General features: G+C 50.1%; 161 protein-coding genes, 12 tRNA genes, 1 rRNA gene, 7 pseudogenes and 1 other annotated feature (2 of these 182 cut by a window edge). Of the genes and pseudogenes, 128 read left to right on the top strand and 53 right to left on the bottom strand.

Annotated elements, in window-relative coordinates; genetic code table 11:
* The 8 genes from L1F29_RS31120 to L1F29_RS31085 form a co-directional block, all read left to right on the top strand.
* Positions 1 to 1,515, top strand: a 23S ribosomal RNA gene (locus L1F29_RS31120); it begins 1,416 nt to the left of the window's first position.
* Between the two features lie 106 nt (positions 1,516 to 1,621).
* Positions 1,622 to 1,697 (top strand) — tRNA-Asn (locus L1F29_RS31115).
* Between the two features lie 5 nt (positions 1,698 to 1,702).
* Positions 1,703 to 1,778: transfer RNA gene (locus tag L1F29_RS31110), tRNA-Thr, on the top strand.
* A 36-nt stretch (positions 1,779 to 1,814) separates the two neighbouring features.
* Positions 1,815 to 1,889: transfer RNA gene (locus L1F29_RS31105), tRNA-Glu, on the top strand.
* A 54-nt stretch (positions 1,890 to 1,943) separates the two neighbouring features.
* Positions 1,944 to 2,019: transfer RNA gene (locus tag L1F29_RS31100), tRNA-Val, on the top strand.
* A gap of 7 nt (positions 2,020 to 2,026) precedes the next feature.
* Positions 2,027 to 2,101: transfer RNA gene (locus L1F29_RS31095), tRNA-Gln, on the top strand.
* Between the two features lies 1 nt (position 2,102).
* Positions 2,103 to 2,178, top strand: a tRNA-Lys gene (locus tag L1F29_RS31090).
* Positions 2,179 to 2,214: 36 nt separating this feature from the next.
* Positions 2,215 to 2,297: transfer RNA gene (locus L1F29_RS31085), tRNA-Leu, on the top strand.
* A 186-nt stretch (positions 2,298 to 2,483) separates the two neighbouring features.
* On the opposite strand, the gene L1F29_RS31080 is transcribed toward L1F29_RS31085, so the two are convergent.
* Entirely contained in the window at positions 2,484 to 3,635 is a 1,152-nt protein-coding gene (locus tag L1F29_RS31080; protein ID WP_258385864.1) for a Gfo/Idh/MocA family protein, read from the bottom strand.
* Positions 3,636 to 3,881: 246 nt separating this feature from the next.
* Between L1F29_RS31080 and L1F29_RS31075 the strand changes: the two genes are divergently transcribed.
* Positions 3,882 to 3,964 (top strand) — tRNA-Leu (locus L1F29_RS31075).
* Positions 3,965 to 4,190: 226 nt separating this feature from the next.
* Here L1F29_RS31075 and L1F29_RS31070 read toward each other — a convergent pair.
* A complete protein-coding gene (locus tag L1F29_RS31070; RefSeq protein WP_373876455.1) occupies positions 4,191 to 4,862 on the bottom strand; it encodes a DJ-1/PfpI family protein in 672 nt (223 codons plus the stop codon).
* Between the two features lie 127 nt (positions 4,863 to 4,989).
* Here L1F29_RS31070 and L1F29_RS31065 point away from each other — a divergent pair, with 127 nt between their 5' ends.
* The 13 genes from L1F29_RS31065 to glmS all read left to right on the top strand — a co-directional run bounded on the left by L1F29_RS31065 (position 4,990) and on the right by glmS (position 19,152).
* Positions 4,990 to 5,886 (top strand): LysR family transcriptional regulator, encoded by an 897-nt coding sequence (locus L1F29_RS31065; RefSeq protein ID WP_258385863.1) that lies wholly within the window; start codon positions 4,990 to 4,992, stop codon positions 5,884 to 5,886.
* Positions 5,887 to 6,050: 164 nt separating this feature from the next.
* A tRNA-Gly gene (locus L1F29_RS31060) sits at positions 6,051 to 6,125 on the top strand.
* A gap of 5 nt (positions 6,126 to 6,130) precedes the next feature.
* Positions 6,131 to 6,207 (top strand) — tRNA-Arg (locus L1F29_RS31055).
* A 9-nt stretch (positions 6,208 to 6,216) separates the two neighbouring features.
* Positions 6,217 to 6,293, top strand: a tRNA-Pro gene (locus tag L1F29_RS31050).
* A gap of 8 nt (positions 6,294 to 6,301) precedes the next feature.
* A tRNA-Gly gene (locus tag L1F29_RS31045) sits at positions 6,302 to 6,375 on the top strand.
* A gap of 178 nt (positions 6,376 to 6,553) precedes the next feature.
* The gene (locus L1F29_RS31040; RefSeq protein WP_258385862.1) at positions 6,554 to 7,687 is read left to right on the top strand and encodes an N-acetylmuramoyl-L-alanine amidase family protein; all 1,134 of its coding nucleotides are present in this window, start codon (positions 6,554 to 6,556) and stop codon (positions 7,685 to 7,687) included.
* Between the two features lie 310 nt (positions 7,688 to 7,997).
* Positions 7,998 to 10,805, top strand: a complete 2,808-nt coding sequence (ppc, locus tag L1F29_RS31035) for a phosphoenolpyruvate carboxylase (RefSeq protein WP_258385861.1) — start codon at positions 7,998 to 8,000, stop codon at positions 10,803 to 10,805.
* A 366-nt stretch (positions 10,806 to 11,171) separates the two neighbouring features.
* Entirely contained in the window at positions 11,172 to 11,738 is a 567-nt protein-coding gene (gene sigW, locus L1F29_RS31030; RefSeq protein WP_258385860.1) for an RNA polymerase sigma factor SigW, read from the top strand.
* A gap of 149 nt (positions 11,739 to 11,887) precedes the next feature.
* Complete coding sequence (locus L1F29_RS31025) at positions 11,888 to 12,517, top strand: zf-HC2 domain-containing protein (RefSeq protein ID WP_258385859.1); 630 nt, start codon at positions 11,888 to 11,890, stop codon at positions 12,515 to 12,517.
* A 140-nt stretch (positions 12,518 to 12,657) separates the two neighbouring features.
* The gene (gene cdaA, locus L1F29_RS31020; protein ID WP_258385858.1) at positions 12,658 to 13,503 is read left to right on the top strand and encodes a diadenylate cyclase CdaA; all 846 of its coding nucleotides are present in this window, start codon (positions 12,658 to 12,660) and stop codon (positions 13,501 to 13,503) included.
* Entirely contained in the window at positions 13,496 to 15,019 is a 1,524-nt protein-coding gene (locus L1F29_RS31015) for a CdaR family protein (RefSeq protein ID WP_258385857.1), read from the top strand. Before cdaA ends, L1F29_RS31015 begins: the two co-directional genes overlap by 8 nt.
* Positions 15,020 to 15,137: 118 nt before the next feature.
* Positions 15,138 to 16,484: a phosphoglucosamine mutase gene (gene glmM / locus L1F29_RS31010; RefSeq protein ID WP_258385856.1), complete on the top strand. Its 1,347-nt coding sequence runs from the start codon at positions 15,138 to 15,140 to the stop codon at positions 16,482 to 16,484.
* 835 nt (positions 16,485 to 17,319) lie between these two features.
* Positions 17,320 to 19,152 carry a glutamine--fructose-6-phosphate transaminase (isomerizing) gene (gene glmS, locus L1F29_RS31005; RefSeq protein WP_258385855.1) on the top strand — a complete coding sequence of 611 codons (1,833 nt, stop codon included), beginning with the start codon at positions 17,320 to 17,322 and terminating at the stop codon, positions 19,150 to 19,152.
* Between the two features lie 457 nt (positions 19,153 to 19,609).
* Here glmS and L1F29_RS31000 read toward each other — a convergent pair whose 3' ends face one another.
* Complete coding sequence (locus tag L1F29_RS31000; RefSeq protein WP_258385854.1) at positions 19,610 to 21,808, bottom strand: galactose-binding domain-containing protein; 2,199 nt, start codon at positions 21,806 to 21,808, stop codon at positions 19,610 to 19,612.
* An 863-nt stretch (positions 21,809 to 22,671) separates the two neighbouring features.
* Between L1F29_RS31000 and L1F29_RS30995 the strand changes: the two genes are divergently transcribed.
* The 3 genes from L1F29_RS30995 to L1F29_RS30985 all read left to right on the top strand — a co-directional run bounded on the left by L1F29_RS30995 (position 22,672) and on the right by L1F29_RS30985 (position 27,914).
* Entirely contained in the window at positions 22,672 to 22,881 is a 210-nt protein-coding gene (locus L1F29_RS30995; protein WP_309252353.1) for a hypothetical protein, read from the top strand.
* Positions 22,882 to 23,127: 246 nt separating this feature from the next.
* A complete protein-coding gene (locus L1F29_RS30990) occupies positions 23,128 to 26,376 on the top strand; it encodes a GxGYxYP domain-containing protein (protein WP_258385852.1) in 3,249 nt (1,082 codons plus the stop codon).
* Positions 26,377 to 26,483: 107 nt separating this feature from the next.
* Positions 26,484 to 27,914, top strand: coding sequence for a glycosyl hydrolase (locus L1F29_RS30985; RefSeq protein WP_258385851.1), 1,431 nt, complete (start codon positions 26,484 to 26,486; stop codon positions 27,912 to 27,914).
* 173 nt (positions 27,915 to 28,087) lie between these two features.
* Here the strand turns inward: L1F29_RS30985 and L1F29_RS30980 are convergent, their stop codons facing one another.
* The 5 genes from L1F29_RS30980 to L1F29_RS30960 all read right to left on the bottom strand — a co-directional run bounded on the left by L1F29_RS30980 (position 28,088) and on the right by L1F29_RS30960 (position 32,980).
* Positions 28,088 to 29,113: an NAD(P)H-dependent amine dehydrogenase family protein gene (locus tag L1F29_RS30980; protein WP_258385850.1), complete on the bottom strand. Its 1,026-nt coding sequence runs from the start codon at positions 29,111 to 29,113 to the stop codon at positions 28,088 to 28,090.
* Positions 29,114 to 29,210: 97 nt separating this feature from the next.
* Positions 29,211 to 30,044: a MerR family transcriptional regulator gene (locus L1F29_RS30975; protein ID WP_258385849.1), complete on the bottom strand. Its 834-nt coding sequence runs from the start codon at positions 30,042 to 30,044 to the stop codon at positions 29,211 to 29,213.
* 351 nt (positions 30,045 to 30,395) lie between these two features.
* Positions 30,396 to 31,436, bottom strand: a complete 1,041-nt coding sequence (locus L1F29_RS30970) for a phosphotransferase (protein WP_258385848.1) — start codon at positions 31,434 to 31,436, stop codon at positions 30,396 to 30,398.
* A gap of 124 nt (positions 31,437 to 31,560) precedes the next feature.
* Entirely contained in the window at positions 31,561 to 32,205 is a 645-nt protein-coding gene (locus L1F29_RS30965) for a hypothetical protein (protein ID WP_258385847.1), read from the bottom strand.
* A gap of 58 nt (positions 32,206 to 32,263) precedes the next feature.
* Positions 32,264 to 32,980 (bottom strand): NAD-dependent deacylase, encoded by a 717-nt coding sequence (locus L1F29_RS30960; RefSeq protein WP_258385846.1) that lies wholly within the window; start codon positions 32,978 to 32,980, stop codon positions 32,264 to 32,266.
* Positions 32,981 to 33,207: 227 nt separating this feature from the next.
* On the opposite strand from L1F29_RS30960, the gene L1F29_RS30955 reads away from it, so the two are divergent.
* Both L1F29_RS30955 and L1F29_RS30950 read left to right on the top strand, forming a co-directional pair.
* Positions 33,208 to 33,747, top strand: coding sequence for a sigma-70 family RNA polymerase sigma factor (locus L1F29_RS30955; protein ID WP_258385845.1), 540 nt, complete (start codon positions 33,208 to 33,210; stop codon positions 33,745 to 33,747).
* A gap of 12 nt (positions 33,748 to 33,759) precedes the next feature.
* A complete protein-coding gene (locus L1F29_RS30950; protein WP_258385844.1) occupies positions 33,760 to 34,782 on the top strand; it encodes a DUF4179 domain-containing protein in 1,023 nt (340 codons plus the stop codon).
* A gap of 676 nt (positions 34,783 to 35,458) precedes the next feature.
* On the opposite strand, the gene L1F29_RS30945 is transcribed toward L1F29_RS30950, so the two are convergent.
* Positions 35,459 to 36,304, bottom strand: a complete 846-nt coding sequence (locus L1F29_RS30945; RefSeq protein ID WP_258385843.1) for a helix-turn-helix domain-containing protein — start codon at positions 36,302 to 36,304, stop codon at positions 35,459 to 35,461.
* Positions 36,305 to 36,440: 136 nt separating this feature from the next.
* On the opposite strand from L1F29_RS30945, the gene L1F29_RS30940 reads away from it, so the two are divergent.
* Positions 36,441 to 38,990: a beta-mannosidase gene (locus L1F29_RS30940; protein WP_258385842.1), complete on the top strand. Its 2,550-nt coding sequence runs from the start codon at positions 36,441 to 36,443 to the stop codon at positions 38,988 to 38,990.
* Between the two features lie 193 nt (positions 38,991 to 39,183).
* Here L1F29_RS30940 and L1F29_RS30935 read toward each other — a convergent pair whose 3' ends face one another.
* Positions 39,184 to 39,405 (bottom strand): DUF2905 domain-containing protein, encoded by a 222-nt coding sequence (locus L1F29_RS30935; protein WP_258385841.1) that lies wholly within the window; start codon positions 39,403 to 39,405, stop codon positions 39,184 to 39,186.
* 178 nt (positions 39,406 to 39,583) lie between these two features.
* Positions 39,584 to 40,519 (bottom strand): helix-turn-helix domain-containing protein, encoded by a 936-nt coding sequence (locus L1F29_RS30930; protein ID WP_258385840.1) that lies wholly within the window; start codon positions 40,517 to 40,519, stop codon positions 39,584 to 39,586.
* A gap of 147 nt (positions 40,520 to 40,666) precedes the next feature.
* Here L1F29_RS30930 and L1F29_RS30925 point away from each other — a divergent pair, with 147 nt between their 5' ends.
* Positions 40,667 to 41,779, top strand: a complete 1,113-nt coding sequence (locus tag L1F29_RS30925; RefSeq protein WP_258385839.1) for a glycosyltransferase WbsX family protein — start codon at positions 40,667 to 40,669, stop codon at positions 41,777 to 41,779.
* 428 nt (positions 41,780 to 42,207) lie between these two features.
* On the opposite strand, the gene L1F29_RS30920 is transcribed toward L1F29_RS30925, so the two are convergent.
* Together L1F29_RS30920 and L1F29_RS30915 are read right to left on the bottom strand one after the other, a co-directional pair.
* A complete protein-coding gene (locus L1F29_RS30920; protein ID WP_258385838.1) occupies positions 42,208 to 42,534 on the bottom strand; it encodes a hypothetical protein in 327 nt (108 codons plus the stop codon).
* Positions 42,535 to 44,802: a PrsW family glutamic-type intramembrane protease gene (locus L1F29_RS30915; protein WP_258385837.1), complete on the bottom strand. Its 2,268-nt coding sequence runs from the start codon at positions 44,800 to 44,802 to the stop codon at positions 42,535 to 42,537.
* 675 nt (positions 44,803 to 45,477) lie between these two features.
* Between L1F29_RS30915 and L1F29_RS30910 the strand changes: the two genes are divergently transcribed.
* The gene (locus tag L1F29_RS30910; protein WP_258385836.1) at positions 45,478 to 46,269 is read left to right on the top strand and encodes a response regulator transcription factor; all 792 of its coding nucleotides are present in this window, start codon (positions 45,478 to 45,480) and stop codon (positions 46,267 to 46,269) included.
* Between the two features lie 14 nt (positions 46,270 to 46,283).
* Positions 46,284 to 48,047 carry a sensor histidine kinase gene (locus L1F29_RS30905; protein ID WP_258385835.1) on the top strand — a complete coding sequence of 588 codons (1,764 nt, stop codon included), beginning with the start codon at positions 46,284 to 46,286 and terminating at the stop codon, positions 48,045 to 48,047.
* Here L1F29_RS30905 and L1F29_RS30900 read toward each other — a convergent pair.
* Positions 48,031 to 48,957: a cache domain-containing protein gene (locus L1F29_RS30900; protein WP_258385834.1), complete on the bottom strand. Its 927-nt coding sequence runs from the start codon at positions 48,955 to 48,957 to the stop codon at positions 48,031 to 48,033. The two genes, L1F29_RS30905 and L1F29_RS30900, sit on opposite strands and share 17 nt — an antisense overlap.
* 174 nt (positions 48,958 to 49,131) lie before the next feature.
* On the opposite strand from L1F29_RS30900, the gene L1F29_RS30895 reads away from it, so the two are divergent.
* The 7 genes from L1F29_RS30895 to L1F29_RS30865 all read left to right on the top strand — a co-directional run bounded on the left by L1F29_RS30895 (position 49,132) and on the right by L1F29_RS30865 (position 58,278).
* Positions 49,132 to 50,607 (top strand): ABC transporter substrate-binding protein, encoded by a 1,476-nt coding sequence (locus L1F29_RS30895; RefSeq protein ID WP_258385833.1) that lies wholly within the window; start codon positions 49,132 to 49,134, stop codon positions 50,605 to 50,607.
* Positions 50,608 to 50,749: 142 nt separating this feature from the next.
* On the top strand, positions 50,750 to 51,691 hold the full coding sequence (locus L1F29_RS30890; RefSeq protein ID WP_258385832.1) for a carbohydrate ABC transporter permease: 942 nt from the start codon (positions 50,750 to 50,752) through the stop codon (positions 51,689 to 51,691).
* A 10-nt stretch (positions 51,692 to 51,701) separates the two neighbouring features.
* The gene (locus L1F29_RS30885; protein ID WP_258385831.1) at positions 51,702 to 52,580 is read left to right on the top strand and encodes a carbohydrate ABC transporter permease; all 879 of its coding nucleotides are present in this window, start codon (positions 51,702 to 51,704) and stop codon (positions 52,578 to 52,580) included.
* Between the two features lie 30 nt (positions 52,581 to 52,610).
* The gene (locus tag L1F29_RS30880; protein WP_258385830.1) at positions 52,611 to 53,495 is read left to right on the top strand and encodes an SDR family NAD(P)-dependent oxidoreductase; all 885 of its coding nucleotides are present in this window, start codon (positions 52,611 to 52,613) and stop codon (positions 53,493 to 53,495) included.
* On the top strand, positions 53,492 to 54,691 hold the full coding sequence (locus L1F29_RS30875) for an enolase C-terminal domain-like protein (RefSeq protein ID WP_258385829.1): 1,200 nt from the start codon (positions 53,492 to 53,494) through the stop codon (positions 54,689 to 54,691). Before L1F29_RS30880 ends, L1F29_RS30875 begins: the two co-directional genes overlap by 4 nt.
* Positions 54,669 to 54,890: a hypothetical protein gene (locus L1F29_RS30870; protein ID WP_258385828.1), complete on the top strand. Its 222-nt coding sequence runs from the start codon at positions 54,669 to 54,671 to the stop codon at positions 54,888 to 54,890. Before L1F29_RS30875 ends, L1F29_RS30870 begins: the two co-directional genes overlap by 23 nt.
* Positions 54,891 to 54,987: 97 nt before the next feature.
* Complete coding sequence (locus L1F29_RS30865; RefSeq protein WP_258385827.1) at positions 54,988 to 58,278, top strand: sugar-binding protein; 3,291 nt, start codon at positions 54,988 to 54,990, stop codon at positions 58,276 to 58,278.
* A 930-nt stretch (positions 58,279 to 59,208) separates the two neighbouring features.
* Here the strand turns inward: L1F29_RS30865 and L1F29_RS30860 are convergent.
* Positions 59,209 to 59,403 carry a YxzE family protein gene (locus L1F29_RS30860; RefSeq protein ID WP_258385826.1) on the bottom strand — a complete coding sequence of 65 codons (195 nt, stop codon included), beginning with the start codon at positions 59,401 to 59,403 and terminating at the stop codon, positions 59,209 to 59,211.
* Positions 59,404 to 59,720: 317 nt separating this feature from the next.
* On the opposite strand from L1F29_RS30860, the gene L1F29_RS30855 reads away from it, so the two are divergent.
* The 19 genes from L1F29_RS30855 (at position 59,721) to L1F29_RS30765 (ending at position 84,235) form a co-directional block, all read left to right on the top strand.
* Positions 59,721 to 59,987, top strand: coding sequence for a pentapeptide repeat-containing protein (locus tag L1F29_RS30855; protein WP_258385825.1), 267 nt, complete (start codon positions 59,721 to 59,723; stop codon positions 59,985 to 59,987).
* Positions 59,988 to 60,131: 144 nt separating this feature from the next.
* Positions 60,132 to 60,812 (top strand): GntR family transcriptional regulator, encoded by a 681-nt coding sequence (locus L1F29_RS30850; RefSeq protein WP_258385824.1) that lies wholly within the window; start codon positions 60,132 to 60,134, stop codon positions 60,810 to 60,812.
* A gap of 346 nt (positions 60,813 to 61,158) precedes the next feature.
* The gene (locus L1F29_RS30845) at positions 61,159 to 62,829 is read left to right on the top strand and encodes an ABC transporter substrate-binding protein (protein ID WP_258385823.1); all 1,671 of its coding nucleotides are present in this window, start codon (positions 61,159 to 61,161) and stop codon (positions 62,827 to 62,829) included.
* Positions 62,830 to 62,850: 21 nt separating this feature from the next.
* A complete protein-coding gene (locus tag L1F29_RS30840) occupies positions 62,851 to 64,830 on the top strand; it encodes an ABC transporter permease subunit (RefSeq protein WP_258385822.1) in 1,980 nt (659 codons plus the stop codon).
* Positions 64,831 to 64,835: 5 nt separating this feature from the next.
* On the top strand, positions 64,836 to 65,684 hold the full coding sequence (locus tag L1F29_RS30835) for a carbohydrate ABC transporter permease (RefSeq protein ID WP_258385821.1): 849 nt from the start codon (positions 64,836 to 64,838) through the stop codon (positions 65,682 to 65,684).
* 59 nt (positions 65,685 to 65,743) lie between these two features.
* On the top strand, positions 65,744 to 67,831 hold the full coding sequence (locus L1F29_RS30830; RefSeq protein WP_258385820.1) for a right-handed parallel beta-helix repeat-containing protein: 2,088 nt from the start codon (positions 65,744 to 65,746) through the stop codon (positions 67,829 to 67,831).
* Between the two features lie 37 nt (positions 67,832 to 67,868).
* Positions 67,869 to 68,627, top strand: a complete 759-nt coding sequence (locus L1F29_RS30825) for an SDR family NAD(P)-dependent oxidoreductase (protein WP_258385819.1) — start codon at positions 67,869 to 67,871, stop codon at positions 68,625 to 68,627.
* Between the two features lie 36 nt (positions 68,628 to 68,663).
* Entirely contained in the window at positions 68,664 to 68,951 is a 288-nt protein-coding gene (locus L1F29_RS30820; RefSeq protein WP_258385818.1) for a hypothetical protein, read from the top strand.
* Positions 68,944 to 69,705 (top strand): phytanoyl-CoA dioxygenase family protein, encoded by a 762-nt coding sequence (locus L1F29_RS30815; RefSeq protein ID WP_258385817.1) that lies wholly within the window; start codon positions 68,944 to 68,946, stop codon positions 69,703 to 69,705. Before L1F29_RS30820 ends, L1F29_RS30815 begins: the two co-directional genes overlap by 8 nt.
* Before the next feature lie 43 nt (positions 69,706 to 69,748).
* Entirely contained in the window at positions 69,749 to 71,656 is a 1,908-nt protein-coding gene (locus L1F29_RS30810) for a DUF8034 domain-containing protein (RefSeq protein ID WP_258385816.1), read from the top strand.
* A gap of 154 nt (positions 71,657 to 71,810) precedes the next feature.
* Positions 71,811 to 73,571, top strand: coding sequence for a cache domain-containing sensor histidine kinase (locus tag L1F29_RS30805; RefSeq protein WP_258385815.1), 1,761 nt, complete (start codon positions 71,811 to 71,813; stop codon positions 73,569 to 73,571).
* A gap of 4 nt (positions 73,572 to 73,575) precedes the next feature.
* The gene (locus L1F29_RS30800; protein WP_258385814.1) at positions 73,576 to 74,637 is read left to right on the top strand and encodes a response regulator transcription factor; all 1,062 of its coding nucleotides are present in this window, start codon (positions 73,576 to 73,578) and stop codon (positions 74,635 to 74,637) included.
* Positions 74,638 to 74,971: 334 nt separating this feature from the next.
* Complete coding sequence (locus tag L1F29_RS30795) at positions 74,972 to 76,657, top strand: type 2 periplasmic-binding domain-containing protein (protein ID WP_258385813.1); 1,686 nt, start codon at positions 74,972 to 74,974, stop codon at positions 76,655 to 76,657.
* A gap of 163 nt (positions 76,658 to 76,820) precedes the next feature.
* The gene (locus tag L1F29_RS30790; protein ID WP_258385812.1) at positions 76,821 to 77,783 is read left to right on the top strand and encodes an ABC transporter permease; all 963 of its coding nucleotides are present in this window, start codon (positions 76,821 to 76,823) and stop codon (positions 77,781 to 77,783) included.
* 11 nt (positions 77,784 to 77,794) lie between these two features.
* On the top strand, positions 77,795 to 78,691 hold the full coding sequence (locus L1F29_RS30785; RefSeq protein ID WP_258385811.1) for a carbohydrate ABC transporter permease: 897 nt from the start codon (positions 77,795 to 77,797) through the stop codon (positions 78,689 to 78,691).
* 219 nt (positions 78,692 to 78,910) lie between these two features.
* A complete protein-coding gene (locus tag L1F29_RS30780; protein WP_258385810.1) occupies positions 78,911 to 81,055 on the top strand; it encodes an alpha-amylase family protein in 2,145 nt (714 codons plus the stop codon).
* 554 nt (positions 81,056 to 81,609) lie between these two features.
* Complete coding sequence (locus L1F29_RS30775) at positions 81,610 to 82,617, top strand: YeiH family protein (RefSeq protein ID WP_258385809.1); 1,008 nt, start codon at positions 81,610 to 81,612, stop codon at positions 82,615 to 82,617.
* A gap of 38 nt (positions 82,618 to 82,655) precedes the next feature.
* The gene (locus tag L1F29_RS30770; RefSeq protein ID WP_258385808.1) at positions 82,656 to 83,543 is read left to right on the top strand and encodes a LysR family transcriptional regulator; all 888 of its coding nucleotides are present in this window, start codon (positions 82,656 to 82,658) and stop codon (positions 83,541 to 83,543) included.
* A gap of 329 nt (positions 83,544 to 83,872) precedes the next feature.
* Positions 83,873 to 84,235: a response regulator gene (locus L1F29_RS30765; RefSeq protein WP_309252428.1), complete on the top strand. Its 363-nt coding sequence runs from the start codon at positions 83,873 to 83,875 to the stop codon at positions 84,233 to 84,235.
* 287 nt (positions 84,236 to 84,522) lie between these two features.
* Here the strand turns inward: L1F29_RS30765 and L1F29_RS30760 are convergent, their stop codons facing one another.
* Complete coding sequence (locus tag L1F29_RS30760) at positions 84,523 to 85,194, bottom strand: helix-turn-helix transcriptional regulator (protein ID WP_258385806.1); 672 nt, start codon at positions 85,192 to 85,194, stop codon at positions 84,523 to 84,525.
* Positions 85,195 to 85,523: 329 nt separating this feature from the next.
* Here L1F29_RS30760 and L1F29_RS30755 point away from each other — a divergent pair, with 329 nt between their 5' ends.
* Positions 85,524 to 86,363: a phytanoyl-CoA dioxygenase family protein gene (locus L1F29_RS30755; RefSeq protein ID WP_258385805.1), complete on the top strand. Its 840-nt coding sequence runs from the start codon at positions 85,524 to 85,526 to the stop codon at positions 86,361 to 86,363.
* A 219-nt stretch (positions 86,364 to 86,582) separates the two neighbouring features.
* Here L1F29_RS30755 and L1F29_RS30750 read toward each other — a convergent pair whose 3' ends face one another.
* Positions 86,583 to 87,071 (bottom strand): GNAT family N-acetyltransferase, encoded by a 489-nt coding sequence (locus tag L1F29_RS30750; RefSeq protein ID WP_258385804.1) that lies wholly within the window; start codon positions 87,069 to 87,071, stop codon positions 86,583 to 86,585.
* A gap of 113 nt (positions 87,072 to 87,184) precedes the next feature.
* On the opposite strand from L1F29_RS30750, the gene L1F29_RS30745 reads away from it, so the two are divergent.
* The 11 genes from L1F29_RS30745 to L1F29_RS30700 all read left to right on the top strand — a co-directional run bounded on the left by L1F29_RS30745 (position 87,185) and on the right by L1F29_RS30700 (position 96,812).
* Positions 87,185 to 88,294 carry a kanamycin nucleotidyltransferase C-terminal domain-containing protein gene (locus tag L1F29_RS30745; protein ID WP_258385803.1) on the top strand — a complete coding sequence of 370 codons (1,110 nt, stop codon included), beginning with the start codon at positions 87,185 to 87,187 and terminating at the stop codon, positions 88,292 to 88,294.
* 65 nt (positions 88,295 to 88,359) lie between these two features.
* Positions 88,360 to 88,845, top strand: coding sequence for a YhfM domain-containing protein (locus L1F29_RS30740; protein ID WP_258385802.1), 486 nt, complete (start codon positions 88,360 to 88,362; stop codon positions 88,843 to 88,845).
* An 88-nt stretch (positions 88,846 to 88,933) separates the two neighbouring features.
* Complete coding sequence (locus L1F29_RS30735) at positions 88,934 to 89,650, top strand: sulfite exporter TauE/SafE family protein (protein WP_258385801.1); 717 nt, start codon at positions 88,934 to 88,936, stop codon at positions 89,648 to 89,650.
* Positions 89,651 to 89,688: 38 nt separating this feature from the next.
* On the top strand, positions 89,689 to 90,624 hold the full coding sequence (locus L1F29_RS30730) for a GNAT family N-acetyltransferase (protein WP_258385800.1): 936 nt from the start codon (positions 89,689 to 89,691) through the stop codon (positions 90,622 to 90,624).
* 193 nt (positions 90,625 to 90,817) lie between these two features.
* Positions 90,818 to 91,762, top strand: a complete 945-nt coding sequence (argC, locus tag L1F29_RS30725) for an N-acetyl-gamma-glutamyl-phosphate reductase (protein ID WP_258385799.1) — start codon at positions 90,818 to 90,820, stop codon at positions 91,760 to 91,762.
* A 203-nt stretch (positions 91,763 to 91,965) separates the two neighbouring features.
* Positions 91,966 to 92,475, top strand: coding sequence for an NUDIX hydrolase (locus tag L1F29_RS30720; RefSeq protein ID WP_258385798.1), 510 nt, complete (start codon positions 91,966 to 91,968; stop codon positions 92,473 to 92,475).
* Between the two features lie 205 nt (positions 92,476 to 92,680).
* Positions 92,681 to 93,028, top strand: a complete 348-nt coding sequence (locus L1F29_RS34620) for a YfjL-like protein (protein WP_444980954.1) — start codon at positions 92,681 to 92,683, stop codon at positions 93,026 to 93,028.
* A gap of 180 nt (positions 93,029 to 93,208) precedes the next feature.
* The gene (locus tag L1F29_RS30715) at positions 93,209 to 93,676 is read left to right on the top strand and encodes a GNAT family N-acetyltransferase (RefSeq protein WP_258385797.1); all 468 of its coding nucleotides are present in this window, start codon (positions 93,209 to 93,211) and stop codon (positions 93,674 to 93,676) included.
* 97 nt (positions 93,677 to 93,773) lie between these two features.
* Positions 93,774 to 94,805 carry a DUF1835 domain-containing protein gene (locus L1F29_RS30710; RefSeq protein WP_258385796.1) on the top strand — a complete coding sequence of 344 codons (1,032 nt, stop codon included), beginning with the start codon at positions 93,774 to 93,776 and terminating at the stop codon, positions 94,803 to 94,805.
* 130 nt (positions 94,806 to 94,935) lie between these two features.
* Positions 94,936 to 95,217 (top strand): hypothetical protein, encoded by a 282-nt coding sequence (locus tag L1F29_RS30705; protein WP_258385795.1) that lies wholly within the window; start codon positions 94,936 to 94,938, stop codon positions 95,215 to 95,217.
* Positions 95,218 to 95,933: 716 nt separating this feature from the next.
* Positions 95,934 to 96,812 (top strand): alpha/beta fold hydrolase, encoded by an 879-nt coding sequence (locus tag L1F29_RS30700; protein ID WP_258385794.1) that lies wholly within the window; start codon positions 95,934 to 95,936, stop codon positions 96,810 to 96,812.
* A gap of 745 nt (positions 96,813 to 97,557) precedes the next feature.
* Here the strand turns inward: L1F29_RS30700 and L1F29_RS30695 are convergent.
* Positions 97,558 to 98,400 (bottom strand): NAD-dependent epimerase/dehydratase family protein, encoded by an 843-nt coding sequence (locus L1F29_RS30695; RefSeq protein ID WP_258385793.1) that lies wholly within the window; start codon positions 98,398 to 98,400, stop codon positions 97,558 to 97,560.
* 119 nt (positions 98,401 to 98,519) lie between these two features.
* Between L1F29_RS30695 and L1F29_RS30690 the strand changes: the two genes are divergently transcribed.
* The 4 genes from L1F29_RS30690 (at position 98,520) to L1F29_RS30675 (ending at position 101,450) form a co-directional block, all read left to right on the top strand.
* Positions 98,520 to 99,380, top strand: coding sequence for a helix-turn-helix transcriptional regulator (locus tag L1F29_RS30690; RefSeq protein ID WP_258385792.1), 861 nt, complete (start codon positions 98,520 to 98,522; stop codon positions 99,378 to 99,380).
* Between the two features lie 35 nt (positions 99,381 to 99,415).
* Positions 99,416 to 99,796, top strand: coding sequence for a tyrosine-type recombinase/integrase (locus L1F29_RS30685; protein WP_258385791.1), 381 nt, complete (start codon positions 99,416 to 99,418; stop codon positions 99,794 to 99,796).
* Between the two features lie 87 nt (positions 99,797 to 99,883).
* Positions 99,884 to 100,195, top strand: a complete 312-nt coding sequence (locus tag L1F29_RS30680) for an ArsR/SmtB family transcription factor (RefSeq protein WP_258385790.1) — start codon at positions 99,884 to 99,886, stop codon at positions 100,193 to 100,195.
* Between the two features lie 79 nt (positions 100,196 to 100,274).
* Positions 100,275 to 101,450 (top strand): MFS transporter, encoded by a 1,176-nt coding sequence (locus L1F29_RS30675; RefSeq protein WP_258385789.1) that lies wholly within the window; start codon positions 100,275 to 100,277, stop codon positions 101,448 to 101,450.
* Positions 101,451 to 101,567: 117 nt separating this feature from the next.
* On the opposite strand, the gene L1F29_RS30670 is transcribed toward L1F29_RS30675, so the two are convergent.
* Positions 101,568 to 102,182, bottom strand: coding sequence for a helicase-related protein (locus tag L1F29_RS30670; protein WP_258385788.1), 615 nt, complete (start codon positions 102,180 to 102,182; stop codon positions 101,568 to 101,570).
* A gap of 415 nt (positions 102,183 to 102,597) precedes the next feature.
* Positions 102,598 to 103,548: a phospho-N-acetylmuramoyl-pentapeptide-transferase gene (mraY, locus tag L1F29_RS30665; RefSeq protein WP_258385787.1), complete on the bottom strand. Its 951-nt coding sequence runs from the start codon at positions 103,546 to 103,548 to the stop codon at positions 102,598 to 102,600.
* Positions 103,549 to 103,946: 398 nt separating this feature from the next.
* On the opposite strand from mraY, the gene hisB reads away from it, so the two are divergent.
* Complete coding sequence (gene hisB / locus L1F29_RS30660) at positions 103,947 to 104,531, top strand: imidazoleglycerol-phosphate dehydratase HisB (protein ID WP_258389863.1); 585 nt, start codon at positions 103,947 to 103,949, stop codon at positions 104,529 to 104,531.
* Positions 104,532 to 104,718: 187 nt separating this feature from the next.
* On the top strand, positions 104,719 to 105,294 hold the full coding sequence (locus tag L1F29_RS30655) for a dihydrofolate reductase family protein (RefSeq protein WP_258385786.1): 576 nt from the start codon (positions 104,719 to 104,721) through the stop codon (positions 105,292 to 105,294).
* Between the two features lie 94 nt (positions 105,295 to 105,388).
* Here L1F29_RS30655 and L1F29_RS30650 read toward each other — a convergent pair whose 3' ends face one another.
* Complete coding sequence (locus tag L1F29_RS30650) at positions 105,389 to 105,679, bottom strand: hypothetical protein (protein ID WP_258385785.1); 291 nt, start codon at positions 105,677 to 105,679, stop codon at positions 105,389 to 105,391.
* Positions 105,680 to 106,021: 342 nt separating this feature from the next.
* Positions 106,022 to 106,780 carry an SDR family NAD(P)-dependent oxidoreductase gene (locus L1F29_RS30645; RefSeq protein WP_258385784.1) on the bottom strand — a complete coding sequence of 253 codons (759 nt, stop codon included), beginning with the start codon at positions 106,778 to 106,780 and terminating at the stop codon, positions 106,022 to 106,024.
* Positions 106,781 to 106,928: 148 nt separating this feature from the next.
* On the opposite strand from L1F29_RS30645, the gene L1F29_RS30640 reads away from it, so the two are divergent.
* The gene (locus L1F29_RS30640; RefSeq protein ID WP_258385783.1) at positions 106,929 to 107,618 is read left to right on the top strand and encodes a TetR/AcrR family transcriptional regulator; all 690 of its coding nucleotides are present in this window, start codon (positions 106,929 to 106,931) and stop codon (positions 107,616 to 107,618) included.
* A 74-nt stretch (positions 107,619 to 107,692) separates the two neighbouring features.
* Here L1F29_RS30640 and L1F29_RS30635 read toward each other — a convergent pair.
* Positions 107,693 to 107,791: pseudogene (locus L1F29_RS30635) on the bottom strand (YitT family protein); the annotation flags it as partial.
* 199 nt (positions 107,792 to 107,990) lie between these two features.
* On the opposite strand from L1F29_RS30635, the gene L1F29_RS30630 reads away from it, so the two are divergent.
* From L1F29_RS30630 to L1F29_RS30620, 3 genes and pseudogenes are all read left to right on the top strand, one after another.
* A complete protein-coding gene (locus tag L1F29_RS30630) occupies positions 107,991 to 108,638 on the top strand; it encodes a P-loop nucleotide/nucleoside kinase family protein (RefSeq protein ID WP_258385782.1) in 648 nt (215 codons plus the stop codon).
* Between the two features lie 481 nt (positions 108,639 to 109,119).
* The gene (locus tag L1F29_RS30625) at positions 109,120 to 109,602 is read left to right on the top strand and encodes a cysteine hydrolase family protein (protein ID WP_258385781.1); all 483 of its coding nucleotides are present in this window, start codon (positions 109,120 to 109,122) and stop codon (positions 109,600 to 109,602) included.
* 294 nt (positions 109,603 to 109,896) lie between these two features.
* A pseudogene (locus tag L1F29_RS30620) lies at positions 109,897 to 110,106 on the top strand (IS110 family transposase); the annotation flags it as partial.
* Between the two features lie 1,303 nt (positions 110,107 to 111,409).
* Here the strand turns inward: L1F29_RS30620 and L1F29_RS30615 are convergent.
* Positions 111,410 to 112,429 (bottom strand): LacI family DNA-binding transcriptional regulator, encoded by a 1,020-nt coding sequence (locus L1F29_RS30615; RefSeq protein ID WP_258385780.1) that lies wholly within the window; start codon positions 112,427 to 112,429, stop codon positions 111,410 to 111,412.
* 791 nt (positions 112,430 to 113,220) lie between these two features.
* Here L1F29_RS30615 and L1F29_RS30610 point away from each other — a divergent pair.
* Both L1F29_RS30610 and L1F29_RS30605 read left to right on the top strand, forming a co-directional pair.
* On the top strand, positions 113,221 to 114,816 hold the full coding sequence (locus L1F29_RS30610; RefSeq protein WP_258385779.1) for a glycoside hydrolase family protein: 1,596 nt from the start codon (positions 113,221 to 113,223) through the stop codon (positions 114,814 to 114,816).
* A gap of 379 nt (positions 114,817 to 115,195) precedes the next feature.
* A complete protein-coding gene (locus tag L1F29_RS30605) occupies positions 115,196 to 116,581 on the top strand; it encodes an extracellular solute-binding protein (protein WP_258385778.1) in 1,386 nt (461 codons plus the stop codon).
* A gap of 311 nt (positions 116,582 to 116,892) precedes the next feature.
* Here the strand turns inward: L1F29_RS30605 and L1F29_RS30600 are convergent, their stop codons facing one another.
* Positions 116,893 to 116,946 (bottom strand): hypothetical protein, encoded by a 54-nt coding sequence (locus L1F29_RS30600; protein WP_258389862.1) that lies wholly within the window; start codon positions 116,944 to 116,946, stop codon positions 116,893 to 116,895.
* Between the two features lie 1,740 nt (positions 116,947 to 118,686).
* On the opposite strand from L1F29_RS30600, the gene L1F29_RS30595 reads away from it, so the two are divergent.
* The 3 genes and pseudogenes from L1F29_RS30595 (at position 118,687) to L1F29_RS30585 (ending at position 122,321) form a co-directional block, all read left to right on the top strand.
* Positions 118,687 to 121,071, top strand: coding sequence for a polyprenyl synthetase family protein (locus tag L1F29_RS30595; protein WP_258385777.1), 2,385 nt, complete (start codon positions 118,687 to 118,689; stop codon positions 121,069 to 121,071).
* A gap of 350 nt (positions 121,072 to 121,421) precedes the next feature.
* Positions 121,422 to 121,632, top strand: a pseudogene (locus L1F29_RS30590) (DapH/DapD/GlmU-related protein); the annotation flags it as partial.
* Positions 121,633 to 121,709: 77 nt separating this feature from the next.
* On the top strand, positions 121,710 to 122,321 hold the full coding sequence (locus tag L1F29_RS30585) for an FMN-binding negative transcriptional regulator (RefSeq protein WP_258385776.1): 612 nt from the start codon (positions 121,710 to 121,712) through the stop codon (positions 122,319 to 122,321).
* A 601-nt stretch (positions 122,322 to 122,922) separates the two neighbouring features.
* Here L1F29_RS30585 and L1F29_RS30580 read toward each other — a convergent pair.
* The 3 genes and pseudogenes from L1F29_RS30580 to L1F29_RS30570 form a co-directional block, all read right to left on the bottom strand.
* Positions 122,923 to 123,428 (bottom strand): annotated as a pseudogene (locus L1F29_RS30580) (IS110 family RNA-guided transposase); the annotation flags it as partial.
* 321 nt (positions 123,429 to 123,749) lie between these two features.
* Positions 123,750 to 124,367, bottom strand: a complete 618-nt coding sequence (locus tag L1F29_RS30575) for a hypothetical protein (RefSeq protein ID WP_258385775.1) — start codon at positions 124,365 to 124,367, stop codon at positions 123,750 to 123,752.
* Positions 124,368 to 124,661: 294 nt separating this feature from the next.
* Positions 124,662 to 125,513, bottom strand: a complete 852-nt coding sequence (locus tag L1F29_RS30570) for an aldo/keto reductase (RefSeq protein WP_258385774.1) — start codon at positions 125,511 to 125,513, stop codon at positions 124,662 to 124,664.
* Between the two features lie 183 nt (positions 125,514 to 125,696).
* Between L1F29_RS30570 and L1F29_RS30565 the strand changes: the two genes are divergently transcribed.
* The 8 genes and pseudogenes from L1F29_RS30565 (at position 125,697) to L1F29_RS30530 (ending at position 133,903) form a co-directional block, all read left to right on the top strand.
* Positions 125,697 to 126,587: an AraC family transcriptional regulator gene (locus tag L1F29_RS30565; RefSeq protein ID WP_258385773.1), complete on the top strand. Its 891-nt coding sequence runs from the start codon at positions 125,697 to 125,699 to the stop codon at positions 126,585 to 126,587.
* 272 nt (positions 126,588 to 126,859) lie between these two features.
* Positions 126,860 to 127,516, top strand: coding sequence for a PIG-L deacetylase family protein (locus tag L1F29_RS30560; protein WP_258385772.1), 657 nt, complete (start codon positions 126,860 to 126,862; stop codon positions 127,514 to 127,516).
* A gap of 6 nt (positions 127,517 to 127,522) precedes the next feature.
* Positions 127,523 to 128,743: a glycosyltransferase family 2 protein gene (locus L1F29_RS30555; protein WP_258385771.1), complete on the top strand. Its 1,221-nt coding sequence runs from the start codon at positions 127,523 to 127,525 to the stop codon at positions 128,741 to 128,743.
* Positions 128,744 to 128,979: 236 nt separating this feature from the next.
* Complete coding sequence (locus L1F29_RS30550) at positions 128,980 to 130,176, top strand: carboxylate--amine ligase (RefSeq protein WP_258385770.1); 1,197 nt, start codon at positions 128,980 to 128,982, stop codon at positions 130,174 to 130,176.
* Positions 130,177 to 130,194: 18 nt separating this feature from the next.
* A complete protein-coding gene (gene tcuA, locus L1F29_RS30545; protein ID WP_258385769.1) occupies positions 130,195 to 131,709 on the top strand; it encodes an FAD-dependent tricarballylate dehydrogenase TcuA in 1,515 nt (504 codons plus the stop codon).
* 292 nt (positions 131,710 to 132,001) lie between these two features.
* Positions 132,002 to 133,078: pseudogene (locus tag L1F29_RS30540) on the top strand (RNA-guided endonuclease TnpB family protein).
* A 100-nt stretch (positions 133,079 to 133,178) separates the two neighbouring features.
* Positions 133,179 to 133,469, top strand: coding sequence for an SRPBCC domain-containing protein (locus L1F29_RS30535; protein ID WP_258385768.1), 291 nt, complete (start codon positions 133,179 to 133,181; stop codon positions 133,467 to 133,469).
* 197 nt (positions 133,470 to 133,666) lie between these two features.
* Complete coding sequence (locus L1F29_RS30530) at positions 133,667 to 133,903, top strand: hypothetical protein (RefSeq protein WP_258385767.1); 237 nt, start codon at positions 133,667 to 133,669, stop codon at positions 133,901 to 133,903.
* 64 nt (positions 133,904 to 133,967) lie between these two features.
* On the opposite strand, the gene L1F29_RS30525 is transcribed toward L1F29_RS30530, so the two are convergent.
* Positions 133,968 to 134,597 carry a cysteine hydrolase family protein gene (locus tag L1F29_RS30525; RefSeq protein ID WP_256762080.1) on the bottom strand — a complete coding sequence of 210 codons (630 nt, stop codon included), beginning with the start codon at positions 134,595 to 134,597 and terminating at the stop codon, positions 133,968 to 133,970.
* 352 nt (positions 134,598 to 134,949) lie between these two features.
* Here L1F29_RS30525 and L1F29_RS30520 point away from each other — a divergent pair, with 352 nt between their 5' ends.
* A complete protein-coding gene (locus L1F29_RS30520; RefSeq protein WP_258385766.1) occupies positions 134,950 to 135,510 on the top strand; it encodes a DUF4367 domain-containing protein in 561 nt (186 codons plus the stop codon).
* A gap of 373 nt (positions 135,511 to 135,883) precedes the next feature.
* Here the strand turns inward: L1F29_RS30520 and L1F29_RS30515 are convergent, their stop codons facing one another.
* Entirely contained in the window at positions 135,884 to 137,530 is a 1,647-nt protein-coding gene (locus L1F29_RS30515; RefSeq protein ID WP_204822888.1) for an RNA polymerase sigma factor, read from the bottom strand.
* Between the two features lie 786 nt (positions 137,531 to 138,316).
* On the bottom strand, positions 138,317 to 139,588 hold the full coding sequence (locus L1F29_RS30510; protein ID WP_258385765.1) for an IS110 family RNA-guided transposase: 1,272 nt from the start codon (positions 139,586 to 139,588) through the stop codon (positions 138,317 to 138,319).
* Between the two features lie 591 nt (positions 139,589 to 140,179).
* Here L1F29_RS30510 and L1F29_RS30505 point away from each other — a divergent pair.
* Positions 140,180 to 140,965 carry a class I SAM-dependent methyltransferase gene (locus L1F29_RS30505; protein ID WP_258385764.1) on the top strand — a complete coding sequence of 262 codons (786 nt, stop codon included), beginning with the start codon at positions 140,180 to 140,182 and terminating at the stop codon, positions 140,963 to 140,965.
* Positions 140,966 to 141,109: 144 nt separating this feature from the next.
* Positions 141,110 to 141,589 carry a DinB family protein gene (locus L1F29_RS30500; RefSeq protein WP_258385763.1) on the top strand — a complete coding sequence of 160 codons (480 nt, stop codon included), beginning with the start codon at positions 141,110 to 141,112 and terminating at the stop codon, positions 141,587 to 141,589.
* A 112-nt stretch (positions 141,590 to 141,701) separates the two neighbouring features.
* On the opposite strand, the gene L1F29_RS30495 is transcribed toward L1F29_RS30500, so the two are convergent.
* Together L1F29_RS30495 and L1F29_RS30490 are read right to left on the bottom strand one after the other, a co-directional pair.
* Positions 141,702 to 142,982 carry a DUF455 family protein gene (locus L1F29_RS30495; protein ID WP_258385762.1) on the bottom strand — a complete coding sequence of 427 codons (1,281 nt, stop codon included), beginning with the start codon at positions 142,980 to 142,982 and terminating at the stop codon, positions 141,702 to 141,704.
* 87 nt (positions 142,983 to 143,069) lie between these two features.
* Positions 143,070 to 143,984, bottom strand: a complete 915-nt coding sequence (locus L1F29_RS30490; protein ID WP_258385761.1) for an AraC family transcriptional regulator — start codon at positions 143,982 to 143,984, stop codon at positions 143,070 to 143,072.
* A 393-nt stretch (positions 143,985 to 144,377) separates the two neighbouring features.
* Between L1F29_RS30490 and L1F29_RS34275 the strand changes: the two genes are divergently transcribed.
* On the top strand, positions 144,378 to 144,701 hold the full coding sequence (locus tag L1F29_RS34275) for an IclR family transcriptional regulator domain-containing protein (protein ID WP_309252427.1): 324 nt from the start codon (positions 144,378 to 144,380) through the stop codon (positions 144,699 to 144,701).
* Between the two features lie 100 nt (positions 144,702 to 144,801).
* Here the strand turns inward: L1F29_RS34275 and L1F29_RS30480 are convergent, their stop codons facing one another.
* The gene (locus L1F29_RS30480; protein WP_258385760.1) at positions 144,802 to 146,430 is read right to left on the bottom strand and encodes a P-loop domain-containing protein; all 1,629 of its coding nucleotides are present in this window, start codon (positions 146,428 to 146,430) and stop codon (positions 144,802 to 144,804) included.
* Between the two features lie 756 nt (positions 146,431 to 147,186).
* Here L1F29_RS30480 and L1F29_RS30475 point away from each other — a divergent pair.
* From L1F29_RS30475 to L1F29_RS30465, 3 genes are all read left to right on the top strand, one after another.
* Positions 147,187 to 147,351, top strand: a complete 165-nt coding sequence (locus tag L1F29_RS30475) for a hypothetical protein (RefSeq protein WP_258385759.1) — start codon at positions 147,187 to 147,189, stop codon at positions 147,349 to 147,351.
* Positions 147,352 to 148,548: 1,197 nt separating this feature from the next.
* Entirely contained in the window at positions 148,549 to 149,025 is a 477-nt protein-coding gene (locus L1F29_RS30470; RefSeq protein ID WP_258385758.1) for a GNAT family N-acetyltransferase, read from the top strand.
* A gap of 385 nt (positions 149,026 to 149,410) precedes the next feature.
* On the top strand, positions 149,411 to 150,856 hold the full coding sequence (locus L1F29_RS30465; protein WP_258385757.1) for an amidase: 1,446 nt from the start codon (positions 149,411 to 149,413) through the stop codon (positions 150,854 to 150,856).
* 117 nt (positions 150,857 to 150,973) lie between these two features.
* Here L1F29_RS30465 and L1F29_RS30460 read toward each other — a convergent pair whose 3' ends face one another.
* The 3 genes from L1F29_RS30460 to L1F29_RS30450 form a co-directional block, all read right to left on the bottom strand.
* Positions 150,974 to 151,774: a sugar phosphate isomerase/epimerase family protein gene (locus L1F29_RS30460; RefSeq protein WP_258385756.1), complete on the bottom strand. Its 801-nt coding sequence runs from the start codon at positions 151,772 to 151,774 to the stop codon at positions 150,974 to 150,976.
* Positions 151,775 to 151,801: 27 nt separating this feature from the next.
* Positions 151,802 to 152,698 (bottom strand): phytanoyl-CoA dioxygenase family protein, encoded by an 897-nt coding sequence (locus L1F29_RS30455; protein WP_258385755.1) that lies wholly within the window; start codon positions 152,696 to 152,698, stop codon positions 151,802 to 151,804.
* A 150-nt stretch (positions 152,699 to 152,848) separates the two neighbouring features.
* The gene (locus tag L1F29_RS30450; RefSeq protein WP_258385754.1) at positions 152,849 to 153,631 is read right to left on the bottom strand and encodes a helix-turn-helix domain-containing protein; all 783 of its coding nucleotides are present in this window, start codon (positions 153,629 to 153,631) and stop codon (positions 152,849 to 152,851) included.
* Positions 153,632 to 153,960: 329 nt separating this feature from the next.
* On the opposite strand from L1F29_RS30450, the gene L1F29_RS30445 reads away from it, so the two are divergent.
* The 10 genes from L1F29_RS30445 (at position 153,961) to L1F29_RS30400 (ending at position 164,562) form a co-directional block, all read left to right on the top strand.
* The gene (locus L1F29_RS30445) at positions 153,961 to 154,602 is read left to right on the top strand and encodes an NAD(P)-dependent oxidoreductase (RefSeq protein ID WP_258385753.1); all 642 of its coding nucleotides are present in this window, start codon (positions 153,961 to 153,963) and stop codon (positions 154,600 to 154,602) included.
* A 287-nt stretch (positions 154,603 to 154,889) separates the two neighbouring features.
* Positions 154,890 to 155,759 carry a DMT family transporter gene (locus L1F29_RS30440; protein WP_258385752.1) on the top strand — a complete coding sequence of 290 codons (870 nt, stop codon included), beginning with the start codon at positions 154,890 to 154,892 and terminating at the stop codon, positions 155,757 to 155,759.
* A 545-nt stretch (positions 155,760 to 156,304) separates the two neighbouring features.
* Positions 156,305 to 156,578 (top strand) — a binding site (T-box leader).
* A 122-nt stretch (positions 156,579 to 156,700) separates the two neighbouring features.
* Positions 156,701 to 158,395 (top strand): biosynthetic-type acetolactate synthase large subunit, encoded by a 1,695-nt coding sequence (gene ilvB / locus L1F29_RS30435; RefSeq protein WP_258385751.1) that lies wholly within the window; start codon positions 156,701 to 156,703, stop codon positions 158,393 to 158,395.
* Positions 158,392 to 158,877, top strand: coding sequence for an acetolactate synthase small subunit (gene ilvN / locus L1F29_RS30430; RefSeq protein WP_258385750.1), 486 nt, complete (start codon positions 158,392 to 158,394; stop codon positions 158,875 to 158,877). The genes ilvB and ilvN overlap by 4 nt, the downstream gene beginning before the upstream one ends.
* Before the next feature lie 17 nt (positions 158,878 to 158,894).
* Positions 158,895 to 159,272, top strand: coding sequence for a hypothetical protein (locus tag L1F29_RS30425; RefSeq protein ID WP_258385749.1), 378 nt, complete (start codon positions 158,895 to 158,897; stop codon positions 159,270 to 159,272).
* A gap of 377 nt (positions 159,273 to 159,649) precedes the next feature.
* The gene (locus L1F29_RS30420) at positions 159,650 to 160,414 is read left to right on the top strand and encodes an AraC family transcriptional regulator (protein WP_258389860.1); all 765 of its coding nucleotides are present in this window, start codon (positions 159,650 to 159,652) and stop codon (positions 160,412 to 160,414) included.
* Positions 160,415 to 160,550: 136 nt separating this feature from the next.
* Entirely contained in the window at positions 160,551 to 161,387 is an 837-nt protein-coding gene (locus L1F29_RS30415) for a phytanoyl-CoA dioxygenase family protein (RefSeq protein WP_258385748.1), read from the top strand.
* An 18-nt stretch (positions 161,388 to 161,405) separates the two neighbouring features.
* A complete protein-coding gene (locus L1F29_RS30410) occupies positions 161,406 to 162,293 on the top strand; it encodes an NAD(P)-dependent oxidoreductase (protein WP_258385747.1) in 888 nt (295 codons plus the stop codon).
* 311 nt (positions 162,294 to 162,604) lie between these two features.
* On the top strand, positions 162,605 to 163,948 hold the full coding sequence (locus tag L1F29_RS30405; protein WP_258385746.1) for an MATE family efflux transporter: 1,344 nt from the start codon (positions 162,605 to 162,607) through the stop codon (positions 163,946 to 163,948).
* Positions 163,949 to 164,079: 131 nt separating this feature from the next.
* Positions 164,080 to 164,562 (top strand): hypothetical protein, encoded by a 483-nt coding sequence (locus tag L1F29_RS30400; RefSeq protein ID WP_258385745.1) that lies wholly within the window; start codon positions 164,080 to 164,082, stop codon positions 164,560 to 164,562.
* A 118-nt stretch (positions 164,563 to 164,680) separates the two neighbouring features.
* On the opposite strand, the gene L1F29_RS30395 is transcribed toward L1F29_RS30400, so the two are convergent.
* Both L1F29_RS30395 and L1F29_RS30390 read right to left on the bottom strand, forming a co-directional pair.
* The gene (locus L1F29_RS30395) at positions 164,681 to 165,427 is read right to left on the bottom strand and encodes a PEP-utilizing enzyme (protein WP_258385744.1); all 747 of its coding nucleotides are present in this window, start codon (positions 165,425 to 165,427) and stop codon (positions 164,681 to 164,683) included.
* Between the two features lie 423 nt (positions 165,428 to 165,850).
* Positions 165,851 to 167,014 (bottom strand): MFS transporter, encoded by a 1,164-nt coding sequence (locus tag L1F29_RS30390; RefSeq protein WP_258389859.1) that lies wholly within the window; start codon positions 167,012 to 167,014, stop codon positions 165,851 to 165,853.
* Positions 167,015 to 167,385: 371 nt separating this feature from the next.
* Here L1F29_RS30390 and L1F29_RS30385 point away from each other — a divergent pair, with 371 nt between their 5' ends.
* The 3 genes from L1F29_RS30385 to L1F29_RS30375 all read left to right on the top strand — a co-directional run bounded on the left by L1F29_RS30385 (position 167,386) and on the right by L1F29_RS30375 (position 170,235).
* Positions 167,386 to 167,964 carry a TetR/AcrR family transcriptional regulator gene (locus L1F29_RS30385; RefSeq protein ID WP_258385743.1) on the top strand — a complete coding sequence of 193 codons (579 nt, stop codon included), beginning with the start codon at positions 167,386 to 167,388 and terminating at the stop codon, positions 167,962 to 167,964.
* A 228-nt stretch (positions 167,965 to 168,192) separates the two neighbouring features.
* Positions 168,193 to 169,008, top strand: coding sequence for a MerR family transcriptional regulator (locus L1F29_RS30380; protein WP_258385742.1), 816 nt, complete (start codon positions 168,193 to 168,195; stop codon positions 169,006 to 169,008).
* Between the two features lie 30 nt (positions 169,009 to 169,038).
* Positions 169,039 to 170,235, top strand: a complete 1,197-nt coding sequence (locus tag L1F29_RS30375) for an MFS transporter (protein WP_258385741.1) — start codon at positions 169,039 to 169,041, stop codon at positions 170,233 to 170,235.
* A gap of 931 nt (positions 170,236 to 171,166) precedes the next feature.
* Here the strand turns inward: L1F29_RS30375 and L1F29_RS30370 are convergent.
* Complete coding sequence (locus L1F29_RS30370; RefSeq protein ID WP_258385740.1) at positions 171,167 to 171,334, bottom strand: hypothetical protein; 168 nt, start codon at positions 171,332 to 171,334, stop codon at positions 171,167 to 171,169.
* A gap of 174 nt (positions 171,335 to 171,508) precedes the next feature.
* On the opposite strand from L1F29_RS30370, the pseudogene fecE reads away from it, so the two are divergent.
* Positions 171,509 to 171,625 (top strand): annotated as a pseudogene (fecE, locus tag L1F29_RS30365) (Fe(3+) dicitrate ABC transporter ATP-binding protein FecE); the annotation flags it as partial.
* Positions 171,626 to 171,875: 250 nt separating this feature from the next.
* On the opposite strand, the gene L1F29_RS30360 reads toward fecE, so the two are convergent.
* From L1F29_RS30360 to L1F29_RS30325, 8 genes are all read right to left on the bottom strand, one after another.
* The gene (locus tag L1F29_RS30360; RefSeq protein WP_258385739.1) at positions 171,876 to 172,253 is read right to left on the bottom strand and encodes a RidA family protein; all 378 of its coding nucleotides are present in this window, start codon (positions 172,251 to 172,253) and stop codon (positions 171,876 to 171,878) included.
* Positions 172,254 to 172,289: 36 nt separating this feature from the next.
* Positions 172,290 to 173,411, bottom strand: a complete 1,122-nt coding sequence (locus L1F29_RS30355) for a hypothetical protein (protein ID WP_258385738.1) — start codon at positions 173,409 to 173,411, stop codon at positions 172,290 to 172,292.
* 2 nt (positions 173,412 to 173,413) lie between these two features.
* Entirely contained in the window at positions 173,414 to 174,190 is a 777-nt protein-coding gene (locus tag L1F29_RS30350; RefSeq protein ID WP_258385737.1) for a creatininase family protein, read from the bottom strand.
* The gene (locus tag L1F29_RS30345; RefSeq protein ID WP_258385736.1) at positions 174,187 to 174,948 is read right to left on the bottom strand and encodes an SDR family NAD(P)-dependent oxidoreductase; all 762 of its coding nucleotides are present in this window, start codon (positions 174,946 to 174,948) and stop codon (positions 174,187 to 174,189) included. The genes L1F29_RS30350 and L1F29_RS30345 overlap by 4 nt, the downstream gene beginning before the upstream one ends.
* 104 nt (positions 174,949 to 175,052) lie before the next feature.
* Positions 175,053 to 175,892: a carbohydrate ABC transporter permease gene (locus L1F29_RS30340; RefSeq protein WP_258385735.1), complete on the bottom strand. Its 840-nt coding sequence runs from the start codon at positions 175,890 to 175,892 to the stop codon at positions 175,053 to 175,055.
* A 27-nt stretch (positions 175,893 to 175,919) separates the two neighbouring features.
* Complete coding sequence (locus L1F29_RS30335; RefSeq protein ID WP_258385734.1) at positions 175,920 to 176,864, bottom strand: carbohydrate ABC transporter permease; 945 nt, start codon at positions 176,862 to 176,864, stop codon at positions 175,920 to 175,922.
* 101 nt (positions 176,865 to 176,965) lie between these two features.
* On the bottom strand, positions 176,966 to 178,441 hold the full coding sequence (locus L1F29_RS30330; protein WP_258385733.1) for an ABC transporter substrate-binding protein: 1,476 nt from the start codon (positions 178,439 to 178,441) through the stop codon (positions 176,966 to 176,968).
* Positions 178,442 to 179,051: 610 nt separating this feature from the next.
* Entirely contained in the window at positions 179,052 to 179,804 is a 753-nt protein-coding gene (locus tag L1F29_RS30325; protein WP_258385732.1) for an IclR family transcriptional regulator, read from the bottom strand.
* 432 nt (positions 179,805 to 180,236) lie between these two features.
* Between L1F29_RS30325 and L1F29_RS30320 the strand changes: the two genes are divergently transcribed.
* From L1F29_RS30320 to L1F29_RS30295, 6 genes are all read left to right on the top strand, one after another.
* The gene (locus L1F29_RS30320) at positions 180,237 to 180,503 is read left to right on the top strand and encodes a hypothetical protein (protein WP_258385731.1); all 267 of its coding nucleotides are present in this window, start codon (positions 180,237 to 180,239) and stop codon (positions 180,501 to 180,503) included.
* Positions 180,504 to 180,519: 16 nt separating this feature from the next.
* On the top strand, positions 180,520 to 181,692 hold the full coding sequence (locus L1F29_RS30315; RefSeq protein ID WP_258385730.1) for an iron-containing alcohol dehydrogenase: 1,173 nt from the start codon (positions 180,520 to 180,522) through the stop codon (positions 181,690 to 181,692).
* Positions 181,693 to 181,713: 21 nt separating this feature from the next.
* Complete coding sequence (locus L1F29_RS30310; protein WP_258385729.1) at positions 181,714 to 183,135, top strand: aldehyde dehydrogenase family protein; 1,422 nt, start codon at positions 181,714 to 181,716, stop codon at positions 183,133 to 183,135.
* Between the two features lie 267 nt (positions 183,136 to 183,402).
* Positions 183,403 to 184,185, top strand: a complete 783-nt coding sequence (locus L1F29_RS30305; protein WP_258385728.1) for a sugar phosphate isomerase/epimerase family protein — start codon at positions 183,403 to 183,405, stop codon at positions 184,183 to 184,185.
* Between the two features lie 239 nt (positions 184,186 to 184,424).
* Positions 184,425 to 184,997 carry a TetR/AcrR family transcriptional regulator gene (locus L1F29_RS30300; protein ID WP_258385727.1) on the top strand — a complete coding sequence of 191 codons (573 nt, stop codon included), beginning with the start codon at positions 184,425 to 184,427 and terminating at the stop codon, positions 184,995 to 184,997.
* 82 nt (positions 184,998 to 185,079) lie between these two features.
* Positions 185,080 to 187,305, top strand: a complete 2,226-nt coding sequence (locus L1F29_RS30295; protein ID WP_258385726.1) for a YhgE/Pip domain-containing protein — start codon at positions 185,080 to 185,082, stop codon at positions 187,303 to 187,305.
* A gap of 104 nt (positions 187,306 to 187,409) precedes the next feature.
* Here L1F29_RS30295 and L1F29_RS30290 read toward each other — a convergent pair whose 3' ends face one another.
* Positions 187,410 to 187,832: an HIT family protein gene (locus L1F29_RS30290; RefSeq protein WP_258385725.1), complete on the bottom strand. Its 423-nt coding sequence runs from the start codon at positions 187,830 to 187,832 to the stop codon at positions 187,410 to 187,412.
* 464 nt (positions 187,833 to 188,296) lie between these two features.
* On the opposite strand from L1F29_RS30290, the gene L1F29_RS30285 reads away from it, so the two are divergent.
* On the top strand, positions 188,297 to 189,112 hold the full coding sequence (locus L1F29_RS30285; protein ID WP_258385724.1) for a protein phosphatase 2C domain-containing protein: 816 nt from the start codon (positions 188,297 to 188,299) through the stop codon (positions 189,110 to 189,112).
* 1,183 nt (positions 189,113 to 190,295) lie between these two features.
* Here L1F29_RS30285 and L1F29_RS30280 read toward each other — a convergent pair.
* Complete coding sequence (locus L1F29_RS30280) at positions 190,296 to 191,828, bottom strand: MDR family MFS transporter (RefSeq protein WP_258385723.1); 1,533 nt, start codon at positions 191,826 to 191,828, stop codon at positions 190,296 to 190,298.
* 403 nt (positions 191,829 to 192,231) lie between these two features.
* On the opposite strand from L1F29_RS30280, the gene L1F29_RS30275 reads away from it, so the two are divergent.
* Positions 192,232 to 192,996 (top strand): glycerophosphodiester phosphodiesterase family protein, encoded by a 765-nt coding sequence (locus L1F29_RS30275; protein ID WP_258385722.1) that lies wholly within the window; start codon positions 192,232 to 192,234, stop codon positions 192,994 to 192,996.
* A gap of 525 nt (positions 192,997 to 193,521) precedes the next feature.
* On the opposite strand, the pseudogene L1F29_RS30270 reads toward L1F29_RS30275, so the two are convergent.
* Positions 193,522 to 193,608: pseudogene (locus tag L1F29_RS30270) on the bottom strand (hypothetical protein); the annotation flags it as partial.
* Between the two features lie 353 nt (positions 193,609 to 193,961).
* On the opposite strand from L1F29_RS30270, the gene L1F29_RS30265 reads away from it, so the two are divergent.
* The 3 genes from L1F29_RS30265 to L1F29_RS30255 all read left to right on the top strand — a co-directional run bounded on the left by L1F29_RS30265 (position 193,962) and on the right by L1F29_RS30255 (position 197,035).
* Positions 193,962 to 194,603, top strand: coding sequence for a DsbA family oxidoreductase (locus tag L1F29_RS30265; RefSeq protein WP_258385721.1), 642 nt, complete (start codon positions 193,962 to 193,964; stop codon positions 194,601 to 194,603).
* Between the two features lie 44 nt (positions 194,604 to 194,647).
* On the top strand, positions 194,648 to 195,202 hold the full coding sequence (locus L1F29_RS30260) for an NADPH-dependent FMN reductase (RefSeq protein ID WP_258385720.1): 555 nt from the start codon (positions 194,648 to 194,650) through the stop codon (positions 195,200 to 195,202).
* 504 nt (positions 195,203 to 195,706) lie between these two features.
* Complete coding sequence (locus L1F29_RS30255) at positions 195,707 to 197,035, top strand: ankyrin repeat domain-containing protein (protein ID WP_258385719.1); 1,329 nt, start codon at positions 195,707 to 195,709, stop codon at positions 197,033 to 197,035.
* Positions 197,036 to 197,278: 243 nt separating this feature from the next.
* Here L1F29_RS30255 and L1F29_RS30250 read toward each other — a convergent pair whose 3' ends face one another.
* Positions 197,279 to 198,163 (bottom strand): helix-turn-helix transcriptional regulator, encoded by an 885-nt coding sequence (locus L1F29_RS30250; RefSeq protein WP_258385718.1) that lies wholly within the window; start codon positions 198,161 to 198,163, stop codon positions 197,279 to 197,281.
* Positions 198,164 to 198,326: 163 nt separating this feature from the next.
* Between L1F29_RS30250 and L1F29_RS30245 the strand changes: the two genes are divergently transcribed.
* Complete coding sequence (locus tag L1F29_RS30245) at positions 198,327 to 199,892, top strand: ThuA domain-containing protein (protein ID WP_258385717.1); 1,566 nt, start codon at positions 198,327 to 198,329, stop codon at positions 199,890 to 199,892.
* A gap of 22 nt (positions 199,893 to 199,914) precedes the next feature.
* Positions 199,915 to 200,901, top strand: a complete 987-nt coding sequence (locus L1F29_RS30240; RefSeq protein ID WP_258389858.1) for a zinc-binding dehydrogenase — start codon at positions 199,915 to 199,917, stop codon at positions 200,899 to 200,901.
* A gap of 89 nt (positions 200,902 to 200,990) precedes the next feature.
* Here L1F29_RS30240 and L1F29_RS30235 read toward each other — a convergent pair whose 3' ends face one another.
* Positions 200,991 to 201,830, bottom strand: a complete 840-nt coding sequence (locus L1F29_RS30235) for a helix-turn-helix domain-containing protein (RefSeq protein WP_258385716.1) — start codon at positions 201,828 to 201,830, stop codon at positions 200,991 to 200,993.
* Positions 201,831 to 202,024: 194 nt separating this feature from the next.
* Between L1F29_RS30235 and L1F29_RS30230 the strand changes: the two genes are divergently transcribed.
* Positions 202,025 to 202,969 carry a zinc-dependent alcohol dehydrogenase gene (locus L1F29_RS30230; protein WP_258385715.1) on the top strand — a complete coding sequence of 315 codons (945 nt, stop codon included), beginning with the start codon at positions 202,025 to 202,027 and terminating at the stop codon, positions 202,967 to 202,969.
* A gap of 30 nt (positions 202,970 to 202,999) precedes the next feature.
* On the top strand, positions 203,000 to 203,930 hold the 5' portion of the coding sequence (locus L1F29_RS30225; RefSeq protein WP_258385714.1) for an alcohol dehydrogenase catalytic domain-containing protein. The gene runs 65 nt beyond the window's last position; 931 of the gene's 996 nt are visible here — the first part of the coding sequence; it begins with the start codon at positions 203,000 to 203,002; its stop codon lies off the right edge, out of view.

Genomic DNA, 203,930 nt, shown 5'->3' with positions numbered 1-203,930 from the left:
TAGTCGAAGGACAACAGGTTGAAATTCCTGTACCACCGTAAACCGTTATGAGCAATGGGGTGACGCAGAAGGATAGTGACGCGGACTGATGGAATAGTCCGTCCAAGCAGCAAGGCTGATGGGTTGGCAAATCCGCCCATCGATAAGGCTGAGCTGTGACGGGGAGGGAAAATTATAGTACCGAAGGTCATGAGTTCCCGCTGCCAAGAAAAGCCTCTAGCCAGGTGAAGGTGCCCGTACCGCAAACCGACACAGGTAGGCGAGCAGAGCATGCTAAGGCGCGCGGAAGAACTCTCGTTAAGGAACTCGGCAAAATGACCCCGTAACTTCGGGAGAAGGGGTGCCTCGGTAGGGTGAATAGCCCGAGGGGGCCGCAGTGAAAAGGCCCAAGCGACTGTTTAGCAAAAACACAGGTCTGTGCGAAGCCGTAAGGCGAAGTATACGGGCTGACGCCTGCCCGGTGCTGGAAGGTTAAGGGGAGCGGTTAGGGGCAACCCGAAGCTGTGAACCGAAGCCCCAGTAAACGGCGGCCGTAACTATAACGGTCCTAAGGTAGCGAAATTCCTTGTCAGGTAAATTCTGACCCGCACGAATGGCGTAACGACTTGGGCGCTGTCTCAACGAGAGATCCGGTGAAATTTTAATACCTGTGAAGATGCAGGTTACCCGCGACAAGACGGAAAGACCCCATGGAGCTTTACTGCAGCTTGATATTGGACTTTGGTACGATCTGTACAGGATAGGTGGGAGCCTGGGAAGCCGGAGCGCCAGCTTCGGTGGAGGCACCGTTGGGATACCACCCTGATCGTATCGGAGTTCTAACCTGCCACCCTGAATCGGGTGGAGGGACCGTGTCAGGCGGGCAGTTTGACTGGGGCGGTCGCCTCCTAAAAAGTAACGGAGGCGCCCAAAGGTTCCCTCAGAATGGTTGGAAATCATTCGTAGCGTGCAAAGGCATAAGGGAGCTTGACTGCGAGACCTACAAGTCGAGCAGGGACGAAAGTCGGGCTTAGTGATCCGGTGGTACCGCATGGAAGGGCCATCGCTCAACGGATAAAAGCTACCCTGGGGATAACAGGCTTATCTCCCCCAAGAGTCCACATCGACGGGGAGGTTTGGCACCTCGATGTCGGCTCATCGCATCCTGGGGCTGAAGTAGGTCCCAAGGGTTGGGCTGTTCGCCCATTAAAGCGGTACGCGAGCTGGGTTCAGAACGTCGTGAGACAGTTCGGTCCCTATCTGTCGTGGGCGTAGGAAATTTGAGAGGAGCTGTCCTTAGTACGAGAGGACCGGGATGGACGTACCGCTGGTGTACCAGTTGTTCCGCCAGGAGCACCGCTGGGTAGCTATGTACGGACGGGATAAGCGCTGAAAGCATCTAAGCGCGAAGCCCCCCTCAAGATGAGATTTCCCAATTCGTAAGACCCCTGGAAGACGACCAGGTTGATAGGTTCGGGGTGGAAGTGCAGTAATGCATGCAGCTGACGAATACTAATCGGTCGAGGGCTTATCCTACAAGCTTTCACGGAGTGAAAGTCTGCTTCGGAAGCATATGCTTTAGATGTAAGAGTTACGCAAACTCGTATCCAGTTTTCAGGGTGTAAAACATCCTTTATATTGTTCCCTGATAGCTCAGTTGGTAGAGCACTCGACTGTTAATCGAGTTGTCACAGGTTCGAGTCCTGTTCGGGGAGCCATTTCTGCTCTCATAGCTCAGTAGGTAGAGTGCATCCATGGTAAGGATGAGGTCACCGGTTCGATCCCGGTTGAGAGCTCCACTTTTTTACTGCAAGCATGCAGCGGAGAATGACTGCGGCCCGTTGGTCAAGGGGTTAAGACACCTCCCTTTCACGGAGGTAACAGGGGTTCGAATCCCCTACGGGTCACCATATTTACTTAACCGATAGACGATGGGTAAATGGCGTACATATCGGACATACTATGGAGGCTTAGCTCAGCTGGGAGAGCATCTGCCTTACAAGCAGAGGGTCGGCGGTTCGATCCCGTCAGCCTCCACCATTGATGTTGGGGATTAGCCAAGCGGTAAGGCAACGGACTTTGACTCCGTCATTCCCAGGTTCGATCCCTGGATCCCCAGCCATGAGCCATTAGCTCAGTTGGTAGAGCACCTGACTTTTAATCAGGGTGTCGTAGGTTCGAGTCCTACATGGCTCACCATTTTTCCTTAGAGAAGAATGGCTATGAAATATTTGTGCGCGTATGGCGGAATTGGCAGACGCACCAGACTTAGGATCTGGCGGGCGACCGTGGGGGTTCAAGTCCCTCTACGCGCACCAACATCAAAAACCAATCTCAAGATCATTTGATCTTGAGATTTTTTTATGTTTAAATCTGAAGGGCATTAAACATATCGTGGGAATTTTGACATAGAGTGAATCTAATAGAGAAGGGGTAAAAATAGATTCGTTCCTTCTCCACCACCTGATTATATGCCCCGGTCATCTGTTGCCATCCGTGCCTTCTTATAACTTGATAATTTGATCCCGGTAAGAAGAGCTGTTACGAAAATCAGGCATATCCATCGACTTCCCGCCGTTCATGACCGAAAGCTCGGAGAGCAGGCCGACCGCTGTCCACTCACAGGCTTCATAGACGTCGATGGCAGGCTTGGCGTTCTTCGCAATCGCATCGACGAAGTCTTGCACGATAAAATAATCGCCACCCCAGTGGCCGGCAGCTTTTTGCTCAGCGGTTACATTCTTGTACCGGTCTGGCAAATAGGTGTAGTAATCCTTCAACGGCCGCCATTCCGGATGCTCGCCAGCTTGATCGGAGGCAAGCCATATTTTGTGCTGGTCTCCTAATCCCCGTGGCGCCTCGTAGCAGCCTTTAGTGCCTTGAAGGGTGTAGTAGGACATATTGTGCGGACGTTCGGAAATGCAGTCGATACGGAGCTTGATCAGCTTGCCGCTTTCGAGCTGGCATAAGGTGATGGTCGTGTCTTCCTGACGGAGCTCAGGCGCGGTATGCCATCCCGTTCCCAGACAGGTAACGGATTTGATACGGTCGTGCTTGAACCATTTCATGACCGGACCCAGACTGTGAGTAGGGTAGAAGGCGCCGCGCTTTCCAAGCTGCCAATATTTCCTCCAGGAGGTTCTGCTGCCGGCCGATCCGCTGGTTGGACGGTTATAGCCGACCGCCAAGCTTTTAATGTCATGAAGGTATTCCCCTTCGCCAAAGTATACGTCACCGAATAATCCTTGCTCGACCATGTTGCTAATAAGCTGGTTCTCCGGGATGTAGCAGTAATTCTCGGCCATCATGTACACCTTGCCGTACTTCTCGACAGCATCCTTCAGCCACCACAATTCGTCCATGGTAACACCAGCGGTCACTTCACTCAGCACATGCTTGCCGGCATCGAGCGCGGCAAGCGTCTGAGGGACATGCAGCTGCATCGGTGAGGATACGACGACGGCATCAATATCCGATTCTAGCATATCCTCGTAGATGCGGTAGGTGTTCGGAATATGATGTCTCAGCGCTGCTTCTTTCAATAACGCCTCGTCCAAATCGCATAGCGCGACGACTTCTGCTTCAGGACAGGACTGAAATCCCAATAAGGTGCTTAAACCTCTCGCTCCGACAATACCGACCTTAATCTTCGTCATGCGTGCCCCTCCTAGAAAAAATTTACTATAGTTAAATCTATCATAGTTGTGGCATCCGAAACAGAACCTTTATAACAAAGCAGCCTGCCGAGGCTAGAAAGGCGTGTAAGTAAAGGGATGAGATTGCAGCTGTGCTCCTGTTCAAGAAATATAATAATTAACAGTTGCATTTCGTTAAGATAACTTGTATTATAGTTAGGTAGCACAATTTTAAGACCTCTTATAAATGTGCTGCAGTACGAATAAGCGCGTATGGCGGAATTGGCAGACGCACCAGACTTAGGATCTGGCGGGCGACCGTGGGGGTTCAAGTCCCTCTACGCGCACCAACCTTAACTAACGGACTCCTGAATCCTACAGATTCGGGAGTTTTTTGTTGTCCACATCAATGAGCAAACCAACAGTCTGGTTAGGGGACTTATACCCAAACTGTACATGCATTGTTGATAATGACGTGAATAGATGAACGCGAAATTCGTCTATCCACATGTGGATAAGCCATCGGCAGATTCAATCTGCCGATGGCTTATCTGTTTTCCACATCCCGTTAACCATTCAGGGGATAAATGCTTCATGTACCGAATCATACTCCACATCATCTTTGTACATTTGATAAGCGGAACCGTATTCCATCGTACGAGCAACATCAGCGATGAATGCTTCGTCATACCCGGCTCTTCGAAGCAGATGGAATCCCATCTCCATACCGGAAGCAATCCCGCCTGCGGTGACGATCCGCCCGGCATCGACAAGTCGCGCCCGAGAGATCCGGCAAGCCGGTGCAATTTCCGCCAATCGGTCAATCGGAACCTTGCCCATATTCGATGATTCCAGCCGGTCAGGCTCTTTCCGGTTGGTAGCCGCAATACCGTCCAGTAACCCCATATGACCGTAGATCCATGAACCGGTGCATACGCTAGTAAGAAGGCAGTGATGAGGGAGCTGGTGAATGTAGCTGTGAAGCCGCCTGTTATACATTTCTTGTCGAGTCCCGAATCCTCCGGGAATGAGGAACGCATCCATGTGAGGCTTATCCTGGAAGGCGTAGTTAGGCAGAACCGTAAGACCGGCTTGAGTTTGGACGGGACGCATTGCATCGCTGATCAGGAATGCCTCCAATGCGGGATCGAACCGCCTGGCCACGGAGAAGACGCCATATGGTGCCGCATAGTCGATGACCTCCGCATCCTTGAATACATAAATCCCTAATCGAAAACCTTTGATCATACCGATTCATTCCTTTCTAAATGTTATTGCTTGCAGCGTGAATCAAACGTACCATAACATTATCCATGTGAATAACGAATATATACGATATAATGTATTGAAGAATGAAATACCTGGGGGTTATAGGATGCTGGAGAAGCTCGATGGACGCATTGTACAGACATTTATCGCGGTATACGAAGAAAGGAGCATAAGTCGAGCGGCGGAAAGGCTTGGTTACGTCCAATCGACGGTTACGATCCAGCTTCGGACATTAGAAGAAGCATTCGGTGAAAAGCTGTTCGAGCGTCTGCCCAGAGGCGTCGAACCGACGGAAGCCGGAATGAAAGCCGCTCCATTCTTCTACCGGTTTATTCAGCTGGGCGAAGTGATGCAGGAAGCAATGCTGACCCGGGATGAGCCGTCAGGCGAAGTGCGGATTCGCGTGCTGGAATCGTTCTGTGTCACGCAGATGCCCATGTTCTTCCGCCACTTCCTGGAGCAGCATCCACAGATCAGGATCCGCACCGAGACGGGGTTTCAAAAAGATATTACAGAGGAACTGTTGAAGCATCGGATCGATTACGGCATCGTGCCGATCGATCCTCAGATCGAGCAGATCGTCTTCTATCCGCTTGTTCAAGATGAGCTGGTATGCGTCATTCCGGACAGCTTGGCTTCCAGAGAGCTTGCGCGCGACAGAGCCAGCCTGGAACGGGAACCTGTCATATCGTTTGGCAGCCGCTGCATCTATCACACCTTCGCCGCTCAAGCGCTGGCAGGCGCTGGGATCGGGCTTCAAGAGCAGCTGGAATTCGGCAGTTTGCAGATGGTCAAACAAATGGTGAAAGAAGGTATGGGGCTCGCGATGCTGCCGCTATCGTCGGTTCGAAGCGAGGTTGAGCGTGGGGAGCTGCACATCCTTGTGTTGGAGAAGACGATTCCGCTGCAGCATGGCCTGATTGTGCATAAAGAGCGCTTGCTTGGAACGGCGGCTAACTTGTTCCGGGATGCCGTTCTTGAGTGGTTTCAAGTGAAGGGATAAGCATCCCGATGCCCTTCTTAAACATTTTTAGGGGTAGCTTTTCTCCAGGTGTGTATGGGGATTCAAATTTTTTTTAATTTTCTCGAAAAAACATTTGCATTTGGAGAGCTAAGGTGTTATATTATTACTTGTCGCTGCGATTTGCAGAGATTTTGTAAAGTGATGCGGAAGTGGCTCAGCGGTAGAGCATCGCCTTGCCAAGGCGAGGGTCGCGGGTTCGATTCCCGTCTTCCGCTCCATATATGTGCCCTTAGCTCAGCTGGATAGAGCATTTGACTACGAATCAAAAGGTCGGGAGTTCGAATCTCTCAGGGCACGCCATTTTCATAACGGGATGTAGCTCAGCTTGGTAGAGCACCTGGTTTGGGACCAGGGGGTCGCATGTTCGAATCGTGTCATCCCGACCATCATATACGCGGGTGTAGTTCAATGGTAGAACTTTAGCCTTCCAAGCTAATAGCGTGGGTTCGATTCCCATCACCCGCTCCATATTCAGACATCACAGCTCCTTGCCTTGTGCAGGGAGCTTTTTTGATGTTAAGAACCGATTTCGACACTTTGGAAAAAAAATCAGCCGAAAATCAATTATAATCTGCCAGATTCCCGCAAATTTTGGTATAATGATAGCCTGATCGACCAAATCCAATAAACGATAGCGGGGTAGATTATGAACAGATCCGGTTGGCTGGCGCTCATTATCTGCATCATGCTGGTCTTATCCTCAACGACGGCAGTAGTTGCACGAAGCGGCGACACCTACACGGCAAAAGTGATTGCCGATTCGCTGAATGTCCGAAGCGAGCCGAACCTGAACGCTTCCATCGTAGGGAAAATGGATTCGGGGGAGCTTGTTTCCGTTTCGAAAGAAGAGCATGGATGGCTGAAAATTAATTCCAATGGCATCTCGGGCTGGGTTGCCGGCTATTATTTGAAGCAGGTTGCAAGTGGTGCTATCGTGAAGACTTCGAGCGCGTCCGAGGGCAAGGCGTCATCGTTATCATCGGCTGGCTCATCCTCACAAGTAACCGTGAACGTGGATTCACTCCGGCTTCGAGAAGGGCCAGGAACTACATATAGTGTCGTGACCGGAGCGGTACGGGGTGATGTGCTGTCCGTTAGCGAGTCGCGTTCCGGCTGGCTTCGGGTAAAGACTGCGGCGGGTGAGACCGGCTGGGTATCGGGACAATTCGTCAAGGAGACTGCCGGATTATCGATAGCATCTTCAGGCAATTCCAGCAGTAAGAAGTCGTCGGGCGGACTAAAAGGCAAGGTCATTACCGTCGATCCTGGTCACGGCGGAAGCGACGTAGGCATGATCGGCACGACACACCAGACGAAGGAGAAAGACATCAACCTCCAAACCTCCTTCTATCTGGCCGATGAGCTAAGAAGCCGCGGTGCCAAAGTAATTATGACCCGGACGAAGGACAGCGAGAAGCCGTCATTGGCAGGCCGGGTGAGTACCAGCAAGTCGGCAGGCTCGGATGTTTTTGTCAGCATTCATTATAATTCATCACCGAAGAGTACATCCGGCACGCTATCCTTCTATTACTCGGAGTCAAGAGACGTCCCGCTTGCCCGGGCGATAGAGGACAAGCTGTCCTCGCAAGGAATCGGTCTGAAGAGCAACGGTATTTCATTCGGCGATTATCATGTCTTACGCGAGAATAATGTCCCTTCCGCTTTAATCGAACTAGGGTTCTTATCCAACGCCAAGGATGAAGGGGTCGTTCGCACGAAGTCGTACCAGAAGAAAGCTGCCAAAGCGATTGCCGAAGGCCTTGAAGATTACTTTCAATGATGATCGAACCGGAATGGACGAGCTTGCTTCAAGCAGGCTCCAGCTTATCCAGATCAACACAAGCCGCGGTCATCAAGGCTTGTGTTGATTTTTAATTAGCAGGGCAATTGAGGGGAGAAAGGTAAACATATCCGGTCTCCTTATCCCGAAAAAGCTTCAACCATGCAACCATTTGTAGTATGATGGAGAAAGTGAAAAAACGTCTATTGAGACAACGTTGTTATCGCATACGAAGTGGTTTGTGAATGCAAAGACCATGGTTCACGCCATGATATGGCTTTGCTGGAGCAAGACTTGAGGAGGATTCATGATGTCGGAACAAGCCGAATCGGTATTGACGGCAAACCGGCCGCAATTAAACAACCATATGTTGCGCCGTGATGTACGTTTTTTGGGGAATATATTGGGCGACGTGCTCGTGCACCAAGGTGGACGGGAATTGCTCGATATTGTCGAGAAGATTCGCGAAATGAGCAAAGCGCTGCGCGCAGAATTCATTCCGGAACTGTATGAGGAGTTCAAACAGGTAATTAACGGGTTAAACCCGGAAATTCGCCATCAGGTAATCCGTGCGTTCGCTATTTATTTTCAACTCGTTAATATTGCCGAACAGAACCACCGGATTCGCCGTATACGCGATTACGAGCGGTCCGCCGGAGAGACGGTACAACGCGGCTCGATCGAAAGCGCCATTCAAGTGCTGAAGGAGCAAGGAATCGCGGTTGACGATGTGAAGTCCATGCTGGAAGGCATCTCCCTCGAGCTGGTGATGACTGCGCATCCGACCGAAGCTACGCGTCGCGCCATTCTCGACATTCATCAGCGGATTGCTAATGATGTTATGGAGCTTGAGAACCCTACGTTGACCTACCGGGAGCGTGAGAAGCTGCGCGATAAGCTGCTCAATGAAGTACTGACGCTCTGGCAGACCGACGAGCTTCGCGACCGCAAGCCAACCGTTATCGACGAAGTGCGCAACGGTCTCTATTTCTTTGACGAGACGCTGTTCGAGGTACTTCCGAATGTATATGAGGAGCTTGAGCGCTGCTTGGGCAAATATTATCCCGAAGAGCGTTGGCATGTTCCGACTTACTTGCGTTTCGGCTCGTGGATCGGCGGCGACCGCGACGGCAATCCGTCCGTCAAATCGAACATTACTTGGGAGACGCTGACGCTGCACCGTGCTCTTGCGCTACAGAAGTACGAAGAGCAGCTGAATAATTTGATGGACCTGCTGAGCTTCAGCACGAATATCGTCGAGGTTACGGATGAGCTGCAGCAGTCGATTCAACGCGACCGCGAAGAGGTTGAACTGCAGACGGTAGAAGTATGGCGCAATGAGAAAGAGATGTACCGCATCAAGCTGAGCTACATGCTGCAGAAGCTGGCCAATACGCTGGACGAATCGCGCAAAGGTTCAACCAAGCACTACAGCAGTCCGGACGAGCTTAAGGAAGACCTGCTCGTGATCGACCGCAGCTTGCGCCATCACTATGCGGATTATGTGGCGGATACGGATATCTGCAAGCTGATTCGCCAAGTCGAGCTGTTCGGCTTCCACCTGGCAGCGCTGGACGTTCGCCAGCACAGTCAAGAGCATGAGAACGCGATGACGGAAATTTTGAAATATATGAACATCACGGATGACTACTCGGCATTGCCTGAAGCGGATAAGATTGAGCTGCTGCACAGCTTGCTGAAAGACCCGCGTCCATTAACATCGCAGCATCTGGAATACAGCGAGAATACCCGCGAATGCCTGGACGTGTACCAAACGATTTACAAGGCTCAACAGGAATTCGGCCGGAACTGCATTAACAGCTACCTCATCAGCATGACGGAAGGCGCAAGCGACATGCTGGAAGTCATGGTATTCGCGAAAGAGGTCGGCTTGTTCCGCGTCGAGTCGAACGGAACGGTATGCTGTACGCTGCAGTCCGTACCGCTCTTCGAAACGATCGATGACCTCCATGCAGCGCCTGCTATTATGGAGCAGCTGTTCGCACTGCCTATATACCGCGCAGCTGTTGAAGCGCAAGGAAACCTGCACGAGATTATGCTCGGGTATTCCGACAGCAATAAAGACGGCGGCGTCGTGACGGCAAACTGGGAGCTGCGTGTGGCCCTGAATGACATTACGAATGCCGCGAAGAAGTTCGACGTTAAGCTGAAATTCTTCCACGGCAGAGGCGGAGCGCTCGGCAGGGGCGGGATGCCGCTGAACCGGAGCATTCTCGCACAGCCGCCGCATACCGTCGGCGGAGGCATCAAGATTACCGAGCAGGGCGAAGTGCTCTCCTCGCGCTATTCTATGCAGGGTATTGCCCACCGCAGCTTGGAGCAAGCGACTTGGGCGCTTATTACGGCCGCGAGACTGGCCAAGTATCCTGAACAGGAAGCGGAAGTACAAGCCGAATGGGAAGACATTTCAAGAGGGATTTCGGAAGTGGCGCTGGAGAAATATCAGGATCTGATTTTCCGCGATCCGGATTTCATGACATTCTTCAAGGAGTCGACACCGCTGCCCGAAGTTGGCGAGCTTAATATCGGCTCACGTCCTTCGAAACGCAAGAACAGCGACCGGTTTGAGGATCTGCGTGCTATTCCATGGGTATTCGCGTGGACGCAAAGCCGTTACCTTCTGCCGGCATGGTATGCGGCAGGTACAGCGCTGGACGACTACGTCAAAGGCGATAAAGAACGGATGGAGACACTGCGCGCCATGTATGCGAACTTCCCGTTCTTCACGACGTTGATCGATAATCTCCAGATGGCGCTGGGCAAGGCGGATTTAATCATTGCCAAGGAATATGCGGGCATGATTGCGGATGCATCGATTCGCGATCGCATCTTTACCATGATCGAGAAAGAATTCGAAAGAACGTCCTCGCTCATTCTAGAAATAACAGGACAAGCGGAAATATTGGACAATGTGCCGGTCATTCAAGAATCCATCCGGCTGCGTAATCCATATGTCGATCCGCTGAGCTATATGCAGGTTCAGCTGTTGATGGAGCTGCGCGAGCTGCGTGACCGGGGAGAAGACGATCCGGTGCTGCTGCGCGAAGTGCTGCTGACGATCAACGGCATTGCCGGTGGACTTCGTAACACGGGCTGATGCAATGACGAAGGGGCTGGGCAACCGGGCGGCTATGGTGCGTCCGGATTGCTTGGCCCCTTTTTTCTTGTATCGATCGGCTGGCATACGTAGTCGAGCGGCAATGGCTCCGTTTGACCGCAGCTGCCGTCGTATTGCTTTTTTAAATTACTTGGATTACCATTTTATATAGATAGTCTGCAGCGCCGTGACAAGGACCGGTCCGTCATTACAGGCTGGTCGAAGACAAGGCTCTATAGCCAGGCTCACCTGGCAGCAGGCTTGCTTTTTTAGGATAGGATGACGCGGCTACTAGATAGAGATTTGCATTGCCGAGTTACCGTGCGGCAAAACCAAGGAGCGGGCAGCGGATCTGGGGGAGAAACGGTGAAATCATTAGAGGCGCGGTTAGCGCGTATGGCTCTAAAGGGCGATCAAAGCGCATTCGCTGAACTCGTCGGGCTGTACCAGGACAAGTTGTACCATATGGCATATCGGATGCTATATAACCGGCAGGAAGCCGAGGATGTTGTGCAGGATACTTTTCTTCGCGTGTACAAAAATTTGGAGCGGTATGATGATTCGTTGAAGTTCTCAACATGGATCTATCGGATCGCCACCAATCTGTGCATCGACCGGCTGCGGAAACGCAAGCCCAGCTATTCGCTTGACGCCGAGTCGAATGAGCATGAAGGATTGGATGGCTATGCCATGATACCAAGCGACAACCGGACACCGGAGAGCGAGCTGCTGTTATCGGAAACGCAGCATATTATTCATCAGGCGATTGAATCATTGCCTGCCAAATATAAATCGGTTATGGTTCTCCGCTATTTGCAGGACATGTCGCTTCAAGAAATCGGGGATGTACTTGAGGTTCCGGTTACGACGGTCAAGACGAGGGTTCACCGGGGACGCGAGTTTCTTCGCAAGAAGCTGGAGCATAAGCTATAAACGGATGGTTGAATGGATTCGCCGGATTTTCGAAAGAACTGAAACTTATGCGGTGAAGACACGTATCGTATACAAGCACGTCTATGTTAAAGTCGGGCAAACCCGCGCGAGCCGCGGGCTTCATCAAAATCAAGAAAGGAATGGCTGGTATGAACTGCAACGTCGCTATCGTATGGATGCACGATTATTTGGATAGTGAACTGCCCCGGGACGATGTGCTGCAGCTAAAGAATCATTTGCTCTCCTGCCCGGCGTGCCGAGCCCGTTTCGAGCAGCTGGAACGAACCGAAGCGCTCATGCGAAGCAAGATGGAAGTTCCGGTCACGATGGACAGCGAACAAGCGGCTCAGCTCACACAGCGGATCGTAAGCCAGTTTCCTGCAGCCAAACGCCGTGTAGCAACCGGCTGGGCACGCTGGATTCGGAAACATCCGGCTGTCAGCGTTGCGGCGTTGTTCGCATTCGTGATGTTGTCGAGCTTCATCACCATGTGGCAGCAGGATACGCAGCTATCGATCAGCGGATCGGATCTGGCACAGCTGGTTATCAATGGGGATACAGTAACGGTTCCTGAGGGCGTCTACATTAAGGGCGATCTGATCGTTGAGAATGGCAAAGCGAACGTATTAGGGGATGTAGAAGGGAATGTAACGGTCATTGACGGCCAATTATATCAAGCTTCTACCGCACATATTTCCGGACAAGTGAAGAAGATCGATCAAGCACTGGACTGGTTTTGGTATAAAGTGACACAATCGATCAGCAGTTTGGCCTACTGATCCGGCTGCCTCCCATAAGTGGGAGGTTTTTTTGTAAAAATAAAGGATTTACAACCCCGGTTCTAGAAAATAATAAGGTTGAGAATCCGATATAAGGATTAGAGATACCTGGGCAATCGGTCTCGTTGGGGGTTGACGTAATGAATTATTTTGCTGATTTGACTTGGAAGCAGTGGATCAAAGATATCGTCGATATCGCCATAGTGAGCTACATTATTTATAAATTGTTTGTGCTCGTAAGAGGAACCCGGGCTGTTCAGCTGCTCAAAGGCATCTTTGTACTCGTTGGAACCTGGGCCATAAGCACATGGTTTAACTTGTATACGCTCAAGTGGCTGATGAACCAAATGTTCACCTTCGGGGTTGTGACGGTGCTCATTATTTTTCAGCCGGAGCTTCGGCGTGCGCTGGAGCAGCTCGGTCGAGGTAAGCTGTTCTCTCGTTCGTCCGTGGTAGAGCGGGATGTAAGTGACCGCATCAGTGAGATCATTAAGTCCATCAATTATATGGCAAAGCGAAAAATCGGCGCTTTGATCGTATTCGAACGGGATACGGGATTATCGGACTACATCGAGTCGGGTATTCAGATGGAATCGATTGTGAGCTCGGAGCTGCTCATTAACATTTTTATTCCGAATACGCCGCTGCATGACGGGGCGGTTATCGTTCGCGGGAATCAGATCATGGCGGCGGGCTGCTACCTGCCGTTATCCGAGAACCCCTTCATCAGCAAGGAACTCGGGACCCGCCATCGTGCAGGAATCGGCGTAACCGAAGTATGCGATGCCGTATCGATCATCGTCTCGGAAGAAACCGGACAAGTTTCGCTTGCTGTCGGCGGCATGATCGTGCGGGATATCAAGGAAGAATCGCTCATCTCCAAGCTGTTCGAGGAATTGAATCCGAAAGCCAAGTCCAGCGAAGCCCGCGGCTCGCGTATTCCTTTCTGGCGCAAATGGAAGGGGGAGAACAGCGAGAATGGATAAATGGCTGAGTCACCCTACCGCGCTTAAAATTATTTCCGTCGCGATGGGCATCCTGCTCTGGGCGGTCGTTCATTTCGACTCGGAGCGGTCGCCAAATACGGTTGCTTCATTGACGGAAACGCGCATTTTCGATACGGTCAAAATCGAGGTTACAGGATTGGACGAACGTAATACTTCGCTGCGCTCGATGGAGCCCTCCTCCGTCATGCTCAAAGTCCGAGGCTCCCGTTCAGATCTGCTCTCGGCGACGCCAGACGATTATAGGGTCGTTGTCGACGTTACGGGTATCGAGGAGGGACGCCACGAGCTTCCGGTAACGGTTAGCCGCCTTCCAACGGACGTGGAGCTGGTCAGTGTGACGCCGCGTACCGTAGCGGTCGATCTGGAAACGATGCTAACGAATGAATTTGAAGCGGATATCAAAATCGAGGGAACGCCAGCCAACGGCTATAAGATCGGAACGCCGATCGTCAAGCCGAACAACCGGGTTCATGTGACATTGCCGAAAGACAAGATGGATGAAGTCGGTTATGTCGGTGCGGTTATCTCTGTTCAAGATGAAGAGAAGACGGTGACTGCGAAGAAAGTGAAGGTCGTCGTGCTGGATAAAACGGGCGATGAAATGCCTGAAGCGTCTGTCAACCCGAGCGTCGTTGAGGTGGAAGTGCCGATCACGATGCCGTTCAAGAAGGTCCCGCTGCAGATCGGGTTCACGGGTAGGCTGCCGGATGGGCTTGCAGTCGCGTCCTTTAAGCCGAGCGTGGAAAATGTGACAATATATGGGCCGCAAGATGTGCTCAATAAGTATGATTTTTACGATGGTATCAATGTCGACTTGTCGAAGGTGAAGCAATCGGGTACGATGGAGCTTAATATCGACATGATCGGTGGGATCGAGACTGTAGATCCCCCGAAGGTGTCGGTTAGTCTCTCGGTTGTACCGGCGGACAAGAAGGTGCTGCCTGGACTGCCTATCACCATGACGGGATTATCTGAAGGACTGAAGGCGAAGCTGACGCAGCCAACGGACGGCAAGCTGGATCTCGCCGTAAAGGGCGCGGCCAATATATTGGCCGACGTCGGATCAAAGGACGTACAGCTGATTGCCAAGCTAAACGGGTTGGGACCGGGTGTCCACAATGTGCCGCTTGATATTCATCTTCCTATGTTTGTGGAATCGTTCGCCGCCAGTCCAATCAACGTCACGATTGTAATTTCGGATGGGACGGAAGCGGTAGGTCCGCCGATAAGCGTGCCTGCAGATACCCCGCCAACCGAACCTGGGAATGCAGGGGAGTCTAACAGCAGCAACAGCGGCAATAGCAGCGGCGGCGGCAGCAACGATAGCGGAAACAGCAATCCGCCTGATGAAAGTGTGAACACGAATGGAGAAGCGGGGACCGGCAATAAAGAATCTAACGGCTCGGGGATGAATAGTTCAGGCAGCGGCAATGCCATTCCTGTTCCTGGCGCTTCGGATGTCGAAGCGAGTACTGGAGCAGAGCCTGGCGGCTAGCTGTGCGCCTGCGACATTTATTTTGCTGCGGGCACCATAGACAACTGACTACCTCAGCTGCGGCTGCGTATGATGAAGGATGAGAACGAGAACAGGTCGAAGGGATTGGACATACATTATGGGGAAATATTTTGGTACAGATGGTGTACGTGGGGTTGCAAACCGGGAATTGACGCCTGAGCTTGCCTATCGGATCGGCCGCTGCGGCGGTTATGTGCTGACAGGCAAGGCAGATAAACCGAAGGTTATCATCGGTCTTGATACACGGATATCCGGTCCAATGCTGGAGGCTGCGTTAACGGCAGGCTTGCTGTCGATCGGAGCGAGCGTGATTCGCCTTGGCGTCGTGTCGACTCCAGCAGTTGCTTATTTGACGCGGGTAATGGGTGCGGACGCCGGCGTGATGATCTCCGCCTCGCATAACCCGGTCGAAGATAACGGCATTAAGTTTTTCGGCGGCGACGGGTTCAAGCTTTCCGATGAGACCGAGCTTGAGATCGAGCGCTTAATGGATGCCGAGCACGACGAGCTTCCTCGTCCTGAAGGCGGACAAATCGGCAGCGTGACGCTGGAAGAGCAGGCGAGCCGGAAATATCTCGATTTTCTGAAAACGACAGTGACACAATCATTCAACGGATTGAAAATCGTACTCGACTGCGCGAATGGGGCTGCCTATTCGTTAGCGCCTACTGTATTCCGCGAGTTGGGTGCCGAAGTGATTACCGTCGGCGCGGAGCCGAACGGGCTTAATATTAATGACGGCGTCGGCTCGACCCATCCGCAGTTTCTGCGCGAGGAAGTGCTGAAGCATGGCGCGGACCTCGGCTTGTCGTTCGACGGCGACGCGGACCGATTGATTGCGATTGACGAAACTGGCGAAGAAGTCGACGGCGACTTTATTCTATGTATTTGCGGCGATGCAATGAAGCGCGCGGGCAAATTGAAGCACGATACCGTCGTGACGACCGTAATGAGCAATATCGGCTTCTTCAAGGCGGCGAAGCGCCTGGAGCTGAACACGGCGCAGACAGCGGTCGGCGACCGTTACGTGATGGAAGAGATGCGCCGCGGAGGTTACAATTTGGGCGGGGAACAGTCGGGACACGTGATTTTCCTCGATTATAATACAACCGGTGACGGTATATTGACTGCCATGCAGCTGGTCGACACGCTCGTCAGCTCCGGCAGCAAGCTGAGCGAGCTTAAAAAGCTAATGCGTCAATATCCGCAGGTGCTGGTGAATGTGCGCGTCGCGGACAAGAGCAAGTATAAGGGAAATACAGCGATCGCTGCGGCTATCGCAGAGGTGGAGCAGGAATTCGGTGACAACGGCCGCGTGCTGGTCCGTCCATCCGGCACGGAATCCCTCATTCGCGTAATGGCGGAAGGACCGGATAAGGAACAAGTTGCAGCGTATGTGGACCGTATAGCCTCAACCGTTAGAGCGGAGCTAGGCGGGGCATAACATAGTGCTTCTTGCATGGCAAGAACACCTGCCAAAAATGAACAAAAAGTCTGGGAACAAGCGGCCTGGCGATCCCCAATATGACCTGGATATGCAGGACGGATCCCAGCCGCTTGCTTTGAAAAACTGAGTCTGCAGCCGCTCTTCCGGCATGCCATTGGACGGACTTGCGGGTGAGGCTGCTCTGTTTTATGAAAACTATGAAAAAAAGATGAAAAAAAATTGAGTTGCGCAAATGGACCAAAATGAATATGATAAGAATTATGATTTCGGAAGGAAAGCGAGGATCGAGGTTAATTAGTTGTTCAAAGCGCCAGAGCTAGCGCGTACTGCTGCATCTTCTTGAACGATGTGATGGACTGTGAAGAGATTACGAAGTTACATCACACGTAGGATGAGCGGGCGGCAAGCTGACGAGGTGGAGGTGTTCGGATTGTTCGGCGGGGACCTCCCGGTTATGCATTCAAGCCGTAAGCCGATTTCTAAAAAGACTGGGCAACCGGTCCTACAATGAGTCGGCAGGAATGCTTCATTGATGAACAGCGCGCGTTCTCGGCAAGTGAGGCCGTATGGAGCGTGCTGGTTAGAATCGTCATTCCTTCTGTTGTTCAGCCAGTGGGGCTGCTTCAGGAGAGGACGTTAAGTTTCTTATTGCCATTATTCCGTTTGCTTACGATGCCGGCCAGTGGGGACGGCTCGGGCAGAACGGTTTCTCGCGAAGACAGATTGTTTCGTTAACGTCAGATAACCTCATAAAGTGCCCTGTGCCGTCACATGATGGTATGGCATCCGTTAGCGTCGGGAACTATAACCGTTAATGGAGGTCTATTCAATTATGTGTGGAATTGTAGGATATATCGGAAAGCGCGACTCGCAGGACATTTTGCTTGAAGGATTGAAGAAGCTGGAATACCGCGGGTACGACTCTGCAGGTATTGCCGTATTTACAGGTCAAGAGCTTGAGGTTCGCAAATCGAAGGGCCGACTGGCCGTTCTTGAAGAGAAGCTTGATGGCGAACCGCTGCGCGGATCTGTAGGGATTGGCCATACCCGCTGGGCAACGCATGGCAAACCGTCGGATGTGAATTCCCATCCGCATACGGATAACTCGGCTAAATTTTCTGTCGTTCATAACGGCATTATCGAGAATTATATCGAACTGAAGGAAGAACTGATGGCGAAAGGCCGCCGATTCGTATCGGAGACGGATACGGAGGTCATCTCGCATCTGGTTGCAGAAGAGTACGACGGGGATATTGTCGAAGCGGTGCAGCGTGCGGTCAAAAGGATGCGCGGCGCATTCGCCCTTGGCGTATTGACGGAGTATGAGCCGGACCGTCTGGTTGCCGTTCGCTTCGCAAGCCCGCTCGTAATTGGAATCGGCAACGGCGAGAATTTTATCGGATCGGATATTCCCGCCATTCTGGAGCATACGCGCGACGTGTACATTCTGAATGATGGCGAAATGGCTGTTCTGACAAAGAACAGCGTCGAACTGATGACGATTGACGGCGAAATTATTTCCAAGGAAATATTTCATGTCGATTGGGATCTCGTAACCGCAGAAAAAGCCGGATTCGACCATTTTATGCTGAAAGAAATCTTCGAACAGCCGAAAGCGTATCGCGATACGATGATGGGCCGTGTGTCCGAGGATGGACGTTCCGTACAGCTGAAGGAAATCGGCATGACGCTGGAGCAGCTCAAGGCGATCCGCAACGTGCATATAGTCGCTTGCGGTACGGCATACCATGCCGGAATGATCGGCAAACAGGTGATCGAGAGCCTTGCGCGCATCCCGGTGGAAACGGATGTCGCATCGGAATACCGCTATCGTTCGCCGATTATTACGCCGGAGACGCTCGTCATTGTCGTCAGCCAATCTGGTGAGACAGCCGATACGTTAGCGGCCCTCCGAGAAGCGAAGCGCTGCGGAGCGCGCGTGCTGGCAATCACGAATGTCGTAGGCAGCTCGGTTTCCCGCGAAGCGGATGATGTCATCATCACCCAAGCGGGCCCGGAAATCGCTGTAGCATCGACGAAGGCGTATACCTCCCAGCTGATCGCATTCTACCTCCTCGGCCTGTACTTGGCTGAATCGCTGGAGACACGCGATAGCGCGTTTATTGCGGAAGTGCTTGAAGCGATGCAGCAGCTGCCGGAGCAGGTGGAGCGCATCCTGTCCCAGTCCGTTGTGCTGAAGCAGGTCGCGGAGTCGATCTCCAAGCACAGCAACCTCTTCTTCATCGGCCGCGGCTCGGACTTCGCCGTGGCGCAAGAAGGCTCGCTGAAGCTGAAGGAAATTTCTTACATTCACTCCGAAGCCTATGCGGCAGGCGAGCTGAAGCATGGCACGCTGGCGCTGATCGAGGAAGGGATTCCGGTCATTGCGCTCATTACGCAGGAGGATCTCTACGAGAAGACGCTCAGCAACATCAAGGAAGTGAAGGCCCGCGGCGCCCACGTGCTGGGGATCGTGAACGGCGGAAGCGAAGAAGAAGTCGGCAAATCCGTCGACGAGCTGTTCGCCATTCCGAAGACGCTGCCGCTGCTCACACCGGCCCTGTCCGTCGTCCCTCTGCAGCTGATCGCGTACTACGCGTCGCTTGCTCTTGGCAACGATGTTGATAAGCCGCGGAACTTGGCGAAGAGCGTGACGGTGGAGTAGGTTTGGGGTTGTTGGTGAAGCAGCAGTTGTTGCTGTTCAGTGACATTAAAATTAGAAACTTTACATTAAAGTTGGAAACTCGACATTAAAGTCGGAAACCAATTATAAGTATATAGCAAAGAGTCCCGATCGTAGTTTTGAACTAATCGGGACTCTTTGTATTTATTAATTTGTGCACGTCTCCATCTAGCCCTACTGTACTGTACTTGCGGCGGATCGGAAAAATACATGTACATTTTAAAGGAATGTACCCGAACTAATGCCAGTTAAACCCAAAAGGATTTACATTCTGCAATTTTCACCTGGACCGACGAGAGTGAAGTTTTGGGCTATTTCTGCCGATACGAATACCGAAAGTCTGGACGTGGAAAAGCCGGATGTACGCCTCCGTCGCCGCGGCAGCTGCCTATGGTGGTTCCAGCATAAAGGGGAGCGGGCAGCCCCCCGACTTTAATGCTTATTGTTGCTGCGATTGCCTCCACAACTGCTCGAAAGCTTCCAATGTAACAAACACATAGCCTTCTACTTTTAAAATATCTTCAGCTTGCTTGATACGGTCCGGCCCGTAGTGCCAGCTGTATGCCATCGCATGCATGAACTGTCCGTTCCCCATGTTGTCACGTATTTCTTTTACTAGTGCCTGAACGGCACCTTGATCTTTGGCCGGATCGTACGTGGGATAGAAATCCTCCGAAGGCCAACGTGTCAGATTGTGAAAAATGGGGACTTCACCTTGGAGCATTCGATTCGCATTGGATGCGTTCGTTTCATTATTTCGGCCCATATCGGCAATTATTGCATCGATGTTCATATTGGGAAGGACATACGTGTTCATAAAATCATCGTCTGCCGCATCATTTCGTCCGGACCAAGGATGCGTGTACAATCCCAGCATATCCAAATCCATCGAGCGCATATAAGTATCCGATTGCCGAAAATAGTCGTTTAGAATCGCAGATTGATCCATGATGATAGTATCGTCGGCATCCATGATTCCTTTGCTGCCATAACCGAGCAGGGGATAACTGTAACCTGCCCCCGAAATGGCGTTGAAGAAATAGTCATCATCAGTTTTTGTTTCATAAAGCATTTCGAGCACCCCAGGCATTAAAAACTTTACTGCAGGAGCAATACCGTAATTCACGGCAACATTGCCCCGTTCTCGCTGATCCCATTGAAAGAATTTAAGCCCGTATTGATAATATCCCGTCGAATCTCCGCTTTCGATCATGGTGACCGCGACATACTTTTTGTTCGGGTCATAGGTTAGCGGAGGCCGGTTGCTCTTCTGCTGAAATGCATTCTTGGACACCGGTACGCCGGAGTGAAAGGAGAAGTTGCCTGCAAAGTCGTTAACGATGGTATACTTGCCATACTCTCCAGCCAGCTTGACCCCGCCAAATTCGGTGACGCCCATTTCAACCGTTTCCAATGGCGGCTCGGACGGTGGACTCCCTTTAGCTCTGGGAGCAATCACCTGCAATGTCCAAATCGATAGAAATGAATCGGATGCAATTCTTACGTAGCGTCCTGTTGTTCCCTCGGGAAGGGTCTCGGTGTTCTTGCCGTTCGAAATCCCGTTATATGTTCCGACCTCAGAATACGTTACACCATCCTTCGATACTTCAACACGAAACGGGGCAGAAGCCTCCCAGTTTATGATAATATACCGGAGATCCTTCTCTTCACCCAAGTCTACATTAATCCAGCGTGTTCCGGCATCCGTGTTAGAAGCCCATCTGGTAGCAGAGTTTCCATCCACGGCTTTGTCAGGTGTGACGGTTACATTGTCCATCCAGGTTCCGCTTGCCGTAACCTGCTTGCCGACGGCCACGTCTTCCATCGAGGCCGGATAGTCCAACTTAACCGGTTGAGTACCGGTCGCAGCCCAGAATCCCAGTACCGGAATATTGGCCGGCGTGTGCTGCAGCAGATATCGGATATGATCCTCAAGTTCAGGCGTGTAGTTATTATCTTTAGGTCCCGACAACCAAAATGTCGGTATTTTGAATTGAATCAAATAGTCACGTTGATAATGATGGGGTGTATTATAATAAACGTTTGCCAGAACATCATGCCGCTGGCGGCTCCAGTAACGTTCATATACCCATTTATAGGCACGGGTCGCCGTTGCCATTTCGGCTTCTTGACGCAAATCGATCCGAACTTCAAAGCCAAGCTGTTTCATACTGTCGACCATATCCGGGTAAACGATCAGCAGGTTGTCGACCCCTGCAATGTTGGTGGCGATGTTGATCATATAATCCTTGGCCGGGTCGGCGACGACCAGTCCCTTAATGAGTTTTTCCTTCTTGTATCTATCAAACAGGTCGTTGGGATCAGTGACTTCTACTTCCTTCTTAACGTATCCTTTCTGCTTATAGTGTTCCAAAATCCAATATTCGTTTCTAATCGAGTCGTAACTGTGCTTCAAATAAATCTCGGGTTTCTCACGATTGACTAATCCTTGCAAGGAAACTAACGCCAGCATCATGCCTTCCGCCTGTTCCTCCGAATAAGCGGAATTGTTTAAACGATCCAGGTTGTACGTATACACGGTTTTTGATATTTTGTCGGATTGCGGAAACATCTGGTGCGTTTCTTTTTCCTTTATTTCCACTTTTGCAAAAGCCGGTGCCTGCAAGCCTACAGCCAATAGGAAAACCACGAGGATAACGACAGTTTTTCTCGAATTCGTTTTCAGAATTATTCCTCCTTATACCTCTACTAGGACCTGTTCTTACGTTGCGGTATGTTCGACAGTTTGAAATTATCACCACCCATGTTCTTCATTTGTGGTCAATTAACACGTCCAATAATAACCATAACATGTAAACGGTACCAATTATATCATAGGAGAGATTCGACGGTAACCATTTCTCCTAAAAAGTAAAACTCGGACCCTAGATATAAAGAGCTGGAAGTTCCACTGAAAATCTTTTGGAAACAGAAAAATGGTCACGCACGTAAACCCTTACTATACATTCAGGCTGAACATGAGTGAACGCCTTCCGTTGGAAGAAGGTGTTATCGAGTGAGTGAGAGGCGCATATCACCGAAACGTAAAACGAAGAAGCTGGCCAAATTTCTCCGTGGAGAAAGGCCAGATAATGCCTATCTCAAAAGACGCTGCTATAGACCGGCGTTCGAGTAAGCGAGCAATCCGGATTAATAAGGGCAAGGGGAGCAAGGTCGCATTGTCCCTTTCCCTCAATCGTTCAAAGAAATGCTGGCCATGCACGCCGAAAAAAGAAGCAGGCGGTTTATCTGTTCGAATCATCGCGGAAGATTAAATATACCGATAGGGGAATAATTGGGAGGCGATCTCCAACTTTCGAAAACAACAGATAAACAATCACCGCACTAAGCATATGTCTGAATAAAAGTCGAGTTGATTTCAGGCGATTTCCCCTGATTCGCTCGGCTTTTTCTTTTCTCTACGATATGTTCCGCCACCAGCACCACTCCCAACTTGAGCGTAACCTTCCAGACCCTTCCAGCGTATAAGTTGTAAACCAAATGTGGGCGATTCGCATGCATATTATCTCTACTGTTGGAATTCTGTTTATCCTCATTTTCTTCGTTCTTCATATCGCCATATGCGTCTGGGCTTATCGCGATAGCATCAGGAGAGGAAAGAGCAGCGAATTCGCAATAATCGTCGCAGTGGGGCTGTTATTTTTCCCGCTAGTGGGTCTCATCGTTTATTTGTTAATCCGGAATGATTAGATAAATCTAGGAATGCTCAGAGTGCAGGAAAGCCTCTTCCAGTTCGGCACCATTGACATCACACTTCCCCAGCAAACGCCATATGTCGTGTAATATAAATTAATGAACTGAAATACTATCCATATGTATTCTACACATCATAATGAAAACGCTTCAATAATACCTCGGAAAGGAGGGGATGCCAAACGACGCCATCAGAAACCGCACCCTACATAATACTTGTATGAAAGAAAGGATGAGACATTGATGAGAACAAGCATGAAAACGTTAGTATCGCTTTGCTTATTGCTGTCCGTATTTTACGGCCACGGATTGGTCCGCATAGGGCAGCCTGAGGAGGCGGAGGCGAAAGGGAAGAACGACAAGCTGTACATCTATAATTTGAACGAGTTGATCCAGTCGACGCCCGACATGCATGAAGGAGACAATCTGACGGCATACGCTTACGATTTCGTGAAGATGGCTGCCGCGCTGCAGGGGATTGCGAACCGGAACGAGAAAGGCGACAAAATCTATTATATTTTCCAGACGGTGAATGAAATCCAGAATCCGAAAAGCTTTCAGCCAGATCAGTATTGGCTCGATAAATTGGATGACCCGAATCAGTATTTGAGCCGGTACGATCAGGTTCAGGTGGCTACGGACCGTTTCTACAAGGACCTGTTCAAGGATTTCCGCAAGCGGGTCAAGGGATTGGTGCTCTGGACCGACAGCATTCCGGCCACTTCCAATGTCGCATCGACGATTGCCGGCGTCCAGGATTATCTTCCGGTCCGCAAGGGCGGAGAGCTGCACAAGGAATTGAAACGAAATTTGCCGAACGTTCCGGAGATTGATCTGGAACGGAAGTTTGCCGGCAGCTACACCACGATTCCGGAAACGGACATCCCTGCTACAGGCAGCAAGAAAAACGACGTGTATTTATGGGCCAAAGCCAAATACATCGATACGGGCAAGGTGAATCCGCGCTATGTTACTTATGCCGTGGATGCGTATTCCAAGCGCAAGGACAGCAAGGGCGGTCTCCTCTATGAACATGATTTGTATAACCGCATGCTCATCAATTCGGATTATTACACGGCTAATAAAGGGTTCTTTGTCGACTTAAGCCCGCTTTCCGACAGAGCCCCGGATGACGATCCATCGCAGCCGGTCGGCACCGATGTGGATACGTTCCACCAAATTTTCAGTTCGCTGCGCGAGAAAGCAGGGACGGACGTCATTACGGTCGGGGGATTCAGCGCCTGGCATATCAAATATTCCGACCAAGCGGATCCGAGCCAGCCTCATCCGATAAATGCGGAATGGGGAATGGTCGATCTGATATCGGAATATTATGCGCAGCTGGATGCCGACGCTCCGGGCTTGATGGGTTATGCGAATGCATCGGTGTTCAGGCATATCCCGCTGAATACGCTGAAGCAGTCCAACGATAAAGGGGATAACGGGAAGGAGTTCGATCCTACCAAAACATACGTCGCCTTTTATATGGGGGATTTTGATTCCGCCGCTTGGTCCTCCGCCATTCTGCCCGCTCTGTGGGATAATCCGGGAAGGGGCGAGATGCCGCTCGGCTGGGCGGTCGTTCCGAATCTGTCGAAGCGGGCGCCGCATGTCTACAATTACTTATATGGGAGTGCGACGGGCAACGATTATTTCATTTCGGGCGATAACGGCGCCGGTTATTTGAACGCGATCCGTCTGCCGTCCGAATATTTGTCGCAATGGCGTGAATATAACAAACAGCAGTTTCAGCAATTTGATCTAAGCATTGCCGGCTTTGTCATCACCGATTTTTCGCCCAATCTGCCTGCTTGGCTGCAGAAGGAATATGTTCACTTTGCTCCGGACGGCGTCGGGATCAACAGCGGGCCGGAGCAGCCGTTCGTAGGCACTACTCCTTTCATTAAAGTGATCGATATGATCAACGGGCATTCGCCAGCCGACGCTAACAAGGTCGAAGAGGGCCTATATCGCCATCTTAACGGCAATCCAAGCCAGAAGTTCTGGTTTTTCCGTACGATTCTGGCCGATCCCGACAAGCTGGTTCAAGGGGTTCGTCAGCTTCAGGCGGCTCATCCGGAGCTGAATCTTGAAGTGGTCGATCCGTACACCTATTACCGCTTCTACCGGGAATCGGTCATGGCGAACAAGAACACCGACATTCTCGGAGCCGACTTCAACACCGCCGGCAATGTGGAAGAGCTGGCCTACCTGTATCAAAACAACGGCAGCTCCATAGACGTGAACCACCGTTTCGCAGACGGACATTCCAGCTGGTCGTATGAATTCGACTTGGCGGACGATGTGAATAACGCGACCGTGATTTTGGACATCGAGAATCATTACGTGATCAGCGGCTCGAAAGACGGTGAAACATGGACGACGCTTGCCACGGCGGATGGCAGGGCACCGCGCGGGATGGTCAAATTGGATATTTCACCGCTGCTTGTAGATAATCCGACCAAGACCGTGTACCTGAAATTTAACGACGGCTCCACGAATGACGGTTGGGGGCCGAGCCTGTACCATGTGACTTTATCCACGTCCGTCAACATTACCGAAGCCACCTTCGATACGAACGGCTCGGCGGACGAATGGCTATACCTGACGGAAAACAACGGCAGCAGCATCGAGAACGATCACCGCGTTACCGGTCAGACGGGCAGCTTCACCTATAAATTCGATATGGCCGATCATGTGACCGGAGGCTCCGTACGGCTCGATATCGCTCATGATTACGTCGTTAGCGGCTCCAGCGACAATGCGACTTGGACACCGCTGAAGGAAGCGGGTGAAAATGCAGATAGAGGCATCGTATCGCTCGATCTAACGCCGCTTCTTCAGAATAATCCGTCCAAGACCGTCTATTTGAAAATTAGCGACGGTGCGGGCGATAATGCCCGGGGGGCCAGCTTATGGCAGCTTACGTTAACGACGAAGTCGGGCGATTCGCTCTTCTACTCCGGCTTCGAGCCGGGGGAAACCGAGCCGGATTGGCTCGATTCGATCGATCCGGCCGCAGGTCGGTTAAATGTGACGGGATACGGCGGGACCGCCTCTCCGGAAGGATCTCCGCGGAGTGGGGAGCAGTCGCTGGGCGGAAACTCAGCGTTCAGATACGCCGGTCGAGACAACAGCAGCTCGGCATCGTTCGCGTATTTCAGAGTATTCGATGTGGATATTCCGGTAGATGCAACGACCAAGCTTAGCTATTGGTTTTATCCCGAGCAGGACCTTGGCCGCCATGTCATGGTGGATTTGATCTTCACGGACGGCAGTACGCTCAGAGACAGCGGCGCCGTCGATCAGAACGGCATCCGCATGCATCCCAGTACCCCGCGCGGGAGCATCGGCAAGTGGAATTATGTCCGGAGCAATATCGGGCAATGGTTGAACGGCAAAACGATCGACCGTATTCTGGTCGGCTTCGATACCGGTCCGGGCACGGGGGACTACAAAGGGTATATCGACGATATTACGATCGGCAAGTAGCGCTGGCAGCGGATGAACAAGGATGGCTCTCGCGGAATCTCGCGATCCGCAGGTCGATGGCTTGCATTCCCGAGAGGCTTCCAAAGAGATGTTAGGAGGATGACAAAATGAAAAAGAAATTATGCCATCTGCTCCTCATTGCCTCGCTTGCAGCGGCCCTGTTCCCTGCTTTGTCGGTGCATACGGGAGCGGCTCCCGTTACTTATGAAGCGGAAGACGGCGTGCTGTCCGGCGTAACGGCCGCCACAGCTACTGCGGGGTATTCCGGTACGGGGTACGTAACCGGATTCGACAGCGAGACCGATTCCGTTACGATCACGGTCAACGCGCCGGCAACCGCATTATACGAGTTGACCGTCCGTTATCATTCACCCTTCGGAGATAAAAATACGAGTTTGGTCCTGAACGGAATGCCAGCCGGCGAGCTGACGCTGAAGGGTTCTGTGGGCTTTGCCGATGCGTCCGGCGGCAAAATCTTATTGAATGCAGGCAGCAACACGATTGGTATTGTGAATAACTGGGGTTGGTATGAAATTGACGCCATAACGATTGAGGAAGCGCCGTCGCCGCCACCGCATATGATCGGCAAGTCGCTTGTTACGAGAAAATCGATGAAGGAGACCGAGGCCCTTTACGCTTTCTTGAGGGCGGAATACGGCAACCATATTTTATCGGGCCAACAAAACCTAGCCGATGCGGAATGGGTGTATGCGAATATTGGGAAGAAGCCCGCTGTTCTGGGGCTGGATATGATGGGTTATTCTCCGTCGCGAGTCGAATACGGCACTGCTTCGACCGAAATTGAGAACGCGCTAAAGTGGGATGAACAAGGCGGAATCGTAACCTTTGCCTGGCATTGGAATGCGCCGAAAGGACTTATCGACCAGCCCGGAAAAGAGTGGTGGAGAGGATTCTATACGGATGCGACAACGTTCGATGTCCGGTATGCGATGGATAATCCCCAGTCTGAGGACTATCAATTGTTAGTAAGAGACATCGATGCAATCGCCGTCCAGCTCAAACGCCTGGAGAAGGCGAAGGTTCCCGTCCTCTGGAGACCGCTGCATGAAGCGGAGGGCGGTTGGTTCTGGTGGGGCGCCAAAGGGCCGGAACCGGCCAAAAAGCTGTACCGGCTTATGTACGATCGCCTTACGAATCATCATAAGCTGGGCAATCTAATATGGGTCTGGAACTCGGAGAAACCGGAATGGTATCCGGGTGACGATGTTGTCGACATTATCAGCGTTGACAGCTACCCGCAGGCAAGGGATTACAGTCCGATAAGCAATCGTTACGATAATTTGAAGGCGTTGGTACAGGATCGCAAGATGGCTGCGCTTACCGAGAACGGTCCGATTCCGGACCCGGACTTGCTGCAGGTCTATCATGCCCATTGGAGCTGGTTTGTCACATGGGGAGGACAATTTATCAATGACGGCATTCAGAACAGCCGCGAGCATTTGACCAAGGTCTACAACCATCCTTATGTCCTTACATTAGACGAACTGCCGGATTGGAAGAAATATAAAAATAAATGATCGTCTGAGGCGTGTAAATCATGAAAGCCCGGCCCCGAAGGAAATCGGGGCCGGGCTTTTGAGTATCGCTACATAAATGGCGGAATCATTCTATAGAAGTGATAGCGTTCGCCTCTTGAGCCTTGATACAGAGGATCGATGCATGATCCGCTAATATAGCATTACTTGCCGGCTTACACGTAATAGTGAAGCGGGTACGTCCGGTAGCGGGCCGGCGCCATCTTCTCGGTTGTATGGAAGCCGGCAGGTGCCTTCAGCAGATCCGGGATGCGGTTGACGACCGTCGCGCAGGTCAGCTCAACCGTAGCGGGACGCGCAATTTTCAGCTCCGTATCCGGCTCGCCTTTGATCGTCCAGTCATTGCGGTCGACTTCGCCTTCCGCATATACTTTGCCTTTACATTCCGTCACGATGACAGGCCCTTGCTGCGTAACCGTCGTCACGATGGCCGTCATGCCCGTCGCATCGCCGGCAGGAATCGTCTTGCCCAGCGTCGTCGAATGCAGGTCCTTGTCGTGCGTCGTCGGCACCAGCTTCTGCTCGGTCGAGCGGATCGTCCAGCCGAACTGCGAACATAACCACTCGTTGGCGTTCCACATGAACGAAGGGAGAGCGTCGTTATGGGCAATCTGCTCTTCGAATTCCGCTTGTGTCAAACCTGCTCCATGGACTTGGGCTAGGGCAATGCCGTATTCCTCGACGTTATAGCTCGATCTGCCTTCAATCCGGTCGATCCGGTGAGTGGCGCCGGCCAGTGCGGTAATCAGATTGCCCCAGAAGACGTCTTGATAGCCCGATCCGGTCAATGTGCAGCCGTTCTGCTTGGCAAGCGCGTCCAGCCGGTTCGTCAGCGCCGGTGAAGTCGTCCAAGGATAGAGCGCTTCTTCACAGGTGCTGATCGCATTAATGCCGTGTTTGGCGGCCAGTTCAAACGCGTTGTACGTATCCGACATCAAGCTCGTCGTGGCGATGATGCAGACGTCGGCGTCGCATTCCTGGAACACCGCCTCGGCATCGGAGCGAACGGGCACGTTCAGCTTCATCGGCAGTCCGGCGATTTCTCCTGCGTCTTTACCGACAATTTGCGGGTTGGCATCGATAGCCCCTACAATTTCCGCGCCTTTCTCAACCAAATAGCGCAAGAAGTAGATCCCCATTTTACCGCAACCGTATTGAATGACTCTCACTTTCTCCAACATAGCGTTACCTCCTAGTTGTTCTTTTTTTCACAAAATAGGATTTGATACGTTAGGAGCTCCTCATGCCTCTAGGATAGACTCTATTGTAAGAATAGAGTCAAGCCCTGCGTATCGGAATTTGCAATCTCATAAACATCTTTCGCTGCTGCTGCGGAATGATCTGCATATCCGCGATCACTTCGCAAATATAATCGCCCGCAATTTCATAACCATTCTCCATAATATAGTCTCTCAGCTTGGCCGCATAATCCCGCTCGCTGAAGAAGTCGCTGCAGTATGTGCATGCATATTCGCCCTCCGGAATCGTCTCGATTCCTTCCGAATCGGGAAAATCGTTATCCACGAACACGAAGAGATCCGTGGATACGAACGATTGCCGCAAAAGCGCCTCTTGCCGGATCAGCGACCCGACATTGCAGAAATAAGCCATCGGCAAATGACGGACGCTTGCGTGCTTACGCAGTTCCCGGAGTATATATTCGAATACGTCCAATGTATGGCTGTAGATATCGAGCTTGCCGTTGTACACAAACATCTTCCGCTCAGCTATTCGCTGGATATCAATTTGCCCGTTTGGCTGCGCGTTCAGCACCGTGTTGTAATTTTTGATGCTAAGTTGGACCGCTTTCTTCATATGATGCAGCTGCTTCAGCTTGCTGTCGATAAGATCGGCCTGCTGCTGCAGCAAGCCGGAAACAATATCGATGTTGTCCGAATCGAGCCGTTCTTTGATCGTATCGAGGGAGATGCCCAAATACTTCATATACATGATCATATCCAAGCGGGCGCATTGGCCGATCGAGTAGTACCGGTAGCCTGAATACTCGTCAACGTATTCCGGCTTCAGCAAGCCGATCCGGTCATAATGCCGCAGCGTTTGAACGGTTGTCTGGCAAAGCTCGGCCATTCGTCCTATCGAGATGTTGTCCATAAATCGCACTACCCTTGTCCTTCCATGCATATTGCCGCCAGCAGAAAGTCGTACGTCCCGCTTCATGCCGAATAGCGAGAGGCGGCACGCGGATAAGCCTAGCCCTTCCTATCCAAGTGGAGGGGGCGTAACGATTATTGTATCCCCTCATGGGGAGTGCTGCAGTGAACAAAGTCACTGTGCTATGGAAATACGTAGACTTTGGGAGGGGAGAAATCAAACTTGAAGATTGGTTCTCATGAAGGGATAGGCTTCTGGCTTGAGCCAAGCCAGATAGACACACACAGAGGGGCCCGCATCTTGGACAACTGAACGTGTATTCAGAAATCGCGAATGCTAGGCCCCTATAATTCAACCGTTCATTTTCTTCCATACAGCTTCTGCAATTTGAATCCGAGGCTCGATACCCTCCCACCGGTTCATGCAGTGGTACAGAATCATTTCCAGATCGTTTTCTCTCTGTTCGGTGACCAAATTTCTGTAAAGAATGTTCATCAACCAATTCGTCAGGTTTCGAAGCTGATTCCGATAGCAATAGAATCGAATCACATCGAAATCAACCGTTACGGATCGGCTGAGCTGCCGCACATAAGCGGAATAGAATGCTTCGAACTCCTCCCCGATGTATCCGATCATATCGAGTTCACGCGGCGCAAGCTGAGCGGACTCCCAATCCAGCAGATAGAGCTCGTTCTCGGCATAGATCAAGTTCCCTCCCCACAAATCGCCGTGAGACAGCACCATCTCTTTCGGCTGTGCCAAAGCTGCTTCACGAAGCCGACGAATATGACTCCGCATATCGCCGATTTCGGTTTTTCTCGGGAGTACTTGTTCGATTAGCGATTGCGTGATGGGATCATCCGATGTTTCAATGCCTTCAAGATATGCCATACATTTGTCCAGATCGGGCACGAAGGAAACGTCATAGGCTTCGGTCATCAGCGTCGATTGGCCGATGTCAGGGGTGATCTGCTGAAGCCGGGCTACCGACATGCCGATGGATTCGAGAATCGTATTCGAAAAAGGATATGCCTCTGCTAATGTTTCTCCTTCAATATAATTAAATAATGCAACCGTACAATCGCTTAAGGCTACGGTGAATTCGTCGCGCAGCGTTTTGATCGGATAGGTAAGATGGCGAAAAAGCCCCTCCCGATACATACGGCTCGTTAGCGGCAAGTAGTGATTTAAGCGGAGGATGCCTCTGCGGTGACTATCGTTCGCATGGTCGAACAGCTTCAGATAGAACCGTTCCCCGGACGCCCCGTTCACCTGGTAGGAATAAGCCGAGTCCCCGATGGGGATAAAACTCAGGCTCTCTGTATGTATGCCATATGCTTGATCGAGCTTCGCCAGCAAGATCGATTCATCGATGCGATACTTTTGCTTCATTGCCCGTTCACGCCCCTTACGGCCTGTAATGGTTAAACCTATGAGAATTACACTGCCTCAATCATATAGCTCATGAATAATATTCTTATCTTGGATGGGAGAGAGGCTATGAGGTCATGCGCGCTTAAGAGCCAAATTGCTCCTTATAGATCGCGACGAGATCATTCAACATGTCTGGGCGGCGAGTCGGAATACGCGGGCAGGGATGGTAGTAGTTATTGTGTTTAGGGTGCATTTTCCCGAAAAAAGGAACCCCCGCTTGACTGATCAAGTCAAGCCAGCCTCTTTTGCTGAGCTCGAGATTGTTCCAGCTTGCCCGCCGTTCAACCCCCCAGCCGATCAGGAGCCACGGATGGCTCTGCAGCTCGCCTATAGGAATCAATGAATCCCGGATGCCGCACACGTCGGAATGAACCAAAGCTTCGAACTGATCGACGGCATGGACGGACTTTGCATTTTGAAGATTGAACAGGTTATACAGATGGAAGCGACCGGTCAGGGGAGTCTCACCTCCATAAATCGCTTCAAGAAAAAGGATCAGCTGCTCCATCGTCGGATCGGGCTTGATCGCGCCGCTCGCTTGCATGGAGGTATGCAGCGTCTCCATTAAGCCGGGATGATGGGCATGATTGAAGTCGGCCGATCCGGGGTTCAGCAGCAAGCTGGCTCCAATAGATTTCTTGGAGTCGCCCCACTGAATATATGCCGAGGTTCGAAACGTATGGCCGCCTCGTCTGGCGAATGTCCCATATGCTTGGGGATGACTCAAGATAACCCTCCTCCGTTCCTGCCCGTTCTACCCTGATCAGACCCGGGCACGGTCACGCTTAATCCAATGCCAGCTCTTCATTAACATCATGAAGGACATCGCCAATTTTCCGTTTGTTTATAACGACATCTGCCATGGAATCCAGAGGAGTTGGATCATGATTGACGATGACTAATTTTGCACCCTGTTCTTTGGCCAGGACAGGGAATGAATTAGCGGGAGAGACGACCAGCGAAGAGCCTAGGACAATAAACAAATCCGCCTTCCGGGCCTCACGGCCTGCCGCCGCCAGCACATGCGAATCCAAGGATTCGCCGAATAACACGACGGATGGGCGGATGAAGCCGCCACAGCTGCAGTATAAGCGATCGTTGAAGTAATCGTCCGTTGGATATACGGTCCCGCAAGCATTGCAATGCAGCCGGCGAATCGTTCCGTGCAGGGTAAGCACATTCACGTTGCCGGCTTGTTCGTGTAAACCGTCGGTATTTTGGGTAATGATCGATTTCAGCTGCAGCTGGTTCGCCCATGCGCTTAGAACGTCATAGCCCCGATGGGGATGGGTCGACTGCAAGGCCTGAATCCGCATCCGGTAAAATGCGACGAATTCCTTCTTGTTGTAAGCCATCGCCTCGGTGCTGGCTAACGATTGCGGATCTCGTCCCTGCCATAATCCCTTCGATGAGCGAAAATCGGGCACCCCGCTCTCCGTACTCATTCCGGCGCCGCTGAAGATCACGGTATACTTGGATTCTTTCAGCCATTGTGCGAACATGGCATTCACCTCCGTCATTGCTGTGGCTTGATTTTAACCATATGAACGATTACTGCCATCAACCGCTTGGTCACTTCGTTCTTGTCCCCATTGTGCTATGAAAGCGCCTCGGATTCAACATTCCCAACAATATCCCGCTATTCTTTTTTCATTCTGTGATAGATTTATCGTATTCATTTCGTATTACTGGATAGGTACCAATACGCAATGGAAGGAGAGGTGGACCCTTGAAAGTCACGGAAGACAGTGTTGTACAACACATAAAGAACAAGAATGAGAGAGCAATTCTCTTCATTATCGCTCAGTATGGAGGCTTGCTTACGGCGATTATTAAACGTCACTTGAACTACCAGCAGCAGGATTGCGAGGAATGCATGGACGACGTGCTTCTCGCGATATGGAATAACATTCACTGCTTCAATCCGGATAAAAACACATTCAAACAATGGATTGCGGCGATTGCCAAATATAAAGCGATCGATTACCAAAGAAGACAAATCACCCTGCAAAATAAACAGTTTACCGTTTCGGAATGGGATGACGCGATGCTGAAGGCGGAAGAACCGTCCGATCGAGGCCGTGTCGATGAGCTGTTAGAGCAGTTAACCGACAGTGAACGGGCCATTTTCGAGAAATATTATTTGGAAGGTACGCCTTCGCATGAAATTGCGCATGCATTCAATGCCAAGGAGTCATGGGTGCATAACAAGCTTTCCAGAGGCCGGAAGAAGCTGAAAAATTTTTTGCTGAACAATAATGAAGGTTAGGGAGTGAACGCGATGTCAATTTATAAAGATCTCAATCATGCAGACATGGATGTTAATCAATATGAAGAACAGGAGCTTACCAGCATCGACAAGAAGAATTGGGAACGCCGCGTGTTGAAGAAGATCAGGAAGCAGAAGCCCAGCCGTAAGAAGAAATATGCGGGAGCTGCGGCAGCCGTTATTCTGGCGGCGGGGATTTCGCTAAGCACGGGAATGGTGTCGTTCGCGAATGTGCCGTTTGTCGGCGGACTCGTTGAAGGATTCATCCTGGCGGATGAAAAGACGGATTATACCCCTTATAAGACGGAGATTGGCAGTACGGCTGAGAATAAGTTCGGGAAATGGACATTGAATGAAGTGATGGCCGATAGCGGTCAGCTGATCATCAGCTCGACGTTCGAGCCGGCGAAGGGGGTCGATTTCCATTACCGAATGCATCCAAGGCCAAATGTTCAAATGAATGGACAGGAGCTGACGGGCGGCGGGCTTCAGCAATCGATCAAGGTTAATTCATCGCAGTTTACGATTTATAATAAAATTCAGATGACGGACATGCCGATCGGAGAAACGGTCCGGTTTCACCTGGAGTTCGATAACCTGGACTCGACCATCGACTCGGAAGGCGTTCCGGTGGATACCCCATGGGTTTTCGATATCGAGGTTCCGACCGACCAGCTGGCGGCATCAAGCGAAACAGTCGTTCTGAACAAGGATGTCCCCGTTGGCAATGGACAAACCGTACATCTCGAGAAAATGATCGTGACGCCAATCTCGACGGTGCTCTACTATGACTGGCCGGAAGAAGCCAACCACATAGGGTTTAAAATCGTAAGCGAATCGGGAACGGAAGTACTGCTGGAAACCTCGACCATCTCGCCTGAAGAATCGTACAGCCGCTATGCTCCCATCGACTTGGAATCCGAGAAGTATTTCCTGGTTCCGTACGAGAGCTCCGAGAACCCTCATGCCGAGAACCCGGGTGAAGTACCGGAACAATCGATACCGGTTAATCCATTGGGGAGCGGGGTGCGTTGAAGACATAGAATGCGTTATTCGCCGAATTTCGTCCGATTTGCGGCGGTTGCGGACATCAGATTCGTTATGTGCTTCAGGTTCATTGATTTGAGGGGATTTGGGCTCAAATAAGGGATCTCAGGTCCGCAGCGAGAGTAATAATGCTCTTGAATGTTACAATAGCGGATCACAGGTCCGTTAACACACTAGTGTTACCAGGTGTTACTAGGTGTTATTTGTTGTGAAGCGAAGCGAATCGAATTCAATTGAATTGAATTGAAGCGCGGTTATATGCCAAATGAACGTTCAACGATGACAATGATGTGCTTCAATATAGGGTTAGTATAAGGTCCCGCCGATCGGCGGGACTTTTGCTATTGCGGACGAACGGCCGGCTGCGGCTTATCCGAAATCTAGGATCGGGCATGCGGTTAACCGGTTACCGTCATGCAGCGCAGCACCGGGCGCTGGGAGCTCTCGAGGTGCAATGCCGCGGCAGCGATGCCCGGTTGTGAGCCCGGCCTGCCGGCCCATAAGCCCAACCTGCCGGTTGATTAGCCGGGCTTACCGGTTCATTAGCCCAACCTGCCGGTTGATTAGCCGGGCTTACCGGTTCATTAGCCCAACCTGCCGCTTCATTAGTGGGCTTACCGGTTCATTAGTCCGACCAACCGGTTCATGGACCCTGCTTGCCGGCTCAAGGGATAGCCGTCATCTGTTTCGCCCGGTATTGGGCGGGCGTCGAACCGAAGCGCTTGGCGAATGTTTTGTAGAAGTAGCTGAGGCTGGAGAAGCCGCAATCCATGCATATATCGAGAATGCCTGCCTCGCTGTGGGCAAGCGATAGCGCGGCGTAAGACAGCCGCTGCTCGTTGATCCATTCGGTCGGCGTAATCCCGAAGTGCTTCTTCATCTCCCGGCAGACGTGTTCGACCGTGTAAGGGGCGAGCCGGTAGAAGGCAGCAGTTCCTTCTGCGAAACGCTCCCTCTTGCGCATCTCGGCAAGCAGCTCGTTCAACCAGCCCGGCACATCCGGGCCGGAGTCCTGGCGGGCAGGCACAAGAAGCTGCAAAATAGCTGTCAGCATGCTTCTTGCGAACGCGCGGGCCTCGGCTTTGTTGCCGGGGTACGCACCGCCGATCCGTTCATAGTAGCGGAGAATCGCTCTCATGTCCTCCGTTCCGAGCAGCCGGGAAGGGGGCAGCGCGGCTTCCGTCAAGCCGGCGGAATCGATTCCCTCCCCCAGGTAGGCGAAAGCGGAATGCATCATCGACACGCGAAAGTTGATGTTAAGGAGCTCGACCTCTTCATTCTCATACCGTTCATAGCTGTGAACGTCATGCGGCCGTATGAATACAAGCGTTCCTGCGCGGAGCGTTTGCCTGACGCCGTTCACCACGTGGTATACGGTCCCTTCCGTCACCAGGAAGCATTCGTAGAAGTCGTGATCGTGGGTAATCGTCCAATATTTCAATTTCCGGTGATAAAAGAACGCCGTCTCCAGCTCCGGATCGATTAAATCCTCCACCTTCAAATTCAGCATCCGCACGCCTCCTCGCGATTCATTCCATTATATCAATAGAGAGCAAATCTGTATCAACCCAAATGGAGAAAGAATGAAGCCTGTCATGATAGCTTATCAATAGAAAGGAATATTCGAATAAGGGAGAGGCTGACGCATGAAGGTGGATTTGAACTTAGATTGGCGGCTGACCTTCGAGGATTTGTCCTATGATCCTTCGAAGGCTCCGAGCATAAGAAGCAAGCAAGCGGATTGGCTGGCCGTGCCAACGCTTCCCTGCGATATTCATATGCCTCTGATCGAGCACGGGCTGATTCAGGAGCCGCTTGTCGCGGACAATTGCTTCGCGAGCGAATGGACGGAGAAGAAATCCTGGTGGTTCGCCAAGAGCTTTCGGCTGACGGCTGACATTCTGCAGCGCGAACGGATCGCGCTGCATATCGAATCGCTGGATTCCGAGGCCGATATATGGCTGAACGGCGTTCATCTCGGCCATCATCGAAGCGCCTTCTACCCGTTCACGGCAGACGTCCGGGAGCTGCTCGGCGAAGGGGATAACGATCTGCTCATCCGCGTAACGTCGGGGCTTGAGCACGTATCCGAGCAGGATATCGCCATGACGGAGGGCACGCTCGCGATGATGGAGAACGAGGCGATCCGCAAGCGGGGGGACGAGCGGCGAGCCAACATCAGAAAAGCGCAGTTCGTCTACGGATGGGATTGGGGGCCGCGCGTGGCGACATGCGGAATCGCGGGCGGCGTATGGCTCGACGCGCAGAGCGAGGTCCGCATCCGGAGCATCAGCGCGGTGACGGCAACGATAGAGCCGAGCGCCGTCGTCCGGTTTGAGGTGGAGGCGGACAACGCCCATCCTTTCCAAACCAGGGAAGCCGACTTGACGGTCGAGCTGCTGGGACCCGACAGTACGGCTGCTGCGAAGCTTTCGAAGCAAGTATGCCTTCGCTCGGGCTTTAATTATATCGAGCTTGAAGCCGTTATCCCCGACGCTGCGCTGTGGTGGCCGAACGGCATGGGAGAACAGCCGCTGTACACGGTTCGGGCGTCCATCCGCGCAAATGGCGAAACCATGGCATACCCCGAGTTCCGAATCGGCATCCGAACGCTTCATCTTAACACGGAGCTGGTCGCAGCTTCCGGGAGTAATGCTTCAGGCGAGCGGGAGCGGCAGTTCACGTTCGAGGTGAACGGCGTGCAGCTCTTCGCCAAAGGCGGCAACTGGATTCCGGCCGACTCGGTCGTCTCCCGCGTAAGCGACGAGAAATACGATACGCTCGTTCGCGAAGCCCGGGATGCGAACTTCAACATGCTGCGGATATGGGGCGGCGGCATCTATGAGCGGGACATTTTCTACGAAAAGTGCGACGAGTATGGCATTCTCATCTGGCATGATTTCATGTTTTCCTGCGGCAAATATCCCGATCATCTGCCCTGGTTCCGGGAAGAGACGGCACGCGAAATCGACTACCAGACCCGGCGGCTGCGCAACCATGCTTCGCTTGCGCTCTGGTGCGGCAACAACGAGAATCACTGGGGCTTCGACGAATGGTGGAACGCTTCGCGCCATCCAAGGTTCTACGGCGGTGCGGTAATCTATAACGAAATCGCGCCCGAGCTTATCCGCAAGAACTGCCCGCATATTCCATATTGGAACAGCTCGCCGTATGGCGGGAGGCAGCCGAACGGCAATGCTTCCGGCGACAGGCATCACTGGCATGACGGGACGATGAATCCCGATATGGAGCGGCGGATCACGCCCGAGATCTATGACGAGGTGCAGGCCAAGTTCGTCTCCGAATACGGCTACATCGGGCCGTGCCGCTACTCTAGCATCGAAACCTACTTCGGCGGCGCCGAGATCGATACGAGCAGCCGTACATGGGCGCTTCATACGAATACCTTCGAGAAAGATACCGTCTTGGCCGGCATCCGCAAGCATTACGCGGACCGGGACGATTTGACGCTGAACGAATATTTGCTGTACGCAGGGCTATGCCAAAGCCTGATGTACCAGTATTCGCTGGAATCGATCCGCAGCAAGGCGTTCTGCTCCGGCGCGCTGTTCTGGATGTACAACGATTGCTGGGGAGAGGTCGGCTGGACGATTATCGATTACTATTTGAAAAGAAAGCTGTCCTACTACGGCGTCAAGCGCGCCTTCGCCCCTCGGAAGTTGATTCTTAGGGAGCAGGCGGGCACGGTGGAGGTGACGGCCGTGAACGAGACGGATGCGCCGATCCAAGAGAGACTCGAATGCGGGTTTATGTCGTACGACGGCCGCATCCGCAGGACAGCCGTGGCGGAAGTGGCCATTCCCGCCCGTTCCCGCGGCGTCGTTCACCGTTTTGCGAAGGAAGCGGGCGGCGAAGCCGGCCTCTGCGTTGCGATTCCGCTTCTGAATCCAGGCCGGCTGCAGCCCGCCGTCCTTCGTCCCGGGGATTTCCGAACGCTGGCGCTGCCGGAAGTCCGAGTCCGGATCACGGAAAGCGAGCGCGACGGGGAGAACCTGCACGTGACCGTCTCCGCCGATACGTTCGTCCACGCCGTTCATTTCGACCTGCCGGACGATGTTCGCCTGAGCGATCATTATTTTGACCTGCTGCCGGGAGAGTCGCGGACGGTAACCATTTACGAGTGGTCCAAGGAAATGGAAGCGGGGCCGCTGGAGGTTCGTTGGGTTAGCTGCTAAAGGAATAAATGACAATTCGGGCCGTCCTTGTTCGTTGTTAGGGCGGCCTCGATAATTGCGGTACGGGGCGACTGAATGCAGATGAACCGGCCGGAGAAGGGTGAGATACACGGAGAGAGAGGATGGTATCGCATCGGCGAAAACGAAACAGGCGTGTACCGGAAGATGGACGTGAACAGATGGATAGCCGGTTCTACTTCATGAACAAGCGAACGATGTACGCAATGAGCGACAGAACGACGCTGATCACGATACAGGTGACAACCGGGAAGTAAAACTTGAAATTCCCTTTTTCGACGGCAATATCACCAGGCAGCCTGCCCAGATTAATGAACCGGCCGACGAACATCCAGATCAGACCCACGATAATCAGCACGACCCCGGCGCCCACAAGAAACTTTGGAACGTTATTCATATCCATACTCCCTTCGATTACATGGATGCATTATTTGCTAATAGCCGGGCTTCCATAAGTGATGCTGAACCAAAGATGCACGTAAGTGGCGGAGAATTCGACTGGAGACATGCCTTTGAAATGCTGAAAGCCGGGAAGGCGACGGCTAGCGGAATAAGGATCATTCCATTCTTGCTCATCATCTTCCTTCGCTAGCGGAGCTGCCTTGTTCCCGATTACGGTACTGCCCGGGCGTCATGCCGGTCTCGCGTTTAAACATGCAGTAGAAGTGATTGGCATCCTCCAGGCCGATCTCACTCCTGATTTCTTTCACGGTAAGCTTCGATTCCGCCAGCAGTTGCATGCTCTTCTGCAGCCGGCAGTCCTGCATATAGCTCTTGAAGGACGTCCCGAAGTGATGTTGAAACATTCTGGACAGATGGCGCTCGCTCCGATCGAGCTTTCGCGCGACCTCTTTCAAGGTTACGACGGCCAGCGGCATGGCTTGGATGGCTGCGAGGATTTGCGCTTTAACCGGGTGCGCCTCCTCCTTCGGCGGCCAATCGGAATGCTGTCCGATCCCTCTGCCGGCCGCAATGCACAGCAAGGCCAACAGATCGGTCACTCGCGATGTCAGACGGGTCCGGAATAGAGGGGGTTTCTGCTGAACGAGCGATTTCATGCGTTCGGACAGCAGGCGGAATTCGGCTTGCGTGTCGGCGATTTTGAGCCAGGGAGGCCTTCCTTGTTCAGCGGAGCCCGGCTTGCCCAGCATCCAGAAGATCAGCTCCTTCACTTCCTCGTCCATCACGATCCGGGTCAGATCATCCAGCCACTCCGCCCGAAAGATGACGTTTCTGACGAGCAGGGAGGCCGCGGAATCGGCCTTCGCAGCCGGACGAAAGACATGCGTCGTTCCAACGGGGATCAGATAGATATCCCCTGCCTTCGCGGTGACGGCGGTTCCGTTGATATACTGCGTCCCATTGCCGCCCAGCACGCAGATGATTTCCGGAAAATCATGCGTATGCTCCAGCAGCCAGTGATGCTCGTAGACATCCATGATGGTCAGAAAGGCGTCTTGCTTCAATACTTCGTTCGTCGGATAGTGCTTCGTCGTTCGTTTGGGAGGCATCGTTGCATCTCCTGTCGATCTGTCATCTGAACCTGATAGATGTCCTGTTTCCCCGTTAAAATTGCAGTTAGGTCCATTATACAATGATGGTGAGCTGCAATGTAATCTATTGCATCGGATCACTCGACTGATAGGGAGGGGAAATGTATGAGCAAGTATGATGTAGCTGCATTCATCTGGCCATCGTATACGGGAGACGAGCCCAGAACGAGGATGTTCTGGCCGGAAGGAATTGGGGAGTGGCAATCCGTTAAAAACGCGGTGAAGAAGTTTCCCGAGCATAATTGGCCGCGCAAGCCGCTGTGGGGGTATGTCAATGAAGCCGACCCCTATGTGATGGAGATGCAAATCAATGCGGCGGCCGACAATGGCGTCAACGTCTTTATTTACGATTGGTATTGGTATGACAAGCGGCCGTTCCTGGAGCAGTGCCTGAATAACGGATACCTGCAAGCGAAGAACAACGACCGGGTGAAATTCTACCTCATGTGGGCCAATCACAACGTCATGAATGTGTGGGATATCCGGATTTCCCATGACGAAGAAAATATGATTTGGGACGCTGCGGTGGATAGAGCGGAATTCGAGAAGATCGCCGACCGGCTGATCGAGAAGTATTTTAAGCATCCGTCCTACTACACGCTGGACGGCAAGCCGGTCTTTATGATTTACGATCTCGCCAATCTGATGAAGGGCTTGGGCGGCGCGGATGCAACCAAAGAAGCGTTCGAGTGGTTTCGCGAGCGCTGCGTTCAGGCGGGATTGCCGGGGCTTCATCTGCAGTTGACGATGTGGAGCGAGCAAAATTTCAATCTCAGCGGCGTCGACGGGGAGCGGACCGCCACGACCAGCGAGATCGTGAAATTTCTTGGGTTCGACAGTATGTCCCACTATCAATTCGTTCACTTCGTCAATATCGACCGGGATTACAATGAAATTATGGAGGATGTCGTCAAGGAATGGGAGCGGATCGACCAAGCCTATGACATTCCCTATTATCCGCACATCTCCCTCGGCTGGGACAACAATCCGAGGTTTCAGGGATTCCGTCCGGGCATCGTGAAGAACAACACGCCGGAGAATGTGCAGAAAGCGTTCCAGAAGGCGAAAGATTATGCCGATTCGCATCCTGAACGGCATCCGCTCGTCGTCATCAACAGCTGGAACGAATGGACGGAAACCAGCTACCTGCAGCCGGATGATCTATATGGATACGGTTATCTGAATGCCGTCAAACAAGTGTTTCTTTCGGAAGATTAACGGAACGGCAAAAGCGTCGGCCCGCCAGAATATTGGCGGGCTGACGCTTTTTTGCTTTGTGCCGATGCGCAAGTGGACGAGTCGATTGCCTCTGTCCGCCCAGGCACGGTTCAAAGGCTGCGGCAGCAAGTTGCAAGGTGCAGTTCGTTGAACGGCTGAGCGTTATGGACATAGGATTCGCTATTCACCGATTTTTGACCGGTTTGCAGCGGCTTGAGGACATCAGGTCCGCTAATTGTATTAAGCCCTGCCGTTTGGACCGCATTTTTGCTCCCATAAGGGCTTTCATGTCCGCTAGCACTCGTCAGAATCCAACGCGGATAAACTAACGGAATGAATGTCCGTTAGTTTATCCGCGTTGCGCGGCGAGCGACGATTGGACCCCATTAGATTGATATGAGCCTCAAAAGGCAGCTTAATTGCAGCACTCACCCAATATAAACGACGGCGCCTTCGCGCTCGTAGGCTAGGGGCAGCCGGGTTATGAGCATATCGATCCGGCTCAGCATCTGCTCCATCTCCTCGCCGCCGCGGCCGGCGGCCCACTGCTTCAGACGGTTCAGCTCGCCGAGCACGTCCGGGAGATCCTCCTCCGAGATGTCGATGCCGGTCGAGAAGATCGGAACCCACTGCAGGTTCAGCTCTTCCGCGGCGGGCATCCAGTAGGCATTGAAGAACGCTTCGGAGGCTACCGGCACGTTGAAGCCGAGCTCTTCCTCATTTTCGGGATGGGGTATAAAAGCACTTACTGACATCTATGGCTTCCCTCCAAACGTAGCATTGAATGTGTAATCCGGAAATTCTGTGCGCAGCTGATTCATGCTGTTCTCGACCGCCGTTCTAAGCGCCGGGGTATCGCCGTCCAGCCGGAAGACGAAATCGCGTATGGTGCGGATCTCATCCAGTGTCGGCACCTCCGGCGTACCGGTTGCTTTCGGCCGGGTCGTAGCGGCATTGTTCATCAGATTGTGAATACGCGTCCGCGTCTTGCCGAGAATCTGCTTGTCGGCGAACTCCTGCGGCGTCTGAGCGGGCAGTCCGGTCTTCGGGTTGACGCGATGCAGTCCTTCCGCGGATTTGTCCTCGTAAAAAATCTTCTTTTCCATATCAACCTGGTCAAACTCGCCGATCGGGCTGTTCTTGCTGTCTACAATTTCAACCTCGCGGTAATCCGAGCGGTCGAAGGCGGTTGTGCCGTCATCGCGGTCACCGTCCGGTTTTTCATCCGGCTTGTCGTCATCCGGTTTATCATGATCCGGTTTGTCTCCGCCCGGCTTCTCATTGGGCTTCTCGTTCGGTTTATCATCGGGCTTCTCCGGCCCGTCCGGCGTCCGGTCCGGGCCCGGGACATCCGGCTTGGGCTTGACGGGGACGGGCACCTCCGGTTTCCCGGGCTTGCGGAAGCCGATCCGGTCAAGCAGCTTGCGCCAATACCCGGCCCCCTTCTTTCCCGCCCAGGCGAAGGCCCGGCCGAACGGGATCCGGCTGATCGCGATGCCGACAAGCACGGCGGCGGCGTTCTCCGGCGTCAGCAGCTTCTTGGGATCGCGTATATAACCGGCGATTTCGTGGCCGCTGCCGGCGACGCCCCATACGGTCATCGCAATGCCGAGCGCAGGCCAGAATCCGACGAATAGTAACGATAACGCCAGCGCGCCGAGCACAATCGCCCCCTGTTCATACCATTCCAGGCGATCCCACCAATTCTGCAAACTATCGAAGAGGCAGGCAAAGCAGGCCGAATCCTGGCCGCCTGCCGCATAGACACTCATGCCCGCGAACAAACCGGCTGTCAGCAGCAGCAGAGCCAGACCGGCCACAATCCGGTAGAACGCCTGCATCCGTTCCCGGACCGGATCTCCTCTTCCTGCGGCTTCGCTGTTGCCGTAGAGCAGAATGAACCCGAGCTCCCGGCGTTCCCGGTAGAAGCCGAGCCAATGGACGAAGCGGCCGCGGTCCCGGAAGAGAGCCGCCGTCATATTCCACAGCTCGGAGAACGGGTTGAGCGGCAGCTCGCCCGGCAAAGACGGCAGCTTCCGCCGGATTTTATTGAGTGCCCAATAATCCGCCGAGACCGCCGCCGCCAGCATAAGAAGGAAGGCCGAGCGCGTCCGGTAGCCGCTTCCCGTCCATTCGTGAATCGTCAGAATCCACTCCGGCAGCCGGTTCTGGCCGTTGTAGGCGGCATGGTCGAGAATTCCCCAGGCGAGAAAGATCATCGGGAATAGGTAGACCGCCATGCTTAGCTTTGGCCGCAGCCGGTGAGCGATTCCGATCGCGAGCGCGATCATGGCGGTGATGACGGGGTGGCCGACGGTCATCATCGAAGGCAGGATGCTTTCCTCGAACCGCCCCGGGAACAGGGAGAAGAAATCCCAATGGATCGTCTCGCCGCCGAAGATGGTGAAGCTGTAGCCGAACTTATCCGAGAAGCCCCCGGAATTAACCCACCGCCGCGACAATTCCTCCATCAATTGAAAGCCGACGCCGGTGGCGCCGCCGATCAACGCGTAATCGCCGAGGCTGAGCGCGGATGCCCGTCTGGAGAAGAGAAGGAACGCCCCGAGCGGGAGCAGCTTCCACAGCTCCTCGAAGATCGGCGTCATGACGGCAACCGACCACGTGTCGTTCGTCCTCCCGCCGAATATCGCATGCAGGCCATTCATCGTCAGCGCGGTGAATGGCACGACGAACAGAACGCCCGACAGGACGAACAGCGCCACGGGCTTCCAGGGCAGCGTCTTGCTCCGGCATAACACCCAGAACTGAATCAAAACGTAGAAGGACCATAAATATTGCACGAGCATCTTACGGGAGTCTGGGACAACGAATAGACTGACGATAAAGACAATCAGCGAAATCCATGAAAAAATCGTGTACGTCGTTCGGATGAACGGATATTTCTTAATCAGGACCAGGATGAACCGGTATGCCGCCTCCAGCATATCACGAATTCCGCTGCGAAGCTGCCAGATCGTACTCGTGACGGACGCCTCCTCTCGCTGATCAGACCCGCGGAACAAGAGACGAAAGGTTTACCTCCCTGCGGCACCTGCCGAGTTCCTTATTTTCCCGGATCAAATAATAATGGTTAACCAGAATTCCCCTATGAAACTACTTCGTTGGGTTATATGGTTACGGTTATTAATATTCAGGATAAGCTTCAATACACCTGATAGGTTATATCTTTATAAGCCGCTCCCTTCGATTATGCATGTTTCTGCACCTTCTTGGCCCCTCCTCGCCATCTGAGGCATGCGTGGCGGGCATGCGGCGTTCATATTCGTGCAATCCGAATCCCAGTTAATAGTTAGGATCGAATAGGAGCTTACCATTTGTAAAAGGCTGCCGAAGTCGAAGCCATTCATCCGGCGTGACGGAAAGTAACATGCAGCCGGGCTCATTCTATTGTAAGATGCGATCCAAATTTTGGATAGCGGGCCGATAGGAGGAATTGGAAGCGGCAAGCCGGGAGGCATGACCCAGGGTGGGTGTCCCGCCTCGTTGCTTGTTCATGGCATATGCCGGCCTCCCGTGCAGCCCTTACTCACGAGCCGTACGAAGCCGATCCGGCGTTAACCGACCTTTAACGCCGATTAGAATCGAATAGGAGAAGACCCTAATTGTTGGAATGGAAGGCAGCAGGTAGAATAGGATATGCAATCATGAAAGCGTTTTTACGAATAGGAGGCTATATCGTGATTAAAGCATTGATTGTCGATGACGAATACTTGGTGCGGCTGGGACTGCGGAAGACGATTGCGTGGGAACGGCTCGGAATCGAGATCGTCGGGGAGGCGGAGGACGGGCAGACCGGGCTGGAGGAGGCGCTGAAACACCGTCCGGAGATCATTATTACCGATATTAAGATGCCGTTCCTAGACGGCATCGAGATGATGAAGCAGGTGAAGGACAGCAGGCTGGATGTCAGCTTCATCGTGCTGAGCGGCTACGGCGATTTCGAATATGCGAAGGGAGCGATCCGATACGGCGCGGCGGAATATTTGCTGAAGCCGGTCGAGAACGACAAGCTGGAAGAAGTGCTGGAGCGCGTCGTGGGCCGGATCGCGGGGGAGAGGACGGTTGCACGGCTGGGGAAGGAGAAGGTTTACGCCAATCTCGTCGCGGTCTTGAAGACTGTCCGGATGCGCAAGACGAAGTCCGCTTCCCCGCTGATCGATCAGGCGGTGGCTTACATACACGGGCATTACGCCGAGGAGCTGTCGATTGCGGCCATCGCGGAGCAGCTGCATATCAGCCCCTCTTACTTGATGCATCTCTTCAAGGAAGACATGCACTGCACGGTTGTCGATTACGTCACGGAATACCGGATCGGGCAGGCGAAGCGGTTTCTGAAGGAACGGACCTATAAAATCTATGAAGTCAGCGCAATGGTCGGCTATCAGGATCATCGCTATTTCGGGCAGCTGTTCAAGAAAGCTACCGGATTGACGCCCCGCGAATTTGTGAAAAGCACGCTATATGAATAAAGGAGCGCAGCCCTGTGAACGTACGATTTCGGACTTGGAAGCATTGGAGCGTCGGCTCGAAAGTATTGGCTCTGCTGTTCGCCGTCCTGCTGCTGTCCTCGGTACTGCTGTTTCAGGCGACGAGCTGGCTGACGCAGAAGGCGGTGCGCGAATTCATGTACAACTATGTCATGATGAATCAGGAGAAGGCCCAGACCGGATTCGAATTTCTGCTGGGGGAGGTGAATATGCTGTCCGTCCGGCTGCTGACCAAGAGGGAGGTTTACCGCGCCGTCTTGGACAGCAAGGCAACCGAGGAACAGAAGGAGGCCGCGATCGCCAAAATCCTGGATGCGATGAACATCAACACTAGCGTCGTGCGCAGCATCGCGATCGTGACCGAAGACGGGCGCTATTACGGCTATGGCGGCGGAGCGGACGTCGGAGCGCCGGATCCGTTCTTCCTGAAGCGGGTCCGCGAATCGAACACGCCGGTATGGGGAGACGTGCGAAGAGACGGTGAAGGGCAGCCGTACCTGATGCTCGGCAGGAAGTATTACAATTTCAACACTGGGCAGCGGCTTGGCTATTTGGTCGTGTATATCCGGGAGAGGGCGCTATACGATGTGTATAAAAATATGGTGTTCTCCGATTGGGGGAATGCAATGCTGCTGTCGGAAGACAGGTATGTGCTGTCGGCCCCTGATCCGGCGCAGGCGGGAACGGCGATTTACGAGCCGGAGCTGTTCCAGGTCGGCGGCGACGGCTACAAGATGACGGAGCTGAAGGGCGATCCGGCGATTATTTTCAACTATCGGCTGACAGGAGATGTGCAGAAGAACGGGCTGAACTGGCACATCGTCAGCATGGTGTCTCAGCAAGAGCTGTTCAAGCGGCTGGGGCATATCAAACGGTATGCGTATGTGCTTCAAGCGGTGCTCATTGCGGCCGGCTTCGCCGTATCGTGGTATGTGTCCAAGCGGATCGTGACGCCCGTTAACCGGCTTGCGCGCATCATCCGCAAATACCGGGAAAGCGGCAGCACTGCGCGTCCCTACGTCCAATGGCAGAATAACGACGAGCTGGCCCTGCTGGAGAACAGCTTCAACGATATGGTCGTCCGGATCGAGGAGCTGATCGCCCGCAACAACGAGGACAAGGACCGGCAGCGGGAGACGGAGCTGATCGCGCTGCAGGCGCAGATCAACCCGCACTTCCTGTATAACACGCTGGATGCGATCGGCTGGATCGCCAAGATGAACGATCAGCCGACGATTGAGAGAATGATCATCGCGCTGGCCAGCTTCTACCGGCTCAGTCTGCATAAAGGCGATAAGTACATCACGGTCAAAGAAGAGCTCGGCATCATCAAGAGCTATATGACGCTGGAAGAGATGCGGTTCCCTGACAAATTCGAGGTGACCTACGAGGTGGATGAGGAGATTACGGACGATGCCGTTCTAAAAATCATTCTGCAGCCGCTCGTCGAAAACGCGATCAAGCATGGGATCGGCCAGAAGCGGGGCAAAGGACAGCTGCGGATCAAGGGATACCGCGACCGTAAGGATCTGGTATTCGAGGTTCAGGATGACGGAATCGGCTTCGATCCCGCAGGGCTGCATGGCATGCAGCAGGATACCTCTTACAAAGGCGGAGGCTACGGCATCCGCAATGTAGATGAGCGGATTAAGCTGGAATATGGCTCACGCTGCGGCATTCAGATTGACAGCAGCCATGGACGCGGGACGACGGTCACGGTCAGGGTCGAAGCCCGGAATGCGCCTAGGCGGATGAGCTGAACCGGCGCATCTTCTTATACAGGAGAGCCAGCGGCCGGACGATGGCGCTTCTCAACCGGCGGAAGGCATAGGCGGCCGCGGCGGCGGACAGAAGCGCCAGCAGACCTATCGTCCAGCGCAATTCCTGCAGCGGCTCCTTGGCATTGGCGAGCGGAACCGATAGCGTCAGCGCGATATTCGAATCATGTACAAGGCTCCGGATCACGACGGATGTATCGTTCTCGGCTGCGACCGGGCCGCTGTGCGCAGGCTTTCGCTCTATGCGTTGAATATCGATCGCGGCGCTGCGGAATAGGGCGTTCGTCGTTTGAAAATATTGCGCCAGCTTGGTCCCGTCAATATCCGCAACCAGGATGGCCAGCGGCTGCTCGGCGTTCTCGGGAATTTTCATGACGTAGGAGAGGATGCCGTCCTTGGCATACCGCAGGGCATAGTAGGACAAGTCGGCGCCGTCCCGGTACATCCATTCGCCCCTGGAGGACGGATCCGTGTAGAACCGTTCGAAATCGGGGTTGGCACGCAGCTGCTCCAGGGAAGGAATGTCCGAATAATTCGTCGGCGTGTAAGTGTAGCCCTGCAAAGAATAGATGGCGGCGCCGCGGATATCGGCATTCAGGTTGTAGACCATCCCGTTCAACACTTCGGACACCTCGGTCATATAGCCAGGCGAGCGGATGGCGGACATGACCGTGGCATTGTTGGCAATGACCTTCACCGTCTCCTCCGTATAGGTGAGAAACCGAGTCAGGTTGCCCGCGGACGTGTCGTAGAAGTGGCTGACGATACTGCTGAACTCGGAACGGATCAGATAGGCGGAGAAATAATACGAGACCGCACCGACGATCGTCACGCCGATGATTGCGGTTGTCATCAGGGTGACAATAATTCTGCGGGACAACAGCGCAAACACGGCGCTCACCTCCAGGAAGAGTATAGCACATCCGAAGGAAGTTGTTGAAGCGCTTTCAAACAGAGCAGGATGCTCCACCTTTTAGCAGGAACGCCTCATTTTTATCCTTTTATGAAAGCGCTATTATGAAGGTCGTAACCAGATTCCGCTCACGAGAAAGGGTGTTGACGATTGATGAAGAAGAACGGATCGCTCCTGCTGGCGGTCATGCTTATTCTTACGCTGGTGCTGGCTGCCTGCGCGCCTACGAGCAGCAAGGGCGGCAATGAAGCCGGGGGAGAGAAGGAATCGAACGGGAAGCGGGTCGATGGCGGGTCTGCCAATACAGGCGAAGCGGAAGGCGGGGAACAGACGCCCCCGGCCAACTTCGTGTTCGCGAACGGGGATTGGCCGAAGCCGACCGATGCGACGCTCGCGCAAGCCGAAGGATGGAAGAAAACGTTCGAAACCATGTATCCGCACATTGAGATGAAAACGGAAAATTTCGAATACGACACGAATACGTTTCTGCCCAAGGCGGAGAGCGGACAGCTGCCGAATCTGTTCGCCACCTGGTTCACCGAGCCGCAGAAGATCATTGGCGCAGGCTACGCCGCAGATATAACCGACGTGTTGAAGGAGTACAACTACGATACGATGCTCAACCCGGATATGCTGGCAATTATGCAGAAGGACGGCAAAACGTTCGGCGTGCCATCCAGCGGTTATTTTATGGGGATTTGGTACAACGTCAATTTGCTGAAGCAGGCGGGCTTGATGAAGGACGGCGAGGCGCCGCGGTTTCCGCAAACATACGAAGAGCTGGTCCAGATGGCCAAGACGATCAAGGAGAAGACGGGCAAGCCGGGATTCTTCCTGCCGACGAAGAACAATCAGGGCGGCTGGCAGTTCATGAACATCGCCTGGTCGTACGGGGCGGAATTCGTGGTGCAGGAGGGCGGCAAGTGGAAGGCCGTCTTCAACAGCCCGGAGGCGGCCGAAGCGCTGCAGCTGATCAAGGACATGAAGTGGAAGCATAACGTGCTGACCGATAACGTGCTGGTCGACGTGAACGACCTGTTCCGGATGTTCGGGACGGATCAGGTCGGCATGAGCTTCGGCACGGCAGACTGGAAGAACACGCCGATCAACGATTACAAGATGAGCAAGGACAATCTGGCGATGTCCCGGGTGCCGGGCGGTCCGGTCGGACGGATCTCGCTTGCCGGGGGCGGACTGTTCATGTTCTCGCCGAACAGCTCGAAGGAGCAGATCAAGGCCGGGCTGGATTGGCTGAAGATCAAGGGCTTCTCGCCCGAGGCGTCCCCGGAATCACTGAAGGGGCTTGAGGAATCGCTGCAGAACGATGCCTCGCTTAGCCGCATCGTCGGCCCGCAGGCGCTCAAGGTATGGATCAACGAAGACCGCCTGCAGGCGGAGCAAGCCATCTACGACAAGCATACGAACGTCGATATGGCGCTGTGGAACGACTACATCGGCAACGAAGGCGTAACGATCAAGCCGGAGGTGCCGGTCAACGCGCAGGAGCTGTACAAACTGCTGGACGGCGTCATTCAGGCGGTTCTGACCAATCAGAACGCCGATCCGAAGGCGCTGCTGGACAAAGCCGCCGCCGACTTCCAGCGGGATTATCTGGACAAGGCGAACTAATTGCGGCGATAGGCCGCAGGTTTGAGAGGGAGAGGTCTTCGCGGCGGGCAATCGGCTAACGGCCTCGCCGGCCGGCTGCCGCCGCGGACTCTTCTATTCCATTAGAAGCTTGCCACAACTTACATGAACAGGAGAAGAAGCGATGAATGTCCCGAATACTAAGCCGCAGCCGGCTATCCGGACGGGCGACGGCCGCGCATGGAGGCGGATCAGGCGCTTCCTGCAGGAATTGCCCGCATGGATGCTGATCCTGCCGAGCATTGTTTTCTTCACCGTGTTTTCCTGGCAGCCGCTCATATCGGGATTCATTCTTTCCTTCCAGCAGACGAAGGGATATGACGCGGTCAAGTTCATCGGCCTGCAAAACTACATCGACGTCATGAGCAACTCCGTCTTTCAGCAGACGTTCATCAACACGATCTTCTACGTCCTCTGGTCCATTGTGATCGGCTTTGCCGTTCCGATCATCATCGCGATTCTCATCAATGAAATGATCCACCTACAGACCTTCTTTAAATTTTCGGTCTACTTCCCCAGTATGGTACCTGGCATTGCGGCCGCTCTATTGTGGGTTTTCATCTTCGATCCGGGACCGAGCGGGCTGCTCAACATGCTCATGAACAAGCTCGGACTCGCTTCCGCCGCCTGGATGCAAAATCCCGATTGGACGATTATGCTGATCGTCATCACGATGACCTGGCGGGGCTTCGGCACCTCCGTCATCCTCTATCTGGCCAGCCTGCAGGGGGTCAATCCCGAGCTGTACGAGGCCGCGTCGATCGACGGCGCGGGCATATGGAAGCGGGTATGGCATATTACGCTGCCGCAAATTTCGCCGATCATCTCGATCCTGCTGGTGCTCCAAATCATCGGGGTGTTCCAGGTGATGTACGAGCCGCTGACGATGACGGAGGGCGGGCCGAACAACGCGTCGATGTCGCTGATGCTGCAGAGCTATTTCTATGCGTTCCGGTATTTCGAAGCGGGCCGATCGCTTGCGGTGGGCGTCATTACCTTCGTGTTCCTGCTGCTGTTCACGATCATTTACTTCAAGCTGAACAAAAAATTTAACGGCGACGATTAGAGGTGACGATATGGCAAAACAGACAAACGGCATCATCAGTACGCTGGACATGAAGCGGCCGGGCGTGAAGCTGCTGTATTGGGGGTTGTTCGCCTTCATGGCGGCGGTATCGCTCGTCTGCCTGCTCCCGCCTCTATGGATTATGCTCTCCAGCTTGAAGGACGTGAAGGAGTTCTTCACCATTCCCCCGACGATCATTCCGAAGACATATGATCTGTCCAAGGTTGTAAGCACGTGGAAGCTGCTTGATTTTGGCAGGCTGTACTGGAATACGCTCATCGTTACCGCAGGGTGCCTGTTCTTCGCGCTCACGTTTAACGGCCTGCTCGGCTATTTTCTTTCCAAGCTGCGGCCCAAAGGCAGCGCGGTCGTCTTCGGCATGGTGCTCTGGACGATGCTGCTGCCCAATACGCTCGGCATGGTGCCGATCTTCAAGAATATTATCGATTTTCCCGTGCTGCACCTTAACTTCAGCAACACCTTCTGGCCGATGTGGATGATGGCCGGCGCCAATGCGTTCTTCGTCATCGTGTTTAAAGGGTTCTTCGATAACATCCCGCAGGCGCTCATCGAAGCGGCCCGCATGGATGGCTGCAGCCCGCTCGGCATCTTCCGCCGCATCGTTCTGCCGCTCAGCAAGCCCGTCATGATGGCGGTGACGATCTTTACCATTCACGGGACCTGGTCGGATTTCTTCTGGCCGTATATGGTGCTGAAGGAGAAGTCGCTCTGGACGGTCATCGTGGCCATCTACAACATGAAGGGGACGACGACGCTCGATATCCAGTTTATCGCCCTGACATTCTCGATCATCCCGCCGGCGATTCTGTTTCTATTCTTCCAGAAATATATTATGCAAGGGTTTACCTTCTCCGGCATTAAGGGATGACGGGGAAAGTTCCTGAAGGAGGGATGGAGCATGAAGGATTCCGATGAGGGACGAGCGCCGGCAGCTGCGTCTCGGGCAGAGGGAGGGGGAACGGGCTTCCGCAGCGGTGGCGGCCATGGCAAGGCAGCGCTCGTAACCGGAGGCAGCCGCGGCATCGGGCGAGGCATCGCCCTTGCGCTTGCGCGGGCCGGTTATACGCTCACGATTACCCATTGGCAGGATGAGTCCGGCGCATCGGCAGCGGCCGAGCAGATCCGGTCCGAGATAGGGCGGGACTGCCTCGTGCTGTCCGGCAATCTGGCGGAACCGGGCGAAGCGGAGCGAACAGCGGAGCAAGCGCTTGCCGGCATGGGACGGATCGACGTGCTCGTCAACAATGCGGGCATTACGCTGATCGATCCCGTCGACCGGCTGCAGACCGGGCATCTGGACCATCTCATCGGGCTGAATTTCCGCTCGCCGTTAATTCTGATGCGGGAGGTGTCTGCGCATATGATCGCGGCAGGCATCCAGGGAAGCATCCTGAACATTACGTCGTCACGGGCGGAGCGGGCTTATCCGGGTGACGCGGTGTACGGCGGGTTGAAGGCCGGGTTGAAGCGGGCGGTCGAATCGGCGGCGCTCGACCTGGCGCCGTACGGCATCCGGGTGAATTGCCTGGCGCCGGGAGCGACGCTCGTCCGGGAAGGCCGGGGGCCGTACGAAGGAGTAGGCCGCCAGGTTCCGCTTGGAAGGATGGGCACCCCGGAGGATATGGGGAACATCGCCGTCTGGCTCGTTTCGGATGAAGCGGCCTATGTGACGGGCATCAATCTGCGCGCCGACGGCGGTCTCATTCTGCCGGGCATGCCGGAGGACGGCATCAGCGCGTGGGGATCGAAGACGAAGCCGAATATGAGGGGGAGAAGCGAATGAGTGGCATTACGATACGGGATGTAAAAACGATTCTGACCGCGCCGGACGGGATTAATCTGGTCGTCGTCAAGATCGAGACGTCCGAGCCGGGGCTGTACGGTCTTGGCTGCGCGACGTTTACGCAGCGCTATCTGACGGTCGCCTCGGCTATCGACGATTATATGAAGCCGTTCTTGATCGGCAAGGATCCGCAGCGGATCGAGGATATCTGGCAGACCGCGATGGTCAGCTCTTACTGGCGCAACGGCCCTGTCCTCAACAACGCGATATCTGGCGTAGACATGGCGCTGTGGGATATTAAGGGGAAGCTGGCGGGCCAGCCGGTCTACCAGCTGCTTGGCGGCAAATGCCGGGAGGGCGTCGCCGTCTACCGCCATGCCGACGGCCGCGATCTCGACGAGATCGAGGACAACGTCCGGCGGTTCATGGAACAGGGGCTTCGCCACATCCGCTGCCAGTGGGGCGGTTACGGCGGCAGTCACGCCTGCGCATCGCCCGAGAACGCCTTGCCTGGCGCCTATTACGATCCGGACGCCTATGCGCGCAGCGTCCCGCAGCTGTTCGAGCGGATGCGCGGCACGTTCGGATACGAAATCGAGCTGCTGCATGATGTTCATGAGCGGCTGTCCGCCATCGAAGCGGTCCGTCTGGCCAAGCAGCTGGAGCCGTACCGCCTCTTCTTCCTGGAGGACCCGCTCGCGCCGGAGCAGCTGGACGGCTTCCGTATGATACGCGCCCAGAGCGCGACGCCGATCGCGATGGGCGAGCTGTTCGTGCACCCGCAGGAATGGGTGCCGCTCATATCGGGGGGCCTGATCGACTTCATCCGCGTTCACATCAGCGCCATCGGCGGCATTACGCCCGCGCGGAAGCTCGCGGCGCTCTCCGAAGCGTTCGGCGTCCGCACCGCATGGCACGGTCCCGGCGATGTGTCTCCGGTCGGACATGCGGCGAACCTGCATCTGGATCTGAGCAGCCCGAATTTCGGCATTCAGGAATGGTATCCGTTCTCTGATCGGATGCGCGAGGTATTCCCAGGCGCACCGGCGCTCCGCGGCGGATATGCGTATATTCATGAAGCGCCCGGCCTCGGGGTCGAGATCGACGAAGCGCTCGCGGCGAAGTATCCGTGCAGCAACACGCTGCCGGCCTGGACGTTGGCGCGGCTGCCGGATGGAAGTCCGGCGCGTCCTTAAAGCGGCGATAGGCGTTTCGATTGTGGCGGGCAATTCTATCGCGCGGGGGCATGATCATCATGCCCTGCTCGATGGTAACGCTCACGTCGATTGCGCCGGTACCGCACGCAATTCACGGCGTGCGGTACCGACGCTGCATGACGACGGTCGGCTGCATGCAAGGGAAATTGGGGCGGGTATGCCGCCCCGGGGGAGGTGATGCGGCTCTTTAATCGGGGCGCCGGCGGGTCCGGTGCAGCCAGTAGAGACACGGAATTGGCGTATTTATAAACCTATAATGGAAAGGAAGAAGTGACATGTTTCGTTATCGAAAGGCACGGCTTGCTATTCTCGCATTGGTGCTCCTCGTTTCATCCATGGGGTTCACGGCCGGTGAACGCAATGAGGCACATGCTTCAGCGGCTCCTGTCCAGGATGCCCCAATCAGCGATTTCGAGAGCGGGGATGACGGCTGGAGCTTGAGTCTCGGGCCGGAGTTTCCCGGTGCTGAAGGCAGCCTCGAACGGGTGAATGCCGATGCCGGCTCAGGCTCGTTCTCCGGACGTCTTGCCGGCAGCTTCAGCGGCGGCGGCGCTTATGTCGCCATGAACAAAGCGCTTGATGCGCTGGCGATGCGTCAGCTGGAGCTAATGGTGAAAACGGCGGATTTGAGCGCGATCCGGCTTCGGGTGACGGACGCAACCGGGCAGGTGCATCAGCAGACGCTGGCGCTGCAAGCCGATGCCGGCTGGCAGAAGCTTACGGTTTCGGCATTCGACGCAGGCGTCAACTACAGCCATTGGGGCGGCGCCAATGACGGCGCGTATCATGCGCCCGCAACGGAGGTCACATTCTTAATGGAGCGGTCTGAATTGGTACAGGGGAAGAACAGTGCCGAGCTGCTGCTCGACGATATTGTGGCGAAGGTCGATCTGCCGCTGCTGTCCATTGAGCAGACTGCGCTCGGGAATGTGTTCGAGGGTACGGATACGGCTGCATTCCGTATCGTCACCCAGGGCGATGCCGTGACATGGAAGATCGATGACCTGTGGGGCAATCCAGTCCGGCAGGGGACGGAAGCCATTGCGGGCGGGACAGGGGAATTGAATGTCCCGAATTTGCAGCAAGGGTATTACCGAATGACGATGACGGCTGAGAAGGCGGGCGCGCAATTGGCTTCAGCCGAGACGTCGTTTGCCCTGCTGGCTCCCCTGGATCCTGGGCAGGCGGCTGCGGATTCGCCTTTCGGCGTCGCGACGCATTTTGGCCAATGGTGGAATCCGGAGCTCATACCGCTCATCCGCATGGCGGGTGCCGGAAGCATCCGGGATGAGCTGTATTGGGGGAATGTCGAACCGGAGCGGGGCGTATACAGGTTCCCGGGCACATATGACCGGTATATGAGTGAGCTGCAGCGGAACGGACTGGACCCGTTCATCATCTTCTCTTACGCGAATGCGCTGTACGATGAGGGGAGCACCCCGTATTCGGATGAAGGCCGCCAAGGGTTTGCGCAGTACGGGAAGTCGATCCTGCAGCATTACGGCGATCAGGTCAAATGGGTGGAGGTTTACAATGAGTTCAATATCGGCTTCGGCGATACGGGCAATGGGCCTGCCGACTCCAAGCCGGACTACTACTATAAACTGCTGAAGGAAACCTACCAGACGGTCAAAGCGGAGGATTCGAACGTTGTCGTGGTCGGCGCCGCAACGGCAGGAACGCCGTGGGACTGGCTGGAAGAGGTGTTCCGTCTGGGCGGGCTGGAGGTTATGGATGCGGTATCGATCCATCCTTACCGGTACCCGGATACGCCGGAAGGCTTGGTCCAGGATCTGACGCGGCTGCAGAGCTTGATCCGGCAGTATAACAACGGGCAGCCGAAGCCGATCTGGATTACGGAGATGGGCTGGCCGACCCAGCGGGACTTCCGCGGCGTAAGCGAGGAGACGCAAGCCTCCTATGTGGTAAGAAGCCACGTTGCGGCTCTCTCGCAAGGAGTAGAGAAGTTCTTCTGGTACGATTTCATGAATGACGGTACGAACGAGATGTACAACGAGCATAACTTCGGCATTATCCGCCATCCTGCGGATGCCAAAGGCAAATACACGCCGAAGCCGGCTTATGCCGCTTATGCGGCCATGACGAGGCAGCTGACAGGATTAAGCTACACTCGTGCGGAGCAGATCGGAGAAGGGATCAGCAGTCATCTGTTCAAGGGGAACGGGCAGGAGGTGCGCGTTTTGTGGGCGGCTGAGCCGACCGATCTGACGCTGAAGACGAACCGTTCCATTACGGTGACCGATGTGGTCGGCAATAAGAAGACCTATTATCCCGACAAGTCGAATGTCATCTATCTCACCGTCGGTCAGGATCCGATCTACGTCGGCGGGAACGTCAAGAGCTTCGAGCTCGGTAGCAAATATACGCTATCCGGCAGCGAAGCATTCGTCGGCGAGCCGATCCCGCTGGCGTTCGCCGTGGACAATACGGTACCGCCGCGCGCGCCGATAGCGGCCAGTCTGGCCGTGAACGGACAATCGTATGATTTGACCGCAAGACCGGGAGAGCGCGAGGAGACGGCGATCCCACTGTCCGGGGCGGATGCGGCAGGGATGAAGACCGTAAGCGGCGATATCATTGTTGACGGCAAGCCGGTAGGGCGCCTAACGACGGAGGTCCGCATTATCCACCCGGTGCAGCTGCAGGTGAAGCATGTGCTGCGCGGCGAGACGGATGCACTGCAAGTTCAGCTCGACAACCGATCCTCGCAGCCGTACGTGCTGGATCGTATCGAATGGCAGATTGGGAATCAATCGGGCGAGCAGACCGGCGGTCTCACCGTACCGGCAGCATCCACGGGAAGGATGGAGCTGGCGCTTCCTTCTCTGCCTGCCGGCGAGCTTCATTCCATGAAGCTGGCTTTAGAGGCGGAGGGCTTTCCTTCGGCGACGTTCGAGGGAAGACTGAAGCTTGTTGGGAACGGCGGCTATACCCCATTGGCAGCGAAAACCGTAACGGTCGACGGAACGCCGGATGATTTGAGCACCGTTCCGGGCGTCGATCTGTCCGTGGATGGCACCGTTCAGACCGTACAGGGAGGCTTCAACGGGGCGGAAGACCTCAGCGGCCAAGTGTGGGTGACGTGGGACCAAGAGCATCTGTACTTGTCTGCCTCTATTCATGACGATGTCTTCTCCCAAACCGCCACGGACGCTGGCATCTGGAACGGCGACAGCATTCAATTCGCCGTTTCACAAGGCACGCCAGGCGAAAACATCGAAATGCACGAGTTCGGAGTTGCGCTAACGAACGAAGGACCGCAGGTGTACCGGTGGATGGGAGCGAACGGGCAGCCCGCCGGCTTGGTTCGCAGCGCACAGGCTGCGGTAACGCGGGATGAAGCAAACAAGAACACCTATTACGAGCTGGCGCTTCCATGGGAAGAGCTGGCACCGGTTGAAGCGGAGGACGGTTTGTTCAGCCTGTCCTATCTTGTGAACGATAACGACGGTCAAGGGCGCAAGGGCTGGATCGAATGGGCCTCCGGCATCGGATTCGGCAAGAATCCGGCCGAGTTCAAGCCGGTTCGGCTCATGCTCGAGTAATGCCGGCCAAGTTCACGCTATGAGGCTGCAGGAGATCAATTTCCTTCCGATAAGGAAGGAAAAGCGATCTCCTGCAGCTTTTATTTACAGTGCGACATTCCTAACGGATGCGGCCGATTGCCGTCGAACAGCTTCCAGCGCATACGGAAACTGCAAGTGCGCGAATCAAGCTCTATTGCACCGTTGTACGGATCGATCCGGCCCTGCCCGTTCCGGTAATTGCTGGCCGAACCGGTCTGAACTAGCCCGGTAGATTCGGCCCGGCCTAACCCGGTCCGGCTAGTTCTGCCCGACCCGGTCTGGTCTAGCCCGGTAGATCCGGCCCAGCCTAAATCCGGCATCTGGTGCCGTTGTTACGGATAACAGATCCGTTATTTAGCTCATATCATCGATATGGACTGTTTCAAGGACAACAGATCCCTTATTCACCTTCGAGGCGTTGGAATAGCCGTAGTTAGAGGCGAATAAGGGATCCTGTGTCCATAGCATCGTCATTTTCCGGGTAAATCCACTGAATAGCGAATGTGGTGTCCGTTAGCGTTAGTTTATCTGTGGTATCCGTTAGTTTGAGGGAACGGCTGACGTCGCGGACGCGCTCATCGTTGAATTGGAATGTTTGCGGTGAATGGAGCGAGGTGAACATAGCGTTACAGCGGATTATACCAGATAAGAGCTCGATGTAAGTCAGCAGGAGTGTGCAGCGGCAGCGGTATTTCATGATTGTGGTGTGGCGTAGAGGTACAGAAGAGGTCCTTCAGGTTTCAGCTTGTATACTGTAATGATGAAGAACGTTCTGCTAGTTACCATCACGGCGGCGGTTCGGTCTTTCCGAAGGAGGAGAGGCTCGGGCCGCTTTGTCTGCTTAAGAACTTATCACAGGCAGGCGGGGCCAATAATGCAGCATCTTGAAGATGAGGGGAGTTAGCTCTTTTAATCGCCGCCTCCACCGCCGCCGTCTCCGCATCCGCCGTCACTGTCCCAGCTGCAGTCGCTGCTGGAATAAGATGCGCTCGAGCTATCCCCGCTGTAACGGTGTCGATTGGGGCGGCGGTGATTCGATTTCGAGGAGCTGGCGATTGCAATAACAATAACAGCGATAATGATAACGATGAGCAGCATTTCCATAGTTTCGCCTCCAGTGCAGGTGATGGTTTCCGATCAAGCCGGCTCGGTGCGGCATGGATGGGATTCGGCTGATATACACTCAGAATAGCAGCGGTTTGTTAAGGTCGCGTAAATAATTATCAGAAAATTGTAAAAATTAAATTAATTTATATTTGACTATCTTAACGGTATAAATGCGGTTGGCTTCAACCAACATCACTACAATATGAATGGATGCTATGCGGCTGAAAATAGGTGGTCGGACAAGCAATGAAAAAACGCAAGTAAGCTTGAATACGTAAAAGGTAGGGGCCGGACGAAGGAGGCGGTGCCGCTTTTTGATGAACATTGTCGTATTATATTTAGCGTTTGACTTCCCGGCTTACATCTTATATCTTATATATAAGAAAGCGATTACATTATCATTGCTCATCATCATGAATTTCACCGTCGCAAAGCTCACTACCGCAAAGCTCACCATCGCAAAGCTCACCATCGCAAAGCTCACCATCGCAAAGCTCACCATCGCAAAGCTCACCATCGCAAAGCTCACCATCGCAAAGCTCACTACCGCAAAGCTCATTACCGCACAGTTCACCATCTAAAATTCCAACAACCTAAATTTCTCACATAAATTCCGCCATCATCGATTTCATCACCATAAATTTCATCGTCATAAATTTCATCATTCTAAATCATCATTATCGCGAATCTCATCCAATCCATCTTGTGAAGAAGGCGTGGTTGCAGTGGACCTACCTAAAATTCAAACGTCCAATTTATTCGATCAGGTGTACGGCACGTTGAAGCAGCTGATACTCCGCCGTACCTTTCGTTCGAACGAGAAGATATCCATACCTGTCCTGGCGAAAAATTTGGGCATCAGCATTACCCCGATTCGAGAGGCATTGAATCGTCTTGAAGCCGAAGGACTGGTCAAAACGGTGCCCAAAGTCGGGACGTTTGTCGTCGGGATCGATAAGAGCTATGTGGAGCAGGTGATTGAATTCAGGCTCATGATCGACTATTGGGTGATCGAACAGTATCGTCAGTTCTCCGACGGCCGTTTTGAGGAAATCGCCGCCAAGCTCGATCAAATTACGCGTCATGCGGTTGCGGAGGTTGACCCGGCTATAACGCCGATCGAACAGTACGGCAATTTGGATATGATTTTTCACACGGCGTTTATTAATGCTTGCGGCAATATTCAAATTTTGGAAACCTATCAGAATTTAATGAACTTTCGCATTCTGACCGTCGGCAACCCTACGCCGGAGAAATATAATTTGTCCATGACGCAGCACCGTCAGATCGTTGACCAATTGCTGCAGCAGGACTGGCAACGCACACGCAATGCGATCCGCGAGCATCTGGACTATTCCAGACGCAATTTAATCGACTGGATCGATATGAACGGCGGGGAGGTTTAACCTTCCTTCCCGTTCTTCTGAAAGACCAGGCATCAAAGAGCCTCTTCTGCCTCCAAATCTCCCTATCTCCAAATCGGTCAAACCAATGCCCTCATCGTTGTAAACATCCCTTATTACTCGCTAGCACTCTCTCATTCAGCTGCACCAAGTGATGGATGTCATCGCTATTTTATTCCGTAACGATATGAAGGTGGTGATTTTTATAACAATAACCTATTAATAGAAGCGGCAAAATAGTTCGACTACCAGCAGCTGTTCCATAACGAAGACTGCTGGACATCTTCCAGGCTGATTTGCATAAAGGAGTTTGAATAAGCATCTATTCTATTCCTATGGAGGGCTATGCATGAAAAAAATCAGCACGATGCTAGTTATGATTATTTTTGCCTTAACGGCCGTTCTCTCGGCATGCAGCGATTCATCCAAGCCGATCGTTCCTGCCAATAATGAGCCTGCCGCTAATGAGCCCGCAGCGGAAGGGAACAAAAGCGACCCGCCTGCGGTTCAAAGCGAGGAAGAAAAAGAGCCGGCTGACGTGGAACGGAAACAATACAGCGGCGAGATCGTCATTTCGCTAAACGGGAATCCCGAAGATGCCGGCGACGCCAAAGCATTCGAGGCTCTCGCAGCGGCCTATAAGAAGGTACAGCCCAATGTGAAGCTGGTTTGGGAGCCCAAGGGCAGCACATCGGGCGATTATCCTACGGTCCTGGGGACGATGCTCGCCGTAGGTACGCCGCGTCCGGATCTGGTTGCCGGCAACTACGTGCCCACCTACGACAAGTACTTGAACTTCGATAAGTACCGTTATCAGGTCAATCCTTACACCGGCAACAAATGGGACGACGATCTGGACTTTAATTTCTTCGTAGCCAAGAATGCCAAGGGAGAGCGCATCATGCTGCCGACTCAATCGGTCCATATTATGTGGTTCTACAACAAGGACGTATTCGACAAGCTGAATCTGCAGCCGCCGAACAACTGGGATGAGCTTGTCAGCGTATCGGAGAAAATCAAAGCCTCGGGAATGATTCCGATTGCCTCGAACTTTGTGTGGAAGGTGCCGCAGTGGGTGATCGAGATTTATCTTGATCAATTCACCCGCAACTGGCATGACATCGTTAGAGCGCAAGAGGGTGACTACAACTATGACGATGATTTGGACGGCAGCTTCAAAGCGGATCCGAACGATCCTTACATCGATCTAAAATATAATTTCAATCAGGCCAGACTGTATAAGGCGATTAAGGATGGCGTTATCCGGTTCGATACGCCGGAGATGACCCAGATGGTCGCCAATATGGCGAAGGTGTTCCCTAAATATGCACAGAAGGATTTCTTCATAAGCACCGACGATTATCCTTTATTCCTCCAGCAGAAAGCGGCCATGATCATTGACGGGACCTGGAGCCTTCCGACGGTGAAGAAGGATATGGCAAACCTGAATGACCCGGTGCGGTTGAAGGAATTGAAGATTACGGATACCGGCTCGCTCAAGCCGTTCAATTGGGGAACGTTCGAAAATCCGCCGATGACGGGCGGCCTCGTTCAAGGGCCGGTTCGCAGCGTAGAATCGGCAACGGGCGAATATGTCAGCATTATTGAGAAGAATCAGGCACAGACGGATATGGTACTGGATTTCGTGATGTTCTGGCTCTCCCAGCCGGGCTATCAGGCATGGGTCGATGGCATGGTGGCCGCGAATGAGTTCAATCCCGGCGGGCCGGTCATGGTCCGGAATATTACGGTTCCAGCCCAGATCCAGGAGATGTTCAAAGAGATCAAGATGCTCGGCAACGCGGAAATTCCAATCAATAATCCGCTGTCGACGCGCGTGCCCGATCTGGATAAAGCGAATTTCAATCTGTACAAGGAAGCGCTTGAAGGCAAGATTACGCCGGAACAATTCGGCAAGAAGCTCCAGGAATCCTGGATGAAGAACTTCGACGCGATTATCAAGAACGCAGGGCTGACCATGGAAGACATCGAGCATCCGGAACGGGCGCCGGGGCAATAAGCGTCCAGGCAGGAGGATATTATGCCGAACATGATACGGGAGAAAGGTACGGCTCTGTTCGCCGGGAGGGCAGCGCGCACAGCTATCGGGGCCGTCATTCTGATCGTTCTGGCGAATGCGCTGTATGCACTTGTCTTCGCTTCTTCCGGAGAGCCTTATCAAGTAAGCAGCCCGCTAGCCGACGGGAGAATGATGAAGGCAATCGAGATCGATGCCCGGACGACGGCCGTCATTACGAGCGACAGCCGGCTGATGCTTCTGGAAGGGCAGGGGGCGGTCCGGGAGAAGAAGCTTGAAGGAACGGTCACGGATATGGCCTTGTCGGCGGACAAGAGCAAAATTTATGTCGGAACCGGCGACAGGAAAGTGTTCATCTTTGATTTGTCGCTGGCGGAGCTGTCCAGCTTCAATGTGAATGGCCGGGTCATCGGGCTGGATGCTGCGGTTAACGGGGAGTTGGCCGTCGCTTACGGGATCGGCCAGTACACGGACCGGTTCTGGGTCGGGTTGTTCGACGAAACGGGTGAGGCGCGCTATAAGACGAAGATCGGCTTCGATGTTACAGCCGTAGCCGCCGGGACGAAGGGGGTATATTTCGGTACGGCGGATTCCAAAGTCGGCTATTTGTCTCCCGAGGGGGATGAGCAGTGGAGAACCAATCTGATCCAGCCTATTACAAGGCTCAGCTTGAGCGGCGGCGGGGAACTGTTGGCCGGTGACGACAGAGGCAATATTGCCATGATATCGGATAAAGGAAAGGTTCTTTGGATCAACCCTCTGTCGGAATATCCGATTACGATGGCGGCGGCGGGCGACTCGGGACATATTCTCGCCGGGGATAAGGACGGCAAGCTGTTTGTACTGGATGCGCAAGGATACGTGCGTTACCAGGCAAACGTATCCGCAGGCTCGATCAACAGTCTGGCAGGGACAATTGGCGACGAGGTTCTGCTTCTGACCGACCAGGGAAAGACGGTAACGGTTTCCCTCAGCAGCGCACTCGATGCCAGACGAATGGTGATCATTCAAACGGCTCTTATTATCGTCAATGCAGTGCTTGCTGTGACCGCCATTTGCGCATGGGTCTGGTCCGTGGCAAGCTGGCGGGCTGCTGCGGTCCGCTTCGGGAGAAGGCTCAAGCGTTCCAGAACCGCTTATATGCTGCTGCTGCCGTCCATTATTCTCATCTTGATCTTCAACATCGCTCCGACACTGATGGCGGTATTCTATTCCTTTACCAACTTTAGCTTGAAGGAGCCTCTAAAGGTCATCGGGCTGGATAATTTTATCGCCCTTTGGTCCGATCATTTCTTCTGGGTGGGCATCTGGAACATGTTCCTCATTCTGCTTACTTCGATCCTGAAGGAGGTGACGGTGCCGCTGCTTATCGCCGAGCTGATCTTCTGGCTTCGCAGCAGCCGCATGAAATACCTGTTCCGTACGGCGTACGTCGTTCCCAGCATCGTCCCCGGCGTTGTCGGCATTCTGCTGTGGAAGATGATGTACGAACCCGAAACGGGAATGATCAACCAGTTTCTGGGCGCGATTGGACTGGACGGCTGGAAGCGTGCCTGGCTGGGAGAGGAAAGCATCGCGCTCTGGAGCATCATCATGGCCGGTTTCCCATTCGTGAGCATCTTTGCTTTTCTGATTTATTTCGGCGGTCTGATCGGGATCAGCAAAGACATTTATGATTCGTCCTCCATCGACGGAGTAGGCACATGGGGGCGTTTCTGGAAAATCGATTTGCCGATGATCCGGCCGCAGCTCCGGCTGATTTTATTCTTCACCTTTATCGGCAGCATCCAAGGGTTCGCCAACATCTTTTTATTTACCCGCGGGGGGCCGGGGACGGCTACCTATGTGCCGGGATTGCAGATGTACAATCAGATCTCCAATGCCAATTTCGGCTATGCATCCGCCATCGGGTTCGTATTGGCTGTCTTCATATTGGCGGGCTCGATCATGAACCTGCGCTTCTCCAAACAGGAAGGAGTCTAGAGAGGGTGCCAAGGAAAATAATTGCCAAAGAGATCATCAGCTACTCCTTGCTGGCCGTTATCCTCATTCTTTCATTCGTTCCCATCCTTATGATGGTTTCCATGTCGCTGCGCGACAGCCTGATGATTTACGGCGATTTCTGGGGAATGCCCTGGCCGCCGAAAATCAACAACTATTCCTTCGCGCTGCTGGACCTGATGGCTCCGATTCTGCGGACGCTGTATTTATGCATCATTTCCATACTCGGCATTATGCTGTTCGCGACGCTGAGCGGATATGCCTTTGCCCGGCTCCGGTTCGTAGGGCGCAACCTGATGTTCTGGATCATCGTCATGCTGATGACCGTTCCCGGCGTACTGCTGTTGACGCCGAATTTCGTGCTCGCCGACTGGCTGCATTTGAAGAACAGCCTGGATGGGCTGGCCGTATTTTATATCGGCGGCGGGCAGCTGTTCGCTATTTTTCTGCTCCGCACGTTCTTCACCTCCCAGCCGGAGGAGATGTTCGAAGCGGCGAGGGTGGAAGGGGCGAATGAATTCCGCTGCGTATGGTCGATCGCGCTACCCCTTGCGCGTCCGATTCTAATCACGATCGCCATCATGAACTTCCTTTCTATCTACAACGATCTCATCTGGCCGATGCTGATGATCAGCACGCCGGATCTGCAGACGATCTCGATGGCCTTGGCCAATTATGCGCCGGATGCCGGCAATTCGATAGGCAAAATATCCCGGCCGGATCTGGGAATCATCACATCGGGTTACGTCTTTGCTTCGATTCCTTTATTGCTGATGTTTATGCTTGGCATGCGTTATTTTATCGAAGGGCTTACTTCCGGGTCCATTAAAGCGTAGCGGATAACAGGCAGACATATATTTTCATAGTGACATGAAAATTGGAAGGAGCTTTGCAGATGAGTTTACAGGAGCTGTATATCTCCGCTACAGGCCGCGACGACTGGTCGGGCAGACTGCCGGACCCCAATTCAGACGGGACCGACGGCCCCTTCGCGACAATCGCCGGAGCGAGGGACTCCATCCGGAAGCTGAAGCAGTCCGCCATGCTTGCCGGACCGGTTACGGTATGGCTTCGCGGAGGCCATTACTACCAGAGTGAACCTGTCGTGTTTACGCCTGAAGACTCCGCTCCGGTTACCTTCGCAGCCTATCCGGGTGAACGGCCTGTTGTGGATGGCGGAGTGAGAATAACCGGATGGCGGGAGGAGACGGTAGGCGGCATTGCGATGTGGGTTGCCGATGTGCCGGGTGCAGCCGAAGGAAAGCGGTATTTCCGGCAGCTGTTCGTCAATGGGGAGCGGCGTTTGAGGATCCGTCTGCCCGAACAGGGCTTCTATTGGATGAAGGATGTGCCAGGCACGGCAATTCATAACGAGGGAATGACCAGCGACCTGTTTGCCGGAACGGATACTTTCGTATGCGCACAGGGGGATATCGATGGATCCTGGAGCAATAGGAATGATGTGGATGTCGTCGCCGTTCATTACTGGATCGAGGAAAGAATGCCGATCGCCTCCTTCGATCCGTCGACGGGGGTAGTAAAATCCAACCGAAAGAGCATGTTCGTGCTCAAAGACGACGTGGCCAAGCGATATGCCAAATATTATGTGGAGAACGTATTCGAAGCGCTCACCGATCCCGGGCAGTGGTATCTCGACCGGACCGGCGGCAAGGTGTACTATATCCCTCTTCCGGGTGAGGAACTCGATCATACGGAGTTCGTAGCCGGATCGGCCTATCAGCTGCTGAAGCTTGCAGGCAATCCGGACGGGAAGGAATACGTGGAATATTTATCGTTCAAAGGGTTGACCTTCGCGCATACGGATTGGATTCAGCCCCAGGGCGGCGGAGAACGGTTCGATATGCCGGGTATCGATTTTGCCGCGGCGCCGCAGGCGGCATTCCATATTCCCGGCGTGATCCACATGCGCGGAGCCCGCTATTGTTCCATCGAAGATTGCCGGGTGGAGCGAATCGGCTGGTACGGCATCGAATTGTCCGAGGGGTGCATGTCCAACCGGATCGTCGGCAATACGATAGCCGATATGGGCGCGGGCGGAATCAAGCTGGACGGTGCCGATGCGGATGGCCCCATCCTGCGGCGAACGGGCGGCAACCGCATTACGGACAATCATATTCATGCCGGCGGCAACATTTTTCACAGCGCTTGCGGCATTCTCTCCGTTCATTCCTTCGGCAATACGATCTCGCATAACCATATTCACGACCTGTATTACACGGGGATCTCATGCGGCTGGGTATGGGGTTATGGGGAGAATGTATCGAGGGACAACAGGATCGAGAAAAACCATATTCATGATATCGGCCACGGGCTGCTCAGCGACATGGGCGGAATTTATACGCTTGGCGTCCAGCCGGGCACGGTCATTCGCGGCAATCTCATCCATGATATTGAAAAATGCAATTATGGCGGATGGGCGATCTATCCGGATGAAGGAAGCTCTCATATCATCATCGAGAACAACGTATGCTTCAAGACAAGCAGCCAAGTGTTTCACCAGCATTACGGGCGGGAAAACACGGTGCGCAACAACATCTTCGCTTTCGGCCGTGAAGGGCAGGCATCGCTCAGCCGAGCGGAAGCCCATCTTTCGTTCACGTTCGAGAGAAACATTATCGTTGCAGACGGGCAGCCGTTGTATGTAGCGGGATATTCCGGCCGTTTCGATAAAAAAGGATTCCGCAGCGATCTGAATCTGTACTGGGACATCTCCGGAAATGAGCTGGTGAGCGGCAATCAACGTTTCGACGAGCAAGCGAACTTTTCGTTGAATGAACCGCTGTCGACGGCGGATATGAAGCAGCTCGGATACGATCTGCATTCGATCCATGCCGATCCCCTTTTCACGGATGCGGCGGGGGGCGATTTCACGCTGCAGGCGGATTCGCCGGCCTTCGCGCTTGGTTTTCAACCGATCGATCTGGCCGATGTTGGCCCGCGCTCCCTTGAGGATAGGGAGTAATGCGATTAGGGTAACGACCATTCCGGGAGATGACGATATGAGCGTGCAAGGAAAAATAGCGATTATAACGGGCTCGACGAGCGGCATCGGCCAGGCGGCTGCGGAAACGCTGGCGCGCCATGGCGCGAAGGTGCTCATAACCGGTCGAAATCCGGAGAGGGGCGAAAGCATCGTCCACGGGATCAAGACCGGCGGAGGGGACGCCCACTTCGCCCAAGCCGATCTGGAGGATCCCGAAGCTCCCGGCATGCTGGTGCACGAGGCGGCAGGACGTTGGGGGAGGATCGATATTATCGTCAACAACGCGGCTCTCGTTTGCAATAAGCCGGTTGAAGATATCTTGCACGAAGATTGGGACAGACTGATCACCGTCAACCTGAAAGCCCCGTTTTTTCTTATCCAGGCTGCGCTGCCGCAGCTGAAGGCAAACCGTGGCAGCGTCATCAATATCAGCTCGATCAACGGCATCCGCAATGACCGCAATAACCTGGTCTACGATACGATCAAGGCCGGGTTGAACCATATGACGCAAGGGCTGGCTTTGGACCTGCGATCAGCGGGGATTCGCTTCAATGTCATTATGCCGGGGGGAATTGGGACTCCGCTGCTGACTCAATGGTATGAGCAGGTCACCGGCAGTCCCGAAGAGGCGGGGCGTCTGGCGGAAGCCGTCCTGCACGAGCCGAACGTAGGCGTCCCGCAGCAAATTGCCGACGCGGTGCTTTACTTGGCCGGCAGTCAGTCCTCATGGGTGAACGGCGCGGCTGTTCCCGTCGATGGAGGATATCATCTGTAATTAAGAAATCATGAAGATGAGCGAGGTGTGAACCTAATGACAAAGAAAAGACAGCAGCTATTGTTTCTGTGCTTGGTGAATCCGGAGCTCAGCTCCAAAACCATAGCGTGGGCGCTCTACGACGGCGCATCGGGAGCAGACAGCCAGATGGAAACGGGCGATTCCGCGGTGCCTCCTTACGGCTCGGTGCTGGAGGCCATGAGAGACGGATGGAGAGTGATCCAAGCTCCCCAGCTGCCTTATTTCGTGCATGGCCACGAGAATGAAACCGGTCATCTGCCGTGGGAATATCTGCTGGAGAGGGAGGTCGAGGTGAATGGCTAGAACGGCGATGGAGCATCTGCTTGATGCGAGGCAGATGGCCCGTTTCTGCAGCGACGGGCTGATTGTCTTGGAAGAACTCGTGCCTCAAGAGCTCAATGAGGCGGTCTACCGGGATGAATTGACGGTTCATCCTCAGGGCTATGAATTCTGGAACAGCTCGGAGGCGATCCGCAAAGTATTTGATCTTCCTCAGGTCAATGGCGTCATTGAAAGTCTGGTCGGCCGGAATTATGTCTATGATCATTCTTATCTGCATACGGTCCAGCCGAAAAACAGCAAATCGCAGAATTGGCATGTGGACTCCGGTGTCATGAATCCCAATCCTCATCATTTCGACATTCAGGCCTTCTATTTCGCGCACGATACGCCGATTGAGATGGGACCGACGCTGGTACTGCCCGGCTCCCATCTGCGGCGTGCATGTTATTGGAGCATATCGCGGTACAAGAACTTTGAGGGACAGCGCCATCTGGCCGCGAAGGCGGGAACCATCGCCTTTATGCACCAGGATATTTGGCACTGCGCCCAGCCCAACAAGACGGACCGGACCCGTTTCGTGTTCAAAATCCGTTTGAATGCGGCGGAGCAGCAGCGCAATCTGTTCCGTACCGACGGTTATGACGATCCGGAAGTCATCGAGATCCTAAAGACGCAGTATCCTTGGTACGGATCCGATTGGCAGAAGGAATACTTCCAACGGCTCGAATTTTGGCGGTTTCTGGCCGGCAACGATTCGATTATGAAGAAACGATAGATGCTGCACATTTCCATTCCGATTCAGCAGGGAGATGCAGGCGATGATAAAAATGACGGCTGAAGCAAGCTGGGTGCCTCCTCAATGGGCGCTTATGGAGCGGCTGCTGTTCGATTCGCTGAATCAAGCGGCGGTCGAATTTGTGAATCGGTACGTCCGGTCCGACGGCACCTTGATTTGGCGGTCGGATTGGCCCGGCATGGACGGCTCGGATGACCCTTATGAAGGGTTCATGTATCTGGCGCTTCTGTATGTTCTGGGCGGCAGCGACGAAACGTTGGAGCTGGCCCGCAAGGTATGGGAAGGCATTACGTGGCAGTGGACGGAATATGGGCAAATCAATCGCGAATTCGATGCTTATTACGACTGGATGCATCATGGAGAAGGCTATCTATATTTTTATTTCCTCGGGCTTGCCGAACCAAGCTGCTTGAAAAACAGGCAGAGAGCCGGGCGGTTTGCGGCGATGTATACAGGCGATGACCGGGATGCGAGCAATTACGACAAAGAAAAACGGCTGATCCGATCGCCCATTAACGGAAGCAAGGGGCCGCGGTTTGACATGACGGAAGAGGATTGGATCACGCATCGCGGGATTCTCGATCATTACGCGGCGCCTTTTGAAGATGTGCCGGGCGTTGACTTTGCTTCGGGGAAGTGCGCTTGGTCGGATGACGCGGTATACAAGGAAATCATCCGGCTGATGAACCAGCGGATGGCCAGGGGAGATGTTCCGCTCAATCTGAACGCAACGGGAATGGTTACTAACGCCTATCTGTATACCGGTCAACAATCCGATCGCGATTGGGTGTTGGATTATGCAGCGGCGTGGAAGGAGAGGATTGCGGCCAACGGCGGTATCATACCGGATAATGTAGGCTTAACCGGGGTAGTCGGGGAATATATGGACGGCAAATGGTGGGGCGGTTATTACGGCTGGCGCTGGCCGCACGGTTTCTTGACGATTATCGAGCCGTTGATCATCGCGGCGACCAATGCCGTTCTCCTGACAGGGGATATGAAGCAGCTGGATATCGCCCGGTCTCAGCTGGACCGCAATTGGGAGCTCCGAAAGGTTGTAGAAGGCTGCGAGCTGGTCCCCTATAAACATCTGGATGCGGGCTGGTCGGATTACCGGCCTGCGGACCCCCTGTACCCAATTCATCTCTGGTTCATCTCCATGGCGAATGAGGATCTGGAGAGAGTGCGGCGGATCGGGCTGGATGACAGCTCGCTCAAAATTGCTATTCCCGGGCTTTCGGGGACGGCGGAGGGGGCACATCGGAGCACGAAGCATTACAACGGCAATACGATTCCTTGGTTTCAATACATGCAGGGGAACTTCCCTGATTATCCCGAGCGAATACTGGAGGCTAATTACAGGCTGATCCATCATCAACTATTGAAAATGCGCTCGGCGGAAGGCGACCCCGAGGAGTGGCGCTCGGACGGGTTCAATCTGGACGATCTGTCCAGCATTCACAAGTGGCAGGAGATGTGCCCGATTTATTTCGAAGGGCTGCTGCAAATGACGCTTGGAGCGCCCATGCATATTTCGCATGGCGGCCTGCAGCATGCCAGTGTCCGGTACTATGATGCTCGGAGGCAGCGGCCGGGGCTGCCGGCCGATGTCGGGGCGCTCGTGGAATCCGTTGATGCGGATTCAATCACGCTTCAACTGGTGAATCTGAGCTTGTTTGAATGGAAGGAAGTTATCGTGCAGGCAGGGGCCTTCGGAGAACACCGTTTCGAAGAGGTCAAGATGTTTAACCAGCAGGGCGAGGAGATGCAGCGGTCGGCTGTGGGGGACAAATGGCTCGCCATCGAGCTTGCCCCGGGAGCGGGATGCCGGCTGAAGCTGTCCGTGTCCCGCTATGTGAACCGTCCGACGTATGCTTCGGTATGGCCGGACCGATACGAGGGCGAGATTCTGACAGGCAGGACGCAATAGAATATTGTACTAGAGACCCAGGACCGGATCGGTTCTGGGTCTCTTATCGTTCTGCAATCTTTCCCATATGGCGACGTTAATGTCGGTTAAAGGGATATTTCATAGAACTGTGGAATATGTCTGGTGGAATAAACCACAGACAGGAGCCATACCGATGCGGCCTTTCTCGATAAGAAATAAAATCATGGTGACGGTTGTGCTTTTTTTTATGCTGGTAAGCGCTCTTGGCATCTACTGGTACCAGATGTCGGCGCGGATTATTCAGGACAACACGCTGAAGCTCAGCGGCGAGATCATCAAGCAGATGAGCAGCAGGCTGGACTCTTATTTCTCGGAGATCGTCGATTTGACGCTGCCGATGATTGCGCGCCCGGCCGTGGCCCAATACCTGGAGAATTCCGGCAAAGGGCCTTACGAGCGGCTGCTCTATACGAAACAGCTGAACAAGATGTTCTACAACGTGATGGTCGGCCGGCCGGACATCTATGGGATCTCGATCGTATCCCAGAAGAAAATAGCAGGGTCGAGCTACAGCAATCTATACGCCGAGAAGCGTTTCCAGTCGATCGCCGGCCAATTGGACCACTCGGGCAAATTCGAGATTATCGGGATGAATCAGTATCTGGACGTGAAGCTGTTTACGATGGCCGTGAAATTTTTCAGTCCGGGAACGCAGAATTGGGGAATTATGATCATCGATCTCCGGCTGGATAAAGTGAGTGCCTTTTCGAGTGGAGTCATGCTTGGAGATACAGGATTTGCATGGATTGCCGACGCACAGGGGCGTTACTTATATTATCCCGATCACAAGAGATGGGGGGAAGGCATCCCCGTTTCTCATCTGGATCGCATGAAAACGAGGTCGGCCGGGGGGAACGTCGAGAACGTGGACGGCAAAAAAATGCTGGTCAGCTACCGGTGGTCCGATGTCACCAATCTGACGTTCTTCTCGGAGGTTCCCTTGTCCGAATTGAATCGCGATTTGGTCAAACTGAGGAACGTTACGTTCGTGATCGGCATCATTGCCCTAATCTTCAGCCTGATTGTCGTCATCTCGGTGTCCTTCTCCTTAACGGATTCGATCCTTGTGCTGCAGCGAATGATGAAGCGGGTAGAAAGCGGCAAACTGGATGCGCGGCTTCCGAGCGCGAAGAAAGGCGAGATCGGCTACCTGTACCGCAGCTTCAACAGCATGGTCGATGAAATCAACAATCTGATTCGCACGGTAAGCGAATTTCAGTTGAAGGAGAAGGAGTCGGAGCTCAGGCATTTGGATTCCAGGATGCAGGCGCTGCAATACCAGATCAATCCCCACTTCCTGTACAATACGCTGGAAATCGTGAACTCCCACGCCATTATCGAGAACAAGCCGGTTATTAGCCGCATTATCAATTCGCTCGCAAGAATATTCCGCTACAGCGTGGAGAATCACACCAGAACGGTGCCGTTGTCCATGGAGCTGGATTATATGAGAGACTATCTCGACATTCAGATGGAACGCTTTGAAAATTTGCAGGTGGATATCCGGATCGACGACAGCCTGATCGGCCATGTAACGGCCGTTCCGATGACGCTGCAGCCCTTATTGGAGAACGTGTTCAAGCACGGCTATCAAAAGCATAAATTGGAAGCGGTTTATCTCTCGGTAAGCGGGGAGTTAGCCGGCGATGCCTTCTACCTGTACATTGAAGATCAGGGAGGCGGCATGGATCCGCATACGATGGATTACTACAACGGCTTGTTTCATGGGACGAGCGAGAGAACGGAATGCGACTGCTTAGGCTTGTTGAATGTACACGACAGAATCCAGCTCTTCTTCGGGGAGCGCTTCGGACTGGCGTTCGTACGGTCTGACCATACGGGGACGGTCATTCGGATTGCGCTTCCATTTCGAAATAACAGCGAACAGGGGTGAGGCTATGTTCACGATCATTACGGTCGATGACGAGAAAATGATCAAACGAAGCTTGCGGGTCATGATTGAAGCCGCCAACCCGGACTTCCAAATCGCAGGCGAGGCCAAGAACGGCCAAGAGGCGCTGGAGCTCATTCATGCCGATCCGCCGCATCTGCTCATCACCGATATATGCATGCCGGTCATGGACGGGCTGGAGCTGATCGCGGAAGTCAAGCGGGCATACAGCGATATGGAGATCATAGTCATTTCCGGCTACAGCGAATTCAATTACGCCCAGCAGGCCATCCGGTATAATGTGACGGATTATTTGCTCAAACCGATCCATCCCGATGAATTCAAGCAGCTGCTGCAGCGAATCTACGAGCGGCATATAAACAATGAACAGCGGCAAACCGACCGCAGGGAACAGATGTGGAAGCTCGTGGATAACGGGGATCAAATCGTAAGCGCGATTTGGACCCTTCAGGAAAGCAGTCTGCGCGGCAAGCTGGAATCGATGGGCGCCGAGCTTATGCAGCAGGGGGTGGAGGCCGGGCTTGTCAGAGAGATCTACAGAGATCTGCTTGAATATGTTTCGCGTCAGCTTGAAGAACGAAGCGGCAGACCCTTTCCGTTATCATGCGCCTGCGAGCGCAGTCCGTCTCAACCGCCGGAAGAGTGGCATAAGCAATTCCATGACGAATGCATGAGCATGTTTAGTGAGACCGCCCAGCTCCGGAATTGGGGGCATTCCCGGCAGATGAAGAAAACGATCGACTATATTGATGGGAACTTTTCGAATAGCGAGTTATCGCTTTTGAATGCGGCTGAACATGCCCGCATGTCGCCTGCGTATTTCAGCCGGGTATTCAAGGAGGAGACGGGAACGAATTTCATGAAATATCTGACCGCGCTTCGGATCGGACATGCGAAGGAGCTGTTGGTCCGTCCCGAGCATAAGGTCGGCGATGTGGCAATGCTGGTCGGCTACACGAACTATCACCATTTTGCCAAGGCGTTCAAGAAATTCACCGGCATTACGCCAACGGAGTTTAGAAGAGTAGAGGAGGATATGGGGAGATAAAGGAACGGTCGATCCGTTCTTTTTTTCATTTTTCAGCGACCCGCAGCTTCTTTTTCCGAGGGGATGAGGGAGAGCCCCTTTTGCCTGCCAAGAGGCCGTTTGCCGGATGTTCTTGGTGCAAGAAATGATACACCCGAACAAGAAATGCCATATACGCGTTGAAATTCGGCGTTGTACAATGTGTGTACTTGAAAGCGCAAACATTTGCGGCGAATGAAACAAAGGCGGACATATTCGCGACAATTTATCGTTAGGGTGGTGATTCCAGGCATCATAGTACTCGCTAGCTGATCAGACGTAAAAGTGGAAAAATAATCCTTCCCGGAGGTGCAGCTTGAAGAAGATAATCACGCTTACCCTAATTTGTGCACTTGTTATATCGATGCTGGCCGGCTGTTCCAAGAACAATAATGAACCGTCACCTGCCAAGAATGCCGGCAATGCGGACAGCGGCAATCCTTCAACGGATACCGGCGGCGAGGAAGCGGCCAATGAATTCGGATGGAAGGTTCCGAAGGAGACGCTTGAGATCAATTTCTACGCAGGCCAAGACAACCCGGATACGGTTAAAGAGAACAGCAAGCTGATGCAGCAATTTCTGCAAGAGAAGTTTAACGTCAAGATGAACAAGATCGTGTACGACGTCGATATGAACGAGAAATTAAACCTGATGCTGGCGTCCGGCGATTACCCGGAAGTCATTACGATGCTGAGTGACGAACAAGCGGCCAAATGGATTGCCCAAGGGAAAGCCATCGAGCTCGGCCAGTATATCGACGAGTATGCGCCGAATGTAAAAAGCCAGTTAGGCGATTTGTACAAATCCTTCTTGGATAAAGACGGCAAATTGTACACGCTCCCGAGCTATTGGGGGATTCTTCCGATCCCGGGCGCATCGGGCCATATCCGGTATGACTGGTGGACGGCGATGGGCTCCCCGGCGTTCAGCACGCCGGACGAATTCTACGGCATTCTGAAACAGATGCAAGCGGCCCACCCGAAGAACAGCAAGGGGGAGAAGACGTATGCCCTCTCCGGCTATGCGCCGATGTACAAAGTCGTCGCTCCTACGCTTGGCGGCATGTGGGGCTTGCAGGCCGGCTATAAGATCGGCCAAGACGGTACGAATACGCACTGGATCAACACGCCGGAAGGCCTTGAAATGACGAAGTTCATGAACAAGGTCTACCGTGACGGCATGCTCGATCCGGACAGCTTCATCAATACCTTCGACGATTGGAAAGCGAAATTTTCCGCAGAACGGGTCATGGGCCATATCGGCTCCTGGTGGGTATCCTGGAATGCCGGTCATGAAGTATGGCAGAAGACGAACCCGAATTGGAAGGATGAGGAGCGTTTCATTCAAGTGAAGGTCAAGGCCGATTCGGCCGAGCAGGCCAAACTGACCGCCCTGAATGGACGCGGCTCCTACCGTACCATCATTACGGATAAGGCGAAGAATCCGGAGCAAATCATGAAGTGGTTCAACTTCTCCATAACCGACATGGGCACGAGAATTATCGGCTGGGGCGTACCGAATCTGGAGAACTCGGTATGGACCTATGAGAACGGCACGTTCAAATGGGTGGATGCCATGAAGCAAGCGATCATCAACGGCACCTATGATTTCACGAACAGCGACAAGCTTGGACAAGGCGTCTTTACGCTTGTCGAAGGTGTCGGAACGATGAAGGATGACGGCAAGAGCACCTACTGGTTCGACCAGAACTTCAACGACGAGGCGAAGTGGAAGAAGCTGATGAACGAGAATCTGAAGGACACGATCTACGACAACACGCTCGGCGTGATCCAGATTCCGGGCAACGATCTGTTGGCCGTGACCAATACGCAGGTGGAAGAGATGCTGGAGACGCTGTGGGCCAAGGCCGTCACGTCCAAAACCGAGGAAGAAGCGGTCAAGAACTTCAATGATATGCGCGATAAGCTGAATAGCTCCGGGCTCAAAGACATCGAGGCTTTCCGCACGAGAGAGTATCAACGGCGGCTTGCGGAATGGTAGAAGGGATCATTGAAGAGGAAGGCTGCTGCCTTCCTCTTGTTCTAAGAATACAGCTCCCGAGATCCTTCGGAGGGAAGAAGCCCGTATTGCCGCAGAGGGTGGCGATGGCCGTTTCTTCATCATCACGAACGATGGACATGTTGGTTAAGGAGGAAGCTTCGTCATGAAAAAACCGGTCTACGATCACGTTTCGCTTCCTGCAGCACCCAACTCCGGCTGGGCACGGTGGAAGAAGACGCTGTACAGGGAAAGGAATTTATGGTTCATCAGTATTCCGCTAATCGCCTGGGTCATCATCTTCAACTACGTTCCGATGTACGGAATCATGATGGCTTTTGTCGACTATGTGCCGGGCAAGTCGATTCTATCCAGCGATTGGGTAGGGCTAAAGCACTTCAAGGCATTCATTGACTCGCCGGATTTCGGCAATGTTCTCCGAAATACGCTGGTGATCAGCGGCTTGAATATTCTTGTCGGATTTCCTGCGCCGATCATCCTGGCGCTGCTGCTCAATGAACTGCGCAAGAAGAGATTCAAACAAGTGGTGCAGACGATTTCGTATTTGCCCCATTTTATCTCCTGGGTCGTGGTGGCCAGCATCTTGTTCACGCTTCTGGGCAATGAGGGCATATTGAACGATATTCTGCTGCGCCTTGGCATTATCGATCAGCCAATCTCCTATCTGGGGGAAGGGAAATACTTCTGGGGGATTATTACCGCGTCGAATCTATGGAAAGACGTGGGCTGGTCGACGATCATCTATTTGTCGGCGATGGCCGGGGTAGACGGGGAAATCTATGAGGCCGGCAAAGTCGACGGTCTCGGACGGCTGGGCTCGATGTGGCACATTACGCTGCCGGGCATCCGCGCGACGATCGTGCTGCTGTGGATTCTGGGCATCGGCGGCATTCTCAATGCCGGGTTCGAGCAGCAGCTGTTGATCGGGAACGCGCAAACCCGCGAATATTACGAGGTTATCGATACGTACGCCTACAAATACGGGATTCAGCTGGGCAACTATTCGTACGGGGCAGCCGTAGGCTTGATGAAAGCAGCCATTGGAGTGTTCCTTGTCTTTACCGCGAACCGCATTTCCAAAAAAGTGCTCGACACTTCAATCTTCTAGGGGGCGCAAATATGGAGCAATCCTTTCTGAAACCAAGCCTGGGCAGCAGAATATTTGACGTCTGCAATATCCTGTTTATGCTGATGGTGTCCTGTGCCATGATTTACCCTTTTCTTAATTTGCTCGCATTGTCTCTGAATGATGGCGCGGATGCGGCCAGAGGCGGGATCTATCTGTACCCCCGCCAGTTCTCGTTCGATTCGTATTTGCTCTTGTTCCAGAATAAAAATTTATTATCCGGCCTCGGGATATCGATCCTGCGGGTTATCGTCGGGACGGTCACATGCGTATTCACGACGGGCCTGCTGGCCTACATCGTCACGATCCAGGGATTCTCGGGCCGCAAGATGCTCCGGCTCCTGTTTCTGTTCACCATGTACTTCGGCGGGGGACTCATTCCGACCTACATGCTGATGATGAAGCTGGGGCTCATCAATACGTTTCAGGTGTATTGGATTCCGAGCTTGCTCAACGCCTATTACATGCTGATCATGGCATCCTACATGCAGAATCTGCCGGAGTCCTTGTCCGAATCGGCGAGAATCGACGGAGCGGGCGAGCTGCACATATATTTCCGCATTATTTTCCCCATATCGCTTCCGGTGTTCGCTTCCATTGCCGTATTCAGCTCGGTCGGGCATTGGAACGCCTGGTTCGACGTCATCCTGTATAACTCGAACGGGAATTGGGATACGCTTCAGGTCTATCTGCGGCGGCTGCTCCTTGAGGTCGAAGCGCTGCAGCAGGTAGCGGATCAGCAGCTGGCCTACAGCAAATACCGGAACATTTCGCCGTTAACGCTCAGGGCGGCGACATCCATGGTCGTGACGCTGCCGATCATCTTTGTTTATCCGTTCTTCCAAAAGTATTTTGTCGGCGGCATCACGATCGGGGCGGTCAAAGGGTAATGGGGGATGTTGCGGCAATGAACACGCTGCTGCGCATGAAGAATGTTCTTCCGATCGCTGTTGTTCCCGGATTTCCTTGAATTGTATAGGTGGGTGTTGAAATCCGGGAACAAAGGTGACCGCTGACGCTTCTTCAGAATCATTCTTCCTGCTCCGCTCTTTGTTACATTATTCATTCAAATAATTGTTCACTGCTCTGACTATTAAGGAGGTACGAAGTTGAACCAGATAATGAAGCGTCAAACAGCATCAGAACCGCCGATTACGCAAGCCGAGCATTCGTGGAACGAGGAGACGAATCTGCTGCAATATCATTACAATGGAAGAGCGGTCATTACGATTCCGCTGCCGGAAGGCGTCAAAGCCTATTACCGCCGCGTATCGGACGGGAATCTGCTAACGAGCCCGTTTGTGCAGCAGCTGTATTTGGCCTTCGAGCGGCCGCAGCTTGTCCGCGTTACATTCGAATTAAGCGGGGATGCCGTGAATATGCGCCCCCGGCGGGCGGCGGACGGCGAAGCGATTCTCGGCCAAGTCGGCCGGCCGGCCATCTATGGCGCGAACGGCTTATACGATGTGCTGCAGGATCTGTTGATCGATTGGCACGGTGCGGATTGGCGCTGGGCATGCGACAGGATCGGGACGAACGGGAACGGGAATTCCGTCGCTGAGATCGACGTCGAGGTCGGGCAGACTCCTTGGGTAATCAATCTGCGCATGCAGTATTACCGCAAGCATCTGAATTTCGCCTACCATAAGCCATGGGAATGGCGCCCGAACTTGAAGGCGGTGTCGGGCTGGTGCTCGTGGGAGGCTTATCGCCGAGATATCGAGCAGGAGGATGTGTTAAACGCAGCCCGTTTCGTAAGCGACCATTTCAAGGCATACGGCCTTGAATATGTGCAGCTGGACGACGGTTTTCAGCTGCCGGTCGTACCGCCGGCCGCGGACGGCATTGTGGCGGACGCCTGGCTGAATACGAATGAGCATTTTCCAGACGGTCATGAGGCATTAACATCGGGTATCAAGGAGCAGGGGCTTCAGCCCGGGATCTGGACGAATGCCGTTGTGACGAATCCGGACTTCGCGGCATTAAGCGGTACCTGCCTCAAGGATCAGGAAGGCCATCCGATCAAGGGCAAATGGATTGGCTATGTGCTGGATTGTACGCCGGAGACTTTAGCCCGCCATGTCGCTCCTTACTATAAAGGCATGAATGAACAAGGCTACACCTATTTCAAAACCGATGCGATACGCCATTTAATCTACGATGGCCTTCGCTTGGCTGTGAAAGAAGGGCTGATCTCCAACGAGGAAGCGGAACAGAAATTTCGGGCTTTCCTGGAATGCGCGAAGGAACAGATCGGAGATGCGTATTTGCTGTCCTGCTGGGGCGTGTTTGGCGAAGTCGTCGGCCTGGCCGATGCATGCCGAATCGCAACCGACTCCAACCCGAGCTGGCCGGCCATCCGCATGCAGCTTGTGGAGACGGCGCGCTGGTTCCATACGCAGCGGATCCTATTCCTGAACGATCCGGATCATGTCTGCGTCCGGGCTCCGCTGGAATGGGCAAAGTCGGCGATTTCTCTCGTTTCGTTGACGGGCAGCCTGCTTATGATCAGCGATAAGCCTGAAAACTATGACGACGAGCGGATCGGCATGATCCGACGCAATCTGCCTCCGCTAACGACCGTAACGGCGGAAACGGGGCCGCTCGACATCACATACCCCGCATTCGCATGGACGCATGTGCAGGGCTATGCCATTGATCTGGATAAAGCCGATCAGCCGAATGCGGGGACCTCGAATGATCCTTCGGGAGGACAGGCTGGCCATCCGCTTACGACATTATGGGCGATCCATATGCAAACGGAGACACGCACCTGGTGCGTAGCCGGCCGATTCGCCACCGAGCCGATGCAGGCATCCGTTCTGAAAATTTCACAGCTAGGCCTGGACCCGGCACGCGAATATGCCGTGTTCGATTTCTGGCAGCAGCGGTATATCGGCAGGTTTACAGAGGTTATTCCGTGCCGGAGGCTCGAAGTCGGCAGCTGTCAAATCATGGCCGTATGTCCGGTTGACGATAAGCCGGCCCTTCTCGCATCGTCACGTCATGTCAGCATGGACGCGGTCAGCATACTTGAAGAAGGCTGGGAGGATGGCGTGCATACGCTGAAGCTTGCCGGTATTCCCGGTACGTCGGAGAACTATTGGCTCTATGTGCCGGCAGGTTATACCGTATCGGGGTTAAGCGTCGATAATGGCGAAGGCGAGTGGAGCGCGGAAGGCGAGACGGTGAAGCTAACGATCCGCTTCACGGGCGAAGAGTCGGCGGCAAGGCTCTCGTTCGAACAAGCGTAACATGCGGTTAGGGAGCGAAGAAGGAAGCTCAGATGAGTGAAATATAAATGAAGGCACAGCTGTTAAAAAACACGTCTGCCGCGTTTAGTTCAGTATTCCGATTTGTAGCTTTTCAATGTCTTTAATTTTCAGGGTTGCTCAATGCGCTCCGTAATAAATCATCCATAATACTCCAAGTCCATTATCAAGTACAGTTGGTCAATGGTATTGAATCTACAATGAAACCTCTCCTTTGTAAATGGCTGCTCGATACATCCATTTTACCAAAGAGAGGTTTCTTTTTGTTAGTTTATCGGAAACAAGGAGATACCCCTATGGTCTTAATTGACCTTTTGGGACAGCCTACCCGGATCAACCAAATTGAATTATATAAAAACCTATCGGAATTATCACCGATATTGCTGGATAGAACATCGATCTTTTCCTTTTACTTTCCCGCTGCCTATCATTACTTTTACCTATCTTCACCATAAAGGATCCGTATTGGCCTTTTCCAGTTATTCTCCTTACTATGAAGGAACACCGGTGAATTATTTTGCGATAGGAGATTATTTATGAAATGGCTTCAAAGCTCCGGGCCAGGGTTGTTATTCGTGTTTGTACTCGCCCTATTTTCCACCTGGCTCGGTTCCTTAATGCCCATCATTGGCGGTCCTGTATTTGGCATCGTCCTGGGCGTTATAATTAATAATACGGTAGGCAAGCCGAAGTGCACGCAAGCCGGCATCCAGTTTTGTTCCAAAAAAGTGCTGCAGTGGTCCATTATTGCCCTTGGCTGCGGGTTAAGCCTGACGCAGGTATGGCAAACGGGCTCGGAATCTTTTTCACTGATGATGGTCAGTTTAGTCGCTTCTTTCCTCGCGGCTTACGGATTTGGCCGGTTGATGAACATCCCGGATAGACTAAAAACATTGATCGGGGCTGGAACAGGCATCTGCGGCGGTTCCGCAATTGCAGCTGTTTCGCCGATTATCGAGGCCGAAGAAATCGAGATTGCCTACGCTATTTCGACCATATTTTTGTTCAACATTGCTGCGGTTCTTCTGTTCCCCCCGCTTGGCCATTGGCTTGGCATGTCAGACAACGCCTTTGGTTTGTTAGCCGGAACTGCAATCAATGATACCTCATCAGTAGTCGCCGCTGGTTACTTATATAGTAATGAAGCCGGAGATTATGCTACCATTGTCAAGCTGACCCGGACGACGATGATCATTCCGATCTCGCTTCTGCTGGCTGCCTTAATGGGGGTACGTAAAAAACGGGCGACAGCGGCGGGGCAAACCGTCCATTACAGCTTTGCAAAAATATTTCCTTGGTTTATTATATGGTTTCTTGCCGCTTCCTTATTAAATACATTAGGGTTGTTTGGTGAACAAGCGCTGCATGTTCTGGATATCCTGGCCAAGTTTATGATCGTCATGGCGTTGTCTGCAATTGGCCTGAGTGCAAATTTCCGCAAAATGATGAAGTCCGGCATCAAGCCTATTATTTTGGGACTTATCGTTTGGTTTGTCGTAACAGCGGTTAGCCTAATCATGCTATGGGTTACTGGAAGGATATGAAATAGCAGCAGACGCGATGGACAAGAAAGGAACAAGAAATGATCGTAGAAATTTTAAAGGTATATGTAACGGTTGTGGAACAGAGTAATTTTTCACGAGCCGCAGAACTTCTTAACCTCTCGCAGCCGAGTGTCAGCCAGCATATCCGAAATTTAGAAAATGAATTCGGGGTCAAGCTTATGCACCGTTCTCCCCATCACGTGAAGACGACTGAGGCGGGCGATATCCTGTACAAACGGGCAAAGCAGATTCTATCCACGTACGAAGCAGCCAAGGAGGAAATTCACCTGTTGCGGGATGAGGTTACAGGGTCGTTAAAAATCGGGGCGAGCTTTACGATTGGCGAATATATACTGCCTCATCTGTTAGCTGAATTTGTCCTACAATATCCGCATGTTGACATTCAGGCAAAGATAGCCAATACAGATGAAATTGCTCAGGCCGTTCGTGCCAACGAGCTCGGTATCGGTCTGGTGGAAGGCAATGTCGAATATCGGGATATTTTGATCACTCCCCCGTTTATGGAGGATGAAATGGTTTTGGTCGCTCCCCGCAATCATCCGTTAAGCTTGCAAAAGATGATTGAACCAGGCGTACTGCAAGACCAGGTTTGGGTTTTCAGAGAAAATGGCTCCGGTACACGGGCATTTAGCGATCAATTTATCGGGGAACTGGGCCTTTGCATCAAACGCTCCTTCATCTTTAACAGCAATCAGGGAGTGAAAGAAGCGGTGGTGGCCGGATTAGGTCTGGCCCTTCTTTCTAGGTGGGTGATTCGGACGGAGCTCGAATCCGGCGAACTATGCAGCATTTCCGTTAAAGGGCAGCGTTTTGCCCGCTATTTTTCCATTTTGCTGGACCCTAAGTCTTCTGACACGATGGCCGTGAAAATGTTCATTCAGAAACTGCGTCAATTCAAGATGTAATTCCAGTAGGAAGTGTTGGATTTTCTATGAACCCACATGACGGGGGGACGTTTACGAATCGTTATTTTTCTGAGCCTCGAACAAGATTGGTATTATGAAGCTGCAGCGGCAGCTTCTTCTTTATTTTCGGATGAGTGTCACCTCGAAAAAATGCTTCGTTTGCTGAAAGGGGCTTGCGGCGCTTTGAGCAGGAATAACACTTGGTTAGAAATTTGTGAGAATCGTTTGATACACTGGTAACGGTAGGCAAATAGGAGTGGTAATGGCAGCGTATATATGCCAAGAGGCAAAGTCGCTGCCATTGTTTAAAAGGAGGAACGATCATGCAGGTGGGCAAAATTATGGTTGTGGACGACGCAGCCTTTATGAGACAAATGCTGAAAGATGTGCTTCGGACAGCCGGACATGAGATCGCGGTCGAGGCGGCCAACGGAGAAGAAGCGGTCAATCTATATAAGCGGGTTAAACCCGATCTGGTCACCATGGATATTACGATGCCGGAGATGGACGGGGTAGAAGCCCTTAGGGCGATCAAGAAGCATGACCCGAAGGCAAAAGTTATTATGTGCTCCGCCATCGGCCAGAAGAGTATGGTTATTAGCGCCATACAAGCGGGAGCCAAGGATTTTGTCGTAAAGCCGTTCCATAAAGAACGGCTGCTGGAGACCGTAAGGAAAGTGCTGGCCCAATAATGGCCGGCTTCATAATACTAGCAAACAAGGGGGACAATGATGTTCTCCTTGTTTGCTTTGTGTACAATGATCGATCAGTCTGTAATCCGTCCAGCTAGCACAGGACTGTGAGCAACGGTACAGCTGACAAGCGGAACGCTGTCCCCACATTCACCTGAAGTTATCCACAAAACTCACAGGATAAGATGTGTATAACATCTGAATAAAATAGCGACTCTGTAGAAAGTGAATCGAATTTTTCGTGAGTAGGGGTAGTACCAGCTTTACGATGAATGGCTTGTGACTGTTTATAATAACCGACTCTGCGAACGATAGTCCGTCGGGGTGATACCTATCATCTGATGAAATACTTTGGTGAAGACGTGAATCGAAGAAAAACCGTATCTTTCGGCGATCATCGTGACGGAATCGTTCGTGCGGTGAAGGTCGTTTTGAGCTTTTTTGATTCGACAACGGTTCCAATAACGTTTAGGCGTAAAGCCGGTTTGAACTCGGAACAAAGTATGAAAGTGACTGCGGCTCAAACCAAGCTTCTCCGCCCAGCTGTCGACATTCCCATACGATCCGCCGGCTTGTTGTTCCATAGACGCCATCAGCTTAGCGATACGCGGATCCATATAATCGGTTTGACGATGAACGAGCCGGTACACATGATGCAGCAACAGCTGGAAATGGCCGTTTATGGCGAGTGATTCCGGATAATCTTGGTGGCTAAGCACGATATACTCGGTTGTTACCGCTTCAAATAATCCTTTCCAAAAACTAAACGAATCGACCATGAGCCATTCCGGCAGTCCCATTTCATGAGGCTCGTCCAGCCAATTGCGATTGCATTCCTCCGGATGTTCCGACAGGAAATCATTAGGAAATCGCACTCCCGATTTCGGCCGGTACGACCATTCAAAGAAAACGCAGCGGAAGGCGAATGGTTCAGCTTCATCGATTTCCCATATATGCATAATACCCGGCTGCAAGAAGAACAACATTCCCGTTTGCAGCCATATATTAGAACCGTCTGCATAGATTACCTTGGCGCAGCCGGATTCAATGAAATAAAGGGACGGAACATAACAGAATCGAGGGCCGAATCGGTCTCCAGCATTCAACGGCACCCGGTAAGAAAATCGTACAAAAGGACAAATTGGCTTGATAATTAGCATCACATCCTGTGGTTTTTAAAAATAATCGTACAAATGATTAAATACAATACTTCTTGATAAAGACGGAAAGTCCTCCCAAGCATCATAATATACGAGGATTGTTATATTGATTGGGAGGATGATAACGAATGCCGGATGCAAATGGAGTTCCAACGCAAGAAGATATAGCCTTCTTTAAGAAAAACGGCTACTGGATTTCACCGAAAATCATTGACGACGAACGGTTGGAACGGCTTCGCATGAGTATGGAAAGAGTATACAGACACGATTTCGAGACCGGAAAGCCTCCTGCAACTGCTTGGAGCTACGAGACCGGCCGTCCCAATGGACTACGTAAAACGGATAATGCCAACTGGTCGGACCTAACGATCCGCGCATTAGCCCTTGAACCTCTTATTGGTGAGATTGCAGCGGCTTTAGCGGAGACGGACACGATCCGATTTTGGGAAGATCAGCTGCTGCTCAAACCGGCTAGATCCGGCGGGAACTCCTCGAACGTCGGATGGCATCAGGATTATCATTATTGGGGTTGTTTTCAGAACCCCGAGACGCTGCTCACGGCTTGGGTTGCTTACGATGACGTCGATGAAGAAAACGGCTGCATGCAGATGGTGCCGGGCAGCCACCAGTGGGGAGTCATGAGAGGAAATGACTTTTACGAGCAAAATTTAAAAAAGCAGCTGCAGGATATGGCCGGGAATGAGGAACGTTCAACGCAAACCGCGCCTATCATCATGAAAGCAGGGCAAGTAAGCTTCCATCACAGTTTGACGCTGCACGGCAGCGGGCCCAATGTATCGGACCGAGTACGCCGTTCATCCGCACTGCATTACGTGACAGGCGAGACTCGCTATCGGGCAGGCTATGCCGACGGATATTCGGAAATCCAACAATTCATCGCTCTTGGGGGCAAAGACGGCGACATCGTTCATGGAGATATGTTCCCAGTCGTTTTTCAGAAATCTTAATAAGGATTCAAACGATAGAACTCCTGTTTATGTCAGTAGTGCGTGGTATTATGCCCGGCTACCATGAAATAAGCAGGAGGTTTTTCTGTTCGGTGAGAGAGAATGCTGGTCGACGGAATTAGCTCTCGCGTCATCGGCCAGCTTACTCCTCAAGCGGCCCGTCCCAAGGAACGTTCCTCCTGCTCCGCCCGATCTTCCTTTCGTTCATATCACTGCCCCTCAATTCTGCCCCCCGTCGGACAGATCCTTAACCATCTTAAAATTCACAAGCTGTACGCCTTGCCGTTCGACCGTTTGCCGCTGAATCACCCGGTACCCGCGCCGTTCGAAGAAAGGCTTCGCCGTGATGCTTGCCTCCGTATCGATTAAGGTAAGGCCGAGTCCTCTGGCATCGGATTCGAGCCTCATCACCAAAGCGGAGGCGATTCCTTGCCCCTGATGATCTTTATGAATGTAGACTCGATCCAGGTGTCCCGCCGGAGTCATGTCAGCGAAACCGACGATTGTTCCGCCGATTTCGGCAACGTACGTCATATTGCGGCGCATCGATTCCTGCCAGGCGTCCAGCCTGGACGTTAGATCGGCTAGGGGAGCCCAGGCATCCAGCTGCTCTTGCGAGTAATCCTTCTTGTTAACCGCATGCACGGTTTCGCGGAATAAGGAAAGGATCGGATGAATATCTGAATCGACGAACGTTCTTATTTGCATGAGTTGCTGCTCCTTAACCTCGTAAAGTTTGGTTAGAAATGTTTTTTACACACATAGGCGGTAGATTCATCTTATAATTAAAGCTATTCAAGATTTATTGGAGGGAAAATAAGATGCAGAACATTCTCGATGTCGCCCACACAATGGTTCAACATATACGCACCCATTATCCGGATGATATAGCGGTAGTGGCTTATTATGGGTCGCAAGCGCAAGGCACGGCGACCAAGCGGTCGGATCTGGATTTCTTCTTCATTCCGGCTTCGGACAATGGATACAGCGCCAGCATTCAATTCGTGATCGATAACATCAGCTTCGACTTCTGGCCGATCAGCTGGGAACGGGCGGGAAGAATGGCGTCATTCGAAGAGCCGAACACGTCAATCATCGCCGATTGCAAACTATTATATACCCGATCGGAAGCCGACCGCGAGCGGTTTATGAATCTGCGCGACACCATTGCGGAGATGCCTAAGCATGGTTTGAAGTTCATGGAGAAAGCGGAGTCCAAGCTTCAGGAAGCCTATGTGCATCTATACAAAATGAGCCGCGGCGAAGAAGAGGCGAATTTGAGCTTTTACCGCAATGAAGCGCAAGGCCTGTTGACGAAGGTGCTCTACAGCCTCGCGCTATTGAATCGCACCTATTTCACGAAAGGCTGGGGCAAGAACACCGAACAAATCAGGCAGTTTCCAATTCAACCGGCCCGTCTTGAGCAGCTGATGGACAAGATCACGATGGCGAAAGCATGCCGGGAGCTAAGAGAGTCTTGTGAACAGCTTGTAGATGATACGCTTCAATTGCTGTTGGAGCAGAAGGATACGTATTCGGAAGGTCCTTCTTATCCGGATCGGATGAAGGGCTTCTATGAAGAAGTGAAGGGGATCCTGGATAAAATCTTAACGTCGTGCGAAATGAATGATAAGCCGTCCGCCTTCTTCTGGGCGATAGGTGCCCAGGACGAAATCGCCCGGTTTCTGTACTACTCGGTCAAGGGCCACTGGCCGATCGAGCTGGATCCGAGCCTGGATTATCAACGATATTACGTTCAAGCGGGCTTTCCGGATTTAGCCGCGCTGCTCGACCCGGATGATTTTCTTCCGCTTCAGCGTGCCGTTGAGCAACTGGAAGAGGACCTCGAGAATTACCTGAAGGCGAAAGGCGTTAAGATCAACCGCTTTGACAGCCTGGCTCAGTTCGAAGCCTTTTTGAATGAGAAGTAACGGGTGCTGCAACCTTTCCCCTTCCACAAGAGTCTGAAGGTTAATATGTGCAGGGGGTGCGGATTTTGAGAAAAAATGTGATGTTTATCCTCATGACTTTCGCCTTGCTTGTGCTCGCCGGATGCGGGAGCGCGAAGAAAGAGGCTCCGACCGGATTGAATCAGTTGGACGCGAGCCGGATCGAATTTATCACGCTACAGCACCACGTAAATAATCAATCGCATGAAATAACGGACAATAAGGCGATCTCACGTTTCGTTCACGCCATTTCGGATGCAGAATACGATCAGGGAAAGCTCGACATTGCCGCTCCGGCATACGGGGCATCGGTCGAGATGAAAGATGGCGCCAGCCAACAATTCTCGTTCTGGATCGATGGAGAAACCACAGGTTTATTTATCGTATCCGGACAGAATGGGCACTACCGGCTGTCGGAAACCGCCAAGAACGAGCTGCGGGATCTGTTCCAAGCGGATGCCGGTGTACAGCAATCCGAGGTCAGAACAGTGATATTCAAGTGCGATTCATCACCGCCATTGCGGACTTCCTGACCCAGGGGGTCTTATCCCATCCATGGATCGGCAAGTCTGAAACCAATATACTTCCGAGACGAGTGGTAGACAACGAGGTGAATGTCATTTGCAAGAATGGATTATACTTGTGCTCATTGTTTTCGCGGCTTCCTTATTGCAGACTAGTACCGGCTACGGTTTCTCAATTATAGGTACGCCTTTTTTGCTGCTTATCTATCCGGGACATACGGCCATCCAAATCAATATTATTCTCTCGCTTTGCCTATCTGCTTTCATGATTTTTAAAATTGGGAGGGAAGTGGACAAACCCCTTTTCATCCGATTGATGAAGGGCAGCATACCGGGATTGGTTATAGGGCTCTTTATTTATCTATACCTGGATATTCGGGTGTTAAAGATGATTGTCGGCGGACTTATTCTCCTATTAACAATAGGCCTTATTTTCAAATTGACCATGCTGCAATCCAGGAACAGGGACTTTATAACCGGGGGGATATCGGGGCTGTTAACAACCAGTATTGGTGTACCCGGTCCTCCTTTGCTGCTGTATTTCTCCGGGATCGGAAAGGATAAGGCCGTGCTTCGAAGTACTACCCTAGCCTACTATCTCTTTGTTTATTCGGCTAGCTTGGTTATGCAAATATCGTTTGGCGGGACAGATAAAGAGGCATGGATATCATCTCTTGTTGCCGTGCCTTCGCTTATTGCCGGAATTCTGCTCGGACAGCTGTTATTTAGATGGATCAGTCCCAACATTTTTCGAGTCATAACGTATGTGATCCTTCTTTTTACAGGCGGTTATTTGCTGTTATCCGCGTTCTGAGAAGGGAAGGCCGGGGTATGAAAGAGGAGGAATGACGTGTGCAATCAGTTGATTGGTCCGATGATATTAATTATTATGATTTATCAAGTGAATATTCTATTCGAAAGGCCGAGCCTGAAGAATGGGGAGTATATTGTTCCGTTTATTATAATATGCGTTATAATGGTTTTTTTAGGGAAGAAGGCTTCAATGCTCCACGAAGAAACTCTTTTTGGATCTATAAAGGAGAATCCAAAATTGGTGGGGTAAGGATGGCCCCAAATACGATATATCATTTATTTTATATTCCCCCATTTCATGATTCATTTGAGGTACTGAAGCTTCTTAAAAATATTTTATTTCAATGGTCTGATCGAACTGAACCTATAAAGACCTTTGAGGTTCTTCCAGACCAAGTGAATTTATATACGAGGGCAGGATTTTGGCCAGATGAGTTCAGATGTCGTTGGATGCAGCGCCCCACGGATCACTTCAAGGTTGTTTGGGATCATAATCTTATCATTAAGTGTCCTGAAATTAAGGGAAATGAGATGGGTGCTAAGCGATTCATTAATGAAGATGAAATCGCTCATTGTGACTTTAATAGCTTTGCAGGAGGTTTTGAAGCCGTACGGAGAAAAAAGTCTTCTCTTGAAGATTTTATTCCTAGCGAAGATCCTAATTTTACAAATGAGATATTAACTCAAGCGTCTACACTTGTATATGATAAGGATACGGGTCAGCTCATTGCAAATTGTCGCCTTTGTTTACAAGACAATCAAGCAGCAGTATACAGTATAGGCGTCATACCCGGTTACAGAGGAAGAGGGCTCGCTACACGTATGCTGCAAAGAGCCCTGACTAGCCTTAAAGATAAGTATCCCGTTCTAAGGTTGTATGTCATGGAAGGCAATGATGCGGAGTCAGTCTATTTTAACCTCGGGTTTGTTCCGGGAGTACTGGAGATACAAAGTATGTATATTCCTACGAATTGATAGCAAAGACAGATCAGCTTCGTTCAACTAAACCGAGGGACGGAGAACGATAGCTCAATATAAAGAACGGCAGCCGTACATTCGGCTGCCGTTTTCTCAACTAAGGGCAGGATAGCTCAACAACAAGGGTTGAATAAAAATACACATTTACATATAATTATGCATAATGGAAAAGTTGGTAAGGGGTGGAAACATGAAATATAACGTTTTTGTGGATGGTCAAGAAGGTACAACAGGTCTAAAAATTCATGATTACTTATCTAAGATTTCTAATGTAGAAGTAATCAAGATTGAATCGGAGAGGCGAAAGGATAACGAAGCTCGTCGTGCAATAATAAATGAAGCAGACCTAGTATTCCTTTGTCTCCCAGATTCGGCTTCAAAAGAAACCGTAACGATGGTTAGTAATAAAAAAACCAAAATAATTGACGCAAGTACTGCTTTTAGGACTAACGATGAATGGACCTATGGATTACCGGAATTAAACAAAAGCCAAAGGGCTAAAATCCAACAATCATCTAGAGTATCTATCCCGGGATGTCACGCGACAGGTTTTATTTTAGCCATACAGCCTCTTGTAATTGAAGGTATTTTACCGAGGGATTATCCTGCTTCTTGTTATTCGATTACAGGATACAGTGGTGGGGGTAAGAAACTTATATCTGAATATCAGAACTCAACTAGAGAACAGCTTTTCGCACCAAGACAATATGCACTTCATCTGAACCACAAGCATCTTCCAGAAATGCAGTTATATTCCGGTTTAAACTCCGCACCACTTTTCACACCAATAGTTGGGAGCTATTATCAAGGCCTCGCAGTATCTATTCCTTTGTTTCCAAAAATGTTTCTGAAGCATATAACGGTTAAAGAAATTCAAGAACTACTTGCCTTTTATTATAAAGATGAGCAATTTATCCGAGTAATGCCATACGAGTCAGAGACATATCTTGAGGATGGTTTCTTTAATGTCATGGAATGCAATCATACAAATCATTTAGATTTATTCGTTTTTGGTCATAAAGATGAAATATTACTTGTATCTAGATTTGATAATTTGGGAAAAGGGGCCTCAGGGGCAGCCATTCAAAATATGAACATTATGCTTGGGTTTGATGAAGGTAAGGGTCTAGGATGAGATTCCGAATACTAAATACAAACAACTTAACCATATTTGAATGATACTTAATGAATTTCCTTATTGAAGAATCGGTAATAAGACTCGCTGGAAAATGAAGTAACGGGAAGGATTGTTCAAAAGAAATACAGGGGAATTAATGAATATAAAGAATTTATATACAAGTAAATATCCGAGATTCCTAGAAAAGGAGTGAGCTGTAAATGTTTTATGTCAATACCCGTGCCATAATAGAGCGTGAACGTGATGGGAGAACCGAAATTATAATCCAGACGCGTAACAAACCCAACGAACCGAAACAGCTTGAGCTGCCGGGAGGCAGGGTGGAAAAGTTCGAGTCGTTGTTAACTGCCTTGCGCCGCGAAGTGAAGGAAGAAACCGGACTCGATGTCACTTGGATTGAAGGGGAAGATACGCGTATTGATACGGATGGGATTAATCCTAATATCGTTGTCGAATGTGTTAGGCCATTTACCGCATACCAGACGATTAAAGGCGGAATCGATTCGGTCGGTTACTACTTTATTTGCAGAGCGGAGGGCGAATTGCTCGAAGAAGGCGACCACTCGCAAAAAGCCCGTTGGGTAACCGTAGACGAACTAGCCAAACGTATACACAACGATCCTTTGCAGTTTATTAACATCGACTGTGCCGCTATCATGTTCTATTTAAAACACCGTGTAAATGTCTTGCCAGTTGGTGAAACAAATTAGCTTATTTCCTGTTACGCTAACGGGGGACGATAATTCAATGCACCATGGAGCAGTCTGCACTTTGCAGCTGCTCCATTTTTCATTACGTTAACGGACAGGAGAGTTCAACAATACACTCAATATTCAAACTTCGAGGGTACTAAAGATAACTGGTACTATCTAGTCAAGTTTTACTCCTGTAGAATTAATCAGAACAACGATTCAAATGGAGGGAAACTCCCTGAAGATTCTTTTTAGAATATTTTTATCGGCTATTTTTATAGGTATAGCCTTTATTGTATTTGTGGTCTACTCATTCTTTTATGGGAATCCTTTTTTAAAGTACAAATTTAAACAAGAGGCACGTCATTATCTAGAATCAACCTATCCTAATAAACAAAGTTTAATTACTGAAGTTGAATTCAGTCTCAAGAGTTCTACTCTGGAAAAACAATACTTTAGAGCATATTTTTATTTCTTAGAAGATAAAATTAAAAAGCTTCATTCCGTATATATAAATGATGACGGAAAAATAACTGATGGATTAAAGACTCGAGCGGCTAATCCCAAATAGGGAATGAACCATGAGAGGATTACTCTAACGGGTACGATAGTTCAATAAAACAGCAGAAGGATCCGCTGCGGCGGATCCTTCTCACGTCCCCCTCGTCGATTGAGCTAACGGGCAGGAAACTTCCAATATCTGTAGAATTAATGTTGGAAATTAGAAAAGATTTTCTGGGGGGATTGGTTAGTGGAATTTAGAGAAATAACGTGGGACAACTTTATTGAATGTATTGAGCTGCAAGTTACAGAGGAGCAGAAACGCTTTATTTCCTCCAATCAACATGCACTCGCAGAAGCTTATATTGCCTCAAAAGAGGGTCAGGTCATTATTACATTTGCGATTTATAAAGACGGGAAGATGGTCGGCTTAATAATGATGTATTATGACGATGGAAATGGCAATTTCGATTACAGCAGTTATGGAGTTTTTAAAATCATGATTGATGGGCGATATCAGGGCAAAGGGTATGGCAAAGAAGCCATGATAAAAGCTATAGAATTTTCTAGGGCATCTCCTCATGGAGAAGCGAGGGTCGTTGAACTTACATATAAACCAGAAAACCTAATTGCGAAAAATCTATATTCATCACTAGGTTTTGTTGAAACAGGGAATACCCACCCTTCTGGTGAAGTATACGCTGAGTTTGTCCTATAGCCTTTTGAGCTAACGGATAACGAGAGCAAAGCGATGAAACCGATCTATCGCTTTCGTTGCGTTTAAAATACATTAAGCGAGAGGCAGGTCATAGCTTTTGGAAAAGCACTTAGAAATAAGGAAGGCAATCAATAGACTTTCACTGCAAGAAGCGAAACAGCTTATTACGATCATCAAGTTACAACTGGAAAACTTGAAGGACGTATACGAGAAGCTGCTAGTTCCTAATAATCGGATCTCGATATGGGAACCGAATGATGCTGCCACGAAAGTGCATATTGTTTTTGGCGATTCTGTTGCCGGGAGTTTGAAATATGTCATAAGGCAACTGGGAATTGAGAATACAAACAAGGTGGTAAGTTTTCGAGATCAATTTTCTTTTGGACCTCTATGGCGGCTTCATGAGGAAGCTGGAAGAGCGCATAGAGTTGAGTGGTTCAGAGACCACATCAATGAGGATTTAATTCTCGAAACTGGACAAAACTTAGATGATGATTACGATACCTACCATCAAAGAATAATGGAGCAAATAGACCATATTCCGGCTGAAGCATCCATTGTGATATGGAGCGGGAATAATGCTCACGAACAGATAGGGTTGCGGTATGCACTTTATTTGCTAAGGAAAAAACAAAATGAAATATTTGTTTTTAATGCCGTGGAAGCTTGCGAAAGAAGGTTTAATACTTCCGATCAGAATATCAAATTCGCGGGCGAAATCCCTCCGGAAAAACTTCAGAATGTTTTCGGGGAAATCGAGGACAACGGATCAATAGATTTCGAAACTAAAAAGTTAATGGAGCATGAATGGTTATCGCTTGCTAATCATCATAACGTGTTGCGTATTTGGGATGGAGAAAGGATCCAAAACGTCGATGAGAATTATTTCGATTCCTATTTGCTGAAGACTATAGAGAAGCTACATGCCGACAGGTCGAATCGTGACTTTATTAAGGCTGCAAGAGTAATCGGCGAAGCGCTCGGACACTGCGATCATCACGTTGTTGATAGCTATTTTGAATACCGACTGAGACAGCTAATTTATAATCAGTCCTTGGAAATCAAAGGTGTACCAAGAGGGATGAGGTTTTACAGCGTAAGGTGTATCTTCAATACTTCGTTACGCTAACGGATACGTTAGTTCAATTCCATCTAGGAGCAGTTTGCCGCCGCGGCAGCTGCTCTTTCTGTCATTAAGCTAAAGGGCAGTATAGTTCCAAATGTGGTAATATGAGGGTAATCCTGAAGGGGGTGAAATTATGATGAAATCTAAGTTAGGAATTATCATCTTGATATGTATGATCACATTAATTGGTTGCTCTAAAGATAAAAATGTCAAGGAAAATGAATATAGTGTTCAAGATGCTATTAACGCTTTTGAATCACAGAATTTAAAACTAGTACCATTCGGGATGACAGGTACAATACCAACATTGAATAATGTTATTCCAGAAATGAATTCGGTTGAAGATGTAGCAACTGTAGATCATTCTGATCCTGAATTTGTTTATTTTTATTTTCAATACAGAAGCTTCTCGTAAATCCGGTGTCAAAGAATTTAATAAGGAAATGAAAAATGCCAAATTCACAACGTATCCTTTTTTATATGAGAAAGGAAATATACTCACTATTTACTGGGCTAAATCAAAAGAAAAGCCACACCTTAATGAACAAATCAAATCAGCGATTGAAAAACTGTAAAGGTAAAACTGACTGACAGGTGATATTGTGATTAGCCATTGAGCTAACGAGGAACGATAGCTCAACGAATAGGACGAACGGCATTCGGTTTAATGGCTGCCTTCTCAATAGGAGGTGTTAAAAAATCAATCTCAATCGTTATGTAGGAATCTGGATAATTATCTTATTAATTGAACTACTGTACTTTGCTAATTTAATTCATCAGGTTCATGACATAGAAGAAACTGCATTTATTATAGTGGTCATTACAGTTACGCTTGTCGTTGGCTCTACTGTAATAAGTAATTCCAGAAAATAGCGAAGAGGTAGCCTCTTCGCCTATCTTGTTGAACTAACGGGTACGATAGTTCAATAAAACAGCAAAAGGATCCGCCGCGGCGGATTCTTTTCACGTCCCCCTCGTCGATTGAGCTAACGGGCAGTTTAGTTCAACGCAAAAAGGGTCCCTTAACGAATCATTGTTTCGGAAGCACCCTCGCCGTTTCTTTATTGATTTCTGGTCAAAAATTACATAATATCATTTCAAGAAATGAAAGTTTAGGAGAGGCGTGATCCCATGCACCGGGAAATTAGCATATTCAATTCCGGAGATACTACGTTGGAATATTCGGTTATCGGAAAAGGAACCCCGATATTGCTATTCCACGGCGGACATTCGGGTTGTCAGGAGGAATTCGGTTATGAAAGATTGCTAACATCAGGATTTTCCATCATCACTCCCTCCCGTGCAGGATACGGCCATACTTCCTCGATTATGGATTTGGGACAGGCCTGCCACATTTATAAATCTTTATTAGATCATCTGGCTATCGAGAAAGTCCATGTTATCGCCGTTTCCGCAGGCGGGCCGAGCGGAATCGTGTTTTGCTCCATGTTTCCCGGTCGAATTGCCAGTTTCACGCTTCAGTGTGCGGTTACGAAACCATGGCTTGTGCCAGTGGATAAAGAATACAAAATGGCGAGGCGTATTTTCAAACCCGAAACCGAGAAAAGAACATGGAAAATACTTGCGGCGATGAATAACCTATTGCCGAAATTAACATACAGAATGATGGCATCTTCCTTCTCAAAACTGCCATATTCGGAAGTACGGAAACGGCTTGACGACCATTCGGCTGAAGCGTTTCGTAAAATGAATAATCGCCAGCGCTCATATTCGGGTTTCTTTATTGATTTGGAACACACTCAACTTGACTATTCTAAAGAACTAGCGAATATTCAAGCACCAACGTTAATCATGCACAGCCAAAACGATAGATCGGTTTCCTTAAGTCATCCAGAAAACGTGAAAGCGCTGATACCCCAGTCGGAAATGTGTATTCTTGACTCTTGGGGCCATCTCATATGGATAGGAAAGCACGCTACCGAGTACGATGATGCTCTTATTTCGTTCTTATCGCGACAGAAAAACGAAGAATCGTCACCTTTCAACTAACGGATACGTTAGTTCAATTCCATCTAGGAGCAGTTTGCCGCCGCGGCAGCTGCTCTTTCTGTCATTAAGCTAAAGGACAGTTTAGTGTAAAGGAAATAAATCTTATTTATCGAATTTAATTATGGCGTCCTGGTTATATATATCTGATAATTCTCCTTGGGGTAGCGCCAACGATTTGACGTTTTTATACGCTAAGCATTAGCGGCGACGGCACTGGATCGATTCGCTCGGGATTATGTAGATGCACATTATGAAACGTGGCTGCTGGCTGCTTAACGGATTGGGTGACGGGGAGGTGTGATGTAGTGGATATTCTTATTTTAGTCATCGTATTTGTTGTCTTTGCGAGTATCATCGGGAATCAGATGGCGATGTTGAAAACACTTAGAAGCATGGACGAAACTCTAAAAGAGATCAGAGACAACACGTTGAAAGTAGAGGACACGCGGGAATAACCACCGGAAGGGAACCTAAAGTCCTTAGCTTAAAATGTTGGCTGAATCCCTCCTTGTATTTATAATGGGTGGGATTGCATTTTTCAAAAATTTCAACAATGAAAAGTAATCCCGTTAATACGATGGTTAAGCTAACGGGTACGATAGTTCAATCAAACACGACGGCAGCCGGCTTCACGCATCGGTTGCCGTCTTCCGTTGAAGTAACCGGCAGTCAAAATTAACAGCAATACTTGTGAATAATTAATCCCCCGAAAATGAAAATACTCGGGGGGTTACCGTCAGTTGCATTATATAGCTCCAGCATCTCTTGCCGTATAGAACGACGGGAAAATTGGACGATAATGTAATTCGTCTCTTATACGCGTTGTATCGACGATCATGTCCCAAGGATTAAAATCCTGCTGCTGCGCTTCCGAGGAAATTTGGTTGTCATGAAGCTTGAACAACTCTGCTACGGAGATCGGTGCATCGTCGGCAACATTATAGATTCGACCATCTATACCTGGTGTGGAAGCAGCAACCAACAGGGCCTGACTTACATCTGCATGGTGCACCATATGGAGTCGTTTGGCAGGATTCCATTTACTCATGAACGGTAGAAATTCCTTGATATGGGGATCACGCTCACCATAGACAAAAGCAAGCCGTAAAATGCGCAGTCCCAATCCCTGATCGCGATGAAGCCTCAGCAGCGCATCTTCAGCAGCAGCTTTGGTTTGAGGATATGGCAAAACCGGTCTTAATTCATCATCTTCACGACTTGGTCTCGAAAGATTTCTTGAGCCGTATACCAAATTGGTACTGGTAAAAACAAACCTTGGCACATCCGCCTTCAAGGCAGCGTGAGCTAATGCTATACTGGCATTGATGTTTGACATTCTGGCAGTGTTCTCGTCTACACCGCGGAACTCCGCAGCCAAGTGTACTACGACATCTGTATCCTGGAGAGCGTCATCCCAACTGTCCGTCTGCAAAAGATCGCCTTCTAAAACTTCAGCCCCTTGCTGGCGGAACCACTCCGTCTTTCCAGCGTCCCGAACCAAAAGTTTGACGTGATGACCATGTTGTAACAAACGCGGAACAAAGCGGCTTCCTATTTTGCCTGTTGCTCCTGTTACGAAAACGTTCATTATAAAAATCCCTCCTGAGTTTTTCAGATTCTATAACGGCAGTATGACAGAATGCGCAAGTGGCTTCCTTACTGTGTTTATCGTATGATTGGCAGTGTCAGGATAAGGAGGAGTAGTCAATGGAAGGTATCTCTTCTAGCATATCGTTAGGTGAATTTTTGCGTTCGCGTCGGGAACGACTTACTCCAGAGGAAGTCGGGTTACCATCCTATGGACGACGTCGTACGCCCGGACTTCGAAGGGAAGAAGTAGCCCAGCTTGCTCATATTGGAACATCCTGGTATACCTCTTTGGAACAAGGCAGAAATATCAATCCTTCAGAGGATGTACTAAATAATATAGCAAAAGCGCTGAATTTGACTGAGGATGAACGTTGCCATCTCCATCTACTGGCAAGGCCGATAAAACAGGCAAAAGTAGACGAACAAGCACTGAATGTCGGTTTGGAGCGAACGGTTATGGCTCTTGAACCGAATCCTGCATTCATTTTGGGAAGAAGTTGGGATTTGTTGCTGTGGAACCAAGCAGCAGAGATTGTGTTAGGATTGCCGGCATTCTCAAATGATTTGCAACAGAAACCCAATTGGTTGAGGCGTTTTTTAATGGACACCTCGCTTAAATCGAAAAATATGGATTGGGAAGCCAAAGCGCAGGTCATGATTGCACGCTTTCGTGCAGATTACGCACACTTTCCTAATGATGCGAGGTTTAAGGAGCTTATTGAAGAGTTTATGCAGATTAGCGAGCTATTCCGTGAGACATGGCCGCGGCATGACGTTCAGGTTGTTACAGATTGCCACAAACGTTGGTCAGACCCTCGGATCGGAGAGATGGAATTTGAACATGTAACCTTGCAGCCGCCGACCGATCCGGAGCTGAAGATCATGATTTATACCGCTTCAAAGGATACGGCTGCCCGTTTGCAAAGTTTTATGGGCACCCAGACTTTTAGGGACAGTTCGGAAAACCGTATTATATAGTGAAGCTAGTTTATTGCGCTAACGGAGAACGTTAGTTGAAATTTAACCTAAAATCCGAGCGTTTTATTCATTCCCTTTTCCGCTACGCTTATGAAGAGACGTACCTACCTTCAAATCCCAACTGGGAAAACTGCTCTGCAATAGTTAATGGCAAGGGTTCAAAGCAGAGAGAAGTTTACTTCACGACAGAGTGCAAAGTATGGTTAAAGAAGAACCTAAACAGCCGTGAAGACTCCTGTAAAGCCTTATTCGTATCGCATCGCTTTCGGCATACCTATGCGTGTCAATTACTTGATAACGGTGCACCTCTAGATTTTATCCAAGGTATGCTGGGCCAAGCATCAACCACGCAAATCTATGCTCAGTTCCGCGGCGAGCGCCGAAGAGAACTTTATCGCCGATTTTTTAGCATATAATAGCGGCTGATTCGCCTTTGAGATCCACCGCTATTCGCAGTACATTTTAATATTTACAAATCTATAAAAATAGATATAATGATCTTTATGGAACCTTTACAGATTTTTAAAGCTTTGTCTAACGAGACGCGTAGTCAAATTATGCTGTGGTTAAAGAATCCAGAGGAATTCTTTGATGAGAAACTTTATTTACAACAAGGTCTCAATTTTCGAATTGGTGTTTGCGTGGGAGATATTCAGGCTAAAACGGGACTTGCACAGTCTGTTATCTCGAGTTACTTGTTGACGATGCAAAAAGCTGGGTTGTTGGAATCTGAGCGAATTGGGAAGTGGACGTACTATCGTCGGAACGAAAAGACTATACGACAATTTTCCGAGTACATCCAAAAGAAACTATAGACGGTAAGGAGGTCTTTTTTTTTGCATTTTACATCTACAAATCTATATATATAAATACAAATGGAGGCTTACATTTAAAATGAAAAAGGTTAACCCTTTGCTTATTATTATTCTGGCTTTAGGTGTATTCGGCATTATTACAACGGAAATGGGTATTATAGGCGTTCTGCCCCAGGTAACTCAAAAATTTAATATATCGACCTCACAGGCCGGATGGCTTGTAAGTATATTTGCTCTCGTCGTTGCCATCTCAGGTCCATTCCTGACATTGCTCGTATCCGGTATTAATCGTAAAGTCATTCTATTATCAGCTGTGCTTATTTTTGCGATTTCGAATATAGTTTATGCGTATACGACCAAGTTCGATGTGATGCTAGTTTTTCGTATTATCCCTGCTATTTTTCATCCCGTCTTTTTTTCAGTTGCACTTGTGACAGCAGCCCAACTTGTCCCTCCAGAAAAAAGCACTAAAGCGGTCACAAAGGTTTTCGCCGGTATAACGGTCGGGTTTGCTTTTGGCGTCCCTTTGACTTCTTATCTAGCAGAAAAGATTTCGTTAGAAGCCGCTTTCCTGTTCGGAGCTGTTGTAAGCATGATTGCCTTTGTAGGGATACTAGCTTGGCTTCCTTCCATGCCTGTTAAGGAAAGAATGTCTTATGGCAAGCAGCTTGGTATATTACGCAAACCTCAATTGTGGTTAAATATCGTGACCATTATTTTTATCTTTGCAGCTATGTTTTCGGTGTACAGCTACTTTGCTGAATATCTTGGACAAGTAACACATATGAACGGGTCATGGATTAGTATCATGCTGATGGCCTTCGGTATAATCATGATTTTTGGGAATTTTTTATTTGGGGGCTTTGTGCATAAAAGCATTACAAAGACAGTCATCATGTTTCCTTTGCTATATGTAGTAATTTACTTATTCGCTTATTATCTGGGTTCTTATTTCCTTCCGATGGTTGTTATCGTATTTATTTGGGGGGCAGTGCATTCCGGCGGGCTTATTGTCAGTCAAGCGTGGTTAACGACTGAGACGAAAGAAGCTCCAGAATTCGGCAACAGCTTGTTTGTCTCATTTTCCAATCTTGGGATTACTGTAGGGGCTTCTATCGGTGGATGGTTTATTTCTCACTTGGGCATCCATCAACTCATTTGGAGCGGAATTATGTTTACACTGCTTGCTTTCTTATTGATCTTGTTAAAAATAAAAATGTCCACATCGAACGCAGGGGAAGTAAACGTACGTTAAATTAAACGGGTACGATAGTTAAATTCCAATTTAGCAGTATAAACAAAGATTGAGTAGGATCAGACAACAGCATGAGGCTGCCGCGGAATTGATTGGCAGCCTTGCTGCAGCGTTACACTATGGGTTCCGGCATTCCCGATATTCGAACTCGTCGATTTTGCCCGACGTTAGGAGATAATATATGGTCGCTTCTTTATGATATGAAGTTTGTCTCGATATGCGGTTGTTGCGCTGCAGAATATCAGAGTAGCGGGCCGGATAATCATAGTGCACAAGATGATTTGCCGCCGTAACGTCGAGACCGGTGTTGACGGAATCCGTAATAAGCAGAACGGTGGATTCCGGGATTTTATTAAATCTGTCAATCATCTCATTGGCCTCATGAATGGAAAGCTGTGTCGTAATAATAATAACGCCCTTGATGTCCTCGTCCGCAGAAAGCTCGTCTAATAACAGGGCGGTGACGGCATTCGATTTGGAGATGACGATCGCTTTTTCCCTTCTGTCACTCACATCTCGGATGATGGACCTCAGCATGTTCATTTTTTGCGGATTCTGGTTGCACATAAGCGCCATTTGCTCTTTAATCGCCATGAGCTGTTTTTTTTCATGAATGGAGGAGGCCCGGCTATTTCGCTCGGAAGCCGTAAAGTAATTATTCAAAAGGTTCAAGTATTCATTTTCATATTCGGGCTCCAAGGATACGACGATCTGTTTTTCAGTAATGTTCACGATATCAGTCATCCTTCCTGCTCTTCTTATTCATTGAATAATAGCAACGTAACTTATAAATGCAAAGCGGATGGTTAAACTACTCGAAAAAATGCAGCCCGCCTCTTAAGGGAGAACGGACTACATTTTTTCGTCATGCCTCATTTTTGAAAAGAATTCTGTGGACTACCCCTATCCTCAGCCCAAAAAAGGGGTGTTTTGCAGGGATCTCCTCTTGACGGGTTCTCAGGCCGTTTAGAGGAGCAGAAAAAAAGGTTATACAGGAAGGTTACTAGATTTCGCGCCATAACTCCAATTAGAAAAATCCAAGTAAATTAGAATTGGCTCATTTCCAGATCGGATCCTGCCTGCTTTCTCATCAGCCGAATCCGATTTCGAATCCAAGGAATCACCCAATACGGGACACAGGGCGAGCCTAGAGGGCAAATTTCCAAATAAACCAACAGATGAGAGCGGACCCCCAAGAAATGAAACCAAATACCATGACAATCTTATTCTCGCTCCAGCCATACTTCAAACTGAAATGATAATGAATCGGAGCCATTTTAAATAGTCGCAACTTCGTGCGTTTATAGTAATAGACTTGCAGGATGACCGAAAATTTTTCGGCCAGATAAACTGAAAACAGAATTGGGATTAATATTTCTACCTTCTCAATTACCGCTAAGATGGAGAGTGAACCTCCAATTGCTAGCGATCCAGTATCCCCCATAAATGCTCTAGCGGGATAAATATTATAGAGAAATAATCCGAGTAGACAGCCAATCATTACGAGCGAAAATGTTTGTACTTCCTGCTTGTCTGAGATTAAGAAAAAGAAAAAATAAGTCGGGATGGCAACATTAATCAATAGCCCATCTAGACCATCTGTAAAATTGATTGCATTAGCTGATCCAACCACAAATAGTAACATGATTGCTATGTACACATAAACGGGCAAGTGTAGCTGAAAACCATTGAACAACGAAATATCGCTCGTCAGCGAAAACGAATGGAACAAAGTCATAAGCAGAATAGCGGTAAATGCGAATTGAAACACAAGTTTCGTCCGTCCAGAGATGCCTGCTGGATCTTGCCACACTGCCTTTTTGAGATCATCCATAAAACCAACAGAACTGAATAAGAGAAACGTAATGCACAAAAAGATCATCAATGGTGCAGGGTGAAATTGTAGAGACGTTACCACACCAATAAGCAAAATGAGGCCAGCCATCAATGGTGTCCCTTGCTTAGCTTGATGGTCAGGGGGTAACTCAGAGCGAATGGGCTGCGTTAGCTTCAGGTTACGCAGTCCCCAAATGAGTAGTGGCGTAAGTAATGCCACAAGCAAAAACGAAAGACCGGATATACCCAAGATTCCAACCATTCTGAAAGCACCCTTCCTTGTCATATAATGAAATGTCCTGCACGATTTAGATATATCTCAAAATCAACTATACGAAAGGTTTTACATTCGTTAAAGTGAAGGTTTGCTTGGCTTTTTTTCATATTTTCGGTATAAGTCGTTGAACTAACGAGGAACGATAGTTCAATAAAACAGCAAGAGGATCCGCAGCGGCGGATCCTTTTCATGTCTCTCTCGTCGATTGAGCTAACGGGAAGTTTAGCGTGGCTGACCGATTACATAACTTTACATTATCGCTTTAATACGATAATATATTAGAGAAGTAAAGCGATAAAGAATGAGTATGTGGTCTTAATCGAATTCATTCGGCTAGCAATACCAAAAAGGCAATACCTCAGTTAAGAAGGGAGTTTGTTATGGTGCGAGAGGCATTAATTAACAGAAAAACAAAAGAAACAGAAATTAAACTGGAGCTTAATCTCGATGAATACAGTGAAGGTAACATCAACACGGGAATTGGATTCTTTAACCATATGCTCACGCTTTTTGCTTTTAGGGCAGGAATAAAACTAAATGTGGAATGCAAAGGTGATTTAGAGATAGATGGGCATCACACGGTTGAGGACATTGGAATATGCTTGGGGCAAGCAATCAAAAAGGCTATAGGTGATAAAAAAGGCATAAACCGTTATGGTAGTTCGCGTATACCTATGGATGAGAGCTTAGCATTAGTGGATTTGAGTATATCTAATCGCTCTTTTTTAGTGTTTAACGTGGAAATGCCGTCAACACGAGCGGGCGAGTTTGAAACCGAATTAACCGAAGAGTTTTTTGTCGCTGTGGCGCATAATAGCGGGATAACCGTGCACATCAATTTGGAATACGGCAGAAATACACACCATATAAATGAGGCAATTTTCGTGGCATTCGGCGATGCGTTGAAGAAAGCAATTAGGATAACAGGCGATGTTATTCCGTCTACGAAGGGTACGTTATCATTATGAAAAAAATATGTATAGACGCTTACGTGTAAAAAATTATGGGGGGAATTTGTTTCATTGGACATCTGACGATTACGCTAACGGGCAGGTTTGGGATTAGCAATCCATAAGAAACAACCCAAGTTGAATTCTGCTAAAATGTAGTTAATGTATAATGTAGATATCCCTCATGAACAAAGGAGAACTGAAAATGAGAAAACTCGTTCTATTTCTGCACGCATCGCTTGACGGTTTTGTAGAAGGGCCGAATGGTGAAATGGACATTGGCTGGGTTTCCTACGATGCTGATTTGGAGAAACACGCGAAAGAAATTCTGAGTACTGCCGACACTGTCATTTGGGGACGTGGGACTTATCAGATGATGCACAGTTACTGGCCATCTGTACCTTCGAACCCATCAGCTTCGCAGCATGAAAGGAATCATGCCGAGTGGATCGAAAAGACAGCCAAAATCGTTTTTTCCACGACGCTGGAGAAAGTCGAATGGAATAATTCCAGACTCGTGAAAGAAGATGTCGAGGAAGAGATCAATAACCTCAAACAGCAGCCAGGCAAGGATATGGTCATCCTCGGCAGTCCTAGGTTCGCACACCACATTATGCAGCTTGATTTAATTGATGAGTATAAAATTACTGTTTCTCCCGTCCTGATCGGTAAGGGATTGCCGTTATTCCAAGGTCTCAAGGAGAAGATCAATCTTAAGCTAATCGAAAACAAGACCTTTGATTCTGGAGCCATAGGTCTCGTTTACCAGACGGTAAGATGACCTTGTCACTTAAGGTGATTACGCTAACAGTCAGTTTAGTGCACTGCTGGTCCTGAAAGTGTAGCCATTGGACTTCACAATTTTGTATTGATGTCTAAGGAGTATCTAGGATTTCAACAGACTTTACTTTTATCTTCTCAATAACCCAGGCATCATCTTCTAATGTGCTGTATAATACAAATTTGACAGATTGCCCAACCTTTAATTCATTGTAGTCCTTATATTTAATTACCCTAGACCTATTATCGAGATAAACATAACCGTTGTTTTCATCGATTGAGGTGATTTTACCGGACACTGTAAAGTCATTACTTTTGTAATTGTTGCAACCCGATATCACAACGCCGATACAAATAAGTACTGCAAATAATAATTTGCTGTTCAATACGTGATACCTCCCCCTTACTTTCTATATTAGACTGTTTTAACTCCACAAATGTTACCAAAACTTAATCCCCAAAACCAGATAAATTCGGTAAGGGATTAAAAGCAATATTATGGGCTTAAACTAACGAGGAACGATAGCGCAATTAGGGGACAGTTGCCACGGATGCTGTTGTACCTGTTTTCATGGGTTAAACATCATCTGAAACAGTGATTTCTCTGGCTTGGGATATCACATATTATGAACCGATGCCAAAGGCAATCTGACATAACGATAAGACGGCTGTTCCCGTCAGGTCTGAAGAAGACCTTCGGGAACAGCCGTTATTACTTTAGTGAGAGATTACAGCGTCAATCCGCCGTCTGCGGCAACGATAGAGCCTGTCATGTAGATGGATGCCGGAGAAGCGAGGAATGCGACAACTTCGGCAATCTCCGTAGGCTCTGCATAGCGGCCCATTCTCATGTTTGGCAATTCTTCCGGCACATAACCAGTTCTTGCGATCATTTCCGGTACCGCAGCCGTTAATGCAGTAGCAACCCCGCCAGGGCAGATCGCATTGACGCGAATGCCTTTTTTCACATATTCCAGTGCCGCCGATTTCGTCAGTCCGATCACCGCGTGTTTGCTGGCGGAATAAACAGCCATACTATGTTCGCTGCGAATACCGGCTGTTGAAGCGGTGTTCACGATGACGCCGCTGCCTTGTTTCTCCATGACTTGAAGTACATATTTCAGCCCAAGGAATACACCTTTTACGTTCACGGACATGATCCGGTCAAACTCGGCTTCCTCGATATTGGCAAGCGGGGCGAATGTTTGCAGAACGCCGGCATTATTGAAGAAAATATCGATGCAGCCATAGGCTTCAACCGCTTTGTTCACGTAGTTTTGAACATCTTCTTGAAGAGCAACGTTCGCTTGTACGAACATGCCTTCGCCACCAGCATCTTTAATGAGTTGAAGTGTTTCTTCCCCGGTCGCTTGATTGAAATCAACGACGACAATCGTTGCTCCGTTTGCCGCCAATTTCAGGCTTGTTGCCCGGCCGATTCCGCTTCCCGCACCAGTGACTACGGCTACTTGCTTTGCATTTGTCATATAGATAATCTCCTTTGATATGAAATATGATTCCAGTAATGATAGTTATACTATCACTATGATATTCATGATATCACTTCATCCGGAATAGTTCAAACTCCGCTTAGTCCCATAGGTAGCATTGACAACCAGGATTGGTTCTGATAGGATGCTATCAATTCAGGACGGAGAGAGGGAAACGATGACGATGGATCCCAAGAGCAGATGGGAAAAGGAGCGGCAGGAAGGGAAAAATCAGCGCATTCAAGCAATCCTAGAAGCTGCCAAAAGTGTTTTTCTCCAAAAAGGCATAGAGAAGGCAACGATGCAGGACATTGCGCGTGAAGCGCATATCGGGATCGCGACGGTTTTTCGCCATTTTCCAAAAAAAGACAAGCTGATTGTCGCTGTGGTGACACAGATGGTCGAGTCGCAAATTCCGGTTTTTGAGGCGATCGCGGATGGAGAGGGCAGTTGTATTCAGAAAGTGGAGCAGCTGTTGGATCTATTTATCTCCTACACGCAAGAAGAACACAGCTTCAACACGAAGCTTCTGGAGGCTTTTGAAAGTTATCAATCCCTGATGCCGGAGCCATTAGAGGATATCGGTGTTTATGAGGAAGTGTCCCATAAAATAATAATGTTTTATTCACGAATCTTTGAGGAAGGGCGCCGCGACGGATCGATTCGGCCGGATCTTCCGGTACATGAGACATTATCGACGATATCGAACAATTTTGGCACATATGCCAAGAAGCTGTCCGCCCAGCGCAATGTACTGTTACCTCACATGGAGACGGAGCCTGAGCAGCAGCTGCTCATCTTGAAGCAGATTTTTTTGCAATACTTACGGCCGTAGCCTCGCAATTAGACCTAATAAAAAAGGCAACTCAGCAGAATGGGCCTACGATCGATTTAAGCTTCGCTTCTTCCAGACGTGTGATACCCTTCAATCGTAATATCGATCTTTTTGAAAGCGATATAGTAAGCAATAAGCGAGTACATCGCATGATCCCAACCAAAGACGAATCCGCCGCGGCGGATTCTTTTCACGCTTCCCTCGTTGATTGACTAACGGGCAGATTACGCTAATGGCTTTCACATAGACTGTGTCAGTGATATTGTGATCATCATCTAAAGACCAATTTATAATACTAGATATGAGAGCGCACCGTTAATTATCCTCTCAATGCCTTTACCTATCATTTCTTAAAAAAGGGGTGGATTCGTATTGTTTAATGTTTGTATTCAATGTGGGGAATACCATGTAGAAAAGTCCATTCAGCCGATTAATAATTTTGAGGCTTTTGCCATTTGTCCGCACTGCGGACACGCACACCGATTCTTCCGACTTCCATTGTTTGTCGTTACAGGTGCCAGCGGTGTGGGAAAATCAACTATCTGCCTAGCACTCACATCAAAATTAAAGGATGCTGTAGTTATTGAAGGCGATATACTATGGAGTGATTCCATTACCGGGAACTTCAGAGAACTCTGTCTGCGTGTCGCTAAAACAATTTCGCTTAACGGTAAACCTGTCGTATTATTCGGAACAACAATCCCGGAAGAGTTTGAAAACTGCAAGGAACGAAGGTATTTCTCAGAAATCCATTATTTGGCTTTAACATGTGACGATGCCGTACTTGCTGAACGTTTAAGAGCAAGACCTTCATGGAGAGGGTTTGATAATGAAGATATCATAAACCACCACTTGGGTTTTAACCGCTGGAATAAGGAAAATATAAATTCAGTCACTCCGCCTATGGAATTGCTCAATACTACTAATGTTACTGTGCAAGAAACAGCGGAGAAGGTAAAAGCTTGGATAGAAGATAAATGGAAAGGGACATTATTTACAAATTCAGATCATGAGCAATAATGAACGAAACAAAGAGCAGGTTGCCGCGGCAGCCATGATCTCGCTCAGGGACCTGTTTAGCACCGATTGAGACGTAGGGTAAAGGGCAGAAAACGAAGTGAAATCTTCGTATACAGGTCTCCAAACACACCATGGTATTCCGGAAAGAATTGAAAGGTCTTCCCGCGTGGCACTCCTCGATCTGTGAATGCTTGCGCATGACTTTCTCCTTTGGAAACATCCAGTCCGATGACAGGATTCATACTGGACTATTCGATACAACAGTGCTATTATTTCGGATGATTCAATTAAAGAACATAGTATTCAAGTTGCGGATAGATAACATTAAGCTATCGGATAACGATAGTGGAGGAGCTTGTCATCGTGGGAGCTTTTGGTTTATTGAAGTAACGAGCATGATAGTTCAATCACTTCGCGAATTTTTAGGTATATATGCAATTGGGGCAAGTGCTTATAAATTCATTTATAAGGAGCAACTTCGATGAAAATTGGATTTCTAATTATTGATATGCAAGCAATCCATCTACAGGGTATTGAAAAGAAAGTAATAGATAGGGCTTGCGAGTACATCAATTATGTAGCTGACATACTTCGATCTAAAAGTCACGTGATCATTCACATTCAAGACATTGAAGGGATTTTAGAATTAAATAAAGACTTATATAGTACAATTCCAGAGGTTCAAATTAAAGATACTGACTTAGTTTTAACTAAAGAATTCTCAAACGCATTTTGGAGAACAGAACTCGATCAAATATTAGTAGACCAAGGCATTGAATTCTTAATCATTTCCGGAAATGCTGCAGAACATTGCGTCTTGTTTACTTATAACGGAGCAGTTGAAAGAGGTTTTAAACCTGTAATTTTGCAGAACGGAGTATTAAGCACATATAGCGATGCCATAGCATCCATGTATAGAGATAGAAATTTAATATCATATCCGGCTATCCAATATTTAATTTAAGAATGATGTGATGGACCCAATAGAATACCATATTCACACTTCGAGATATCCGCCCCTCGTGTCTCCAGAGACATTTCGGATTAGCTAACAGGTAACGTTAGTTCAATGCACCATGGAGCAGTCTGCACCTTGCAGCTGCTCCATTTTTCATTACGCTAACGGGCAGCATTCGACTGACCTTTGTGTCGTGCAAGCACGCGTCCATAACTGGCTGGATCGGTATTTTCCAGAGTTTCTAACGGTCTTTAAGGATTGGGAATGCAAGTCTGCGATCCAAATGCTAAGCCTTTATCGCTGGTTGCTAAAAACGCAGCCTTCCGAGCACTGCATGAGTATTACACCAAACGCCCTAAAAACCCATTGAAGAAGATGCAGTCTCTCATTGCGTTGTGTAACAAACTCATTCGTATCCTATTCGGCATATTGAAAAAAGGACATGAGTTCAGGGAAGAGAAGATGATGCAGGATATCCCTCAGTGTGCAGAATTTCCACTAGCAGCTTAAATCAAGATCATGACCCAAGACAAAAGGAAAAAGATAACAAGAAGCACGGATGAGTCGGAACGGCGTTAACATACGGACGAAGATCCTGCCGGGCAGCATATCTGACCTCCACCTCATGGACAGGTTGAATGAAGGAATGTGGGAGCGTAGACTCTGCGAGATGTGGGAGGGTAGACCGCCATGAGCTCATGTGGAGATCCAAGGGTGCAACCATACTTTACCACAACATCCACTTTTTAAAACGAGTGGTCTAGGTGGAGACTTTTTTGCACTTCAATGGCCCCATAAATTTCTTCCTCTGCAACTTCGTTCCACTTAAATGTTATCTGCTAAGTAGTAAACTTGGGTCAAAATCTAAGAAAATGTAAGTATTTAAGAGAAAAGTGATTCTCCATAGAGGGAGGGAGTTTAATACTAACAGTGAAGATGGAATAATAACCACAACAAGTTGTGGAGGGATCAAAGTGAAGCAAATTATTGTGACTTTATTAATTTTGGGTAGTATCCTGGTGCCTCTTAAATCTACGTTCAATTCACCGTAAATGTAGGGGTGGGCGTGGGGAGAATGTTTTAAATATGTGAAACGCAAGGCATTTCTTCCTTTACTCGTTTGGCTGTGGACAAACGTTCGTAACAGTATAATTATCCACACTGATTTTCTTTCTAGCATTATGTCCACTTTATAGGACAAGATAACAAGGACAGAAACGATAGATTGAAAGGGAATGGATTTGTTTTGGAGGAGGGCGTAGCCCAAGCGAAGGCGCGGGAGCATAAAAGTATCTTATTACGCTTTCGTTGAAGATAATATTTATTCTTTATTGGCTGCCGCGGCGGATATTATGCAAGATTTACGGCCATCGGATCCTGGAGCATGAGGTTCCCCGTCTAATTCACTTGGAAAATCAACTAATCAACTGAGAAACTAATCTTTGCCAACCAAAGGGTTTGTGCAAAGTTAATTCAATATGCCATTAGCAATGGATGGAACTATAAATCTGAACACGCTGTGCTCGAGCTCCAAGATGGAGACATTTTGGTAGATCGATTAGGTTTGGATGAATTGTAACAGTCACACAATTTTGGGCTAACGGATTAAGCTTACGATTAACGGTAATTCAGAGCCATCCAGAAGCAGTTTTCATTAAAAAAAGGTGTAACTTGACGGACTCTCATTTTCTAAATTAATACTTAAACCTTACTCCTTGTTATGCTTCTTCATTAATGAATCATTTGTTAAGTATTTGGGATCTGCAACTTTTCTCTTTTCAACTTTTGTTCTTAGTTGAGACCCCTATGGAAGTTATATCATGGAACCGAAAGTTTGAACGGATTCGGTTATTTCCATTTGTGTTTTTAGTCTAAATATTTTAAGTGGATCATTTTTGTTTTCAAGCCGCTTCAGCAACGTTTTGGCTGCGACGACTCCGACCTCGTAACTTGGTTCTTTGACTGTTGAAATCTGCTTGTCTAATAGATGATTGAACGTTATTTGATCGAAGCCGATGAAGGAGATGTCTTTTCCAATCTCCATCTTCAGTGTTTTAAATACCTCCATAGCCATGAAAGTATAATCGAAGGAAGAGGTGAAGATAGCCGATGGTCTGTTGTCCATCTTGAAAAGGGCTTCGATTTGATCCATAACGTTTCCGGAACGGTCGTATGGGCCTTCAATAACATATTTGGGATTTAAAGGTATATTATAATCCTGAAGCGCTCGCTTGTAGCCCTCGTATCTTTCTGTCATTGTAGACTCATTGTTGTGGTAATACATACAAGCAATATTTCGGTGTCCTTGATTAATTAAATATTCAATGGCATTATACGTGCCGTTAATATTGTCAACAAAAACTTTGTCGCACTCGAATTCCGGTATGTCGCAGTTCACCAGAATTACAGGGATACCGTTTTCCTGTAACCGATTTAAATCCTCAAGCAAAAGATGACTTTGTTGATGGACCATATAAATTAAGCCATCTATCTTTTTTTGTTCTAACAACATGATTTTTTTTCTTTCAAGTTCAATATTGTTCAGGGTAGAAGCTACAATTAAATTATAACCATATTCAACCAGCGTTGTATCTAAACCTTGAATAATATCTAGAACGATAACGGTATTTAGAGTACACGCAACAAAACCAACTGTATAGGAAGTTTTAGTCTTCAATGTCCGGGCGCTGTTATCAACTTTATAATTTAGTTCTTTAATTGCCTGTTCCACTCTTTTGTGGTTGTCTTCTCGGAGTTTTTTATTATTAAGATACCTGGAAACCGTACCGATCGATACATTGGCCATTTTTGCTACATCAAAAATAGTCGTCATTCTTTGCCGCTCCTTAGTTTATAACGTTATTCATTTGATTTTATCAGAGGAGAGAATATAACGTCAATTTCACAGCTTTCTTTCCAATTACAAGGAATAAAAACAAAAGTTTATTTTAGTTTTTATTAAACATCAGTTTTAAAGTTAAAACGATAAATTATTTTTTATTGAATTTCAATATTTTCTGCGCATTTTTAATAAAATCATCTACAAGATGAGAAATGAACATGGATTTTCGGCATTTCCTACGGTCGATGAGCTAGAATTTTCACAACCGAATTAATCGTGTCCTAATGCCGTTCTGGCAAAACAGGTCGAAATAATCTCGTTCACTTTTTGATTGCGATACAACGTTAAGTCGGCTATAATCGAAAAGGTAAATTAAAACGTTATTACTAAATTTTAATGGAAAGATGAAAGTAAAATTCTAACTATTAAATAAGTGGGGTGAATCCTATAGAAGATTTGATATCGGTGTTTTGAAAACTCTCAGGATGAAGGTTGTTGTGTGCATTTTACAATTGCTGACTAGGATGCATTCGAACGAGTTCCTGTGGAATTTGTGAACGAAGGCGTTAAGGAGGAGGCAAGGCAGTGCTCTGCGGATATGTTTTTAGCGAGCATATCGCAAGCGGTTACATTGAATATGATGGAGCGGATATTCGGATTAACGGCAACGATATATTCCGATTCGAGGGGTCAGTGCAAAAGCTCTTTTTAACTATAAAAACTATGACCTGATTATTTTCAGTTTAATACGATTACATTTCAATTAAGGGAGCGGAATGGTTTTGTATATCAAAGTAATAGACTTGAATAAGAACCCGTACAAGGCCGCATGGGAAAATTACACCTTATTTTATGAAGGACATTATTATGCCATGTTTAATGTGAGGTCCAATATAAACGAATTGAATAATAGTTCGTATGCGATTGATCTGTTCAAGTCAAAAGATGGAGTTCATTGGGAATTGTTCTGTGAAGATACACTTCCTATCGTTGGAAGTCATGGAGGTTTCAGCTTTCATCGATTTGGAGATTATTTTATGTACCACCCTACCTGCACTAATCCACAGAAAGGTATTCATTTTAAATCATATCGATCCAGGAACCTCTTGGAATGGGAACACTTGGGTGACACTTACGATGTAGGTATAGATAATCGTTATTATGAACAGAGATGGGATGAAATCGTTGTTCTCGATGATGTGGATGCTGATGGAAATGAAGTTTATTTTGGATATATCTCTAGTGAAGTGCGCAACGACATTGGACCGCCTTCATGCGGGATGTTAAAGAGCAGAGATGGATTGGAGTGGGAAATACTTCCTCCGCCTGTAATTCATTGGGGAACAACGCCTCCGCATCATATGGAAGTGAATTTTTGCGAGAAGATGAACGGCAAATATTATCTGAATATGTCAGGACGTCAGTACATGGATAGCTTAGGGTATTCCCTATATACCTTTGTTGCTGATCAGCCGGAAGGACCTTATGTTCCGGACAGAGAGATGTTCAGGCTTTGTGGGACATCGCATCACGAAATCACGTGGCTCTCTCATACGATTCACTCACCAGAGGGAATTCTGTGCGCAACTTGGTTATGTAAGGGGACGAGTCCTGCAGTACCTAGTCAAAGCTTCACTATTGCACCATTCAAACGTCTATTGAATGTAGATGGACACTTGCGCTTGGGATACTGGTCAGGTAACGATGCAGCCAAGGGGGAGGAAACACGATTAAGTAAACTTGATATCGTTCATCCCTTGCCCCAAGTTAAAGGCGAACGTGATCATTATCGCCTAGAGAAGGATAAATTCATTATTCAAGCTAGCCGAGACGGAATCATTCTAATGTTCGAGAAGATGTTCGACGTACAAAAAGGCTTCATTATTGAAGGGAATGTTGAATTGTGCGAGAGCAGAACACTAATCGAAACTCATCACCATGCAGCGCATATTGGAATCTATATGGAAAGCGGGACAAACAGCGGAACGGCAATGGTGGTAGATACGCACGGAGTAACGCGCACGGGTTATATCCAATATTCGGATCACAAGATCAGTGATTATAACTTCCGTAAAGATATTTATAGCGGTATGGGACTTGTAGACGGTCGTTCAGGACCCTTAAAGGGTACACTGGCTTTCGATTGTCAGGATACTGCTGGCCCCTACGGACATGCCAATGCATCTGATTTGAGGCATGGAAGTCGGCATACGATTCGAATCCTGGCACGAGGTGATTTCATGGAATTGTATGTGGATGATTATTATGTTCAGACTTTTTATGTTCCAGAAACCTTTACCGGGCGTGTTGGAATCGTAGTCTCTGACGGTGTGGCTGAATGCGAATCCTTTCGTGCTTGGGAAATGAATATAGATTAGACCAGAAAGGCTTTCGATTCCGGTGGTGGCATTGACGGAACCGATTCTATTCGCAAGTCATCAAGCAGTGGAGGGAACAGGGCGCCAAGGATGCCGACGGTCCTCATATTAAGCAGCGCGCTGCCGATTTTTAAAGAGCTCCCGCAGGCGTCGCCATCTCGGACTAGGCTGGAGCAAATCGGATACGGTTTACGCTCGATGAAAAGCAGTAGGAGGAATACGAGATCGATTTGCCGTAAAGCGGAGGGTGTCAGCTGCTGCAGCATTATTACTCGCAGAATGATTCACATATCCCGATTCAAATCGCGATGACGATTGATGGCCAATCACCGTGATTCGACCGGAAACACAAATACTTAATTGGAGGAGTTAAACGAGGATGAAAACGTATCGCAGGGGATTTAAATGGATCGGCGCTGTATGTGCGGTTATGCTGATGATTGCGATGCTAGCGGCTTGCGGCGGGAACAACGCGAGCGAAGAACCGGGATCCGGAACGGAAACGAACAGCGGGACGGCCAACGAGCTCAATGAGGGAAAGGATGGCGGTGAACCTGCCGTCAATCTGGCTGATCTGAAAGGCGAGGTTAAGTTACTGACTGTTTGGGGCGGAATGTATACAGAACATTTTGCCAAGGTGTTCGAAGACTTTAATAAAGATTATCCGAATATCAAAGTCACGTTTATGGAGCAGACGACCGCAGATCTCGCAGCACTCATCGCTGCTGGCGAGATTCCGGATGTGATTTCATCGAACGCTCTAGCCGCCGACTTGCGCAAAGATAGTATGATCGAGGATTTGACGCCTTACCTGAACAAGAGTCCCGATATTACGCCCGAGCTCTATTACGAGCCGGCCTATAAGCGATCCGTCGATTCTACCGGGGCTGTATGGGCACTGCCGGTCTCGGTTGACCCGAACTTTGCGCTAGCGATCAATAACGACGTTCTGGAGCAATACGGGTTCACGGAGCTGCCGGAGATCAATTCACTGCAGGAGTTAGGCGATTTTCTAAAAAAATTCTGGGTAACAGAGAACGGGGAGCAGGTGATGACGACGTTCGCCCCGAATGAGATTTACGGGGGTAACAACAGCTTGATTACGATGGCTTATCTGAACGGCGCGGATGCGTCCAACTACTTCAACGAGGCGGAAAATAAAGTTACTTACAATGATCCGGTCATTGTCGAGGCGCTGCAGTGGATCGTCGATTTCAAACGGGAGAACATCGACGATGAGCGGATGGCCAAATTACATTCCACCTTGCCGGAAAATACCGGAAGACTCTTGGCGGGTAAATCGCTGATGGAGCCGCATGTAACGCCACTCTTGTGGGGATTTCTGGAGCTAAACCCGGATCTGACAATCGCGCCGATGCCGATGGAATCGCTGTGGATCGGAGGATGGTCGTTCTCGCTGACGACGGCCGGCAAGAAAGAAAATAAAGAGGCTGCGTGGGCGCTGTTGAAATGGATGACCTCGTCGAAGGCCGGGGCCGAATCGTTTCAGAAGCATTTAGGCTGGATTTCGGGCATCAAGGATAACCCGTATCTCGAAGCCAAAGCGGAGACAGATCCGGTTATCGCTTTCGCATTACAGGTGCTCAAGAATACGCCGAAGCTGCCGCCTTACATTCCGGTTGACAACGCCAAAGAGTTCGACACGAAATGGGCGGAAGTGATGGCCGGCACGCTCGAACCGAAGGCGTTCCTGGATCATATGACCACCTTCACCCAAGCTTTGCTGGACGAACAGAAGAAATAGACGGCGTCGGAAGAAGAGGGCATCCCTAATGTGTTCACAACGACGAAAGTGCTGAATACGATCGAGATCCTAACGGCCATTGGATCCAGGAGAGAGAAGTCCTGCGTTGCACCTTTAATGGTGCAACCGTCTGAACTGGAAACAGTAACACGCTTATGATAAACTGAATATATTAACGGCCCCTTGGGAAAAATAAAACCCGGATGCGCTAACATCCGGGCTGTGCATCACAGTAACCCTCCAAGGGGGCTGGCTCACAGGTCTATATGGACGAAATAAACCGCCGCATACTTACCAGGTAGCAGGACGGTTTATTTCTTTTTGTGGTTTAACGCAAGGACGATCGTGACCGTTAGTGCGATCATCGATACAATTAAGCTGCCGAATTGTATCATCAACCCTTAGTACGTCCTTTGCTTCCACAGGCCTCACCACCAGTCTCCTGTGTGGATTAGCCAACCGCCTTGCCGAGCCATCTTGATTGCACACGAAAATTAAATCATGGTATTGGACAAGATAACCAGAAACCAACAACGCTTTAACGCTTTACTTCAAAAAATCAGTGTTTACGCTTACGTTGAAAAATATCTATTTATTGGGAACTGCCGCGGTGAATATTTTGCTAGATTCTTTGATGTCCGTAGAGAGTGCAGCAAATGTAACGGCCATCGGATCCAGGACTACTGATTGTTAGGACCATGATTCCGTAGTGGTAGTATGTATCTATTTTCTTTATTTTTTACAAACGGACTATTAAAAATTATATCACACTGATCTGGATTTAAAGCCGGAACACGATCTGTCCGTGTCGGAGTATACATCAGGTTGTTGGGGTCATTCGAGTGTGCTGGACCGAGTAATACGTGGCCAAGTTCATGAGTGAGCGTATACCGCCCTGCATCTGCAGTGACGAAAGCAGCGGCTCTCCCCCCCCGGAAAAACTCCACCACAACCGACCTTATCATCTCCAAGTCGGTGAACATAGTAGGCCACAATATCATACTGATCCTCACACAATCCCCTATAATTTAGCAAGAGTTGTGTGTGGGGCCCTGTCGCCCCCCCCCACAAATAAGCTCGAGGTCCTGCAGGTCATTCTCCTTGTAGTCCTCTCCCGGATACCAATAACTGCCCGGCTTTTCCCCTTCTGGTGAAAAGAGAGTGATTACTTGATGGGGTGTCAGCCGCAAAGCCGCGGTACCTGTAATTTAACCTATGAGTTCACACCCCAAGTGCGTTTCATACCATTTTACGGATTTTTCGAGATCTACGATAGGGATTCCGAGATCCAATCCTTTTACATGATTCATCCTGTTAGCCTACCTTTCGCAAATTAGATAGACAATGCATAATTTGTACGGTGAATCCTTCAATTTACTTTCATGATATAGATGCCATTGAAGAATGCAAACCTGACTTCTTCTAAATAAATATTATTTCCCACCTGCAAGGTGCAGACTGCTCCGTGGTGCATTGAACTAACGTGTCCCGTTAGTTAAGCGATTACGGTTGAGTTATTTTGATGCCACACTGAGAAAAATAATTTCGTTATTAATTCCTGTAACTAATATTTATTGCGCAACGGGGAGATAGCTCAATAAAATAGCAAAAGGATCCACCGCCGCGGTGGGTCACACGGGTTTTGTACAGATCTACTGCTAGGAGTGAACGGGCAGAAGATAATAGGTTTTGATTCGGTATTCGCCGCGACCGCTTGGAACTGGATCGATCCTGAAGTTCGGTACACCAAGGCATGGCAGGTTCTTCGTCCTGACGGGCACTTGGCTTTCTGGAATGCGACCCACGTTTTCCCGATGGTGGAGACCCCTTTTTTCGTGAAATTCAAACCGTTTACGATGAGCTGGGCGAGGGTAAAAGCAGCAGATAGCTCGACGTTTTTCCAAGGCGTTATGCGGCAGGATCGGAATGACACCCTCGGAATACCCGACCATAAAACGCAAAGCCAACCCCGCAAAAACGCAGGGAAAACCTTCCAACTCAGCCGATTTCGTAACCCGACCCCGACTTTCAACGTATAGAAATGTAAACCTAATCCCTTTTAGGGGTTCTTGTTTAACAACAACAGAAGTCGAGGGAGCTGTCCTATGAATGAGGAAATTACGCTTCAAGCGGATCTGTGGTATCGGCTGGCCGAGCGAAAGGCGGCTCAATATTTTGCAATGCTATACGAGCAGGTCCAGGAAAAAACCTATGTACCTGCTTTGACAAAAGACTTTCAATTGTGGAAAAAAAGCCATAGGGGCAGCAATTCGCTACTGTCCTTTTTCTCACAAGCCATTCGAAAACCGGATTCCCGGGATTATCACAACTATATACGCTGGCTGATCCATACGGGCAAATTGGATGGTTACCTGGATCGTAGCGTCTCCTATATTTTCATGCGGGATTTGGGCAAGTTACTGAATGCTCCCGCCACCCAAACCCGGATTCAGCAGGTAGTCGCCGACGTCAAAAGCTACTTGATTCGTTCCACGGCGGCAAACGGGAGGGCAGAGCCGGAGTTTATGAGCTTGGCCGGGCTGTACCGTTGGGCCCGGAAGGAAGGGATAGAAACCGCCGTAATCTGGGTAATCGACAAGCTAAAAACCGTTTCCGCGCACATTCCGAAGGAAATGAACGCTGAGCACTCGCTGCGCAAGCTAATCAAAATCATTACCGGAGTTGTTCTGCATGTCATCGAAGAGATGGGCGACCATACACCGCCTGCGGAGCGTGCGCGCAGACTGGATGAAGCGATTCGGCTCGGGTATTCGTACGGCTTGACATATCCTTTTATTGACGATTTGCTTGATTCCCCCGTCTTAACCGTTCGTGAAAAAGAACAGTATGGCCGCATGATCCGAACCTCTCTTCTCACCGGAACCGTGCCGGAACTTGGGAAATTGACCGAACCGAACAAGGAAATGATCCGGTACGTTCACGCCGAGCTTCGGGACGCTTACGCGTTTATTAAGAGGCATCAGCGACCGGAAACGCAGCGCCTTTTTTTCGAACAGTCCTATATATTTTTTCATGCCCAGGATATGGACCGGACAAAGGAGCTCTCGAATCCGGACTACACGAACGAAGAGCTGTATGTGCCGATTATATTGAAATCCGCCTTTTCCCGGCTGATTGTCCGGTCTGTCATTCATGCCCCTGCGGACGAAGGCTTCGACCAGCGAACCTTTTATTACGGCATCTATAACCAGCTTGCCGACGATTTTGCGGATATGTTTGAAGATATGAAGGCCGGGGCGGTGACGCCCTTTACGTATTATTTGACCTACGGCGGCCAGCGTCCGGACTTGATCAATCCCTTTGAGCTGTATTGGGCGGTCATCTCGCATTTGATCCATCACGTGTATGACGCCGACGCCAAAACCCGGGAAGTGATTCTCGACCGTGCCGTCAACGGTTTAAAACGATGCAGGCAGCGCGTAGGCGCGGAAACGTATAACGAAATCGTAGGCGTATTCGCCTCCGGAATTCCGGAATTCAATCGACTTGTCCAGCAAATGGTCAGAAGAGCGGACGATGTGAATTTTTTCGACAAGCTGCTCCGGGATCAGATGGTGACCGTTCTGAAAAACGACCGGAGAGAAAAGCAGCAGTTTCTTGATAAGGTCAAAACGGTCCGCCAACAAATCGACAGTCTGCTGCTCATTCTGAAGCAAGACGGGATTCCGCCGATGAAGGAGGCGTTGATCGACTCCGCCAATTACAGTCTCGAAGGGGGCGGCAAACGACTGCGGCCCATATTGGCCTGGGTCATGGGAGTCGAGGAATACGGGCTTCAGCCAGCCGCGATCGCTCCGCTGCTGAGATCGTTGGAATATATGCATACGGCCTCCCTGATCTTCGACGATTTGCCGTCGCAGGACAACGCGTCCGTCCGCAGAGGGCGTCCAACCCTGCACGAGGTGCACGATAGCGCCACCGCGGAATTGACCGGCCTGTTTCTGATTCAAAAGGCGGTAGAAGAACAGGCTTCCCTGGACGGGTTTGATGCCAAAGTCGTGGTGGCCCTGATGCAATATTCATCCCAAAGGGCGGGGGATATGTGTGCGGGCCAGGCGATGGATTTGCAATCCAAAGGAAAAGTGCTGACACTGGAGCAATTGAACAGCATATGTTTTTACAAAACCGGAATCGCCTTTGAGGCATCGCTGGTCATGCCGGCCATTCTCGCTAAAGCCGAGGAGGCGGAGATTGCTGGTTTAACCAAATTTGCCTATCATGCGGGCATTGCCTTTCAGATCAAGGATGACCTGCTTGATGCGGAAGGGGATCTGCATGTACTTGGGAAACCCGCCGGCAAAGACATTGAAAACAACACCTCGACTTTCGTGACTGTCCTAGGCAGGGAGGGCGCCAAAAAAGAGATGTGGGAGCACTACTGCCTCGCCATGAAGAAGCTGAAACAGCTGCCGCGCAATCCCGTATTTTTGAAACATTTGCTGACTTATATCATTAGCCGGGATTGTTGACGGTTTACTATTGGTCATGGAAAGCGGGAATGAGTTGCCGGAACCGTCGGCGGCCGCGCCGGAAGGGAGTGTTCCGGGGAAGAGCAGAGCTGCAGCTGGACGCCGCGACCAGTCCCGGACGGACCGATTCGGGCCGCAACCGACTGCGTCAGCCCGGAGCGTTCCGGATTCGGCCGGGCGTACTAAAGATGAGATAACAGAGCTTGATTTATTCAAGGAAAACTTGCCTTCAATCAAGTATCTAAATCAGTTTATGGCCTCAGATAAGATCGTCATCGGGTGGAATGGAGCAGATTGCAGCGGGCAATCTGCTTTTTTTTGTACAGCTAAAAAAAGTCGCGCCAAACTGTCCCATTACCGTAGGAAACAATGTATGGATTGGGGGGAGGAGTGTCTATATTACCAGGGGTTACTATCGGAGACAATACGATTATTGGAGCCGGCAGCGTCGTTACTAAGAATATACCATCAGGGGTAATCGCTACAGGGAATCCGTGCCGAGTAATTCGAGAAATTACTGAAGCGGATAAAGATAGATACCCGCGGTTTAATTCTAAATAAGAGCAAATCATATAGCGTACCGGATCCGCGTTTATCGCGGATTTTTTATTATAAGAGATGAATGGAGGAGAAAAGCCATGTATATTCCTGCACATTTTCACATTGATGAAATAAAAGTCGCTTACGACATTATCAAAGAACATAGCTTTGCAACACTGATTTCACAACAAAATGGAGTGCCCTTTGCTACTCATTTACCTTTAATTTTGGATAAGGAGAACAAATACTTATATGGGCATTTTGCACGACCGAATCCCCAGTGGAAGGATATTAGCAATCAAATTATCTTAGCCATCTTTCATGGTCCGCATTGCTATATTTCTCCTTCATGGTATGAAACAAATAAGGCTGTTCCAACATGGAATTATGTGACTGTTCATGTATACAGCGAAGTCAAACTTATAGATGATGAAAAAGAGCTAATGGATTCCTTGCATGAAATGGTATTGAAGTATGAAGCCCCTGATAGTTCATATCGATTGCAAGATGTAGACGCAGACTTTATCGCTGGGATGAATAAAGGTATCCAAGGATTCAAAATAAGAATCAACAAGATAGAGGGAAAAGCAAAGCTAAGCCAAAACCATCCAGTGCAGCGGCAAGAACTTGTCATTAATCAACTGGAACGGATTCAGAATGGAGACGAACAGAAGATTGCCTCTCTTATGAAAGCAAAGCTAAAAGAATAATAACTTTAGAATTTTATTAAGATAAAGGGCAGGTTTTGGGGTGTGTGACGCAGCTACGCTAGTGCAATAACACGTCGGGACTCTATAGTCCAATAATGAAAAGGCTTCTGGTGGCAGCCTTTTCTCAACTAGCGGGTAGGCGAGCGTGAACCAATGCCGCGGTAGGAGCATCGCTCTTTGTTAAACTATCGGACAGTTTAACGCAACAAACCCTTCTAATTACTCGTATAGAAAGGAACCATACTTTTGCGGAGGAGGTAATAAATGAAGAATCAATTAAAAAGTAAAGTTATTGTTATTTTAATAATAATAACTTGTTATATCCTATTACTTTTATTTTGGTGGTTATATAATATGGTGAATACTCCAAATCCAATGGATCCGTGACCGATTGTTTATTAAACTAACCCACGGTAGCCCAATAAAAATTGAACCAGGACGAGGCTGCCGGCATGACGGCAGCCTCGTTGAGCTATACCAGCTAATAGCTTGTCAAGATTACCAGCAAAATGAATCTATCTCATGTGATATAGTTAAAATAAGCATGCCAAACAACCCTCCAATTCGCTCTGTTTTGGAAGGCTATACCATTATGTTTTTGTTACGAAAGACGGAATGCCTTTTTACTTTTCAAGATGGCATGGATCCAATGAATCAGCTTGTTTGCACATGCGACCAGAGCCACTTTATGCGGCTTTCCTTCAGCCCTCTTGCGTTCATAAAATTCTTTGAGCCGCGTATTGCGGGAACGGATAAGTCCGCACTGGACAGCCATAACTAGCGCATAACGAAGCTGTCGGGAACCACGTTTGGTGATTCGATTCCGAGTTGCTGTGAACTTACCTGAAGCGAACACACTCGGGTCGATGCCTGCAAAAGCGACCAGTTTTTTGGATGATCAAATCGGTCGATTTCTCCAATTTCCGATAAAATTGTTGCCGCAATTTTATTGCCAATACCGGGAATCGACTGGATTAAATCATATTCTTCGATTTCTTCAGCCAGAGCATCTATGTTCTGTTCCAACTCAGTAAGATGCTCCTGGTACTGAGGAATGAGGGTGATGAGTACGTTTAAATTGATCAAGTGGCTGGAGTACATCGTTTGCTAACCCCTATAGGTTCTTCTTGCCGCTCCATAGCATCGCTTGTTATACGGGATCACACGTCCCAACCAGCCTCAATCATGGTTATGACAAGTAGGGGGGAACATTATAGCGCTCGGGATCAAGTCCCACGGGCAGTTACGTTCGACCCGGCTGCCTTAATCCTTAAAGAAAATGAAAAAAGGATCGACCAGAAAGAACTGGTTGATCTCATAATACGAACGGGCAGTTTAACGCAACGACAGGGGGACTTCAGCAAAAATAGCTCGACAGCCTTTTGCGTGGCTACCGAGCTTTTTCTACCTAAACCGATTCAATCAGACTTACCCACTTGAGTTACCAGTATAACCTCCACCATTTGAATTTCCAGTGTAGCCGCCACCTTGGCTTGGAGCGGTGTGCGTTCCCTCTTCTCCCGGCTCCATCTCACATTCACCCACACATTCGCCTTCGTCACTGCCGCCGTCCTTGCCACCGTCACTGCCGCCGTCACTGCCGCCGTCATTGTTCTCCATCCAACCACGTTTTGGGCCGTAAAAGACTGCCTCATCACTGCTCACCTTTAAAAGGTTGAAGCCTGTTTTTGCTATTGTCCAACCAAGCATCTCTTTAGGAGCGTCGTACAGAATCACACCCTCATTTTTATCGATTTGTGAACTGTTAATCGGAAGAAAAACGTACTCCTCTTCGAGGTATTCTGGAGTTGCTTTTGCAATCAGTACAATTCCTTTATAATCACCAACGGTAGTTTCTGGCCCTTCGGTCATCTTCACTAATTCATCTTTGTTTAAAGATGTGACGGGAAACGGAGTTAAATAATCTCCTTCTCCAGGAGGTACGGGCTTGAACCTGCCCTCATCGAACATTGCAGATACAATACTGGCACTCAAAACAAACATCAAAACTGCTGTAGCAAGCACCATTCTTATCATTTTCTTCATGTAAATCATCCCTTTCTTAAATTCCTTAAATTTAATATAGAGTACCTTTGAAAAAGTGAGGAGGATGAACTTTTTTCACCCTCCCTGTTTGTAACCGAAATCCGAAGCAATCCCAAGAAAAACAAAGAAATATTTTGTGTAGAAGTCTATTCAGCTAACAGGAACGTTAGTTGAACGAAATACCTTGTTTTTATTGAACTAACGGGTAACGTTTGTTTAAAGGCAGATGACACAGACTTGAATGACAAAAAGGCTGCAGCTAGTTAGTGGCTGCAGCCCCCTGATTCGTATCGATTAAATATCCAATTTACGCGTTCCAATCCATTTTACCATTTCAGGATCACGATGTGAAAAGAACAGGCTCTGTTTCGTATCTAACGCAGCAATCGACTCCATATCCTCTTGTTCTAATTCAAAATCGAAAATATTGAAGTTTTCGATCATTCTTTCTTTGCGAACCGATTTTGGAATCACGACGACTTCTCTTTTTGTCAACCAACGTAAAACCACCTGAGCAACGGATCTATTATATTTTTCAGCTATAGGTACCAGAACCTCATTCTGGAACAAGTTATTTTTCCCTTCTGCAAAAGGCGCCCAGGATTCGATCTGAACATTATGCTCTTTCATAAATTTTGCATTTTCGATTTGTTGGTTGAATGGGTGTGTTTCAACCTGGTTTACGGCAGGAGCCACTTCGTTATGAAGCATCAAATCGATCAGACGATCCTCATGAAAGTTGCTGACGCCAATTGCCCGTACCTTACCTTCACGATACAATTCTTCCATCGCGCGCCAAGAGCCGTAAACATCTCCATACGGTTGATGAATTAAATACAAATCCAAATAATCCAATTGCAATCGCTTCAGTGATTTTTCGAATGCTTTTTTTGTACGATCATATCCGGTATCCTGAACCCAAAGTTTCGTAGTGATAAATAACTCCTCTCTTACCACGCCGCTACGTTTGATCGATCTGCCAACTGCTTCCTCATTTAGATAAGAGGCAGCGGTATCAATCAGCCGATACCCCGCCATAATAGCGTCATAAACGCTTTGTTCACATTCATTTTCATCCTGAATTTGAAAAACACCAAAACCAAGTAGAGGCATCTTAACACCATTGTTCAAAGTTACTTTTTGCATATAAAATCCTCCGGTTTTTAATGATTATGTGCAAATTTCATATCTTTATTATGCACCAGATGACAAAGCGATCGTTATCCCATTCGTATCAGATGTTTGCCTAATCCTCTCACTGCCACTTATTTGACAGATAAATATGGACTATAATCGAACTATAAAGGTTGACGGTACGGGGAGGATCAAATGTCTAAAATAATCACACAGCAGAATGAACTTGCAAGAATCATTGAACGTTATTTAGAAGAGGACGGAGTTCAAAGAACTGCTATTCCGTCCCTATTTATTATGCGTCGTTCAAATGCGACCGGGCCAAGTCATGGAGTATACAACCCTTCTTTTTGTATGGTTGTACAAGGGGAGAAGGAGGTATGGCTAGCAAAGGATCGCTTTAACTATAGTCCTGCTGAATACCTAGTGGCGTCTGTTCACTTGCCAGTTACCGCCCAAGTCACTGAAGCCACACCCGATGCACCATATTTAGGACTCAGGCTTGAATTTTCACCGAGTCAAATCTTAAAGGTTTTACATGACTCTGAACTTCGAGCTATCACGAAAGAAAATCCTAAACGAGCTATGTTTGTTAGCCATATTGAATCATCATTATTGGATGCGGTCATCAGATTAGCCCGTTTGTTAGATCATCCTGTAGATATTCCTATGCTTGCTCCGCTATATACGGAGGAAATTCTTTATAGGGTGCTGCAAGGTCAGAATGGGGACATTTTAAAGGGAATAGTGTTGGAAGAGAGTTCAATCCGCCAAATCAGAGATGTTATTGAACATATCATGAATAATTTCAATCATGCTTTTCGGATCGAGGAGCTTGCAGAAATAGCGAATATGAGTATTTCATCGTTTCATCGACACTTTAAAGAAGTAACGGCCATGAGTCCTATCCAGTTTCAAAAACAAATGAGACTTCAGGAAGCTCGGCGTCTATTATTAACCGAGTCTGCAGATGCCTCTGATGTTGCATATCGAGTAGGTTATGAAAGTACTTCCCAATTCAGCCGCGAGTATTCCAGAATGTTTGGATTTCCGCCTATACAAGATATCAAGCGTCTTAAAGCATAAACGAAAATCAGTCCGTACATGGAAATTTTTACATTCCACAAAGCATGCCGCCTTGGCCGGCTTTTTTTTTGCTTCGGTTGTAAGTGAAAAAACTCTGGTCTATTTTTAATTTTTATAGGTACAAACCGTTACAAGAAAATCAGAAGAGAAATAGATTGTAAATGGGGGTCGTATTGTCGACCGGAAACAGGCATCGGTTTTTACGCTGGCCAAAAGTGAAGAAGCTCCTGTCTTAGATTTATTACTCCAATTCGGAGAAATAAGGTGGTTGAATGAACCAAAAGGTGATGATTGTTGCGGCGCATCCGGATGATGAAATACTGGGAGCAGGAGGGGCTATTAAAAGGTTAATTGACGAAGGATGTGAGGTTGTTTCTGTAATATTGACGAAAGGGAGGAAGGAAGAGGAGGACAAACTGCCGAACTTTGCTGCTCAGGCGAATAATCATCTGGGAATCAAAGAGGTAATTATCTTGCAGCTTCCCACTCAAAAATTAGATGCCCTACCCCTTCTAGAAATTATCCAAAAGCTAGAAGCTTTGTTACCAAAGTATGAACCCGATATTATTTTTACTCATCATTACGGCGATATGAATCGTGACCATCGGATTACGTTTGAAGCGGTTATGACCGCGGCGCGTCCGATCCCTGGGAAAAAACAGATTGAAATTATATGTTTTGAGACGGTCTCCTCTAGCGAATGGACGCAATATACAGACGATAAAACCTTTAAACCTAACTACTATGTCAATATTGAGGATACGATCGAAGAGAAAATTAAGGCCCTTCAATACTATGATATAGAAATGCGGCCTTTTCCCCATCCGCGTTCGTATAAAGGGATCAGATTTTTAGCACGAATACGGGGGATGACCGTTGGCGTACAGTATGCTGAAGCGTTTGAAATCATAAGGAAGATATGGAAGTGAGTCATATTGGGGATTAAAGTCAGCATTATCATGCCGTCGTATAATCGCTACCCGCTTAATCTTCTAAGCTTGTATGCTTTGGAATACCAGAAATTCGACCTGTCCAAGATGGAAGTGATCCTCGTCGATGACGCTTCAAGTGACGACACGCCGCTGCTGGAAACATATAATCCTCCCTACTCTTTTAAATACGTACGTAACAAGAAAAGAAGAGGCGTCTCCTATTCCAGAAACCAAGGACTGAAGAAAGCTAAGGGAGGCATCATTATTTTTTTGGATGCCGAAATGGTTGTTGACCCGAAGTACGTAGAGTATAACTACAGGCATCATCTCACCAATGAGCAGGCTGTTGTATTTAATATGGGGGGAATGAAGGTATACTCTTATCTTTTTCCTGAGTTTAACACAGAACAAATGAATGGGGTTCGTCACTTTGCCAAGATTAACCCGTCGGCGGGTGACAGGTTGAAGTTGTATAGGCAACAAATTATGGATCCCTCGAATATCGCAAACTATATCAAGAGGATAAAAGAACCTGTTCCATTGTTAGATAAAAAAAATATGAAGAGCTTTTCACAAATAAAGCCATTTGTCGTCAGAAGCCCTTTCGCTGCTAAATTACACAAAATGGGAGGGGATATAGAGAGGTGCCACTTGCCTTGGTTGGTTTGCGGAGGAAATATTTCCCTTAAGAAAGCTGTAATTGACGCAGTTGGGGGCTACGATGAGGACTTTACAGGCTGGGGAGCAGAAGACACGGAATTTGCCTTTAGACTCCATAAAGCCGGCATCAAATTTGTTATTGATCCCGATTTAACGCGTTATCATCAAGAACATCCGGTTCTTCCCACTAAGAAATCAGAAGCTAAAAAAAACAGGGTTTTACTCAGGAAGAAACATCCTGTTTTTGACACTTACCTTGTATCCGTGCATAAAATCTACGGAATCAAGTATAAATTTATGAATGAATGCGTTAAGCATTATTACTCTCTAAACAGAAAGTTCCCCGGGAGGTATAAAGAGTTCAATGAAGCGCTGGTCCTAATGCTACGTCAAAGCTTCATCCTCCAGTCGCAAAACAAAAGGATTCGCAAGCTATTGCGCAAATCCGGCCTTGAAGCCGATCCGAGCGCAAAAAAACTCATATTTTCACAACGCGATGAAATCCTCGCCTCTGGCAAATATAGAAGTTTAGTCAAGTTATTCGATATCCTGTCCAAAACGTAAAAGAGCTTCCCCCGAACGAGATCCACGGAATCACCGCTGGGTTAGGCCCTCTCACGGCTTAATATCAGCGGTGTTTTTTTCGTGAACTGAAGATGTCATGAAATGAAATTTAGGAGGATAGAAATATTCAGGTAGCGCGCAATAACAGGGACATAGACCGTGCCATTATAGATGGAATTTTAATATTTTAATACAGATCCAAAAAAGGCGTGGGTTGCGTTTAGGAGGAGATGTCGGTGCAACACGAACACCCTGCAGTTGTCCTATGTCTGAGTGCCAATGGCATTGGCGTCGTACGAAGTTTAAGGCGTAAAGGAATCTCGGTTTATGCTTATGATATTAAGGAAAGATACCAACTCGGAAGAACACGACACGCGGTATGTGGAATTTGTCCTCACCCTACTTACAATCAGGAAGAGCTGCTTACTTTCCTTATCCGTTTGGGAGAAAGCCTTGGCAAGAAAGCCGTGCTTTATGCGGCGTCAGATGATTTTGTTTACTTTATCTCCAAATTTAGAGAATCATTATCTGGTTTATATTCTTTTTTGCTGCCGGATCACACCTTGATCGAAGCGGTACTCGATAAAAGATTAACTTATGAATTAGCCCGGAAGCATAACATTCCTTGCCCGAAGACGTACATTATTAATCATGAAGATCAACTTGAATCATTAAGTAATGAGCTTACCTTTCCCTGTATTTTGAAGCCGGTGTTTTCAGACGATTATCGTAAGAGATTAAATAAAAAAGCAATCATCATAGAAAAAGCTGAAACATTGCAACAAGAATATAGGATTTATAGACAATATGGTGAGCTTCTCATCCAAGAGCTTATCCCTGGGAATGAGGACCAACTTTATGGCGTAGGAGCCTTTTTTGACGAAAAGATGAATTTAATCGGTTTATTTACTTCGAAAAAGCTTCAGCAATTCCCCCCTTATTTTGGATCTGCCTCTCTTATGCTTAGCACAAGGGAAGAAACATCCACGGAACTTGGTATTGCTTTCTTGGAAGAGTTGCAATTTAAAGGTTTTGGAAAATTAGAATTTAAAAAAGATCCGCGGGACGGGGTTATGAAATTTCTCGAAATTAATGCGAGAACATGGTTGTCCCACAGTTTGTCGACTGCGTGTGGTGTGAATATCTGTTATTTATATTACTTATCCATGACAGGACAAGATCCACAGCCGATAACCAATCAAAAAGAAGGCATCAAATGGGTCTATTTGGTTCGGGATTTTCTTTCATTTCGCCAAAAAGAAAAAAATGGGGAAATGACCTTTTGGGAATGGATAAAAAATTTATCTGGAAAAAGAGAATACGCGCTGTTTACTTGGGATGATCCAATGCCTTTTTTCCGCATTACCTTCAATCATTTGTATAATGCATGGAAAAGCAGAAGGGAGCAAAGAAAACGTACCGGTAAACGTTAATAGATTGGGAGGGAGAAAATGAAGGACGATCAACCAATCTCAACAGATATTTTAGTAGTAGGCGCCGGTAACGCTGCCATGTGCGCTGCTCTGGCGGCGCGCGAGAGCGGTGTTGAAGTTATTGTTTTGGAAAGGGCGATGGAAAAGGACCGTGGCGGGAATAGTGCGTTTTCTGCGGGCGCGTTCAGGTTTGCTTACAATGGGATAGAAGATTTAAAGACATTGATGCCTGGCTTGACACAGGAGGAAATAGAGAATACGGATTTCGGCTCTTATCCTGAAGAACACTTTATCAACGACATGTTTCGAGTAACACAATCCAGATGTCATCCGGAGCTAACGAGAAAATTAACGAAGGAAAGTCTCTCTACTATACAATGGATGCAAGCAAAGAATGTGCCGTTTGTACCCATATATGGCCGGCAAGCCTTTAAGGTGGATGGAAAATTAAAGTTTTGGGGCGGACTAACCGTAGAGGCTGCAGGAGGAGGCGCCGGATTAATGAAGGCGCTGCATGAAACTGCCAACAAGGAAGGGGTTACCATGCTATATGAGGCTCAAGCCACGTCCTTGCTATCAGGCGAGCAAGGGGTGTATGGCGTCAGCCTTAAACGAAGAGGAAAGACAACAAAAATCTATGCAAAGTCAGTTATATTGGCATGCGGAGGTTTTCAGGCCAATTCAGCAATGCGCACGCGTTTTCTCGGACCCGGATGGGAGTTGGCAAAAGTCCGCGGGACCCGTTACAATACCGGGGATGGCATCCGCATGGCTTTAGATATTGGCGCCATGCCTTATGGACATTGGTCCGGCTCCCATTCAGTCTGTTGGGATCGCAATGCTCCGGAATTTGGAAATTTGACCACAGGCTCCGGATTTCAAAAACACGGCTATCCTCTAGGGATTATGGTTAACGCGAATGGAGAGCGTTTTATTGATGAAGGCGCCGATTTCCGCAACTATACTTATGCAAAATACGGTCGTGAAATTTTGACTCAGCCCGGTCAATTTGCGTGGCAAATTTTTGACCGGAAAGTTGCTCATCTACTAGGGAATGAGTATCGCAGCGATCTCGTAACAAAAATAAAGTCAAATACATTGGAAGAGTTAACCGCAAAAATGGAGGGAGTAAATTTTGAAACTTGCCTGAAGACAATTAAGAAATTTAATTCTGCCGTTCGTACTGACATTCCGTTTAATCCAACAATTAAGGATGGCCGCTGTACAGTGGAGCTTCATGTGCCAAAATCCAATTGGGCCAATACGATCGAGGATGGCCCTTTTGAAGCGTATGCGGTTACTTGCGGAATTTCATTCACTTTTGGCGGATTAAAAATTAATTCGAAGGCGGAAGTGCAGGATACAGGGCACAACTCAATTCCAGGATTATACGCAGCAGGAGAACTGGTGGGAGGATTGTTTTATTTTAACTATCCCGGTGGAGCCGGCCTCATGGCAGGGTCGGTTTTCGGGAGAATTGCGGGTGAGCAAGCGGCAGAGCATGCAATAAGACGTAAGTCAACATCGAAGTAAAAAACATCTCTTGCTTTGCGGTACACCCCCTAAAATAGAGATTAGAAAAAATGGGTTAATCTAAACTGAAGTGTACCCCATTAACCTAAAATCCGAGAAGTCCCCCACCTCTAAACTTCCTAACTCACGTAGTGAGCGTGTAGGTGAGGGATGAATCGGTGCTTTTAGTATTCTGTTTGCCGACAAATATACGAACGTACATTCCTTTTTTGTGGTATAATCAACGAATAGGGGTGATCACGTGAATAAGGCTTTTCGGTTCAGAATCTATCCCACAACAGAGCAAGAAACGATGATTCGTAAAACATTTGGCTGTGTTCGGTTTCTCTACAATCGGATGCTGGCTGAACGTCAAGTCAAGTATGAATATTATAAAGCAGATAAACAGCAACTGAAGCGGCAGAGGTATCGGACACCAGCAGCGTTCAAGATGGAGTTCGACTGGCTGCTAGAAGTGGACAGCCTCGCCTTGTGCAATGCGGAGCTAAACCTGAAGACCGCCTTCCGGAACTTCTTTCGGGACAAGCTCATGGGGTATCCGAAGTTCAAAAGTCGGAAAAACCCGGTTCAGAGCTACACAACCAATAATCAGAAGGGGACGGTTCGAATCGCAGCAGACGGGAAGCATGTCCGTATCCCTAAACTGGGTGAGATCCGAATCAAGCTCCACCGGCAAATTCCGGATGGACATGAAATCAAATCGGCAACGATCAGCCGCAATTCAAATGGGAAATACCACATTTCGATCCTGACCGAGTATGCGGCAGACATCGAACATACGATCCCCCGTCGTGAAAAAGTACTGGGTCTGGATTATAGTTCAAAGACGTTATATATCGACCATACCGGCACATCCGCAAACTATCCGAGATATCTGCGTCAGATGGAAGTTCGGCTGAAGCGAGCACAGAGAGTCCTCTCCAGAAGGGAAAAGGGTGGGTCGAACTGGAAGAAGCAAAAACTTCGGGTAGCCCGTCTCCATGAGAAAGTATCCAACCAACGGAAAGATTTCCTGCACAAAGAGAGTCGGCAGCTGGCTGAATCTTGGGATGCAGTCGTTGTGGAAGATCTGAACATGAAAGCCATGTCCCAATCCCTATCTCTTTCGAAAAGCAACGATGGATAACGGAAACGGCATGTTTAGGGCGTTTCTTGGGTATAAGCTGGCCGAACGTGGTAAGCCGCTTGTTCGGATCGATAAATGGTATCCTTCGAGCAAACTTTGCAGAACGTGTGGCACGATCAACACGAAACTGACACTTAAGGATCGAGTCTGGGTCTGTGAGGGTTGTGGTACCCCCAGCAGAGGGATGAAAATGCTGCCGGAAACATACGGGCCGAAGGGATTAGAATGCTAGGCATGACATAGATGAATAGAGAACCGCCGGGCAGGCGGAGATAGCCCAGTAATGATATCTAAGTTATTAGGTATGTCCTGGGAAGCCCCCACTTCTAGAAGTGGGGGGAGCATGTCACGCAAGGACCATTCGACGCAAGGCAAGACCTCGGACGATGCTGATGTCGTCAAGGGGAGGTTCTTGGAATTCTCCCCAAATGAGCGGATTGTGCAGGTAGTCGAATTCGAGTCTGAGGATCCTGTTTTCGCGGGAGAGATGATCATGACATGGACTTTAACGGCCGTTCCGGAAGGCACCACGGTTACCATAGTTTGCGAGAACGTACCCGAAGGAATACGGAAGGAAGATCACGACGTTGGTTTGAAGTCCACTCTGCAAAATCTCGCTGTCTATACCGAATGACCTGCGCGGTTGGTTCTTTACGCTAACGGGCAGAATCGCATAGGTATTCCTCACAAATAGGCTCTGCGTAACTTGTTTAAAATTTATTATGGAAAAATATCATTGTAATAGTTGTTATGTATATCGGGGTGATATGAATGAGATATATAGTTTGCTGTTACTGGCAATAGTACTTATTTGAAAATTAGGAGGCAGTCATGGAGGGGTTTATTGGATTCTCCGCTATATTTTTCATGCCTATTTATGCCTTAATATTTATTGTGACTTTGATTTCTTCATTGAAAAGAATTAGAAAGAATGAGGAATTAACTGGAATTGAATACGTATGTGGTATTGCATTTGCTCTTTTGTGCAAAGCAAGAATAACTCCTCCGAACAGATTAGAGGGGGTTGTGCTATCTAAATTCATCCGTTATTCCAAGCCCTTATTCTGACCAAGCAACCACTTGGTGACAGTTCGGACAAGTTGTATAGGAAATTACCATTGGGGATACTGATTTATAAGTTTGAAATAGCCTCCTGTGTCGTCCAAGTAGCACTGGCAAATGCTTTATAATTGGTAACGGCAGCTTGAAAATCCTCTTCACTAATTGTTGCGGTGGCATCGTATACAACAGCTGTTTCAAAACCAGTTTCGATTAGATGCCTCATATGTGACTCTACACAAACGTTGGAAAGCACCCCTGCAATAATTATCTTCTCTTTTCTATGTTGTCGTAACTGATATTCCAAGTCATTTGTTTGTGGGCTGGCAACCTTGTGAGGAGTTGCAATGACGGTTCTTCTATCAAAAATATAAGGTTTGAAAGAATGAACAAAATCAGCTCCAAATGACGGTGGTGTGTACGCATTTGCCACTTGATACATTCTAAGACCTAATAGCATCTTTTGTTCATTTCCTGTAAATTGCCAGCCATAATCATGAGGGTATAAATAATGGGGCGATATGAAAAGTTGGTATCCCTTATTCATGGCAGTTCTCATTAATAGTTCAAGGTTTTGTATAGTATTGTTTCGTTCAATAGTTCCTTTAGTCAGATGATAGCCTCTTCCCCCAGGACTCATAAAGTCATTTTGTGGGTCTGTGATTACAATAGCAGTATTATTGGGATGTGGTTTAAACGGCAAATTACTTACCTCCCTCGCAGCATAAGCTTGCGGAAATGTTTGCATCCTGTTCAGGGAAGATAGAGAAGTTGTTTTCTAAAAAAGTTCAGCATTGACACGACAGCTGCACCGAACAAGTACATAGTCATTAAAAACTCTATAGGCATCTATATGTATTTGTAGTTTGTTTGGTTCCCTTTGTTATAGAAATTAGTGTGCAACTTTGACGAATTGTTTCAAGAAGGTATGCTAACGGGTAACATGTGCGCAGGAGCTGCTCTAACGCGGCTCTTTATTGCTCATTGAAGTAACGGGCAGGATAGTTGAATTAAACAAGGACATAATATTACCAAAAAATTTGGAGGAACTGCCCTTGTTTAAACGGATTATTTCATTGATTTTTATCTTTACGCTGTCTGTTGGAATCAACAATGAACTACTCATCGCATCAGCTAAACCTACGCTAGCTTTTTCAAATGTTGAATTGGACAAGCTAAAATATGTTGCGGATTTCAAACTACTTACACCGTCTTACTCGGCTCAAAGCTATAAGTTAGAAATTAAGGAACCATATCCGCTTGTTCTTAGTCAATCAGTTTCAAAAGTTAGACTTCATTTTTTTGATGAATCAGGACAGACATATTTGTTTGGAATTGAAGAACATAAGGCGGTTGGTTATAAAATAAACCGAGTTGTCACTAACATCGATGTTCGTAACCAAACAAGTACAACAAGAACAATAGTCGAGGATTTTAAATTTAATGAACGTGGAGAGAAAATTAACATAAACGGTATAGAAGGGCGATTTGAACCATGGGCTAATCATATACCAGGAGGATACCTACGATGGGTACAAAATGGTACTTTCATTGAATTCGACAGCGGAGATTTGACTAAAGAGGAAATGGTCGCGTTAGCAAAATCAATGAAATGATTAAGTGGTAGCACTTTACGGGAAACGTTAGGCTCATTAAAGACACCGAGGCAGCCGGCCGTCGTTGAACTAACGGGCAGTTTTGCTGAATAGATCTGCTGAGTATGTGGAGCATCTGGCCTCTCACGGTTGGTTGCGGACAAGAAAGAATAAAAATCGTCAGGTAAAGGAGAAATCCGGCAGATACGATTGCGATTAAAAACTACCCATGACGCACATGCGTCATGGGTGGTTTTTAATCATTTTCATACGTTCAGGAGGGGGCCGTGGTGCAATAGCGATGTCCTAATCACTTCGTTGGACAGACAGAGTTTTGTGTAAAAATGGCCACCACCCGGGAACGGCCATTCTTCGTATACATTTCCGAACCGACTTACTTGACCGGCCCCATCCAGGTTGAAATCGTCTTCTGCTGGTGCGGCAACGGCGGTTTCAACTTCCCGTTATCGATCAAATGCTTCAAAATATAAGCGACCAGCCGGCCTCCGCCGGTATTGCCTCTCACCATGTAAGCAAGCTGCGGCTCCAAATGCTTCGGCTGATTTTGCAGGAACAGTTTGAGCATTTTATCGTAGAGCTTGCCGACAGCAGGCGCATACAGAGCGGACAAATCCGGCATTGCCTTGTTCAACCGATCCAACGTTTGCGGAGAGTCGATCCAAACCGCATTGAATTTGTACCCCTCCTCCGTCTTGCGGATGTACCCCTTCTCCAGCAGGAACGAATATTGCTCGCTGTTCTCTTCGTTGTCGGGCAGTTCCCCTTGTTGGAACGCATGACAAATCTCGACATTCCGGTATTCCAGGAAACGCCAATCCACCTGGCGGTCGCTCCAGTACGTATTGAATTGCCACAAGTATAAGGGAGTGTCTTCGACGTAGCGGAGCGACGGACCGAAGGTGACGTAACTACTCAAATCAAAACCCGGATCGGCATTGCGGCTCCGGTTCAACGCCGCATAGGCAATATACTGCCCTCCGTCCTTTCGCATTGGTGCGACCGCATCGAAGTTGTCGCCCGCCGGCATGCTCCGCCAAGATTGCTCCTCGACGTTCTTGGGCAGCAAGGTCCAGAGCAGGAAGTTATAGTCGCCGTCCGGAACGTACACTCCGCTATCCTCGACTTGCCGGCGAACTTCCATTAACGCGTCGAAATGAACATCGGCCACTTCGGCGGCGCAATCTTGCCAGAATCGATGACCGGCTACGACCAACTCGAAGAGGTCCCAGACGATGGTATTGCTTTGATATTTGCCGGGAGAGGTTTGGATGAGAAAATTGTAATCGGCCAGGTGCCGGACTTCGCCTTCCAGCAAAGACGGCGGCATTCCGAGCTCCTCCGCGATTTGATGTACGGTACGCGCCTTGTGATAAGCCGCGTAAACGATATTTTGCGCCAAGGCGCGTCCAAGAAAATCGTTGGTTTCGCCCAGTCTGCCGGCCGAACCGGAATGGCCCATTTCCCCCATGCTGACCGGATTGACACTCAAAGTTCCTGTTGCACGCATACGTTTCATCCCTTTCCTTAACTCCTTTTTGGCCTCGCTCAAATGCCACTTCACCGTGTTGACAGGAATGTTCAGAGCAATCGCGACATCGCCGATTTTAAGCTCGTCGTAGTAATGCATGACCACGATCCGGCGATGGATGTCGGACAGAAACGCGACTTCCCGGCGCAGCTCGCGGTAAGCTTCGGTTACCAGCAGCCGGTCAAGCGGCTCCCGGGAAGGGGCGGCCGACAGTTCGGACATGCCGTTGATTTCGATCGCTTGGGGAGCGTGCGCACGCTTTTTCAACCAATTCACCCAAGTGTATCGGGCAACCGTCCAGACGTAAGCCTCAAGGCATCTAATGTCCCGCACCCCGGAGAAGGATTTCAACAACTGCAGCATAATCTCCTGAGCCAGATCCTCCGCCTCCGCCCGCTGCTTGACCCGGTTCAACGCAAAACCGAAAATCGGCTTGACATAATTCCGAATCGCTTCCGCCGCTTCTTTTCCGTTCTTCCCGATTGAATTCATTTTTTGCCTCCGTAGTTGCATCTGTAATTCCTGACAATCAAATAGTGTGCCAGGCGAAATAAAGGTTGGGATATTTTCAAAAAAATTTGGACGTCCTACCGGATCACTCATACATGTATAATTACAAACATCATGAGTAGGTCATTTGAATGGTTAAAGAGACGTTATGAACTTTTTGTTGAGTATATTGGAAAAGAATTAAACAAGCTGAAGATTACTTTAGATGTAAAGGTCTCACTTTTAGTATATAAAGATACTTTTTTCCGTACAACTAAGGGAGGATACAAACTAGGAGCACGAGCCGAAGTTCTTCTTCGGGTACTTGGGGTACTCCTTCGTTCCGTAGGTAAACCAGGAGTGGTCTCGATTAATTATTCAAATGCATAATAGAGGTTCATTAAACTCCCTCGGTACGATTTAGTTATCTCACAAATGCTCGCTTATTCGCAGGATTTCACCCTTACTAGAATTACAGAAGAGTGTAAGAGAACCCTTGTAGTAGACCAGGACAACATGAAGGCGTGAGGAAATAGAGGGGGAGATCGCTACCCCATATTCTTCCATATACTGCACGCTTTCTCCACGCCGCCCCTGGAGGTTTTCACTCCCATGTCTCAACAGGTCTTTGCCCTCTCATTCCTTCGTTACGCCTGTCCAAGGGGTGGAGGCCGGTCTTGCTAACGGTACGGGTCGGTGCCCTTTGGTTTAATACATCCGGTACTCCGTGCTTTCTTTTGAAATCCCGCGAATAAGCCAAAACTCGTGCAACGAAACGGTAGGTTCTGTTTATGCAGCTACTTGCATGGGGAATGTCTTTTGTGGATTGTAGACTTCGCCACGCCGAGCCATTCCAACCAGTATGCGAGCAAGTTTCCCACATAGTTTCATAATGGACCTCATTTTCCTCATCTTCTTCACCTGTACATTGTGTGTATGCATAGCTTGGAATTCCGGATTGTTCATCACCAAACTCATGGTCATCATGAAGATGAAACGACGGAGGCGAGCTCTCCCACGTTTGCTAATCTTCATCTGTCCGGTCCATTTGCCAGAGCTTGCTTCTGCGAGGTTGAGTCCAGCATGACGCAGCAGGGCATTGCCGTGAACAAATCCGCTTAAATCCCCAGCCTCACCTAGAATACCAGCAAGTGAAATGGCGCTGATCCCTTTGACAGCAAGCATAGATTTAGCAAAAGGAATGCGATCTAACACGGCAATGATTTCTGTCTCGACCGTTTGGAGCTGTCGACTAGCAAGGTCGTACTCATCAAGTAACTGTTTCAAGTGAAGCTTGTAAGCTTGCGTGGCTTGTTTAGAACCAACAGAGCTGTTAGCAAGCGCGATAAGAGCACGAGCTTTTCGTTCTCCAGAGTGACGTTTCATCAGCGATTTCCAGCCTGCAATGATGTCTTGGGGCTGTAATTTCCGGAGCTCTTCAGGTGTAGGGAAAAGACGAAGCGTGGCCAACGAACCCGTGCACATGAGGCTCTTAAAGACCTGACGCAGCTCCGGGAAAACAACGTCAACCCAACGATGGATTTGGTTCTTTGCGCTAACGAGCCTCGTCACGACAGAGTCGCGGTTTGAGAGAAAGACACGTAGTTCTTCAAAGGCTTCTGGCGTATTGCGAATGAATGAGTAGTAGCCGTTCTTGACCATGTCGGCAATGACTAGAGCATCCTTTTTGTCGCTCTTGGATGGCGTATTGTCGCGGTTTTCCTTATTCTTTTTTACAAGATGAGGATTGACGAGAACCACTTCGAATTGACGCTCGGAGAGCCACCTAGAGACGTTAAGCCAGTAATGACCGGTTGGTTCCATACCAACAATAGCCGCGTTAAGGTCGTTCGCGGCTTGCAGGGAACGGATCCAACTTAGAAGATTTTGAAATCCTTCTTCATCATTTGAAAAGGATAATGGATGACCGATGACGATTCCACGAAAGTTAACAGCACGCGCGACATGCGTTTGTTGGGCGATGTCGATCCCGACGACGAGGTGCTGAGCAGTAATTTTTTCAATGAGTTGATTTTGTTTGTCCTGCGGTTTAAACTTCATAGTAGAGCGTCCTCCTGGATGATGGGATTTTAAAGGGCTATGACCCGTTGCGTACTCCCATCGTACCGAGGCGCTTTTCTTTTGCAAAGACGGAATTAATCCATCTACAGGAATGCTAACGGGTACGATAGTTCAATGAAACAGCAAAAGGGTCCGCCGCGGCGGACCCTTTTCACGTTCTTCTCGTCGATTGAACGAATGAGCAGTAATGTTCAGTATATTTATTAATTATCTGTATATAATCTCGTGGGCGTAGTACCATAAATCTGAAATTAAGGCTGTTATATTAATTGGATTGCAGGAATAGAACAAATATTGAAAATTCTATATTCCGCATACTCATAATGTGGCTTTTTAACCATCTGTAGTGTCTAATACTATAAATTATTCAACCCTAGGTATCGATCTCCACGCCTTGGTCAGGTGTAACGAAGGATTGCAAGGGCATAGACCCGTAGAGTCGTGGGATGGTGAACCTCCAAGGAATTTGTGGAGTATGAATGCAGAAGAATGAAACCGAGGGACGGATAGGCTAGTGTAATTAGTTTTGAAGGATATTGCAATTTGTATCAGTTCGGCGGAGGGATTTGATTGCAGCCTTTTCAGCAAAATCAAGATTCGTGGAATACAGGAAGAGCATACCAAGCATGGGTCAATCGATTTGGCTCCCCAAGTGAAGCGGCGAAAAAGCTAAAAGAAGAACCTATAAAAAGAATTGGCAAAGTTATCGAGTACATGGGGGATGTTAATGGTAAGAAAATAGCCAATTTGTTAGGTTCCAATGGAAATAAAGCAATAGCTTTAGCTTTATTAGGCGCTAATGTCACCGTGGTGGATTTTTCATCTGAAAATAAGAAGTATGCAATGGAACTGGCGGATGAGTCGGGAGTTCAAATACAGTACATTCTTTCGGATGTATTAAAGTTACCGATAGATTTATTAACTAATGACTTCGATATTGTGTATATGGAGCATGGTATCCTTCACTATTTTCAGGAATTAAGACAGTTGTTCCGTGTGGTACAGGCACTCCTGCGTAAGGGAGGTCTTCTTGTGCTTCAAGATTTCCACCCCGTTACTACAAAATTAATAACCTCAAAAGGGACTACTGCGAATATTAGAAAACATAAAGTAACAGGGGATTATTTTGACACAACCCTCGAGGAAAAGGAAGTTGCTTTTTCTAAGTTTCTTACAGAAGTAAGCAATGATGTACAAAAAGTGCTTTTGCGAAACTGGACACTCGGAGAAATCATTACATCTATTGCTAGTGAGGGATTGTATATAAGCACCCTGGAAGAACTGCCCAACCAATCTTCAGTTGTATTTGATAAAGGCATCCCAAAAACATTTATCATAATCGCAGAAAAAATTTGAGTGTCATTCAACTGACGGGACACGATCGAGCCGTAAGGACTCCTGTAAGGCCTTATCTGTAACCGATACTTATCCGACAAGAAATTGCACCTTCACTAACGAACGTACATTCGGTATTATGGTAATATGAAATGGAGGTGCCATATGATTAGCTTGGGAAAAAGTACGATTCTTCGGTATAAAGAATTTACAGAGTGGGCGGATACCTTACATGATGTACACGAGAGCATTTGGTTACAACCTATTTCTGAAGGAAAAGCATCAGTAGGAGAAATAATTTCGCATCTTAAAAATTGGGATACTTACCTCATCACTACGATTATCCCAGCGATTAAAAATGATGAAGGAATGGTATTTCCAGATTTCGATTCATTTAACAAGATAGCTTATGAACACGCCAGATCGGGAATTTCTAAAGATCGTCTGCTCGACGAATTTATGCAAACCCGTCTTCATCTGGTTGAAATACTGTTAGCCGATCCTGATGTTGTTGCTAAGCATGTTACCGCGAACGGAGTAGAAACTTGCCCGCACACCGGCACACCCTATTCTCTGCTTTACATCATTCACGAATTTAACGATCACGACACTCATCATAAAAATCAAATTTTAACGGTAATATAACTCGTTCCGCTAACAGAGAACGTTAGTTTAAATAGAACATATCGACGAGCAGGCGCCGCGGCGCCTGCTCATTTTATACCTGTTCTGCCGCCAACTCAGCCTGACCGTTCCTCTAGGCAATGATAATATTCGGTGCTAGATTTAGCGGTGAGTCTGTTCCCTGGCAACTTTCGAACCGTGGACCGAGTTCCGCCTCCCACTTCTCGCCCTTCTGCTTCTTAAGCTCGTTCATCGCTTCGCGCACCTTCCATTCCGCATCGGCCACAATCGTCTTGAAATCGCGCGTCTCGCCGGTGGAGCTAATCAATTCTTTCATCCATTTCGAACCGAATTTCACATGATTTTTTTCGTCTACGACATCGAAATCATGCTCAAGGGCGGTTAACAGGTCGTGTTGATCGACCGCCATCTTTATCCACTGTTTTTTCGGGACGAAGGAGCAAGCTTCTCCTACTTGCGTCAAGGCAGCTATCCGTTCGAGCAGCCCGGTGGAAGTGTAGGCAGTGTAGTGGCCAACAGGAATCGGCACTTCGTACGGATTGATTCCCATCGAGCGCAGCCGCGAGAAGCCCATCTGCGAGTGGCGCACTTCGTCCCAGCACTGACGAATAAAATCAGCGATATACTCGAAAGGCATGTGGCGGCCGTCGTACACGATATTCGCCACCAGATCGATGACCGGCAGCTCGGTGAAATGGGTATACGAATGATGAGCCGGATGCTCCTCCGCCTTGTAAACCGCATCCTGGATGCGCTCCGCGCTGCGCCAGACGAACCGCGGCTCCAGTTCCATCTCCGTCGGCGTGACAAATTCTTCATAGTCGGGAAGCGAGGCTGCCTCCGGAAGTAGGTTTCCCCCGTACAATGAGCCGAGTAGACGGATATGCTCACGCAGACCATCCTCGAACCGCTCGATTTCCTGCTCCTTGGCGGCGGAGATGTCGCCTGCTTCAAAATACTGCTTGCCCCAGGCAAGCTGCTTCTCCAGCGCCGGCAAATGGTCTTCGAAGACGTCGACCGATGGTGCGTCATTCAGTCGCAGCGTATGCTGTAAGTAGGTCCGGTACGCCTCGGCTTGCTCGACCTTGATGACGCGATACAGCGCAGGGATGAAATAATCGGCATCCTGCGCGCTCATCAGATGGCGGACTAGATTCGTCCACGAGGCGTCGAGCCGCTTCTCCGGGAATGCCACACCGAAATCCTGCACCCGCTCACGGAGCGACCTCGCACGCTTCAAATCTTCGTAGACGTGACGGACGAATCGGCATTTGTCCTCGTAACGAGGAATGAGTGGGCAATACCCGATCGCATGGCGCAGCAGATCGTATTCCAACGAGAAAAACAGTCTCAGCTTGTTGAGCGCTTGTTCGGAGCTAAAATATCGGGGCACGTTCGATTTCCCCTTCCCTGTTTGTAAGTTTTGATTTGATTATAAAGACAGGGGAACCGAAACGCAGTAGCTTATTTCTCGTAAAAGTTAACGTTTTTCCTCATTTATCGGCTCTGGGGACAGCCGGTACCGGTGGGGTGAAACGCCCGTATGCCGCTTGAAAAAGACACAAAACGCCTGGAGCGACTCGAACTGCAGCTGTTCGGCGATCTCGGTCACGGTCCGATCTGTTTCCCGCAGCGCGCGTTTGGCACGCTCCAGCCATACGCCGCGCATGTATTCGCCCAACGCGACACCCATCTGCCGTTTGAATTCCCGGTCCAGATGGGAGCGACTGACACCGATCCGCCTGGCCAGATTGGCGGTCCGATCAATATGCGGCTCGCTGGTGTGGACATGGCCTAGCGCCTGGAGCACGATCGGCGACAGCCGGTTCTTTCCCTGACTGTCCGTCGTCTGCGATTGGTACAGCCGCAGCACTTCGACGAGAACGACACCAAGCAAATTCCGTACCTGGTGATGGGCATAGGGTGCGTCCGCTATTAATTCGTCGAAGAGGCGATCCAGCGTCTGCCGGATCGACCGACTGTGATCGTTGCAGATACGCCCAACGTTTAACTTGTAGAACCCCTGCTCCAGATCGGTGAACTGCTCGAACCGAAAAGCGAGAGCGTAGACACGGAAGGCAGTGCCGTCCGACGAGCCACCGCAATGAATCTCGCCCGGCTTCGTAACGAAAATATCCCCTGCCCGCACTGGGAATCGAATCCCCTCTAGAATGAACCAGCCGTTTCCTTCACAGACGTAGCACATTTCGAAATAGTCGTGATATTGCGTCGGCGTGTACCATTTCTCGTACCAGAATTTGCTGAAGTACAAGAGTGAATCGTCCTTGCCGAAAAACGGCAGCTCGAACCGCATCTCTTCCGGCCAATGCAAAACCGTTTTGCGCTCAGGAGCTTTGAGCCAAACGGCATTTTTCTTCTCATATGTAGGCTCCATACCGATCAACTCCTCGCAAACATATGATGATGGCATAAAAAAGGATGGAACGCCGACCCGAATCTGCTCATTTTCGAGAATGAACTCATCCACCTGCTCCCGCCTGAATATCCTTCTGTTTCCACATAACGCCTTCCTGCAGGTATATGACCGAAGCTTGATCATTTTGCGTAAAGAGATAATTTGTTGTTAACGAGGATCATTAGTTGAACGAAACAAGGAGCATATTGCCGCGGCAGCTGCTCCTTTCATCATTGAAGCAACCGGCCAGTTTAGTGTCATTAACTGTTTTTTGATATGCTTATTTCAAATGCAATAATGAGGGCGAATTGTTATGAACTCAACTTTCGCATCTTAATTCAGGCAGTAAACCCTTAATATAGTTGGGTAAACCTGAGATCCAGTCATACAGTTGACGATACTCAATGCTCCATCTCACGAGTCTGTAGCAGTTGGAAGCCGCTATACAAACCATTCGGCGGACAGGGCTTCGCGCTGGAGGACGAAGAAGGTGAATATGGCATTCGCTGCATCGGCGCGCCGATTTTCGATCATCAAGGCTTGCTGGAAGCAGCGATCAGCATCACCGCACTGCTGATCAATCTTCCGGTTCACGAGATTACGAACGTCGGCGAAAAAGTAAAACGAACCGCCCTCGATATTTCCAGGCGGCTCGGTTATAAACTACAACATGAACAGGCGGTGTCCGCTGTATGAAGGGATTCACCATGTTTCTTTGCTCGTCACCGATCCGGGACAGGCAAATGAAAAGACCGCATTATACAACGCAGCGTCATTATGACAGATCACTCCGTGCTCATTCAGGGTGCTCAATTTGAATAAAGTTCAAATGTTTCATTCGGTTTATGACAGATAATACTTCATTGATTCTTGGTAATTCAAGCCATCTTTCGAAACCGGGAAAAAAGGAAGAAAACACAATATCAACTCCTTCTCTCTCCATATCTTCGAGAGCTTTTTTGATCTTTTCATGAAGAAAGATGAGGTGATCCTGATTACTTATAGCGATTTTTCGAATTAAAAAGGCAATAGCTGCAAGCTGGGCGTGTGATGTGATATTGTAAAGCCCTCTGATATCAACTTGTTCATCGCCTATCATCAGATATCCCATGGTTGAAACCATCAGCTTTTCTGTACCACTGCCTTGTGGATAGCTCGAAAAGTGATCGGTGGTTATTTTTCTTTCTATCTCCCATTTTGTAAGGGGGATACGTTCGCGTGGTTTGTCGTGTTCACATAAACTTTTTGCTTCCTGGGTTACGTTTTTTGGCACAAAATTGTCCATCAGGATGATTTGATCGGCAACGGATAAAAATTCACCGCTGCCTCCAATAACAAGAACGGAAGATACTCCAACAGCCTCATAAAGCTCCCTGACACGTTCCGTAAAAGGTGTAATGGGTTCATGCTTGATTAATGAACGCATTTTGATGTCTTGAATCATAAAATTCGTCGCACTTCTGTCTTCATCAATAAGAAGAAGCTTACACCCGACGTTGATTGCCTCCATAATATTTGCGGCTTGAGATGTGGAACCTGAGGCGTAGTCAGTCGAAAACTGTTCAGCCGAACTATTGGGTATCCATTTTATGAAAGGAGTGATATTGATATTTTTAATGGAACGGCCTTCCTCTGCAGATATTTCCATAGCACTTTGATCTGTAATCACAAATTCTTGTCCGTCGCCTATGGTGTGATTGTAAATCCCCGAATTTAGTGCATCCAGCAATGTGCTTTTACCCGAATAACCACCGCCGGTGATGACCGTCACACCATGTTTTATTCCCATTCCTCGCAAACCACAAATTTCAACTTCAACATCTTCCGGGGATGTAAAAGGCAAGGCACCCTCCAGTGGCCCGCTGTTGTCTTTATTTCTTGGCAAAATGCTGCCATTCGCAATAAACGCACAATAATCACTGGATTTCAGCCATTCGCGAATCATATTTTGTTTTTTTACCAATTCATAGGCAGCATTTAATTTGATGAGATCAAACTTGGCAATAAACTTCTCCACTTCTTTTGGAAGCATTTTGCAGAGCATGCGCATAGCTTTATCATTATTCCTGAATGGAAGTTGAACTGTAATCATTAAGCATAGATACCATTTTTCCGAGATGACTTCGACAAAGGATGCATTACGTTGCAACACCACATTGGTTGGACGAAAACAATAAAAAGCGCCATTTTCTTTATCAGAACGTGACCGGTTATAAATCAATTCATTTAATGCCTCAATATGATCACACCATTCTCTTAATGCAAAATCTGAGAGAACAACTTGATCCATATTTTCATCTAAGCCTAGACGGTCAAAAGGTATTTTTATGATGATACATGGTTTATCCAGTGTGAGTTTATGTGTCCGTTCAATGGAATAGGCAACATCATTATTCCAATAGGTTGGGTCAGGTTCATAAATCATACTATAAGATGACTGTCCGGATTGTAATGAGCGAAAATATTGAGCGAGTCTTTTAATAATGCATCATCCTTTCATATTGGGAAAGCGATTGTAAAGAATAACGGGAAACATGTCAGGAGAAATGAAGCGAGTGATCGGTGCTTCAGTCTGCTGCTTCTGGAGCAAATCGTTTCCGAAGCTGAAACGATATCTCAAGAAGGGGGGCCCTTATCCTTGGGAACAAGGTAACGACGAAACGGCTTTTCCGCGAGAAATGAATTCCAACCTAAGTATTTCAAAATCAATACATATTCCCCCTAATAGAGTTCTGTTGCCTTGACCAACCTTTTGTCCTAAAAAAATAACAGCCACTCCGTAAGTGGCTGTCATAGACCGGCAAGAAAGCATAAACGTTTCTCCTGCCTAAATATAAAAGCCCTGAGAGTGAATCTTACCCTCAGAGCCAAATGGATTCGTAAAAAATAACTAAAAAGCAACATGAGGATAAGACGTATATTTTTTTGTTTTCATTGTCCTCACCTCGTTACGAATTATTTTTACACCAACAAAATCATAACATTAAGATCATCCACAGGTATAGGGAAAGATTAATTATAATTAACTCAACTTTAGCAGAGCGAAAATGACGCTTATTCCTTGGTATGATTGGGTTTTGGCTCGTTTAGTTCTGGGCTTGACGAAATGAAGAACACCGTTCTGTTTGGTATAATTGGAATTGTCCGGATCCCGAAAACACGCAGAAAAGGTGTTTCCTGCATGATAAATCAAAATACGCCTATAATGCCTCGACTTCCGGGTAGACATATTAACGAGCCGGAATTTGAAGCAGAACTTAGCGGAGAAAATAAAAAACAAATAGCAAAATTATTAGCAAGAAGCTTTTGCGAATTACATAGCTTGAAAATGTATAAATATGGTTAATTTGACTTTAAAAATCAAAATATTCGTCCGTTTGAGGGTTCTTATAAAACTTGGCTTTACAAAAGAAGCCTTCCTTGAACGCTTTAAAGTCCATATGCTTCACCAACGGGTGTTAGACTGGGGATGTGCCAAAGGCTATAACTAATGTCACTTGGGATAATGACCTTTCTTTTTCTCAATGGGCGGAAAGATATGCTAATTCGGCAGAACAAGAACATATGCGTCCATCCCGTGGTTTGTTCGGATTGCATGTCATCCAATGAAGATATCTACATGCAACGGCATTCGCCGGCGGATATATCTGGATTTTGGCGTTAGCCTGAACAAGGTGTAACCGGTACACGGTAATTCTCTCGCCCTCCATACCGCAGAAACATTGGAGGCCATCGCCTTCCGGGTCACGTGTACAGGTCGAATCGCCTTCCTGTGAATATTATAAGGTGTACTCCAAACCAGGAAGGGGATTATTACTTTGTACCATAATAATTACTATAACATGGCCAATGTAAGCGGCATGAGTGACGCCGAATTTTGCCCCGATTGTCCAACGCAGACGATATTTGATCCTCCAATTACGCAGTACGAGAACTACTACCATCCGCAGCTTGTGAATGTCATTCAGAATATTGAAACGGTGAAGCAGCATCATTGTTGTCCTGTCTATAAGCACTGTTACACGCATACGGAGAAAAATGTTATGGTTTCGAGCGTGAAACGCGGGAAAACCTCTAAAACATCTTCTAAGAAACGTTCGCACAAATAGTCTAAGAATGAGAATAATGCCCCGTAAGAAGGCCACTTCGCGAATGAAGCGGCCTTCTTATATGTCTTACGTTTGGAGCATCTTGATTAACGGACATCGGAGTGGAGTAGCGTGTGCCTCTGCAGCTGCTCCACTCTTTGTTCAGCGAAAGGTCAGTTTACGTTAACGAAAAAATAAAACCGGCACAATTATGTGCCGGTTAACCAATAATGCCCAAAAAAGATGATCCCTAAAAAAGCCATGGATACATAATAGTCTATAAAAAAATTCAACATAAGTCTATTACTTTTTTTGTATAAATTGTATGTTATTTAAGCGGCCGGGCGCAAATCGATAAGGGAGATTAAACTTGCGAGTTAATTCAAAGGGAAACGGCACAGCTAAAAGCAGCAACAACGTAACTAATAATTAGATAATGAAGGGAGAAGCCTTGCATGATTACGCTCAGAAAAATTACGCTGGAAAACCGACGTGCCATATTTAACCTGGAAGTTTCAGAAGATCAACGCCGCTTCGTTGCGTCCAATCTGTCAAGCGTGGCTTCGTGTTATGTCCTTGCAACCAATGGGGGACATCCGTTTCCGTTTGCCATTTACGCGGATGAACAGCCGATCGGTTTTGTTATGATTACTTATAGAATCACCGGGTACGAACTCCCGGCAATCGCAGACGACAGCTATTGCATCCTGCGACTGATGATTGACAAGCAATACCAGAACCGGGGCTATGGTCGGGAAGCCATGAAAAAAATCTTGGAATTTATCCGCACCTTTCCGGCAGGGCCTGCACATTTCTGCTGGATTTCGTATAAGGCTGATAACGTGGCCGCCAAAAAGCTTTATGAAAGCTTCGGCTTCCGTGACAACGGCGAAATCTGCGAAGAGGAACTAATAACCGCATTGCGACTCTGATTTGCGGCTTAATAACAACTAAGATGCGGATGCCGGTATGGAACGGCATCCGCATTGTGCTAACACTGCCGGCTGATCCAAAAGCGCCAACCGACGGCCGGTCCATTCATTTGATATCAGAGCTACTTCGATTTCTTCTTAGCTGCGGATCTGCCTTGCTTCTTCGGATCGTCCGATGGCGGTGCGGCATGCTGTGAACCGTTGGGCTTAATCGAATCGGCCATGTTCTATTGCTCCTTTCCTGAGATTTGTAATTAGTTATATGCATATTTTTCTATCTCATCCAAAGGCGCCGCGGCGGATCCTTTCCACTTCTACATGAATTATCTGTATAGATTGTTTGCACGCCGTTAATTTGAAAAACATGCTCACAAAGGAGATATCCATGCCAACCTTCCAGCTTGAAGAAGCAACGATTAAAAATATGCAAGACGCTATGGCCTCAGGAGAGGTGACGTCGCGCGGCCTGACGGCGATATACTTGGAGAGGATCGCGCAATCCGACAAGTCCGGTCCGGTTTTGAACGCGGTGCTGGAAATAAACCCGGATGCTATATTTATCGCGGAACGTCTTGATGCGGAGCGGCGTCAAGGCAAACTTCGCGGGCCGCTGCACGGCATTCCGATCCTGCTGAAGGATAACATCGACACCGCGGACAACATGCATACGAGCGCCGGCACCTTGGCCCTGGCGGATTCGTTTGCGCTGGAGGATGCCTTCTTGGTAAAAAAGCTAAGAGCTGCTGGTGCCGTTCTCCTCGGTAAGGCCAATATGACAGAGCTGGCCAACTTTATGACAGCCGGCATGCCGGGCGGGTATAGTTCGCGAGGCGGACAGGTGCTCAACCCATACGGACCGGGTAAGCTGCAGCCCGGCGGCTCTAGCTCTGGCTCGGGCGCTGCTGTGTCGGCTAACCTTTGCGCCGCCTCGGTAGGAACGGAAACATCCGGTTCGATACTTAACCCTGCCTGCCGCAACAGCGTCGTAGGCATCAAGCCGACGCTCGGGTTGATCAGCCGCAATGGCATTATCCCAATCACCTACACGCAAGATACGGCCGGTCCGATGGCGCGAACCGTACAGGATGCCGCCATCCTGCTAGGCGCCATGGTTGGGGAAGATCCCGCGGATGAGGCTACCCGGAGGTGCGGCGAGTGGGAGTGTACCGACTATACGAAGTTTCTTGATAAGGACGGGCTGCGTGGAGCCAGAATCGGGATCAACCGAGGTTACGAAGCCAATTTCACGGAAGGCGAAAAACAGCTAATATCGGAAGCGATTGAGATCATGCGGGAAGCCGGTGCCGTCATCGTGGAACAGACGGACCTGCCGCACGTCGGCTCCAACTCGAGCGTTCTGATGTTTGAATTTAAATCAGCTCTTAATCGTTATTTGGCCAGACTGGCGCCGCATTATCCGATTCGGTCGCTAAAGGACATCATCGACTTCAACAACCGGCATCATGAACAAACATTGAAATACGGACAAACGCTGCTTCTCCGGGCACAATACGAAACGTCCGGCACCATGACGGAGTCAACCTATATCAACGACAGACTGCAGGACTGGCGTCGATCGCGGGAGGAAGGGATCGACCGATTGCTTCATGAGCATCGGCTGGACGCGTTGTTATGTCCGGGTGTGACGGATGCGGCGGCCGTTTCCGGCTATCCCTCGATTATCGTTCCTGCCGGCTACCGAGAAGACGGTATGCCATTCGGAGTCGCTTTCACCGGTGCGGCCTACAGCGAACCGGCATTGCTGCGCTTCGCTTATGCTTTTGAACAAGCGAGCAAACGGAGGAAGCCTCCAGCTTGGGGGCGACTCTAGCAGTACTAACGATAGCCCTTGATTGCACTGCCCTGATCACAAAAAAGCTCCCCCGCCAAATAGCGAGGGAGCCGTTACTGCAGAACCGAATAGGGCAAATCTGCCCAAATCTGCTCGTTATGCTTGTAGTTTTGCGTTTAAATGGTTGGTCATCCACAGACAGACTTCCCATAGATCGGCTACCGGCTGGTTCGTGAACGGCAGCGTGTGGAGGTAACCGGGAGGGCCGAATTCAGGCGTGATGGTCGTGATGTCGTATCCTTTGGCTTTACGCTGGTTGACGATTTCCTGCCACCATCCCACATGAGCCTCCAGCTCACGCGCATATTCCGGAGCGCCGGGATGCGGAACCTGCGGTCCTTCCGCATAACCGACGCGGGCATGAATATGAATGGTACGCTCGAATGCGCGGCGAAGATTAGCCTCCTGATCATGAAGGAGGGACTCGCATACGCAGCACCAGTGGCTGAAGTCGGCTGTCAGCTTCAGCTCAGGCAGCTCGTCCAGCAGCTGGGCGGTCGCCCAAGGGGTGAACATGGCCCGGCCCCGATGAGTTTCATGTCCGACCTGAATGCCGGCCTGACGCTCGATTTCAATCGCTCTGGAGAAAAACTTTAGCTGCTCATTGTACGGCATGGAATCCTGCGCGCTGTGGGAATTGATCAGAAGCGGCTGGAATTGAACCGCTCTCTCGACCTGCTGCTCGAAAGATGCCGCATGGTCTTCTCCGCCTGTGAACACCATGGCTACATAGTCGAGATTGTAGCGGGCAAGGAGCTCCTTGAATTGTGCTGTTTCTTCGTCGGAAGGCAGGGGCGATTCAACACCGGCATACCCGGCTTCGGCAATCTTCTTGAACTGCTCCGCCAGCGGCATGCCTTCCATTCCCCAAGTTGCTTTGATTATCTTCGTCTTCATCGTCGGTCCTCCTAGTTAGTAGGGGGGCTAAACCCCCCATTCTTTACGTGCGTCCGCAACGGATTTCGAAGGCGTCTGGCCCCAGGCGTAATGCCCTTTCGGCTTGCGCCCGATCCATCTCTCGTCTACCGGCTCGGAAGCGAGCTGGTAGCGGGTATCGGAGCTGATCCGGTATCGGTTGGTGCTGTTATTAAGCGATGAGTGCATCATATACATGCCAAAAATAATGGCGTCTCCAGCCTGGAAATTCGTCGTTGCCCATTGACCGCCGAACGTATCGACGATTTCGATCGGGTCCTCGGAAAACCAGCCTGTAGCCACGTTGTCGCGGTCGACGTCCATTTCGCCGTAGGTTTGCTTGATTTTGTCGAAATGCTGCGAGCCGAGACACATGGCAAGCGTCCCAAGCTCAAGCGGCGTATCTCCGAACGGCGTCCACATGGTATAGACCTGCTTCGTTCCTCTGCCCATGTACACGACATCGTAGTGAGCGCCGGTGTTGCCGCCGTGAGCGATAGCGCGGGGCCACTTATAATCGTAAGTCATCGAAGGCCCGCCGAGCAGCCGGTCGAAGAAGCTCATGACGGTCGGGTGATTAACGACATCTACGAAACCCGGTAAATCGTCCTTTAGACTTTCCGCGCTTCCTCCCCACATCGCGCTCTTGTTGTCGGCGGAGATGACGCCTTCCTCCAGGGGAGCCTGAGGGTCCAGTCTGCCCATCGCATTCAATTTCAGCAAAAATTGCTCTCTGGCGGCCAGAATCCGCTCCCGGTCGTGGAAGCCGCGGATGAGAAGATATCCCTCTTCCGCCAGACGCGCCCGGAGCGCTTCAGTATCCTCCAATATATCGTTGCTGCTCCGCAATTCGGTGAGGTATTTGCTCCCAAGCTCCAATTCTCTTTTGCCGATCATGACTTTCATGTGCGCTTCTCTCCTCATATAAGTGATGGCCGTGCACCTGATTCATCCTCAGCATAACGGATGCGAAGGAGAGAAGTCGTTAACCATAACCGCACACAATTTACGCAAAACCAGACCGTACCGCTTTGCTTCTTCATGAAGAATACCCTATCAATGATGATATAACCGTTGACGGGTTCTCCATTCGGTAGGGGGACAGCCCTCCAGCTTCTTGAACCAGAGCGAGAAGGAATGAAGCTGGGAGAAGCCGATCAGATCAGCGATCGCTTGCATGCTTTTATCCGAGGAGCTGAGCAGCCACTTGGCCTCCGCAAGCTTGCACGACTGCTGGTACTGCTTGGGCGTCATGCCGTACACTTTATAGAACCGTTTGCGGAACCCGTCTTCCGATAGACCGGCCATATCGGCCAGGGCGGAAATTTGCAGGGGCACCTGCAGATGCTCCCGGATGTAGTCGCCAATATGAGCGACCGAGCGCGCTTGCTGATCGGGATGGCAGTGCTCGTTCAAGAATAGCAGCAGCATCTCGATCCACACGATGTAATTTCGCTCCGGTTCTTTGAGCGGGGCGGAGCGGACACGGAGCCATTCGCGGAACAAGCGTTCATAATGATCCTGATCAAGGCGCGACAAGGCAATGATGCGAGGAGCTCCGCCGATAATTAACCGGTCGAACAATTCCCGGACTCCCGGAGGAAGGCTGTCGATCAGCAGTACCCCGAACCGGACGGGCGTTACCGCATGGAAGGAATGAGGCAGATTGGGCGGGATGAGAATGACATGTCCGGACTCCGCGAGTCGTTCGTCATCGCCCCGGCGGAACCGGCAGGTTCCTTCCAGAATAATCGTGATCTCCGCATCCCGATGGCTCCATTGACTGTCGTCTTCCCAATCTTTGTCATGCGCACCAATAAAGCTTCTAACAACGACCACAGTTTCCCGGACCTCCCCGTTGTCGAACCAGCAGCATCCGGCCCGCGAGAACTTTGCTGAATTCACTATACATTCGATTTATGATTCGTTCAAGCCGGTTCGCCGCGAGGCTATCCTTCGAAAGGCTGCATACAGATCGCATGTGCTTGACAATCGCTTATAGATGTAACTATAATGGTTACAACGGAAGGGTGTTAGAATGCTGCTGGCTCGGGCGCAGGATGCCATGGAGAAAGCGCGGGCATGAGCTAAATTTTTTTGATTTTGTTATAACCGGAATGGTTACAACAAGAATTCCTTTCGTATACAACTTATTGGAGGTATCGGTTATGAAAATCGGAATTATAGGAGCAAGCGGTAAAGCGGGTTCTCTTATTCTTAAGGAAGCGGCGGCCAGAGGCCATGAGTTGACGGCTATCGTGCGGAATGCGGCGAAGCTGGACGCATCGGGCGCAGCGGTCGTGGAGAAAGATATTTTCGATCTGACCTCGCAGGATCTGGATGCCTTCGATGTCATCGTGAATGCGTTCGGGGCGGCTCCCGGTCAGGAGCATCTGCATGTCGAAGCGGGACGGTCGCTAATCGCGGCTCTTCAGGAAGCGCCGAATACCCGGCTGATTGTAGTTGGCGGCGCGGGCAGCCTGTACGTGGATGAAGCGAAGACGACGCGTCTCGTCGACACGCCGGAATTTCCCGATCTATACAAGGCGACGGCAACCAACCAAGGCAAGAACCTGGAAGATCTGCGCAATTCGACGGGCATCAAGTGGACGTTCGTAAGTCCGGCCGCCTTCTTCAATCCGGAGGGGAAACGCACGGGCGCCTACCAAACGGGTAAAGATAATCTGATCGTCAACGCCAAAGGGGAAAGCCACGTCAGCTACGCTGACTACGCCATTGCAATCGTCGACGAAATCGAGCAGCCGAAGCATATCAACGAGCGGTTCACCCTTGTATCCGAGTCCGAATAACGATCAAGCGGCATTCGCCTCCTGTATCTGCAGGATTCGTCTAATGAGTGCCTGAGACGGCGTGCCGAAGATAGCGGCAGCTTACAGCCGGGAGAAACAAGCGTCCATGAATGAATGGGCGCTTCTTTCTAATTCGGATGAGAGAAATTCATTCGCCGCCCAAGAGTCTTCCGCCGGTTCATCAATGCGCAAATTCAAAGGTTGCGGACGCAGACAATGGGGCGTAGAATCGAATGTAAAAGTTCGCAATCAAGGCGGCTATCGGGACAACAAGGAGATTATACAACATGATGCAACGATCGAAGATGCAGACGGGGCTGCTGATCTTATTTTTGGTAATTGTATGGGGCATCAACTGGCCGCTATCGAAGATTGCGCTGGATTACGTACCGCCGGTGCTGTTCTCCGGCATTCGAACGCTGCTCGGGGGATTGCTGCTGCTGCCGGTTGCGCTATCGAAATTCGAAAGATTGCGCCTCAGGGAGACATGGCCGATCTATCTCGTTTCAGCTATGGTGAACGTGGTTCTATACTACGGCCTGCAGACAATCGGGCTGAATCATCTGCCGGCCGGGCTATTCTCGGCGATCGTGTTCCTGCAGCCGGTGCTGGTCGGCATCTTCTCTTGGCTGTGGCTCGGCGAATCGATGAACGGACTCAAGATGACCGGACTCTTGCTCGGCTTCGCCGGGGTCGGCATCATCAGCACCGGAGGGTTGGCCGGACATGTATCCGCGGCGGGGATTTTGCTGGCATTAGGGACGGCGCTCAGCTGGGCGCTGGGAACGATCTATGTTAAGAAGACAGGTCCGCGCGTAGATCCCATCTGGCTCGTCACGCTTCAATTAATGATAGGCGGGCTGCTCATGACCGCTGCAGGCTCCGCTGTGGAGAGTTGGTCCGATATCGACTGGGAGCCGGTCTTCGTGGCCTGCTTGCTCTTCATTGCCGTATTCGTCATCGCGCTCGGCTGGCTGGTCTTCTATAAGCTGATCGATTCCGGCGAGGCGAGCAGGGTCGCATCTTACACCTTCCTCATCCCGCTCGTATCGATTCTGTCGAGCGCGCTCTTCCTCCGCGAATCGGTTACGCTCTCGCTGCTGGCCGGACTTCTCTGCATCCTTGCGAGCATTTATTTGGTGAACCGCCGGGTATAATCGTCGGAAGCCATACCTTTACGGAGATCTTTGGCGTGAGAAGGCTGGCTAAGAAGATCAAGAGGAAGTTCGGACATATGGAGCTCGTGCCCCTAATCGAAGAGCATATGGAATGATCCCGGCGGATAAGATTGTGTAAAGAGGCGCATCCTGACTAAAAAGCCGATTGAAACATTTTTGCGTTGTGCTATAATAAGATCCAACTAATACAACGAACTGCGTTGATGAGGAAAATGTACAGGGCTCTTACGTCCAGAGAGCAGAGGGAAAGCTGAGACCTTTGCCGTAATCCCCTCGTACGATGTCGCCTTCGGAGCAGTTGATTCGAAAGCCGAACCGGTTCATTGGCGAGTAGTTTCAGACGGAGTGGCACACGTTACCGTGCTGCAGGTAAGGAGGCTTCCTTACCTCATGAGGCTGAAGATCGCAAGATCCTCGGCGAATCAGGGTGGTACCGCGAAGATTAACCCCTTTCGTCCCTTGACCCGGCAGTATGCTGCCCGGTCGTGGATGAGAGGGGTTTTGTTGCGTTCTATAACATATACAAACAAGCGATGAAGAGAATCAAGTACAGGGGCTCTTATGTCCAGAGAGCGAAGGGATTGCTGAGACCTTTGCCATAATCCCCTTGTATGGAGTCGTCTCGGAGCTGCTGATCCGAAAGCCGAACCGGTTAAGGCGAGTAGGGTCAGACGGAAGCGGCACACGTTATCGTGCTGCAGGTAAGGAACAAGCTTCCTTGCCTCATGAGGCTGAAGATCGCGAGATCCTCGGCAAATCAGGGTGGTACCGCGAAAATTAACCCCTTTCGTCCCTTAACGGAAAGCAGCATGCTGCCGTTTGTGGATGGAAGGGGTTTTCTGCATGCATAGCGTTCTTCTCCTATTTGGCGAAGGTAATGATAAAAAACGAAAAAAACGAGGTTGAGGGAGGTCTTTAACATGACACAACGGGAACAGATCACGGGATCTGAAGCTCTATTGCGCGGGCTGCTGGCAGAAGGCGTCGAGTGTGTATTCGGGTATCCGGGAGGCAATGTCCTGTACATCTATGACGCAATGGTCGGCAATCCGGATTTCAAGCATATTTTGACCCGTCACGAGCAAGGGGCGATTCATGCGGCCGACGGCTATGCCCGGTCCACGGGAAAAGTAGGCGTGTGCATCGCGACCTCCGGGCCCGGCGCAACCAATCTGGTCACAGGCATTGCAACGGCCCATATGGATTCGGTGCCCATTGTTATTATTACGGGGAATGTCCCTACCGCAGTTATGGGGACGGATGCCTTTCAGGAAGCGGATATCGTAAGCATCACGATGCCGATCACCAAGCACGGCTATCTGGTACGCGATGCCCGCGATCTGCCGCGTATCATCCGGGAGGCGTTCCATATTGCCAATACCGGCAGGAAGGGGCCGGTATTAATCGACATCCCGAAGGATGTCTCCAATCAGCTGCTGGAGGTTCAGCCGCCCCGCCCGATCGAGCTGCGCGGCTATCAGGGAGCTCCGGAGCCGGATCGAACGGAGATCGATAAGCTCCTTCAAGCGATTGCGGAATCGGAGCGTCCGGTCATCATTGCCGGCGGGGGCGTCGTGCACGCGAATGCTTCGGATGAGCTGATTGCCTTTGCCCAGCGAACAAGGATTCCGGTCGCGACGACGCTGATGGGGCTTGGCGGTTTCCCGAGCGCTCATGAGCTTTGGCTCGGAATGCCCGGCATGCATGGAACCTATGCGGCCAATACAGCGATACAGAATGCCGATCTTTTACTGGCGATCGGCTCCCGGTTCGATGACCGGGTGACGATGAGGCTCGACGGCTTCGCCCCGCAAGCGAAGCGGATTGCCCATATCGATATCGATCCGGCCGAGGTTGGCAAGAACGTACACACGGACATGGCTTGTATCGGCGACATCCGAGCCATTCTCGAATATGCGGTCGCGAAGGCCGAGCCGGCGCGGTCGGACAGATGGCTCCAGGCGATCGAGAGCAATAGAAGGGAATATCCGCTGCGCTACAAGGATTCGGAGACGGAGCTGAAGCCCCAATATGTATTGGAGATGATCAGCGACACGACGAAGGGTGAAGCGATCGTGACGACCGACGTCGGCCAGCATCAGATGTGGACGGCACAGTTCTATAAATTCCATCGTCCCCGTTCGTTAATCACCTCCGGAGGGCTGGGCACGATGGGATTCGGGTTCCCTTCCGCCATCGGGGCGCAGGTCGGCAATCCGGACCGGATCGTCGTCTCCATCAACGGCGACGGGGGGATGCAGATGTGCGCGCAGGAATTGGCGATTTGCGCCATCCATCATATTCCGGTCAAGATCGTCGTCATTAACAATCAAGTATTAGGGATGGTCAAACAGTGGCAGGAGCTGATCCATGACAACCGGTTAAGCCATATCGGACTGGCGGGAAGCCCGGACTTTGTCAAGCTGGCCGAAGCCTATGGCGTAAGAGGGCTGCGGGCAGAGACGAAAGCCGAGGCGCGCCAGGTCTGGCAGGAAGCGCTGCAAACGCCGGGCCCCGTTCTGGTGGAGTTCAAAGTGCCGACAGAAGAGAATGTATATCCGATGGTGTTTAGCGGCGATACGCTGGATCAAATGGAAATGGGGGACGCGGAATGAAGAAGCATACATTATCGGTCTTAGTGAATGACCAGCCGGGCGTTCTGCAGCGCGTCGCCGGATTATTCGGCCGGCGCGGGTTCAATATCGACAGCGTTACGGTAGGGAATTGCGAAGAGTCCGGACTTTCGCGAATGGTCATCGTCACCACAGGCGACATGCGGACGCTGGAGCAGATCGAGAAGCAGCTGTATAAGCTGATCGATGTCGTGCGGGTAAGCCATCTTAGCGATCATGCGATGGTAGCCAGGGAGCTTGCCTTAATCAAGGTAAAGGCCGAGTCGTTGAAAAGGCCGGAAATTGTCGGTATAGTCGATGTATTCCGAGCTTCCATTGTGGACATTGGCGAAACCAATATGATCATCCAAGCGGTGGGAGATCTCGATAAAATCAATGCGATCATCGATCTGCTGCGCGCATACGGCATCGTCGAGATGTCTCGAACAGGCACGACCGCGTTGACGCGGGGGACGCAGCGTTAAAGGAAGGAGCATAGCGCATGAGTGCATGCAGTACGTTTACAGATGCGGAATTGTTAGCCAAGACAGGAATTGAGGGCATCGTCAGCAAGGCGCTCGTTGCGGAGAATGCCGCTTCGATTATCCAACCCGGAGACGAGATTAAGAAGGAAGCCAGCATCACGATCTTTACGGACGAAGGCAGGAGCAAATCCGATCATTATGTAATGGAATGCGAGTCTCCGTCCGGTAACCTCTACATTCTCTGTATGGGAGTCGGCAAAGGGAAGGCCTTAATGAACTATGACCCCGATGAGATGCTTTCTTTCCGCGAAGAATGCGAGGACAACGGGATCGGCATCGATCCGGGTAAGCCGCTGCTGGCCTATTCCTATCGAGGGATCGCGCGTATGGAGTAGTAAAGGCTGTTACTTCCGAGCGCTGTTGTTTCCGGATTCCTGTAAACCAACGGGATGACGGTTGGAATCTGGAAACAAAGGCGGAAGGTATACGGTGAAGATAAAATAGCTAAAAAGAAGAGCGACTAATGAGCACTTTCGAAATAGGAGGTGCTTTTTTGTTTGGGCTCGTCTAAGAGCAACGTAATGGAATTGCAGCCGAATAGGGGCGTTTGTTCAAGGTGGCAGTAAGTAATCGTGTAAGAAATCCGTTTGTGCATTATGATAGAGAGGAAGAAGCAGGCGTGAGAAACGTCGAACAGCTCGATGATTTTGACAAAGTGCTCCACGGAGGGAACTTGCGCCAATCATGCGGGAGGTCATTCGCGTTGATTAAGATGCATACCTGTTATGTGAAGGATTTCAATGGGAATTGGGAAATGGCGAAGGTCAAAACGCAATATAACATTATGATCGTCGTAACGAAAGGGAAAATCATCTATTGGATAAACGATGAAACGGTCTTATTACAAAAAGGCGACGTTCTCTTTGTTCCGGCCGGTTCCATCCGTGGTGGGTATTCGATTGAAGGCCATCAGCGTTATGCAACGCATTTCACTATCGACGATATGGATCGGACGCTGCTGCCACTCCTTACTGAGAATCAGTACTGCATGACGTCAATAAGCGGGTTTGAATATTTCAAGCAGCGATTTTTGCTGCTAAAGCATCACTGGCTCATGAGAGGGCCTTATACGGAAACAACCTGTTATGCCATTCTGCTGGAATTGCTGAGCATCATCAATTATGAACGGGACAATTGGAAACTGCCTGCCAAAAAAATCGATATGGCTGAAGATATTAAAAAATATATTTTGGATCATTACAAGGAGTCCGTTTCGTTGAAGGACTTAACCCAATTTACAGGAAGGACGCCAAACCATATCTCTCATCTATTCAAGTCCGTTACAGGACTATCGCCGATCGAATATCTCCATCATGTGCGGGTTTCCAAGGCGAAAGAGCTGATGATGGATAAAATGATGCCGATCAGGGAGGTTGCGGAAGAAACCGGGTTTTGCGATCAGGCCTATTTCAACCGGGTTTTCAAGAAGCTTACAGGTTGTTCCCCCACCGCTTTTTTGAAGGGAAGGACAGATTGACCCTAATCTTGTTAACGCTAACACAATAACCGTTGAATCGTACAAAAGAAAAATAGATCGTTACTCGAAAGCGTCCCCTAAGACCCATTATGATTAAGTCAGGCTCTTAAAACAATCATCTGGAGGGGGATTTTGGGTGAATCCATCATGCTTGCAGTACGCTTTGACGGAAGAAGAGCGCAGGACGTTCAACGAGCAAGGCTATCTGATCATGGAAAACGCATTGTCGCCGGAGCAGGTCGAGATACTGACAGCGCAAGTCGATCGCATTTACGAGAGTAAGATTGAGAATGGACATGACTCGAAAACGGCTTTGTTTTATCCAAATTTCATTCCCGATCATCATTCTTTTCTTGAGCTTGTCGATTATGAGAAGATTCTTCCGAAGGTTTGGGGCATTCTCGGCTGGAATATATATTTGTACCATGCGCATATGATCGCGACGCCGCCATCGGGGCAGGAGAAGAACGACAAAACGTTCGGCTTTCATCAGGACAGCGGGCGTGTGAATATAGAAATGGAATCTCATCCGCGTCCGCGCTTATCGCTAAAAGTCGCTTACTTCTTGTCCGATATTTCGGAGCCGGACCGGGGCAATTTTTGGATTGTACCTGGCAGTCACTTGAAAGACAACCTTGAAATACCGAAGAACCGCGAAGGCCAGCCTGAGGGTGCAATCCCGGTTTGCGTCAAGCCTGGTACGGCGGTTTTCTTTGACAGGCGTCTATGGCATGCAGCATCGCCGAACTGGTCGGACATTACGCGTAAAGTTTTGTTTTACGGCTATGGCTACCGGTGGATTCGCACGAAGGACGATATGACCGTACAGCATCTCTGGGAAAGCAGCGATCCGATTCGACGGCAGATGCTCGGCGCCAGTGTGAACTGCAACGGTCATTATAGTCCGACGGACGCCGATGTGCCTCTGCGAGCATGGCTGAAAGAGCATCAACCGGAGATGGTTGATAAATAAACGTACAGGAGCGAACAAATGACGGTGAATCGAGAATATATCATCGGGTTTATCGGAACAGGCGTCATGGGTAACAGCATGGCGAAGCATTTAATGAAGGCGGGATACTCCGTTATCGTCTATAATCGGACCAAAAGCCGGGCCGAAGAGCTGATGGCACTTGGCGCCGTTTGGATGGATACTGCAGCCCAGATTGCGTCCAGGGCCAATGTAATCATAACGATGGTTGGCTATCCGAAAGATGTGGAAGACGTTTATTTGGGGCAAAATGGGGTTCTGGCTCATGCGCAAGCTGGTTCCTATGTCATCGATATGACGACATCTACGCCGTCGCTGGCCCGGAGAATTTATGCGGAAGCGAAAGAGAAAGGGATCTATGCGCTTGACGCGCCGGTTTCCGGAGGCGATATTGGGGCAAGAGAGGCTAGATTGGCCATTATGGCAGGCGGAGATGAAGACGCATTCGAAGCGATGCTGCCTGTGTTTTCCGTTATCGGCAAAAATATTATCTTACAGGGAGGAGCAGGTTCCGGTCAGCATACCAAGATGTGCAACCAAATTGCGATCGCATCGAATATGATTGGGGTCTGCGAAGCGATGGTATATGCCCAAAGAGCCGGACTTCATCCGGAAACCGTGTTGAAAAGCATTGAAACGGGAGCGGCTGGAAGCTGGTCGCTCAGTAATCTGGCCCCGCGGATGATGAGCGGAGATTTCGAGCCCGGATTCTACGTAAAACACTTTATTAAAGATATGAGGATTGCGCTTGATGCTGCCAAAGAAATGGGAATCCTCACCCCCGGTCTCGATTTGGCTAAATCTTTGTATGATGAGCTTGCAGATAAAGGAGAAGCGGACAGCGGCACTCAAGCTTTATTTAAGCTTCTAAACGGAGAGCTTTCTTGATAACTGCGGTCGGTCACGATCTTTAGGCGATGGCTGGCCATGCTATCCATAAAAGGGCAAGTTCATTACGCTTCAATGACCCTCGTGCTCTCCGTGCGCCGCGGCCATGTTGCATGATGCTAAATCCTAATAGGCATGTGGATCATTGACAGTAAGGCCGCTAATGGGAGCGGCTTTTTTTCTTGACAGGCCGGGCTCCAACGTTATACAGGAGAATTATGTTCGCGGATTAAACTTACAAAAGAAAGGAAGTGGTCCTTCGATGTCGAAAGAAGGGTATACCATCTGCTGAAAAGAGGCTAACAACACGTATGCTGCAAAATTGGAAAAAAATATTGCTTCTAGCCATTCCGTCACTGGTGTCCTTCGCCACCGCTACCGTGACGGGAACGATCAATCTGATTCTGGTGGGCGATCTCGGCTTCCTGATTATCGCAATCGTCGGCGTCTCCAACATTATTATGTACAACGCTTTTGCAATCTTCTCCGGGATCGGTCATACAGTGAATTATCTGGTTGCCCAGAATTTCGGTTCGAACGATATGCAGAAAGGGATCCAGCGGACGTATCTCGCCTTTTATTTATGTCTGATCTTTGCGGTGCTGACCGCCGTCGTGGGCTTGTCGCTCTCCGATGATATCCTGCGGTTGACCGGAGGCTCGGCGGATCTCGTCAGGGAAGGCGCTTATTATCTTGAACTCCGTTTCTTTGCGATGTCCTTCGGGATCATTAACTTTGTGTTCCACGGATTTCTGCGCGGGATCGGGGCGACCCGGCTGTCGATGGTTATCGCACTGATCAGCAATCTGATCATGATCTTTCTGACATACACGCTTACTTTCGGGCATTGGGGTTTTCCTGAACTTGGTCTGACCGGAGCAGGAGCAGCGGTGCTGGTCGGTGAAGCGGTTCAGCTGCTGGTGTGTGTGATCGTCTTTTATTTCGTCCTGCATAAGCGGTTCAACACCCGCCAACTTGTGAAGTTTAACTGGCCGGAAATGAAGCTGCTGCTGCAGGAAAGCGGTAAGCTGGGCGCGCAGGAGTTCTCGCTCAGCTTATCGATGTTCATCTTCACCGCCTTTGTAGCCCGGCTGGGCGATACGGCGCTGGCGGCGAACGAGGTCGCGCTCAGCGTCATGGCGTTCGGCTTCATGCCGGCATTCGCCTTCGGTGCGACCGCCACGATTCTGGTCGGCCAATATGTCGGGCAGGGCAAGGCCTACCTGGGCAGGAGGGCAGGGACGGATACGGCGATCCTGGGAACGATTTTTCTGATCATACTCGGAACGGTAGAGACATTCCTGGCCGAACCGATTGCGCGGTTATATTCCTCCGATCCGGCCGTCTATGAAGTGGCGGCGTTTCTGATTATGATCTCGGCTTATCTGCAAATTTTCGACGGACTGCTGAATTTCTACGCGGGCGGATTGCGAGGCCTCGGGGATACGACATTTTTGCTCAAAATATCGCTTGCCGCCAGCTGGCTGCTGTTCGTGCCGCTTGCCTATATCTTCATCAACGTGTTGGAGTGGGGAAGCGTGGGCGCATGGCTGGCATTATATACGTTCCTTATGTTCATGGGGCTGTCGATCATGATCCGCTTTTACCGGACCGATTGGTCGGCGGTCAAGCTGAAAGAAGCGTCACACGGCTAATGATTCGAAATAGCACGGCCCAGCTGTCCTAGTACATGATTGAGCAGGATACTTAGAATCATGGCCGATAAAGGGGATGAGGTATTATAGAATGGGTAAAAAGAAGGCTGAAAGGAATTATAACTTGTGCCGTGTTACTAGGTGCAGCCGTTTCTTTGTTCCTTTACTTATATCAATTCCCCCAAAAGATCGATCTTGCGTATCCTGCTATGGAATATCGGGCAGGCAAGCCTGAAAGTGCAGAAGCAATAACAATCAAAGTAAAAGGAATGCTAACAAAACCGCTGTTCCGCAAGCAAACCTTCCGCGGCAAAATCATCATTGATAAGTATGAATTCACCAAAACGTATAACTTGATTGATTTAGACTTCAGTCAGTGGAATAACGATTTTTATGATGATAACTTATATTATTATCATGTTGACGTAAACGGATCTCTTGTATCAAGGCCTTTAGGTTCTCTGGTGATTTCGGATCAATTTGCCCAATTGAACATATGGGTAATGGAGAAGATTGGTGAGACCAGTTGGACGGGAAAGGACCTGCATATATCTGCACCTGCTAGAAATTACGAAGAAGCCGTGAAAATTAACGAAGATCTATTTGGATATTAAATCGACGGTATTCTATTCTCCGCAGCCATTCTAGCTGGTGTTAAAATAAAAGCCTCGTGACGTAATCGTCACGAGGCTTTTATTTTATTCGACCCAACGTTGCAAATGTGCTTCCGATTCATTGAATCACACTCACGACAATTCCAGAGATCGCGTCCATACGAATTTGATCGCCATCCTTGATGGTTGTCGTTGCAGTTCGACATCCTACGACGCAAGGAATATTGAACTCTCTGGCTAAAATCGCCGCATGGCAGACGACACCGCCACGATCTGTAATGAGGCCGGAAATCAGATGGGCTACCTCAATAAATTCGGGGGTTGTCATCGTTGTAACAAGAATATCCCCTTTAGCAATTTTATGAAAATGTTCTTTATCCAAAGCGATACAGGCCCGTCCTTGGGCACTTCCTCTAGATGCCGGGGTGCCGCTTATTAAAAATTCCTCTTCAACATTCAAGTTATCATTATGGCGAACTTCTTGCCGTTCATTCAATAAATCGCGAAGCTCTTTGCTCCAAGTGTTGTTTTTGGCCCATTCTCCTTTCTTGATCCTCAGTTCATTTAGCGTTTCCCATACATGCATTTCAAAGATCGCTTGATCGAAACACATAATGAGGTCAAACGGAGCCATTTCATCCAGTCTTCTCAGGGCAAATATATATTTGGCCTTTGAATAAGGCAAATGGTTTGCGAAGAACTCCAATATCTCCCTTGTCGCATTAATGGCTTCGCGCATTTGTGATTCATTTTCAGTTGTACGATCCAGCTGATAGCTGTATATGCGCTGGTAAGCATTCCTTAATATCGGTTTGAAATGTTCAAGTACCTCACCGTAAGCGATTCTGATCTTGTTGAAAATCATCTGCCCCTTTCATTGTTTATGAAACGCAAAAAAAGACCATGGCATCATCTGACCATGGTCTTAGCTTTTCACTGAAAACATGTTCTTTAAGTTAAAAAACATGTCTATCAGCTATTCTTCATGAAAAGCCTATACCGAAAAGATGAGCGAGATGAAACACTTCGTAATCGTTTATTGATCATAGTTTGAATGGTTTTCATCGCACTTCACCTCTTTCCGTATTTTGGTAACTCAAAATTATCACAAGGCATACCTTAAGTCAATGTAGTTGCTTCAATAAAATGGCTGCCGAATGCAGCCGATCTTGATTCCGTTAAATAAAAAATACGGTTAAGGGGATAAGGCGATCATGAGCAATGAGCGACAAGGACAACAGCGGCAGCAGCAATAGCAGCTAATCCAGTATGATTGTAGCTATTGTTTTTATTTGACTGTCGGCTTGCGGCAAGTTAATGCCCAAAATAGGAGGGCTAAAGCACTGACAGCGGCACCAAACAGGCTCACTCCGTTCCAACCTGCGTATGCGTAGATATTGGTCGAAGCGATTGATCCGGTGGCGCTGCCAATGGAATAGAATATCATGTACCCGGCGGTGAGCCGGCTTCGTGCCTCAGGGCGCACGTTAAAGATCAAACTCTGGTTCGTTACATGTATAGCTTGTACCGCCGCGTCAAGAAGGACAATGCCAATGACCAAGACGAACAACGAGTATTCGGTATAACGGATGGGTAACCATGATGCCAACAGCAGAGTCAGCGCAATGCCCGTTGTTCGCTGTCCCAAACCACGATCGGCGTACCGCCCTGCCCGAGCTGCCGCTAATGCTCCAGCAGCGCCGGCGAGACCAAGTGCACCAACAGCGGTATGCGAAAGAGATAGTGGAGGCGAAGTAAGAGGAAGCACCAACGAAGTCCACAACGTACTAAATGCAGTAAATATCAGCAAAGCCAAAATGACGCGGATGCGCAAGACCTTTTCCTGAACAAACAAATTGAACACCGAACGAAGCAGCTGTGGATAGGATAGCGATTCTCTTTCATATTTATAATGGGGGAGTACCCGGTATAAAGCGCCAGACATAATGAGCATCAAAGCTGCAGTGACGAGATAGACCGAACGCCAGCCAGCGAGATCGGTTAATACACCGGCAAATGTTCTTGCGAGCAGAATTCCGATCACTACGCCGCTTGTCACAAAGCCAACTATTCTTCCTCGTTCGGCTTGGGCAGCCAAAGTGGAAGCGAACGATACTAACAACTGTGTCACGACCGCAAGCATACCTACGAAAGCTAAACCAATGAAAAGCATAGTTATCGTGGGAGCAGTACCAACCACAATAAGAGCTAACACGGATAAAAGCATCATACTAATGATAAGCCGACGTTGATTCAGCAGATCGCCGAGCGGTACTAACAGAAATAATCCCAGCGCATAACAAATCTGAGTAACGGTAATGACAATTCCAACGGACGATTGTTCGATGCCGAACTCGTTCGCAAGCGAGTCGAGTAGCGGCTGCGCATAGTAGATACTGGAAACGGCAAGACCGCAGGCGATTGCGAAGAACAGAGCTGCATGGCGCGACATGGAAGGGACGGGGGCTGATTCAGCCCTAACAGCCGCTCCTTGGGAGGCTTCGACTTCCGTACAAGCGCTGGCGATGATTGACGGATTTGCTTCATTTGTTTTAATTTTCACGCTCCATACCCCTTTTTGTACCGATCAATATAATATACCAATCAGTACAAAATGATTTTAAGAAAATATACCTCACGCAAATGTGAGTTGTCAAGATATTCACGATAGTAGAAATTTGGTGAGCTATCAAGGAAAGAGGATGACTTTAACCTTAGTTGAGTTTAGAGTTTATAACTCCATAAACAATCAAATTGACAACATCCCATTCAAAATAATACAATCATATTATACTGAACGTTATGAAATAATGGAGGTCATTTATGGTTCGTCTTCGTGAATTCGATGTGGACAAGGCATTGGACGCTGCCATGCAACTATTTTGGGAGAAGGGGTTCGAAGCGACATCTTTAAGCGATCTGACATCTAAGATGGGCATTCAGCGGCCAAGCATATACGCTGCCTTTGGAGACAAAAAAGAACTATTCGAAGCGGCGCTGCGTAAATATACGCAATCCCACGCTTCCTATGTTCGGGCTAGACTTCAAAACCCATCTGTAAAGGAAGCGTTTCGCTCCTATTTTGAGGGTTGGGTGGAGGCGGAATATGAAGGAGGCTCTAATCGGGGGTGCTTTTGCATCAATACGATGGTGGAGCTTGCCCCTCATGATGAGAAATTTGAAATCCTTACTAGAGAACATCAAATGTATCTTTCCGTCATTTTCCAAGAAAGAATTGAACGAGGTATTCAATCGGGTGAGTTGAAAGCCAATAATAATGCAAAAGCTTTAGCGCAGACATTAGTCGTATCGTTAATCGGACTTGCCGTGTTGATGAAATCGCGTCCGGAACGATCCTTTATTGATAACTCTGTAACGGTCATACTCTCATTGCTTGAATAACGATGATTTTATTGATAATACCCTCAGCTGAAGCCGCGTAAATCGCGGCTTTTTTTAGTAAAGATGCGTTAGTCCTCCCCTCTATGATCGCTAATTACTGTTACGGCCGTTCACACTCCTTGGGACGGAAGGCATCCAGTTTGGGAGCTTGACTCTCCCCTTGACGGGAAGGTTATACTCTGAACAGACAAGAGCAGAATTGAAATGTTCACGCAGGGAGTGTGTCCAATGTTTAAAATCAGCGAGTTTTCAAAGATCAGCCAAGTGTCCATCAAGACACTCCGTTACTACGACCAGTTGAACTTGCTCAAGCCCGTCCACACCGATAAATTCACGGGGTATCGGTATTATTCGGCTGACCAAATGTTTCAACTTCATCGTATTTTGGCCTATAAAGAATTGGGCTTCTCGTTGGATCAGATTCGTCAGATGATGGGCGAGCAAATCCCGCTGGAACAAATCAAAGGGATGTTTAGACTTAAGCAAGCCGAGATCCAGGCCATGTTGGAAATGGAACAGGCTAAACTTGACCGAATCAAGGAACGTCTGTGTACCATCGAGAGCGAAGATAAACGCCAGATGGCGCATGATGTCGTCTTGAAAAAGGTTGAATCTCAACTTGTCCTGTCTTACCGCAAGCGGGCTGCGCTTACCCAAATTCCCGAGCTTTTCCAAGCGCTTGACGATCATGCAGGCAACTCCGGTCTGTCTACGAGGTCCCAGATGGTTCTTTGGCATGGCTGCGAGGAATGCGATGATGATATCGACATTGAAGTGGCTCGTATTGTCACTAGCGATATGCCAAGCCGGTCCCCCTTTACATTAAAACGATTGCCGGAAGTTCCGATGATGGCCACGCTCATCCATCATTGCAATACAACGAGCCCCTGCACCGCGAGTGCGGAATTGGCCGTATGGATCGAACGAAACGGATATCGAATGAAAGAGAATGAGCCGCGACGGGAAATCTGCATACCTCATGAAAAGTCGGGAGACGCAAATTCTTACGTTGCCGAGATTCAGATTGCCGTTGAAAGAGCTTGATGATGATCGCATTAAAAAGGAGATTCAGCTTTGAATAAACATCAAAAGCTTCTGACGATAAACTTATTTGTACTAACCTTCGTTCTGGGGACGAGTGAATTTGTCATTGTTGGGCTGTTAACGGAAGTGTCAACCGACTTAAATATCGCCATTTCAACGGCAGGAACCCTGGTGTCTGCTTTTGCCATAACTTTTGCACTAGCTACACCAATCTTGACGGCTATTTTCAGTCGTTTCTCCAAGTACCCTCTAATGCTTACATTGATCGCCGTGTTTATTGCGGGCAACATTATGACCGCACTATCCGGATCTTACGCACTGCTTCTTGTTTCCAGAATGATTACTGCGGTTGTTACCGGAGTTTTAATCGCACTGGCAATGGCTGTTGCCAGTGAAACAGTAGCTGCCGATCAGAGGGGGACGGTCATTTCAATCATTTTTACGGGTTTTACAATAGCAAGTGTAATCGGGGTACCTCTCGGTACCTATATTGGACAATGGGGCGGTTGGCATATGGCTTTTTGGTTTACCGCTTTATTGGGAATCGTTTCTCTGATCGCAAGCTCGGCAGCAATCCCCAGAGGAATAAAGGGATCACGGAGTTCATTAAGAAAACAAATTGGATTATTAACCAATTCGCGTATTGGAATAGCATTCTTTATTCCGGCGCTAAGCATTGGGGCGACATATACGGTATATACCTATTTAACCCCTCTCCTGCAGGAAGCGCTCTCTGTTCCGGATCCATATATTAGCCTAGTATTTTTGCTTTTCGGTATAATGTCCGTCTTTAGTACGCTTATTGGGGGTAAATTAGCGGCTCGCAACGGGATCCAGAAACTCCGGTATGTATTTCTTATTCAAGCCGGCATTCTCGCATCGATTTATGTTTCTCACAACTCGGTGATTACGGGATTGATCAGCATATCGCTCATTGCCCTTGTCGTTTATACGATGAACGCTACCATGCAATTGTATTTCATTGATTTAGCCCATAAGCATTACCCGGCGGCTAAAGATTTGGCTTCGTCATTAACTCCGGTATCTGTCAATGTAGGGATTGCGCTTGGATCTTCTCTGGGGGGATTTGTCACGACGAATATGAAGCTAATCGATGTTTCCTGGTCCGGAGGGATCGTTGCGATGGCTGCATCCATACTAACCTTTATCAGTTGTCGTTTAGACCGAAAAGCATGGTTTAGTAAAAACAAGGTGTTCCCATCTTAACCATTGGATTCACGCTGGATAAGCTTATCTAAAGAAGTCTGCTTACGGTTCTTTCGTGGACAAACGATCGCACTAGGCCTAGCGGATTCTATGTCCGCATACCGTGTACATGAAGGGGGACTGAACTGGTAACGGACATCAGATGCGCTATTGTTGAATATGGAGCCGAATTGGAGAGGTAACGGACACCAGAGACGTTATTCATGCGAATATCGGAGGGATGTGGTCATTTGGTGCGAATAGCGGACCTGATGTCCGGACAGTGCGTCCAATAAGGTGTTTGTCACAAATAACGGATTCTATGTCCGTATACCGTGTACATGAAGGGGGACTGAACTGGTAACGGACATCAGATGCGCTATTGTTGAATATGGAGCCGAATTGGAGAGGTAACGGACACCAGAGACGTTATTCATGCGAATATCGGAGGAATGTAGTTATTTGGTGCGAATAGCGGACCTGATGTCCGGACGGTGCGTCCAATAAGATGTTTGTACAAATAACGGATTCTATGTCCGCATACCGTGTACATGAAGGGGAACTGAACCTGTAACGGACACCAGAGACGCTATTGTTGAATATGGATCCGAATTGGAGAGGTAACGGACACCAGAGCCGTTATTCATGCGAATATCGGAGGAATGTGGTCATTTGGTGCGAATAGCGGACCTGATGTCCGGACGGTGCGTCCAATAAGGTGTTTGTCACGAATAACGGATTCTATGTCCGTATACCGTGTACATGAAGGGGGACTGAACTGGTAACGGACATCAGATGCGCTATTGTTGAATATGGAGCCGAATTGGAGAGGTAACGGGCACCAGAGACGTTATTCATGCGAATATCGGAGGAATGTGGTCATTTGGTGCGAATAGCGGACCTGATGTCCGGACGGTGCGTCCAATAAGATGTTTGTCACAAATAACGGATTCTATGTCCGTATACCGTGTACATGAAGGGGGACTGAACTTGTAACGGCCAGCAGCTCCATGCGGACAAATCCCGCCGCTTGCCGCACGTCCTTCGGGTTTTTGAACCGCTCGCTCACTTCGCCGACGTGGCCAGATTTGATTATAATCGTATCGATGGCAACGACCATGATCGTCTCCCTTTCGTGTATGATCGCACCTTCTAGTTTAACAAACTTCGGGCGCAACTAGAAACGTCGGGGGGCGACGCTAAGAGATTCCGTCATTGTTCCAATAGAACCCCGATGTCAGCACGAAGCGCTATCCGCAAGTAGTAAGGTCGCAATGGTGAGATCGAATGCCGATTGCGGTTGCTGCAGAAGCTGAAACGCGAAGAAGGCCGAACGATCGTCATGGTCGTACATGATCTCAATCACGCAAGCCGCTTCGCTCAGCATATTGTAGCAATCAAGATTGCCAGACCCTGAAACATAAGAAACGGCAGCGATCAAATCGGCTGCCGTTCTCTATCGATATAAATCGGTGAATATTTTGTTTTTCCTCTTCACCCGGTGAAAAACAAAAAAACGAAGCAGGGCGAATGATTCTGAAGAAGCGTCAGCGTTCGCCTTTGTTTTACGGATTCCAACCCTGTCCAGATTGTTCAAGGAATCCGGAAACAACCGCGATCGGAAGAACATTCGCCCCGCGCAGTTCTTTTATTGAATCCGCCTATTTCCTCCCAGGCACGGCAATCGCATCGATTTCGACCAGCAGGTCGTAGTTCAAATTGCAGTAGATGGTCGTTCTTGCCGGGTAAGGCGCTTGGAAGAAACGGGCATAGATTTCGTTGAATTCCTGGTATAAATGCCGGTCCGATAAATAGACGTTCACTTTAACTACATCTTTCAAATCCATATTGTATGAAAGCAGAACGCTGCGGATGTTCTCCATGGTCGTTACGGTTTGCGATTCGATGTCGGGACCGACGATTTGGCCCGTTACCGGGTCTATTCCCCCTTGTCCGGAAACGTAGAGGGCAGACTCGGTTTCGATTCCTGGAGAAAATGGCAAACCAGTGGGTACTTCCGACGTGTTCGGCTTGTGCATGTGTGTTATCCTCCTACTGATAGATGATCAAGACAATCACTGTCCATAGCTGAAGTCGAGCTCGGGGGTTTCCCGTTTGTTCTTATGGAACAAGGCTTCCATGGACAAATTCGTTAATCCGCTTGACATCAGAATGCGTTCGGCAGGAAAGGGCTCCTGTCCTGAAATAATGAAGGTTTCGATCATGCCGGTCAGCCGGGCAAAGTGCTTCCAGGGCCGATTCGTATCGGTTGCGCTGATCGCTGCCGTGACCGTGCTATCCTGGCCGCGGAAAGCAAATCCCCATTGATCGACGATCGTGCTCTGCTGAATGACGTAGCCTTTGAATCCGTCTCTGTACTCAATCGCGAATAGGATCGTAAGATCGTCCGACTCCCTCGGGTGGACATTCGCTCTGTCTTCATAGAGGGATAGGGTTTGCAGCATCAGATCCTCCGGCCAGTCGCCGCGGTCCATCGACTCCCAGACCGCGGACCCTTGAAGAACGCGGACCGATTTCACGCCCGATTCCCCGCCGGCCCGTTTCTCGGCGAGTGACTGCATCAGCTCTAATCCATGGTAGCCGTACGCCTCGATGGCATCGGAGAAGCTGACGATCAGGAGCTCGCCGGCTTGCTCCAGAAGCTTCGGATCAAAGGAAGGGACGGGCGGAATATGAGGAATCGACGATCCCCCCATGAATGGAATGCCCCGCTGCCGGAGCTGTTCATACATCCAGACCGAATCCTGAATATCATAAGATAAGTGCTTGTCAGAGAAGATCGGGACGACCAGATTCAACTCGTCCATCGTTCGCAGCGTGTCCTCCAGCAGCCGCCGGCGCGGATACATCTTCTGACCCTTCTCATCATCCGGATAATCGCCGTGCTCGCCAATAATGATAATGCCGTCTACCCCGCCGTTATGATAGGGCGTCTTGATCGTTTCTTCAATCGTCGCATAGATGGGGACGTCGCAGCGGGCTGCTTCGGACCGGCTCATATCATTATCCGGCACCTGATCGGTATAGAGGGAGACGACTTCCACCTGAGGGTGATAGTCGAACCCTCCGAACAGCCGACCCAGAATAACGTCCGCATGGGAATTGAAGAAATACTGGGTCACGATGACAGCGACCCGTTTCACATTGCCTTTGGGCATGGGGTTAATGTTGAACATCTTTAATTGCCTCCTTCTGTCATGGCTTGAATGGTTGAGACGAGCCAAGCCGATACGCTGCCTGCAATGACTCCCAAATATCGGCTGCCCAATTCCGCCGTGGCTTTGTTTGGCGCATCGGTATAGCCATCGAAGCCGGTCAACTCCTTATGCTTCCCGATAAAGGTTCCGGCCGGTCCGGAATTGATCCACGGACGGGAGATGTGCGATTCGGCGAAACGTTCGGTGCGGACAAGCTCTGGATGCAGAGCCAGGATAGCGGCCGTTTCGAACCCGCCCGCATGGCCTGGCACCATGCCGACCTCGGCCGCATTGCACGCGGTCAATGCGGAACGGGAGATGCTCCAGTAGGAGGCGGCTGCCGTCCAAACAGGGTACCGGACGGCGAGGTCATTGGCAGTCTGCATCATGATCGGGTCATTGCCGCCATGCGCGTTAAGAAAGATGATTTTCTGAAAGCCGTCGGTGATCAGACTTTCGCCAATGTCCCGCAGCATCTGCAAATAAGTCGCAGAGGTATAAGAGAGCGTACCCCCGAAATTCAGATGATGATGGGAGCAGCCGATCGTGAGTACGGGAGATACGAGGACTGGAACGCTCTCCGCCGCTTGGCGCACGGCTTCAGCCGCAATATGTTCGCAGATCAGGCTGTCGGTGAAGACGGGCAGGTGAGGGCCGTGCTGCTCGGTGGCCGCCAAGGGGACGACAACGGCGGAGCCGCTCCGCGCCTTCTCGGTTATTTCATCTCGGGTATGGTAGTGAAGCCGTATTTGTGTCAAGACATGATCCCTCCGGTTACCGGATACATCGAGCCGGTTACATAGGATGCGGCGTCGGACAGCAGGAAGGCCGCTACTTCGTTAATTTCATTGGGGGTTCCGCTTCTGCCGATCATGCTGATCTTGCTCATAAAATCCAGATGGGCTTGAGAGAGCTGGGCTAATAATTCATCGGACTTGAAATCGCCAGGTACAACCGCGTTGGCTCGAATGCCGTACGGGGCATACTCGAGGGCGGCGATCCGCGTCAGCTGCTCGAGCCCGGCTTTCCCTGCGCCATAACCCGCATTGCCCGAGCGGAGGATGCTGCCTCCCAGCACGGAGGAGGTACTGACGATCGAACCGCCGCCGGATGGGATCATGAGCGCAGCGGCATACTTCATGACCAGAAACGTGCTGGTGAGTGTCCCGGCGATGCAATCCTCCCAATCCTCCAGGGATTGATCGGCGATCAAGCCTACTTTGTTGACATAGGCATTATGGTAGGAGCCGTTCAATCTTCCGAAGGCCCGTTCAACTGAAGCGACGGCTTCGCGGACATCGGCCTCAACCCGCATATCGCTTTGTACGAACATCAATCGGTCGCCACCGTATTGTTCCGTCAATGATTCCAGCTCGGCAAAATCGGATGCAGGCCGGATATCGCACGCTGCGATTAGCGCGCCTCTTTCCAAGAACAGCTTTACGGCCGCGCTTCCGGCAGCTCCTAAGGCACCCGTAATGAAGATGACCTTATTATCCAGTTGTAATGCTCCCATATTGTACACTCCCAACATTCGTATTAGGGACGGACAGCGCAGCGGTTTGTGCTCCAATTATTCGTTGAACGGATATCCGACCGGTAACTTGCACGTCTTGCACCTTAACCTTTAAGACCGCCTAGTGTTGCGCCTTCGGCAATTTGCCTCTGGAAGATGACATAGATAACGACGGTCGGAATCATCGCGATCGTCACGCCGGCGAACAGCGTCACCCAGTCGGCTTTGTATTGCATGATTTGATTGGCGTGGTACATGGCGACGCCAATCGTATATTTCGAGGAGTCGCTGAGATAAATGAACGGCCCCAGGAAAGCATTATACAAACCGAGGAATTTAAAGATGGCCACCGTCACGATGCCTGGCGTGGACAGCGGGAGGATGATGCGCATGAAGACCTGGAACAAGGATGCGCCGTCGATATAGGCGCTTTCTTCCATTTCCTTCGGAAGCGACTGCATAAACCCGCCAAGCAGCATGAGGAAGAAGACGCTTTCGCCGAAGCTGTCCAATATAATAAGGCCAGTCAGGCTGTTGGTCAGGTTCAGATCGCGCATCAATACGTACTGCGGGACGAGCGCGTTGATGCCCGGCAGGAAGAGCGAGAGCATAATCGAACCCCAGATGAAATTGCGTCCGCGGAATTGAAGACGCGTCAGCGTGTAGGCGCTAAGTGCCGTGAGGAACGTCCCCAAGACCAAGCTGGTACCGACATAGTACAGCGTATTAAGCAGCGTCGAGCCCAAGTGGTACGATTCCCATGCTTTCTTATAGTTCTCGAACATCGGCTTTTCCGGCAGTGCCCAGACATTGGCGAAAAACTCCTTGTTCGTTTTCAAAGATTCCAGCACGATCCACAGCAGCGGGAAGATAACCGATAACGCGCACAGTAACATGATGAACCGCCAAACAATATCGATAAAGGTGCGTTTGTTTGTATCCAAGGTTGGCCTCCTTCCTTAATGAGTTGACTAGAATTCGGCGTGATCTTTCGGGCTGAATCTGTCGATCAGCAGCTTCGCGACGACCAGGACTACAAACAGGAACATGCCGATGGCCGATGCATAGCCGTAGTTGTGGGAGCTCTTGCCGAAAGCCATGTTAAACATATACAAGCCGATGACTTCCGTGGAGCCGGCCGGTCCGCCATTGGTCATGATCAGCATGATTTCGAACCCTTTGAATACGCCGAGGACGAGAAACAGCGTACTGATCCGCACGATCGGGCTGATCAACGGAATCGTTATTTTACGCAAACGGGTCATGTGGGTGGCCCCGTCGAGAATGGCAGCTTCGTAAAGGGAATGCGGGATCGACTTCATCGCATTCATGAAGATGACGACATAGAATCCGACGCCCGCCCAAATCAAGGGCGGCAGAAGCGCCCAGAGCGCCGTGCGTTTGGAGCCCAGCCAGTAGAAGTCATTGTTGTCGATGCCCAGCAGATTCAATATGGCATTCAACATCCCGTTGCTGCCGTCATATATAAAGGACCACATCAACGCGATGACGATAACGGCCAGAACATTCGGCAAGAAATAAATCACTTTATAGAAATTGGATTCCGCATAGCCTTTCACATTGATCAGATAGGCAAGAAAGATCGATGGGATAATCGTCAGCAGGGGAACCGTAGCCATGAGCAGCAGGTTATGGCCGAGCGCTCTCCAGACGTAAGGGTCTTGAAACAAATACACGTAATTATCGAACCAGACAAACTTCGGATCGGTAATGCCATTCCATTCCAAAAGGGAGTAATAAGCCGACATGATGTTCGGATACAAGGTGAATAGCAGATATCCACAGTAACTGGGGCCTAACGCCAGCACAACGAAGAGGGTCATCTGAACCTTTCTTTTGCTTAGCGATGACACCTTCTTGGGTGCGGCGGGCACACTAGCTCCGACTTGGGCCATACACCGACCTCCTTCCGCGATTTCGCTGCACATGTTGGAACGAAAGGGGAGGGACTTGTTCCCTCCCGCATTCATCAGGTGTTTCTAAATATTACTAAGTGTTACTTTTCCGACTCCAGAACTTTCTTCATCAGCTTATCCGCCTCTTCGAGCACCGGCAGCGGATCCTTCTTGCCCGCCGTCACGTCGATGATGAGCTCCTCCAGCATCTTGGTCGCTTTCGCAGCGTCAGGGCTTGCGAATGCGACGTCGCGAACGCCGGTAGCGAATTGTCCGTTATTATTCTTGACGTATTCCAGAACGGCTCTCGGCGCAGCCTGCAGCTTCGCGAGGTTTGCTTCGTTCTCCGCGAAGTCCTTGCGGATCGGGGAAATTCCGTTCTCGCCGTTAACGGCCTGAACTTCGTTGGTCATTAAGAAGAGCGCAAATTCTTTGGCCCACTTCTTCACGTTATCCGGCTTGTTCTTCCAAATCATCAAGCTGCCGGCGCCGATGCCGTTCTCTACCCAAACCTTGTTTTGCGTGGAGTCTTCGAACGGAATCGCCATGAAGCCCCATTCGAATCCTTCCGGTATGGCATCCTTCATTTCATTCTCAACCCAGTCGCCTGTGGCGGCCAATGCGGCTTTATGTTGAAGCAGCTGCATCTGGGATTGCGTATGATTAAGGGCCGCAGCGCCTTCAACGAAATAGCCTTTCTTGCCCATCTCATACATGCGCGTCCAGAATTCCTTCACTTCAGGCGCGGAATACATGTTGATTCCTTGTCTGAAATCCTTCGTGTACTGCTCGATATTGCCTGCTTTGTCAGCCAGCTCAAACTGTTTGATTAAGAAAGGGAAGTAAATGTATGTCGGGTAGACGCCTGGATACGTTATGGGTGCGATGCCGTCATTCTTGATCGTCTCCATCAAGTCCAGAAATTCTTCGTAGTTCTTTGGATTTTGGTTCCAGCCTTTCTCGTTGAAGAGGGTTTTGTCGAAGAATAATCCAAGAGCGTAGGCGCCCATCGGGATCTGATAGAATTTGCCGTCGATCTTCTGCGCATATTCCATCGTGTTATCCAGAACGGCGTCTTTCAGCTTCAGGCCGGGCGTATCCGGAACTTCGCGCTCCCACAGGTCGCTCATATCTTCGAACAGTCCTGCTTTCTGGGCGATGGTTCCTTCGTCTCCGTTGAAGCTCGGGGAGATGATGTCAAACATATCATCATCGTTTTTGGCAGCCATTTTCGTACTGATTAAGTCACGGATGACAGGGGAGGAGGTAATATCGAAGGATACGTTCGGGTATTTCTCTGTAAATTTCTCAACCGCATGGTCCATCCAGGCACGGCCGTAGCCGTTTTCCCAATAGCCCCACTTGATGGTGACTTTCTCGGTTTTGGAAAGTCCGTTCTCCGGATAAACATCGCCTTCGGCAGCGCTGCCGTTGTTTCCGGTGTTACCCGTGTTTCCAGTGTTGCCTTTGTTCTCTGCAGGCTTATTGTTGTTGCCCCCGCTACAGCCAACAATTACGGTGAAGAGAAATACGATTACGAACATGCCGACCATCAACTTCTTGGATGAATGCTTCATTTTGCTTCCTCCTGGCATCGAGATTTTGACAAGCACACTACTCGAAAAGTGAGAATACAAAACTCTTGATGTTAGAAAAAGTAACAGGTTGCGCTTTCATTTTCTGTTGATATTGAAATACTATAATGAATTCAGTGGTTAGTCAATAATTTTTTCATAAATGAGAAAACATTTCGCATATGTGAATTACATGAGTGTTTACGACCGCTCCATATGGAACGTAGGAAAAGGGGGCGACTCTTTGCTTAGAGGTAACAAGGGGAACGGGCAGACAGCGAGAACCGGGCGGCAAGACTCGGTATGGCGGGGATGCCATTGCATTTTAACGTAATCGTCGTGAGAAGGGGAATAAAGGGGCGGTGCTCAAAAAAGACGGTATCGAAAAATGAAAGACATCGTTCCGCTGGTAAAGTGAAAGCTGATCTTGCTGCCTAAGAAGAAACGGTCGTTCCGTCCTTGAAAGGAGTAATCAAGCTCTTCCCATAGCAGTACCGGAAGGCAGGCAGGCTTGTGCGCCGTAATCCTGTCCGATACCAGCAACCAAAACGATGTCTTTAAGGTTAATTTGAATGACGTTATCTATCATACCGAAGTTTGTGACGGAAGGAAGCTAGCTGCTTAACAAACGTCCCCCTTCTCGTATACTATTCAACGCGCGATTCCAAATCTCCTCCGTCTTGCGGAAATCGGGTATCGAGACGCTGACCGCTGCAATGATGCTGCCTGTCGAATTATAGATTGGAGCCGAAATGCAGCTGATGCCTTCCACGGACTCGCCGCGATTGTAAGCAATACCTTCCTTCCGGATCATTTCAAGCTCCGTCAGCAAACCGGTTACCGTAGTAATCGTTAGATTCGTAAGAGGCTGAAGATCTTCAATCGGATATAACCTGCGTATCATGGTTTCGGTAAGGCCGCTCAACAATATTTTTCCCGAGGCGGAGGCGTACAGCGGCAGCGATTGCGAGAACTGGATGGCAAACCGGCGCGGATCGGGCGGATTCTTCTGCGCGACATAGACGAGATGATCGCCGGCGCGAATGCCCAGCATGATTCCTTCGTTCACTTCCTCGGCGATCCTGCCGCCGATGGTCTCGAATTGGGTCGCCAAATTCGTATTTTTCGCACACATGCTGCTGATTTCAAAAATTTTATAGCCGATGCTGAATTGCTTGCCCGAGCTGTCCGTTTCCAGATATCCGCGGGAAAGCATGTTTTGCAAAAGCTGATGCGTGCTGCTTGGGGGCATATCGAGCAGTCTGGCTATATCCGATAAGCTGTAGGACTCCTTCGCTCCTGTAAACAATTCTAGAATATCCATCACACGATCCGCCGATTTCACCCTCGTTGGTTGCGCTTTCATTCGGCTGAACCTCCCTTCCTTGGATAAAGAAGAACGGCTATAACCTCCGTTCTCCTATTCTTGAGTACAGTTTACAATACAAGGAAATGTAATGTCTAGAATTATAAAATAGAGACCATAAATGTCTAATTATAGTAATTATTACTGGATCTATCTACTCCTATTAGCCGGGGGGAAAGCCTTCCTCTCAATAAGAAATACAAAGATTTCTATATATAAGGCTATGCATGACGAGCGTCAAATCGGTTGCGAAAAGGTAAAAAAGGGACCGAATAAGGCCGGATCAAGGCAGCCTGAAGTTCTACCTTATTAATTAGCGCGAGAGGATAATTAGAGCGATAGAGTTGAGATCAATACCGGAAATGTGCAACTGAGATCCGCGGGGCGGATGTATTCACAGGCGGGCCTTCACTATGAAAAGGATATGATAAAATGGCAGAGAATAATATAGTATTCACGATGGCCAACCCGCAGCCGGAGATCGATATAATGAAAGCGCTTCCTAATGCTCGCGTATTCGCCTGGATCGTGCCGGGACGCCCCGGCGAAGGCGGAGGATCTGTTCGGCGCGCTGCTCTTCTTATGCACGTCCTCTTCCAAACGATCGTCATCGATATCGTTGGAGAGTATGGCAATGCCTGCCGATGCCGAATGGGCATTGTGCAGAGAAGCAATAAAGATTGGATTTTTATAACCTAATAGGAGGTAATCGATCATGTCGACTATTGGCTATTATGATTTTCGGATGCCGGGCGCAGTAAGGTTCGGCGTCAACGCCCTGCAAACCTTGCCGGATGAAATCAGGCAGAGAAAGGCGGCCAAAATTGCGCTCATCAGCGATAAAGGCGTCGAAGGCGCAGGGCTCGTCCAGAAGGTGATCGACCTGCTTCAGCCGCTGTCGATTCCGATGACGGTATTCACGGATATCAAGGGCGAGCCGACCTTTGCTTTGCTGGAAAGCACGGTCCGGAACCTGCAGCGGGAAGGATGCGATCTTGTCGTCGGAATCGGCGGAGGCAGCGCCATGGACGTCGCGAAGACAACGGCTGCGCTGTTGGATAAATCGGATCTGGCCGCTTATCTGAGCGGTTCGGCGGTTATTGAAAGCCGATCCGTGCCTTGCATTCTGCTGCCGACAACGTCGGGTACCGGGGCCGAAGTCACGATGAACGCGATATTCGGCGATGAAGAACAGGAGCTGAAGCGGGGACTGGTCAGCCAGATGCTTCTCCCGGATGTGGCGATTATCGATCCGATGCTGACGGTCACATGCCCGGCGAAGGTTACCGCGGCTTCCGGCGTCGATGCGTTCACGCATGCGATTGAATCGTATGTTGCGGTCCGCGCGACTCCGATGACCCGGATGTATGCCGAGAAGGCCATGAAGCTCTTCCCGCAGCACATTACGCGCGCCGTTCACCATGGCAGCAATCTGGAAGCGCGGATCGGCATGTGCCTGGTCAGCAATCTGGCCGGGATATCGCTGGCGAATGCGGGCGTAGGCGCCGTTCACGCATTGGCATATCCGCTGGGCGGCAAGTATCATATCGAGCACGGTGTGGCGAATGCTCTTCTGATGCCTTACGTATTCGAGGTAACGGGAAGAACGTGCACGGAGCAAATGGTTCACGTGGCGAAATTTCTGCAGCTGGGCGACTTCGAAGAGCAGCCTCACGATGCGCTGGACGCAGTCGTCCGGTATTTGTACCGTCTGCTGGGCGAGCTGGATCTGCCGAGCTCGCTGAAGCAGCTTGGCGTCGACGAAGCGTCGCTGCCGGTGCTGGCCGAGCAGGCTTCCAGGGTTGACCGGCTGCTGTCCAACACGCCGTATAAACTAACGTATGATAAAATATTATCGATCTATAAAAAAGCATACGCAGGTCAATAAACGGTTAAGGAGATCTTTCATATGACGACGAAACAGATGTATATCGGCGGACAGTGGGTAGAAGGCAAGCGGCATTACGAGCTTCGCTCTCCTTACAGCGGAGTATCGATTGCCAGAATTCCACTGGCGGACGAGGATGACGTGGAGGCGGCATTGTCCAGCGCCGCGCAAGCAGCCCGCACGATGCGGGGGCTTACGTCGCTGCAGCGTTCCACCATTCTGGAGAAGGTGTCCCAGCTCTTTCAAGAGCGATTGGAAGATTGCGCGCGCATATTGGCCGATGAGGCTGCCAAGCCGTTGAAGGCGGCCAGAGCGGAAATCGCGCGGACGATTGAAACCTATAAATTCGCTGCCGAGGAAGCCAAGCGTATTCACGGGGAGACGGTCCCGCTGGATGCGGCCAAGTCCGGGGCGGGGCGATTCGGCTATACGAAGCGGGAGCCGCTCGGGGTGATCGCGGCAATTACGCCATTCAACTTCCCGTTCAATCTGACCGCCCACAAATTGGGGCCGGCCTTCGCGGCAGGCAATGCGGTCGTGCTGAAGCCGGCTTCTCAGACTCCTCTGAGCGCGATGATGACCGCGAAGCTGTTCGAAGAAGCGGGCTTGCCGGCAGGCGCGCTTAACGTGGTTACGGGCAGCGGCGGCGTAATCGGCGATCTTCTGGTCAAGGATTCCCGCGTCAAAATGATTACGTTCACCGGCAGCGCGGAAGTCGGCCTCGGCATTAAGGAGAAAGCCGGTTTGAAGCGCGTTACGCTTGAGCTGGGCTCGAACTCGGCCGTCATCGTGGACAGCGCCGAGGAACTGGCGCCGGTAGCCGCGCGCTGCGTGGAAGGCTCCTTCAATTTTGCCGGCCAGGTTTGCATCTCGGTCCAACGCGTTTATGTCCAGCGGCAATTGTTCGATGAATTCCTCCGTCTCATGAAGGAGAAGGCTGCCGCGCTTGTATCCGGCGATCCTCATTCCGAGGAGACGGATATCTCGGCCCTGATTCACGAGCGCGAAGCGGAGCGCATCGAGCGTTGGGTAACGGAAGCGGCGCAAGCGGGAGCGGAGATCGCATGCGGCGGCAAGCGGGAGGGCGGCTTCTTCCATCCGACCATTATCGCGGGTGGGGATCCTAAGCTGACGGTTTCCTGCAGCGAAGCCTTCGGCCCGATCGTCAACGTGAATGCGTACGACACGTGGGACGAAGCGATCGAGCTCGTCAACGATTCCGACTACGGCTTGCAGGCTGGCGTTTATACGACTTCTATCAAGAAGGCGTTCGACGCCATTGAGCGGCTTGAAGTGGGCGGCGTTATTATCAACGACATTCCTTCCTTCCGTGTCGATCAAATGCCGTACGGCGGCGTCAAGAACAGCGGAATCGGCAAGGAAGGCATTAAGTATTCGACCGAGGAAATGTCCGAAATCAAATTCGTTTCCTTCCAGCTGTAAGCGGATTGCAAGAGTAACCATTCAATTCCAGAATCCCTCGGAACAGCGACCGCGGCAATGATGCAGCATGGCTTCTTATCGCGGCACGGCCCGAGCCTTCATGAAGAGGATTGTGGGCGGGATTGGAAGTATCAGGCGATGATGCCACGATGGTATAAAAAGACGGCTAGTTTCTGCCTATCTTTCTCCGTCAGGTACCAGTAAAGTGGGTGTAATGGCAGACATGTAAGTCTGCCGCGAATGGACCAGGAAGGGGAAGATGAAGGAATGAAACTGGGGATTATCGCTTCACCCGAAGCGGCAAGCTTTCATCAGGCACAAGCCAAAGGGCTGGAATTTTTGGAGTTCTGCATTAACGTCGGCAGCGACATGGAGGCGTTCCTGTCGAGCATACCAGGGTTGAAACAAGCAAGCGAGGAGACCGGCGTGAAGGTGGCCTCGATCGGAAGATGGGGTTCGGACCGGATTAGCGCAGAGGGGATCGTAGAAGAAGAGCTGCAGACCTCTTATCGTCTCATCGACACGGCGGCGGAGCTGGGATGCTCGAATTTCGTATGCGGAGTCAATTATATCGAAGAGCTGTCCTTTTATGCGAACGCTTCGTTCGCCATTGATTATTTTCGGAAGCTGATTGAATACGGAGCGCCTAAAGGGGTTCAAATTTCGGCTTACAACTGTTCGTGGAATAACTTCGTCGACAATGAATTGGCCTGGAAGGTCATCCATGGTCATCTGCCGGAGCTTGGGATCAAATTCGATCCGTCCCACTCGCGCTATGCCGGCCGCGATTACTTGAAGGAAGCGCGTGACTGGGGGAGCCGCTTCCGTCACATTCACATCAAGGGCTCGGTCATCATCGACGGCCAGAGATTCGACGATCCGCCGGCTGGAATGGACCAGACGGATTGGGGAACGTTCATGGCTGTTCTGTACGGCCATGGTTATTCCGGCGGACTCAGCATCGAGCCGCATTCGCACAATTGGCACGGAGAGCTGGGCGATAAAGGCGTACAGTTTACGATCGATTATATGACAAGGTTTCTGTTCTAAATTTCATACGTTCATTCGAGATCGTAAAGTCTCGGCAAGTTAGATATAGAAGCTCTTAACGGCGTATTGGGATGATGCCGTTAAGAGCTTCTTTTTGTTATAGTACCCCATGAAGACAGCGGAAATTAAATTCAGGTTCGAGAAATATTGCGATCTGAAAAAGATCGTGGTAGAATAAGTCCATTCCATGAATTGACCAAATGAACAAAACGGTCATTAAGTTTTAAGGGAGTGGTGAAATGGCAGTTGACCGGCGTGAGCTTATTGTAGAAGCGGCGTCGAAATCATTCGCTTTATTCGGATACAAGGCCACCACGATGGAGCAGGTAGCGAAGATCGCCAATGTGGGCAAAGGAACGATCTATACCTTTTTCGCGAACAAGGAAGAGCTGTTTCAGGAAATCATGAACCTTCTCATTCAAGAATTGAAGGTGATTGCGGATGCGGCCGTCGATCCGAAACGCCGGTTCTTCGACAATATGAGTCTGGTGCTGGAGCGGCTGATGGATTTCCAGGAAGAGCACGAGCTGGCTATGAAGCTCTCCCAGGAGGTAAGGGAAATCAGCACGCAGATGGCGCATGAGGGCATCCAGCAAATCGAGAATGCGATTGTGAGCTATATCCGGCGGCAGGTCGAGCAGGCGATGGAGAAAGACGAAATTAAACCCTGCAATCCGGAGCTGACCGCATTCGTGATGCTGAAGCTGTTCGTGGCGTTAACGGCAGATTGGAAGAAGTCGCATGAACCGCTGGACAAAAGTCAGGTTGCCCAGCTGCTGCGTCTCTACTTAGAGGATGGACTGGCTTCGTAAAGACAAGAAGCTATTTTTTTACAATCTCGATTGACCAAATGACCTGAATGGTCATTAAGTAAACAGGAGTGGGTGTAACCAAATGAAAAAAAGTGTCAAGCAATTCCGCAGCGAGCTATCGGCTATCGTAAGCAACCGCAAGGTGCTGATCCCGGTGATCGGCGTCTTGTTGATTCCGGTTCTGTACTCGGCGATGTTTCTAGCCGCGTTCTGGGATCCGTACGATCGGCTGGAGGATCTGCCGGTAGCCGTCGTGAATGCGGATAAAGGAACCGAGTTCAATGGAACGTCCTTGCATATCGGCAATGATTTTGTGGAAGAGTTAAAAGAAAATCCCCAGTTCAAATGGAACTTCGTGTCCAAGGAAGAAGCCAAGGCTGGGATGGCGGACAATACGTACTATATGACAATCGAAATACCTGAGGATTTCTCGGAGAAAACGACGACCTTGACATCCGATGCACCGTCCTCGGCCAAATTCACGTTTATTCCGAACGAAGGCTTCAACTTCCTGGCCTCCCAGATCGGGAATTCGGCCGTGGAAACGATGAAAGCCTCCCTGAACAAAGAAATAACGGAGGTTTACGCAAGAACCGTATTCGAACAGATGGAGCAGCTGGCCGATGGCATCGGGCAGGCGAGCGACGGTGCAGGCAAGCTCGCCGACGGCACGACCAAGGCGAAGGATGGCGTTGTTCTAATCGAGCAGAACCTCAAACAAATGGTTGCCGGGTCCCTGTCGTTGAAGGAAGGGGTCGTCAAGCTGGAGACAGGCGGTGCCAAGCTTGATCAGGCGACGGCCAAGCTGAGCGGCGGCGCAAGCGAGCTGGCCAGCGGGTTAAGCCAGCTGCAAGCCGCCCAGCAGAAGCTGGCCTCGGGTGCGGTGACGCTCGGCGATGGCGCCGAATCCTTGCGCGCGGGTTCTCAGAAGTTAAGCGACGGCTTGTCGCAGCTGTCCACAGGAAGCGGGACGCTGGTAAGCAGTTCGAATTCGGCGGAGGAAGCCGCCAAGAAGCTGGATGCCGGCCTTAAGCAATCGAAGGATGGAGCCGCGAAGCTGGAGCAGAGCGCCGCGCAGCTGGCCAAGGGGCTTGAGCAGCTGGCGCAATCGAACGCGCAGCTTGCCGGGGACGAGAGCTTTCAGAAGCTGCTGGCCGGGAGCAAGCAGCTGGCGGAGGGCCTGACCGGCTCCAAGACCGCGCAGGAGCAATTAAGCACGGGCGCGAAACAGCTGCACGAGGGTCTCGGCAAATTGAGTGCCGGAATGACATCCGTCGATGGCAAGCTGAAGGAGGCTGCTGCCGGCGGAGATCAGCTAGCTGCCGGCGGTCAGCAGGTAGCCGCAGGTGCCAAGCAGCTGACGGGCGGCATGAACCAATTTGGCGGCAAGCTTGCCGAAGCGGCGAAAGGCGGAAGCGAACTGGCCGCTGGCGCGAAGCAGCTATCGGGCGGTGCTGTCGAGCTGCACGAGGGGCTTAATCTCTTGAAGGATAATGTGACTCCTTTCGTGGACGGCTCGAAGAAATTGCAGGACGGCGCCCAGCAGGTAAGCACAGGATTACTCCAGCTCGACGATGGTTCGCATGAGCTGTCCGGCAAGCTCAGTGACGCTTCCACCAAGACATCGGAGCTGCATGCAACGGATTCCATGTACGATATGTTTGCAGGTCCAGTACAATCCGATGTGGAGCGGGTGAATGAGGTACCGAACTATGGAACAGGCTTCACACCGTATTTCTTGTCACTTGGCCTATATGTCGGGGCGCTGCTCCTGACCATCGTCTATTCGGTCAAGGAACCGGCGATTCGCCCGACAAGCGGTCTGAGCTGGTACTGGAGCAAGGCGTTAACGCTGATTGCAGCCGGTACGATTCAAGCGCTCATTGCGGATGCGGTCATTCTGATGCTGTTGGATCTGCATGTGACGAGCGTACCGTTGTTTATCCTATTCTCGATTATGACAAGCATAACGTTCATGATGCTGGTTCAGCTGCTCGTGACGACGCTGCAGAACCCGGGCCGATTCATTGCGATCGTCATATTGATCTTCCAATTGACCAGCTCGGCTGGCACATTCCCGCTGGAGCTAATCCCGAACTGGCTGCAGAAGGTAACGCCTTGGCTGCCGATGACCTACTCGGTTGCGGGATTCAAGGATGTCATTTCAAGCGGGGATTATCAATCCATGTGGACCAATGCCGCGATATTAGGGGCGTTCACTGTCCTGTTTATGGCAATCACGATCGCATACTTCGTATCGCATTACCGTAAGACCAAATCGCAGCGAACAGAAGCTGCCACTGCATAACTTTCGTGGCAGTGCGCGCTGGCAATTGAATGATTCATTAATAAAGGTATTGGCTTTTTAGCCAATACCTTTACTTTTTTAAATTTAAGCTAAATGAATACAAATCAATGATCTCTTATAGCTTCGATAATTTTTCTTTTCGTCTCTGCCAGCTTCGCTTCGTCTTCTATGCGGTCCTCTCCATCTTCTGTGTAGAAATCCGCAAAATTTTGTCCCTCATATCTTGGAACAATATGCATATGAAAATGAGTGAGATCATCAAAAATCCCGCCGTTTTGACAAACGGTAATACCATCGGGATCAAACGCTCTTTTTACTGCTTTTGATAGTATCATAGCTGCTTTAATTAATGAATTTGCCGTATTTTCATCAAGTTCGTCAAAGTACCTCATATGGTTTTTAGGCAATATCAAGACATGTCCTTCATTATAGGGGTTATGGTCCAAGAAGCAGCAGACATAATCATCTTCGAATACGACATGAACCGGTGCTCTTTGATTGGCTAAATTACAACCTAAACAATACATGTAGGCTCTCTCCCTTATCAGCTCGGCTTAGATATAATATTACACCAAATTTTAGAAACAAACCTATCTAAGTGATATCTTTGATGTGCCGGGCCGAAGAGCTGGGGTTCGTTTCTTCCCCTCCGCAGACGCGTAAGGTAAGCAAATTCAAAATCCCAATCATAGGCTGTATCTGTACGAAAGGCTTTCATTTGTACGTTGGAGATATCGAGCTGCCGAAAGGCCCGGGCTCGGCGTCGATATTGATGAGGAAGCGCTGGAAGGGCACAATCCTATGCTGGGGTTCAATAAACGCCATAACTGAGAAGCTTACGTTTGAAGCGCCCTCTTTATTTTTTGACCAGATCATGCTGGACAGGCATGGGAAACTATCATATGGTATAGCGGTACGTTTGTTCACAGCAGGGCAGAGGGAAAAGCTTCGTTATGAAGGGGTCAGACATTCATGAAGGAGGTGCCGCACGATGCTTGTGGGAGCTTATCAATTACAAAGTCCGAGAAAAAGAGAATGCGAGGATGCTTACAGCATTGACCGGGAGATGAAGCTCTTCAGCGTGATGGATGGCGTAACGCCGGTATGTAAATATCGGAGCAGCGAAGGCCATAATGCCGCTTATTTAGCGGCACAGCATTTCAAAGCTTGCTTCGAAGCGGCTGCCGATTCACCCGATGAAGGACATGATTTGAAGGAACTGGTCTTGGCTGCTAATGCAGGGTTATGGGACCTCATGGTCGAAGCAGGCGTTAATATGACTCGCAGATATGAATACTGGGCCACCTGCGTCGTCGCCGTTTGGATCAAGGGGAACATCATCCAATATGCCCAATTGGGCGACAGTATGATTGTTGCTGAATACAAGGACGGACGTATCGAGGCGCTGACGCATGATTCCGTGAAGGGCATCCAGGAGAGAGCGGTGCGCTACCGTCAAACGCTGCGCGGTCAGCAAGTCGAGCTGCCCGAGGAGGAAGAGTTCCTCAAGGATCCGCTTCTAACCCAGTTCGTACGCAGCATGACCAACACCCCCGAAGGCTATTCGGTAGCGAACGGAATGGAGGAGGCGGCCGACTATATCCAATATGGCGAAGTGGACCGGTCCGAGCTTCAAGGTCTGCTGCTGCATTCGGACGGCTTGTATCGACCGGGAGTTACGGCCGAGCAGGTTTATCGGCAGGTAAGCGAGCAAGGGTTGCAAGCCTACATCGATCAATTACTCGAAGAAGAAATTCGGGAAGGCCGTTATCAGGATGACAAGACAGGTCTTTTGCTGCGTTTCTAGAAGCGATGCCAATATACTAAGAAGCGTTCGCCTCATGGCCGGTCGATTGGACGGGGCATGTGCGCGAGTAGTGAGGCTTCTTCCGCAATCGGCGAATGCCTCATGCGGAGGGGCCTCTCTGCGCATGAGCGCCTAGGAGGACAAGAGAAGGGGATGTACACGGTATCGGATATAAGCAGCGATGCGATTCATCGTCATTACATCCAAATATTTATGCAGAATGTAGGATGTAGAGGGAGAAATGGGAAGGGTATCGAAATAGAGATCAGTCGATTCAAATATTGAATAGTTGTTAGTCGTGCTTCTATGCTGTATCAGTCGAGACAATTAACTAACAGGCACGCTTCATAGACAGAATGTTCTAAAGATCCCGACCCCGCTCCCGATCTCGCTCCCGACCTCGCTCCCGCGCCCGACCTCGCTACCGCGCCCGACCTCGCTCCAGATCTCGCTCCCGCTCCCGCGCGCGACCTCGCTCCCGATCCCGCGCCCGACCTCGCTCCAGATCTCGCTCCCGATCTCTGCTATCACCGGATTTCTTGGCATGCTGTTGTTTCCTATCGTGATCGATGCAGATGCAGAGGGTGTTGTACAACTTACAACATTACATCATCATTCAGCCTCTTTAAGCTGTATTGTTGTACTTTGTGCAACATTACATCATCATAACAGCCCCATTTAGCCGTATTGTTGTACTTTGTACAACAACACGGACGCGAAATCACGAATTAGCCGATCTTTGGGAAGAATTCGTGTAGAATATACAACAATATCCGTATAATCAGGGATTATGCCCGTCCAGAGTTGTATAACATACACAATTACGAAGATAGAATGACCTACAGCTTCACATCCTTCCGGCTCATTACCAGAAGCTTCGGTCTGACGACGACCTTGCTTTCAGGTGATCAATAGCCTAGTCGCACCCGTTCCTGAAAGGGGTACCTTTGCTGGAGCTGATCGGCTGCCAGCGCATCTCAGGCATCATTCTTCCAGCTCTGCAACAAGAAAGCTTTTATAAGAAAAATGAACTAAAGCGGGGGCAGCTTGAATGATTCTGTAGAAACGTCAGCGCTCACCTTTGTTTCCAGATTACCTTGCCGCAATGGTCCAAGGAATCTGGAAACAACAGCGATCGTAAGAACATGCAGTTTCAAGTTAAACAAAAGGAGCGTGCTGCTTGTTAGTGAGATGCTGCGTAACGTTCCGATTCGGCGGAGGGATCCAGCTTCTCCTTGCTCATGAGGAATGCCGCTGCCAGCGCTAATCCGGCAGGGATGAGCCCCCAGGCAAACGTATTGACGATAGAGGACGAGAGCCCTTCCGCAATGGTGCCAAGCGCCTCTCCGGGAATTTGAGTCCGGGCTGCCGGATCCATCAGCATATGCGGGTCGCTGAAGTCGACGCCCTGGGGCAAGGCGGCCTGATCGCCGCCGGTGAAGGCTTCACTCAAGTTCCTGGATAGGGAATGGCTCTGGATGATACCGAATATGGTTATGCCGAGCGTCATGCCGAAGGAGCGGAGGAAGGTAAGCGTCGAGCTCGCCGCTCCCCGCTGTGTGATCGGGAAGCCATGAATGGCCGCATTGCTGAGCACCGAGAAGGAGGCGCCGATTCCAAGGCCGATCATAATCATATAGGCCGTCACGATTAATCTTGACGAATCCGCAGACAATGTGGTCAGAAGGGCAAGGCCTCCCAGCAGAAGAATCAGCGGCGGAATGAGAATGGTCCGGTATGGCAGCTTGTTCATCAAGGCGCCGCCTCCGGTTGCCGTCACAACAGAGCCCAGCATCATCGGCAGCAGCACGAGTCCCGAGTTGGTCGCGGAGCCGCCGAGCACGCCTTGGATGAAAATCGGGATGTATACTGAAGCCGTAATGAACGCCGCGCCGCTTAGCATCGCAAGCGCGTTGCTTGTCGCGAAGAGGCGTCTGCGGAACATGGAAAAGTCGATAATCGGCTCCTCGGCACGCTTCTCGGCGAATAGAAACAGCGCGGTGAATAGAACGAATCCTCCGAACAGGCTCCATATCTGCGCCGAATTCCACGCATACTGCTTGCCTCCCAGTTCCATCGCGAAGATGAAGCAGACGATCGCGCCCACGAGCGAGCCGGCTCCCCACCAATCGATCCGCTGCTTCGAATGCTCGAGCGATTCCTTGTAGAATAGCGTAATCATGAGGAGAGACAGCATTCCGAGCGGAAGGTTGATATAGAAGATCCACTGCCAGGCGATATGGTCGGTAATGTAGGCGCCGAGCAGCGGGCCGAATATGCTAGACATCCCGAATACAGCCCCGAACAATCCTCCGAGCTTTCCCCTCTGTTCCAACGGAACGACATCGAACATGATGGTGAACGTAATCGGTATTAATGCGCCTGCACCGATGCCTTGAATAGCGCGGAAGACGCTGAGCTGAATGATGGATTCCGCCGTCCCGCATAGAACGGAACCGATCATAAACACAATGATCCCGAAGATGAAGAACCGTTTCCGTCCGTACATATCCGACAATTTACCGAAGATCGGCATGCCGGCCATTTCCGCGACCATGTAGGCGGAGGTGACCCAGATGAATTTGTCGAGCCCGCCCAGCTCGCCGATGATGGTTCCCATGGCCGTAGCCATGATCGTATTGTCCATCGAGGCCATCAAGATGGCTAGAAGAAGTCCGGCGATTACGACGCCGATTTTGTTTTGCGGTGTGGTCATGAATGGGATTCCTCTCTTATTTGAATTCAGAAGATCGTAGTTGTCTTCTTTATGGTTTTGATTATAAAGAGCTAACACTGACATCAGTCTGTCAGTGTTTTTTATGCAGCTTCAGAATCTTTTTCACATTGCCTTCAAGTTAGGGGGAAGAATGCTTAGCAGCATAAGAACGCTCTAATATGCGGCGGACGCAAATACAGCGGTAGCTTGGTCGGAAGGTTAAGTGCGGGTGCTTCTCGTTGGGCGGTGCTATACTGTACGACAGCAAGGATATGAAATTGGCGATGGATACATTTTAAAAAGAAGGTGAGAGGATTCTGGCCCATTCAGTGGAAATAAAGTAGGGAGGCATGACGAATATGCGGCACCGCTTGGCGGAGGCTGCTTGAAGGAGTGGGTGAATGTGATAGAACGTATTCATGATACGAGCGACATCGTCATCAGCGGCCATCGAGGATATAAATCCGCTTATCCGGAAAACACGCTGCTTGCTTTCAAGGAGGCGTTGGAGCTGGGAGTGGACATGCTCGAATTTGATCTTCGGTTTTCCAAGGATCGCGTTATTATGGTGATTCATGATGAAACCGTGGATCGTACAACGAACGGTTCCGGCCTTGTGAGCGATTATTCGCTCGCGGAGCTGAAGCAGTTGGATGCTGGAGGGTGGTTCGGCAAACCATTCGAAGGGCTGCGGATTCCTACCTTCGAGGAACTCTGCGAGCTGCTTCAACCATATCCGGAAGTGCTGCTGAACGTTGAAGTCAAGAGCGGCAGCCAGGCCAAAGAGGTCGCGGATGCGGCCGTTGCCATGCTTAGCGAGTACGGCTTATTGCCCCGCTGCGTATTTACCTGCTTCGATGCCGATGTTTTGGCGCATTTCCACGATGTTCATCAGGTCCGAACGCAGGGCTTCCCTGGGGAGGTTATGTCGAACTTCATTCCCGGAGACGAAGGAACCTACTCCAAAATGTGGGCGGTGGCTTTTCATATGGCCGGCATGACGCCGAAAGCGGTTGAGGAATTCCGCAGCCGTGGGCTGCAGGTATGGTGCTATTGTCCAGACAATGAACAGCAGGTCCATTATGCGCTCGGGTGCGGTGTCACAGTGATGACCTGCAATGACCCGGTGCCGGCAATGGCATTAAGACGCCGAATTCACTCGATTTGAAAGACGGTAACCGCAATGCGAGCGCCTTCGCATTGCGGTTTTTTTTGCGTCGAAGCCGCTGTAAAACCGAAAAAAGGCGTTACAGCGTGCCCGCGCCGGCCGCCCGAGTTCTGTAACGCCGTTTTAAGGCGTTACAGAGAGGGGAGCCTGTAGGCGGAGTCGGCTGGAAGACGCTGTAAAGCCGAAAAAGGGCGTTACAGCGTGCCCGCGCCGGCCGCCCGAGTTCTGTAACGCCGTTTTAAGGCGTTACAGAGAGGGAGCCTGTAGGCGGAGTCGGCTGTCAGCCGCTGTAAGGCCGAAAAAGGGCGTTACAGCGTGCCCGCGCTGGTGCCCGAGGACTGTAACGCCGTTTTAAGGCGTTACAGCGTGCCTGCGCCGGCAGCCGCCGAACGCCTAAGTTCGCAAGGCGTGTAACTCCGGTGCTCGAATCCCTTAATATCGCCAAGCCGTATCGGAAGCGGATTTGTTGATCGGAGCGATATTGATTCCGGGGACAAAAGCGCCGAGATTGGTGACGGAGGACATGCGCAGCCTGTCGGCGGACAGATCGACGATCGTAACCTCTGCCCCCATGCCAAGCGCCATCTTCGCCGCATTGGTACCGACGCCGCCGCTATCAGCGTTTGAATGTACGGGCCGAAGATATCGTCCAGCGGGCATCATTTGAAGGATATGAATTATTTATTATCGCTATATTTGGACCTGCTTATCGAAGAGAATGATTTGATGAATCAAATTGTGGAATGACGGATGCTTATCGAGAGCTGAACAGCAATGGGCCTGTGGTAATCGGAATCGGCAGCCCAATCAGGTGTTGAGGGTGACTGCCGTTCTTCGGTGGGGCTTCGTACATGCTGTATAGAGAGGGGATTCTTATCCCGCTTGACTTGTTAAACTGCAACCAATTGAGTTACACTTATCTGTGCCTGCTTTAGGCTGAAGGACTGGTTCAAGGAGATGATGGAATGAAAATAGAAGTTTGGTCTGATTACTTATGCCCCTTCTGTTATATCGGGAAACGCAAGTTCGAGAATGCGTTAGCGCAGTTCCCGCACAAAGACAAGGTGGAGGTTATCTACCGCAGCTTCGAGCTGGGGCCTGATTCGCCAAAGGATCCTGGGGTATCCATGGATCAAATTCTGGCGTCAAAATATGGGATGAGTCTCGAACAAGCCAAAGCGGCTAACGATAATGTAGCTTCACAAGCGCAAACGGCGGGCTTGACGTACCACTTTGATACGATGATTCCTACGAACTCCTTCGACGCTCATCGTCTGACCCATTATGCGGCTCAGCAGGGGAAGGCGCCTGAGATGCTGGAGCGTCTGTTCCGAGCCTACTTTACCGATTCGCTGCACATTGGCGACCGGGAAACCTTGGCACGGCTGGCGGGGGAGATAGGATTGGACCGGAATGAAGCGGCCGCGATGCTGGAGAGCGGACAGTATGCGCAGGAAGTAAGAGCCGATGAGCAGGAAGGCAGCCGGCTTGGCATCAAGGGCGTCCCTTTCTTCGTCATTGACCGTAAGTATGGCGTGTCCGGCGCACAGCCGAGCGAGGTTTTTCTGGAAGCACTGCAGAAGGCGTGGAACGAAGATCATCAGTAATACCATTAACAATTCAACAGGATTAGATTGGAGCGAATCAATTCATGTCACAAACATCGAAACACATCGTCGGGATTTCGGGCAGCTTGCGCAAAGGCTCGCATAACACCCTGCTGCTTCAGCAAGCGCAGAAATTTCTTCCGGAGGAATATCGTTTCACGCTTGCCGATATCTCGCAAATTCCGCTGTACAATCAGGATGACGAGAGCAATCTGCCGGAGGCGGTCAAGCAGTTCGCGGAGCTGTGCCATTCTGCGGACGGCTTTCTGATCAGCACGCCGGAGTATAACCACCAAATCTCGGGCGTACTGAAGAACGCGCTCGATTGGGTGTCCCGCCCGGCCGTTCAAACGCCGCTCGTGCTGAAGCCTATTGCAATCATGGGCTCGACGATGGGCATGGGCGGTACTGCACGCGCTCAAACCAATTTGCGCAATCTGCTGTTCGCCATGAATATGGATCCGGTCAACCGTCCGGAATTCCAGTTGTCCCAAGCTCATCTGAAATTCGATGAGTCCGGCGCACTGACGGATGAGAACCGCTTGAAGATTTTGCAGCAGCTGATCGAGAATCTTGCCGCTAAGGTCGGCCAGCGGTAACAAGCGGACGATGGGTTTGCGCTCGATAGTTTAGATGCGTAAATATGGATACCGGAGTCAACTTGGGGAGGAAGCGGATATCGGGTCCGCAATCCCGCGATAAAAGAGGCTCAAGCAAGGAGTGGCGGCTGCCGTTCCTGCTTGAGCCTCTTTTTGCATATTTACAACTAAATTTCTCCGATAGGAAGCAGGGTGGGCAGGCTGAACCGGTTAATCACCTCTAATATTTCCCTCATTAATCATTTTCCAGGTAATAGTCCGCCGCAGAGAATCATTACGTGATGATTCATGAGACAATAAACGCTTTCGCTCCGGCTGCTATGACCGTGTAGGCCGCATAAGCAAACCATTGTATTGGCAAGGCTGAGAGGTGCGGTTCCAAAAACCTCTATGAAGGCTCGCCAAAAGAGTTCGATCTTTAAAGGAGTTCGGAATCCGTTGACGAAATAGTTCAAGCAATGATTCGGCAGCGATTGATGCCGTTTGTTGAGGAGGGTAATGACTATGGACGAAAAGAATAGGGAGTTTCTCGATTCGATGAGTGAACAAGACAAAGAAGTCGTCGAACAAGTAACGCAAGCGATTAACAATGACGATGCGGAGACTGCAACGCTTCTGTTTCAGACTCATTCATGGTTGGCATCTCTGATCGATGTACCATGCTTTGCTTTCGACAGTCCGGCTATTGTTACGGCAGCTTCAAGGGGAAATCGCGAGATGGTCGATGTATTGCTTGAGCATGGTGCGGACATTAATGCCAAAAGCCAGTGGTGGGCCGGAGGATTTGGAGTGCTGCATCATGACCATCACGATCTTTCGCGTTATCTTATTGACCGCGGTGCTCATGTCGACCCCCATGCTGCCGCTGCATTAGGAATGATCGAGCTGCTGGCGAAGATGGTGGAAGAGGATCCTTCTGTCGTTAATCGACGCGGTCCTGATGGGCAAGTTCCTCTGCACTTTGCCAAAGAACGCGAGATCATCGATTTTCTCCTTGCTCACGGCGCGGACATCGATATGCGCGATATTGACCATAACGGCACACCCGCTCAATGGGCTGTGAATAGTCCGGAGAAATGCAGGTATCTCGTCGAGCGGGGCGCAGAAACGGATATCTTTATGGCATGCATGCTGGACGATGACGACATGGTGCATCGTATTCTGGAGACGGATCCGAATGCTCTTCAAGCTCAAGTCGGCAAAGGAGACTTTACATCCGGCGATTCGGACGGCGGACATATTTACGAGTATACGATCGGCACAGCAGCGCGGCCGTTATTTCTCGCTCAAAGATTGAAACGTCATAAAGTAATGGAAACGATGCTGAAATATAGTTCGACCGAACAAAAATTTTTGCTTGCCTGTTTACAAGCGGATACGGCAACCGCTCATTCCATATTATCGGGACATCCGAATATTGTTGCCTCCCTGCAGCCGCTTGACGAAAGTTTGATTGTTGATGCGGCGGGTGATATTCGCCTTGATGCGGTCCGCGCCATGCTGGAGGTTGGATTCCATGTCGATGCACGACGCAGCGATCGATCGCCTACGGCGCTCCATGCTGCCGCCATCCGCGGGAATCATGAAATCGTAAAATATCTGCTTTCGCAAGGCGCATCCGTAGATGCCAAAAACGAGTTTGGCGGAACGCCATTGGGCAGCTGTATCTGGGGGTCGATGTATATCCAGGATCCTTCCGGGGATTACGCAGCGGTAGCGGAAAGCCTCATCGAGGCCGGAGTGAAATTGCCTGATCAAGCGGTGGGCAGCGGCGACGTGAAGAAGGTACTGACCAAGCACGGAGTACCGGACGGCTCCTCCAATCAGGGGTAGCCAGCTAAGTTGACATTGTATAAACGAGAATGTAAAACACCCTTCGAGTAAGGGGCTGCACATTGTCATCGTCGGAGCAGTAACAAAAAGCAGGCTGAGACTGAAACTATACGGTCTTAGCCTGCTTTTTCTATGAATGCGGGATCGACATTCGACTTTACTGCACGCATGATCCGTCCGTTAAGCATAGCCCGCTGTTTAACCCGTTCGATTGGGCAAAAGAACGGCGATTCTGCAAGCGGTCTAATCCAGCCGCCGATCGGGAAGCTCGCGGCTATTCGTTGTTTCTTCCCATTGCCGGTATTCCTTGCGGGCCCATGTAGGAGGGACGTGATAACGGGACTTGAACTCCCGGCTGAAATGAAAGCTATTCGAGAAGCCTGTCGTCTCCGCGATTTCCGCTACGGGCAGCGAGGTGGAGCAAAGCATGAGAAACGCTTTATTTAGCCGTACGGCCTTAATATATTCCATTGGCGTCTGACCGAACAGATTGCGGAATAACGTGAACAGCGAGGAGCGGGAATACGGGAAGACGAGCAGCAGCCGGCCGATGTCGAGCGGCTCGTGCAGGTGCTGATGAATATAGTCCAGCAGCGGCTGCAGCTCCTTCAGCAGCGCAAGCCGGGAAGCATATTTCTCCTTCGGCGCGGACGATTCGAGCAGCGTGACAAGCAGCCGGTAGGCCAGCTCGTTCTTCTTCGCCCAATAGGCGATGGAGAGGCCGTTCTCCTGCTCCTTGATCTGCTGCATCTGCCGAATGATGTCGCCGTATAGGAGACCGGTCGGCCGGTCGGTTTGTTTGGGGAGCTCGTACAGATCGAACAGATCGATCGTCCCCATATACGTAAAGCGGAAGTGGACGTAACGAAATTTCATGGTGTCCGTTCCGGGTCGGGCTTTGTGGATGATTTCCAAAGGCAGGTTGGCCGGCGCGATAAACGCCTCCCCTTCCGCCGCCGTCCGGGTTCCTTCAGGCGTATGGACGACATAGGAGCCTTCGACGGCTTGGGCAATAATCCCGAAGGGAACCGTCTTCTTATGTACCCATTCGTGCTCGCTGTCCCCATTCCCTACGTCCAAGTGCTCCAGCCTTATCGGCACCTCCAGCAGGTCGCCCCAATTTTGCATGATTACACCCCCGTCATTACTTTACCATGGTCCTGTCCCCGCATCATTACAAAAAATCGCATTTGGATTCTCAGATAGATATTCATACCTGCAATCATGTTCATTGCCCGGCAATTTTGGTACAAAGGAGAGGAAGCCATTTCATGAAGAAAGGAACGGTAGCGTGGAATCGAACAAGGTGAAAAAAGTGGTGTTGATTGCCGGCGAACCGAGTCATGGACCCGGCGCGCACGAGTATGATAAGACGGTGCGGCTGCTCAAGGTGCTGCTCGATCAGTCGATTTATAGCGACCGGCTGCAGGTGCACGCGGTAAGCGGCGGATGGCCGGACAACGATGAGCTGCTGGAGGACGCGGATCTGCTGCTGTTCGTTACGGACGGCAGAGACGGCGAGCTGTATCGGGATGTTCCATTCGTGGCCAATGAACAGCGGATAGCGCTTATGAAGAAGCTGATGGACGGCGGCTGCGGCTTGATTCTGCTGCATTTCTCCACGTTCTTCACGCGGGAGGAGGGCAAGTCCGTCTTAGCGTGGGCTGGCGGCTATTTCGAATGGGAGGACGAGCGGGGCGAGCGGAACTGGTATTCCAGGATTGATATGGGCAGCAGGCTCGATCTGTCTTCCCGGGAGCATCCGATCTGTACGGGAGTAGCGGACACGATCTCTCTGCAGGATGAGGTGTATTTTCACCTTCGGATGATTCCTGACGATCCAAGGCGGATACCGATCTGGACGGTACCGGAGCTTGCGGGCGATCATCCGGAAGCGAACCTGGTAGGCTGGGCGCTGGAGAGGGAGAATGGCGGACGCTCCTTCGTGACGACGGCCGGGCATTCGTATTCGATATGGGAGGACGAAGGCTTCCGAAGGCTGAATCTTCAGGCGCTGCTGTGGGCGGCAGGCTTCGCGATCCCAGTCGGCGGAATCCACAGCCGGTTCTATGCCGATGAGGTCGTCGATCGGGCGTTCGCAGCGATGGGCGGCGATGGCCGGGCGGTCGTAACCGGGCAAACGGTCAGGGCGCTGGTATTGGCGGGCAACGACGAGCACAAGTGGCATAATTGGGAAGAGACGACCCCGCTTATTATGGAAGCGCTTCACGAGAATCCCGCTATAACCGCTGCCCTGACACTGGATGCGGATGCGCTTGGACAATGGGATTTGACCGCATTTGACACGATTGTGCTGAACTATTGCAATTGGAAGGACCCCGCAGGTCTGAGCGAGCAGGCGAAGTCCGCCTTGATCGGTCATATGGAGAGGGGAGGCGGGCTGGTCGCGCTGCACTTCTCCAACGGCGCCTTTCACTTCTCGCTGCCGGAAGCGGGCGGCTCCGATTGGCCGGAATACCGGAAGATGGTCCCGCATGTGTGGAACCATCACGGAGACAGCGGGCATGACAACTACGGCTCGTTCCGGGTGAAGATTGCCGACCGGGAGCATCCGATTATGCGCGGCTTGCCGGATTTCGATGTCCGGGATGAGCTCTACTACCGGCAGGAGGCCAGCGGGCCTGCTGCCGGTGAAGAAAGAAGCGGGAGCGTTCATGTACTGTACGGTGCGGATTCCGTCAACACGGGGCAGCATGAACCGCTGGCGTGGACGGCGCGTTACCGGAATGGCCGCGTGCTGCAGACGCTGCTGGGGCATGACCGGGCGGCCTATGAGGTCTTGGAAGTAAGAGAAATGCTGCGAAGAAGCGTATTATGGACAGCCAACAAACTGTAAGAAGGCGGTGGGGACATTGACAATGAACTACGCGGTCCAAATCAATGGCAATCGTAGGGCGGAGCTCGTGAGTGAAGCGGGGCCGCAGCGGTGCGAGGCCGGGCATGTACGCGGCCAATCGGTATATTCCTTAATCAGTCCCGGCACGGAGCTGATGTCGGGCTTCATGATCGAGCTGCAGAAGCCCAGCCGTACCGGATACGCGACGGTATTCCGCATCGACGAGATGGGCGAAGGCGTAACCGGACTGGAGATTGGGGATCACGTTCTCTGCATGGGACCGCATCAGAGCAGCCAGCATGTCCAGGCGGGAGATGTCGTGAAGCTGCCGGACGGCTTGAGTCCCGATCTGGGGGTGCTGGCCCGGCTGTTGAATGTGAGCATGACCACGCTCATGACGACGGCAGCCAGACCGGGCGAGCTGGTGCTCGTGACCGGCGCCGGACCGGTCGGCTTTCTTGCCGCGCATCTGTTCAAGCGCTGCGGCTATGAAGTGATGATCTGCGATCCGGACGCAAGGCGCCGGGAAGCGGCCCGGGCATCCGGGATCGAGCATGTGTATGCGGAGCCCCCTCTCGACGATCCGGAGTGGAGTGAGCGCCGCGCGGCGCTCGTTCTCGAATGCTCGGGCCATGAAGCGGCGGTGCTGTCCGGGGCCAAGTTCGCCCGCCTCAAAGGCGAGGTCGTGCTGATCGGCGTTCCTTGGAAGCGCCGGACAGAGCTCTTCGCGCAGGAGCTCCTGTCGGTTATTTTTTTCCAGTATGTCGTTGTCCGCAGCGGATGGGAATGGGAAATTCCGCTTCACCCGGGCCATTTTCAGCCGCACAGCATCTTTACCGACCTACATAAAGGGGTAAGGTGGCTGTCCGAAGGACTGACGGACCTATCCGTCTTGACCCGGAAAGTTTCGCCGCGCGATGCCAATCAGGTATATAACGATATCGCCGACGGCAAATACCCGGAGCTGTTCATCCTGTTCGATTGGCAGGGCATCGCAGATACGGAGTAAGAGGCTATGCAGCAGTAAACGGAACAATGGCTGAACAATCCGTTCAGCCATTGTTCTTTATTGTCCCCCGCTGCTCTATCCCGCCGAAACTAACCTCTCCGCAGCTGCTTGCGCCATTCGGCAGGGCTCTGGCCGTAGGTTTGCTTGAACAAACGGCAGAAGTAATGGACGCTCCCGAAGCCGGTTTCGTGCGCGATTTCCTGCACGGGCATGGTGCTGCCCGACAGCAGGCTAACCGCCGCTTTCAGGCGCAAATCCCGCAAAAACTCGAATGGCGTGACCTTCTTTTGCTTCTTAAACATGCGGATGAGATAGGAAGGATTGAGATGGACCAGATCCGCGAGCGCCGCCAGCGTTATTTCTTCCTTGTAGCGCCATTCCATAAAATCGACAAGCTGGTCGACGGTCTGTTCGACGTCACGTCCCGGAGATTGATCCGGATTGCCGGCCGGCAGGGGCGTGCTGTCCAGGCAGTATGCAATCAGCCGGTAAATCTTGCTCACTTCCAGCAGACATACCTGCTCCAGGTCGGGATGCTGGCGGGCTTCACCGGTAAGATGCAGGCGGTAGATCCAGTCGAAGGATTCCAATAAAGCCGCGGCTAGTACGGTTCTGGAAAAAATATCGTTATGGGCCTGGAGTTCATTCCATTTGTCCATCTTCTCCCGGTCGAGCGGGCTTTCGTCGATATCCGTGATTTCGAGGAATCGAAACTTGATCTCTGGCGAGATGCTTTGCAGCTGATGCGGCGTCAGAGGGGGCATCAGGAACATGGCCGGCGCTTCCGCGATGCAAACACGGCCGTTCCAATTGAATCTTGCTTTGCCCGAGACGATATAGAGCATTTCATAGTTGGCGGCATGGACACCCCCGGCCCATAGGTCGTCCGAACGAACCAGGGTGCCGGAACCGCATACCCGAATTTTCAACAGCGTCTCCCCCTTGCGGCCATGAAGTCAATATTGTTCAATCATTATGAATGGAATCCGTTAGAATAGCCTGGAAAATAAAGACCTTATGGCGCCATACTGGAACATCCAGTGCAAAGACGACCGGTCATCCTTATTGTACACTGAATGCAGCGGAAAGAATATCATTCCAAAAACGAGAGGAAGATGACGGTATGAAAGCGCTGCAAATTGTTGGGAAAGAAACCTTCGAAATTATCGACGTTCCACAGCCGGTACCGCAGGATGATCAGGTAACGGTCCGGATCGAAATTGTATCCACCTGTCCCCGCTGGGATATGAGCATGATGGCGGGCAAGGACATGTTCGTTGCGAACCGCGAAGTGGAATATCCGCTCCCGCCCGGATTCCCGGGCCATGAAATGGCCGGAACCGTAACGGCTGTCGGCGCCAATGTCCGTTCCCTTAAGGTCGGCGACCGCGTCGCAGCACTGGAGCATCTGGCCGGCAACGGATCTTACGCAGAATACCTGAACTATCGCGAGGATGAGCTGATCAAGCTGCCGGACAACGTGTCATGGAAGCAAGCCGTTTCGTTCGAGCTGCTCAAATGCGTCATGATCGGACTGCTTCAGTTCGACGACCTGAAGGGCAAGTCGATGCTCGTATCCGGTCTCGGGCCGGCCGGCTTGTTGGCGATACAGGCGGCCAGGCTGCTTGGAGCGAATGTGACGGCCGTCGATATTAACAAGGACCGCATCGCCTATGTGAATAAGCTGGGCATCGGCAATGCGGTACATGCCGAAGAGCTGGGCGATCAACGCTTTGAACTGGGCTATGATTGCGTGGGTGCGTCGGCTTCCGTCCAGTCGCTGCTCGATCGCGTGGATAAGCATCTGATCGTATTCGGGGTACTGAAGGGCGAGGTTCGTTACGGGGAGCATCTATGGTTCCTGGGCACAAGGCTCGAATCGTACCGCTACCGCAAATTCGGCCAAGAGGATCAGGCGCTTCTGCTCGACCTCGTGGCGAATCGCGGGCTGAACACGGAATGTCTGCAGACGCATCACGTTCCTCTTCGCAATTACGCAGAGACCGTCGCCCTTCTCCGGAGACAAGAAGCGATTAAAGTGTACGCGTTTCCTCCGGCCGATTTTTAACTCATCCCTTCATGAATCAGGAGGTTCTCTATGAAAGCGAAAGCCGTCGTGTTTACGGACGTAAGGCAAGTGAGTTATGAAGAAGTCGAGGTGCCCGAGCAAGGACCCGAGGAGGTCACGGTCGAGCTGGAATATTCATGGATCAGCAACGGCACCGAATCCTCCTTCCTGAAGGGGGAGCGCATAACGGGCGAGCAGGTGACCCGCCCTGAGGATATCCTGCCGTTCCCGCAGGTGGCCGGCTATCAGAAGGTCGGCATCGTGCGCAGCGTCGGCGCTCAGGTGCGGGACCTGAAGCCGGGCGACCGGGTATTCGCATCGGTCAGCAGAGTGGACGGGATGGCCTTCGACCACGGCGGTCACGTGAATCCGGCCGTTACGCACCGGAGTCAAGTATGGAAGCTCCCCGAAGGCGCCGACCCGATCGCCTACAGCGGGCTCGTTCTGACGCAGGTAGGCTATAATTGCGGCATGCGTCCGTCGGTCGACGAAGGCGATTTCGCCGTTGTGATCGGCGACGGGATGGTCGGCCAATGGGCAGCCCAGACGCTGGCACATCGCGGCGCGGAGGTGCTGGTGCTTGGCCGCCATGACCGCAGGCTGGCGCTGCTTCCCGAAGGAATCCGCGGGTTCAACGTCCGGAAGCAGCCGCTGCAGGAAGCGATCGGCGCCCGGCGCGACATCGCCGTCGTCGTGGATTCGATCGGCGCCATGGATACGTTCCGCCAATTGATGCCTTCCATGAAGCATAACAGCCATCTCGTATCGGCCGGGTTCCTCGGGACGACGGGCATGGTCGATATTCAGGAGCTGCGGCCGCAGGAAATCACGCTTCATTGCCCGTCCGGCTGGTCGCCAGAGCGCATGGACGGCACGCTGGCGGGGATTCGGGACGGCTGGCTGCAAACGGCGCCGCTGATCACGCATATTCTCCCGGCCAGTCAGGGCGCAGAAGCTTGGC

Origin of the sequence: Paenibacillus spongiae (genome assembly GCF_024734895.1) — a bacterium.
GTDB lineage: Bacteria > Bacillota > Bacilli > Paenibacillales > Paenibacillaceae > Paenibacillus_Z > Paenibacillus_Z spongiae.
The sequence above is the reverse complement of the archived record's forward strand: the minus strand, read 5'-3'. Positions and strand labels throughout refer to the sequence as shown.

What these genes read in the sequence shown, in the direction of transcription:
- L1F29_RS30975 (WP_258385849.1), bottom strand. Translation starts at nt 30,044, where the DNA reads ATGGACAACATCTCGATAGGACGAATGGCCGAGCTTTGCCAGACAACC.
- ppc (WP_258385861.1), top strand. Translation starts at nt 7,998, where the DNA reads ATGTCGGAACAAGCCGAATCGGTATTGACGGCAAACCGGCCGCAATTA.
- L1F29_RS30940 (WP_258385842.1), top strand. Translation starts at nt 36,441, where the DNA reads ATGAAGGTGGATTTGAACTTAGATTGGCGGCTGACCTTCGAGGATTTG.
- L1F29_RS30920 (WP_258385838.1), bottom strand. Translation starts at nt 42,534, where the DNA reads ATGTCAGTAAGTGCTTTTATACCCCATCCCGAAAATGAGGAAGAGCTC.
- L1F29_RS31015 (WP_258385857.1), top strand. Translation starts at nt 13,496, where the DNA reads ATGGATAAATGGCTGAGTCACCCTACCGCGCTTAAAATTATTTCCGTC.
- L1F29_RS30825 (WP_258385819.1), top strand. Translation starts at nt 67,869, where the DNA reads ATGAGCGTGCAAGGAAAAATAGCGATTATAACGGGCTCGACGAGCGGC.
- L1F29_RS30475 (WP_258385759.1), top strand. Translation starts at nt 147,187, where the DNA reads ATGATAAATCAAAATACGCCTATAATGCCTCGACTTCCGGGTAGACAT.
- L1F29_RS30250 (WP_258385718.1), bottom strand. Translation starts at nt 198,163, where the DNA reads ATGCAAAATTGGGGCGACCTGCTGGAGGTGCCGATAAGGCTGGAGCAC.
- L1F29_RS30605 (WP_258385778.1), top strand. Translation starts at nt 115,196, where the DNA reads ATGAAAACGTATCGCAGGGGATTTAAATGGATCGGCGCTGTATGTGCG.
- L1F29_RS30560 (WP_258385772.1), top strand. Translation starts at nt 126,860, where the DNA reads ATGAACCAAAAGGTGATGATTGTTGCGGCGCATCCGGATGATGAAATA.
- L1F29_RS30315 (WP_258385730.1), top strand. Translation starts at nt 180,520, where the DNA reads ATGTCGACTATTGGCTATTATGATTTTCGGATGCCGGGCGCAGTAAGG.
- L1F29_RS30385 (WP_258385743.1), top strand. Translation starts at nt 167,386, where the DNA reads ATGGTTCGTCTTCGTGAATTCGATGTGGACAAGGCATTGGACGCTGCC.
- L1F29_RS30360 (WP_258385739.1), bottom strand. Translation starts at nt 172,253, where the DNA reads ATGCACAAGCCGAACACGTCGGAAGTACCCACTGGTTTGCCATTTTCT.
- glmM (WP_258385856.1), top strand. Translation starts at nt 15,138, where the DNA reads ATGGGGAAATATTTTGGTACAGATGGTGTACGTGGGGTTGCAAACCGG.
- L1F29_RS30645 (WP_258385784.1), bottom strand. Translation starts at nt 106,780, where the DNA reads ATGACAAATGCAAAGCAAGTAGCCGTAGTCACTGGTGCGGGAAGCGGA.
- L1F29_RS30995 (WP_309252353.1), top strand. Translation starts at nt 22,672, where the DNA reads ATGTGGGCGATTCGCATGCATATTATCTCTACTGTTGGAATTCTGTTT.
- L1F29_RS30290 (WP_258385725.1), bottom strand. Translation starts at nt 187,832, where the DNA reads ATGTATTGTTTAGGTTGTAATTTAGCCAATCAAAGAGCACCGGTTCAT.
- L1F29_RS30305 (WP_258385728.1), top strand. Translation starts at nt 183,403, where the DNA reads ATGAAACTGGGGATTATCGCTTCACCCGAAGCGGCAAGCTTTCATCAG.
- L1F29_RS30870 (WP_258385828.1), top strand. Translation starts at nt 54,669, where the DNA reads ATGGAAGTCCGGCGCGTCCTTAAAGCGGCGATAGGCGTTTCGATTGTG.
- L1F29_RS30980 (WP_258385850.1), bottom strand. Translation starts at nt 29,113, where the DNA reads ATGTTGGAGAAAGTGAGAGTCATTCAATACGGTTGCGGTAAAATGGGG.
- L1F29_RS30680 (WP_258385790.1), top strand. Translation starts at nt 99,884, where the DNA reads ATGGAACCTTTACAGATTTTTAAAGCTTTGTCTAACGAGACGCGTAGT.
- L1F29_RS30800 (WP_258385814.1), top strand. Translation starts at nt 73,576, where the DNA reads ATGTTCACGATCATTACGGTCGATGACGAGAAAATGATCAAACGAAGC.
- L1F29_RS30970 (WP_258385848.1), bottom strand. Translation starts at nt 31,436, where the DNA reads ATGAAGCAAAAGTATCGCATCGATGAATCGATCTTGCTGGCGAAGCTC.
- L1F29_RS30785 (WP_258385811.1), top strand. Translation starts at nt 77,795, where the DNA reads ATGGAGCAATCCTTTCTGAAACCAAGCCTGGGCAGCAGAATATTTGAC.
- cdaA (WP_258385858.1), top strand. Translation starts at nt 12,658, where the DNA reads ATGAATTATTTTGCTGATTTGACTTGGAAGCAGTGGATCAAAGATATC.
- L1F29_RS30230 (WP_258385715.1), top strand. Translation starts at nt 202,025, where the DNA reads ATGAAAGCGCTGCAAATTGTTGGGAAAGAAACCTTCGAAATTATCGAC.
- L1F29_RS30810 (WP_258385816.1), top strand. Translation starts at nt 69,749, where the DNA reads ATGATAAAAATGACGGCTGAAGCAAGCTGGGTGCCTCCTCAATGGGCG.
- L1F29_RS30455 (WP_258385755.1), bottom strand. Translation starts at nt 152,698, where the DNA reads ATGAAAGTCATGATCGGCAAAAGAGAATTGGAGCTTGGGAGCAAATAC.
- L1F29_RS30675 (WP_258385789.1), top strand. Translation starts at nt 100,275, where the DNA reads ATGAAAAAGGTTAACCCTTTGCTTATTATTATTCTGGCTTTAGGTGTA.
- L1F29_RS30615 (WP_258385780.1), bottom strand. Translation starts at nt 112,429, where the DNA reads ATGACGACTATTTTTGATGTAGCAAAAATGGCCAATGTATCGATCGGT.
- L1F29_RS30945 (WP_258385843.1), bottom strand. Translation starts at nt 36,304, where the DNA reads ATGCTGAATTTGAAGGTGGAGGATTTAATCGATCCGGAGCTGGAGACG.
- L1F29_RS30355 (WP_258385738.1), bottom strand. Translation starts at nt 173,411, where the DNA reads ATGTTCAACATTAACCCCATGCCCAAAGGCAATGTGAAACGGGTCGCT.
- L1F29_RS30265 (WP_258385721.1), top strand. Translation starts at nt 193,962, where the DNA reads ATGAAAATAGAAGTTTGGTCTGATTACTTATGCCCCTTCTGTTATATC.
- L1F29_RS30805 (WP_258385815.1), top strand. Translation starts at nt 71,811, where the DNA reads ATGCGGCCTTTCTCGATAAGAAATAAAATCATGGTGACGGTTGTGCTT.
- L1F29_RS31080 (WP_258385864.1), bottom strand. Translation starts at nt 3,635, where the DNA reads ATGACGAAGATTAAGGTCGGTATTGTCGGAGCGAGAGGTTTAAGCACC.
- L1F29_RS30420 (WP_258389860.1), top strand. Translation starts at nt 159,650, where the DNA reads ATGCATACCTGTTATGTGAAGGATTTCAATGGGAATTGGGAAATGGCG.
- L1F29_RS30720 (WP_258385798.1), top strand. Translation starts at nt 91,966, where the DNA reads ATGTTTTATGTCAATACCCGTGCCATAATAGAGCGTGAACGTGATGGG.
- L1F29_RS30445 (WP_258385753.1), top strand. Translation starts at nt 153,961, where the DNA reads ATGAAAATCGGAATTATAGGAGCAAGCGGTAAAGCGGGTTCTCTTATT.
- L1F29_RS31070 (WP_373876455.1), bottom strand. Translation starts at nt 4,862, where the DNA reads ATGATCAAAGGTTTTCGATTAGGGATTTATGTATTCAAGGATGCGGAG.
- mraY (WP_258385787.1), bottom strand. Translation starts at nt 103,548, where the DNA reads ATGGTTGGAATCTTGGGTATATCCGGTCTTTCGTTTTTGCTTGTGGCA.
- L1F29_RS30335 (WP_258385734.1), bottom strand. Translation starts at nt 176,864, where the DNA reads ATGGCCCAAGTCGGAGCTAGTGTGCCCGCCGCACCCAAGAAGGTGTCA.
- L1F29_RS30295 (WP_258385726.1), top strand. Translation starts at nt 185,080, where the DNA reads ATGAAAAAAAGTGTCAAGCAATTCCGCAGCGAGCTATCGGCTATCGTA.
- L1F29_RS30950 (WP_258385844.1), top strand. Translation starts at nt 33,760, where the DNA reads ATGTCAATTTATAAAGATCTCAATCATGCAGACATGGATGTTAATCAA.
- L1F29_RS30320 (WP_258385731.1), top strand. Translation starts at nt 180,237, where the DNA reads ATGGCAGAGAATAATATAGTATTCACGATGGCCAACCCGCAGCCGGAG.
- L1F29_RS30425 (WP_258385749.1), top strand. Translation starts at nt 158,895, where the DNA reads ATGAGTGCATGCAGTACGTTTACAGATGCGGAATTGTTAGCCAAGACA.
- L1F29_RS30370 (WP_258385740.1), bottom strand. Translation starts at nt 171,334, where the DNA reads ATGGTCGTTGCCATCGATACGATTATAATCAAATCTGGCCACGTCGGC.
- L1F29_RS30695 (WP_258385793.1), bottom strand. Translation starts at nt 98,400, where the DNA reads ATGAACGTTTTCGTAACAGGAGCAACAGGCAAAATAGGAAGCCGCTTT.
- L1F29_RS30470 (WP_258385758.1), top strand. Translation starts at nt 148,549, where the DNA reads ATGATTACGCTCAGAAAAATTACGCTGGAAAACCGACGTGCCATATTT.
- L1F29_RS30750 (WP_258385804.1), bottom strand. Translation starts at nt 87,071, where the DNA reads ATGCAAATAAGAACGTTCGTCGATTCAGATATTCATCCGATCCTTTCC.
- L1F29_RS30820 (WP_258385818.1), top strand. Translation starts at nt 68,664, where the DNA reads ATGACAAAGAAAAGACAGCAGCTATTGTTTCTGTGCTTGGTGAATCCG.
- L1F29_RS30895 (WP_258385833.1), top strand. Translation starts at nt 49,132, where the DNA reads ATGAAGAAGAACGGATCGCTCCTGCTGGCGGTCATGCTTATTCTTACG.
- L1F29_RS30565 (WP_258385773.1), top strand. Translation starts at nt 125,697, where the DNA reads ATGTCTAAAATAATCACACAGCAGAATGAACTTGCAAGAATCATTGAA.
- L1F29_RS30655 (WP_258385786.1), top strand. Translation starts at nt 104,719, where the DNA reads ATGAGAAAACTCGTTCTATTTCTGCACGCATCGCTTGACGGTTTTGTA.
- L1F29_RS30985 (WP_258385851.1), top strand. Translation starts at nt 26,484, where the DNA reads ATGAAAAAGAAATTATGCCATCTGCTCCTCATTGCCTCGCTTGCAGCG.
- L1F29_RS30285 (WP_258385724.1), top strand. Translation starts at nt 188,297, where the DNA reads ATGCTTGTGGGAGCTTATCAATTACAAAGTCCGAGAAAAAGAGAATGC.
- L1F29_RS30890 (WP_258385832.1), top strand. Translation starts at nt 50,750, where the DNA reads ATGAATGTCCCGAATACTAAGCCGCAGCCGGCTATCCGGACGGGCGAC.
- L1F29_RS30990 (WP_258385852.1), top strand. Translation starts at nt 23,128, where the DNA reads ATGAGAACAAGCATGAAAACGTTAGTATCGCTTTGCTTATTGCTGTCC.
- L1F29_RS30700 (WP_258385794.1), top strand. Translation starts at nt 95,934, where the DNA reads ATGCACCGGGAAATTAGCATATTCAATTCCGGAGATACTACGTTGGAA.
- L1F29_RS31065 (WP_258385863.1), top strand. Translation starts at nt 4,990, where the DNA reads ATGCTGGAGAAGCTCGATGGACGCATTGTACAGACATTTATCGCGGTA.
- L1F29_RS30440 (WP_258385752.1), top strand. Translation starts at nt 154,890, where the DNA reads ATGATGCAACGATCGAAGATGCAGACGGGGCTGCTGATCTTATTTTTG.
- L1F29_RS30575 (WP_258385775.1), bottom strand. Translation starts at nt 124,367, where the DNA reads ATGAAGAAAATGATAAGAATGGTGCTTGCTACAGCAGTTTTGATGTTT.
- L1F29_RS30845 (WP_258385823.1), top strand. Translation starts at nt 61,159, where the DNA reads ATGAAAAAAATCAGCACGATGCTAGTTATGATTATTTTTGCCTTAACG.
- L1F29_RS30535 (WP_258385768.1), top strand. Translation starts at nt 133,179, where the DNA reads ATGTCACGCAAGGACCATTCGACGCAAGGCAAGACCTCGGACGATGCT.
- L1F29_RS30490 (WP_258385761.1), bottom strand. Translation starts at nt 143,984, where the DNA reads ATGGAGCCTACATATGAGAAGAAAAATGCCGTTTGGCTCAAAGCTCCT.
- L1F29_RS30255 (WP_258385719.1), top strand. Translation starts at nt 195,707, where the DNA reads ATGGACGAAAAGAATAGGGAGTTTCTCGATTCGATGAGTGAACAAGAC.
- L1F29_RS30880 (WP_258385830.1), top strand. Translation starts at nt 52,611, where the DNA reads ATGAAGGATTCCGATGAGGGACGAGCGCCGGCAGCTGCGTCTCGGGCA.
- L1F29_RS30860 (WP_258385826.1), bottom strand. Translation starts at nt 59,403, where the DNA reads ATGGAAATGCTGCTCATCGTTATCATTATCGCTGTTATTGTTATTGCA.
- L1F29_RS30530 (WP_258385767.1), top strand. Translation starts at nt 133,667, where the DNA reads ATGGAGGGGTTTATTGGATTCTCCGCTATATTTTTCATGCCTATTTAT.
- ilvN (WP_258385750.1), top strand. Translation starts at nt 158,392, where the DNA reads ATGAAGAAGCATACATTATCGGTCTTAGTGAATGACCAGCCGGGCGTT.
- L1F29_RS30570 (WP_258385774.1), bottom strand. Translation starts at nt 125,513, where the DNA reads ATGCAAAAAGTAACTTTGAACAATGGTGTTAAGATGCCTCTACTTGGT.
- L1F29_RS30510 (WP_258385765.1), bottom strand. Translation starts at nt 139,588, where the DNA reads ATGAAGTTTAAACCGCAGGACAAACAAAATCAACTCATTGAAAAAATT.
- L1F29_RS30755 (WP_258385805.1), top strand. Translation starts at nt 85,524, where the DNA reads ATGCCGGATGCAAATGGAGTTCCAACGCAAGAAGATATAGCCTTCTTT.
- L1F29_RS30640 (WP_258385783.1), top strand. Translation starts at nt 106,929, where the DNA reads ATGCTATCAATTCAGGACGGAGAGAGGGAAACGATGACGATGGATCCC.
- L1F29_RS30390 (WP_258389859.1), bottom strand. Translation starts at nt 167,014, where the DNA reads ATGTCGCGCCATGCAGCTCTGTTCTTCGCAATCGCCTGCGGTCTTGCC.
- L1F29_RS30925 (WP_258385839.1), top strand. Translation starts at nt 40,667, where the DNA reads ATGAGCAAGTATGATGTAGCTGCATTCATCTGGCCATCGTATACGGGA.
- L1F29_RS30790 (WP_258385812.1), top strand. Translation starts at nt 76,821, where the DNA reads ATGAAAAAACCGGTCTACGATCACGTTTCGCTTCCTGCAGCACCCAAC.
- L1F29_RS30815 (WP_258385817.1), top strand. Translation starts at nt 68,944, where the DNA reads ATGGCTAGAACGGCGATGGAGCATCTGCTTGATGCGAGGCAGATGGCC.
- L1F29_RS30260 (WP_258385720.1), top strand. Translation starts at nt 194,648, where the DNA reads ATGTCACAAACATCGAAACACATCGTCGGGATTTCGGGCAGCTTGCGC.
- L1F29_RS30830 (WP_258385820.1), top strand. Translation starts at nt 65,744, where the DNA reads ATGAGTTTACAGGAGCTGTATATCTCCGCTACAGGCCGCGACGACTGG.
- L1F29_RS30775 (WP_258385809.1), top strand. Translation starts at nt 81,610, where the DNA reads ATGAAATGGCTTCAAAGCTCCGGGCCAGGGTTGTTATTCGTGTTTGTA.
- L1F29_RS30745 (WP_258385803.1), top strand. Translation starts at nt 87,185, where the DNA reads ATGCAGAACATTCTCGATGTCGCCCACACAATGGTTCAACATATACGC.
- L1F29_RS30410 (WP_258385747.1), top strand. Translation starts at nt 161,406, where the DNA reads ATGACGGTGAATCGAGAATATATCATCGGGTTTATCGGAACAGGCGTC.
- L1F29_RS30500 (WP_258385763.1), top strand. Translation starts at nt 141,110, where the DNA reads ATGATTAGCTTGGGAAAAAGTACGATTCTTCGGTATAAAGAATTTACA.
- L1F29_RS34620 (WP_444980954.1), top strand. Translation starts at nt 92,681, where the DNA reads ATGGAGGGAAACTCCCTGAAGATTCTTTTTAGAATATTTTTATCGGCT.
- L1F29_RS30465 (WP_258385757.1), top strand. Translation starts at nt 149,411, where the DNA reads ATGCCAACCTTCCAGCTTGAAGAAGCAACGATTAAAAATATGCAAGAC.
- L1F29_RS30460 (WP_258385756.1), bottom strand. Translation starts at nt 151,774, where the DNA reads ATGAAGACGAAGATAATCAAAGCAACTTGGGGAATGGAAGGCATGCCG.
- L1F29_RS30515 (WP_204822888.1), bottom strand. Translation starts at nt 137,530, where the DNA reads ATGAATTCAATCGGGAAGAACGGAAAAGAAGCGGCGGAAGCGATTCGG.
- L1F29_RS31025 (WP_258385859.1), top strand. Translation starts at nt 11,888, where the DNA reads ATGAACTGCAACGTCGCTATCGTATGGATGCACGATTATTTGGATAGT.
- L1F29_RS30690 (WP_258385792.1), top strand. Translation starts at nt 98,520, where the DNA reads ATGGAAGGTATCTCTTCTAGCATATCGTTAGGTGAATTTTTGCGTTCG.
- L1F29_RS30480 (WP_258385760.1), bottom strand. Translation starts at nt 146,430, where the DNA reads ATGATTTATGAACCTGACCCAACCTATTGGAATAATGATGTTGCCTAT.
- L1F29_RS30760 (WP_258385806.1), bottom strand. Translation starts at nt 85,194, where the DNA reads ATGCATATATGGGAAATCGATGAAGCTGAACCATTCGCCTTCCGCTGC.
- L1F29_RS30345 (WP_258385736.1), bottom strand. Translation starts at nt 174,948, where the DNA reads ATGGGAGCATTACAACTGGATAATAAGGTCATCTTCATTACGGGTGCC.
- L1F29_RS30705 (WP_258385795.1), top strand. Translation starts at nt 94,936, where the DNA reads ATGATGAAATCTAAGTTAGGAATTATCATCTTGATATGTATGATCACA.
- L1F29_RS30380 (WP_258385742.1), top strand. Translation starts at nt 168,193, where the DNA reads ATGTTTAAAATCAGCGAGTTTTCAAAGATCAGCCAAGTGTCCATCAAG.
- L1F29_RS30840 (WP_258385822.1), top strand. Translation starts at nt 62,851, where the DNA reads ATGCCGAACATGATACGGGAGAAAGGTACGGCTCTGTTCGCCGGGAGG.
- L1F29_RS30960 (WP_258385846.1), bottom strand. Translation starts at nt 32,980, where the DNA reads ATGTTCGCACAATGGCTGAAAGAATCCAAGTATACCGTGATCTTCAGC.
- L1F29_RS30325 (WP_258385732.1), bottom strand. Translation starts at nt 179,804, where the DNA reads ATGAAAGCGCAACCAACGAGGGTGAAATCGGCGGATCGTGTGATGGAT.
- L1F29_RS30770 (WP_258385808.1), top strand. Translation starts at nt 82,656, where the DNA reads ATGATCGTAGAAATTTTAAAGGTATATGTAACGGTTGTGGAACAGAGT.
- L1F29_RS30585 (WP_258385776.1), top strand. Translation starts at nt 121,710, where the DNA reads ATGTATATTCCTGCACATTTTCACATTGATGAAATAAAAGTCGCTTAC.
- L1F29_RS30330 (WP_258385733.1), bottom strand. Translation starts at nt 178,441, where the DNA reads ATGAAGCATTCATCCAAGAAGTTGATGGTCGGCATGTTCGTAATCGTA.
- L1F29_RS30865 (WP_258385827.1), top strand. Translation starts at nt 54,988, where the DNA reads ATGTTTCGTTATCGAAAGGCACGGCTTGCTATTCTCGCATTGGTGCTC.
- L1F29_RS30240 (WP_258389858.1), top strand. Translation starts at nt 199,915, where the DNA reads ATGAACTACGCGGTCCAAATCAATGGCAATCGTAGGGCGGAGCTCGTG.
- tcuA (WP_258385769.1), top strand. Translation starts at nt 130,195, where the DNA reads ATGAAGGACGATCAACCAATCTCAACAGATATTTTAGTAGTAGGCGCC.
- L1F29_RS30930 (WP_258385840.1), bottom strand. Translation starts at nt 40,519, where the DNA reads ATGCCTCCCAAACGAACGACGAAGCACTATCCGACGAACGAAGTATTG.
- argC (WP_258385799.1), top strand. Translation starts at nt 90,818, where the DNA reads ATGAAATATAACGTTTTTGTGGATGGTCAAGAAGGTACAACAGGTCTA.
- L1F29_RS30280 (WP_258385723.1), bottom strand. Translation starts at nt 191,828, where the DNA reads ATGACCACACCGCAAAACAAAATCGGCGTCGTAATCGCCGGACTTCTT.
- L1F29_RS30595 (WP_258385777.1), top strand. Translation starts at nt 118,687, where the DNA reads ATGAATGAGGAAATTACGCTTCAAGCGGATCTGTGGTATCGGCTGGCC.
- L1F29_RS30885 (WP_258385831.1), top strand. Translation starts at nt 51,702, where the DNA reads ATGGCAAAACAGACAAACGGCATCATCAGTACGCTGGACATGAAGCGG.
- glmS (WP_258385855.1), top strand. Translation starts at nt 17,320, where the DNA reads ATGTGTGGAATTGTAGGATATATCGGAAAGCGCGACTCGCAGGACATT.
- L1F29_RS30405 (WP_258385746.1), top strand. Translation starts at nt 162,605, where the DNA reads ATGCTGCAAAATTGGAAAAAAATATTGCTTCTAGCCATTCCGTCACTG.
- ilvB (WP_258385751.1), top strand. Translation starts at nt 156,701, where the DNA reads ATGACACAACGGGAACAGATCACGGGATCTGAAGCTCTATTGCGCGGG.
- L1F29_RS30395 (WP_258385744.1), bottom strand. Translation starts at nt 165,427, where the DNA reads ATGATTTTCAACAAGATCAGAATCGCTTACGGTGAGGTACTTGAACAT.
- L1F29_RS30625 (WP_258385781.1), top strand. Translation starts at nt 109,120, where the DNA reads ATGAAAATTGGATTTCTAATTATTGATATGCAAGCAATCCATCTACAG.
- L1F29_RS30300 (WP_258385727.1), top strand. Translation starts at nt 184,425, where the DNA reads ATGGCAGTTGACCGGCGTGAGCTTATTGTAGAAGCGGCGTCGAAATCA.
- L1F29_RS30310 (WP_258385729.1), top strand. Translation starts at nt 181,714, where the DNA reads ATGACGACGAAACAGATGTATATCGGCGGACAGTGGGTAGAAGGCAAG.
- L1F29_RS30875 (WP_258385829.1), top strand. Translation starts at nt 53,492, where the DNA reads ATGAGTGGCATTACGATACGGGATGTAAAAACGATTCTGACCGCGCCG.
- L1F29_RS30935 (WP_258385841.1), bottom strand. Translation starts at nt 39,405, where the DNA reads ATGAATAACGTTCCAAAGTTTCTTGTGGGCGCCGGGGTCGTGCTGATT.
- L1F29_RS31040 (WP_258385862.1), top strand. Translation starts at nt 6,554, where the DNA reads ATGAACAGATCCGGTTGGCTGGCGCTCATTATCTGCATCATGCTGGTC.